We start from the raw sequence: 226225 nt of genomic DNA on the forward strand, positions 1-226225 counted from the left end.
TAGCTTCGGCAGTGTTTAGCTCAACGCTTATCGATATGGGCATTACCGCGCTGGCAGGTGCGGCAATGATCCATGCCGGGGCGACGGTGCTGGACCATATGCCTCACGGCAGTTTTTTCCACGCCACCGGGGGCAGCGTCAATATGCAGGTTCACGAACGCTTAAAGCTGCTTCCCTATGAAACGGCCGTCGGCCTGGCGATCGCTTTTGTGTCGACCCTGATGTTTGGCGTATTTAATTTAGCGGGTTAATGAGGTAGCCATGAAAATTGTTATTGCCCCTGATTCTTTTAAAGAAAGCCTGACCGCGATGCAGGTAGCCGAGGCTATTGAGCAAGGTTTTCGCCAGATCTATCCGCATGCTGACTATCTCAAACTGCCGATGGCCGACGGTGGAGAAGGCACCGTGGAGTCGATGGTGGCGGCCACAGAAGGGAAAATCATCCCGGTAACGGTCACCGGCCCGCTCGGGCTGCCTGTGGACGCTTTCTTCGGGCTGACGGGAGACGGTGATACCGCGATCATCGAGATGGCGGCCGCTTCAGGGTTGCATCTGGTTGTGCCGGAAAAGCGTAACCCGCTGCTGACCGGAACGTTTGGTACGGGTGAGCTTATCCTGGCGGCACTTGAGCACGGCGCACGTAAAATCATTATTGGCATCGGCGGCAGCGCGACAAACGATGGCGGGGCGGGAATGATGCAGGCGCTGGGGGCTAAACTCTGTGATGTGCAGGGCAATGAGATTGGCGCCGGCGGTGCGGCACTGGCTGAACTCTCAACTCTTGATCTTAGCCTGCTGGATGCTCGCCTTGCTGAGTGCGATATTCTTGTTGCCTGTGATGTCGATAATCCTTTGTGCGGCAAGTATGGTGCGTCGGCGGTCTTTGGCCCCCAAAAAGGTGCTACGTCAGAGCAGGTGCAGCAGCTTGATGCCGCTCTGATGCATTACGGCAACCTGATTGAGCGCGTCAGCGGTAAAGGCGTTATCAACGTTGCAGGTGCCGGTGCGGCGGGCGGAATGGGCGCTTCTTTGTCGGGCTTGCTTAATGCCCGCCTGCAGCCGGGCGTGGCGATTGTCACCGAAGCGTTGCGTCTTGCCGAGGCCGTTCAGGGCGCCGATCTGGTGATTACCGGGGAAGGGCGCATAGACAGCCAGACGATCCACGGGAAAACGCCGATAGGCGTGGCAAGAGTGGCTAAGCGTTTTAATGTGCCGGTTATCGCCCTGGCTGGGGGCATGACGGCAGATTACGGCGTGGTGCATCAGCACGGTCTCGATGCCGTTTTCTCGGTGCTTAATCGGGTTCAGACGCTGCCAGAGGCGATGGAGCAGGCGAGGGATAATATTTGCGTGACGGCGCGGAACGTTGCCGCAGTATGGAAATTAGCGCGCGGTTAATACCGCGCGCAAAGTCTTTAGTCTTCGTCAAACCCGGCGTTGAACAAAGCAATCACGGCAGCCAGGGCCTGTTCTTCTTCCGGGCCCGTTACTTCAATTTCGATATGGCCACCCTTGGCAGAGTCCAGCATCAGAAGCGCGATAACGCTGCTGGCTTCTGCTTCGGTGCCCGCTTCGTTTCTCAGCATGACTTCAGCGTCAAAACTTTGTACCAGCTCAAACAGTTTCATCGCCGGGCGAGCATGCATGCCCAGCTTGTTGGTTATTTCAACGGTTTGCTTTACGGTCATGTTTTACGTTTTTCCAGCGTGCGGTGACGGGACTGGACGTTCTTGCCGCGTGAGCGGAAGTAGTCGGCCAGCTGCTCAGCTATATAAACCGAACGGTGTTTACCGCCGGTACAGCCAATCGCCACGGTCAGGTAGCTACGGTTATTGGTTTCCAGCATCGGTAACCATAGCTCAAGATAGCTGCGGGTCTGATAGATAAAATTGTGTACTTCTGTGTGCCTGTCGAGGAACGCGGCAACCGGGCGATCCAGGCCGGTCATCGGGCGCAGCTTCGGGTCCCAGTGCGGGTTAGGAAGAAAGCGCACGTCAAACACATAATCGGCATCAATCGGTATACCGTGCTTGAAGCCGAAGGACTCAAATACCATCGTCAGTTCGCGTTCACGTTTGCCCAGCAGGCGAGTACGCAGCATTTCTGCCAGCTCATGCACCGACATTTCTGAAGTGTCGATAATCAGGTCGGCCCGCGATTTGAGCGGTTCCAGCAGATCGCTTTCTTCGTCAATGGCGCTTTCCAGAGAGAGATTTTTGCTGGAGAGCGGATGAAGACGGCGCGTATCGCTATAGCGACGGATCAGCGTATTACGATCGGCATCCAGGAACAGCAGCTGCGGGGAAAAAGCGTCCGGCAGGCTGTCCATTGCGTGCTCGAAGATTTCCGGCGACTCCGGCATGTTGCGCACGTCGATGCTGACCGCCGCGGAAATTTGCCGGTCGGCAAGCGTTTTCGCCAGCTCTGGTAGCAGAACGACCGGCAGGTTATCCACGCAGTAGAATCCCATATCTTCCAGTGCGCGCAAGGCTACAGACTTCCCTGAACCTGAGCGGCCGCTGACAATCATCAGCACCATGTAATCATTCCCCCGATTTATCTGTCTGAGACATTAAACGCGCTGATTATTCGTTTTCGCTGCCGTTATCGACTTCTGTTTCAGTAATTATCTGGTAAAGCTCTTCATCGCTGCTGGCCGAGCGCAGCCGACGACAAATGGTTTTATCCGCCAGACGCTTGGCCACAAGGGAAAGCGTGTGGAGGTGCGTTTTTGTCTGGTCTGCCGGTACCAGTAACGCAAACAGCAGATCGACCGGCTGGTTATCGATGGCGTCAAACGCGATAGGCGTTTCCAGTTGGATAAAGACGCCGACGGCCCGGAGCGTATCCTCCTCCAGCTTGCCGTGGGGAATGGCAATGCCGTTACCAATGCCGGTACTGCCCATACGTTCGCGGGTGAGTACGGCTTCGAACACCACCTGCGGCGGCAGGCCAAGCTGTTTTGCTGCCAGTTCGCTGATGATTTCCAGCGCACGTTTTTTACTCTGACAGTGGACGCCACTGCGAGTACATTCCTGGTTAAGGACATTGCTCAGTTGTAGAGCGGAATCGTTGTTCATCATAAGTTCACCTAAGCACTTTTTGTGCAAACGGCCCGCTACACGGGCAGCGGGCCGGCCATATGCACATTGGATGCCCGGATTATCAGTGTTGTTTTAGTTTATCTTTGTGTTTCGTTAACTGTCGGGCCAGTTTATCAATCAGACCGTCAATCGCGGCATACATGTCCTGGCCTTCGGCGCTGGCATGCAGTTCTCCACCATTCACATGCAGCGTAGCATCCGCTGTATGGGTGACTTTTTCCACCTTTAATACAATATAGACCTGGTTGATTCTGTCGAAGTACTGCTCCAGTTTGGCAAACTTCGTGTTCACAAATTCACGCAGTGCATCAGTGATCTCGACGTTTTGTCCCGTAATGTTGAGCTGCATAGTGTCTTCCTTATCGGTGAAGTCACACCAGCTGCTTGCGCTGGTTTGACGGTGGAATGGATAAAGACTCTCGGTACTTCGCAACTGTGCGGCGAGCAACCATAATACCTTGATCCGACAGCAGGGTGGTTAACTTGCTGTCGCTCAATGGTTTGGCTGGGTTTTCCGCAGCAATTAACTTCTTCACCAGCGCCCGAATTGCCGTGGAGGAGGCTTCGCCGCCGCCTTCGGTATTGACGTGGCTGGAGAAGAAATACTTCAATTCAAAGATGCCGCGCGGGCTATGCAAATACTTCTGGGTGGTCACCCTTGAGATAGTCGATTCGTGCATCTCGACCGCCTGAGCGATGTCGGCGAGCACCATCGGCTTCATGTGTTCTTCACCGTGTTCGAAGAACGCCTGCTGCTGCTCGACGATGCAACGGCTCACGCGCAATAACGTATCATTGCGGCTTTCCAGGCTTTTAATCAACCATTTCGCTTCCTGCAGATTGCTGCGAATAAACTGCGAGTCGCTGTCATTGCGCGTGTTGCCGCCCATGGCTGCATACTGCTGGTTGATTTTGAGGCGTGGAATGCTGTCTGCGTTAAGCTCAACGACCCAGCGTGCCAGGTGCTTACGGACCAGTACATCAGGGATAACGTACTCCGGTTCGCCGGTTTGAATCGACTGGCCAGGGCGAGGGTCGAGGGATTGGATCAGGCACATGGCCTCTTTCAGGGCGTCTTCTTTAATGCGCGTGACCCGCATTAAATTACGGAAATCGTGATTCGCCAGCAGATCTAAATGATCGCTTACGATTAACCTGGCCTCTGCCAGCCAGGGTGTGTCTTTGGCGTATTGAGAAAGTTGAATAAGCAGGCAATCGCGTAAGTCTCTTGCCGCAACGCCAACGGGATCAAAGCGTTGAATTCGCTTCAGCACGGCCTCAACTTCGTCCAGGCTCACATCGTCGTGGCCCAGACTTTCCAGAATGTCTTCCAGAGGAACGGTGAGATACCCGGTTTCATCGACAGCATCGACGATGGAGGTCGCGATCGCGGTATCCGTATCGGAAAACGGCGTCAGATCAACCTGCCACATCAGGTAATCCTGAAGTGACTGGGTGGTTTCACCCTGATAGACAGGAAGCTCGTCATCGAGATAGTCGGTACCTGTCCCTGAAGGCGTACCGGCGGTGTAGATTTCATCCCAGCTGGCATCCAGCGGCAGCTCATCGGGCATCTCTTTCTGCTCGAGGGCTTCACGGGTGTCCATTGCTTCGTTCTCAGGCATCTCCTGAGTCTCGATCTCATCATGCAGGTCGGTTTGCTCAAGCAATGGATTACTGTCCAGTGCCTGCTGGAGTTCTTGCTGAAGCTCTAACGTTGAAAGCTGCAACAGGCGGATGGCCTGCTGTAGCTGGGGCGTCATAGCAAGTTGTTGGCTAAGCCGTAATTGCAAACCTTGCTTCATGTTCAGAGCAAACGTCCTCAAATAAGTCGTGTAAGACTTCCCACCCTATCAGAGTCTGAACTCTTCGCCCAGATAGACTCGCTTAACTTGCTCGTCTTCAAGGATTTCTTCCGGCGTGCCGTGGGCAATCAGATGCCCCTGACTAACGATATAGGCGCGTTCGCAGACGGCCAGTGTTTCGCGCACGTTATGGTCAGTAATCAACACGCCGAGGCCGCTGTCACGCAGATGCTCGATGATGCGTTTGATATCGATAACGGAAATAGGGTCAACCCCGGCAAAGGGCTCATCCAGCAAAATGAATTTCGGGTTGGCCGCCAGCGCGCGGGCGATTTCAACGCGGCGGCGCTCACCGCCGGACAGCGATTGCCCAAGGTTGTTGCGCAGGTGCGAGATGTGGAACTCTTCCATCAGCTCGTTAGCGCGATCGTCACGCTGCTCTGACGTCAGGTCATCGCGAATCTGCAGCACCGCCATCAGGTTATCAAACACGCTCAGGCGGCGGAAAATGGACGCTTCCTGCGGCAGATAACCGATACCACGACGGGCACGGGCATGCAGTGGAAGCAGGCTGATATCGTCATCATCAATGATAATGTTTCCCGCATCACGAGGCACGATGCCAACGACCATGTAAAACGTCGTGGTTTTACCGGCGCCGTTTGGCCCAAGCAGCCCCACGATTTCACCCGAATTTACGGTCAGGCTGACGTCTTCGACAACGCGGCGGCCTTTGTAGGCCTTGGCGAGGTTTTTCGCAATTAAAGTTGCCATAACGAATCAGTTACTCTTTTTTTGTGCCGGCTGCTGGCCGTTTTTATTCTGCAGCTGAGACGGCACCAGCACGGTAGTAACGCGTTTGCCTTTCTCGCTAAACGCCTGCATTTTTTGATCCTTCACCAGATACGTAATCTTGTCGCCGGTGATGTTGCTGTCCAGTTGTTCAAGGTAAGCGTTACCGGTCAGCACCACGAAGTCGTTAGCCAGTTCATAGTGCATGGTGGAGGCGTGGCCTTTTACCGGCTTACCGCTGTCCTGCATTTGATAGAAGGTCGCAGGCTTGCCGTAGCCATCAATCACCTCTTTGCCCTGCTCGCCGCCAGGGCGGGTGACAACAACTTTATCGGCGTTGATTTTGATACTGCCCTGCGTCACAACGACATTACCGGTGAAGGTGACAACGTTGCCCTGCATATCGAGGGACTGTTGGTCAGATTCGATATGAATAGGCTGTTCGGTGTCGCCCGTCAGGGCCCAGGCTGACAAAGGTGCGGCAAAAAGCGAACCAAGCAGAACAAGTTTAAGGCTGAGTTTGTTTATTCTGGATTTCATAAGAGGTTTTAACCTTTTCAATCAGCTGTGCAGTTTGGCTGCGTAAGTTGCCACGCATTTTCAGGCCACTGGAGTTAAATGTGGTGCCGTACAGGGTAACAAGATCGTCAGAAGCGACATCCTGAGTAATTAAATTCACCTGCGCATTGTCCGTCGTAATTTTGCGTAACTGCGAGTCTGGCGTTAGCGCTGTGACGACGACGTTACCGTACAGATAGAGCATCTTGTCATTGGTAAGTTTGGCGCGATCTGCGTGAATTTCCCAGGTAGCAATTTTATTTTCATCGTACTGCGTCATTACCGGCCTGGTGAACCACGAAATACCGGTATCCGAGAAGTATTCAACGTGTTGAGCGATAAGCTTATAGTTCAGCGCGCCCTGCGGGTTATAGACAATCGTTGTGGATAATTCACTTTGATAAGTCGGGGTATCGTTGTTAACGGCTACGCCCGGCTCGTCTTTATCCGTCAAATTCAGGCCGATCAGCACTAATGCCGCAATGGCGAGCAGGAAAATAATCCAACGTCTGGTCTTGCTCATATGGATTGCCCTTTGGCCTCGTCAAGTTTACCCTGCGCCATCAACAGCAGATCGCAAATTTCCCGCACTGCACCTCGCCCACCGCTGATTCTGGTCACGTAATCCGCTTTTGGCGTCAATAATGGGTGCGCGTCGGCTACCGCAACGCTTAAACCCACCTGCTCCATAACCGGCCAGTCGATAAGATCGTCGCCAATGTAGGCAACTTGCTCCGGTAAAAGCGCGACTTTTGACAGCAGATCGCGAAACGCGACCAGTTTATCGGACTGCCCCTGATAAAGGTGGGTGATGCCCAATGTTGCGCAGCGATCTTCCAGCAGCTTTGCTTTCCTGCCAGTAATAATAGCGACTTCAATTCCGGAGGTCAGGGCGCAGCGAATACCATAGCCATCACGCACGTTGAAGGCTTTAAGCTCTTCGCCGCTGTTGCCCATGTAAATAAGGCCGTCGGACATTACGCCATCGACGTCCAGAATCAGCAGGCGAATCTCTTTCGCCCGCGCTATGACCTGCGCGCTTACCGGCCCGTAGCAGGTATCAAGCAGCGCATCACGGTTACTCATTAAGGCTAATCCTTTTTTAAACTACGCCTGCGCGCAGCATGTCATGCATATGTACCACACCCAGCAACTGGTCGCCATCCGCGACCATAACCGAGGTGATATGGCGGGACTGCATCAGGTTTAATGCATCTACCGCCAATGTGCCAGGGCGTACGCGAATGCCGCCGGTCGTCATGACATCAGCAATGCGTAAGGTATTTAAATCGGCTCCCATATCGAACACGCGACGTAAATCGCCGTCGGTAAAGATGCCTTCAATTTTCATCAGGTCATTGCAGATGACCGTCATCCCCATATTTTTACGGGTAATTTCCAACAGCGCATCGCGTAGCGACGCCTCTTTGCTCACGTGCGGGATATCATCGCCTGTGTGCATGATGTCGTTGACGCGTAAGAGCAGTTTGCGGCCCAGCGCGCCGCCAGGGTGAGACAGTGCGAAGTCTTCAGCGGTGAACCCACGGGCTTTCAGCAAGGCTACGGCCAGGGCGTCACCCATGACCAGCGTCGCTGTGGTGCTGGTGGTCGGCGCCAGGCCAAGCGGGCATGCTTCCTGAGGGACTTTAATGCACAGATGGATATCCGCCGCGCGGCCCATTGAGCTTTCCGGGCGTGCGGTCATGCAAATCAACGGCACCTGCAGGCGTTTTAATACCGGAATGAGCGCCAGAATTTCATTCGACTCGCCGGAGTTAGAAACCGCAATGACGATATCCTGCGCCGTGACCATACCCAGGTCGCCGTGGCTGGCTTCTCCCGGGTGCACAAAAAAGGCCGGGGTGCCTGTACTGGCAAAGGTTGCCGCCATTTTTTTACCGATATGGCCTGATTTCCCCATGCCCATGACGACAACTTTGCCCGGGCAGTAGAAAATCTTTTCGCAGGCCTGTGAAAAATCGTCGTTGATGTACTGGTCAAGCTGAGCCAGGCCTTCACGTTCAATATTGAGCACGTCTTTGCCCGCTTGTTGAAAGTCAAAACCCGGCGCTAAATCTATATGAGACATAATTCCTGTTTCCGTTTTATCCGACGACAGGTGGCGCAACAAACCACAGCACCACGATCCATATGATAAACCCACATGTTAACAGAGCGCCGGCGAGCTTGCCGATTTGGCGTGGTTTACGCCAGCACAGCACGGCAAAAACAGCACTTACCGCTAACATCAGCCAGTAATCCCGGGCGAAAGCCAGCGGATTCAGGCTGCCGGGCGCCACCAGTGCGGGGATCCCGAGAACAAAAACGACGTTAAAAATATTCGACCCGATAATATTACCGATCGCGATATCATCTTCACCTTTGCGTGCACCGGCGATAGCGGTTGCCAGTTCCGGCAGGCTGGTCCCCACGGCGATAATCGTCAAGCCAATCACCAGCTCGCTTACGCCGAAATAGTGGGCCAGCACTGAGGCATTATCGATAACCATCCGCGTCGCCATCGGCATGATAACTAACGCAACGCCCAGCCATAAAAACGCGACCGACAGGCTGCCTTCCTGAGGAAGCTCAGCGAGCTGTTCCCGCGTCAGGCTATCAACGCCCTGGCGCTCGGCAAGGCGGCCTATTCTAATGATAAACACCAGATATAACACTGCCATCGTCAGCAGCATGATACCTTCTGCCTGCGTCAGCTCACCGTCATATAAAAAAAGGCCTGCGGCGGCACTTACCGCCAACATTAGGGGCAATTCACGCCGTAGAATATCGGAATTAACGGTAAATGGGTGTAATAGCGCTGCGAGCCCCAAAATCAGCATTATATTGGTGATATTAGAGCCGATGGCCGTGCCGACGGCTAAATCCAGCTGGCCGTGCAGCGCGGAAGAGCTGGCGATGATAATTTCAGGAAGTGAAGTGCCGATGCTGACCACCGTCATGCCGATAATCAGCGGTGGGATCCCGATACTGCGACAAAGGATCGCTGCGGCGAAAACTAAACGGTCGGCGCCATAGACCACCAGAAGTAAACCAATAATTAATAGCGCCGTAGCTAACAGCATGAAAAATCCTTTCTTAGGGTATAATCGCCGATCCTGAGGGCCTGAAGGCTCGGGCAAAGCGAAGTGCTGCCTGAACCCGGCGATAAGTCTTAATTCTGACTTTATGCGGCGGAAAAGTAAAACAAATGCCAGCTTTCGCTAACCCGCACAGGTAATATTCTGTAAAAATGTTGGGTTTTAGCATCTCTTTAAGGCCATGCTTGCCGGCAAACACAAAAAAGGAAGGGCGATGAGTCAGACTGGAGCGAATCTGGTTGAGATCCGCGGGATGAGTTTTTCCCGTGGCGAACGCCAGATCTTCGAGAATATTTCGCTGACCGTACCTCGTGGCAAGGTGACGGCGATCATGGGGCCATCGGGGATCGGTAAGACTACGCTTTTAAAGCTTATTGGTGGGCAGATCCAGCCCGACAGCGGCGAGATCCTGTTTGACGGAGAAAACGTTCCGGCGATGTCACGTTCGCGGCTTTTCACCGTTCGCAAGCGTATGAGCATGCTGTTCCAGTCAGGTGCTTTATTTACCGATCTTAACGTGTTCGAAAATGTGGCTTACCCACTGCGTGAGCATCGCCAGTTACCGGAACCTTTGCTGCAAAGCACGGTGATGATGAAGCTGGAAGCGGTAGGGCTTCGTGGTGCCGCGAAACTTATGCCTTCTGAACTATCCGGCGGTATGGCTCGCCGCGCAGCTTTGGCCCGCGCGATTGCGCTTGAGCCAGACCTGATCATGTTTGACGAACCTTTTGTTGGTCAGGATCCGATAACCATGGGCGTTCTGGTTAAACTCATCTCTGAACTCAACAGTTCGCTCGGTGTCACCTGCATTGTGGTATCGCACGACGTTCCGGAAGTATTAAGCATCGCGGATTACGCTTATATTGCCGCCGACCAGCACATTGTTGCGCACGGTAGCCCGGCGGAACTTCGCGAAAATCATGATCCCCGTGTTCGACAATTCCTTGACGGGATCGCTGACGGTCCGGTGCCATTCCGCTATCCGGCCGGGGATTATCAACAAGATTTGTTATCTGGAACGAGGAGCTAAACTGCTCATGCTGCTAAATGCACTGGCCTCTTTCGGGCGACGTGGGATAAAAACCTGCGCCTCGTTCGGGCGTGCCGGACTGATGTTATTCAACGCGCTGGTCGGGAAACCTGAGTTTCGCAAACATGCGCCGTTGCTGGTGCGTCAGCTTTATAACGTCGGCGTATTGTCGATGCTGATCATCATGGTTTCCGGTCTGTTCATCGGGATGGTGCTTGGGCTTCAGGGCTACCTGGTTCTGACGACCTACAGCGCCGAGTCGAGTCTCGGCATGCTGGTGGCGCTCTCCTTGCTTCGTGAACTTGGCCCGGTCGTTGCCGCGCTGCTGTTTGCCGGGCGTGCGGGTTCTGCTTTAACCGCCGAAATTGGCCTGATGCGCGCTACCGAACAGCTTTCCAGCATGGAGATGATGGCGGTTGACCCGCTGCGCCGTGTTGTCTCGCCGCGCTTTTGGGCCGGGGTGATTTCACTGCCGCTGTTGACGCTTATTTTTGTCGCCGTAGGCGTTTGGGGCGGTGCTCTGGTGGGCGTTAACTGGAAAGGCATTGATGCCGGTTTCTTCTGGTCAGCAATGCAAAATGCGGTTTCCTGGCGGCTTGATTTGGTTAACTGCGTCATTAAAAGCGTGGTGTTCGCCATTACCGTAACGTGGATTGCGTTATTCAACGGGTACGATGCTATTCCGACCTCGGCGGGAATTAGCCGGGCAACCACACGCACCGTTGTGCACGCTTCTCTGGCCGTTCTGGGCCTCGATTTTGTGCTGACAGCACTGATGTTTGGGAATTGAGTTCATGCAAACAAAGAAATTTGAAGTTTGGGTTGGTGCTTTTCTGCTGGTAGCGCTGGTTGCCATTGTTTTTCTCTGCCTGAAGGTGGCTAACGTCACGTCTCTGCGCAGTGAGCCGACCTATCGGGTCTACGCCACATTCGACAACATTGGCGGCCTGAAAATGAGTTCGCCTGTTCGCCTTGGCGGCGTGGTGATTGGTCGTGTTGATGGCATCGCCCTCGATCCCAAAACGTACCTGCCTCGCGTAACGCTGGATATCGAACAGCGCTACAACCAGATCCCGGATACCAGCTCCCTGGCTATTCGTACTTCTGGCCTGCTGGGTGAGCAGTATATTGCCCTTAATCTCGGTTTTGATGACCCGGAACTCGGGTCATCTATGCTTAAAGACGGCAGTACCATCCAGGATACGAAGTCTGCGTTGGTACTTGAGGACCTGATTGGCCAGTTCCTCTATAAGAGCGGCAACGGCGACAACAAGAATTCTGGCGATGCCGAGGCGCATCCTGCGGGTCATACTGATACCGCGCCGCAGCCAGGGACCACGAATTAATTTAAGAGGAACGAACAATGTTTAAGCGTCTTATGATGGTTGCCATGCTGGTGATAGCCCCGTTTGCGATGGCGGCCGATCAAACCAACCCTTACAAGTTAATGAACGAGGCGGCGCAGAAGACCTTTGACCGCCTGAAGGCTGAGCAGCCTAAAATTCGGCAGAACCCGAATTATCTGCGCGATATCGTCGGCCAGGAGCTGTTGCCTTACGTGCAGATTAAATACGCTGGAGCATTGGTGCTGGGTCGTTACTATAAAGACGCCACGCCTGCGCAGCGCGACGCCTACTTTAAGGCTTTCGAAGAATACCTGAAGCAGGCATATGGTCAGGCGCTGGCGATGTATCACGGTCAGACTTACCAGATAGCCCCGGAGCAGCCGCTGGGCAACGCGGATATTATTGCGATCCGCGTGACGATTATCGATCCCAATGGCCGGCCGCCGGTGCGTCTTGACTTCCAGTGGCGTAAAAATAGCCAAACGGGCAACTGGCAGGCCTACGACATGATCGCCGAAGGGATCAGCATGATCACCACTAAACAGAACGAGTGGAGCGACCTGCTGCGTACCAAAGGGATTGATGGTTTGACCGCACAGCTGCAGTCCATTTCGAAGCAGCCGATTACTCTGGACAGTAAACAGTAATGGCGGAAGAACTGAGCTGGAAACAGGAAGGTGCCACGTTGCACTTTTTTGGCGAGCTGGATGGAGATACCGTTCAGCAGCTTTGGGCGCAGCGCGAGAAGACGGTCGCCGGAATTACCGTCTTTGAGCTTAGCGGCCTGACGCGTGTTGATACTGCAGGGCTGGCGTTGCTTATCCACCTGACAGCCATCGCCACCCGTCAGGGACGCGAGGTTGAGCTGCGGGGAGCCAGTGAGAATTTGCGCACGCTGGCTCAGCTCTACAATCTGCCAGAGACGCTGCTGCCGCATCTGGCAGGCTAATGATTTCAGCACGTTACTTTCAAAGCCCTCGAACTGTTAAGTTCCGGGGCTTTTTGCTTATTTAAGCGGACGCCACTTTCCTCTAAGATGTGTGGCTTATTTCATCATTTATTAATCGACGAATAGATACCCCATGGAAAATCATGAAATTCAGACAGTGCTGATGAACGCACTGCCCCTCCAGGAAGTCCACGTCTCGGGCGATGGCAGCCACTTTCAGGTGATAGCGGTGGGTGAGTTATTCGCCGAGTTAAGTCGCGTCAAGAAACAGCAAACGGTCTATGCTCCGCTGATGGAATTTATCGCGGATAATCGCATCCATGCCGTTTCCATCAAGACCTACACGCCGGAAGAGTGGGCGCGCGATCGCAAACTGAATGGTTTTTGAATCATCGGCTCCGGCTGATGATAACGTTTTGAATTTAAAAGAGAGCAGTTTCAATGGATAAATTTCGTGTGCAGGGGCCAACTCGCCTGAGTGGTGAAGTGACAATCTCAGGGGCTAAAAACGCCGCGCTGCCAATCCTCTTCGCAGCCCTTCTGGCGGAAGAGCCGGTAGAGATTCAGAACGTTCCAAAGCTGAAAGACATTGATACCACCATGAAGCTGCTGAGCCAGCTGGGTACCAAGGTTGAGCGCAATGGTTCCGTCTTCATTGATGCCAGCGGCGTGAATATCTTTTGTGCGCCATACGACCTGGTAAAAACCATGCGCGCGTCTATCTGGGCTCTGGGGCCACTGGTTGCGCGTTTTGGACAAGGGCAGGTTTCTCTGCCTGGCGGTTGTGCCATTGGTGCTCGTCCGGTTGACCTGCATATTACCGGTCTCGAGCAGCTGGGCGCAGAGATTAAGCTGGAAGAAGGCTACGTTAAGGCTTCGGTAAACGGCCGCCTTAAAGGGGCCCACATTGTGATGGATAAGGTGAGCGTGGGCGCTACCGTCACCATCATGAGTGCAGCCACGCTTGCTGAAGGCAAGACGGTGATTGAAAACGCCGCTCGTGAACCTGAAATCGTCGATACGGCGAACTTCCTCAACACTCTGGGCGCGAAGATCAGCGGTGCGGGCACAGATCGCATTACTATCGAAGGTGTTGCTCGTTTGGGCGGCGGCGTTTATCGCGTTCTACCTGACCGCATTGAAACCGGGACCTTCCTGGTGGCTGCAGCTATTTCAGGCGGTAAAATCCTCTGCCGTAACGCGCAGCCTGACACCCTAGATGCGGTTCTGGCTAAGCTGCGTGAAGCAGGTGCTGAGGTTGAAACCGGTGAAGACTGGATAAGCCTTGATATGCACGGCCAGCGTCCAAAAGGCGTGACGGTTCGTACGGCCCCACACCCTGGCTTCCCTACCGATATGCAGGCGCAATTCACCCTGCTGAACCTGGTGGCTGAAGGGACGGGCGTGATCACCGAAACTATCTTCGAAAACCGCTTTATGCATGTGCCTGAGTTAATTCGTATGGGCGCGCACGCGGAAATCGAAAGCAACACCGTTATCTGTCATGGCGTTGAGACACTTTCTGGTGCTCAGGTCATGGCGACAGATCTCCGCGCGTCAGCAAGCCTTGTTCTGGCTGGCTGTATTGCAGAGGGCACGACGGTGGTTGACCGTATTTACCACATCGACCGCGGCTATGAGCGCATTGAAGATAAGCTTCAGGCGCTGGGCGCGAAAATCGAACGCGTGAAGGGAAGCGAGTAAGCCTCCCTTAGCAAGAAAAAACCGGGGCATGCCCCGGTTTTTTTATAGCTGCCGAATCTTGCTGGATCTGTCGATAAACTCATGGGTTATAGGATCGTGATAGCGCGACGGCCAAATGACCTGAGGGGCTACGCCCAGAGCCTGAGCGATAATGAACTCCCCTTTAGGCCAGGGGCGGGATAACGCGTTGGCGAGCGTTGATGAGCTTAAACCTGACTGACGTGACAGGGCGGCAAGCGAGGTTCTCTTTTTTCGCAGGCCGGCAATGATGTCCGCCGGATGCCAATCCACATACTGATTTTCCATAATCTCTCCCTGTAATCTTACAAATCCTGCCCTGAACTGAGCATTAGTACAGGAAACTTATAGCATAAAAAGTTCCAAATGATTCCTGTAAGTGTAAGGAATAACGCATTCTGTGTTTTCATCCGCATATATGATGAAATCAAATGAAAATGGCAGGATTTAAGTGAAGGTATGGAGATGGGGTGAAGTTTTATTGGAAACTTAGCGCGCCAAATGACGCGCTAAAGTACTCGCTAACGATCGCGCTGTACGGACATGTGGGCTAAAGAGATAAGCGCTTCGCGATATGGGCTATCAGGCAGAACAGAAAGCGCGTCGATTGCTTTATCTGCCTCTTCCTCAGCACGCTGGCGGGTCCACTCCAGAGAACCGCAATCCGCCATAGCTTTCAGGACAGGATCCAGCAGATGGCGGCCATTTCCTTGTTCGATCGCTTCACGGATCATCTGTGTCTGTTCCGGTGAACCATTACGCATGGCGTGCAGCAGCGGCAGCGTAGGCTTACCTTCGTTAAGGTCATCACCGACGTTTTTACCCAGGGTCTGCCCGTCCGAGCTGTAATCCAGCAGATCGTCAATGAGCTGGAAAGCCGTGCCCAGGTAACGCCCATAATCCTGCAGCGCTTTTTCCTGAACGTCAGATGCACCAGCCAGGATCCCCGAACATTGCGCTGCGGCTTCAAACAGGCGAGCCGTTTTGCTGTAAATCACCCGCATGTAGCTTTCTTCGGTGATATCAGGGTCATTGCAGTTCATCAACTGCAGTACTTCGCCTTCAGCAATGACGTTAACAGCCTCAGACATGACTTCCAGCACTTTCAGCGAGCCCAGACTGGTCATCATCTGGAAGGAACGCGTATAGATAAAGTCGCCGACCAACACGCTTGCGGCATTGCCAAAAGCAGCGTTAGCCGTGGCTTTACCGCGACGCATATCTGATTCGTCCACGACGTCATCGTGGAGAAGGGTAGCGGTATGTATGAATTCGATTAGCGCCGCTATTCTGACATGCGCCTGCCCTTCATAAGCAAGTGCCCGTGCGGCAAGCACGGCAATCATAGGGCGGATACGTTTACCGCCGCCGCTGACGATGTAGTAGCCCAGCTGGTTGATCAGCTGGACATCAGAATTCAGTTGCTCAAGGATTGTCGCATTGACACCCGCCATATCTTGCGCGGTTAACTCATTAATTTTTTCTAAATTCATCGCAAAAGTCTGGCTTTCGTCCTGTTTATTCCATATCCGTATGGCATAACGAGAGGGTTGAGGTTCGATACTGTAGTACAGATTGTACTGAAAAAACGAGGCAGATAAACGGTGTGTGTGCTGTTGCGTTTTTTTTCTACGCTAATTGACGATCGGACTTGTCAAAGCATCACGATTTGCGTAATATTCGCGCCCTATTGTGAATATTTATAGCGCTACCTGAATCCAATGAAAGGCAAGCGCGGAAAGCGGAGTTTTATATGTACGCGGTTTTCCAAAGTGGTGGTAAACAACACCGAGTAAGCGAAGGTCAGACCGTTCGCCTGGAAAAGCTGGACATCGCAACTGGCGAAACTGTTGAGTTCGCTGAAGTTCTGATGATCGCAAACGGTGAAGAAGTCAAAATCGGCGTTCCTTTCGTCGATGGTGGCGTTATCAAAGCTGAAGTCGTTGCTCACGGTCGTGGCGAGAAAGTTAAAATCGTCAAGTTCCGTCGCCGTAAACACTATCGTAAGCAAGCGGGCCACCGTCAGTGGTTCACCGATGTGAAAATTACTGGCATCAGCGCCTAAGACCTGAGGAGTAGATTAAATGGCACATAAAAAGGCTGGCGGCTCAACTCGTAACGGTCGCGATTCAGAAGCAAAACGCCTCGGTGTAAAACGCTTTGGTGGCGAAACTGTACTGGCTGGTAGCATCATCGTTCGTCAACGTGGTACTAAATTCCACGCTGGCAACAATGTAGGTTGTGGTCGTGACCACACCCTGTTTGCTAAAGCAGACGGTAAAGTAAAATTCGAAGTTAAAGGCCCGAACAATCGTAAATACATCAGCATCGTTGCTGAGTAAGTTTTTCGGTCCGGTAACGGATGAAAGCCCCGCAACGTGTTGCGGGGCTTTTTACATTGTACGCCTGGTAAATATTGTACGCCTGGTAAATTAAAACAGGGAATGGGCATGGGGCAGCAGGCGGGGATCGGCATTCTTTTAGCGCTTACCACGGCGATGTGCTGGGGAGCGTTACCGATAGCGATGAAGCAGGTGCTTCCGGTGATGGCGCCGCCGACGGTGGTCTTTTATCGGTTCCTGATGGCCAGTATTGGCCTCGGCATTATTCTCGCGATTCGGGGTAAACTTCCGCCGCTCACCCTGTTCCGTAAGCCTCGGTGGCTGGCGCTGTTAGCGATTGCCACCGGTGGGCTATTTGGCAACTTTCTGCTCTTTAGCTCCTCCCTGCAGTATTTAAGTCCTACCGCGTCTCAGGTCATTGGTCAGCTCTCCCCCGTGGGGATGATGGTGGCGAGCGTGGTGGTGCTGAAAGAGAGAATGCGTGGCACACAGGTTATCGGTGCCATTATGCTCTTATGCGGGCTGGTGATGTTCTTCAACACCAGCCTGATAGAAATTTTTACCCGCCTGACGGATTACACGCTTGGAGTAATCTTTGGCGTGCTGGCGGCAACGGTTTGGGTCAGTTATGGTGTAGCGCAGAAGGTGTTATTACGTCGGCTGGCCTCGCAACAGATCCTCTTTTTGCTGTACACTTTATGTACTATTGCACTTTTGCCGCTGGCAAAGCCGGGCGTGATTTTCCAGCTCAGTAGCTGGCAACTGACGTGTCTGGTTTTTTGCGGTCTGAATACGTTGGTAGGATACGGCGCGCTCGCTGAGGCGATGGCGCGCTGGCAGGCCTCCCAGGTTAGCGCCATCATTACGCTAACGCCGCTGTTTACGCTGCTGTTCTCAGACCTGCTGTCTCAGGCCTGGCCCGAGTATTTCGCCATACCGATGCTTAACCTTGTGGGTTACATCGGTGCACTGGTGGTTGTGGCTGGTGCTATGTATTCTGCGATTGGCCACCGCCTTTGGGGGCGCTGGCATAAAACCGAAACGGCCACACCGGTGCAACGTTCGGGCGAATGATTTACGGAGAAGTAAGATGAAGTTTGTTGATGAAGCAACGATCCTGGTCGTGGCAGGGGATGGCGGTAACGGCTGCGTTAGCTTCCGTCGTGAAAAATATATCCCGAGAGGCGGCCCGGACGGCGGTGACGGCGGTGACGGCGGTGACGTATGGCTTGAAGCCGACGAGAACCTGAATACGCTCATCGATTATCGTTTTGAAAAGGCTTTCCGCGCTGAACGCGGTCAGAATGGCCAAAGCCGCGATTGTACCGGCAAACGTGGTCATGACGTGACTGTAAAGGTGCCGGTCGGGACCCGAGTTATCGATCAGGGCACCGGTGAAACCATGGGTGATATGACCCTGCACGGTCAAAAGCTGATGGTTGCTAAGGGCGGCTGGCACGGCCTGGGTAACACCCGTTTTAAATCCTCGGTCAACCGTACTCCTCGCCAGAAGACGATGGGGACTCCAGGTGAAAAACGTGACCTGCAGTTAGAGCTGATGCTGCTGGCCGATGTTGGCATGCTGGGCATGCCGAACGCAGGTAAATCAACCTTTATCCGCGCGGTATCTGCAGCGAAGCCAAAAGTTGCTGACTATCCATTTACCACGCTGGTGCCAAGCCTTGGCGTTGTCCGCATGGATAACGAGAAGAGCTTCGTTGTCGCGGATATCCCGGGGCTGATTGAGGGTGCCGCCGACGGTGCCGGTCTTGGTATTCGCTTCCTGAAGCACCTGGAACGTTGCCGTGTCCTGCTGCACCTCATCGATATTGAGCCTATCGATGGTTCAGATCCGGTTGAGAACGCCCGTATTATTGTTGGCGAGCTGGAAAAATACAGCGAAAGCCTGGCGTCTAAACCTCGCTGGCTGGTGTTTAACAAAATCGACCTGATGGACAAAGCGCAGGCTGAAGAGAAGGCGAAGGCGATTGCCGAAGCACTCGGCTGGGAAGATAAATTCTACCTTATCTCTGCGGCAAGCCAGATGGGCGTGAAGGATCTCTGCTGGGATGTGATGACCTTTATCATCGAAAACCCAATTACGGCGGCTGAAGTCGCTAAGCAGACAGAGAAAGTCGAGTTTATGTGGGATGACTACCATCGCCAGCAGCTCGATGAAATGGAAGCTGAAGCAGAAGAAGATTGGGATGACGACTGGGACGATGAAGACGACGAAGGCGTCGAAATTATCTACCAGAAGTAAGTCTCAAACGAAGAAGGCCGGTGCTCCCGGCCTTTTTTATTGAATGCTGCCGGGAAGCCAGCAGTCAGCCTGCAAGCCGCCTTCAGCGTGGTTATCCAGTTCAAGACTGCCATGATGGAGCTGCACAATACGTAGCACAATGTTCAGGCCCAGCCCGCTTCCACCGTAACGCTGGTCCATACGCCTGAAAGGTTCCGTTATCTGCTGAAGATACTCGGCTTTAATGCCCGGACCGCTGTCGACCACGCTCAACAGAGTTCCTCCCTCTTTCTCTGCCAGCATCACATGAATCACGCCTTTTTCTGGGCTATAGCGAGAGGCATTTTCCAGCAGGTTACGCAGCATCAAACGCAGCAGCACGGCATCGCCCTGAACGGTCAGAGAGGCGTCTGCGGGCCAGATGAGCTTTTGCCCGCGAGGCGCAGCCAATTCTTCCATTTCCATCTTCAGCGGCGCAACGATGTCGCTGCTCCAGGTCAGCGTATTGTAATGCCCGCTGGCCAGGGCTTGCCCGGCACGGGAGAGCATCAGTAGCTGCTCAATGGTGTGCATGAGCTGATCGATTCTGGTTAGCAGCATCGGGGCCTGCTCTACGCCATTTTTTGCCATCAGTTCGAGATGCAGCCTGAGGCCAGCCAGCGGCGTTCTCAGTTCGTGTGCGGCATCGGCAGTGAACAGACGTTCTTGCTGAATAGTATGATCCAGGCGGCCAAGCAGCTGGTTAAGGGAATTGGTCACCGCCACCATTTCGTCCATGTCGGAAAACATGGGCAGCGGCGTGAGATTGTCGGCGGAACGATTAGCAAGGCTGGAGCGCAGCTGATTCAGAGGACGGGTTATCCAGGTGATTGCCCAGAAGGAAAAGAAAAGTGTGAAGGCGACCATCACCAGAGAAGGCACCAGCAAAGAGGCAATCGCTTCGCGGATCTCCTTCTCCACCTGCTGGTTTCGGGCCTTGGCGGACAGCGTTTCACTCACCAGGAAGCCAATCTGCTCACGACTTTCATGCCAGAGCCAGACGACGCTTATCAGCTGGAAAAAAAGAAGAATAAGCGCCAGCAGGACCATCAGGCGCCGGCGCATGCTGCTCATGAACGGCTTTCCAGTCGGTAGCCAACGCCGCGCACGGTTTTGATTCTGTCCTTCCCTAATTTGCGGCGAAGATTATGGATATGCACTTCGAGGGTATTGGAGCCTGGGTCGTCTTGCCAGCTGTAAATATCCTGCTGCAGCGTTTCGCGGTGTACCGTCTGGCCAATGCGCATCATCAGGCGAGTGAGCAAGGCGAACTCTTTGGGCGTAATTTCTACGGCCTGATTAGCGAGTAAGACCTGCTGTGTTTGCAGATTAAGGGTTAAATCGTCTTCCTGCAGCAGATTGTCGCTGTGGCCCTGATAGCGGCGAATCAGCGCCCGGGCGCGTGCCTGTAGCTCAGCAAGGGCAAAAGGTTTAACCAAATAATCATCGGCGCCAGAGTCCAGGCCGTTTACGCGGTCTTCAAGCGCGTCGCGAGCCGTGAGGATCAGCACGGGGTTTTTTACCCCACGACGACGCCACTGGCTTAGCAGCGTGGCACCGTCCTTATCAGGCAGCCCCAGGTCGAGAATAATCAGGCTGTACTCGCCGCTTTGCAGCAGGGCGTCTGCCTGGGCCGCCGTGGTGGCGCAGTCTAAGGCATAGCCTTCCCCGCCTAATGCCAGCGCAAGACCTTCCTGGAGCAGTAAATCGTCTTCAACAATAAGCAGTTTCATGGCTAGTTATTTTGGTAAATATCCTTGTAAAGCCGGCTTTCAAAACGCACCAGCGGGATACGGCGGTTACGCTGGTCGGCCGGTTCAACGGCATAGCCGGAGAGATACTGCACGAAGGCCATGCGTTGGCCACTGGCCGTAGTAATGAAGCCTGCCAGATTATAAACCCCTTGCAGCGAGCCCGTTTTCGCCGATACTTTGCCGTCAACGCCAGCCTGATGCAGGCCAGCACGATACTGCAGGGAACCGTCGTAGCCCGCGAGCGGCAGCATGGAGATAAAGTTTAGCTGATTATCATTCTGAGCGATGTATTGCAGCACCTGCATCATCGTGGCTGGCGAAATCAGGTTGTGGCGTGAAAGGCCGGAGCCGTCGACGACGATGCTGTTCCCCAAATCTACGCCCGCTTTTTGACGCAAAATCTGACGAACGGAATCTGCCCCTGCGCGCCATGTGCCGGGGACGCCTAAACGATTATGTCCGATGGTTCTGAATACGGTATCGGCAATCATGTTATCGGATTTCTTCAGCATGATTTTAAGCAGGTCGTGCAGCGGTGCTGACTGCTTGCTGGCGAGTACTGTACCCGGTTCGTTGGGCTGAGTCTGGCGCAGCAGCGTTCCGCTATAGCTAATCCCCGCCTGCTTCAGTTCATCTTTGATAATGGCACCTGCATAGCTAGCACCGTCCTGAATGGCAAAGGCTAATGGCAGAGGGTCTGCGCGCTGTGTGAGGCAGCCTGTCAGCGTGTAACGATTCAAATCGCCCGGAACGACATCAAGTTCACAGTATTGGGCGTCAGGAGAGCCTTTGGCCAGGGTTCTGACCTGGCTAAACATCACTACCGGGTAATAAGACGCAATACGGATGTAGGCTAAATCGTCAGCCTTAGGGGCGCTATACAGGGAAATTGAGAAACAGTTCCGGTCCACGATTGCGGCGGCAGGGGGGGCGCTAAAACACTGCGTCATATCGTTCCAGGGCCAGCCTGGCGCTTTATCGTGGCTGGCAAAGATGGACGTATCGACCAGTACGTTCCCCTTAATCTGCTGGACGCCTGCTTTTTTTAATTCGGCGACCATATTGCGGATATCCTGACGTTTAAGCGTAGGATCGCCGCCAAATCGCGCGATAAGGTCGCCATTCAGTACGCCATTATCGACCTGCGCGCGGCTTTCCAGCGTCGTCGTAAAGCGAAAGTCCGGGCCTAACTGAAGCAGCGCAGCCAGCGCCGTAATGACTTTTTGAGTACTGGCAGGCAGTGCCATCTGCTGGCTGTGGTAATCAATGAATGGGCTTGTGGCACCGACTTTTTGCACCATCAGCGCCAGGTTCGCCCCATCAGGCAACTGGGAGGTGTACTCTTCAACGTTCGCAGCCTGAACATTGATGGCTACGGCAGCGGTCAACCCAATGACAAATCTAAAAAATCGCATAATCTCGCGGTAACGGCCTGGAAACGTGACCGCCATACTACGGTGCATTATGGTGCAAAGTAAACGATGACCCTTAGGGAACTCCAGGGTAAAATACCGGTCAATTTGAAAACTGTTACTGACCTGGAGTCATCACTCCGGGTTGGTTTTCTTTTATTTATTGCCGGAGATACTGCCCGTATCCCGGCCATGCTTTTAAGCCAGCAGGGTGTTTTGCCCTGCTGCAGAGGACTGATTTTAAGAGGTATAACAAATGCAACCTATTCCGATGACATTACGTGGCGCCGAACAATTACGCGAGGAACTGGATTTTCTGAAGTCCGTTCGTCGTCCGGAAATCATTGCTGCAATTGCAGAAGCTCGCGAGCATGGCGATCTTAAAGAAAACGCCGAATATCACGCCGCGCGTGAGCAGCAGGGCTTTTGTGAAGGCCGTATTCAGGATATCGAAGCGAAGCTGTCCAATGCTCAGGTGATCGATGTCACAAAAATGCCTAATAACGGCCGTGTGATTTTTGGCACCACCGTAACGGTATTGAACCTGGATAATGACGAAGAGCTTACTTATCGCATCGTTGGTGACGATGAGGCTGATTTTAAAAAGAATCTTATTTCTGTAAATTCGCCTATCGCTCGCGGCCTTGTGGGTAAAGAATGCGATGATGTTGTTGTGATTCGCACGCCGGGTGGCGATGTCGAATTCGAAATCCTGAAAGTAGAATATTTATAATTTTTACTACGCTGGCTAAAGGGTTGGCGTATTGTAAAGAAAAGAAAAAGGCCGCATAGCGGCCTTTTATCAACGAACATAGCGTGGCATTTTGCACACCTCTGCCTACTTCGGCAGAGAGATCTTCCGCTCTTTAGAAGGGCGATAGATCACCAGCGTTTTACCGATGACCTGTACGTTACAGGCGCCGGTTTCCCGCACGATGGCATCCACTATTAAGGTTTTCGTTTCGCGATCTTCCGTTGCGATCTTCACCTTGATTAACTCATGGTGCTCAAGCGCTTGTTCAATCTCGGCCAGTACCCCTTCGGTCAAACCATTATTGCCAAGCAGAACGACCGGCTTGAGCGGATGGGCCAGACCTTTCAGGTGCTGTTTTTGTTTAGTACTCAGATTCATCGTATTTTTTGCTTACGTTGGGATTGAAAACGGTTCATTCTACCGCCATCTCCAGTGTATCGCCAAATCGGCTGTGCTGATTGTTAGTTAGCCTGCTATTCACGATGAACAAAGTTGGATATTGAGATGACAGGTAAGAAGCGTTCTGCCAGCTCCAGTCGCTGGCTGCAGGAACACTTTAGCGATAAATATGTTCTACAGGCACAGAAAAAGGGGTTGCGGTCCCGTGCCTGGTTTAAACTTGATGAAATACAGCAAAGTGACAAACTTTTTAAGCCAGGAATGACTATTGTTGATCTTGGTGCTGCACCCGGCGGGTGGTCACAGTACGTCGTGACCCAAATCGGGAATCAGGGGAGAATCATCGCTTGCGATCTTTTACCAATGGATCCTATCGTTGGTGTGGACTTCCTTCAGGGCGATTTTCGTGATGAATTAGTCGTCAAAGCCCTGCTGGAACGTGTTGGTGACAGTAAAGTGCAGGTTGTCATGTCAGATATGGCGCCAAACATGAGCGGGACACCGGCAGTCGATATCCCGCGCGCTATGTACCTGGTTGAACTGGCGCTGGAAATGTGTCGGGACGTGCTGGCGCCGGGCGGTAGTTTTGTAGTGAAAGTGTTTCAGGGCGAAGGTTTCGATGAATACCTGCGAGAAATTCGCTCCCTGTTTACGACGGTTAAAGTTCGTAAGCCGGACTCTTCTCGTGCCCGCTCACGTGAAGTGTACATTGTAGCGACCGGGCGCAAACTATAGTACCCTGACGCTGTTTGTTAACACAGTTGTAATATGAGGTTAATCCCTTGAGTGACATGGCGAAAAACCTAATACTCTGGCTGGTCATTGCCGTTGTGCTAATGTCGGTATTCCAGAGCTTTGGGCCCAGCGAGTCAAATGGCCGTAGGGTGGACTACTCCACTTTCCTGTCCGAAGTTAATCAGGACCAGGTTCGCGAAGCGCGCATCAACGGACGTGAAATCAACGTTACCAAGAAAGATAGTAACCGATACACGACTTACATCCCCGTTAATGATCCCAAGCTGCTTGATAATCTGATTACCAAGAACGTGAAAGTTGTGGGCGAGCCGCCTGAAGAGCAGAGTCTGCTGGCAACTATCTTCATTTCCTGGTTCCCAATGCTGCTGCTGATTGGGGTCTGGATCTTCTTTATGCGCCAAATGCAGGGCGGCGGTGGCAAAGGTGCCATGTCGTTCGGTAAGAGCAAGGCGCGTATGCTAACGGAAGACCAAATCAAGACCACCTTTGCTGACGTTGCAGGCTGTGACGAGGCGAAAGAAGAGGTGGCTGAGCTGGTTGAATACCTGCGTGAGCCGAGCCGTTTCCAGAAGCTGGGCGGTAAAATCCCGAAAGGCGTCCTGATGGTCGGTCCTCCGGGTACGGGTAAAACGCTGCTGGCAAAAGCGATTGCTGGCGAAGCTAAAGTGCCGTTCTTCACGATTTCCGGCTCTGACTTTGTTGAAATGTTCGTCGGTGTGGGCGCATCCCGTGTCCGTGACATGTTCGAACAGGCCAAGAAAGCAGCACCTTGCATTATCTTTATCGATGAAATCGATGCCGTAGGTCGTCAGCGTGGCGCCGGTCTGGGTGGTGGTCACGATGAACGTGAGCAGACCCTGAACCAGATGCTGGTTGAGATGGATGGCTTCGAAGGTAACGAAGGTATCATCGTTATTGCGGCAACTAACCGTCCTGACGTACTTGACCCGGCGCTGCTGCGTCCAGGTCGTTTCGACCGCCAGGTTGTTGTCGGTCTGCCGGACGTTCGTGGCCGTGAGCAAATCCTGAAAGTGCATATGCGCCGCGTACCGCTTTCGCCGGATATTGATGCTGCAATTATCGCTCGTGGTACGCCTGGTTTCTCCGGTGCCGATCTGGCCAACCTGGTGAACGAAGCCGCGCTGTTTGCCGCTCGCGGTAACAAGCGTGTGGTATCGATGGTTGAGTTCGAGAAAGCGAAAGACAAAATCATGATGGGGGCAGAACGTCGCTCCATGGTGATGACGGAAGCGCAGAAAGAATCTACTGCCTATCACGAAGCTGGCCATGCGATTATCGGTCGCCTGGTACCGGAACACGATCCGGTGCACAAAGTGACGATTATTCCTCGTGGTCGTGCGTTGGGTGTGACCTTCTTCCTGCCTGAAGGCGATGCTATTAGCGCCAGCCGTCAGAAACTGGAAAGTCAGATCTCCACGCTGTACGGCGGCCGTCTGGCAGAAGAGATTATCTACGGACCGGAACATGTGTCTACCGGGGCGTCGAATGACATTAAAGTCGCGACCAACCTGGCACGTAACATGGTTACCCAGTGGGGCTTCTCCGACAAACTTGGTCCGCTGCTGTATGCGGAAGAAGAGGGCGAAGTATTCCTGGGCCGTTCAGTTGCGAAAGCTAAGCATATGTCTGATGAGACCGCGCGTATCATCGATCAGGAAGTGAAATCCCTGATTGAACGCAACTATGCTCGTGCTCGCCAGCTGCTGAATGAGAACATGGATATCCTGCATACCATGAAAGATGCGTTGATGAAGTATGAAACCATCGATGCACCGCAGATTGACGATCTGATGGCTCGCCGCGAAGTGCGTCCGCCAGCAGGTTGGGAAGATGCGAGCAAGAGCAGCAATAATTCTGATAACAACGGTACCCCAAATGCGCCACGCCCGGTTGATGAACCGCGCACGCCAAATCCGGGTAACACGATGTCAGAACAGCTGGGCGACAAATAAGACGCTCACGACAGATGTTTTTGCAGTAATCTATAAACCCCGGGCCTGTCCCGGGGTTTTTGTTTTTGTACCTCCTAAGACAAACGCATAGGAAGAAGAATGAAACTTACCGCGCAGGGCTCTACGCTGGATCTCTCCCATCCTCATGTCATGGGGATTTTAAACGTCACGCCGGATTCTTTTTCTGACGGTGGCCAGCACAACTCGCTGGTTGAAGCCCTGAAGCATGCAAACGCTATGATCAACGCCGGGGCGACAATCATTGATGTTGGCGGAGAATCTACGCGACCTGGTGCGGCCGAAGTAAGTACTGAAGAAGAGCTTGAGCGCGTTATCCCGGTGGTGGAGGCGATTGCTCAGCGTTTTGAAGTCTGGGTTTCTGTGGATACCTCAAAGGCTGAGGTTATCCGCGAGTCTGCCCGAGTGGGGGCGCATATTATCAACGATATTCGCTCGTTACAGGAGCCCGGGGCGCTGGCCGCCGCTGCGGAAACGGGGCTACCGGTTTGCCTGATGCATATGCAAGGTGAACCGAAAACGATGCAGCAGGCGCCGCACTATGATGACGTGTATGCCGACGTGAATCGCTTTTTTGTGCAGCATATTGCCCGCTGTGAGGCGGGAGGTATCTCAAAAGAGAAATTGTTGCTCGACCCAGGCTTTGGTTTCGGTAAGAATCTCACCCACAATTACCAGCTATTAGCCCGACTTTCGGAATTCCATCACTACGGCATGCCGCTCCTGGTGGGAATGTCCCGTAAATCCATGGTGGGGCAGTTGCTGAATGTTGGCCCCGACCAGCGTCTGAGCGGAAGTCTTGCCTGTGCGGTGATTGCTGCCATGCAGGGGGCACAAATTCTTCGCGTTCATGACGTGAAAGAGACAGTTGAAGCTATGCGCGTGGTTGAAGCTACGCTTTCAGTGAAGGAAAACAAATACTATGAGTAACCGTAAATATTTTGGCACCGATGGCATTCGTGGCCGCGTGGGCGATGCGCCTATTACTCCTGATTTCGTTCTGAAGCTGGGCTGGGCTGCGGGTAAAGTGCTTGCTCGTCATGGCTCCCGTAAAATCATCATCGGTAAAGATACGCGTATTTCCGGCTACATGCTGGAGTCTGCACTGGAAGCAGGTCTTGCCGCAGCCGGTCTGTCCGCTTCTTTTACCGGGCCAATGCCAACGCCTGCGGTTGCCTATTTGACGCGAACATTCCGCGCGGAAGCCGGCATTGTTATCTCTGCCTCTCATAATCCGTTCTATGACAACGGCATCAAATTCTTCTCTATCGACGGGACTAAGCTCCCGGATGAAGTCGAAGAAGCGATTGAAGCGGAGATGGAAAAAGAGATCACCTGCGTAGATTCGGCGGAGCTGGGTAAAGCCAGCCGTATTGTTGATGCCGCAGGGCGCTATATTGAATTCTGTAAGGGGACTTTCCCGAACGAACTGAGCCTGAATGGCCTCAAAATCGTCGTGGACTGCGCTAACGGAGCGACTTACCACATCGCACCCAATGTATTGCGTGAGCTGGGCGCAAAAGTCATTGCCATCGGCTGTGAGCCGGATGGGGTGAACATTAATGAAAAATGCGGTGCGACCGACGTTCGCATGCTGCAAGAACGCGTGTTGTTAGAAAAAGCCGATCTGGGTATAGCGTTTGACGGCGACGGCGACCGGGTGATCATGGTGGATAACCTGGGGCATAAAGTCGATGGCGATCAGATTCTCTATATCATCGCTCGCGAAGGATTGCGTCAGGGGCAGCTACGCGGCGGCGCCGTGGGGACGCTAATGAGCAATATGGGGCTGGAAGTCGCGCTTAAGCAGCTGGGTATTCCATTTGTCCGTGCCAAAGTTGGTGACCGCTATGTCCTGGAGAAACTGCAGGAGAAAGGCTGGCGTATAGGTGCGGAAAACTCCGGGCACGTTATCCTGCTGGACCAGACCACAACGGGCGACGGTATCATCGCTGGTTTGCAAGTACTCACAGCAATGGTTCGCAACCACATGAGCCTGCACGATCTTTGCAGCGGCATGAAATTATTCCCGCAGATTTTGGTTAACGTCCGCTTTACCGCTGGCAGCGGCGATCCGCTTGAAAACGAAGCGGTAAAACGCGCTACCGCTGAGGTGGAAGCCGCATTGGGCAACCGTGGCCGCGTATTGTTGCGTAAGTCAGGCACTGAACCGCTGATTCGAGTGATGGTTGAAGGTGAGGACGAAGCGCAGGTTACGGCCTTTGCCCACCAAATCGCAGATGCAGTGAAGGCAGTTTAATATTTTCTGCGCATCAAACTGATTGAAAAGGCGGCAGTTGCCGCCTGTTCTTCTACCGAATACTGATTGTTTGCTGTTTTTTTCCGCAGTCAGTGCATTGTTAATAAATTGCCCTTGCGCACCAGTCTGGCTTTGGTTAGTATTCTCACCCGCTTCAGTGGGTAATGACAAACGTATCCGCTTAACTGGTTTGAAGCAATTGGCGTGCGGTAACCCCGCAAGGAACAGGTTGATTATGTACGAAGCTCTTTTGGTTGTTTTCCTTATTGTAGCGTTAGGCCTTGTAGGTCTTATTATGCTGCAGCAAGGTAAAGGCGCTGATATGGGAGCCTCCTTCGGAGCAGGCGCTTCCGCTACGTTATTCGGTTCAAGTGGTTCTGGTAACTTCATGACCCGCATGACCGGTGTGCTCGCAACGTTGTTCTTTATTCTGAGCCTGGTTCTGGGTAATCTCAGCACCAACAAAACCAGTAAAGGAAGTGAGTGGGAGAATTTAAGTCAGCCAGCACAAACTGAGCAGACTGCGCCAGCGGCACCTACCAAGCCGAGCAGCGATATCCCGCAGTAAGTTTGTCAGCTTCAATGCGGTAATATGAAGGTTACCGTGTTCAAAGAGTGCCGAGGTGGTGGAATTGGTAGACACGCTACCTTGAGGTGGTAGTGCCCGATTGGGCTTACGGGTTCAAGTCCCGTCCTCGGTACCAAATCCTAGCAATTCTTGCATTTTATGCAATTCTGGCGTAGTATTTGCCACGTTTTCGGACGCGGGGTGGAGCAGCCTGGTAGCTCGTCGGGCTCATAACCCGAAGGTCGTCGGTTCAAATCCGGCCCCCGCAACCACTTTCCCTGAGAGTTCTTTTTCAAATATACTGTGAACACCAGTTTCGGTGCCTTCGCGAAGAATTTAGAAAAAAATTCTCCTGGACGGTGTCCGGGCCGCAGTTGCGGCATACAGGGTTCAGTTATATAAAGCCCCGATTTATCGGGGTTTTTTGTTATCTGACTTCAGAATAACTGGGCTATATGCCCTTTTTTTATGTCTTGGGGGTGGGCTTGTCCACATTAGAGCAAAAATTAACAGAGATGATTTCAGCACCGGTCGAAGCACTGGGCTACGAACTTGTAGGCATCGAATTCGTTCGCGGCCGCACGTCTACGCTGCGCATCTATATTGATAGTGAAGATGGCATCAATGTTGATGATTGTGCTGATGTCAGTCACCAGGTCAGTGCCGTACTGGATGTCGAAGATCCCATCACCGTGGCCTATCACCTGGAAGTGTCATCACCTGGCCTCGATCGCCCAATGTTCACCGCAGAACACTACGTTCGTTTTACCGGCGAAGAAGTGAGCATTGTATTGCGCATGGCTGTGCAAAACCGCCGCAAATGGCAGGGTATTATTAAAGCCGTAGACGGTGAGATGATCACGGTAACGGTCGAAGGAAAAGACGAAGTGTTCGCGCTGAGCAACATCCAGAAAGCGAACCTGGTACCCCACTTTTAATAGTTTGGATTGAGGTGAAAACCCAGGATGAACAAAGAAATTTTGGCTGTTGTTGAAGCAGTTTCCAACGAAAAATCGCTACCGCGTGAGAAAATTTTCGAAGCGCTGGAAAGTGCGCTGGCAACGGCGACCAAGAAAAAATACGAGCAAGAAATTGACGTGCGCGTTGAAATCGACCGCAAAAGCGGTGATTTCGATACCTTCCGCCGTTGGGTTATCGTTGAAGAGGTGACCCAACCGACGCGTGAAATCACCCTGGAAGCGGCTCAGTTCGAAGATCCGGCCTTCACGGTTGGTGAATACGTTGAAGATCAGATTGAATCCGTGACCTTTGACCGTATCACCACCCAAACCGCCAAGCAGGTTATCGTGCAGAAAGTTCGCGAAGCCGAGCGTGCGATGGTGGTCGATCAGTTCCGTGAGCACGAAGGTGAGATTATCACCGGCGTGGTGAAAAAAGTTAACCGTGACAACATCGCTCTGGATCTCGGCAGCAATGCTGAAGCCGTGATTCTGCGTGAAGATATGCTGCCGCGCGAAAACTTCCGTCCGGGCGACCGCATTCGCGGCGTGCTGTACGCAGTACGTCCTGAAGCTCGCGGTGCACAACTGTTCGTTAGCCGCTCCAAACCTGAAATGCTGATCGAACTGTTCCGCATTGAAGTGCCGGAAATCGGTGAAGAAGTTATCGAGATTAAAGCCGCTGCACGCGATCCTGGCTCTCGCGCCAAAATCGCTGTGAAAACTAACGACAAGCGTATCGACCCGGTCGGGGCATGCGTTGGTATGCGTGGTGCACGCGTTCAGGCGGTTTCTACAGAGTTAGGCGGTGAGCGTATTGATATCGTGCTGTGGGACGACAACCCGGCGCAGTTTGTTATCAACGCAATGGCACCGGCTGACGTAGCATCCATCGTTGTCGACGAAGACAAACATACGATGGATATCGCGGTAGAGGCAGGCAACCTGGCACAGGCCATCGGCCGTAACGGTCAGAACGTTCGCCTGGCATCACAGCTGAGCGGCTGGGAACTCAACGTCATGACCGTTGATGACCTGCAGGCTAAACATCAGGCTGAAGCGCATGCGGCTATTGATACCTTTACCAAATACCTCGACATTGACGAGGATTTCGCCACCGTGTTGGTCGAAGAAGGTTTCTCCACGCTTGAAGAGTTGGCCTATGTGCCAATGAAAGAGCTGCTGGAAATCGACGGCCTTGATGAAGACACCGTGGAAGCATTACGCGATCGCGCTAAAAACGCGCTCACCACACTGGCTCTGGCACAAGAAGAGAGCCTTGGCGATAAGAAACCAGCCGAGGATCTGCTGAACCTCGAAGGGATGGATCGCACGCTGGCCTTTAAACTGGCTGCTCGTGGTGTTAGCTCGCTGGAAGACCTTGCCGAGCAAGGTGTTGACGACCTGTCTGATATCGAAGGTTTAACGGATGAGAAAGCCGGTGAACTGATTATGGCAGCGCGTAACATTTGCTGGTTTGGCGGCGAAGCGTAATAAACTGTAGCAGGAAGGAACAGCATGACAGATGTAACCGTAAAAGCGCTGGCCGCAGAGATTCAGACCTCCGTGGACCGCCTGGTACAGCAATTTGCTGATGCAGGGATCCCGAAGTCTGCTGATGACTCCGTTTCGGCGCAAGAGAAGCAAACTCTGCTGGCTCACCTGAACCATGAACATGGCTCAGGCCCAGATAAGTTGACTTTACAGCGCAAAACGCGCAGTACTTTAAACATTCCAGGTACCGGTGGGAAAAGTAAATCGGTACAAATCGAAGTCCGCAAGAAGCGCACCTTTGTGAAACGTGATCCGCAAGAGGCTGAACGCCTTGCCGCGGAAGAACAGGCGCAGCGTGAAGCGGAAGAGCAAGCCCAGCGTGAGGCAGAGGAAACTGCCAAACGTGCGGCACAAGAAAAAGCTAAGCGTGATGCTGAAGAACAAGCTAAGCGCGAAGCCGCTGATAAAGCGAAACGTGAAGCTGCGGAAAAAGACAAAGTGAGCAATCAACAAACTGACGATATGACGAAAACTGCCCAGGCCGATAAAGCCCGCCGTGAAGCTGAAACTGCAGAGCTGAAGCGCAAAGCGGAAGAAGAAGCTCGTCGCAAACTCGAAGAAGAAGCACGTCGCGTAGCGGAAGAGGTCCGTAAATTGGCTGAAGCTAACGCAGGCGTGTGGGCCGAACAAGAGAAAGTGGAAGACGACAAGTCTGACTACCATGTCACCACTTCTCAGCATGCCCGCCAGGCTGAAGACGAAAACGACCGTGAAGTAGAAGGCGGGCGTGGTCGCGCTCGTACTACAACGGCTAAAGCTCCTCGCCAGAAAAAGGCAGGCGGCAAACACGGCGAATCTAAAGCTGACCGTGAAGAGGCTCGTGCAGCCGTTCGCGGTGGTAAAGGCAAGCGTAAGCCAAGCAGCCTGCAGCAGGGCTTCACCAAGCCTGCACAGGCGGTTAACCGTGATGTTGTGATCGGTGAAACCGTTACCGTTGCTGAACTGGCTAACAAAATGGCTGTTAAAGGCTCTCAGGTCATCAAAGCGATGATGAAGCTGGGCGCAATGGCAACCATTAACCAGGTCATCGATCAGGAAACCGCCCAGCTGGTTGCTGAGGAAATGGGCCACAAGGTTATCCTGCGTCGTGAAAACGAGCTGGAAGAGGCGGTAATGAGCGACCGTGATACCGGCGCTGCAACCGAAACTCGTGCTCCGGTTGTGACCATCATGGGCCACGTTGACCACGGTAAAACCTCCCTGCTGGACTACATTCGTTCTACTAAGGTTGCCTCCGGTGAAGCGGGTGGTATTACCCAGCACATCGGTGCTTACCACGTAGAAACTGACAACGGCATGGTGACCTTCCTGGATACCCCGGGTCACGCAGCGTTTACTTCCATGCGTGCTCGTGGTGCTCAGGCGACGGATATCGTTGTTCTGGTTGTTGCGGCTGACGATGGCGTGATGCCACAAACTATCGAAGCTATCCAGCACGCGAAAGCGGCGCAGGTACCGGTAGTCGTCGCAGTGAACAAAATCGATAAACCAGAAGCAGACCCGGATCGCGTTAAGCAGGAACTGTCCCAGTACGGCATCATGCCGGAAGAGTGGGGCGGCGAAAGCCAGTTCATCCACGTTTCTGCTAAAGCCGGTACCGGTATCGACGACCTGCTGGACGCTATCCTGCTGCAGGCTGAAGTTCTGGAACTGAAAGCCGTACGTAAAGGTATGGCAAGCGGCGTGGTAATCGAATCCTTCCTGGATAAAGGTCGTGGTCCGGTTGCAACCGTTCTGGTGCGTGAAGGTACCCTGAACAAGGGCGATATCGTACTGTGTGGCTTCGAGTATGGCCGCGTGCGTGCGATGCGTGACGAGATGGGCCGTGAAGTGACCGAAGCGGGTCCTTCTATCCCTGTTGAGATCCTTGGCCTGTCCGGCGTACCTGCCGCGGGTGACGAAGTGACCGTTGTTCGCGACGAGAAGAAAGCCCGTGAAGTTGCTCTGTATCGTCAGGGTAAATTCCGCGAAGTGAAACTGGCTCGTCAGCAGAAATCCAAACTGGAAAACATGTTCGCCAACATGACTGAAGGCGAAGTGTCCGAAGTGAACATCGTGCTGAAAGCCGACGTTCAGGGTTCTGTGGAAGCGATCAGCGACTCCCTGCTGAAACTGTCTACCGATGAAGTTAAAGTTAAAATCATCGGTTCCGGCGTGGGCGGGATCACCGAGACTGACGCTACGCTGGCAGCAGCATCCAACGCTATCCTGGTAGGCTTCAACGTCCGTGCCGACGCTTCTGCGCGCCGCGTGATTGAAGCGGAAAGCCTGGATCTGCGCTACTACTCCGTCATCTATCATCTGATTGATGAAGTAAAAGCGGCGATGAGCGGCATGCTGTCTCCGGAACTGAAACAGCAGATCCTCGGCCTGGCCGAAGTTCGCGATGTGTTTAAATCACCGAAGTTTGGTGCCATCGCAGGTTGTATGGTCACCGAGGGTGTGGTCAAACGTCATAACCCAATCCGCGTACTGCGCGACAACGTAGTTATCTATGAAGGCGAGCTGGAATCCCTGCGTCGCTTTAAAGATGATGCTAACGAAGTCCGTAACGGTATGGAATGTGGTATCGGCGTTAAGAACTACAACGACGTGCGCGTGGGCGATATGATCGAAGTCTTCGAAATTATCGAGATCAAGCGTACCATCTCCTGATAGCTATACCGCATCAACTATCTTAGGGGGGCCGTGTGCCCCCCGTTTTGTCTGGAGAAATTATTATGGCGAAAGAATTTGGTCGCTCGCAGCGCGTTTCTCAGGAATTGCAGAAAGAAATTGCCATTATCCTGCAGCGTGAAATTAAAGACCCGCGTCTGGGTATGATGACCACCGTCTCCGGTGTTGAAATCTCCCGTGACCTGGCCTATGCCAAAGTTTTCGTAACGTTCCTGAACGATAAAGACGAAGAAGCCATCAAAGAAGGCATCAAAGTTCTGCAGGACGCGTCTGGCTATATCCGCACTTTGGTTGGTAAGGCAATGCGTTTGCGCATCGTGCCGGAGCTGACCTTCTTCTACGATAACTCGCTGGTTGAAGGGATGCGCATGTCTAACCTGGTTTCCAATGTCATCCGTCATGATGACGAGCGTCGCGTGAATACGGACGACAGCAAGGAGGATTGATGAGTCGTCCTCGTCGTCGTGGTCGTGATATTCATGGTGTACTGTTGCTGGACAAGCCTCAGGGGCTCTCTTCCAACGATGCACTACAAAAAGTAAAGCGCCTTTATAACGCGAACCGCGCGGGCCATACCGGTGCGCTGGATCCGCTGGCGACCGGGATGTTGCCAATCTGCCTCGGTGAAGCAACGAAGTTCTCCCAATATCTGCTGGACTCCGACAAGCGTTATCGCGTGATTGCTAAACTTGGGCAGCGTACCGACACTTCTGATGCCGACGGCATTGTCGTTCAGGAACGCCCGGTTAACTTTAGCGCCGGGCAGCTTGCTGCCGCGCTGGAGACTTTCCGCGGGGACACCGAGCAGGTTCCATCGATGTATTCTGCGCTCAAGCATCAGGGCAAGCCACTGTACGAATATGCGCGCGCGGGTATTGAGGTTGAACGTGAAGCTCGCCCAATCACGGTGTATGAACTGCTGTTTATTCGCCATGAAGGGGATGAACTGGAGCTGGAGGTTCACTGTTCTAAGGGAACGTACATCCGTACGATCGTTGACGATCTCGGTGAAAAACTTGGCTGCGGTGCGCATGTTATTTTCCTGCGTCGCCTGGCGGTAAGTAAATATCCGATTGAGCGCATGGTCACTCTGGAACAGCTTAATGAGCTGGTCGAGCAGGCACACCGGCAGGAGGTCGAGCCTGCAGACCTGTTGGATCCGCTGCTGATGCCAATGGATAGCCCCGCCTCAGATTTCCCGCTGGTGAACTTGCTGCCAGAGGTTGCCGTTTATTTTAAAAATGGCAATCCGGTACGAGCTGCGGGTGTTCAGGCTGAAGGCCTGGTGCGCGTTACCGAAGGCGAAGAGAAGAAATTTATCGGTATGGGGATAATCGATGACGAGGGCCGGGTCGCTCCGCGCCGTCTGGTCGTTGAATATCCCGTCTGACTTTTGCCGCTATCTTGCGGTAAAAGAGCGCTACAGGTAAAATAGCGCGGCTTAACGACTGGCCGATTGTTTAACAACGGGTTCAGTCGTGCACTGGGGTTGCTGAATTAGAGATCGGCACCCTGTTTATTTATCTATAATGTTGGAGTTGAAAATGTCTCTAAGCGTTGAAGCTAAAGCTAAAATCGTTTCCGAGTTTGGTCGTGGTACTAACGACAGCGGTTCTACCGAAGTTCAGGTTGCACTGCTGACTGCACAGATTAACCACCTGCAGGGTCACTTTGCAGAGCACAAAAAAGATCACCACAGCCGTCGTGGTCTGCTGCGTATGGTTTCTCAGCGTCGTAAACTGCTCGACTACCTGAAGCGTAAAGATGTAGCACGTTACACCAGCCTGATCGAGCGTCTGGGTCTGCGTCGCTAGTTCTTGCGAGTTTCAGAAAAAGGGGCCTGTAAGGGCCCCTTTTTTCAACCAGGCGGCAGCAATTCTATGGAAACTAATGTATTGTTGCTGAGTGTGATCTTTATTGCAGAGGTTCGCGCGGCTAATGAGAGGCTTTACCCGTAAGAGCGGGTTAGGGTTGTCATTAGTCGCGAGGATGCGATGAAGGTCGGGTACCAACGGCGGCGCGTGAAGCCACGTGCTGCCCGTCATTTTAAAGGATCTTATTTTGCTGAATCCGATCGTTCGTAAATTCCAGTATGGCCAGCATACGGTCACGCTTGAAACCGGCATGATGGCTCGCCAGGCTACCGCTGCTGTAATGGTAAGCATGGATGACACCGCGGTATTCGTTACCGTTGTGGGCCAGAAAAAAGCCAAACCAGGCCAGGACTTCTTCCCGCTGACCGTTAACTACCAGGAGCGTACCTACGCTGCTGGCCGTATCCCAGGTAGCTTCTTCCGTCGTGAAGGCCGTCCAAGCGAAGGCGAAACTCTGATCGCGCGTCTGATTGACCGTCCGGTTCGTCCACTGTTCCCGGAAGGTTTCGTCAACGAAGTGCAGGTTATTGCTACCGTTGTTTCCGTAAACCCACAGGTACACCCTGATATCGTTGCCATGATTGGCGCATCTGCTGCGTTGAGCCTGTCCGGTATTCCGTTCAACGGCCCAATCGGTTCCGCTCGTGTTGGTTACATCAATGACCAGTATGTGCTGAACCCGACTGCTGAAGAGCTGAAAACCAGCAAGCTGGACCTGGTTGTTGCCGGTACCGAAAGCGCAGTACTGATGGTTGAATCCGAAGCTGAACTGCTGAGCGAAGACCAGATGCTGGGCGCCGTAGTCTTCGGTCACGATCAGCAGCAGATTGTTATCAAGGAAATCAACGCACTGGTTGCTGAAGCTGGCAAACCGCGCTGGGACTGGCAGCCAGAAGCAGTAAACGAAGCGCTGAATGCTCGCGTTGCTGCACTGGCAGAATCCCGCCTGAGCGATGCTTACCGCATCACTGAGAAACAACAACGTTATGCTCAGGTTGACGTCATCAAAGCGGACGTTATTGCAACCCTGACCGCAGAAGACGAATCTCTGGATGCTGGCGAACTGTCTGACATTCTGCACGCTATCGAGAAAAACGTTGTTCGTAGCCGTATTCTGGCCGGCGAACTGCGCATCGATGGCCGTGAAAAAGACATGATTCGTGGTCTGGACGTGCGTACTGGCGTTCTGCCGCGTACTCACGGTTCTGCGCTGTTCACCCGTGGCGAAACTCAGGCGCTGGTTACCGCGACTCTGGGTACCGCACGTGATGCGCAGAATCTGGATGAGCTGATGGGCGAGCGTACTGACAGCTTCCTGTTCCACTACAACTTCCCTCCGTACTCCGTGGGTGAGACCGGGATGGTGGGTTCGCCTAAGCGTCGTGAAATTGGTCACGGTCGTCTGGCGAAACGTGGTGTGCTGGCCGTTATGCCAGAAGCTGATAAATTCCCGTACACCGTTCGTGTGGTTTCTGAAATCACCGAATCTAACGGTTCTTCTTCCATGGCTTCCGTGTGTGGTGCTTCTCTGGCACTGATGGACGCTGGTGTGCCTATCAAAGCCGCCGTAGCGGGTATCGCGATGGGCCTGGTGAAAGAAGGCGACAACTTTGTTGTTCTGTCCGATATTCTGGGTGACGAAGATCACCTGGGCGATATGGACTTTAAAGTTGCCGGTAGCCGCGAAGGTATCTCTGCGCTGCAGATGGATATCAAAATCGAAGGCATCACCCGCGAAATCATGCAGGAGGCTCTGAACCAGGCTAAGGGTGCGCGTCTGCACATTCTGGGCGTGATGGAACAGGCTATTGATGCACCGCGTGGCGACATTTCTGAATTTGCTCCACGTATTCACACCATCAAAATCAACCCAGACAAGATCAAAGACGTGATCGGTAAGGGCGGGGCTGTGATTCGTGCGCTGACCGAAGAAACCGGCACCACAATCGAAATCGAAGATGACGGTACCGTGAAAATCGCAGCGACCGACGGTGATAAAGCGAAACACGCTATCCGCCGTATCGAAGAGATCACCGCTGAAATCGAAGTGGGCCGTATCTATAACGGTAAGGTCACTCGTATCGTTGATTTCGGTGCGTTTGTTGCTATCGGTGGCGGTAAAGAAGGTCTGGTTCACATCTCTCAAATCGCTGACAAGCGCGTAGAGAAAGTGACTGATTACCTGCAGATGGGTCAGGAAGTTCCGGTGAAAGTACTGGAAGTTGACCGTCAGGGCCGCGTCCGTTTAAGCATTAAAGAAGCAACCGAGCAGTCTCCAGCAGAAGATGCAGCACCGGCTGCGCCAGAAGCTGAGTAAGGTTTGCCAATTAAGCTCTCCATGGTGACATGGAGAGCTGTTTGTTACGGGACAGGAAGTCTCGTTTGCAGCCGGGGGACAGGACGTTCATCCATTTGTTGTCTTCGGGAGTAGGAAATGAAGCCTTTTTTGCGCTGGTGTTTCGTTGCGACAGCTATCACGCTGGCCGGATGCAGCAACTCTGCCTGGCGTAAGAACGAAGTATTAGCGGTGCCACTGCAGCCTACGCTACAGCAAGAAGTGATTCTGGCACGCATGGAACAAATACTTGCCAGTCGGGCTTTAACCGATGACGAACGCGCACAGCTTTTATATGAGCGCGGAGTGTTGTATGATAGTCTCGGTCTGAGGGCTCTGGCGCGTAATGATTTTTCACAAGCGCTGGCCATTCGACCCGATATGCCTGAAGTATTCAATTACTTAGGCATTTATTTAACGCAGGCAGGCAATTTTGATGCTGCCTATGAAGCGTTTGATTCTGTACTTGAGCTTGATCCAACTTACAACTACGCGCACTTAAATCGCGGTATCGCCCTCTATTACGGCGGTCGTTATCGTTTAGCGCAAGATGATCTGCTGGCGTTTTATCAAGACGATCCCAACGATCCTTTCCGTAGCCTGTGGCTCTATGTTGCTGAACGCAATATGGACGAAAAACAGGCCAAAGTGGCGCTACAACAGCGTCTCGAGAAATCGGATAAAGAACAATGGGGATGGAACATTGTCGAGTTCTACCTGGGCAACATTAGCGAAAAAGAGCTAATGGAACGCCTCAAGGCGGACGCAACGGATAACACCTCGCTCGCTGAGCATCTCAGTGAAACCAACTTCTATTTAGGTAAGTACTACCTAAGTCTGGGGGATAAGGACAGCGCCAAGGCACTGTTCAAGTTAGCGGTTGCTAACAACGTACACAACTACGTTGAGCATCGTTATGCATTGTTGGAATTAGCGCTCTTGGGCCAGGAGCATGACGACCTGGCAGAATCGGACCAGCAATAGCTGACGAACAACGATCGTCCCATACACTTTTTAACTAAAGTCATCACCTTCACGGGTGAGGGCGTTTTTGTTCGTTAATCAATCAAATTTGAGCCGGTTCACACTTTTCAATGAAAATTGCAGATCAATTTCACGATGAGTTACGTAGACTGGCCGCCATCAATGAGGCACATGTACTACATGACTGATATCATCGAAACCACTTTTTCTGATCTGGGGCTGCACGCCTCCATCATTCAGGCTCTTAACGACCTGGGCTACGAAAAGCCATCACCAATCCAGGCAGAGTGTATCCCACATCTGCTGAATGGCCGTGACGTTCTGGGTATGGCCCAGACCGGTAGCGGTAAAACTGCAGCGTTCTCCCTGCCGCTGCTGAACAACCTCGATCCTGAGCTGAAAGCACCACAAATCCTGGTGCTGGCCCCGACCCGCGAACTGGCGGTTCAGGTTGCTGAAGCCATGACGGATTTCTCTAAACATATGCACGGCGTGAACGTTGTTGCCCTTTACGGCGGCCAGCGTTATGACGTGCAGCTGCGCGCTCTGCGTCAGGGACCACAGATTGTTGTCGGTACCCCAGGGCGTCTGCTTGACCACCTGAAACGCGGCACGCTGAACCTGTCCGGCCTGAAAGGTCTGGTTCTGGACGAAGCTGATGAAATGCTGCGTATGGGCTTCATCGAAGACGTTGAAACCATCATGGCGCAGATCCCGGCTGAACATCAGACCGCGCTGTTCTCCGCTACCATGCCGGAAGCGATTCGTCGCATTACCCGTCGCTTCATGAAAGATCCTCAGGAAGTGCGCATTCAGTCCAGCGTAACCACTCGTCCTGACATCAGCCAGAGCTTCTGGTCTGTTTACGGCATGCGTAAAAACGAAGCGCTGGTTCGTTTCCTGGAAGCAGAAGACTTTGATGCAGCTATCATCTTCGTGCGTACCAAAAACGCGACCCTGGAAGTAGCTGAAGCGCTGGAGCGCAGCGGTTACAACAGCGCCGCGCTGAACGGTGACATGAACCAGGCGCTGCGTGAGCAGACCCTGGAGCGTCTGAAAGATGGTCGTCTGGACATCCTGATCGCGACCGACGTTGCGGCCCGTGGTCTGGACGTGGAGCGTATCAGCCTGGTTGTTAACTACGACATCCCGATGGACTCCGAGTCTTACGTTCACCGTATCGGTCGTACCGGCCGTGCTGGCCGTGCTGGCCGTGCGCTGCTGTTCGTTGAGAACCGTGAGCGCCGCCTGCTGCGCAACATCGAGCGCACCATGAAGCTGACTATCCCTGAAGTAGAGCTGCCAAACGTAGATCTGCTGGGCGAGCGTCGTCTGGCTAAATTCGCCGCTAAAGTTCAGCAGCAGCTGGAAAGCAGCGATCTGGATCAGTACCGTGCGCTGTTGGCAAAAATTCAGCCTTCCGCTGAAGAAGCGCTGGATATCGAAACGCTGGCTGCAGCCCTGCTGAAAATGGCTCAGGGTGAGCGTCCTCTGATTCTGCCACCAGATGCACCAATGCGTCCACGTCGTGAATTCAAAGAGCGTGACGATCGTTTCGAACGTCGCGGCGACCGTAATGACCGTGGCCCGCGTGGTGACCGTCCAGAGCGTGGTGGTGAAGATCGTCCACGTCGTGAGCGTCGCGAAGCTGGCGATATGGAACTGTATCGCATCGAAGTGGGCCGTGATGATGGTGTTGAAGTTCGTCATATCGTTGGCGCTATCGCTAACGAAGGCGACATCAGCAGCCGTTACATCGGTAACATCAAGCTGTTCGGGACCCACTCCACCATCGAGCTGCCGAAAGGCATGCCGGGTGAAGTTCTGCAGCACTTTACCCGTACTCGTATTCTGAACAAGCCGATGAATATGCAGCTGCTGGGTGATGCTCAGCCTCGTCCAGAGCGCAGCGGTGAACGCCGTGGCGGTCGCGACGGCGGCGGTCGTAGCTTCGGTGGCGAGCGTCGTGAAGGCGGTCGTGGTCCACGTCGCGAAGGCGCTGGTGCAGGAGCCGGTGCCGGGGCTGGTCGTAGCTTCAGCGGTGAACGCCGTGAAGGTGGCCGTGGCCCGCGTCGTGAAGACGGTGCCGCAACCGCACGTCGTCGCTTTGGTGATGCATAATTGACCTATAATCTGCCGTTTTATTTTTAAACGGCAGTCGGAAAAGCCCCGGTTATCGCAATCGGGGCTTTTTTTTATCCCTTTCGTACTCATGTACTGGTACAATGATTCGCATCAGACAATTTCGTCGCGTTATGCCTCTCTTCAGGGATTCGATATGACAACTTTAACCTCCCCCGGCACAAAGCCTTCGTTAATAGGCGGCGTAATGATTATCGGTGGGACGATCATTGGCGCAGGGATGTTTTCTTTACCCGTGGTGATGTCGGGTGCCTGGTTCTTCTGGTCACTGGCCGCGCTGGTGTTCACCTGGTTTTGTATGCTGCATTCCGGGTTAATGATCCTGGAGGCGAACCTTAACTACCGCATTGGCTCCAGCTTCGACACTATTACCAAAGACCTGCTGGGCAGAGGCTGGAACGCGATAAACGGCCTGTCGATTGCCTTTGTTCTTTATATCCTGACCTATGCCTACATCTCGGCCAGCGGCTCTATCCTGCATCATACATTTTCGGCGCTGTCGCTCGACGTGCCGGCTCGCCTGGCGGGGCTGGTCTTTGCGCTGGTCGTCGCGTTTATTGTCTGGCTGAGCACCAAAGCGGTGAGCCGTATGACGGCGATTGTCCTGGGCGCGAAGGTCATCACTTTCTTCCTGACCTTTGGCAGCTTGCTTGGGCACGTAACGCCGACAACGCTGTTTAACGTGGCGGAGAGCAATGCTTCCTATACGCCATATCTGCTGATGACGCTGCCGTTCTGCCTGGCCTCTTTTGGTTATCACGGCAACGTGCCGAGCCTGATGAAGTATTACGGCAAAGATCCACGCACCATCATTCGCTGCCTGGTGTACGGCACGCTGATGGCGCTGGTGCTGTACGCTATCTGGCTGCTGGGGACGATGGGGAATATTCCTCGTCCGGAGTTCGTCGGCATCGCGGAGAAAGGCGGTAATATTGACGTGCTGGTTCAGGCGCTGAGCGGCGTGCTCAACAGCCGGAGCCTCGACTTGCTGCTGGTGGTGTTCTCAAACTTTGCGGTAGCGAGCTCGTTCCTCGGCGTTACGCTGGGGCTGTTTGATTACCTGGCGGATCTGTTTGGTTTTGACGATTCCGCGTTCGGGCGTTTGAAAACGGCGCTGCTGACTTTTGTTCCGCCGATTGTCGGTGGCCTGCTGTGGCCGAACGGCTTCCTGTATGCCATTGGCTATGCGGGGCTGGCGGCGACTATTTGGGCTGCGATTGTCCCCGCGCTGCTCGCCAGGGCTTCCCGTAAGCGTTTTGGTAGCCCTAAATTCCGGGTATGGGGCGGTAAGCCGATGATTGCCCTGATTCTGGTCTTTGGCGTGGGCAACGCGCTGGTACACATCCTTTCTACCTTCGATGTGCTGCCGGTTTATAAGTAAAAATGAATGGGCCCTTTCAGACTGAAAGGGCCTGATACAACGCTAACCTAAAAGCTCTTCTTTAACCTGCATCGCCAAATCAAACGAATGCAAACGAGCCTGATGATCGAAAATCTGCCCGTTAACCATAATTTCATCCGCTTCGGTTTCACGCAGGATGGACTCAAGGCCGTGACGTACCTTCGCTTTATCCCCCACCAGAGACATGCTCAGCGCCTGCTGGACGCCGTATTGCTCAGAGGCAGACCAAAGCTGATGCATATTTTCCACCGGCGGCGGCAGCTGCCCGGTTTCGCCGCGACGCAGTCGAACAAACGCCTGCTGCATGGAAGTAAACAGAAACTCCGCGTCCCGGGTACTGTCTGCTGCCACGATATTGATGCACACCATCGCGTAAGGTTTTGCCAGCCGCCCGGACGGCTTGAAGTTCTCGCGGTACAGCTGCAGCGCGCGGAACAGCATGTCAGGCGCAAAGTGCGAGGCAAAGGCAAACGGCAAACCAAGCTGTGCCGCCAGCTGGGCGCTATACAGGCTGGAGCCTAGCAGCCAAACCGGAACCTTTTCCCCATAGCCAGGCACGGGGCGAACGTGTGGATTTGGGTCGCGGGCATCGAACCAGTCAACCAGCTCCGCGACATCCCGTGGGAAGTTATCAACGTCGCCGCTCATATGGCGTCGCAGCGCCCTCATGGTGGGCTGATCGCTGCCCGGCGCTCGTCCAAGGCCAAGGTCAATACGCCCCGGGTAGAGCGTATTCAGGGTGCCGAACTGCTCGGCAATGACCAGCGGTGAATGGTTAGGCAGCATCACGCCGCCGGAGCCTAAATGCAGCGTGGTGGTATTCGCGGCCAGGTAGCCAATCAGCACCGATGTTGCCGCGCTGGCAATGCCGACCATATTGTGGTGTTCTGCCAGCCAGTAACGGTGATAGCCGCGCTTTTCGGCCAGCCGGGCAAGATCCAGAGAGTGGGAAAAAGCCTCCTGCGCCGAGGAGCCTTGAGGGATCGGCGCCAGATCGAGCACCGAGAAAGCAATATTTTTGTCAGTCATAACCGCTCACTTTTGTTACAGCGTAGTCATCAGATTGAAGGTCTTCTTCCAGCCTGGCGCAGGAATACCGCGCCGGCCAGAAAAGCTGCACCTTTAATAGTGCATTAAACAATGACCAGACTTGTTAACAAAGTGAGCTATTATCAGGCCCGTAACTCCAGCCCTGCAACGCGCCGCCAGTAGCCATTACAGTCGCTGCGGTTAGCCAGCGGAAGCGGAGCACTGCCGTTTTCATTGGCGCGGAACGCGTTAAGAATATCCAGCGTCCCTAAGCCCATCGGCGACAGGCGAACGATATCCACCAGCCCTTTCATCGACGTCAGCTCATTGCCGAGGTTGTAAACATAGCCGCTCATGGTCTGAATGCCGTTCAGCACGAAGACCTGCTGCTGCTCCTGAGAACGCATATCCCGGCCGTTCGGGTACTTAATACAGCATGTTTCGCACTCATCCTTGGCGCGGTCTTCAGAGCGTGCGGTGAAGCAGCGAGCGGAATAAGCCAACGGCAGATGGCCATAGCTCAGCACTTCCACTTCGAATTTATCGCGGATACCGAGTTCATCGCACTGGTTAAGCATATTGGCGAGCCAGTCGCGGGAGAGTTCTACTGGCATGCACCAGCGCATCATGCCCTGCTTATGCAGCAGGCGTAGCGTAACGGCGTTATAGCAATTGAGGGCGTGTCCGGCGACGAACGGCAGCTTGCGTTCTGCGGCCATATTTACGCTGCCGATATCATTGGCCTCAATCAGAAAATCGCCGTTTTCTACGTAGCGCTTAAGTTCGCCCAATTCCGACGGAGCCTGCACCAGCGCCAGCGTGGAAAGCACTACCTGCTTGCCCTCGTTGGCGAGCATTTTAGCCATATCCAGCCAGTCGCCGACTTTGGTTGCCCGGCGCTTGCTGCATACCGCTTCGCCCAGATAAATAACGTCGGCACGGCTTTTGGCCGCCGCCTGATAAAACTTTTCCAGCGTCTCTTTTGGCCAATAGTAAAGCACCGGCCCTAATGAATATTTCATGCTTTTTCCTACTGCCATTTGCGGTGATAGGCACCGAGCGTCGTTTGGGTGCCTTCGGCCATCGATCCCAGCGTCTCCATCCAGGCGGGCTGTGCCTGGTAGTTTTTAGGATCCGCCATGCAGCGATCGATAGCCTGACGCCAGACCTTTGCCACCTGGGTAACGTAAGCCGGACTGCGCTGGCGGCCTTCGATTTTCACCGAGGCTATGTTCGCGGCCAGCAGTTCCGGGAGCAGCTCTAGCGTGTTAAGGCTGGTGGGTTCTTCCAGCGCATGGTAGGGGCGGTCGTCAACCAGGTAACGCCCTTTGCAGAGCGTTGGATACCCGGCATTTTCGCCGTCCTTATAGCGGTCGATCAGTACGTCGTTGAGGCGAGATTCCAGCCCCTGCGGCGTTTGTTGCCAGCGCACAAAGCGAGCAGGCGAACAGGCGCCCACGGTATTCGGCGACTCGCCGGTGAGGTAAGACGAAAGATAGCAACGGCCTTCGGCCATAATGCACAGGCTGCCGAAGGCAAATACTTCCAGCGGCACCGGCGTGACGCGAGCGAGCTGTTTAACCTGATGAATAGAAAGCACGCGCGGGAGTACCACGCGGGCAACGTCAAAATTGCGATGATAAAAACGGATCGCTTCTTCATTCGTGGCCGAAGCCTGGACCGACACGTGGCGCTCAATGTGTGGGTAGCGCTCAGCCGCATATTCCAGCATGGCTAAATCCGCCAGGATCAGCGCATCGGCCCCAAGCTGCGCGGCCATATCAACCGCTCGCTGCCAGCGTACATAACCGTCCGGATGAGCGAATGTATTGATGGCAATATGCAACTTACGGCGACGTTGATGCACGTAGCTGACGGCTTCCTGCAACCTTTTCTCGGTGAAGTTAAGGCCTGCAAAATGACGCGCGTTGGTATCATCTTTCAGGCCGATGTACACCGCATCTGCACCGTTATCGATGGCCGCTTTCAACGCCGGAAGGTTTCCGGCCGGGCAAAGCAACTCCATAATTTATCCTGAATCATAGGGGGCACGAATAAATGCCCGCGCTGCACAGGGACGGGCAGCAAATTGTTAACGAACCGGGATTTTAGTTAACCTGTCGGCGACAATTTTTGATTTGAGGCAGAGAAAGGCGTATTGCTTAGTGGGCCCGGCGCTAATTCGGCCCCGCAGCAACCTGCGGAATTGTTGATTTGGCGCGTCACCGGGAATTGTCGTTATGGCAAAATAACGGCAAATTTTTTAAAGGAGCTAAACCCGTGTTCGATAAACTGCGTTCTCGCCTGGTTCAGGCTGGTCCTTCTTTGCTGCGGGTTCCGGTCAGATTAACCCCTTTTGCCGTTAAGCGTCAGGTTCTGGAGCAGGTGCTTGGCTGGCAGTTCCGTCAGGCGCTGCAGGACGGAGAGCTGGACTTTCTGGCAGGCCGCTGGCTAAGTATTGAAGTCCGTGACCTTGGGCTGAAGTGGTTTACTTCCGTTGAGGACAATAAGCTGCTGGTGTGCGACGATGCGCCAGCAGACGTGAGCTTTAGCGCTGAGGCCAACGACCTGTTGCTGATAGCCGCTCGCAAGCAGGACCCGGATACCTTATTTTTCCAGCGTCGCCTGGTGATTGAAGGCGACACGGAACTCGGGTTATATGTGAAGAATCTAATGGATGCCATTGAGCTGGATGCGATGCCGAAACCGCTACGCATCCTGCTGTTACAGCTGGCTGATTTTGTTGAGGCAGGTTTGAGACATAACCCCGCCTCTGAAGGTAATTCGATAGGTGAGCCATGTTAATTCGTGTAGAGATCCCCATTGATGCCCCTGGCATCGACGCGCTGTTACGCCGTTCCTTTGAAGGCGAGGGCGAAGCTGAGCTGGTCAAGGCGCTGCGGGAAGATGGGTTGTTAACGCTGGGTCTCGTCGCAACCGATGATGAAGGGCAGGTGATTGGCTACGTCGCCTTCAGCCCGGTCGCCGTTGAGGGCGAAGAGCTGCAGTGGGTTGGGCTTGCTCCGCTGGCGGTAGACGAGTCCGTTCGCGGTCAGGGCATTGCCAAACAGCTGGTATATGAAGGGCTGGACTCCCTGAACGAGTTTGGCTACGCCGCGGTGGTCACGCTGGGTTCGCCGGAGATGTACGGTCATCTTGGCTTCCAGCCTGCGGCCCGTTACGACCTCCGTTGCAGCTGGCCGGGTACCGAAGCGGCATTCCAGGTACATCCTCTGGCTGATGATGCCTTAAACGGCGTTAGCGGTCTGGTCGAGTATTCGGACCACTTCAACAACGTTTAACGGGTTTTCCCTTGAAGGCTTGCGAGCAGGTCTTCAAGGGGCATCTTCCCTCCAACCAGCCGCTCTTTCTCGGCCTTGCTCAACTGCTTAATTCTGTACTCAGCTCGCAGCGCCAGCGAGCGGTCGCCCACAGCCTGACTGAATACCAACGCAAGCTCCCCTTTACCACGCAGTGCTTTCGCCCCTTTGCCAGCCTGATGCTGGGCAAAGCGACGCTCTACGTCGGTAGTAATGCCGGTATACAGGCGGTTATCGGTGCAGCGGATTAAATAGAGATACCAGGAAGTCATAGTGCGGGCGCATAATTAGCATTTGCCGCAGAGTATCACTGTTCAGGATGACGATGGAATCACTCAATGCCATCAGCCGCTGGCTGACAAAACAACATGTTCTGAGCTACTGCGTGGGCAGTGGGGAGTCGCTTTGGTGTGCGAATGCTTTTTATATCTTCGATGCGGAGCGGGTGGCGTTCTATTTGCTGAGCGAAACCACTTCACGCCACGGAGAGCTGATTGGAGAGCTGGCGCCGGTTGCCGGCACGATAAACGGCCAGCCTAAAACCGTGGCGCTGATCCGCGGCGTGCAGTTTCGAGGGGAAATCTGCCTGCTTGCGCCAGAAGAAGCGGCTGACTATCGTCGCCGCTACTTAAAGCGTTTTCCGATTGCGCGCGTGATGTCGGCTCCGATGTGGGAAATTCGGCTCGATGAGCTGAAAATGACCGACAACACGCTTGGTTTCGGGAAAAAGTTACACTGGTTGCGTGAGGACTAGCGGCCCAGCAGAATCAATGCTTCACGATTAAACGCCGGCAGATCCTCAGGCGTTCTACTGGTGACCAGCTGATGTCCATCAACGACGACTTCACGATCGTAAAAATCCGCACCGGCGTTTTTCACATCAACGACGATAGGTTTTACCGCAGTGAGCTTCCTGCCGCGTATCACGTCTGCGCTGATCAGCAGTTGTGGGCCATGACAAATGGCAAACACGGGTTTTCCGGTGTTAACAAAATCGCGGGTGAAGCTGACAAACCGATGGTCGCCGCGCAGGGCGTCAGGGGAATGGCCGCCAGGGAGCAACAGGGCATCAAAGTCGGCAGGGCGGACGTCGTCGATACCCTTGTCTATCTTCACTTTGGCTTCGCCTTGTTTGCCGGTAACCGTTTTTCCCGCCTGCTTCTCGATAGTGATTACCTGGTGTCCGGCCTGCCGAAACTCCTCAGCCGGTGAGGTGAATTCAGAGTCCTCAAACTCGTCGGTAATCAGAACTGCAATTTTCTTGCTCATCTTTCCTCCGTTATGTTTGTGGCACTATTAAGCCTGGACTACCATGCTGACATTGCAAGCGCTTAGCGAGAACAGGAGGCATTATGAGTCGAATCTTAATCACCGGAGCCACGGGGCTTGTCGGCGGCCATTTACTTCGTCTGCTTAACCAGGACTCCCGGATTAGCACTATTGCTGCACCCACTCGCCGCCCGCTGCAGGTGGCCCTGAACAAGGTGGTTAATCCCCACGATCCGCAGCTTTCCGATGCGCTCGCGCAGGTCACTGAGCCGGTCGATACCGTCTTTTGCTGCCTGGGAACGACGCTACGCGATGCGGGCAGCAAAGAAGCCTTTATCCTCGTCGACTATACGCTGGTGGTGGATACCGCACTTGCTGGCCTCCGGCTGGGTGCAACACATATGCTGGTGGTCAGCGCTCTGGGGGCGAACAGCCGCTCGCCGTTCTTCTACAACCGCGTTAAGGGCGAAATGGAAGACGCGCTGATAGCGCAGAACTGGCCGCGCTTGACCCTTGCCCGGCCTTCAATGTTGCTGGGGGAACGCCACGCCCGGAGGTTAAATGAAACGCTGATGGTGCCAATTTTCAAAATGCTGCCCGGCAAGCTAAAAGCTATTGAGTCAGTGGACGTGGCGAAAGCGATGCTTTCTGAAGCGTTCAATCCAGCACGGGAAGGCGTGACGATCCTCGACTCAGGTCACCTGCGTGAATTAGCCGCACACTCTTCTGGTGTTTAATCTTTCCCATTGAATCTGCCGCGCATAATATGGCGCGATAAATACTTCTCTCGCTAATCAATTTCAGGGGAACGACAATGTCTCTTTCTTCCGCCTCCGCCCAGGGAGTGCGTACATTTCCGTGGTGGAAGCCCGCGCTGTTTTTCCTGGTGGTGATAGCCGGGCTCTGGTACGTGAAGTGGCAGCCATACTACGGCAAAGCGTTTACCGCCGCGGAAACCCACAGTATTGGAAAATCTATCATCGCTCAGGCGGATGCAAACCCGCTCAAAGCTGCGCTGGATTATGCGATGGTCTATTTCCTGGCCGTCTGGAAAGCGGCGGCACTGGGCGTTATCCTGGGATCTCTGGTACAGGTGCTTATTCCCCGCGACTGGCTGCTGCGCACCCTGGGGCAGCAGCGTTTCAGAGGCACGCTCTTCGGCACGCTGTTTTCCCTCCCCGGCATGATGTGTACCTGCTGTGCGGCACCGGTGACGGCAGGCATGCGTCGCCAGTCTGTTTCTATGGGAGGAGCGTTGGCTTTCTGGATGGGAAATCCTCTGCTTAACCCCGCGACGCTGGTCTTTATGGGATTTGTTCTGGGCTGGCAGTTTGCTCTGGTGCGTTTAGTTGCGGGCCTGGCGACGGTACTTGGCGTTGCCTGGCTGGTGCAGCGCTGGGTCAAAGATAAACCGCAAAAGATTGAGCCTGTACCTGCCGCCAGCTACCCGGCAGACGCAGGCACTTTCCTGTCTCGCTGGGGAAAAGCGCTGTGGCAGCTATTCTGGAGCACGATCCCTGTCTATATTCTTGCCGTGCTGGTACTCGGCGCTGCGCGCGTCTGGCTGTTCCCGCACGCTGATGGGGGGGTAAGCGACACGCTGTTCTGGGTTATTGCCATGGCGATTGTTGGCTGCCTGTTCGTCATACCAACGGCGGCAGAAATTCCTGTCGTGCAAACCATGATGCTGGCGGGAATGGGCACGGCTCCGGCACTGGCGCTATTGATTACGCTCCCGGCGGTCAGCCTGCCGTCGCTGATTATGCTGCATAAAGCTTTCCCGGCTAAAGCCCTGTGGCTCACCGGCGGGCTGGTGGTGCTAAGCGGCGTGATTGTCGGTAGCCTGGCGCTTATTTAATATTATTTGCCAGCCCTCTGATTAATAAAAGCCACGCAATAGCGTGGCTTTTTAATGGCGAAGAAACTCTGTTCAATATTATTGAGGGAATCACTGCTTCGGAGGTGGATGCTAAATATTAAAAGGACTGCAGGTAATCAATATATCCTTTAGCGCTGTTTTCCAGCTGTTGGGCCGAGACTTCATATTCGGCACCGTAAAAAGCATAAAACGGCTGATAATCTGCTTCGACATATTTCGCCGTCATTTCAAAGGGCAGAAGTATTTCCTGAAGCGAATGGTGGTAACGCCCCTCGCGTGAGAAATCTTCTGCCTTAATCCCTGCGCTTACCGCCAGCGCAAACTTGCGGCCTCTGAGTTTATGCCCGCTGGTAGAGCCATATGCCCAGCCGTAGGTAAAGACTTCATCCAGCCACTGCTTCAATAAAGGCGGGCTATTAAACCAGTACAGTGGAAATTGCAGAATAATTTTATCGTGTTGCTCAATAAGTTTCTGTTCTCTTTCAACATCAATAGCGCCATCTTTATAAGTCTGATAAAGATTGTGCACGGTATATAACTCCGGGTATTTTTCTACTTCACTTACCCAATGCTTATTGATTTTTGACTCATCGATATTGGGGTGAATAACAACAATTAACGTTTTCATATCTAATTCCTTACGGAGTGGCTGATCGTCAGCGATTATTTTATGTTTTGCATCATAGGCAGCTTTAAATTAAAGTACAATACTGTCATTGTTGATATGTACTATACAAAAGGATAGTGTCATGAGCGAAGAGATCGCGCCGGATTCCTGCGCATTTATGGGCGATACGGGCTTTGCCTATACGCTGTCGCTGGTGAATGGGAAATATAAAATGATCATTCTTTATGCGCTGGCGGAGCATAAACCGGTGATCCGCTTTAACGAGCTTAAGCGCTGCATCGATACCATCTCATTCAGAACCCTGAGCCTGACGTTGAAAGAGCTGGAGAGCGACGGGCTGATTATCCGCAACGAATACCCGCAGATCCCGCCAAAGGTCGAGTACAGCCTTTCCGGGCGCGGTAAGTCGCTGATCCCGGTGCTGGATATGATGTGTGAATGGGGTAACGTGCATCGCCATGATGGGCTGAAGTGAAGCCTCCCGCTGGCCGTCGGGAAGCCGGTTTTAACGCAGGTGATGCACGACCTGGTTGCTGCTGCCGCGCCAGATAAGCGCCGGGTCTTTTAAATCCTGAACAAACTTGCCGTCTACCAGCACGTTAATCAACGCAACCACTTCTTGCTGGGCAGCGTCCAGCTCGTCAATCTTATACCCCGTCCAGATCCAGATATCCTTGCCGGGGCATTCGGCGCGCACGCGCTGCACCAGTTTAAGAATCTCCGGCACGTTTTGTGGGTGCAGCGGGTCACCGCCCGAAAGCGAAATTCCCTGGCGCTTAACGCGGGTATCGTTGAGGTCGGCAATAATGCGGTCGGCCATTTCTGGAGTGAACGGCATACCTGAATTCAAGCGCCAGGTGCTCTTGTTGTAGCAGCCGGGGCATTCATGCACGCAGCCTGAGACAAACAGCGTACAGCGAGTGCCGGGGCCGTTGACGATGTCGACGGGGTAGTATTGATGATAATTCATAGTATTGGCCTGATGCCCTCACCCCAGCCCTCTCCCACAGGAGAGGGAGAAAACCAGCGCAGGATGTAACAACATGCTCGACGGTTCCCTCTCCCCTATGGGGAGAGGGTTAGGGTGAGGGGAAATGGCTAAATGACTTAGCCGATCTGCCCGTTACCCAGGTGCTTAACGCGACGCTTAACTTCTTCCTGCTTGCCGGCGTTGAACGGACGAGCGTCCGGGCTGCCGAGGTAGCCACATACGCGACGGGTAACCGACACGCGCGCGGCGTCGTGATTGCCGCATTTCGGGCAGGTAAAGCCCTTGCTGGTACATTCGAACTCGCCGGTAAAACCACACTCATAGCATTCATCGATCGGCGTGTTGGTGCCGTAATACGGCACGTGCTTGTAGCTGTAATCCCACACGTCTTCGAGCGCCCGCAGGTTGTGCTGGATATTTGGATATTCGCCGTAGCAAATGAAGCCGCCGTTAGCCAGCGGTGGGTACGGTGCCTCAAAGTCGATTTTGTCGTAAGGATTAACCTTTTTCTCCACGTCGAGGTGGAAGCTGTTGGTGTAGTAGCCTTTGTCGGTCACGCCCGGTACGACGCCGAATTCTGCGGTATCAAGGCGGCAGAAGCGGTCACACAGGTTTTCGCTTGGGGTGCTGTAGAGGCTAAAGCCGTAGCCGGTTTCTTCTTTCCAGCTGTCGGTGGCTTCGCGCAGGCGAGCCACGATAGCAACGGCTTTCTCGCGCAGGGCTTCGCTGTCGTACACATGCTGATTACCGAACAGAGCGTTAACCGTTTCATGAATGCCGATATAGCCCAGCGAAATCGACGCGCGGCCGTTTTTAAAGATCTCAGACACGTCGTCGTCGGCCTTCAGGCGGACGCCGCAGGCGCCTTCCATATAGAGGATAGGGGCCACGCGAGCTTTGACGCCTTCCAGACGGGCAATGCGGGTCATCAGCGCTTTACGCGCCAGCTGTAAACGATCGTCCAGCAGTTTCCAGAAAGCAGCTTCATCCCCTTTGGCTTCCAGCGCAATGCGCGGCAGGTTCAGGCTTATTACGCCGAGGTTGTTACGCCCGTCGTGGATTTGCTCGCCGTTTTCTTCGTACACGCCCAGGAAGCTGCGACAGCCCATTGGGGTTTTAAACGAGCCGGTCACTTTCACGACCTGGTCGTAGTTAAGAATGTCCGGATACATGCGCTTAGACGCACATTCCAGCGCCAGCTGTTTGATGTCGTAGTTGGCATCACCAAACTTGTGGTTCAGGCCGTCACGGATTGCAAAGACCAGTTTTGGGAACACCGCAGTTTTGCGGTTTTTGCCCAGGCCAGCGATGCGGTTGCGCAGAATAGACTTCTGGATCAGGCGTGATTCCCAGCTGGTGCCGAGGCCAAAACCAAAGGTAACAAACGGCGTTTGCCCGTTGGCGGTATGCAGCGTATTCACTTCATATTCAAGGGACTGGAAAGCGTCGTAGCACTCTTTCTCGGTGCGGGAATGTGCATATTCCTCAGCATTCGGGATCTGCCACTCTTCGGCGATTTTACGGTGCTTGTTAAAGCTTTCGGTCACAAACGGCGCCAGCACTTCGTCGATGCGGTTGATGGTGGTGCCGCCGTAAATGTGGCTGGCAACCTGGGCAATTATCTGCGCCGTTACCGCCGTGGCCGTAGAGATAGACTTCGGTGGTTCAATCTCGGCGTTACCCATTTTGAAGCCGTGGGTCAGCATGCCTTTCAAATCGATAAGCATGCAGTTAAACATTGGGAAGAACGGAGAATAATCGAGATCGTGATAGTGGATATCACCGCGCTCGTGTGCCAGCACGACGTCACGCGGCAGCAGGTGCTGCTTGGCATAGTGCTTGGCGACGATCCCGGCCAGCAGATCTCGCTGGGTTGGGATCACCTTGCTGTCTTTGTTGGCGTTCTCGTTAAGCAGGGCGGAGTTAGTCTGCTCAACCAGGCCGCGAATTTCCTGGTTCAGACGACCACGCTTCTCGCGCTCAATATCGCGGTCATGGCGGTACTCAATGTAGGCGCGCGCCAGCTGCTTGTAGTTACCGGCCATGAGCTGGTTTTCCACGGCGATCTGGATCTCGCCAATGTCTACCTGGCTGCGGCCTGCCATCTGCTGGCTGACGCTCTCTGCGACGGTGGCGCAATAGTCCGCGTCATCGACTCCCGCTGCTTTAGCTGCACGCAGAATAGCTTCTCTGATGCGCTCTGAAGTGAAAGGTACCTTGCACCCGTCTCTTTTCATCACATGCGGTGTCATGATTTCTCCGTTTATTTTTAGGTTATCCACATAGGTAGGGGCGTATTCGGGAGCGCGTAGCCGTTTGTCCTGTCAAAACTTCCCGAAACTCGGCCCTTTTTATCCACAGATAATCCCCAAACTTATCCTGCGGACGTTGTTGTTATAATAGTCGATAGATACAACATGTAGGGCCGAGGTGCATTCTAAGGTCTATATATAGTGATTTGCATCAAACATGTTTGCGATTTTATTGATGCAGGACAAAGTAAATCGGGGGCGGCAGAGACGGTGGGCATCGATCAAAATGATGAGAATCATCTGATTAGTTTTTCGGAGAGATACTCGACAAAAACCCGGATTTTAGGCGGGACTTTTCCTCCGGCATATTTCACCCAGAGCTGCTGTGGTTCCGTGGTAACGTTCTGCAAAATCGGCAGCAGTTTTCCTTGCGCAATTGGCCCGGTGAGATACCAGTCGGCGAGATAAACGATCCCCATGCCGGACAGCGCCGCATCCACCAGCGAATCCGGTGAGGTAGTGATAAACCAGGCAGAGGGTTCGTCAAACAGCGCGCCGTTATCCATCCACTGCTGGAGGCGCCCGGTGCCGGAGTTGCGGTGCACGAGGCAGCGATGCTCCATGAGGTCTTCCAGCGTTTGCGGCGTGCCGAACTCGGCCAGGTAAGCCGGTGATGCCGCCATGATCATCTGTGACGTGTACAGCTCGCGGGCGACTACGCGGTTATCACGCACCGTGCGGTGGCCGATGGCCACGTCGATGCGTTCGCCAATCAAGTTCACGCTGCGGGCCTCCATCGACAGCTCAAAGCGAATCAGCGGGTAGCGCCGCTGAAACTCGGCAAGGATCGGCATCAGGCAGTGGCGGCCAAAGCCGGGGATCACGCTGACGCGCAGCAGCCCGGACGGTTCCGCGCCGGGGTTGACCAGCGCCTGGTTCAATGCGTGCCACAGCGGCGCAACCTGTTCACGCAGCGCTGTGCCTTCCTCGGTAAGCACCACGTAGTGCGTATTACGCACGAAAAGCACGATCCCGAGCCGCTGTTCAAGCTGGCGTATGCTCTTACTCACCGCCGCAGGCGTGATGCCCAGCTGGCGCGCAGCGGCGGAAAAGCTCTCGCAGTCTGCTGCCGCGAGAAAAGCCGGAATGAGCCGATGAACGTCTGCCGAAAGCATCATGCTTGTAACCTTTGGTTGAAACAGATGTGCCATGTTATGGACTACAGGTAAGGCCTGTCATCTGAAAAGATAGCCTCATCCCAAAAATGAGACCTGAAAGATGAAAAAAATATTAGTGCTGGCGGCGCATCGCACGCCTGATGAATCCCGTATTAGCCAGGCAGGTATTGCCGCCCTGAAAGGCATTGAAGGCGTCACCGTTCATGAGCTGAAACGTGAATACCCGGACCATCAGATTGACGTGGCGCGTGAGCAGGCTCTGCTGCTGGATCACGAGTCCATCGTGCTGATGTTCCCGTTCTGGTGGTACAGCTCTCCGGCGATCCTCAAGGACTGGCAGGATCTGGTGCTGACCTTCGGCTTTGCCTACGGCAGCAACGGCACCGCGCTGCACGGTAAAAAACTGATGGTGATGACCTCAACCGGCGGGGCGGCGGAAGCCTATCGTGCTGACGGCGCTAACCGTTATACGGTTGAAGAGCTGCTGCTGCCGTTCCATGCGATGGCGAATAAAACCGGCATGATCTGGCAGGCACCCGCGCTGATCCAGGGGGCAAATACGATTACGGAAGCGCTGATCGATGAGGGCGTAAACGGCTGGCTGAGCCGGATTCAGGCGCTGAAAGGGTAATTTCTCCCCTCACCCCGGCCCTCTCCCCAGAGGGGCGAGGGGGAAAACAAGCGACAGGAAACATTGTTTATCCCTTCTCCCTTTCAGGGAGGGGGACGTGGGAGGGGGAAACAAGCAACAGGAAACATTGTTTATCCCTTCTCCCTTTCAGGGAGGGGGACGTGGGAGGGGGAAAACAAGCAACAGGAAACATTGTTTATCCCTTCTCCCTTTCAGGGAGGGGGACGTGGGAGGGGGAAAACAAGCGACAGGAAACATTGTTTATCCCCTCTCCCTTACAGGGAGAGGGTCAGGGTGAGGGTAATCTTTTCAAACGTAGGCAATCAGGTTAACGCTTAACCCAGTACACCGCCTCAAATGGTCTCAGGCTCATCTCGCCCGGCTTAGCTGCGGCGTCAGAGTAGTTACTCATCAGCACTTCCCATTCACCGTCATGGCCTTCCAGCTGCAGCCACTGTGCTTCACCGCTGAGGTTAGCGGCAACCACCAGCGTTTGCCCTTGGTGTTGCCGGCTGTAGCTCCACACCAGCGGATGCTCCGGAAGCAGATCCTGATAGTCACCCCAGGTCAGCACCGGCTCTGCCTTACGCAGCTTGATCAGCCGCTGGTAGGTATAGAACACCGAGTCGCTGTCTTTCAGCGCCGTTTCGGCGTTGACCGTCTGGTAGTTATCGCACAGGCCAATCCACGGCGTGCCTTCGCTAAAGCCTGCATTGTTGCCCGCATCCCACTGCATCGGCGTGCGGCTGTTGTCGCGTGACTTGCTGGCGAGAATAGCCATCAGAGTGTCGCTGTCGCGCCCAAGCGTGCGCAGCTCGGCAAACATATTGAGGCTTTCCACATCGCGATACTGATCGATGCTAGAGAAATGCGGGTTGGTCATCCCAATCTCTTCGCCCTGGTAAATGTACGGCGTACCCTGCATGCCGTGCAGCACCATCGCCAGCATTTTCGCCGACGTTGTGCGCAGCTCGCCTTCGTGGCCAAAACGGGAAACAATGCGTGGCTGGTCGTGGTTACACCAGAACAGCGCGTTCCAGGCTACGTTGTGCATGCCCTGCTGCCAGTGGTTGAAAATGGACTTCAGCTCCACGTAATCTGGTTTTGCCAGCGTCCATTTCTCGCCGCCCGGATAGTCGACCTTCAGGTGGTGGAAGTTAAAGGTCATCGACAGCTCGCTGCCGTCGAGGGCGCCATATTTCTGGCAGTTATCCAGCGAGGTGGAGGACATCTCGCCGACGGTCATCAGGCCGAGCGGCTTAAAGGCATCGCGGCTGAATTCCTGCAGGTACTCATGAACGCGCGGTCCGTCGGTGTAAAAACGGCGGCCATCACCTCCGTCAACGTCGTTCGGGAACTGCTGATCTTTGGAGATCAGGTTAATCACGTCGAGACGCAGGCCGTCCACGCCGCGGTTGGCCCAGAACTCACAGACCTTTTTCAGTTCGGCGCGAACCTCCGGGTTCTCCCAGTTGAGATCGGCCTGCTCGGGGGCGAACAGGTGCAGGTAATACTGCCCGGTTTCCGCCTGCCACTGCCAGGCGTTGCCGCCAAACTTCGAGCGCCAGTTATTCGGCAGAACATCCGGCGTGCCGTCGCGCCAGATATAGAACTCGCGATACGGGCTGTGTTTATCCTGTGCCTGCTTAAACCAGTCGTGCTCGGTAGAGGTGTGGTTGAACACCATATCGAGCACCAGCCGAATGCCGCGCTGGTGGGCTTCAGCGACCAGTAAGTCGAAGTCTTCCAGCGTGCCGTAAGTTGGGTCGATGGCGCAGTAGTTGGCTACGTCGTAACCGTTATCTATCTGAGGTGAGACATAAAACGGCGTAATCCAGAGGGCGTCGACGCCCAGCGTCTTGAGGTAATCCAGACGCTTAATCACGCCTTTCAGATCGCCGGTACCGCTGCCGGTCGTGTCCTGGAAACTCTTCGGGTAAATCTGATAGATGACGCCGGTCTGCCACCAAGGAGGAGTGATATTCATAACGAATTCCTGCTAGCTGAAGGGGGGCATTGCTGCCCCCCGGTAAATCGAATTAAACCACCAACAATGTGCCCTGACGTAATTTGCGCTTATACACCACAGATGTCAGAACAATAGGTACGATGACTGCAATAACAATCGCAATAGCGTAGATGCCCCAGAACTTAGGCTGAATGGACAGAATGCCCGGCAGGCCACCAACGCCGATGCCGTTCGCCATGACCCCGTTCAGTCCGCACAGCAGGCCGGCCAGGCCGGAACCTACCATCGCGCACAGCATCGGGAAGTGATACTTCAGGTTGATACCGTACATCGCCGGCTCGGTGACGCCGAGGTAGGCAGAGATAGCCGCCGGGACGGAGATTTCACGCTCGTTTTGCTTGCGGCTGCAGATAATGATGCCGACAACCGCAGAAGCCTGCGCGATGTTAGACAGCGCAATCAGCGGCCAGACCGGCGTGCCGCCCATGCTCTGAATCATCTGCATGTCGATGGCAAGCGTGGTCTGGTGAACGCCGGTGATAACCAGCGGTGCATACAGGAAGCCAAACAGCGCGGCGCCAACAGGGGCGAAGCTGCCGGTCATCAGGTGACGAACCGCGAAGGCAACGCCGTCACCGATCATGCGGCCGAATGGCCCAATCACGGTGTGCGCCAGGAATACGGCGAGGATCAGCGAGCAGACAGGCACGATAACCAGGTAAAGGTAATCCGGCACGATGCGTTTCATGCGTGTTTCAATGAAGCCGAGCGCCAGGCCCGCCAGCAGCGCAGGAATAACCTGTGCCTGGTAGCCGACTTTCTCGATGGTGAACCAGCCGAAGTTCCACACTTCCGGGATCTTGCTGCCAAGCTCATAGGCGTTCATCAACTGAGGTGACACCAGCGTGACGCCCAGCACGATGCCGAGGATCGGCGTCCCGCCCATTTTCTTCACCGCAGACCAGCAGATACCCACCGGCAGATAGAAGAAGATAGCCTCGCCAATCAGCCACAGGAAGTCGTACACGGTTTTCAGCGCCGGATACATCTGGGCAAGGGTTTCCCCGTTGCTCATCGGCAGGTCGCCAATCACGTTACGGAAGCCGAGGATCAAACCCCCGCTTATCAGCGCTGGCAGCAGCGGGAAGAAGATCTCCGCGAAGTGCGAGATCAGCTGTTCGTGCCATTTCATGTTTTGGCGGGCCGCCGTTTTGGCCTGCTCTTTGTCGGCGGAGTCGAGCCCGGTAGTGGCAATCAACGCTTTGTAATAATCATCCACATCGGTACCGATAACCACCTGGAACTGGCCGGCGTTGGTAAAGCAGCCTTTCACCATTGGCAGGTTTTCGATCTCTTTAGGATGGGCATTTTCGGGATGGTTCAGTACAAAACGCAGTCGGGTAATACAGTGGCTGACGGTGGCGATATTCTCGCGTCCGCCAACCAGTTCGATCAGTTTATCGATGTCTTGTTGTTTTACTTTGCTCATAAGTAACACCCTGGGTAGGAGGTAATGACCTGTAGTAAGGGTAGCCGGGAATCTATTTTACGAAAATGGGAACGTTCCCGAAATCAAGCGAAGATCACAAAATCCCGCTTAGGGGAGGTTTTATTGCAGGTGGCTTGGGACGACGATTTGCCGCAGCTGTTGGCCCTGGGAGATCTGCCCGATCAGCTGTAAAGCCGCGGCGCGACCGGCTTCGGCATAGCCTGGGTCGACGGTAATAATTTCAGGATGCAGAAACTTCATCAGCGGCGTGTTGCCCACGCTCGCCAGCTTGATCTCGCTGAGGTTTTGCTGCTGGAGATACTTGCTCGCGCCCAGCGCCAGGGTGTCGGTGGCGCACAGCAGGGCGGTGGTTTTCGGGGTCAGCACTTCAACAACGTGGTCGTAACCCTGCTTCATGGCCAGGCCCGGCAGGGCGGCATTAGGGGCAATATCGTGGTCACGGCAAAAAGCGAGATAAGCCTGATGACGGCGGTAGCCGGTGGTTACGTCCCCGTGGGGCACGCCGAGGAAGCTGATGTCACGGTGGCCCTGCTGGTAAAGCGTCGACATCAGGATCTGAATGGCGCCTTCATCGTCATAACACACCGAGGCGAAGCCGCTGGCGTCTCGCGCCATCAGCACCAGCGTGGAGCGCCAGGGCTGCAGGATTTTCTCGTCGATGCCGGTGAAGCCAAACAGAATCACGCCGTCAATGTTGCGACGGCGCAGCATGCCGAGGTGTTCTTCAACCATGTCCGGCGAAAACTGGCTTTCCATCATGATGGGATCGTAACCCTGCTCGTAAAGAGACGGCAGCATGGTTTGCACCGCCAGGTTTTCCGACAGGGAATCCAGACGAGTGACAATAATGGCGACAACTTTATCGCTTTGCCCACGCATGGCGCGCGCCGAGCGGGAAGGGGAGAACTCGTGCTGCTGCATCACCGCTTCAACCCGTTCACGCGTGCGGGCGCTGACGCCGCTTTCATTGTTCAATACGCGAGAAACGGTAGATTTCCCAACGCCGCTTAGGCGGGCGATATCTTTAATGGTAAGGCGAGTTTGCATAGCAGTTCTTTTTCCTGGCGGTCACGGTGCAAAAAAGCTCGTTCTTCATCAGGCCTGGCGGCGAGTGCCGCTCCTTTAGGGTCACGAGCGCAGTGATTGTCACTCGTTTGCCACCAACCTGTAATCCTGATTATTTAGAATATACTTAGTAAGAGTAAAATTTTAACGCAGTATCCCGTTCCCACTATGGGCAAAATCTGGTTTACAAAAGGTTTAGTTTCACGGGCGTAGTATACCGGGCATTCTCATTATGCCAGAAGGCGTAATGCTATTTATCTTTCAACGCTACCGGAGATGACATGGAACCCGATCCCAGTCCTCACCCTGAAGTAACAGGAATTTTCCGGTAAACCACAGGTTAACGCCCGCTGCCTTACCGGTTTTGTAAGGCAGTGACGACCCCCTCTTTTACGTCCCTGCTTGTTGATGCTCTCCTGCCTGGTGCAGCTTTGTTACGCCTGCAGGAAACTTAGGTACCGCTCATGACGGTGCTAAGGACGTTTATGCAATTTAAAAACCTCACCCGTCAGCTGATGTCCCAGCTGAGCCGCCACCTGCCTCGCCGCCTGGTGCAGCGCGATCCTATGCCCGACGGTAACGTCGTGGCCAAAGCCGCAGACATTCCGGCGACGCTGACTCAGGCCTGCCTGAAATATGCCGCCGCCAGCGAAGAGCAGCTCTATATTGAGTTTGGCAGCCATCCGGAAGGGCTTAACGAGCGCGAAGTGGAAAAGGCGCGCGAAGCTCACGGTCTGAACCAGATCCCGGCGCAGAAACCTTCCCCGTGGTTTGTGCACCTTTGGGTTTGCTACCGCAACCCGTTCAACCTGCTGCTGACGGCGCTGGGGATTTTCTCCTACGCCACGGAAGACGACCTGTTTGGCGCAAGCGTTATCGCCCTGATGGTGGTGATTTCCACGCTGCTGAACTTCATTCAGGAAACCCGCTCCACCCGTGCGGCGGATGCGCTCAAGGCGATGGTCAGCAACACCGCCACCGTGCTGCGCGTTATCAACGAACAGGGGGAATATGCCTACGTAGAAGTCCCGCTGGACCAGCTGGTGCCGGGGGATATCGTCAAGCTTGCCGCAGGCGACATGATCCCAGCCGACCTGCGCGTTATGCAGGCGCGTGACCTGTTTGTGGCGCAGGCTTCGCTGACCGGGGAATCGCTGCCGGTCGAGAAAGTGGCCGTCAGCCGCCAGCACGATCAGCACAACCCGTTGGAGTGCGACAACCTCTGCTTTATGGGCACCAACGTCGTCAGCGGCACGGCGCTGGCCATGATTATCGCCACCGGCGGTAACACCTGGTTCGGGCAGTTGGCCGGGCGGGTCACCCAGCAGGAAAGCGAGCCTAACGCCTTCCAGCGTGGGATCAGTCGCGTTAGCTGGCTGCTGATCCGCTTTATGCTGGTGATGGTGCCGGTGGTACTGCTGATCAACGGCTTCACCAAAGGCGACTGGTGGGAAGCGGCGCTGTTCTCACTCTCCGTGGCCGTCGGCCTGACGCCGGAAATGCTGCCGATGATCGTCACCTCCACGCTGGCGCGCGGGGCGGTGAAGCTGTCGAAACAAAAAGTCATTGTGAAGCATCTCGACGCTATCCAGAACTTCGGCGCGATGGACATCCTGTGTACCGATAAAACCGGTACCCTGACCCAGGACCGCATCGTGCTGGAAACCCACACCGATATCTTCGGCGAGCAAAGCGATCGCGTGCTGCACACCGCCTGGCTGAACAGCCACTACCAAACCGGGCTCAAAAACCTGCTGGACGTGGCGGTACTTGAAGGCGTTGATGCCGACCACGCCCGCACGGCGGTTGCCCAGTGGCACAAAATAGACGAAATTCCCTTCGACTTTGACCGCCGCCGCATGTCGGTTGTGGTCTCCGAGCAGTCAGACGTGCATCAGCTTATCTGCAAAGGCGCGCTGCAGGAGATCCTCAACGTTTGTACTCACGTGCGCCACGGCGACGAGATTGTGCCGCTCAGCGAAGGGATGCTGAAACGCATTCGCAGCGTGACCGACTCGCTGAACAGCCAGGGCCTGCGCGTGGTTGCCGTCGCCACCAAATTCCTGCCTGCCCGCAGCGCAGACTACAGCCGCGTGGATGAGTCAGACCTGATCCTCGAAGGCTACATTGCCTTCCTCGATCCGCCGAAAGAAACCACCGCACCGGCGTTAAAAGCGCTGAAAGCCAGCGGCATTGCGGTAAAAATCCTGACCGGCGACAGCGAGCTGGTCGCGGCGAAAGTGTGCCGTGAAGTCGGGCTGGAAGTCGGCGACCTGATCGTCGGCAGCGATATCGAAGAGATGAGCGATGACGAGCTGGCGCGCGTTGCGCTGCAAACCACGCTGTTTGCCCGCCTGACGCCGATGCACAAAGAGCGCATCGTTCGCCTGCTGCGCGGTGAAGGCCACGTGGTGGGCTTTATGGGCGACGGCATTAACGATGCCCCGGCCCTGCGTGCGGCGGATATCGGTATTTCCGTAGACGGCGCGGTGGATATCGCCCGTGAAGCCGCCGACATTATTCTGCTGGAAAAAAGCCTGATGGTGCTGGAAGAGGGCGTTATCGAAGGCCGTCGTACCTTCGCCAACATGCTCAAATACATCAAAATGACCGCCAGCTCCAACTTCGGTAACGTCTTCAGCGTGCTGGTGGCCAGCGCTTTCCTGCCGTTCCTGCCGATGCTGCCGATTCACCTGCTGATCCAGAACCTGATGTACGATGTCTCTCAGGTGGCGATTCCGTTTGATAACGTCGACGATGAGCAAATCAAACAGCCGCAGCGCTGGAACCCGGCCGACCTGGGCCGCTTTATGGTGTTCTTCGGGCCGCTCAGCTCCATCTTCGACATCGTCACCTTCGGCGTGATGTGGTGGATTTTCAAAGCGAATACTCCGGAAGCGCAAACGCTGTTCCAGTCCGGCTGGTTCGTGGAAGGCCTGCTGTCGCAAACCCTGATTGTGCACATGATCCGTACCCGCCGTATTCCGTTCCTGCAAAGCCGCCCGGCGTGGCCGCTGATGATGATGACGCTGCTGGTGATGGCGCTGGGGATTGCGCTGCCGTTCTCACCGCTGGCTGAGTACCTGCACCTGCAGGCGCTGCCGCTGAGCTACTTCCCGCTGCTGGTGGTTATTCTGGCGGGCTACGTGATGCTGACCCAGGCCGTGAAAGGCTTCTACAGCCGCCGCTACGGCTGGCAGTAATCTCAAAAAATGGCGAGATGTGATCCACGTCTCGCCGCCGCCTTGCTGAAAAATCCTTCACGTGATAACAGATTGTTTTTGCTATTTTCTGGCCCGTCACGTGAAAGGATTACTCATGTTCAAATCGCTTCGTTTTAGCCTGCTGGCCGCAGGTATCGCCGTTGCCTGCCAGGCACACGCCACTCCGGCAGGGGACTTACCTCTCATGCCCTGGCCGCAGCAGGTCGAGCTTCCGGCAACGCAGGGCAGCCTGCCGCTGACTAACGCTGTTTCTATCGCCATTAGCGGCGACAAGCTGGACGGGGCCGTCGATCGCTGGCGCCAGCGCATTAGCCTGCAAACCGGCTGGCAGCTACAGCCTGCCGTCACGCAGCCTGCGAAACCCACGATTGCCATCCAAATCAAACAAGTAGTCGATCCGCTGCCTAAAGCCGACAGCGACGAAAGCTATGCGCTAAGCGTCACCGCAGAGGGAGTAAAGCTCACCGCGAACACGCGCTTTGGCGCGATGCGCGGCATGGAAACCGTGCTACAGCTGATTCAAAATGGCCCGCAGAATACGTCGATTCCTTATGTAGACATTAAAGATGTGCCGCGCTTCCCCTGGCGTGGGCTGTTGCTCGACTCGGCCCGCCACTTTATGCCGGTGAACGACATTCTGCGCCAGCTGGACGGCATGGCCGCCGCCAAGCTGAACGTTTTCCACTGGCACCTGACGGATGATCAGGGCTGGCGTTTCGCTTCCACTCATTATCCGAAGTTACAGCAGCTGGCGAGCGACGGGCAGTTCTACACTCAGGCGCAGATGAAGCAGGTTGTGCGCTATGCCACATCGCTGGGCATTCGCGTGGTGCCGGAAATTGACTTGCCTGGGCACGGCTCAGCGCTGGCGGTGGCTTATCCGGAGCTGATGAGCGCGCCGGGGCCTTACCAGATGGAGCGCAACTGGGGCGTTCTGAAACCGCTGCTGAACCCGGCTAACGAAGCCGCCTATAAGTTTGTGGATACGCTAATTGGCGAAGTTACCGCTATTTTCCCGGACAGTTATCTGCATATTGGCGGTGATGAGGTAGATGACAGCCAGTGGAAAGAAAACGCCGCCATCCAGCAGTTTATGAAGCAGCATAATCTGGCGGACTCCCACGCGCTGCAAACGTATTTCAACCAGCGGCTGGAGAAGATCCTCGAAAAACATAAGCGTCAGATGATGGGCTGGGACGAGATTTACCATCCCGATCTGCCGAAAAACATTTTGATCCAGTCCTGGCAGGGGCAGGACTCGCTGGGCGCGATCGCGGCTAACGGCTACAAAGGCATTTTGTCGACGGGCTTTTATCTCGACCAGCCTCAGTCCACCGCCTACCACTACCGCAATGAAGTGCTGCCGGTGGGGCTGAACGGCGTGGATCATATTAGCGAAGCCGACAGCGCGCAAAGCTGGTTCTTCAGCATGCCTCGCCTGAAAGGCAGCGCGGTGGAAGGCAGCTTCACGCTGGTGAAAAACGACGGCGGCTGGCGCGGGTTTATCGACTTCAAGGGCAAATCCCGCCGCGCGGTTCACGATGTGAAATGGCTGAGCCCAACCCAGGTGACCTTCACGGTGGATACCTGGATGGGGGAAACTCGCCCGGTTGTGACGGTGGAAAACGACAAGCTTAGCGGCTACTTCCTCGTGGGCAACGTGCGCTATCCGGCCACCGGGCAGAAGCTGGAAGGTGTTCCGGACGGCAAGCAACCTGTGGTGCCGACCGAAGCGCAGATGAGCAATATTCTCGGCGGCGAAGCGGCCCTGTGGGCGGAAAACATCATTTCTCCGCTGCTGGATATCAAGCTGTGGCCGCGTACCTTTGCGGTAGCCGAGCGCCTGTGGTCGGCGAAAGACGTAACCGACGTCGACAACATGTACCAGCGTATGCAGGCGATTGACGCCTGGTCGACGGTGTCCGTTGGCCTGCGTCAGCACACCGAATCCGTCACTCAGCTGACGCGCCTTGCCGGTACGCCGGAGATCATGCCGCTGCAGATCCTCGCTCAGGCGATTGAACCCGCGCAGTATTACACGCGTCAACACCTCAAGTTCCAGGCCGGAAACTACAATCACTTTGAGCCGCTGAACCGCTTTGCCGACGCGTTGGGGGCAGAAAGCGGCCAGGTGAGGGCAATTAATAGCTGGGTGGATAAACTGATTGCCGACCCGGAAGACAGCAACAGTGCGGAGGCGCTGCGCCATATCTTCTCTCGCTGGCAAAGCAATACCCCGGACGTACTGGCGCTGATCGACGGCAATTACGTGCTGAAGCCGCTCAAGCCGGTTGCCGAAGATGTGGATAAGCTTGCCGGGCTGGGCTTAAGGCTGACGGATCTGGTAGCGAAGCAAGGATCGCTCAACGATGACGAGCTTAAGGCCATTCAGGCTCAGCTGGATACTGCGGCGCAGGCTCGAGATGAAGTGGTGATTGCGGCGGTTTATCCGCTGGAAAAACTGCTGCGGGCCGTTGTGAAGTAAGGCAATAAAGTAGCCCCGCGAAAGCGGGGCCAGAAGCAAAAGCGCTGCGGCGAATTAGCGGCGAACGGCGATAGCTTCGATTTCGATTTTCACGTCTTTAGGCAGACGAGCCACTTCCACGCAGGAGCGAGCCGGGAAGGTCGCTTTATGCTCGTTGAAGAAGGCTTCGTAGGTAGCGTTCACGGTCGCGAAATCGTTCAGATCTTTAACGAACACGGTGGTTTTTACGATATCGCCCACTTTCAGACCCGCGGACTCAACGATAGCCTGCACGTTTTCGAGGGACTGACGAGCCTGAGCGGCTACGTCTTCCGGCACTTCGCCGGTTTTTGGATTAACCGGGATCTGCCCGGAGGTGATGATCATGCTGCCAAGATCTACGCCCTGAACATAAGGACCGATAGCGGCCGGTGCGTTTTCCGTGCTAAGCGTACGTGACATACTTTCTCCTTAGTATTGGATATAAACTCCCGCCCATTATAGGGATGGGAGCTTGCTTGTCATTAGTCGGTCGTTAATCTGCCAACACTACGTGACGGGCGAACTCTTTCTCGCAATATTTGCACTTTAGGCTGATATCGTCGGCGCGCTGCTTCACGGCGAACGAAGACGCTACCGGCTCGTTGTGGCTGATGCAGTTGGTGTTCGGGCAGTGCAGCACTTTCTCGATACGCTCCGGCAGGCTCGGGGTGCTTTTACCCACCACTTCGTATTCGTCGATGCGGTTTACCGTCGCGTTAGGGGCATACAGCGCCAGCTGGTTCACCTGCTCGTCGGTCAGGAAGGTATTCTCAATTTTAATCAGATCTTTGCGGCCCAGCTCGCGGGACGGCAGATTCAGGCCGATGGTGATGCGCTGGTCGGTTTTGGTCAGCTGGAACAGCGTCAGCAGCTTAAAGCCAACCTGAGCCGGAATATGGTCGATAACGGTGCCGCGCTTGATGGCTTCAACCTGCAATTTATTATCGTGCGTCATCTTATTGTCCTCTCACTTAAACCAGTTCGCGATTCAAAACCAGCGCCAGCAGCGCCTGGCGAGCAAAAATGCCGTTACCTGCCTGCTGGAAATACCAGGCGTGCGGCGTGCTGTCTACATCGGTGGTTATTTCATCCACGCGCGGCAGCGGGTGCAGCACCTTCATGTTGCTGCGTGCGCCGGTCAGGTCGGCGGCGCGCAGGATAAACTGCGCCTTAACGTTGGCGTACTCGGACGGGTCGAGGCGCTCTTTTTGCACGCGGGTCATGTACAGAATATCCAGCTCGCCTACCACGTCGTCGATGGACTCATGGCGGCTCCAGGCAATCCCTTTCTCATCCAGCATATCGAGAATGTACTGCGGCATTGCCAGCGCGGCCGGGGCGATAAAGTAGAAGCGGTTGCCGTTGAACTTCGCCAGCGCCTGGGCCAGAGAGTGCACGGTGCGGCCATATTTCAGGTCACCGACCATGGCGATATTCAGGTTTTCCAGGCGGCCCTGGGTCTCCTGAATGGTGAACAGGTCCAGCAGGGTTTGGGTTGGGTGCTGGTTGGCACCGTCGCCTGCGTTCAGAACCGGGATCTCGCCGGAAAACTCGGTGGCCAGGCGAGCCGCACCTTCCTGCGGGTGGCGCATCACGATGGCGTCAACGTAGGTACTGATGACGGAAATGGTATCCGCCAGCGTCTCGCCTTTCTTGCCCAGCGAAGTGTTGCTGCTGTCGGAGAAACCCACCACCGAAGCGCCCAGGCGGTGAATGGAGGTTTCAAAAGAGAGGCGGGTGCGGGTGGATGCTTCAAAGAAGCAGCTGGCGATAACCTTATGCTTCAGCAGCTCCGGCTGCGGGTTAGCCTTCAGCTTTGCCGCGGTTGCCAGCACCAGTTCAAGTTCTTCGCGACTGAGATCATTGATGGAAATGATGTGTTTTTTATAGAGCGGGTTAGTCATGTTTCTCTCCTGTTCTCGGTCCGACGGGCAAAAAAAAGGCCCCTCAACGAGGGGCCTTAGCAATTTGGGAATTTAGAAATTCGACGCTGCAACGGGAAGAAAAACGCCCTGCCGCGTCTGTTTTCAGACGGCGCGCTGCGGCATTTTTTTGAACACAGTGGACCATGCTTCCTCCCGGCAAATTGTGGCGCATTATACGCGCGTACGTGTTCTCTGCAAGCGCTAAAATCACACTTTTTAGGGGGGCGGCAATCGGTTGCGGCGAGCCTATGCTAAACCCAGCGTACGCATAATACGGTGATGCACCTGCGGCGTTTTGCGGATCTCACGGGGGGCAATCCACACGACGCTGCTGCCGGCGACCACGCCCAAAATCTCGGCGATGGCGTGGTGATCGAGTATTTTGGCTATCGCTCTGCCGTAGCCGGACACCGTATGAACCATCACAAACTCGCGGTTGTGCTCAACGCTGATAACCATTTCGGCCACCGAGCGCGCCGCATTCGGCTGCGGCAGGGTCATCGGGCTGAGGGCATAGATCTTTTGTCCTTTAGCGTTACGCATTTTGATGACGCCCAGCAGCTTGAGCAGGCGGGAGACGGTGGACTGGCTGATGGCTTCAAAGCCGTGCTGCTTCAGGTCATGACGTAGCTGCTCCTGGGAGTGATAGCTCTTATGGCTGATGAGCTGCTGGCATAGCTCAAGCTGGCGCTGCTCTTTCTCGGACGAGAGTCGGGAGATCCTCATGATATTCACCACTCCTTTGATTGCTGGCGCGTTACCAGACATGGTGGATGTCTGAAACCGTTTGATAGAAAAGCCTTTGCCGATTTTATCGTTTAAAAATATCGTCAATTTGTTGAATTAAAGAACTTAACGCCACTAATGTGGCGTTAATGTCGTCAGGATATCTGTAAATTTCCGCTTATCACCAGTTTTAATGTCCACGCGGCCAGCGCCAGGATGGCAATCGCTATGGCCAGCTCATAGCTTTTCAGCAGCGGTTGGCCCTGGGACTTTTTCTGCCACAGGAACACCAGAATCCCTGGCGTAAACAGCAGCGAGCTCAGCAGCATTGAGTCACCGGCGGCGTAACAGAGCCAGAAGCCGTAAACCGTCGCAATCAGGCCAAGCACAATGCCACCGGTGCGCGATTCGCCCTGTTTGTAGCGTTCTCCGGTCCAGGCCAGCTTTAACCCGTAGGCGGCGCTGAACAGGTAGGGCGGCAAAATGGCCGCGGTGGCGATGGAAAACAGCGCCTGATAGCCTGCGGCGTAGAACAGGGTCAGGATCAGGAAGATCTGAATTAAGCCATTGGTGATCCACAGCGAAAATGAGGGCGAGTGGCGGGCATTTTCTTTCGCAAAAACTTTGGGGAAAATGCCGTCAATAGCGGCGACACGCGGTAATTCTGCGGCGAACAGCGTCCAGGCCAGCAGCGCCCCGGCAACCGAAAGAATCACCCCGCCGGCAACGAACTTAGCGCCCCACGGCCCGACCACGCTTTCCAGCACGCCGGCCATTGACGGGTTTTTCAGCCCGGCCAGGCTCGCCTGATCGAGAATGCCCATCGACAGCACGCTAACCAGCACGTAAATCGCCAGCGCGCCCAGCAGCCCAATAACCGTGGCCTTACCAATATCCTCACGTTTTGCGGCACGTGCGGAAACGACGGTCGCCCCTTCAATACCGATGAACACCCAGGTGGTCACCAGCATGGTGTTTTTCACCTGATCGAAAATCTCCGGGCGTGACCCTTCGACCAGCATCATGCGGCCCCAGAAATCTGCCGTGAACACGCCAATCCGGAAGGCAATCAACACCGCGACGATAAACACCAGCAGAATAATGACCTTCACCACGGTAAGAATGGTGTTGATATAGGCGGCTTCACGCACTCCTCGAAGCACCAGGGCATGAACTAACCAAAGCACGATGGAGGCGCCGATAATCGACGGCAGGTTGTTTCCATCGCCAAAAACCGGGATGAAAAAGCTCATGGCGCTGAACAGCAGCACCGCATAAGAGACGTTGCCGAGCCAGGCGGAGAACCAGTAGCCCCAGGCGGACTGGAAGCCGATAAAGTCGCCAAACCCGGCGCGGGCATAGCTGTAAACGCCGCCGTCAAGATCGGGGCAACGGGCGCTGAGATTCTGATAAATAAACGCGAGGCAAAGCATGCCCACGCCGGTAATCACCCAGCCAATCAGCAGCGCGCCGGGTGAGGCTACTGAAGCAAAGTTTTGCGGCAGGCTAAACACGCCGCCGCCGATCATTGAGCCTATAACCAGCGCAACCAGCGCGCTGAGCCCGAGTTTTCTCTCACTGCTTGCGGAGGTGTCTGTGGCACCTTCATGGGTAACATCGGCCATTTCCTTTTCTCCCGCTGCGCCAGGCAGCATAAGGGCAAAACGGGCAGCGAGAGGTTCTCACTGCCCGACAGCGTTACGCGCCGAGCGTGGCAACCATCACGGCTTTGATGGTGTGCATACGGTTTTCGGCTTCGTCGAAGACGATGGAGTGTTTTGACTCAAAGACCTCTTCGGTCACTTCCAGCCCTTTCAGGCCGTAGGTTTCTTCGATCTCTTTGCCGACTTTGGTGTGTTCGTTGTGGAAGGCGGGCAGGCAGTGCATGAACTTGACGTTCGGGTTGCCGGTCGCGTTGAGGACGTTCTGGTTAATCTGGTACGGCGTCATGATGCTCACGCGTTCGGCCCAGGCTTCTTTAGGTTCACCCATCGAAACCCAAACGTCGGTGTAGAGGAAATCTACCCCCGCAACACCCTCCGCCACGCTGTCGGTCAGCATAATGCGCCCGCCGGTTTCTTTGGCGATGGCGCGGCATTGTTCGACCAGCGCCGCCTCAGGCCAGAAGGCTTTTGGCGCTACCAGGCGAATGTCCATGCCCATCTTGGCGGCACCCACCATCAGGGAATTGCCCATGTTGTTGCGGGCATCGCCGAGATAGGCGAAGGAGAGATCCTTCAGTTTTTTGCCCGGCGCATGCTCCAGCATGGTCATCAGGTCGGCGAGGATCTGGGTCGGGTGGAATTCATTGGTCAGCCCGTTCCACACCGGCACGCCCGCGAATTCTCCCAGCTCTTCGACGATGTCCTGGCCATAGCCGCGGTATTCAATCCCGTCGTACATGCGCCCCAGCACGCGAGCGGTGTCCTTCATCGACTCTTTATGGCCGATTTGCGATCCGCTTGGCCCGAGGTAGGTCACCAGCGCGCCCTGGTCAAACGCGCCGACCTCAAAGGCGCAGCGGGTACGGGTGGAGGTTTTTTCGAAGATCAGCGCGATGTTTTTACCGCATAGCGTTTTTTTCTCAGTACCGGCCTGTTTGGCGGCCTTCAGGTCACGAGCCAGGTCGATGAGGTACTGAATTTCTGCAGGTTTAAAGTCGAGGAGTTTCAGGAAATTACGGTTTTTTAAGTTGATAGTCATTTTCGTTATCCTTGAAGAGTAATAGTTTGCTGACCCTCACCCCGGCCCTCTCCCTAAAAGGGAGAGGGGGAAGCGCAGGCGACTCTGTTTTATCCCCTCTCCCCTCGGGGGAGAGGGTTAGGGTGAGGGGTTTTCACCGCTCCCGAATAAGCGTGCCTTTCTCACCGGCCAGAATCGCCGGGCCATCTTCCAGCGCGCCAATCCCGGCGATGCCGTTGCAGCTGGCGACAAAGCGGCTGCAGGCGGCCACTTTGGGGCCCATCGATCCGGCGTCAAAGCTCATCCCTTCCAGCTCAGTCGGTGTCACGCTGGTGAGCGGGCGCTGCGCCGGCGTGCCCCAGTTGAGGTAAACCGCGTCGGCGTCGGTCAGGATCAGCAGGGCGTCGGCCTCTATCTGGCGGGCCAGCAGCGCGGCGGAAAGGTCCTTATCAATGACCGCTTCAATCCCGTGGTAGCCGTCGGCTTTCTCCACCACCGGCACTCCGCCGCCGCCGTTGCAGATGACCAGATGGTCACGCTGAATAAGCGCCGTAATGGCATCGCTCTCGACGATGCGTTTGGGCTGTGGTGACGGCACCACGCGGCGGAAATACTGCCCGTCAGCTTTTACCGACCAGCCTTTGTCACGCACCAGCTCATCCGCCTGCTCTTTGCTGTACACCGGGCCGATATACTTGGTCGGATTGTTGAAGGCCGGATCCTGCGGATCCACTTCAACCTGCGTCAGCAGCACGCTGACTTCACGGTCAGGCAGATGATTTTTCAGCGCCTGCTGCAACATGTAGCCGATCATTCCCTGGCTCTCTGCGCCAAGAACGTCCAGCGGATAAGGGCTCACGTTTTGGTAGGCGCTGTTTTGCAGGGCAAGCAGGCCAACCTGCGGGCCATTGCCGTGCACCAGCACAACGCGCCAGTCGCTGGTGAGCCGGGCGATAGTTTTCGCCGCCAGCTCGATGTTTTTGCGCTGCAGGTCGGCTTCCAGCGGTTCTCCACGTTTCAGCAGAGCATTCCCGCCGAGCGCCACAACCAGCGTGGGTTTTAGTTCCATATGCTTTGCTCCCTTAAATTCCGTCGCGGTCCAGCGGGCAGCTCATGCAGCGTGCGCCGCCGCGCCCGCGCCCCAGTTCATCGCCAGGAATCGGCAGAACGGTGATCCCGGCTTTGTCGTATTTCTCGTTGGTCCAGATGTTGCGTTCGTAGCCGATAACGACGCCGGGGCGAACGGTCAGCACGTTGTTGGCGTCGTTCCACTGCTCACGTTCGGCTTCAAAGGCGTCGCCGCCGGTGGTGATGAGCTTGACCTGATCGATACCCAGCGCTTTTTCGATGGCGTTTACCAGGCTGGTTTCCTGGTGGCGTTTGATGCCGCCGTGGCCGTCAGGGGTTAAGGTCCAGCACTGCACGTCTTTGCGGACGACTTCCGGGTAAACGGAGAAGGTGTCGATATCGAGATGGGTCATGACGGTGTCGAGGTGCATGCAGGAGCGGTGTTTCGGCAGCTCGACGGCAATTACGCGGGTTGCCTGCTGGTGTTTGAATAATGATTCAGCGAGGAACTCTATGCCCTGAGGCGTGGTGCGTTCGGACATGCCAATTAATACCGCACCGCGGCCAATGACTAATACGTCTCCGCCTTCCAGCGTGGCATGGTCGTAATTAATATTTTCATCGCCGTAATATTTAATGAATTTTCCGTCGGTAAATGCCGGATGCCAGCGATAAATTGCTCTTAAATTATTGGTTTCACGTTGGCGAGCCGCTTTCGCCATTGGATTAATAGAGACGCCGTTATAAATCCAGCAGGATGTATCGCGGGTAAATAAATGATTTGGCAGTGGCTTCATAATAAAATCGGTCGCGGCGTGAGTATCCACCACCATATTTTTTATGTGTGTTGGGATTTCTCCATAGGTCAGCCCACCAGAAAGGCGGCGCGCCAGTTCACGATGTGGCATATCGGCCAGCCAGCCGCGCACATCGGAGGCGAAAGCCGGCCCCAGACGGTAGTCTGAAACCTGCGTGTTCAGCAGCCAGGCCTTGGCATCGCTGACGTCCAGCGTCTGCGTCAGCAGGTCGGTGAGCAGCAGAACCTCGACGCCTTCGCCGCGCAGGGTGTTGGCGAACACATCATGTTCTTCACCGGCACGTTCAACCGACAGCACGTCGTCAAATAATAATTCCTGACAGTTTGAAGGGGTAAGTCTTTTCAGGCTGAGGTTTGGGCGATGCAGCATCACGCTACGTAATTGACCTATTTCGGAACCGACATAATGTTTGTCCATGACTATTCCTTTGCATTAATCTGGAGATAAAAGTGCCTGTGGCGCAATGAATATTGCGTCGCGATTTTAATAACCCGTTAAGTTGTCTTCGTGGCGTATCTTAATTTCTTCACAACCATTTAATGTGAGGTTTATCACGTGTTCAAGGCTGTTTTTATTTGTCTTGTTATTAATTGATGGGTGTCAGGAAATAGCAATTATACGGGTGGTGACAAATGCATAATTACTCGCTGAAGGAGTTTTAATTATTTCTTGGTGTTAAAGGGTTGTGATTTTATGCGAAAACAGGAATTTCTTAATGCATTGATTATTAATGTTATTTATTCTCAGTTTGAATGGTTATTCATTGTGGATTTTGTTTAATGCCGTGCAGGGAAGAAAATAGAACAATAGTTATTTTCAATCTGACATGAATGCAGTGAATGGAAACTGTGAGCGGGAAGAGTTTTTTCTTATTACTTACAATAAAACAAGGTGTTGGCGGTGTGTTCAAACTGACGGTGTATGAGGTTATGCCTTTTTTGTGCATAAAAAACGCGGGTGATGCACCAGACACGCAACATCTTTAGTAATAAACATGCGGAGGAAAAGAAAACCCCTCGGACGGGAAAGCCGCCGAGGGGCCAGGATAAGCCCTGGGAGCGAAAAAACTATTTTGCCAGCGTGGCGACCATAACGGCCTTGATGGTGTGCATCCGATTTTCAGCCTGGTCGAATACGACGCTGTGGGAAGACTCAAAGACGTCGTCGGTAACCTCCATGCCGCCGTGCAGGTCGAACTCCAGCGCCATTTGCTTGCCCAGCGTGGTTTGATCATCGTGAAACGCCGGCAGACAGTGCATGAGTTTGACCTGCGGATTGCCGGTTAACGCCAGCATGGCGCTGTTAACCTGGTAAGGACGCAGCAGGGCGATACGCTCGGCCCACTTCTCTTTGGCTTCGCCCATCGAAACCCAAACGTCGGTATAGATGAAGTCCGCGCCCTTAACGCCCGCGGCAACGTCTTCGGTTAGAGTGATTTTCCCACCGGTTTTTTCGGCCATGGCCCGGCATTCGGCAACGAGTTTTTCGTCCGGCCAGCAGGCTTTCGGCGCCACAAGGCGCAGATCAAGTCCGGTCAGTGCGGCGGCCTCAAGCATGGAGTTACCCATGTTGTTGCGCGCGTCCCCGGCATACACCAGCGTCATCTCATTCAGGTTTTTGCCCGGCAACTGTTCCTGCATGGTGAGCAAATCTGCCAGCAGCTGCGTAGGGTGATACTCGTTGGTCAGCCCGTTCCACACCGGCACGCCCGCATAGCTGGCGAGGGTTTCGACGATATCCTGACCATAGCCGCGATACTGAATGCCGTCATAAATACGGCCCAGCACGCGTGCCGTATCCTTAATTGATTCTTTATGCCCAATCTGGCTGCCGCTTGGGCCGAGGTAAGTGACGCGCGCGCCCTGGTCGTAAGCGGCAACTTCGAAAGAGCAGCGAGTACGAGTCGAATCTTTTTCGAAGATGAGCGCAATATTCTTGCCAGTAAGCTGCTGAATCTCATTTCCTTTTTTCTTATCGCTTTTCAGCCTGGCGGAAAGGACCAGCAATTCGTTAAGTTGAGCAGGGGTAAAATCGAGCAGCTTAAGAAAATTTTTCTGATAGAAGTGACTCATTTTTTCCTCGCGTGGCACAAGCCTTTATTGAATTAAAATTCAATTTATATGTATGAATATTCAATTGCAACCCCGCGAGTTAAAACTTTGCCGTGAAAGGTGGAGGCAAACCCCGGCGTGTGTGAAAATGAGAGTATCTGCCTACACATTTGAGGAAAGGGCCATGGCAAATCCAGAACAGCTGGAAGAACAGCGCGAAGAAACACGTTTAATCATTGAGGAACTGCTGGACGACGGTAGCGATCCGGACGCGTTGTACACCATCGAACACCACCTTTCTGCGGATGATTTCGAAACGCTGGAGAAAGCCGCCGTTGAAGCTTTCAAGCTGGGTTATGAAGTCACCGACCCGGAAGAGCTGGAAGTTGAAGAAGGCGATACCGTCATCTGCTGCGACATTCTGAGCGAATGCGCGCTGAACGCTGAACTGATCGGTGCCCAGGTTGAACAGCTGCTGAATCTGGCAGAGAAATTCGGCGTGGAATACGACGGCTGGGGCACCTACTTCGAAGACCCGAACGGCGAAGAGGGTGAGGAAGGCGAAGAAGGCGACGAATATCAGGACGAAGACGACGACGGCGTGCGTCACTAAAAGTAAGCGGTGCAGCGGCGTTCGGCCGCTGCGCTTCAGGATACCTCATGGACTACCAGCAACTCCTCTCCCCGATAAACCAATTCCTGCTGTGCCCAACGCCCGAAGCGTGGATTCAAAAAGCCCGTCGCCCGGAAAATCTGCCCCTGCTGTTAACCGACCATATGATTTGCGAACTGAAAGCCGCGCAAACCGCGATGCTGTTCGTCCGTAAATACGTTGCCGATAAAGAAGGTTCGCAGGCGCTGCTGGCCTGGCTGCAGCCCTATGAGGCTTTTGCTTTTCGCGATGGTGAAGAGCCCGATTTTCTGGCGCTTCATAAAGGCCTGAACAAAAGCATCATGCCGAAAACGAAGCACGGCTGGGGGCAGCAGCTTATCGACAGCATGGTATTGCTGATCAAAGAAGAGCTGCACCATTTTTGGCAGGTGCGGGAAATCATGATTGCCCGTAACATCCCGTACGCCAAAATCACCGCCAGCCGCTACGCTAAAGGTTTACTGAGTGAAACCCGCACTCATGAACCGCTGATGTTGGTCGATAAGCTTATCTGCGGGGCTTACATTGAAGCGCGGTCTTGTGAACGATTTGCCGCGCTGGCGCCGCACCTGGACGATGAATTACAGCGTTTTTACCTGTCGCTGCTGCGTTCCGAAGCTCGGCATTATCAGGATTATTTAACGCTGGCAGAACAGATTGCCGGGGGCGATATCAGCGAACGCGTTCGCTTTTTTGGCCACGTCGAGGCTGAACTAATCCAAAGCCACGACGACGAGTTTCGTTTTCACAGCGGCGTGCCCGCAGACTAGAAGGATGAACCATGAACTGGACCCACGTCATTATTGCAGGCTATGTCGGCGCCGCGATCGCCGCAGTGGTGGCGATATTTCGAAAGAAGGGCTGGGTCGGCAAAGTGGGCGCGGTGGTCATTGCGCTGGTCGCCATCATGGCGTGGAACATCCTTGACGTAAAATATCTGATTCCACGCGACAGATCCGGGCAGGAACTGGCCGAACTTGACGATGCTATGGCCCGGATGCCGGTTTACCAGGTGCTGAAGGAACAGGAGCCCGCGCTGTGGATGTCTATTCGCCAGCAGGCGGTGGAGATGCACCGGCAGGGGAAAACCGAGCAGGAGGTTATCGACACCATCCAGCCGCAAATCCTCGCCGTGGAGATGAAGCGTCTGCAAAGCGCGACGGATGACAACGTGGTGGCGTTTATGCAGGTGAACATGCAGCAAACGGCGATGGTGCAGAAGTCCAGCGATGACGCCTGTTTCCGCTTCCTGTTCCCGGGCGTGAAGGGCGGGATCAACTCCCCGAAAATCTTGCCTCGCGACGTGACGATGCGCCGTATGCAGGTGGATGCGGCGATGATGCGCTCCGCCTACGGCCCGGACAAACACAGCGTCACCGACGCCGAACGCGAACAGGCACGGCAGGACATTCAGCCTATCGTCCGGCAATTGACGAAGCGCTACGGCAGCGATCTGCAGCTGATGTCCGAGCCGCACAAAGCGGTGGGCAAAGAGGGGCTGGTCTGTAATCAGGTGCAGGAACTGTGGCGCAACGTGCTGCAGCTTCCTCCGGCCCGTGCGGCCGGGATTATCCGCCTGTCGGTTGCGCTGGAGTAGCCCGCTGCGCAGCCTCAAAATCGCTTAAGACTTGAACAGTCACGCGCTTATCGCTAAGGTATGCGCGTTTTTTTACCTTCCTGGAAAGCATCATGACCGCCATTGCCCTTATCGACGACCACCTTATCGTCCGCTCCGGCTTTGCCCAACTTCTTGGGCTCGAGGCTGATTTTCATGTTGTGGCCGAGTTTGGTTCAGGGCGCGAGGCGCTGGCGGGATTGCCGGGGCACGGCGTGCAGGTTTGCATCTGCGATATCTCGATGCCGGATATTTCCGGGCTGGAGTTGCTTAGCCAACTGCCGAAAGGGATGGCGATCATCATGCTGTCGGTGCACGACAGCCCGGCGCTGGTGGAGCAGGCGCTGAACGCCGGGGCGCGCGGCTTTTTATCCAAACGCTGCAGCCCGGACGAACTGATTGCTGCCGTGCGCACCGTGGCGACGGGCGGCTGCTACCTGACGCCGGATATCGCCATGAAGCTGGCGGCCGGGCGGCAGGATCCGCTGACGAAGCGCGAGCGGCAGGTCGCGGAAAAGCTGGCGCAGGGCATGGCGGTTAAAGAGATTGCTACCGAGCTGGGGCTGTCGCCGAAGACCGTGCACGTGCACCGCGCCAACCTGATGGAAAAGCTCGACGTCAGCAACGATGTGGCGCTGGCGCGGCGTCTGTTTGACGGTTGGTAATGCGGACTTTCCTCTCCCGGCTGATCGCCGTTATCGCCAGTTTCTTTATCTTCTCAGCCGGCTGGTTTTGCCTGTGGAGCATTAGCCTGCATCTGGTGGAAAGGCCCGAGCTGGCGGTGCTGCTGTTTCCCTTTGGGCTGCGTTTAGGACTGATGCTGCAATGCCCGCGCGGCTACTGGCCGGTTCTGCTGGGTGCAGAATGGCTGATGCTGGCCTGGCTCGCGCAGGAAGTGGCCCTGGCCCATCTGCCGCTGTTGATGCTGGGCGGGGTGCTCACCGTCGTGCCGGTGGCGCTGATTTCCCGCTATCGCCATCAGCGTGACTGGCGCACCCTGCTGCGGCAAGGTGCGGCGCTTATCGCCGCCGCGCTGCTCCAGTCGCTACCGTGGCTGGGCCAGGGGCAAGAATCCCTCAATGCGCTATTGCTGACGCTGACCGGTGGCTTAACGCTGGCGCCGACCTGCCTGGTGCTCTGGCACTACCTGACCAGCACCGTCTGGCAGCCTCTCGGTCCGGCGCTGGTTTCCCAGCCGGTCAACTGGCGCGGGCGTCACCTGATTTGGTATTTGCTGCTGTTTGCCGTCAGCCTCTGGCTACAGCTGGGTTTGCCCGCCGAACTTTCCCGTTTTACGCCGTTCTGCCTCGCGCTACCGATTATCGCCCTGGCCTGGCACTACGGCTGGCAGGGGGCGCTGATTGCTACCCTGATGAACGCCATTGCGCTGATAGCCAGCCAGACCTGGCACGATCATCCGGTGGATCTGCTGCTGTCGCTGCTGGCACAAAGCCTGACCGGGCTGTTACTGGGGGCGGGGATCCAGCGTTTGCGCGAGCTTAACCAGTCGCTGCAAACGGAGCTGGCGCGGAATCGCCGCCTGGCCGAACGCCTGCTGGAAACCGAAGAGAGCGTACGGCGGGAAGTGGCGCGCGAGCTGCACGACGATATCGGGCAGACGATCACGGCGATCCGCACCCAGGCCGGTATCGTCCAGCGTCAGGCGCCGGAAAACGAAGGCGTGAAGCGCAGCGGGGCGCATATCGAACAGCTTTCGCTTGGCGTTTATGACTCGGTTCGTCGCCTGCTGGGGCGCTTGCGTCCGCGCCAGCTGGATGATTTGTCCCTTGAGCAGGCCGTACGCTCCCTGATGCGTGAAATGGAGCTCGAAAGCCGCGGCATCGTCGGCCATATCGACTGGCAAATCGATGAGCCCCTGCTTAGCGAAGGGCAGCGCGTGACGCTGTTCCGCGTGTGCCAGGAAGGGCTCAACAACATCGTGAAGCACGCCAGCGCCAGCGCGGTAACCCTGCAGGGCTGGCAGCAGGCAGAGCGGCTGATGCTGGTGATTGAAGATGACGGCAGCGGTTTGCCGCCGGGGTCCGGGCAGCAGGGCTTTGGGCTTACCGGGATGCGCGAACGCGTCACGGCGCTGGGCGGAACGTTCGCGATTTCCTGCACTCACGGCACGCGCGTCAGCGTTAGCCTGCCATTGCGCTATCTCTAAGGGGCAAGCATGTTCAGTTTTTTAAAAGTACCGCCCAGCGTCGCGCCGCTTAGCGACAAAAGTGAGATTGATGCCCGCTACCGCTACTGGCGCCGTCATATCCTGATAACTATCTGGCTAGGCTATGCGCTGTTTTACTTTACCCGCAAAAGCTTTAACGCCGCCGCGCCGGAAATCCTCGCCACCGGCGTGATGGAGCGCACCGATATCGGCCTGCTGGCGACGCTGTTTTACATCACCTACGGCCTGTCGAAGTTCTTCTCCGGGATCGTCAGCGACTTCTCCAATGCCCGTTACTTTATGGGCATCGGGCTGATAGCCACCGGCATCGTGAATATCCTGTTTGGCTTCTCGACCTCGCTTTGGGCGTTTGCGCTGCTGTGGGCGCTGAACGCCTTTTTCCAGGGCTGGGGATCGCCGGTCTGCGCCCGCCTGCTGACGGCGTGGTATTCCCGCAGCGAGCGCGGCGGCTGGTGGGCGGTATGGAACACGGCGCACAACGTGGGCGGGGCGTTAATCCCCATCATCATGGGCGCAGCGGCGTTACAGTACGGCTGGCGCGTCGGGATGATGATTGCAGGCGGGCTGGCGATTATCGCCGGGCTGTTTCTGTGCTGGCGGCTGCGCGACAGGCCGCAAACCGTGGGCTTACCGGCGGTCGGCGACTGGCAGCATGACGAGCTGGAAATCGCCCAGCAGCAGGAAGGTGCAGGGCTGACGCGCAAAGAAATCCTCTACAAGTACGTGTTGGTTAACCCTTATATCTGGCTGCTGTCCCTGTGTTACGTGCTGGTGTACGTGGTGAGGGCGGCTATCAACGACTGGGGCAATCTTTATATGTCGGAGACGCTCGGCGTCGGGCTGGTTACCGCCAACTCGGCGGTGACGATGTTTGAGCTGGGCGGATTTATCGGCGCGCTGGTGGCGGGCTGGGGTTCGGACAAACTGTTCAACGGCAATCGCGGGCCGATGAACCTGATCTTCGCCGCCGGGATTCTGCTTTCCGTTGGCTCGCTGTGGCTGATGCCTTTTGCCAGCTACGTGATGCAGGCGGCCTGCTTCTTTACCACCGGCTTCTTCGTCTTTGGCCCGCAGATGTTGATTGGCATGGCGGCGGCCGAGTGCTCGCACAAAGAGGCGGCGGGGGCGGCCACGGGGTTTGTCGGGCTGTTTGCCTACCTGGGGGCATCGCTTTCCGGCTGGCCGCTGGCGCGGGTGATCGATATCTGGCACTGGAACGGCTTCTTCGCGGTGATCGCGATAGCCGCCGGGATATCGGCTTTGCTGCTGCTGCCGTTTTTAAACGCCCAGGCGCCGCGCGCCGCCAGCGAAGCGTGATGCATCTCACCCTTTTGCCCCAAGAAGGGCAAAACTAAGAAATATTCCCGGTTCGGCCTGGATGCTGTCTCAGGCCAGTTTGCTCGCTGATTTTTACAATGCCTGCCATTAAGCAGGTATTCATATCAGGAGTCATCCATGCTGGCCTTTCTAAACCAGGTGCGCAAGCCCACCCTGGATCTGCCGCTCGAAGTGCGGCGCAAAATGTGGTTCAAACCGTTTATGCAGTCGTATCTGGTGGTGTTTATTGGCTACCTGACGATGTACCTGATCCGCAAAAACTTTAACATCGCCCAGAACGACATGATCTCCACCTACGGGCTGAGCATGACGCAGCTGGGGATGATCGGCCTTGGCTTCTCCATCACCTACGGCGTGGGCAAAACGCTGGTTTCGTATTACGCGGATGGGAAGAACACCAAGCAGTTCCTGCCGTTTATGCTGATCCTTTCCGCCATCTGCATGCTCGGCTTCAGCGCCAGCATGGGCGCGGGTTCGGTTAGCCTGTTCCTGATGATCGCCTTCTACGCGCTGAGCGGCTTCTTCCAGAGCACCGGCGGGTCGTGCAGCTATTCGACCATCACCAAATGGACGCCACGCCGCAAGCGCGGCAGCTACCTGGGTATGTGGAACATCTCCCACAACCTCGGCGGCGCAGGCGCGGCCGGTGTGGCCCTGTTTGGCGCGAACTACCTGTTTGACGGCCACGTCATCGGGATGTTTATCTTCCCGTCCATTATTGCGCTGATTGTTGGCTTTATTGCCCTGCGCTACGGCAGCGACTCCCCGGAGTCTTACGGTCTCGGCACCGCAGAAGAGCTGTTTGGCGAAGAGGTCAGCGAAGAAGATAAAGAAGCCGAAGATAACTCGATGACCAAATGGCAGATCTTTGTTGAATATGTGCTGAAAAACAAAGTGATCTGGCTGCTGTGCTTCTCCAACATCTTCCTGTACGTGGTGCGCATCGGCATCGACCAGTGGTCCACCGTGTACGCCTTCCAGGAGCTGAAGCTCTCCAAAGAAGTGGCGATTCAGGGCTTCACCCTGTTTGAAGTGGGCGCGCTGGTTGGCACCCTGCTGTGGGGCTGGTTGTCTGACCTCGCCAACGGCCGCCGTGCGCTGGTGGCCTGCGTTGCGCTGGCATTGATCATTGCTACGCTGGGCGTGTATCAGCATGCGAGCAACCAGTACGTTTACCTGGCGTCGCTGTTCGCGCTTGGTTTCCTGGTCTTCGGGCCGCAGCTGCTGATTGGCGTGGCCGCCGTGGGCTTCGTACCTAAGAAAGCCATCGGTGCAGCAGACGGCATCAAGGGCACCTTCGCTTACCTGATTGGCGACAGCTTTGCCAAGCTGGGCCTGGGGATGATTGCCGACGGCACGCCGATTTTCGGCCTGACCGGCTGGGCGGGCACCTTTGCCGCGCTCGATGCTGCCGCAATCGGCTGTATTGTGCTGATGGCCATCGTGGCGATATTTGAAGAGCGTAAAATTCGCCGTGAGAAAAAAATCCAGCAGCTGAAGATAGCCTAAGCGTCCTGGTGAACGCTTCCAGCCCGGCATAACGCCGGGCTTTTTTATGCCTGCGGTTAACCCCGGCGTGAGGCATTACGGAGAAAAGTGATTGCGCTATACTGCCCGGCATTCATTGCTAGCAAATTGTCGTCAAGCTGCCGGGTATCTAACTTTATGATTTGGATTATGTTGGCCACGCTATGTGTGGTGTTTGTTGTCGGCTTTCGGGTACTAACCTCTGACTCCCGACGGGCGATCCGCCGGCTGAGTGAGCGGCTGGGGATCGATGTGGTGCCGGTTGAGTCGATGATCGATCAGATGGGGAAAGCGCAGGGCGACGCGTTTTTGCAGTATCTACACCGCCCGGACGAGTCTCATCTGCAAAATGCCGCTCAGGTGCTGCTTGTCTGGCAGATGGTGATTGTGGACGGCAGCGATCAAAATCTCCAGCAGTGGTACCGGAGGCTGCAAAAGGCCCGGCTTGCCACGCCGATAACCGACGCTCAGGTTCGCCTGGCGCTGGGCTTTTTACGTGAAATGGAGCCGGATAAGTCAGATATTAGCGCCTTTCAGCTGCGCTATAACGGCTACTTCCAGCCTGAAGATGGCGTCCACTGGCTGCACTGAGACTCGTTTTTGCGCTGTGATCACAGCGCTTTGAGCATCGTGACTTCGCAATCCACGTGGCCGGTGCAGCCGAGCGGGGCAGGAATATGCTCGAAGCCAAGGTGTTCATATAAACCAACGGCCTCTTTCAGGAACGCCGTGGTTTCCAGATAACAGCGCTTAAAGCCCTGGGCACGGGCGTGATCCAGCGCCTGCAGCGCCAGCTTTTTCGCCAGGCCTTTGCCGCGAACCACCGGCAGGAAATACATCTTCTGCAGTTCACAAATGTCCGGCTCGCTACACGATAACGGCGCCACGCCGCCGCCGCCCACCACTTCGCCATTAATTTCCACCACCCAGTACGCATGGCCTGGCTGGCTGTAGAGCTGGTACAGCTCATCAAGGTTAGGGTCCGCGACGGTATAGCCTTTATCGGCGGTCAGGCCGTATTCGGCCGATACCTGTCGAATAACCCGGGCGATCGCCGAATTATCTTCGGCAGTAATCCGGCGCAGCTGGAGCTTCATATCAACCGGAGCAGTGGTGTTCATCATGCGACTCATAGGCTTAGGGAAGGATAAAAGGAGTTAATAGCACTTCATTACGGAGGGTGCAAGCTGGATAAAAAACGCCCCACACCGAAGTGCAGGGCGGATTATGCAGTGCGACTGATTACAGGGCGGCGATAACGGCCTGCTGTTCAATCAGCTTAGCTTTGGCGTCGGCAAAGCCTTCGAGACGCTCGCGCTCTTTGGCGACAACGTCAGCCGGGGCGCGGGCCACAAAGCCTTCGTTGGACAGCTTGCCTTCGATCTTGCCGATTTCGATTTCGATCTTCGCGACTTCTTTTGCCAGACGCTCGATCTCCGCGGCTTTATCAACCAGGCCGGCCATCGGGATCAGCAGCTCTGCGCCATCGATAATCTTGGTCACGGAAACCGGACCTTTGTCATCGACAGGCAGAATAGCGATGCTTTCCAGGCGAGCCAGGTTCTGCAGGAAGGTGCGGTTTTCGCTCACGCGACGAATCGCCTCTTCGCTACAGCCGCGCAGCAGCACGTCCAGACGTTTGCCTGGGGCAATGTTCATCTCGGCGCGAATGTTACGCACCGCGGTGATCACGTCCTTCAGCCACTCGGTGTCCGCGAACGCCGCTTCATCAACCTGAGACGCATCGTAGGCCGGGAATTCTTGCAGCATGATGGTGTCTGCGGTAATGCCTTTCAGCACTTTCACGCGCTGCCAGATGGTTTCGGTGATGAATGGAATGATCGGGTGCGCCAGGCGCAGCAGGCCTTCCAGCACGTTCACCAGCGTATTACGGGTGCCGCGCAGTTCCGCTTCAGTACCGCCGTTCATGACCGGCTTGGTCAGCTCCAGGTACCAGTCACAGAACTGGTTCCAGGTGAACTCGTACAGAATGTTGGCGGCGATGTCGAAGCGGTAGCTGTCCAGCGCTTCACGGTACGCTTTCACGGTACGGTTGAACTCGGCCAGAATCCAGCGATCGGCCAGAGACAGCACCATTTCACCGCCGTTGAAGCCGCAATCCTGCTCTTCGGTGTTCATCAGCACGAAGCGGCTGGCGTTCCAAAGTTTGTTACAGAAGTTACGGTAGCCTTCCAGGCGCTTCATGTCCCAGTTGATGTCGCGGCCGGTAGAGGCCAGCGCTGCCAGGGTGAAGCGCAGGGCGTCGGTACCGTGTGGCTCGATGCCGTTCGGGAACTGTTTCTCGGTGCGCTTGCGGATTTTCTCCGCGAGCTGAGGCTGCATCATGTTGCCGGTGCGTTTCTCGAGAAGATCTTCCAGAGAAATGCCGTCCACCATGTCCAGCGGGTCGATAACGTTGCCTTTGGATTTTGACATCTTCTGGCCTTCATCATCGCGAATAAGGCCGGTCATATAGACGGTCTTAAACGGCACCTGCGGCTTGCCGTCTTCATCTTTGATGAAGTGCATGGTCAGCATGATCATGCGGGCAATCCAGAAGAAGATGATGTCGAAGCCGCTGACCATGACGCTGGTCGGGTGGAAGGTGCGCAGCGCTTCGGTATTTTCCGGCCAGCCCAGGGTGGAGAAGGTCCACAGGCCTGAGGAGAACCAGGTGTCCAGCACGTCTTCGTCCTGGTGAAGCTCAACGTCGGCACCCAGGTTGTTCTCGGCGCGGACTTCCGCTTCGTTGCGGCCAACGAACACGTTGCCTTCTGCGTCGTACCAGGCCGGGATACGGTGACCCCACCACAGCTGACGGGAGATACACCAGTCCTGAATATCGCGCATCCAGGAGAAGTACATGTTTTCGTACTGCTTAGGCACGAACTGGATGTCGCCTTGCTCCACGGCTTCTACCGCCACTTTTGCCAGCGGCGCGGTACGCACGTACCACTGGTCGGTCAGCATTGGCTCGATAACTACGCCGCCACGGTCGCCGTAAGGGACGGTCAGGTCGTGCGGTTTGATTTCGTCAAGCAGGCCAAGTTCGTCGAACTTCGCGACCACGGCTTTACGCGCGGCAAAACGTTCCAGTTTCTGGAACTCTGCCGGGATGTCGGACGCATAAACGTCGGACTCTTCGCCGTTGGTATCGAAAACTTCTGCCGCTTCGCGGATATCGCCGTCGAAGGTCAGAACGTTGATCATTGGCAGCTGGTGGCGGCGGCCAACTTCGTAGTCGTTGAAGTCGTGCGCAGGCGTAATTTTCACGCAGCCGGTGCCTTTTTCCATATCGGCGTGTTCGTCGCCAACGACAGGAATGCGGCGGTTAACCAGCGGCAGAACGATGAATTTGCCAATCAGGTCTTTGTAGCGCGGATCTTCCGGGTTAACGGCTACGCCGGTGTCACCGAGTACGGTTTCCGGGCGAGTGGTGGCGACCACCAGGTAATCTTTACCGTCTGCGGTTTTCGCGCCATCGGCCAGCGGGTAACGCAGGTGCCACATGGAGCCTTTGGACTCGCGGTTCTCAACTTCGAGGTCGGAAATCGCGGTGCGCAGTTTCGGGTCCCAGTTTACCAGGCGTTTGCCACGGTAAATCAGGTCTTCTTTATACAGGCGGACGAACACTTCTTTCACCGCGTTGGACAGGCCTTCGTCCATGGTGAAGCGCTCGCGCTCCCAGTCTACGGAGTTACCGAGACGACGCATCTGACGGGTAATAGTGCCGCCGGACTCTGCCTTCCACTGCCAGATTTTATCAATGAACGCATCACGGCCGTAATCGTGGCGGGTTTTACCTTCTTCGGCGGCGATTTTGCGTTCTACAACCATCTGGGTCGCGATACCGGCGTGGTCGGTGCCCGCCTGCCACAGGGTGTTTTTGCCCTGCATGCGCTGGTAACGGATCATGGTGTCCATGATGGTTTGCTGGAAGGCGTGACCCATATGCAAACTGCCGGTGACGTTCGGCGGTGGGATCATGATGCAGAAGCTTTCCTGGCTGGTGTCGCCATTCGGTTTGAAGTAGCCCTGCTGTTCCCAGTGCTCGTAAAGCGGCTGTTCGATATCTTGCGGGTTATATGTCTTTTCCATTGTCTGCTATGTCGTTCCCGGCGGGGTATAGGTCGCCGTAGTCAAGTGGAAACCGGCAACGCGGTACGCTTTGTAGCGCTCGCGGGCCAGTTGTTTCTGGGATTCTTCGTAAGGTACGAAGTCTATCACTTCCAGGAAAGCGGTGGCAAAATCTGCGAACTGCGGCAACAGGCTAATCAGAAGATCTCGAGGGGCGCTGCCGCGGCGCTGAGGCCATGCCAGCTCAACCGGCGCGCCGTAGCGCGGGCCTTCACCTGCCAGATTGTGCGGGACGAATGCCTGGGCATCTCGCTGCCAGAGTGCTTCGTCGAGGCGAATCGCCTGCTGCTCGTTCTCACAGGCGACCAGCACCCGCTTACCTGCACGGAATCTATCCGCTGCCAGCTCGCACACCAGCTGTTCCACGGCACTGAGCCCATCGGCGTGAGTGTCGTTATCCAGCAGGTAAAACGTTGCGTTTTTCATGAGACCAGCTTGTTAAGTTGAATGTTGTTGCCCCTCACCCTAACCCTCTCCCCAAAGGGGCGAGGGAACCAAACGGAGTTTTTTACGCCCGTCCAGGGTGAGGGTCAGTTTTACAAATTACTCTTCACCGTTAAATCCGGAGCGGTTCAGCAGGAACTGAGACAGCAGGGCGACAGGACGACCGGTTGCACCTTTTGCCTTGCCGGAGCGCCATGCGGTGCCGGCGATGTCCAGGTGAGCCCAGTTGTACTTACGGGTAAAGCGAGACAGGAAGCATGCCGCGGTAATCGCCCCGCCAGGACGGCCGCCAATGTTTGCCATATCGGCAAAGTTGGACTCCAGCTGTTCCTGGTACTCGTCGCCAATTGGCAGACGCCATGCGCGGTCACCCGCCTGCTCAGACGCGCTAATCAGCTCGTGCGCCAGCGGATTGTGGTTCGACATCAGGCCGGTGATGTGATGGCCAAGGGCAATCACGCAGGCGCCGGTCAGGGTAGCGACGTCGATAACCACTTCCGGCTCGAAGCGCTCAACGTAGGTCAGCACGTCGCAAAGCACCAGGCGGCCTTCGGCGTCGGTGTTCAGCACTTCAACGGTCTGGCCGGACATGGTGGTCAGCACGTCACCCGGACGATAGGCGCGGCCGCCCGGCATGTTTTCACAGCCTGCAAGCACGCCAATCACGTTCACCGGCAGGTTCAGCTCGGCAACCATGCGCATCACGCCGTAAACGGAAGCGGCGCCGCACATGTCGTACTTCATCTCATCCATGCCTTCGGCAGGTTTGATGGAGATACCGCCGGAGTCGAAGGTTAAGCCTTTGCCGACCAGCACAATTGGGCGAGCATCCGGGGACGCATTACCTTTATATTCAATCACCGACATCAGTGATTCGTTCTGCGAGCCTTCACCTACCGCAAGGTAGGAGTGCATGCCCAGCTCTTTCATCTGCTGTTCGCCAATCACGCGGGTGACCACGTTTTTGCTGAACGAGTCCGCCAGCTGACGAGCCTGAGAGGCCAGGTAAGCGGCGTTACAGATATTTGGCGGCATGTTGCCAAGATCCTTCGCGGCTTTGATGCCGGAAGCGATGGCCAGGCCGTGCTGAATGGCGCGCTCACCGCTGGTCAACTCACGGCGCGTTGGCACGTTGAACACCATTTTACGCAGCGGGCGACGTGGTTCGGTTTTGTTGGTTTTCAGCTGATCGAAGCTGTACAGCGACTCTTTCGCCGTCTCAACCGCCTGGCGCACTTTCCAGTAGGTGTTGCGGCCTTTAACGTGCAGCTCGGTCAGGAAGCAGACGGCTTCCATTGAACCGGTGTCGTTAAGCGTATTGATTGTTTTCTGAATCACCTGCTTGTACTGGCGCTCATCGAGCTCGCGCTCTTTGCCGCAGCCAATCAGCAGAATGCGTTCAGACAGCACGTTTGGCACGTGATGAAGCAACAAGGTTTGCCCTGGTTTTCCTTCCAGCTCACCACGGCGCAGAAGCGCGCTGATGTAGCCATCGCTGATTTTATCGAGTTGTTCTGCGATCGGGGACAGGCGACGCGGTTCGAAGACTCCCACAACGATGCAGGCACTACGCTGTTTCTCGGGGCTACCGCTTTTTACACTGAACTCCATGCACTACGCTCCTGAATCTTAAAGACAACGGCGGGGGCTACAGGCTAGAATTGCAAGCTTTCGTAACTCATCTCCGCTGTTGCGATGACTTCGTGTTAATCTTAACGAATGGATCTACGTTTTCTATTATGTCTGAACATCGTCCCGTTATGCGAGTTCGCCGGGCTATCTAATCTTAGCGATGTTTTCGACGATTAAAGAGAATAAATGACGTATAAGCGATGAAACAAGCAATTTTCCTGCAAAAAGACTCGTTTTCACAGGCGTATTTAATGTGATTATCATAAGATATCTGGTTCGGGAGACGCTTAAGAGCCAGCTGGCGATCCTTTTTATCCTGCTGCTGATTTTCTTTGCTCAGAAGCTGGTAAGGATCCTGGGCGCTGCCGCCGATGGCGAAATCCCGACAAATCTGGTGCTTTCTCTGCTTGGATTAGGGGTGCCCGAAATGGCGCAGCTAATTCTCCCCTTGAGCCTTTTCCTCGGCTTGCTGATGACGCTTGGGCGTTTGTACACCGAGAGTGAAATCACGGTAATGCATGCCTGCGGTCTGAGTAAAGCGGTACTAGTAAAAGCTGCGATGGTACTTGCACTCTTCACCGGCATTGTGGCCACCGTGAACGTCATGTGGCTGAGCCCGTGGTCCGCTCGTCATCAGGACGAAGTGCTGGCTGAAGCCAGAGCCAACCCGGGCATGGCCGCGCTGGCGCAGGGGCAGTTCCAGGTCGCGACGGACGGTAACGCGGTGCTGTTCATCGAAAGCGCGAAGGGGAAAGAATTTAAAGATGTATTCCTTGCCCAGATGCGTCCTAAGGGCAACACGCGTCCCTCTGTCGTGGTTGCAGATTCAGGCCAAATCTTCCAGCGTCCGGACGGCACTCAGGTCGTTAAGTTAAATACCGGCACCCGCTTTGAAGGGACCTCTACCCTGCGCGACTTCCGCATTACTGATTTCAAAGATTACCAGGCCGTGATAGGCCATCAGGCGGTAATGCTGGACCCATCCGATACCAGCCAGATGAGCATGAGTGAGCTTTGGAACAGCCCTGATCCTTCCGCACGCGCCGAGCTGCACTGGCGGCTGACGCTTATCATGTCAGTGATTCTTATGGCCCTGATGGTTGTCCCACTGAGCGTGGTAAACCCGCGTCAGGGGCGTGTGTTATCTATGCTACCGGCCATGCTGTTGTATCTGGTCTTCTTCCTGCTGCAAAGCTCGCTACGCTCTAGTGGGGCAAAGGAGAAGCTGGATCCGATGATTTGGATGTGGGCAGTGAACCTGACGTATCTGGCGCTGGCTATCGTCCTGAACCTGTGGGATACGGTACCGATGCGCAAAGTGCGTGCCCGCTTTAGCTACAAAGGAGCGGCTTAAATGTTTGGTGTACTTGACCGTTACATCGGTAAAACCATCCTAAACACCATCATGATGACGCTGTTTATGCTGGTATCGCTGTCGGGGATCATTAAGTTCGTTGACCAGTTGAAGAAAACGGGGCAGGGCTCTTATTCTGCGGCGGGCGCAGGAATGTATACCCTGCTCAGCGTGCCGAAAGATATTCAGATTTTCTTCCCGATGGCCGCGCTATTAGGCGCGCTGCTGGGGCTGGGGATGCTGGCTCAGCGCAGCGAACTGGTGGTGATGCAGGCTTCTGGCTTTACCCGCATGCAGATCGCCTCCTCGGTGATGAAAACGGCGATCCCGCTGGTGCTGTTGACCATGGCAATCGGCGAGTGGGTAGCTCCGCAGGGGGAGCAGATGGCGCGTAACTATCGTGCCCAAATGCTGCTGGGTGGCTCTCTGCTTTCCACGACCAACGCTATTTGGGCGAAAGATGGCCACGACTTCGTTTATATCGATCATGTGAACAATGATTCTGAAATTGCCGGCATCATGATTTATCACTTCAACGGCGAGCGTCGCCTGCTTTCGGTACGTAATGCGGCGGCGGCAAAGTACGACGCTGAGCACAAAGTCTGGCGCCTGTCGCAGGTTGACGAGTCTAACCTCTCCGATCCAAAGCAGATCACCGGCTCACAAACCGTCAGCGGCGAGTGGAAAACTAACCTGACGCCGGACAAGCTTGGCGTTGTGGCGCTGGATCCGGATTCACTGTCAATCAGCGGCCTGTACGATTACACGAAGTACCTGAAAACCAGCGGCCAGGACTCCCGACGCTACCAACTGAATATGTGGAGCAAGATTTTCGCTCCGGTCTCGGTAGCGGTCATGATGCTGATGGCGCTGTCGTTTATCTTTGGCCCGCTGCGTAGCGTGCCGATGGGCGTGAGGGTGGTGACGGGGATAAGCTTCGGCTTTATCTTCTACGTGCTGGATCAGGTCTTCGGCCCGCTAACGCTGGTTTACAACATCCCACCGATTGTCGGCGCGCTGCTGCCTAGCGTGACCTTCCTGCTGATCAGCCTCTGGATGCTGACGAAAAGAGCGGGATAAGTTTTACCCTCACCTTTCTTTACCCCCCTCTCCCTTTTGGGGAGAGGCCCGGGGTGAGGGAAATCAGTGAATAAACATCACCGACACACACAAAATCCCGACAATCAGCGTCAGCAGATTCGCCAGCGAACGCCACGGCTTAAGCGCAGGCACCAGATAAGTCGACAGGGTTGGCATAATAAACAGAATCAGCGCGATGAGCGGCCCGCTGATGGCGTAAATCATCGCCAGCGCATTCGGGTTGATATAGCACACCACGAAGGTCAGCAGCGAAATCAGGGTAATAGAAAGCGCCCGGCAGAAAGCCCGGCTTCGGCTCATGCCCGCCGCGCCCAGCGTGGACTTAACAATCGCCGTCGCCCCTTCAATCACGCCAAAATAGGTGCCCAGGAACGACTTGGACATCGCTACTATCGCGACGATAAAGCCTGAAATGCCCAGCCATGCAGGCGTGCCCGGCACCATCGACAGGGCGGACAGAATAGTCAGGCCCTGCGCCTTCGCGGCGGTAATATCCTGAGCCGGAATCGACAGGAAGCAGCTAAAGACGAAGAACAGCACGCTGCAGCAAATCACAAAGTAGGCCACTCGCATGATTTTCTTGCTGTTATTCATCGCCCCTTCGCCATGGCTTTCGCGCTGGGCCACCGCAAAGGTAGAAATAATCGGCGTGTGGCTGAAGGCAAAGACCATCACCGGAATCGACATCCAGATCTCACCCAACGCGTGGCGGTCGAGCACCAGGCCTTCGGTCAACAACGAGGTCTGCCAGCTGCTGGTCAAATACAGCGATAAAAACAGGAAGTAAGCAATCAGCGGGAACACCAGGAACCCCATCACTTTGATGGTCACCTGCCGCCCCATCAGGAAGATCAGGTTCAGCGCCGCAACGACGCCGAGGCTCACCAGCACCCTGACCGTGGTCGTAATCGGCCCGTGTTTGGCCAGCTGCTCGATCAACGAGTTGGTAATGGCGACGGCATAAATCAGGATCACCACAAAAAACGCGACGAAGTAGAGCCCGGTTATCAGGTTGCCGATGGTTTTGCCGTAGTAGTGGGTCACGGCGCTGGTGATGCCGCCGCTGCCCGACGTTTTCGCCGACAGGATGAACTGGCAGAGCGCCCGGTGTGGCCAGTAGGTCAGCGGGTAGGCAATCAACGCCGTAAGGAGGAGAACGATAGCCCCGGCGGAGCCGAGCTGAATAGGGAGAAAAAGGGTTCCTGCGCCAACGGCAGTACCATATAAGGCGAAACTCCACAAAGTTTCTTCTTTTGTCCAGAATTTGCGCATTATTTAATCTTTTCTTCTGACTGATTTCTAAAAACCGGCGTAATCTAGCACAAAACTGACCTGGTGAGTCATGTGGCTGTTATTGCAGGTTTTATTACCAACTATCGGGGAAAGGGTTGAAAGGGAAAGTCCCCTCTCCCTGGAGGGAGAGGGTTAGGGTGAGGGGGGAATGACGGAAACTACCGCTTACGCCCTCCCATAATACTGCCCAGCACGCCGCGAATAATCTGGTTTGTGACCTGCCTCGCCGCGCTCTTCGCCATCGTTTGCACCACGCCGTCGCGCTTGCCGCCTCGCGGCCCGGTGCTGCCAAACAGAATATCTTTTAGCCCGCCGAGGATCCCGTCGTCCACCTCCACGCTCTGGCCTTTGGCCGGCGGCGCATCCTGCTTATCGCCCGCGGCCTGCACGCCTTTTTGCAGCATTTCGTAGGCCGATTCCCGGTCAATCACTTCGTCATATTTGCCGTACAGCGGGGAATGATTCAGCAGGCCGTTACGCTCGTCGTCCGTCACCGGCCCCATGCGCGAACAAGGGGCGATCACCATCGCGCGTTCGACCACCGTCGGGCTGCCTTTGGCGTCGAGGAAGGAAATCAGCGCCTCGCCGGTGCCCAGCTCCTGAATAGCCTTTTCGGTATCGAAAGCCGGATTCGCCCGCATGGTCTGTGCCGCCGCTTTCACCGCCTTCTGGTCTTTTGGCGTAAAGGCGCGCAGGGCATGCTGCACGCGGTTGCCGAGCTGGCCGAGGACCATGTCTGGAATATCCGCCGGGTTTTGCGTCACGAAGTACACGCCCACGCCTTTCGAGCGGATCAGGCGAATCACCTGCTCGATTTTATCCAGTAGAACCTGCGGGGCATCGCTAAACAGTAAATGCGCCTCGTCGAAGAAAAACACCAGCTTCGGCTTGTCGAGATCGCCCGCTTCCGGGAGCTGCTCGTAAAGCTCGGACAGCATCCACAGCAGGCTGGCGGCGTAAAGCTTCGGCATCTGGTAGAGCTTTTCCGCCGACAGAATATTGATGATCCCTTTGCCGTTTGAGTCGGTTCGCATCCAGTCTTTAATATCCAGCATTGGCTCGCCGAAGAAATACTCTGCACCCTCCTGCTCAAGGGAAAGCAGCCCGCGCTGGATAGCGCCCACGGAAGCGCTGCTGATATTGCCGTACTGCGTCTGGAAGGATTTGGCGTTGTCGCCGATGTACTGGGTTAAGGCGCGTAGATCTTTAAAGTCCAGCAGCAGCAGGCCCTGGTCGTCCGAGATGCGGAAGATGATTTGCAGCACGCCGCTTTGCACGTCGTTCAGGTTCAGCAGGCGAGCTAAAAGCAGAGGCCCGAGGTCAGACACGGTGGCGCGAACCGGGTGGCCTTTCTCGCCGAAGATGTCCCACAGCACCACCGGATTGCCGTGCGGCGACCAGTCCGTTACGCCGATATTGGCCAGCCTCGCGAGAAGCTTTTCAGACTCAGCGCCTTCTTCGGCGACGCCGGTTAAATCTCCCTTCACGTCGGCCATAAACACCGGCACGCCGATCTCCGAGAATGACTCAGCCAGCTTTTGCAGCGTCACGGTTTTGCCCGTCCCGGTCGCGCCGGTGATTAACCCGTGGCGGTTCGCCATGTTGGGCAGAATATGCAGTTCAGTCTCTTTAGTTCTGGCAATCAGCAGTGGTTCAGTCATCAGCGTTTCCCTGTGGCAACATTTGTCTAAAGCATAGCTTTCCGCACAAATTGAGCATCAGGATCTTCCCATGTTTACCTCGTCGACCCGCCAAAGGGCTATGCTTGGCAGACTTCACACAAAACCAGGGAAAGCTATGTCCAGATTCTTTTATAACGATCGTAAGCAACTGGTCAACGATGCCATCGAAGGCGTGATTGTCAGTTCCCGCTACCGCAACCTTGTGCGCCTGGATATAGATCCGGCGATTCGCGTGGTCGCTCGCAGCGACTGGGACAAAAGCAAAGTGGCGATTATCTCCGGCGGCGGCTCCGGCCACGAACCGGCGCACGTAGGCTTTGTTGGAAAAGGGATGCTGACCGCGGCGGTATGCGGCGACCTGTTTGCTTCGCCGAGCGTGGACGCGGTGCTGAACGCCATCGTGGGCGTCACCGGCGACCGTGGCTGCCTGCTGATCGTCAAAAACTACACCGGCGACAGGTTGAACTTTGGCCTTGCTGCCGAAAAAGCCAAAAAACACGGCCTGAAGGTCGAGATGGTGATCGTCGGCGACGACATCTCGCTGCCGGATAACAAACAGCCGCGCGGCATAGCCGGCACGGCATTAGTGCATAAAATTGCGGGCTTTGCCGCAGAGCAGGGCAAATCCCTCGGCGAAGTTCGGGACATCGCGCAAAAAGCCTGCGACAGCATTGCCAGCATGGGCGTGGCGATGCAAACCTGCAACCTGCCGGGCAGCGATGAGGCAGAAGGGCGCATTAAGGGCGGCCACGTCGAGCTTGGGCTGGGCATTCACGGCGAGCCGGGCGCCAGCACGGTGGATAGCCAAAACAGCAAAGAGGTGATTGCCACGTTGGCTAAGCATCTGCGTAAAGCCACCGGCAAGGAGAGCGACCTGGCGGTGCTGATCAACAACCTCGGCGGCGTCTCGTCGCTGGAGATGGCGCTGCTGACCAAAGAGTTGATGCACTCTGATCTTGGCTCACAGATCAAATACCTGATCGGCCCTGCACCGCTGGTGAGCGCCCTCGATATGAAAGGTTTTTCGCTCTCCACCATTAAGCTGACCCCGGACTTTATACAGGCGCTGGAGTCAGACGTGGAAACCGCAGGCTGGCAGCCGATGGTGAAGTACCACAAGATGCCGGAGCAGAAGCAGAGCGCTATCCGCGAAGATCGCGAAGTGAAGCCTTCCGCTAACGACGAAGTGAAAGCCCTGGTGGCGAGCGTGACCAAAACGCTTATCGGGCAGGAAAACCACCTCAACGCGCTGGACGCCAAAGTGGGCGATGGCGATACCGGCTCAACCTTTGCCGAAGGCGCGCGCGACATTGCGAACCTTAACGACAAAGGCAAGCTGCCGCTGAACGACGCCGCCGCGCTGCTGGGGCTGGTGGGCGAGCGGCTGGCAACGGTGATGGGCGGTTCCAGCGGGGTGCTGATGTCTATCTTCTTCACCGCCGCCGGGCAGAAAGTGGGCGAGAAGCAGCCGCTGGCCGAGTCCCTGCTGTTTGGCCTGGCGCAGATGAAGCGCTACGGCGGCGCGGACCTGGGCGACAGAACGCTGATCGACGCTCTGGAACCGGCGCTGGAGGCATTGAGAGATAAAGATCTGAAGGCCGCTTCAAAGGCAGCAGAGAAAGGCGCGGACGACACGGCGAAGATGCAAAAAGCCAACGCCGGGCGCTCGTCCTACGTGAACAGCGATAACCTGGATGGGGTGAAAGACCCCGGAGCCGTCGCCGTGGCGGCGGTATTTGCCGGGCTGGTGAAGTAACTAAAAAGGCTCCCGATTGGGAGCCTTTATCACATCAGAAGTCTGACTTCAGCACCACGCGGTAGCGGGCTTTGCCGTCGCGCACGTGCTGGATGGCCTCGTTGATTTTCGACATCGGGTACAGCTCGATTTGCGGCTGAACCTTTGCCCGGCCCGCAAGCTTCATCAGCGAACGCAGCTCGTGCGGGGAGCCGGTTGCCGACCCGGAGATGCTACGGTCCCCGGCAATCAGGGTGAAGGCCGGCACCTCGAACGGCTTCATCACCGCGCCAACCGTGTGGAAGTTGCCGCCCCAGGCCAGCGCCTTGAAGTACGGCATCCAGTCCAGATCGACATTGACGGTATTAATGATCAGATCGAATTGGCCCGCCAGCGCGGTTAACGCCTCCGGATCGCGGCTGTTCACCACTTTATCCGCGCCCATCGCCAGCACTTCTTCTTTTTTGGACGGGTTAGAGCTGAACGCCGTCACCTCGCAGCCCATGGCGTGCAGCAGCTTGATGGCGATATGCCCGAGGCCGCCGATGCCGATCACGCCCACGCGGCTGGTGGCGGTGATGTGGTGCATCAGCAGCGGTTTAAACACCGTGATGCCGCCGCACAGCAGCGGCCCGGCGGATTCAATATCAATCGACTCCGGCAGTGGGATCGCCCATTGCCAGTCCACGCGAATTTTATCGGCGAAGCCGCCGCGGTTCACGATGGTCGGCACGCTACCTTGCTGGCAGTTGATCTGGCTGCCGCTGATACAGGCGTCGCAGTGGCCGCAGCTTCTCGCCGTCCAGCCGATGCCCACGCGTTGCCCAACTTTCAGCCCTTTACTCTGTGCCGCCGAGCCCAGCGCATGCACGCGACCAATCACCTCATGTCCGGCGACCAGTGGATACTGCGAGAACCCCCATTCGTTGTCGATCATCGACAGATCTGAATGGCAGATACCGCAGTATTCGACCTTAACTTCGACATCTTCCGGCAGCAGATCGCCCGCGTCGAAATCCTGAAGCTCCAGCTCCGCACCGGCCTTTGGCGCGGCATAACTTTTGATGACAGACATTCGCTCTTCCTCTGTGTTGGCTCTGCAACCAGTTTAGAACATTGCGCGAGACTGGAACCTGGTGGAATGTGCCCTGATGCGCTAAAGCGTTACCCAGCCACCGCCCTGTTCAGCCGAAGCATAAAGCGCGGCGACGATCTGCTGCACCACATAACCCTGTTCGGCATCGGCCACCATGACCGGCTCACCCTGAACGCGGCGCACAAAGCTCTCCATGGCACGGAAATGGCGGCGATCGTCGGCGGCTTCGCGGCGCTGGAGCGTTTCCAGCTTGCCGTCGCGGTCGTGGTAAATATGCGCCGGGAACAGCCTGGCACCGGCGCGTTCGCCGCAAAACTCGACGTTCATCTGCGAGGTTTCTTCTACGTTGAGGATAAAAGAAGTATCCAGCCGCAGAATGCCGCCGCCCTCGAACTCGACCACGCCAAACAGCGCGTCTTCCACCGTATAAAGAGCCGGGTCCCACTCACCAAACTGGCCGCTGTTTTTACTGTTGCCCAGCCTGCGGAAGCTGTGGGCCATCACCCGATTCACCTTTGGGAAGCCGAGCACATAAAGCGCGGCGTCCAGCATATGGATGCCGAGATCGATCAGCGGGCCGCCGCCCTGTGAATCCTTGCTGATGAAATTCCCCCACGACGGTACGCCGCTGCGGCGCAGCGCTTTGGCCGTGGTGACATAGACATCGCCCAGCTCACCGGCCTGAACCTGTTCGCGCAGCAGGGCGCTGTCCAGCGCAAAGCGATGGTGGAAATTGTAGGCCAGCACCCGATTCGCCTTTTGCGCCGCCCGCCGCATCTCGTCGGCCTGGGCCACCGTCATCGCCGGAGGCTTCTCGCAAAGCACATGGCAACCGGCCTCCAGCGCCTGCATCACGTGTTCGTAGTGCAGAATATTGGGCGAGCAAACGCTGACGATCTCCGGCTTCGCTTCACGCAGCATCTGCCCGACATCGTCATACGCCGCCGGAATGCCGAGCTTATCCGCAAACGCCTGAGTACGCGCAAGGTCGCGCCCGCAGGCCGCCGCCAACGTCAGCGATGGATTGGTAGCGTAGTAAGCCGCGTGAACGTTCTCGGCGATCTGCCCCGGCCCGATGATGGCGACTCGCATGGAGGGTGTTGTGGTTGGGTTGGGCATGGGGGGCTCCGGTGGGTAGGTTAGCGACGAGTAAGTATCACGTTCAGCCATATCTCATCGCGATCGGGGCGAACATCGTGGGTGAGCCATTGCTCTGCTATCTCCAGATCGGGCAGATCCTTTAACAAGGTTGTTAGCCTTGCCTCGTTGATATCGGTAAAGCTGCGGCCATCCTTCTCGCGCTCGCTATCACCATATTTAAACGAGAAGTACCAGATGCCAGCGGGTTTTAAGGCCGCCGCCAGCTTCTGCATTACGCCGGGTAGCTCCGCAAAAGGCACATGTAGCAGTGAGGCGCAGCACCAGATACCGTCGTATTCTTCACCGGCCTCTACATCAGCAAAAGTCATTTTCTTCACCGGCAGGCCGCTATGCTCCCGTGCCAGTGCCACCAGTTCAGAAGACGCATCGAAGGCATCGACCTGGTAGCCCATCTGCGTGAAGGCCAGCGCGTCCCGCCCGGAGCCGCAACCTGCATCCAGGACTTTTGCGTGGGCAGGCAGGCGGCTGGTAAACGCTTCATACAGCGAGGACATATCCACGTTTACCGTGCCTTCGAAGAACGTTTGGGCGTGAATCTGGTAATAACTGGAGTTCATCAGAGAATCAGTTCCTTCTGCACAGGCGGTTGCCAGATTTGCAGGCGGCAGGCATGCGCCTCGTTCCACCTGTCGTTTAAAAATGCTCTGCGTTTCGCCTCATTATTGCCCGTCTGGTTGATGATTGCTTCATGCAGTGGCAGGCGGCTGTTAATGAAGTATTCATTGCGGGCGTGGAGCCGGTAAAGCATATCGATGTGTGGCACTCTGGCAAACTTGCCTTGTTCACCCCGGTTGCAGTTCTGGCAGGCAAGAACAAGGTTCCAGACGCCGTTGAGGTTAGTCCCCGGCATGCCATGTTGAGCAACCAGCGGCAGGAAGTGATCGACATCCGCCAGCTGCGGGTGGCCGGTTTCGAGGCTGACAGGGGCGTGGCAGTAGAAACAGTGGCCTTTCTGATAGCCGTTCAGGCTGTTACGGCAGCTGGTTAGCGTGATGCGGCTGTTGGCTAGCTGGGTAAATAGCGTTTCCTGCTGCGGATCGAAATGCACGTCCAGCAGTTGCGCAGGCAGGTTCATCTCCCAGGCTTTCTCGACCAGACACCAACGGGCATCGGTTTCATGAATCAGGCTGTGAAACTGCGATGTCTCCGTCAGCCGGTAAAAATCATCCGTCAGACGAATGCCCTGGCTGCTTCGTACCTCGTTGATAAAAAACTGCTTATCAATCTGCCCGCCGCTGACGTTATGGAAGGCGTCCAGCACCACCTTAAAGCCGTGTTTTACCGTCGCCTGAATCAGCTGGCTATGAGAAATTTCACCGTTGCTGTACTGCACGGCTGCGGTTAAAAATGGCCCCTGTTTGCTCATATTGAGCGTCTGTTTTGGCGCTAGCTTCAGATGCTCGCAGATATGTTTGCTGAACGGCACAGCTAAATCTTCCAGCATCACCAGCGTGTTATTGCGCTCGACATCGTACAGCGCATGGGCCAGCGCAAACTTGTAGGTAGCGAAGTTGTTTCCAAAAAGGATCACGCCCCGCCAGTAGTTTTCCAGCGCAGGATCGACCTGGTAAAAACGCATACGTTTTCCTGGTTACGGTTTGCTAGTACAAAGGGAGGTGGGTACGAGAACCCGTAACTGGATCACATAACAAATGAAAGATGATGTAAACCGTAGAGCGATAGATTTACTGAATATATGAAGTGAGGGAGGGCTTATCCGGCGGGCAGGGCAGAGCAAAGGGGAACGCTGAAAAATTCAGCACTTAACGAGACTTACGTGCAGCACTGCTTGCATGGCGGCCAGCGACAGGTATAATCCACAACGTTTCCGCATACCCCTTCAGTGCCGAAGTGGCGAAATCGGTAGACGCAGTTGATTCAAAATCAACCGTAGAGATACGTGCCGGTTCGAGTCCGGCCTTCGGCACCATCGATATGCAAATTGAAGCTACCTACGGGTGGCTTTTTTTATGTCCATAATCTTCCATTAATATCCATATTACATTGTTAAATAAGTGATTTTTACTTATCTACCCATTCTCTGATTTACCTGTTATATCCACATTGGTCTTTTTTCGTCCATTGACATCCGGATGATTTGGGGGTCAAGATGAGGGTCAGTTCACTTCGATTAAGAGTTGACCCCCAATTATGGCCCTGACAGACGTTGTAGCCCGAACCGCAAAGCCTCGCGAGAAAGCTTACAAACTCGCGGATGCGCATGGCCTGTACCTTTTAGTGAGTCCTAACGGCTCTAAGCGCTGGTATCTCAAGTACCGCTTTGCAGGTAAGGAGAGCCGGATTGCTTTCGGTGCCTATCCGCTGATCTCGCTGGCGAAGGCCAGAGAAAAGAGCGATGAGGTGCGGTTGCTGCTTGCCGATGGCATCAACCCGGCAGAAAAACGGGAAGGGGAAAAGGAAGAAGCGCAGGCCGCGCTGATTACCTTTGAGAAGGTCGCGAGAGACTGGCACCGAAACATCAGCCAAAACCGCTGGTCAGAAACCCATGCCGGACGGGTATGGCGCGATATGGAGCGCAATATCTTGCCAGCGATAGGGCATCGTCACATTGCGGATCTGAAAACCAAAGATTTACTGGAACCGCTGAAAGCCGTGGAGCAAAACGGCCATCTCGATTTAGCGTCACGATTACGCCAGCGGGTGACCGATATTATGCGCTATGCGGTGCAAAACGACCTGATAGAGCGCAATCCTGCTCAGGATCTCTCCGGGGCGATAGCGCCGCCGAAGGTAACCCATCGCCCGGCGTTGAAGCTGGATAAACTGCCTGATTTTCTGGCAAGGATTGAACACTATAAAGGGCGAGCGTTAACCACTCTGGCCCTGAAGTTTACGCTGTGCGTTTTTATCCGTTCCAGTGAGTTACGCTTTGCCCGCTGGACTGAAATCGATTTTAAACGCGCTATGTGGACCATACCCGCTGAACGCGAAGCGATCCCCGGCGTAAAACACTCTCAGCGTGGGGCAAAAATGCGCACTGAGCATTTAGTGCCGCTCTCCCGTCAGGGTTTGGCGCTGCTGAAAGAGATTAAGGCTATCAGCGGTGGTCATGAACTGATATTCCCCGGCGATCGTCGTCCGACTAAACCGATGAGTGAAAACACCGTCAATAATGCGCTGCGGGTTATGGGATATGACACCACTACCGAACTGTGCGGGCATGGTTTCCGCACGATGGCCTGTAGCGCCCTGGTTGAGTCCGGGCAGTGGTCGCGGGATGCGGTCGAGCGGCAAATGAGCCACCAGGAGCGCAATGGCGTGCGGGCGGCTTATATCCATAAAGCCGAACATATAGAAGAACGGCGGCTGATGCTGCAATGGTGGGCGGATTATCTGGATGCGAATCGGGAAGGGTATGTGGTGCCGTATGAGTTTATGAGGGGATGAGTTTTATGTGCTCATAATTTAACCTGCAATTATTTTATGGATAAAATGCTATGCTATTCGAAAAGATAAAAACGTATTTTCTTTATATAATTTTATCAGTGTTTTTAATTACTAATATTTTTCTTGTTAAGCACGAATTCATTTTTAAAAAAACATTTATTTTGTTGTTTCTTTTTTTGACGGTGGTTGTTTGTTTCTATAAAAAGGATGAATTTAGAAGAATAATATATTATTTTGTTTATTTTAATAATGACAAGCTTGTCAAGAAGATTTCAGGAGGGTTATCATTACTAGCCTGGTTGTTCTTTTTATCATCTTTTTTCTTACTAAACATTGATCTTGTATGGTTTGCGAGATGGTTTATTCTGGCATTTATTATATTTGTCGTTATTAGCGGTGTTTTTACCTTTTATGACCTTGAACGTGGAAATAGTGTTATTTTTAGTAAGCTGAAAATTGTGTTTGTCAGCGGTGTATCCTTATTGTATTTCATTACAAGTACATATGCGGCTAGCTATTTTATGCAAATGAGCAATATGGATATAAGTGATTCTCCGTTGCTTGAGTTTGGATGGAAGATTGCTTTTTTTGCTATTTATTTTTTCATGTTCTTACAACCAGTTTCATACGGTATTTTTCTGTTAGTATCAAATAAATTAAAAGGGCATCAGTTGATGACTATTTTTGGAGTCATCATGTTAACATCATTACTGTTGTTTTCTGTACCTCGCTGGGCTGAGAATTTTGTAGTAGTCGTGCTCGATTGGGCTACCAGTAGTGAATGGCATACTTCTATGACATGCGGTTCTCTGAATATTAGTGATCCCACAGAGCGTTATTTCGGATTTAATACAGACAAGTACACAGTATATTTCTCTAACCGTGATGGGAAGTGGGGGTTTGAAGAAATTAATTGTATTAAAGATGATAAAAACCAAGACGCATTAAAACGTGTTCTTGTAAGTCAATCAAAAATGCCTAAATGGTTTAAAGAATAAAGAATTTTACAGATACCATCCATCAATTACCTGTGCATCTACCTTTACACCGCTCCAGCCCCTTCTTGTGGGGGGCTGGAGCTAATACTTCTTATGTGACTAATTTTTCTTCTCCTTAGAATAATCAAGAATCAATTCCGCCAGATCGTCTTCCACCGCGTAAAAATAGCAGGCGGGAATATTCATAACCGATGCTAACCGACAGGCCAGCTCAAAGTCCGGCGTGTGTATACCACGCTCATATTGATTCATGCGGGCACTCGCTGTCGCTTCATCGACTCCTGCAAGAATCCCCAGTCGTTCCTGTGACAGGCCAGCCTTTAAACGTGCAGCTTTTAAGCGATGAGGTAACATGAGAATCCTGATTTTTTGCGTAACTTGCCGCGATTCTCATCTGTGTGTTTTGAAAATATACTAAGCAATACTTAGTATTTGGTGTGTGGTTACTTGAGATCTTAATGGAGAAAGGTATGACATCACATCATGACTGGCATCAGGCAGATATCATCGCCGCCTTACGTAAGAAAGGCACTACGTTGGCCGCGCTATCGCGCTCTGCGGGACTGAGTTCTTCAACACTCGCCAATGTGCTTTCTCGTCCGTGGCCGAAGGGGGAATGGCTTGTGGCAACGGCGCTGGACATGCATCCTGCGGAAATCTGGCCCAGCCGTTATTTTGATGATTCTGGTGTTCTACTGGACAGAAAAATACGCATAAGGAAAAAATTGAATGAAAAGGATGAGCAATCTATTGCTGGATAAATCTACAGTAACTGTTTATTTTTCAAGTGAATACCTGCATGTACAGGTTAAGGAAAAAGCACGGCTAAATATCCCACTCAAAAACTTCCCTCGCCTTGAACGCGCTACGGCAAAACAGAGAGATAATTTCACCCTTAGCTATGGCGGTGGTATACATTGGGAAGATATTGATGAGGATATCAATATTGAGGCGCTTTATGCGGGCGCTATCAGAGATATGACAAATCGGTAAATGACGATATGCGGTATGGGTTTATATATCGGTTAGATTCCGGACTGACGAGTATTCGCATATTCCAGTATTATTTCCGCCAGATCGTCCTCTATCGTATAAAAATAGCAGGCGGGAATATTCATAACCGATGCTAACCGGCAGGCCAGTTCAAAGTCCGGCGTGTGTATACCGCGCTCATATTGATTCATACGAGCACTGGCCGTCGCTTCATCTATCCCGGCAAGAATCCCCAACCGTTCTTGTGACAGGCCAGCTTTCAAACGGGCGGCTTTTAAGCGATGAGGTAGCATAAGAATCCTGATTTCTAACGTATCCTGTCACGATTCTCATCTGCGCTTGTTAAAAATATACTAAGTAATACTTAGTTGTTGATGTGTATGTTTACTTGTTTCTTAATGGGGAGAAAGTTAGAAAATAATCCCCCCACATTCCCCCCATTTGGGGATGGATCATGCTTTCCCCCATGTAATTTTTATAGTTATGCAAAAAATGATTGTTTATGAGTAGGTTAAATCATTCCCCCACTTTGCTTGTATAGATAGACGGGAAGTGGGGGAAAATACCGGACAGGATGACCAGATATCCGTTCGCCCCCACTTTCCCCCGCTTAATCCCCCATTTTGTGGCGATGCGGCAATGGCGTAATGTGCTCGCCATCCAATGCGATCAGACCATCCTTTTCCAGTTTATCCAGCCAGCGGGTAAACTTTTTGGATACATCAAATCCCATCGCTTTCATATCGTCTCTGACTAATGCGCGGGTGCAGCTATCGCCGCTGGCTGTGCGTGAACGAATGGCCTGCCATAGGGCAAAATGATTTTCCGTCAGCCGCGAAATACCGATCAAATCAGGATCACTGGTAACATCATTTTCCCTGGCTTCACGGCCTTCATCGTTCAGCACCAGCGAGGTGATCCGATCGCCATCATCATCCACGTATAAATCGACGGAATGCAGGTCATAGGCGCGACGTGGCGGCTCTTCGGCATCTTTCATCTTGGTGCAACTGAGAATCAACGCTCCACCGTCACCTTCACGGCGCACGTTAAACTCCACGTCCAGTGCGGCCCGAAATGTGCTGGAGCCACGCGCGCCTTTATCCTGATCTTTGCCGGAATGGTGAATGATCAGCACCGTAGCCTGTGTGGCTGCTTTGATATAGTCGCATCCCTGAATAAATGCACCCATGTCTTTAGCGGCGTTCTCATCTGAACCGCCGAAGCAGCGGGCGAGGGTATCCAGAATGATCAGGCGGATCGGCATACCGGTTGCGGCCTTAACATCTTTGGCGGCCTGTATCACCTGTAGTACGCTCTCCGGGCTGGCAGGAAAGACCGGGCAATCGATGCGATAAAGCGCATCAATCGGGCTGCCGCCGTTAAGTGTCTGTTCCCATGCCCGGATACGGCGGGGGACGCCGATCCCACCTTCACCAACAACATAAATAACGGCTCCCTGCGTGACCGGTTTACCTGCCCACGGCTTGCCAGTGGCGATATGACATCCCCATGATACCGCCAGGAAGGATTTGTAAGAGCCGCTGGCACCATAAGCGCTGGCAACGGACGAGGCTGGCAAATATCCCTTAATCAGATAGTCCTGTTGGGTGTCAAAGCCGTCAGAACCTTTGCGCAGAGGAAGCGAGGTTTTAAATTCTGCTTCGGTATCGGTTACGGATTTACTCATCGTTTCGCTTCCCCGCTTGCTGTATTCCCTCGCGTTTGCTGATACGTTCAGCAATCCAGTCATTCACTTCGCTTTCCAGCCATGCCACGGAGCGGGAACCAATTTTGACTGCTGGAGGAAAATTGCCCTGGCTAATCAGAAGATAAATCCATGATTTCCTGAAGCCGGTTCTTTCTATTACTTCTGATAAGCGCAACAGCTTGAAATTTGTCATCGTCAGTCCTCCTTCCTGGTATAAACGCGCTCAACGTAACGGCCCCGACCATCACCGTGACCGAGATCCATTGACGTCAGCGCCCTGGCTTCATTGCGGGAAAATCCTTGTGACAGGTAATAACGAATAGCATCCTGCGCCCATGCGTAGCGCAGGCTGTGCGGGGAATAATGGCCGGTTAGCCCTAACCGTGTGGTATGAGAACGCCAGAAGTTCATGGCAGTTTTTAAATCGGGCTTGTCGATTAGTTTGCCATTACGTGTTTTAGCAACCAGCAGAGCCTCTTTTACCGCCTGCTGAACAGCATGACGGTCGATGATCCGCGTTTCACGCGGTCTGCCGCCTTTCGTGCCAAAAACAATGGTGAGCGTTGATTGATTGCGTTCAAGCTGTTTTTCCCATGTTTTTAGCGAACTGGCACATTGCACGGCTTCCTGTGAACGTAGTCCCAGCAACCGGGAAAGTTGAAGGGCGCAGGTAAGTCCCTGGTCATGCCGCTGTGCGCTGCACAATACGGCCTGAAATCGCTCATCCGGGATGGCAAATTTCGTCCCTGCACGACTTGCCCCGCTTAATCCCAATGCTTTATTTGTTAACCGTGTTGATGTAACGAGTTTTTCCCTGCCGGCCAGACGAAACACCGTGCGCAACGCCGACATGTCGTTATGCAGAGTACGAACAGCGATACCTGTTGCCTGGCGATCGGCAATATAGCTTTCGATATATTTAGTTTTCAGATGCTGAACATCCCGAACCTGGATATTGAGTGCGATCAGGTGCCGACAAAATCGGTCAATAATACAGGTACGATCATGAACGGTTTTAAAGCTGCCGCCGACCTGTTTCGCCAGCATCTTCATTTCACGGCTTAATTTACTCATAGCGAACTTCTCTCAATTTCAACGAGCTGCATTTCTCTGGCGCATGGGCTAAATGGCAGAAACAATCGATATTGACCTACCCTGAACGATACCTGTGCGCCAGAGTGGGCAGCAGTTGAGGTATTGTGGGGTGTCGGTAATGCACTCTGTGCAGCCTCCTGCGATGCAGGTATCCCCTCAGGCCGTTGGCCTGCCTCGGTATCGGTTCAAATCTCCTGTAAAAAATGGTCAGTTCGGCTCCCGAACTTGTGTGTCAGATTCATGGCTCGTTGAGTGAAGTTGCCTGCCTCAAAGGCTGAGGTTGGTTCGTGCTGTGGCGTCACTTTCATGCGTTAACACGCAAAAAGTGACGCCACGTATTAGCGCGCAGCAGGGCAGGCGCATGCAGATGCCTGACGGCATAGCAAGGCGCAGCCAGCAGCGTTTAATACGTGCCAGAAAAGAGGTACAGAAAACCCGTCAGTACGGGATGTACCTGTCGTTAAGCGGGTGATGATACTGCTGTCATCGCAGGCAAAAGCTGTAGCCTTGCTTGCAGCAACTCATTCACTGAGGAGAAGACCGAACACAGCATTCTTTACAAATAATGCCGATCGGCGAGGAAACGCTCGTTATTAGCCGTCTCTTAAGTTTAAGGAACCTTTATCGTCACGTCATAGGCGCGTTTTTGTCGACGATACCTGCTTTCAAAGGTGGGCAGGTTTACCGCGTCCAGCGTTGTCTTTCAGGTTACGACAACTTTCTTTGTGGTCGCCCGAAAGCGTCAGTCTCAGACCACACTCCATTCCATATGACTTTGGCTCGTGACCACCCGAAGGCGTTTCTCACAGGTCACTCGTATCATCCTGATACTGGAAACATTGGCTGGCTGTCGTTGACAGCGGGTATGCGTGGTTAAAAATACGGCAAAATCATGTTGGCTTCAAGTGCTTTGCATCAGTGAAAAAAGGGAGTAACCTAGCACCAGGTGCTATAGTTAAGGTTACAGGATGTCAGCCTGATGCGTGTATTCAAAACAAAATGGTTCAGCAAGGCGGCTAAATCTCACGCCATCAAAGATAGTGAATTATGCCAGGCTATTGAGGCGGCGATGCAAGGTAAGGCTGACGACCTCGGCGGGGGAGTTTACAAGAAGCGGCTGAACCAGAATCGCGATCGCGCCATTATCCTGGCGAAAGGTGGAGAGCACTGGTTTTACACGTTCCTTTATGCCAAGCAGGATATGGCAAACATTGATAATCGCGAACTGGCCGGATTCCGCGAGTTAGCAAAGCACTACGCTGCCCTTGCTGATGAAAAGATTACGGCACTGATTAAGAGTAAAGAACTGGTGGAGATTTGCCATGACTGCAAAAAGTAAATTCAAGAGTCCTGCATTTGAGGCCATCCACAGCGCGGCTTCTGGTTTATTCAGCGTCGATGCTATCCCACAGGAAACGATGCGCAACTTTGATAAAGAGTGCCTTAATAACGTGGACGATCTGCAACCTGTTGAGATTAAGGCATTGCGCGAGAAGCTGAACGTCAGCCAACCGGTTTTTGCCAGTTATCTGAATACCAGTGTGTCAACGGTGCAGAAATGGGAAAGTGGTGTAAAGCGCCCCAGTGGGTTATCGCTGAAACTGCTTACCGTGGTGCAGAAGCATGGGTTGAAGGTGTTGGTTTGATTATGTCTGGCAGACTTAGAAACCATCTCAATTGCCATTTCGAACTTGCATTGTGTTCAAAATCCTTATGTATTTTGTTCCAGATTTTGCACGCTGTTCGTGACAAACTGGCTGCACCAATAATACCTACTGGGAGAGGTTCTATGTTGTATGGATTGACGATAAGGCAGGTATTTCTTGATTGATATAATAAGGGTCTGGCTGATTTCTCAATCATGGTTTTGGCGATTCAGGGCTAGAATTGCAAAAATTAGTTTTCTCTTTGAGAACAGTACGTACAAACGCCGCACATATGTTTCTAAGGCGAAGGCTAACGTTCGAATTCTTGGGTCTTTCACGTGGATTGGCTTAAATAGTCTATTTTGGGTTGTATTGACGCTATATATTCTAGGTTTCGTTGAGGATTATCTTCGTAGTAAAACTGTTTTACTCAAGCCGCTTAGTGCAGACGACAAAAAATTTTATATTGATCAACTAAGATTATATGCACAACTGCTTACTGCGATATTTTCAATATATTTCGCGACTATTGGCATCATATTGAGTACTGGCTATACTAGGCTCAGACGGGATATAATACAATTACTCACTACCGAGCAGGTTGGTAGTATTTATTCGCGGGTTTTGGTGCTCTCAGCTGTTTTTTGTCTTGGTGCAACTACTCTCCAGTTGGTTGGATTTGAACCCGGTCTCTTCATTACTGCGATAGGGACATTCTTAACGCTTATAAGCTCTCTGGCCTTGTTTCCATTAGGTCAAAGGTTATTCAATTTTTTTAACCTTAACCAGTTGGCGCGTAGCGAAATACTCCCAAGGATTGCGCACCATATTGAAGGTGCAGCTAATCCCAATAATTCAATATCTCTGGCCAACCATCATTCAAAAGTCGCACGCTCAGCTTTTGAGCAGCTCTGCTATATTGATGACCGTATGAAAGGTGAAAAAGTAGGGCTTGGCGATAATTTACCTGCATTGAGTGATGATTATATGGTGTTGCTTCTACACTACATTCATCAAAAACACAGAATCGACCATCAGAGCTACTGGTTTCCTAGGCGACAAAAGCACAACCAATGGTTCTTGGCAGGGGATATAGCGACTACAACTGCTCTGCAAACAAATAGCCAATTATCTATCGAAGAAGAAGCAAACCATCAATGGCTAGAAAATGTAATTATTGAAAGGTTGGCTGGTCACATTGAGCTTGCGTTTGAGATGGGTGATTTCAAACTAGGATTGAAACTTATTAGCCGATTCTCATCGCGAATATCAACTTATGCTGAGCAGTTCCAGTTCGACATTGGGATGCGAGAGCTTCAGCGTATGAAGGAACTCATTGAAGAAGCCTTTGTTTCGTCAGATATCATTCCAGGGAATGAGGAAGTCACTCTGCGGATAGGAATTGCAGATTCGTGGGCCGCATTAGGTAGCAATCTTTGCCTTGAAACGTTGCGGCGTATGATAACGTTTGAGAAGGAACTGAGACAATTCTTTAATAACGACATTTGGACGGAAAAATCCCTGCAGACGTTACCTCCTTTCTTGCAGGTTGAATTAGCTTTTATTATTGAGCGCATTAACTTTGAACAGGAGATTGAGGGACAGAGATTATCTAAACCAAAATATGTTCAACAATTAGCCGTTCAAAAGTTGTTGCAGCAATATGCAAAGATCTTGCCAATCATATCTGATTTTTACGGAGATATGGTGCCGGGTTTTATTAGCTCATTGACAAAAATGAATATGTCAGAAGCTGCAACTCAAGTGATTCTCGCAAATTTGCATAACTATTGGAAGTTGCCTAACTGGTTTGATGAAATTGCTCAACTCTTAGAAAGATGTGGGGAGTATAATCACTACCCCGAAAAGCACTACGAGTTACCGAATATCAATATAGCCGATATGATCGCTCGTCTTACATATGGGCGAGATGAAGCTATCGCGATGCTTGGTAGAGCAGACATTGTTGGGCATATTTTTGAGGGCGAACATAACGATGAATTGCCGGACCATTTTGGACAGATATACTTCGAACTGGCTGAGGCCTGTATTCAATACCTTGAACAGAATGATGAAAAAAAATTCAGTAAAGTTTTCCCAATGTTTATGTCTTTGGCATTGCTGGCGATAGACTCCAAATTTGTTGATCCAGCACTCAATGTGAATGACGAGTTTCGCCTACATCTCATTTCATCGGTGATCAACGACTTGGCGTCAGTCCTCGGCTTCGCTATCCTTTACAGTAATTATTTTGACAATATGAAATTGTCTGAAGCCGCACTTGATAAATTTAAACTACTTATTGATAAAACGGCAAACAAACAACAGTACCTGACGAGAATGGTACGCCTGTCAAACTCATATAGTTTCAGTTTGAGTGTTTCGCCCAGAAATATGATTAGGTTAAAGTGGAAAATGGCATTTGAGCATCGAGCAAGACACGACGGATTCAGTGATCAAATGGGGATGAGTGGAGGAAAATCTCATAAGAACAAAATTGTTAGAGCGTTTCTTTATTCCGATTCAGATGCGTCTCACCTGTTCTTCGCCATTGAGGCTCTTCCCCAACTTTTTTCTCCAACTGACTTTGAGATTGATTATCATATCATTTCTCTCGCCAGGTTTTTAGATGAGGAATGTGACGAGGGTTCAGAATGAAAATTGTCAAGACTCTCCCATTTGATCGCTATTACTTTGCTGATGTTAATCTCAGTTTCATTGATAGGCTTTTTATCAAACTCAAGAGTGAGCGGCCTACGTTTAACCGAAGCATGTTTGATCAGGATTTTGCGAGAATTTTTTGTTCTAGCTCCAGACAAAGTGGCAATCTTTTTAGTATCGAGTCTAATGATGATGAGCTTACAAAAAAATTATTTAGGTATATTAAGACAAGACATAGATCTCACAACATTGATAAAAAAATGCGTGAGTTAGTTGAGGAAATAGCTCGGTCATTGGTTTCGTTCGGTACGGCATACTACTTTCTTCATGATTTTCCTGAAGAGGAAAATATCTGCATCGCGTCTTTCAGTGGAATCGGCGTTTTCAGTTTTTTAAATATATATTTTCAGTTAGTGCCACAAAGATGTGAAAAGAACTGGAATAGTGAGGACAGGGAATATCCCAGAGAATTACGTATCTTGGATAGAACTAAATTGATGCACTTTAGTATGCCAAGATCAATTAAACGGATGCTGTCTGAACAGAATCGGACTTTAGCGGTCTTGGATGGACACCAATATGACGGCACTGGATTCTTTCCTAAGGCGACACATGAAAATCCAAACCCAAAGAACGACTTTGATTTTTGTGTTTGGAGGGATACGCAAGAGCGAGCATTGTACCGTGCTACCCGTGAAACTGGTTGGAATGGTAGAAAGTATGATTCGTCAAAACGTTCAGACTTTTTCGTTTGTCATCGTCTGATTCGGTTTCGGAGAAACCAGCTGATTTTGCGCGATTATATACTAGAGTTGCTGGGTAACGAGTTTACGAGAATAGGTCGTCAGTACAATGCGGAGTTTCACGTCGCGATTTCACCTACAAATGCTCTGCCTAAAGTTGATAAACTTGACGATCTAGAAGCACGATTACTGAAGGAGGAAGCCAGTTTTAGCGAGGTGTTCGATTTCTGCTATGAACGATAAATGGATTCAGTATGAATTATAACAATCTTGTTATGATTAAGAGATTATCAGTTTTGTGTATGTGGTAAAATCTTAGCGAGAGCAGATTGACCTCACGTCTGCAATAAATGTCCAATTACAAATTTTGTCAATGTTCGTTCATCGTTATTAATGGCTGTCAGATTTATTAATCTCATTTGATTAAAGGGGGGGATATTCCCCCTCATATCTGCCGTAAAGATAGCCCAAAATAGCGTTGTATAAAAAATCTAGGGGGTCAAAATGGTGGTCAATACAATATTTAATTTATGAAATGCATTAAAAATCAATAAATTATATTTTTTAGCGAGTCCGGCCTTCGCACTCTACCAAAAAGAACAAGCGAACATAAGCGGCCTGCTCCAATGTAATTTGACCTGCTCCCCATTCTCCCCAACATATCGCTCAGGCCATATCCCAAAGGGATATACCTCAGGCTCTCCATGCACTCAATCTTTCACCGCCATGCCATAGAGTTCCTCTGCCCAAAGACGAAAGGGGCGCTAAGCCCCTTTGGTGAACGCAAACATCAGAAAAAAATCACTGCTCCAGCAATTTCAAACGCATAACCAAAGGCAAATGATCGCTTACCGCAGGCCAGTTGATGCCTTTTAATTGCTGCTGCTTGCCTGTAGGCAGAAGGATCTCGGTAGTTTCCCAGCGTTGGCCCTTAAATGTCAGGATGTGGTCGATGGCTGCGGCCGGGTTTATGGCAGGCCAGGTCCTGGCATCAAACTCAGACGGCATCTGGCTTTGCCAGTAGCGCTGGAACCCCTGCATTACCGGGCTGCCGGAAACGTCGTTGAAATCGCCTGCCAGTATTTTTATGGACGTTTCAATGTTGGGGAAGCTGGAAGTGATATTCCCGGCTGCAAAGTCGTTGATAGCGTACATCTGCTGCATGCGTATGGCCGGGTCTTCCTGCCAGTCGAGGTGGCTGGCGATGAATACTATCGGGCTGCTGAAACCGGGTTTTTGAACTTCGGTCGCCAGCATTATGCGCTGTTCTACTTTTGGTGATGGTAGCGGGAACGCTTCGTGGCGGGTGATTGGGTAACGTGAAAGCACGGCTATGCCATATTCCCCACCTTCAAAATCAATTGTTTTGCCAAATACGCCGTACATGCCTGTCAGCTTTTTTAACTGTTCAAGCTGGTTAACGCCGCCGCTGCGTCGAGTGTTTTTATCCACTTCGCTCAGGGCGATGATGTCGGCATTTAAAGCTTTAATCGCCCTGGCTACGGCGTCGATTGCGCCAACTCGTACCGCCGCTATGTTGTAGGTGGCAACGGTAAGTTCAGGTGCCTTTGCGGATGGGTAGATTTTATTTGGGGTTCCGACTTTTCCGGGGGTGAGCACCACCAATTCACTTTCTTTGGCCGCAGTTTGTTCAGCGGCGTAGCTGGCCGGAATAGAGCTGATGATTACCAGGCTGAGGATAATTTTCCCGGCAGCTCGTAAATGGCGGCTGGCGCTTTTGGGGTTTGGTGTTTTTGTTATTCCTGATGTAGCGATTGTTCGTAGTAATGTAGATTTCATAAACGGCATTCCTTCGCGATCTTATAAACGATGAATGGATATGGCTGATCAAGGTAAACCAGCCGTAAAGGGTGAATCTTTAATGACTTTCTGTCGCCCCATCTTTAACGCCGGGGCCGCATGTTTGTGCCAAAGCTTCTCGTGGCTGGCGGCTATCGCCCTGGGTGGCGAATCTTTCCGGCCAGATTTCACGCGGATGCACACCAGGCGCACCGGCAATTAAAAACTCGCCTTTAGGCCAGGGGCGTGTAAGCGCGTTCGCTAATGTTGAAGAAGCCAGCCCGGCTGCTCGCGAAACGGCTGCCGGTGACGTTCCTTTTTTACGTAAACCCGCAATAATATCTGCTGAATGCCAATTCTCATTCATAACTCCCTCCACTTATTTATCTAACGGTTATTTCTTAGTGCGTGATCTAACTTAAAATAAATAAAATTAGCTGGATACTACGAAGAACGTAGCTTTATAGTTATGAGAGTCAAATCGGCAAGAAAGTCTTGGGTTCTTAAATTATCGTTTCTTTTTACATGGCTAACTAATTGATGCTAAATGATTAATGTTTTTATGTTATCTGGTTTTTTATGTCTTAGAATGTTTTTCGGTCACAAAATTTAAATCTATTTAAATGTCGTGTGGATGATTTTATTTATTATTGGGTGTTTAAGTAAGAGGGTTAATTTATGGAGTTGAATAACTAAGAAGACATTATCTCTGATGATATAAGCGTGCCGGAACATCGCAACCGTAATGGGGAGCATGGTATGGTCCATTCCCGTATGGAGACGACCCACACGACCAGTTCTGGATTAAACAGGGAATAGATTATGCAAAAAATACGGCTATTAAGCGGCTCCACTACACCTTAACCGGCGTGCTGCTGTTGCTTGTCGCAATTATGCCGGTTATCGGCTTCACGGCTAACGGAGTGCGTTAGCCACCTGATGCAAGGCTGCCAGTCTAAAATATTATCCTCTGATAATCCGCGCCGCCTGGTGGGATAGTCCATTGAAAATAGCATCGCTGATTTGTTGGGGAAAGTCGGCTGGCAGTTCTGCTGTAACTGTGGCGATAACTTCCTCTGTACGAGCGGCCATTTCCTGCATAAGGTCGAACGCCGTTTTCGGAGAAAATCCGACATGATCGGCAGTGCTGATGAAATGCCGGGGTTGGATCATCGAGAAATGGTACTGCCGATTCTTCCCTTGTAATGCCATTGCCATCTTCGCTTTTTGGAGAGGGATCCCGCCCGTTTCAAAGATCGGGAAGGCAGACATAACATCGTACAAGGGGGTCATACGAAATGATGACTCTGGCTCGATGAACAAGCTAAAATTCTTCCCGTGACCGTCGATAGCGGCCAGCATCCAGAAGAGGATCTGTGTTTTAAAGAATATTTCACGATCCTGCATTGCAACACGAGAGCCTAACAATAATTTCATTGCATCCGCGATGCCCGGTCCGCCGTGTGACTCATATTTCAGGGCCGGGGCAACGCCCAATGCCTGGCAAAAGTCCTCCTGGGGCAGCCGCAGCAGCCAACCATCGCGAGACCATCTTCGGTCAAAACGTTCGACTACCAGCACTTTCTTTTGACCAAATACGGCAAGTTCTGCATTTGCAACCGGGAATCCAAACGCTCTGGCAATACGCAAACACAGCCACTCGTTTTCGCAGCTTTCACTCAGGTCAATGTTGTTCTGCTCTATTCTGCCAATCGGGAGTTTGAAAATGTGGCTGGTCGGGGTGCTACCCTGCGGCCTTTGCCAGCGTGCCTGGTACCAGAGTAGGGCTGTTTTTTCCTGGGCTCCGGCTAATGAAATACGAAAATCAGCGCCTTCTTCCATTCCCAACGGAGCCATCTGGTAACTATCCAGTAGGGTTTCTATCTGAGAGTCATCCAACGGCTCTGCCAGCGTTTCCATTACGGAGGGGATGTCACTTCCAGAAGGGTAAAGCTGTATGGCACCCACGCAGTCACGCCCGACACTTGCTAACAGATCGAAAGGGTGTGCTGTTTCTACATGGAAGCGGGCCTGCATCCGGGCAATAATCGCCTCGGAGTCGGGTAAAAGGTTGCTGAAGAAATTGAAAACTTCTTTTCCTCTTATGCGGCTCTGCTGGAGGGGTAGTGACAACGAGATGGCGCGTGCACCGGGTTCAGACAGCCACTCGGGTACGTACTGAAATGACATCGCGCCGCTGCCGTCCCGGTACAATGTGCCCACCACATCGCCGTTCATGGCAACGGTCAGAGTTTGTGTTCTCATCTCTTACCACTCCTTTTTCCAGTACCCGGCTGCTCTCTCATCCATGTTTGTGTCTTTTTTCACCACATGCAGTTCAAGATCCAGTGCTGAGAGGATTTTAAATAATGTCTCCAGCTTGGTGGACTCTGGTCTGTTCTCGAAATCAGAGACAGTTGTTTGCTTGATTCCAATCATCTCCGCGGTTTTGGTTTGAGTCAGTTTATTGATTTTTCGTTGGTCTTTGACTGCGTAAGCCAGTGAGGTCGGTGACGTTACTTTCATCATTATCCCCTTTAGCGGATATTTTAATAAAATCCCCTGTAGGGGTTAAAATAAGATTATCCTCTGTGGGGGTTAAATGCAATTTATCCTTTATAGAGGATAAGGTTTTTTGATGGGCTGGCAGAGATGGGTTCTGGTGTGACTCATAAAGTCACGTCCATTAAACAGAAGCCCCGGCCTCCCGGGCAGGACTTTGCAAGCTACTACTTCGTATAAAACCGATAGGTCGCCGTATAAGGCACTTTCAGCGTGGCGCCAAACGTCGCCGGGTCGCAGTTTGTCGGGCCGGTTACGCCGCCGCGAGTGTCTACGCGCTGGATGCTGCTCACGTTGGCGAACAGGCCTGGCTGGGCCTCTGAGGTGCCGGTCAGCAGCAGCCACGGAATAGAGCCTTTATCTTTCGCCGGGCGAGTGGCGCTCAGCGCTCCGGCGACCACGCTGCCGTCCGTGGCCTGCCAGTGCGGGCCGTCGAAGTGTTTGCCGACGAGGTGCTTCAGGCCTTTGTCGCTGAACAGGTCCGCTTCCGGGGACTGGAATACCCAGCTCCCGGTTTTGGCCCCGGCGTCTGTCGCCGCGCAGCGATAGATCTGCACGCCGCGGGCATAAAGTTCGGTTTGCAGATGCTCGCCTTTTGGCGCATCGATAGAAGTCTCTGCGGCGTTCGCCAGGGCCGGAAGCCCGCCTGTCATCAGCGTGAAACACACGGCCGTTAAGACGCGCTTGCTCATGACGTCACTCCGCACACCATACGCGCTCCGCCGCCGCCGAGCATTGCCGGGTGGTCAGAGTGGTTATCGCCGCCGGCGTGGATCATCAGCGAGTGGCCTTTGAGGTCAGACATTCGCAGGCGAGGAGCCAGCACCGGGTAGGTTGCGGTGCCGTCGCTGTCTACATACAGCGCAGGCAGGTCGCCGAGGTGGCCGTTGCCCCACGGGCCTTCGTGTTTGCCGGTGTGGGCCGGATCTAAGTGGCCGCCCGCCGCCAGGCCTGCCACCATTTTGCCGTCCTGCATGCCGGGGCCGCAGTTCGGATTAGTGTGCACGTGGAAGCCGTGAATCCCCGGTGGCAGGCCTTTCAGGTTTGGCGTAAAGACCACGCCATATTGGGTGGCGTGATATTCAATTGTGCCCGCTGGCGTTGAGGTGCCGTTGGCGTCCACGGTGTTCATGGTCACGGTGGCGGCCTGCGCCAGCCCGGTACAGGCGAGGGCGGTAATACACAGCGTCAGTTTTAGCGTTTTTAACGTGTTCATCGTTTAACCCTGTATTTTTATCGGATGATGCAAAGAGACAGATGTCGCAAAATTTTGTGCTGCGGGCTTATGCGCGGCAGCAAGCTGGTTATAACAAACCGATTTGCGGCGTGTTTGATTGCTCTGATAGGTAAAATTGTGGGTTGAAATTCAGCGTGAAGATTTTTAAAAACAATATTTTCATGAGCTTATCCTGTGGTCGGGAACGATTAAAGGGAGAGGCCTGAATGAAAAATAAAGCGTATTTAGCGGTGATAAGCGAGAGTGCAAACGACCGGCTAACGATCGTTAAAAATTATTTGGCTGCTATGCCTTAACTAAAGCATAGATGATTGCGCTGAGCGGGTTGAATACGGTCGCTGAAAATTTCGAGATTTTTAAAAAGCCTTTAATTTTCATCCGGCTTGATAAATAAGATATATCCGAATAAAAAAAGGGCCGTTAAACGGCCCTTGAAGTGAATAAAAATATTTAAGCCAGCGGCCGCGAGCCAATCATTCGGGCGCTCTTAATCCACGCCATAGAACCCATCACCGCAATCGCCGTCAGCAGGATGTACTCCAGCGACATGGCATACACGCCCTGAATGGCGTAAATCACCACGCTAATCACGTCGATAACCACCCACAGCAGCCAGTTCTCAACGTATTTACGGGTCATCAGCACCATCGCGGCGATCGACAGGATCAGCATCGCGGAATCCCACAGCGGGAAGGCATCCGGCTGGAGCTGCGGCATCTCAACCGCCACGCCGAGGCTTTGCATAATGCCCACCGCAATGCGGGTCAGCACGGCGAAGACCGGGTCGATAAAGAAGGTCATCAGCGCGATGGCGACCAGGCACACCGCCACCAGCGTGAATGCTTTGCTGCGCGGCAGCCAGCGAATCTTCAGGGCGGCCTCGTTGGCTTCGTTCTGGCGGCTCCACGCATACCAGCCGTAAAGGTTGGCGGCGAAGAAGAACACCTGCAGCAGCAGGCTGGCGTAAAGCTGGATCTGGAAGAAAATCGCCGCAAACAGCGTGACGTTAATCAGGCCGAACAGGTAGTTGATGATTTTCTCTTTGCTGGCGAACCAGATGCAGAGCAGGCCGAAAACGGTGCCGATGGCCTCGATCCACGAGAGCGCGTAGCCGCCTTCGCCAAGCGGAATGGTGACCATCACATTCTTAATGCTGAAGAAATCCATGATTACTGCTCCTGGCTGTCAAGGTAGAGCGCTTCGAGGGCGAGTAAGATCTCGCGGGATTCACCCTGCAGGCAGGACTGTTCCTGCTGCTGGTAGTTGTTAATGCCTTCTTCAAGATTGCCGCTGTGCTCCACGACCACGTTGAGCACGGAGGCGATGCGTAAGCCGCGCAGCGCGCCGACCACCATTAGCGGCGCCGTTTCCATATCCGCGGCGAGGATGCCCTTGCCGGACCAGAACTGGTTAATCTCGTCTTCGCGTTCGGTGTAGAAGCTGTCGTGGCTGCGCACGTAGCCGCAGTGGCTGGCGTAGCCCAGGCGTTTGGCCTGTTGAGCAAGATGGTGCACCAGGCCGATGTCCGCGCAGGCCGGGTAGCCTTTGTCGATGTACATATTGCTGGTGCCGTCGTCCCGCACGGCGGCGGTGGCGATCACCAGGTCGCCGAGGCGGATGTGGTTTTGCATCGCCCCACAGCTGCCGATGCGGATCAGGTTGGTGACGCCAATCTGGCGCAGCTCTTCCACGGCGATGGCGGTAGAGGGCCCGCCCATGCCGGTGGACATCACCAGCACTTCCACCCCACGGAACCAGCCGCGCAGGGCACGATATTCCCGGTTGCTGCCGAAGTCTTCTACGTTTTCCAGAAACTGAGCGACGTGTTCCACGCGTTTAGGATCGCCCGGCAGGAGCGCATAACGGGCGTGCGTCATCTCCCGGCTGAGCCGGATATGGGGCTGGAGTTGGGTCATGATGTTTTACCTGGCGTTAAACGAGCCCTGTAAACGGGCTCAGGATTTACTGCTGTTTTTAATGTTCGGCGTGCTGGCGCAGGCGTTGAGGATCGATAACCTGAATATGCTCGCCGTGAATCACAATAATATTTTCTTCCCGCAGCTCGGATAAAATCCGGTTGATACTGCGCGGCGCCACCGCAAACTGCTCGCTTAATTGCTGCTTATTAAGCAGGATGTCGCCCTGGATCTGCTGGTGTTTTTGCCATAACGCCAGGCAAATACGCTGATGTAACGAATAAAGAATGTCTTCTCCGGCCTTTTTGGAGAGCTGATAATATTGATCGCTGACGGCCTGTAATATTTTTTGATTAAAGTAATTGTCTAACGCCAGCCAGCGAATAAAATCTTCCCGCGTCAGCACTAATAGCGCCGCGTCGCTAACCGCTTCTACCGAGCAGATGTATTGCCGCCGCTCGAAGATTTCCAGCTCGCCCAGCATGTCGCCCTTTTTATAGCGCGCCTGGGAATATTTTCGCCCGTCGTCGGCGGTGGTGAAAACGTCAATTTCCCCTTTAACGATCAGGTGGAACTCATCGCAGGTTTCACCCTGGCGGAAGATCAGCGAGCCACGAGGGTAATGTTTTAGCTGCCACCTGCGCAGAATATCCAGCGGGCAATACTTCAGCAGCTCATACAGCGTCGGGTCGCCGGTCACTCTTTCAATGACGCTGAGCCAGTCGCTTTGTCTGCTCTCGTTTTTCATGGTGTTCACTATAAAATTTCCCGTCAAATAAGGACAGGACGCCCGTCCCGCGCAGCCCACAGATTAGCGCGAAAACTGCCAGCGGGATCTGAAATCCGCATCGTGGCCGGGACATTTGTCCCGCCGGTTCGCTGGGGGAGTGGGCGATTTGCTCTTTTTTCGTACATACTGTTTTTGAAGTTCACCCAATCTATTAACTGTTTATGATTTTAATCAAGGAGTTAACATGTCTGGTTGGTTCGAATTAAGCAAAAGCAGCGACGGGCAGTTCAAGTTTGTGCTCAAGGCCGGTAACGGGGAAGTGGTCCTCACCAGCGAGCTGTATAAAACCCGCGCCTCGGCGGACAACGGCATCGCCTCGGTGCGCACCAACAGCCCGCTGGACGAGCGCTACGACAAGAAGGTCGCCAGCAACGGGAAGTTCTACTTTAACCTCAAGGCCGGGAATCATCAGGTGATTGGCACCAGCCAGATGTACGCCACGGAGCAATCCCGCGACAAAGGCGTTGCCTCGGTGAAAAATAACGGTGGAACCGAAACGGTGAAAGATAAGACTTAACCAAAACCTGGGGCGGCGGGGCAATCCGCGAGCATTCACCTGGGTGATGTTTCGCGTGATGCTGCCCCGGCCGCCTTTTCCCGGCCGCAGCCTCAATGGCTTGTTGTTTATCGCCGGGAGCCTGGCCGTAAAAATGAAAGTGGAATCTACCCCCGTGGCGTATCGCCATGCCGGGCTTCATCTGCCCGCAGAGAATAAAATCCCCGGCACGAGTCTCCAGCAGCTTGTTTCTCAGGTCAAAGACAAAACAGGCATCGTGCCTGCACACCTTATCTCGCTCCAGCGCGTGGCCTCGGAGCACAACTGCATTATCGGCATTCGCCCGGTGGACAAGCTGTCGACGGCGCTGATCGAGGCCGGGCATCCAACCAAAGGTTTTCACATCAAGGGGAAAAGCGCCTCGTGGGGGCCGCAGGCAGGGTTTATCTGCGTGGAGCAGAGTTTTAGCAAGCTGGAGAACGCCTCGCCCGAGCGAATCGCAAAATTCAACTTGCAGACGCAGGCCTGTATCGCCGAAGGGCATGCCGTAGCCGTGCCGCTGGAGGTTTCCCAAAGCCGTCTGCATAACCTGTTTGAGCAGGGGCTTATCGATAAGCTTTCCCCGGAGAATACCCGCGGCGTGAGCCATCTCAGGGCCAGCGGGCCGGGCGGCGAGCGCTATGCGTTTGAGGCCCAACGGCTGCCGGGGAACGGAGAGGCGCGATATCGAATTTCCCATCATGGTACGCCGCTGGAGGTGCTTGCTCCGCATGCCGAAGCCAGGCCCTTCACAGCAGATTATGATTTGCTGGTCATCGCCCCGCACGTTAGCGAGCTAGGGCCGGAAGACAATTTGCAGGTGCCGGACGTGTCGCATCAGGTTTTTCGCCAGCGGCTGGAAAATTACCGCACGCTTCCCGAGCACGCGGCGTTGCGGCAGGACTATGACGACCCGGCGAGCTTCTACCGCAAGAGCGACGGTGAGATAGGCAATGCCAGCGAACGCGCTCGCCGGATGATCGGCGTGCTTAACCAGGCGCTGGCAGGAGAGGGCGAAAAAGTCGTGCATCACGCAACCGACAACGCCAACCCGGTGACCGACCCGGAGAGCAACTATCCGGCCACGTTTGCGCTGCCGTGCAAAATCGGACGCTTCGAGCCTTTGTGCATCATTGAGAATAAAGACGATTTGGCCGAGCTGGTGATGCAGGCGAAGAACGCGGGCTACCACGTGCCGCTGAATCCGCTGTGGGAAAAAGAGGTGCTTGGCGTGCGAAGCGACAGGTTTACCGCCGCGAAGCTGACGCTGGAGGCGGCGCAGTTAGCAAGGCCGGTTCGGCAGCGTTGAGATGTGTTTTGCGAGGCGTGCCGATATATCGAACGAAAAAAGCTCAAAAGCGCACCCATTGTTCAAAAAATGATCGCGGACGGGTCGATACTGAAAACAGAAGCATATGACTTACCCAAAAGTTAACTCACAAAGGGATATGCTGATGAAAAGAGATCTACAGGCAGTAAAGAATTTTGATTTTCTGGCGCGCAGCTTCGCGCATATGCAGGCTTCGGGGCAGCAGGTGAATCTCCAGGCCGTGACCGGCAACATGAGCCACGAGCAAAAAATGTGGTTCTGCGAACGCTTCAACCATTATTGCATCGAAGAATCCCGAGCCGCCGCGCTCGAACACTGAAACAACGGGCCAGTAGGCCCGTTGTTTGTTTTAGCCCTTCAAAGCGTTTACTCATCCAGGCTCATCGCTAATTATCGGTTATCCAACTGGGCACGCACATTGTTCAGGCCGGTCGTATTGATCCGGTACGGCTGCCCGTGGCTGGATTTAATCAGCTTCTTGGTTTTGAGTTTTTTGAACACGGCCAGCGTGCAGTCGCTAAGCAGCAAGCCTTCACGGGTATAACATTCAACGGCGGTGACGCGGCCAGAGCTGTCGCGGGTGTGAACGATGCGTCCCCCTTTCGCTAAAACGTGAAGGGTACGTTGTTCCTGACGGGATAAATTCATACTGGAAAAGCCTTTTCATCATCATGTGCAAAACGTGCCAACACAACGCGTGTGTTCGCATACGGATTAAGCGCAGTGATAATCAGTCCGTCCCGTGGTGGGCGGGGAGCTGATTATCTGATGATTACATTCTCCAGCATCAGGCCTCTGAGTGACTTCGGTTGAGGAAACGGGCGGATAATAACACATAAAAACTAGAGGGGAATAGTCAAGGGATCCAGCTGTCCCACGCGGGCTGCGGCGCAAGTTGCTCTACCAGGAAATCAATAAACGACCGGACCTTCGGGTTGCTGTATTTGCTCGGGAAATAGAGGGCGTACAGCGCATGGGTTTCGTAGGTGATGATACCGTCCAGCAGCAGCGGGGTTAGCTCGTCCTTTTGAATATGGTCGCCAATCAGGTAGGTGGGCAGGTAGGCGACGCCCTGGTTTTCCAGTACGGATTTAAGCAGCACCAGGCTGCTGTTAGCCTGGATTGGGGTGCGCATTTTTAGCAGGTGCTGCCGCTCGTGCTCGTCGGTAGTTTTAATCAGCGGCGTTAACCCAGGGTAAACCAGGCAGTCGTGCGTCACCAGGTCCGTGCGTTTGCCCGGCATCCCTTTCTTGCTGAGATAGTCAGCGGTAGCGCAGTAGGCCCAGCGTACCGGCGCCAGTTTGCGCATGGCGTAATTTTGCGGCGGAGAGGTGGATATTCTCAGGGCGATATCAAAGTCGGATTCATTAAGATTAATAAAGTTATCGTTAAGGTCGATATAAAGATTCACGTCGGGGAAGTTCGCCCGGTATTTATCAACCAGGTTGACCAGCCTGGCGTAGCCGAACGCAATCGAGCAGGTGATGCGTAATTCCCCCTGCGGATTATTGTAATAGCTGGATGTGGTATTTAGCGTATCGTCGAACTCTTTAATTAACTTATTAGCGCGGTTAAACAAATATTGCCCCGCATCGGTCAGCGTAATGCTGCGGGTCGTTCTTTTGATAAGCGTTGTTCCCAGCAAATCCTCCAGCGCCGCCAGGCTCTTGCTCACCGCCGAAGGCGACACGCTGAGCTGCGCCGCAGCTTCAGACAGCCCGCCGCAATCGATAATTTTGACGAATACCTCGAGATGCTTGAGTGAAATTGGCGCGCTCATTCTTTCCTTTTATTCACAAGTGATTTGCGGAAACGGTATTAATTCCCCATACCAATCCAATTTCAAAAGTGTAACTATTGCGCTGTAGTAAATAAAGAAGTTAGAAAATGAATTTTATACATCATTAGTGATTTGCATCACAAAAGCCCGGGGATTTAATTGCAGCAGTTGGTAATTGTGATTTTCGTCCCAGTTATTATTACTTTTATTGAGAAGGTATCCTTTATGTGGACACGCCTCGAACCCTACAAATCATCATTTGTTCTTTTATTTGCCCTTATTGTCGGTGGCCTGCTGGGTATTTATGCCCCGACTTACGCCATTAAATTACAGCCCGTCGGGCAAATATTCCTCAACCTGTTGTTTATGATTATTGTGCCGCTGGTTGGCGTCAGCGTGATGTCTTCTATTGCCGGCATGACCGATCTTAAAAGGCTGGGCCGCATCATGGTGGTTATTTTTATTGTCTCCATCGCCATGGCGCTTATTCCTGCCGCAGGCATTGTGCTGCTGGCACTTTGGTACAACCCGGCTCAGGGCGTGACCATCGATCTTTCTCACTCGGTGAAAGGCGGCTCGGGGGAGATGGATTTTGTCAGCATGGTGACCACCAGCGACTTCGTTGGCCTGTTTTCCAAGTCGAACATTCTGGCGCTGATCGTCATCGCGATTATTGCCGGGGTGGCGATTGGCCAGTCGGCGGACGCGGGCAGGCGCATCGCCGCTCTGCTGCAGGATGCCAACACCGTTATCATGAAAATTGTCTCGATTATCATGCAGGTGGCACCGATCGGGCTGGGCTGCTACTTCGCGGCCACCATGGCAAGTCAGGATGCCGCGCTGCTGATGACCTTTGCCCGCGCCATCGGGCTGTTTATGGCCGCAACGCTTATCTATTACGTGCTTGGCTCCATTTTCTACTCGTGGATTGGCGGCGGGATCCCGGCGGTGAAAGCGTTCTGGCGGCACGCCATTGAACCTTCAGCCACCGCGCTGGGCACCTGTTCTTCGCTCGGGACGCTGCCGGTTACGCTGCGCGCGGGCAAGGCGATGGGTATCAATCCTGAAATCGTCGATGTCTCGATTCCGCTGCTGGTTAACCTCAATAAAGGCGGTGTGGCGATGATTGCCGCGCTGAAAATCGTCTTTATCTATTCGGTTCTCGGCCTGCCGTTTACCAGCGAAACCTTCTTCCTCGCGATGCTGATTGCCGTGCTGTCGGCCATTATCGTTGGCGGCGTGCCGGGCGGCGCGTTCCTCGGGGAAATCTTTATTGTGACCACGCTGGGTCTGCCGATGGAGGCCATCCCGCTGCTGGTGGTGCTTGGCACCATTACCGACGCCCCGGCCACGCTCATCAACGTTATTCACGATCTTAATGCGGCACAAATCGTTGAGCGGTTTGCCGGAAAGAAGCGCACTGAACCTCAGGCAAGCGCCCCGCTGGCGGCGGACGGTATTGCGGGCTAAGCCCTCTGAATGGAATGAATCAGGAAATAACGGGAGATTTTTATGAAACAGAAAATGCATCTTGAAACCCAACTGGTCACCGCCGGACGGGAGAAACGCTACACCCAGGGCGCGGTAAATGCGGTGATTCAGCGCGCTTCCTCGCTGGTTTTTGACAGCGTAAAAGACAAAAAATTTGCCACTGCCAACCGGGCAAACGGCGAGCTGTTCTATGGTCGCAGAGGCACGCTGACGCATTTCTCCTTCCAGAAGGCGATGACCGACCTGGAGGGCGGCGCCGGGTGCTCGCTTTATCCGTGCGGTGCGGCGGCGGTCACCAACGCGATTCTGGCCTTCGTCAGCGGCGGAGACCATATCCTGATGACCGGCGCGGCCTATGAGCCAACACAGGACTTCTGCAATAAGATCCTGAGCAAATTTAACGTCTCAACGACGTACTACGATCCGATGATTGGGGCCGGGATAGCCGAACTTATCCAGCCCAATACCCGCGTCGTTTTCCTTGAGTCTCCGAGTTCAATTACCATGGAAGTTCAGGACGTTCCCGGCATGATTAAGGCCATTCGTGCCGTTAATCCGGATATTGTCATCATGCTGGACAACACCTGGGCCGCCGGAGTGCTGTTCCGCGCGCTGGATTATGGCGTAGATATCTCGATTCAGGCCGGGACCAAATACACCATTGGCCATTCGGACGGCATGCTGGGGACGGCCGTGGCCAACGAGCGTTGTTGGGATCGCCTGCGTGAAAATTCCTACCTGATGGGCCAGACGCTGGATGCCGATACGGCGTATATGGCCGCCCGCGGCCTGCGCACGCTGGGGGTGAGGCTGAAGCAGCATGAAGAAAGCAGCCTCGCGATTGCCCGCTGGCTGTCAGAGCATCCACAGGTGGAGCGGGTTAACCATCCCGCGCTGGCAGAATGCCCTGGGCATGCGTTCTTCGACCGTGACTTTTCCGGCAGCTCCGGCCTGTTCTCCTTTGTGCTGAAACAGCGCCTGACGGACGAACAGCTTGCTGGCTATCTCGACAACTTCGCGCTGTTCCATATGGCGTATTCCTGGGGCGGGTTTGAGTCACTTATCCTGGCCAACCAGCCGGAAGAGCTGAATGAAATCCGCCCGGCCGGAAAGGTAGACTTCAGCGGCACGCTGGTGCGCGTGCATATCGGTCTGGAAAACGTTGAAGAACTGATTGCCGACCTCGAAGCCGGTTTCGCCCGCCTCGTCTGATTCCCTCCTTTGCCGCTCGTAAGGGCGGCCTTTTCGCCTGAGTTATTCCGCTATTCTCCCTTCATTGGAATAAAATATTCGTGATAATGCGCACGCACATGGAATAAAATATTCCATACTATGCACTGCAGAACACACTAATGGATGTCCCGATGAAGATTAATTTAACCAAACTGGTCACCGAGAGCCGCAATACGGCGAGCGCGGAAATCGATACGCTGCCCACTTTAGACATGCTCAAAGTTATCAATAATGAAGACAAGCAGGTGCCGCTGGCGGTTGAGGCAACGCTGCCGCAGGTGGCTCAGGTCGTCGATAAAGTCGTGGCCGCATTCGCCCGGGGCGGCAGGCTGATTTACAGCGGTGCAGGGACATCAGGCCGGCTGGGTATTCTGGATGCAAGTGAGTGCCCGCCAACTTTCGGCACCCCTCGCGAGCAGGTGGTCGGCCTGATTGCCGGCGGGCATCCGGCCATTTTGCAGGCGGTGGAGAACGCCGAAGACAGCCGTGAAATGGGCGAGCAGGATCTGCGGAACCTGAACTTTAGCGCGCGAGACGTGCTGGTGGGTATTGCCGCCAGCGGCCGCACGCCGTACGTGCTCGGCGCCATGGCCTATGCAAAAAGCGTGGGCGCCACCGTCGCGGCAATCTCCTGTAATCCCGGCAGCGAAATGAGCCTGGCGGCTGATATCGCCATCGAACCCGTGGTCGGCCCCGAAGTCGTCACCGGCTCTTCACGCATGAAGGCGGGCACGGCGCAAAAGCTGATCCTGAATATGATCACCACCGGGTCGATGATCCGCAGCGGCAAAGTCTATGGCAACCTGATGGTTGACGTGGAAGCCACCAACGCCAAGCTGATTCAGCGCCAGATTAATATCGTGGTTGAGGCTACCGATTCCAGCCCTGCGCAGGCAGAAGAGGCGCTCAATGCCTGCCACCGTCACTGTAAAACGGCGATCTTCATGCTGCTGAGCGGCCTGTCTGCCGCAGAGGCCAGCGAGGTGCTGGCGAAAAATCAGGGCTTTATACGTAAAGCATTGCAGGGGTTAAACGGATAGCTATGGCGAAAATCACCGGCTCGATGATGGAACAAGTCCTGCGCCTGACGGGCGGCAGCGGCAATATCCTTGTCTGCGGCAACTGCATGACGCGCCTCAGGCTGACGCTCAAAGACAGAGATCTCGTTCAACACGACGAACTGAAAAAAATTCCCGGCGTGATGGGCGTGGTCAACGGCGACGATCAGCTGCAAATCATTCTCGGCCCTGGCAAAGCGCAAACCGCCAGCGAGCTGATGAATTCGATGCTGAAGCAGGGCGGCCAAAGCGAGCCGGAGAACGGCGAAAGTGCGGATCTGGCCGCGCTCGCCAGCCAGAACAAAAAGCAGATGAAGGCGAAGCAGAACAGCGCGGTGCATAACTTCCTCACCAAGTTTGCCACCATTTTCACGCCGCTGATCCCGGGCTTTATTGCCGCCGGGCTGCTGCTGGGGATTGCCACGCTGCTGCAGCAAACGCTGGTGGTGGAAGGTACAACCCCTGCGGCGTGGCTGACCCAGCTTATTGCCTATATGAAGGTGTTCAGCATCGGGCTGTTTACCTTCCTGAGCATTCTTATCGGCTTCAATACCCAGAAGGCCTTCGGCGGCACCGGCGTGAACGGGGCCATCATCGCCTCGCTGTTTATTCTGCGCTACGTGCCGGAAGGCAAAGTGGGCTATTACGCCGGGATGGATACCTTCTTTGGGCTGACAATCGACCCGCGCGGCAACATCATTGGCGTACTGCTGGCATGTATTCTGGGGGCGTGGATCGAACGCCAGGTGCGGCGGATGATCCCGGATAACCTGGACATGATCCTTACCTCGACGATCACCTTGCTGATCACCGGGGCTATCACTTTTGTGGCGATCATGCCCATCGGCGGCGAGCTGTTCAAAGGCATGTCGTGGCTGTTTATGCACCTGAACGGCAACCCATTCGGGACGGCGATTCTGGCCGGGCTGTTCCTGATTGCCGTGGTATTTGGTATTCACCAGGGCTTTGTCCCGGTGTACTTCGCACTGATGGATGCCCAGGGTTTCAACTCGCTGTTCCCTATTCTGGCGATGGCCGGTGCGGGGCAGGTAGGCGCGGCGCTGGCCCTGTTTGCCCGCTCTCCAAAAGGCTCGATGCTGCGCACGCAAATCAAAGGGGCCATTATTCCCGGCCTGCTGGGCATTGGTGAGCCGTTGATTTACGGCGTGACGCTGCCGCGCCTTAAGCCGTTTATCACCGCCTGTATCGGCGGCGGGATTGGTGGGTTCTTCATCGGGCTGGTGGCCTGGCTCGGGCTGCCCGTCGGGCTGAATACCGTCTTTGGCCCGTCCGGATTAGTGTCGATTCCGCTGATGACCTCAAGTCAGGGGATCTTCGCCGGGATGGCGGTTTACGTCGCCGGGATTGTTATCGCCTATGCCGCCGGTTTTATCATGACCTGGTTCTTCGGCAGCAAGAACGTTGATTTGACTTAAGTTAATATAACTCTGCCCGCCCGCGCTCTGCGGGCGGCATTATTCCCACTTCACATCTATCGTTACCCACTTTTTTTCTAAGGACAGAAAAGCATTAGCGATAATTTTTTATTCTTTTATGGAATCGTTGCCGTTGGAAATACTGCTTTCTCCCCCGAGACAGGAGCAGAATCATGGCAGCAAAACGACACTCACTCTGGCTGGTTGCACTGGCCTTAATCGCAGCTCAGGCCCACGCGGTGGACGTCACCGTGGCGTACCAGACTTCCGCCGAACCCGCCAAAGTTGCGCAAGCCGATGATGCTTTTGCCAAAGACAGCGGGGCAAAAGCGGAATGGCGCAAATTCGACAGCGGCGCGAGCGTGGTTCGCGCGCTGGCCTCTGGCGACGTTCAAATCGGCAATATCGGCTCCAGCCCGCTAGCCGTGGCGGCCAGCCAGAACGTGCCGATTGAGGTCTTCCTGCTGGCCTCCCAGCTCGGTAATTCTGAAGCGCTGGTGGTCAAAAAAAGCATCAAATCTCCGCAGGATCTCATCGGTAAACGTATCGCGGTGCCGTTTATTTCCACCACCCATTACAGCCTGCTGGCTTCCCTCAAGCATTGGGGTATTAAGCCGGATCAGGTTCAAATTCTTAACCTACAGCCTCCGGCAATTATTGCCGCCTGGCAGCGCGGCGACATCGACGCCGCCTATGTCTGGGCGCCCGCGGTGAACGAACTGGAAAAAGACGGCAACGTGCTGACAGACTCTGCGCAGGTGGGCAAATGGGGTTCCCCAACGCTCGACGTGTGGGTGGTGCGTAAAGACTTCGCCGAAAAACACCCTGATGTCGTCACCGCCTTTGCCCGCAGCGCCATTGCGGCCCAAAAAGGCTATATCGACAACCCGGAGCAGTGGCTCAAGCAGCCGGACAACCTGAGCAAGCTCTCGCGCCTGAGCGGCGTGCCGGAAACCGACGTCCCTGGGCTGGTGAAGGGCAATACCTACCTGACGGCGAAACAGCAGGTCGAGCAGCTTAGCGGCCCGGTGAATAAAGCTATCGTCGATACCGCGAAGTTCCTGAAAGAGCAGGGCAAAGTACCTGCGGTGGCAACCGACTATAGCCAGTTTGTGACCGACCGCTTCGTGAAGCCGCTGGCGCAGTAACCGTTAACAGGAGGCACGGCGATGCTACAGGTTTCGCATCTTAGCGCGGAGTACGGCGGTAAAGCGGTACTCGACGACATTAATCTGACGGTGGACGAGGGCGAACTGCTGGTGGTGCTCGGCCCTTCCGGCTGCGGTAAGACCACGCTGCTTAACCTGATCGCCGGTTTCGTCCCCTATCACTCCGGCAGTATTACGCTGCAGGGCAAAACGGTTGAGGGCCCTGGCGCCGAGCGCGGGGTTGTTTTCCAGAACGAGGGGCTGCTGCCCTGGCGCTCGGTGCTGCATAACGTGGCTTTCGGGCTGCAGCTTGCCGGGCAGCCTAAGCCGCAGCGTGAAGAGCTTGCGCTCGACATGCTGCGCAAGGTTGGCCTGGAAGATAAAGCCAAACGCGCCATCTGGCAGCTTTCCGGCGGGCAGCGGCAGCGGGTGGGCATTGCCCGCGCGCTGGCAACAAAGCCTCAGCTTTTACTGCTGGATGAACCCTTCGGCGCGCTGGATGCCTTTACCCGCGAGCAGATGCAAACCCTGCTGCTAAAGCTGTGGCATGAGAGCCGCCGCCAGGTGCTGCTGATTACTCATGATATTGAGGAAGCGGTATTTCTGGCGACAGAGTTAGTGTTGCTGTCACCGGGCCCTGGCCGCGTGCTGGAGCGGCTACAGCTTGATTTCGGTCGTCGTTTTGCCGCCGGAGAGCCGTGCCGCAGCATCAAATCTGACCCTGAATTTATCGCGAAGCGCGAATACGTGCTGAGCCGCGTGTTTGAACAGCGGGAGGGCTTCTTATGAGCGTAGTCATTCAGGACAAGCCGGTGCGCCGCCGCCTTACGCTGCGCTGGCCGTTTTCGCGGCAGCTGACGCTAAGCGCGGCAACGCTGGTTACGCTGGTGCTGCTGTGGTGGTGGGTTGCCTCTCAGCACTGGGTCAGCCCGCTGTTTCTTCCGCCGCCGGGGCAGGTGCTCTCGAAGCTGATTACTATAGCCGGGCCGCAGGGCTTTATGGACGCCACGCTGTGGCAGCACCTGGCCGCCAGCCTGGGGCGCATTCTTACCGCGCTTGCCGCTGCGGTGCTGATAGGCATCCCGGTGGGCATTGCGATGGGGCTGAGCTCCACCGTGCGCGGCATCCTTGATCCGCTGATCGAGCTTTACCGCCCGGTGCCGCCGCTGGCCTATTTGCCGCTGATGGTGATTTGGTTTGGCATCGGCGAGACCTCCAAAATCCTGCTGATTTACCTCGCGATTTTTGCGCCGGTAGCCATGTCCACCATGGCGGGCGTGCGCAGCGCGAAGCAGGTCCGTATTCGTGCCGCCCAGGCGCTGGGCGCGTCCCGTTTGCAGGTCATCTGGCATGTGATTTTGCCGGGAGCGCTGCCTGAAATTCTGACCGGCTTCCGCATCGGGCTGGGCGTGGGCTGGTCCACGCTGGTGGCCGCAGAGCTTATTGCCGCGACGCGCGGGCTGGGCTTTATGGTGCAGTCGGCCGGTGAGTTTCTGGCAACAGATGTGGTACTGGCCGGGATCGGCGTAATAGCCGTCATCGCATTTTGTTTAGAACTGGGGCTGCGGGCGCTACAGCGCCGCCTGACCCCGTGGCATGGAGAAGGGCAATGAGTGAAAAAGTGAACGTTAAGCCATTGGGGCCGTACATCGGGGCGCAGGTCAGCGGCGTGGATCTGACGCGTGGCCTGAGCGATAACCAGTTCGAGCAGATTTACCACGCGCTGATCCGCCATCAGGTGCTGTTCTTCCGCGAACAGGAGATAACGCCTTCTCAGCAGCGCGCGCTGGCTCTGCGCTTCGGCGACCTGCATATCCATCCGGTTTACCCGCATGCGGAAGGTGTGGAAGAAATTATCGTGCTGGATACCCACAACGATAATCCGCCGGATAACGACAACTGGCACACCGACGTGACCTTTATTGAAACGCCGCCTGCCGGGGCGATTCTGGCCGCGAAGCAGCTGCCGGAAACCGGTGGGGATACGCTGTGGACCAGCGGGATTGCTGCCTTTGAGGCGCTGTCGGAGCCGTTTAAAAAGCTGCTGTCCGGGCTGGAGGCAGAACATGACTTCCGCAAATCGTTCCAGGAGTACAAGTACTCCCATAACGAGGTCGAGCACCAGCGCTGGCGCGAAGCCGTGGCGAAGAACCCGCCGCTGCGCCATCCGGTGATTCGTACTCATCCGGTCAGCGGCAAGCAGGCGCTTTTCGTCAACGAAGGCTTTACCACCCGCATCGTCAACCTGACGGAAAAAGAGAGCGAGGCGCTGCTGGGCTTCCTGTTTGCCCACATCACCAAACCGGAGTTTCAGGTGCGCTGGCGCTGGCAGCAAAACGATATTGCCATTTGGGATAACCGCGTCACCCAGCATTATGCCAACGCTGATTATCTCCCGGCTCGCCGCATCATGCACCGCGCGACTATTCTGGGCGATAAGCCTTTCTGGCGCGGTTGATAAAAAAATAGCGCCTGATATCAGGCGCTATTTTTAGATTTTTTTAAGCCCGAACCTTCACCGCAACCAGCAGGGCCGTCAGCAGCATCAGGCTGCCGGATAGCATCAGCGGAGCCAGCAGGCCGAGGTTATCCAGCGCCAGGCCGCCCACCGCCGCGCCGCAGGTGTTGGCCAGCTGAATAACGGCCACCTGAATCGACCCGGCTTTTTCCGCCTGGTCCGCCAGCGAACGGGTGATCCACGTTGACCAGCCTACCGGCACCAGGGCAAAGGCCAGGCCCCAGACAACCGCAATCACCGAAGCCACCGTTTTATTCGTTCCCCACAGCACCAGCACCGCCGCGCTAACGGCGAGTATCAGCGGCGCGCAGGCCAGCGCCAGCTTTAACGAGCGTTTCAGAATAGGCGCGGAAAGCGAGGTGCCGACGAAACTTGCGATACCAAAGCTCAGCAGCACCAGCGTCAGGCCGTCAACGTCGAAGCCCGACATCGTCATGTAAACCGGGCGGATATAGGTAAAGAACGAGAACTGACCCGCAAACGCCATGAAGATGGCGAGCATGCCCGCCAGCACGCCCGGCCGCTTTAACAGGCCAAACATGTTTTGCTTCTGGTGCGCCGGTTCACCCGGCAGCGAAGGCAGCGCCTTCCAGACCCAAATAATACAGGCTACGCCCATCAGCGCCGCGGCGTTAAAGACGTTGCGCCAGCCTATTATTCCGCCGAGAAAGCTGCCCAGCGGGGCGGCAATCACTAACGCAATCGACACCGCGCCGAAGATAACCGACAGCGCCTTTGGCACCGTGCGGGCAGGAACGAGGCGCATGGTCAACGAAGCCGACATGGCCCAGAAGCCGCCAAGCGCCAGCCCGAGGCAGGCGCGGCCCAAAAGCAGCAGGGAGAAATTACCGGCAAATGAAACCAGCAGGCAGGAGGCGGTGAGCAGGACGGCAAAAAGCAGCACCACGCGGCGGCGATCGGTGGAGCCAATGAGGTTGGTGATAAACAGGCTGGCGAACATGGCCACAAACGCGGTGACGGTGACTGACTGCCCGGCAACGCCCTCGGAGATATTCAGTTCCTGTGCCATAGGGGTCAACAGGCTAACCGGCAAAAACTCAACGGTAATCAGGCAGGCGACGCAAAAAGCGATAGCAAATACTGCTGACCAATTGGGGCGGGTTATCGAGGTCGCCGGAATGGCGTGGGGAGCGGTCTCATTCATCCTGAAGTCCTGGGTAAGTTTTCGATGGCAAGCCCTCCAGTGTATCACCGCTTGCGCAACGACTTTAACGTTTTGGCAACTTTGCACGGTATTGCGCATTTGGCGTTCAAGATTCCCTTTCCTGTGTTAAACAAAAAATAAACAAATTTAACAATAAATATACAATATTCTCATGCCTGGAGGGACGCATAACCCCCTAAATAAACGAGGTTTTTGCTGCTTTATCCCCGTATTCCCGAAAGGTTGTCCTGGTGATTTCTTAGGCGTTATTAAGACCGGACTTACCTAACATAAAGAATTGGCATCTATTACTTAATTCAAATTTGGCTTAATTTAGCCCCACTTCGTCACCTGGTGCGAATATATATAAATTTTATTTTTGATTATTAAGGATGATTTCTTTACGGCCATGAAATAACGGGCCGGGGAATCGTTTGTCTTTAATTCTCATGAAAATACTGAGCATTCTAAGGAATTCCCACAGGATGTGGGAAATGCGTTATGCGGTCATTTAAGACCGATGATGATTCAAACGGCGTAATGAAGGATGCATTGCTCCGATGTGCGTTTTATATATGAAGGAATACCCATGAAATTAAGCAAAATCGCCTCTTCACTGATCGCCACCGTTGCTCTGGTAAGCGGCGCCGCTAACGCAGCAGATCCAGTTACCGTTAATGGCGGTACCGTGCATTTCCAGGGCGAGCTGGTTAACGCCGCTTGCGCAGTAAGCACTCAGTCCGACGGCCAGATCGTTAAGCTGGGCCAGTACCGTACCGCCGCTTTCACCAAAGTGGGCGATACCTCTTCCCAGATCCCATTCAACATCGTGCTGACCGATTGCGATAGCACCGTTGCGGCTACCGCTTCTGTGGCATTCACCGGCCAGACTGATGCAACCGATCCAACCCTGCTGGCGGTGAACTCAGGCGGTAACGCCACCACCGCGAAAGGCGTAGGTATCGAGATCCTGGATCGTGGTTCTAAGACGCTGTCTCCAAACGGGACCGTGTTCTCTACCGCTCAGACTCTGAACGACGGTGAGAACACCATTCCGTTCACCGCTCGCTATAAAGCTACTGCTGCTACCGCCACTGCCGGTGCTGCAAACGCGGACGCTACCTTCGTAATGAAATACGAATAATCAGCGACAGCTGATAGCACAAGGATGATTCAGCCTCAGGGACGAGGCTTGTCCGACGTGAGTCCAGAGAGGACGATGATGACAAGGAAAATCCTGCTCCTGGCTATTCTGGCAGCGGTGAATCCCGTTCAGGCAAAGCGCATTGTGGTTTTCCACGGCGGTGAAGTGCACATGCAGGGCGAGTTGGTCAACGGCGCCTGCGCCGTCGCGCCTGAAAGTCAGGAAATGACCGTGCAAATGGGTCAGTACCCAAGCAACGTTTTTAAAGATGTTGGCAGCTACGCGCCGCCCAGCATCCCTTTTACCCTTCGGCTGACGGACTGCCGCCCGGAGGTTTATGACCATGTTGGTATCGCGTTCCAGGGCTCAACCCCGGCGGAAGATCCTCAGGTATTTCTGGCTACATCCAGCGTAAGCGGCAATGACGCCAGCAGCGGGATTGGCCTGGCGTTATTTGACCAACAGCAGCAGTTGATTATTCCAAATAGCGAACCGGCTTCATATTCGCCAATAACCACGCAGGAAATGAGCTTTCATTTTACTGCGCGTTATCGTTCGGTCTCTAAGCACATGTCGCCCGGAAATATTCGCTCCGACGTCTGGTTCACGCTGGTTTATCCCTGAACCTCTGCTTCTCCATTCTGGCTATTTTGATGGTACCTGTCGTGATGAACAAATTATATAAAGCCGCTTCGGCGCTGATGCTCTCTTTAATGATTACCTCTCTTAATGCGCAGGCTGCGGGCGGTATTGCCCTGGGCGCCACGCGCGTTATTTACCCGGCCGATGCGAAACAAACGTCGCTGGCCATCACCAATAGCGATCCTAAAGAACGCTTTCTGGTGAACTCCTGGATTGAAAACGATCTGGGGCAGAAAGAGAAAAGCTTCGTGGTCACGCCGCCGCTGTTTGTCAGCGAGCCAAAAAGCGAGAACACGCTGCGTATTATCTATGCCGGACCGCAGCTGCCGAGCGACCGTGAGTCCATCTTCTGGATGAACGTTAAGGCGATTCCTTCGGTGGATAAAAACAGCGTTGAGGGCAAGAACGTCCTCCAACTGGCGGTTCTCTCCCGCATTAAGCTGTTTGTGCGTCCTAAAAACCTGCAGATGCAGCCCGAAGACGCCCTCAAGCAGATTCGTTTCGCCCGCAGCGGCCAGTACCTGAAAATCAGCAACCCTTCTCCTTACTATGTGTCGCTGGTCAACCTGAAGATGGGCAACGAGAAGCTGCCTAACACCATGGTGGCACCAAAAAATAGCGTGCAGGTTGCCGTGCCGTCTGGCGCTCAGGGCGCCGTGAGCTTCCAGAGCGTGAACGATTACGGCGCGGTGACGAAAGCACAAGCGGGTGTCATGCAGTAAAGCCGGGCTGGCAAAGGGAAGCAGGTAAATCATGAAGACATCAGTCTCGCGTAAGGTTTTTACGCTAGCGCCGCTGACGGCGACCATCCTGGCATCACTCTGGCCTGGACTCGCCGTCGCCGAGAGCTATTTCAACCCGGCATTCTTGTCGGACGATACCGCGGCTGTGGCGGATCTGTCTCGTTTCGAAAAAGGCAGCAGCCAGCCGCCGGGCGTCTACCGCGTGGACATCTGGCGTAACGATGAGTTTGTTGCCACCGAAGACGTGAACTTTGCTGCGGCGGATAAGAAACTGTCTGCTTCTGAAGCCGTGAAATCCGGCGGACTAACGCCTTGCCTGGACACCGAATGGCTCAAGCGCCTTGGGCTGAATATGCTCGCCTATCCCGAGCTGGCAAAATTTAAGCCCGGGGAGTGCGTGCCGGTGACGACGGCGGTGCCGGGAGCCGAGATTAGCTACGACTTTTCTCGCCTGCGCCTTGATATTAGCCTGCCTCAGGCTTCGCTTATCAACAGCGCCCGTGGTTACATTCCGCCGGATCAGTGGGATGAAGGGATCCCTGCCGCGCTGCTGAACTACACCTTTACCGGCAACCGTGGGACTTACAACGACAGCTATTATCTGAACCTGCAAAGCGGCCTGAATCTCGGCCCGTGGCGCCTGCGTAATAACGGGGCCTGGAACTACAGCAGCGGCGATGGCCGCCGTCAGAATCAGTGGCAGAACATCAGCACCACGCTGCAGCGCACGATTATTCCGCTGAAGGGTGAGCTGGTCATGGGCGACAGCAACACCGGCAGTGACGTGTTCGACAGCCTCGGATTCCGCGGCGCGCGCCTTTATTCTTCAGACAGCATGTACCCGGACAGCCTGCAGGGCTACGCGCCGACCGTGCGTGGGATTGCTCGCACCAACGCCAAGATCGTCATTCGTCAAAACAGCTATGTGATTTATCAGAGCTATGTCTCTCCGGGCGCGTTTGCCATTAGCGACCTTAACCCGACCTCTTCAAGCGGTGACCTTGAGGTGACGGTTGAGGAGAAAGACGGCACCCAGCAGAAATATACCGTGCCTTATTCCACCGTTCCGCTGCTGCAGCGTGAAGGGCGTTTTAAGTATGACGTGGTGATGGGCGACTTCCGCAGCGGGAATAACCAGCAGGATAAACCGTTCTTTACCCAGGGGACGCTGGTTGCCGGTCTGCCGAACGGCTATACCGCCTACGGCGGGACGCAGCTGGCTGAACGCTATACCGCAGTTGCGTTAGGTGCCGGTAAAAACCTTGGCGACTGGGGGGCTATCTCCCTTGATTTGACCCACGCACGCAGCAAGCTGGCGGATGACAGTGAGCATCAGGGGCAGTCCTTGCGCTTCCTGTATGCAAAATCCTTGAGCGACTATGGCACCAACTTCCAGCTGCTCGGCTACCGCTACTCCACGCGTGGTTTTTACACGCTGGATGACGTGGCCTACCGCAACATGGAAGGCTACCAGTATGAGTGGCAAAACAACGACAGCAATCGCCAGGAGCTGGTGGCGACCAGCTATCACAACCTGCGCTACAACAAAAAGGGCCGGTTTCAGGTCAACATTTCTCAGTCTCTGGGAGATTACGGCTCGGTCTATGTTTCCGGCAGCCAGCAAACCTACTGGGGAACCGATCAGGACAACACCTGGTATCAGCTGGGTTATTCCAGCGGCTGGCGCGGCATCAGCTATTCGCTTTCCTTGTCCTGGAGTAAATCCCTCGGTCTTTCGGACACCAACCGCATCATCGCGTTTAACCTTTCGGTTCCGTTTAGCACGCTGCTTGGCCACGGCTATTCGCGCGATACGGCGCTGGATCGTGCCTATGCCACGATGGCCACAAGCCGCAGCTCTGACGGCAAAAACAGCTGGCAAAGCGGGGTTGGCGGGACGCTGCTGGAAGGCCGTAACCTGAACTACAGCGTTACCCAGGGCCATACCAGCACTAACGGCTATTCCGGCAGCGCCACCGCCAACTGGCAGGCGACTTACGGCACGCTTGGCCTGGGCTACAACTATGACCGCAGCCAGCATGACTTCAACTGGCAGGCTTCCGGCGGCGTAGTGGGGCATGCGGACGGGGTGACCTTCAGCCAGCCGTTGGGCGACACCAACGTGCTGATCAAAGCGCCCGGTGCTTCCGGCGTCAGCATTGAAAACCAGACCGGCGTGAAAACGGACTGGCGCGGCTATGCCGTGATGCCGTATGCCACGGTTTACCGCTACAACCGCGTGGCGCTGGATACCAACACAATGGACAACCACACCGACATTGAAAATAACGTCAGCAGCGTGGTGCCGACCGAAGGCGCGCTGGTGCGAGCCGCTTTCGATGCCCGTATTGGCGTGCGCGCCATCATTACCGTTAAGCGCGGTGACCGCCCGGTGCCGTTCGGCTCAGTGGTGCGGGAGGTGCAAAGCGGCGTGACCAGCATGGCCGGCGACGACGGGCAAATCTACCTCAGCGGCCTGCCGTTGAAAGGTAACTTGTTGATCCAATGGGGCGACGGGAAGGGTTCCCAGTGTCGCGCCAACTACTCCCTGCCGGAGGAGAGCCTGAAGCAGGCTGTCGTCATGGCGACCGCCACCTGCTCATAGCGTGCGGAGAGATTCAGGAAGATGAAGATGAAACTGAACACTTTGATTACCGGCGGGCTGCTGCTGGCCTGCGCGGGGCCCGCTGCGGCGACGGTTTGCTCAAACGAGAAAGGCATTCCGACCGATATTGCTTATGATTTGTCTGACAAATTTAATAGTAGCAATAACAACGTCGGGCAGATTGTGACCCTGTCTGAAAAATCAGGTCTGATTGGCGTGAATGCGGTTTGCCCTAAGGGAACATCGGGGAATACCACCAAGCGTAGCTACGTGACAGATTTACCTATCCAGGAAGTAGTGGGTAGTTATAAGTATCTAAAAATAAATGATTATCTTAACGGCGCAATGAAAATCAACGACAGCTATGCCGGTGATTTTTATCCTCCGGTGAACTACATGCAGATGGGCTCTCACCCTAACGTGTCGAAGAATAAGCCTTTTGGGGTCACAGATTCGAAACTGGTATTTCGTCTTAAAGTTACCCGCCGTTTTATCAATATGGTGCCGATCCCACGCCAGACGATGTTCCGTGTCTACGTCACGACCACTACCGGCGATCCGTTAAGTACGGTGGTTTACACCATCAGCTATAGCGGCAAGGTTGAAGTGCCGCAGACCTGTGAAATCAACGCCGGCCAGGTGGTCGAGTTCGACTTTGGCAGCATTGGCGCATCGCTGTTCAGCCAGGCCGGGGCCGGTAATCGCCCGCAAAGCGTGACGCCGCAGAGCAAAACCGTCGGCATCAAATGCACCAATATTGACGCTCAGGCTTACCTTACGCTGCGTCTTGAAGCCGAAAAGGCCAGCGGCAATATGATGGTGTCCGATAACAGCGATCTCGGTTTTATCGTGGCCAACTCCAGCGGCACGCCGCTGACGCCAAACAACCTGGGCAGCAAGATTAATTTCCAGCTTGATGATACGGCGGCGGCAAGGGTGGGGATTCGCGCCTGGCCGGTGAGCGTCACGGGCGTTAAGCCGAAAGAAGGGCCATTCACCGCCCGCGGCTATCTGCGTGTTGATTTTGATTAAGGGGAAAAGGATGAAAAAATTATCCCTGGCCGCGCTGACTTTGTTTTCAGTGTTGTTGAATCCCATGGCCAAAGCGGCCTCTCCGCTGGGGGAGATCAACGTTGAGCTGCGTGGCAATATTGTGGATTACACCTGTGTCATTGAGACGGCGAGCGACAACAAGACCGTGAAACTGGGATCGTGGCCGACCAAACAGCTGCGCACCGCAGGCAGCACGACACAGGCCATGCCGTTCAACCTGAAGCTAACCGGCTGCCCGCCAGGCGGCGCTGCGTCGATAACCTTTACCGGAAAGGATACCGGCAGCGGGCTGCTGGCGCTGAACGCGGCCAGCACGGCGAAGAACGTGGCGATTGAACTTCTCAATGAGGATAAGACCCGGCTGTTGCTGAATAACGCCAGTAAAACGATGCAGGTGGATGCTAACGGTGACGTAACGATGAAGTTTTGGGCCAACTATATAGCGACGGCTGACAACGCAGATGCCGGGCTGGCCAATGCCGATGCGACGTTTCTGATTAACTACAACTAAAAGAATCCAGATGGTTCCAGAAAATAACCGGGAGGAGCGTTCCCGGTATTTCCGCTTCCAGCGCTCGATTGTCCCTTATAGCAGCTCGTGCACCTTGGCATAGTCAATCAGCTCGACAATTGAAGTGAGTCCAAGTTTAGAGAATATATTCGCTTTATGTGCGCTAATGGTTTTATTGCTAAGCAGGAGTTGCTCGGCAATCTCTTTATTTGATAGCCCATTTGCCAAATAGCGCAGCACGGTTACCTCACGGTTGGATAATGGCATGTCGTCCATCGTTCCCCGGCGAGATTTATGGCTGCTGATAAAATGCAGCGTCTCCGAAGGGAAAAAGGAGTAGCCCGACAGCAGCATTTCCACCGCGTTAAATATATCTTCCTGCTCCTTACGTTTGCTAACAAATCCGTTGGCACCCGCCTGAATCGCGCGCCCGGCGTAAAAAGACTCTGATTTTGATGACAGGAAAAGGATCTTGGTTTTTTCCTGTATTCCTTTGATTCTCTTGAGTAATGTGAAGCCGTCGGTGTTTGGGAGTTCAATATCAAGAATCACCAGGTCGACGGGATTCGCTCGCATATAGTCGATAACTTCCCGACCATCATCTGTTTTTAAAACAACATTAATATCTTTATTCTTCTGGAGCAGCACTTCTATCGACATTCTGACAATAGGGTGTTCGTCCATAATGATTACGGATGCCGGTTTCATTTTTTTTGCCTCGAGTGTTTGATAAAAACATCGCTTTGACACAGCGTCAATGGCAGCGAAAGTGATAAACAGTGAGTTGGCGGTTGCCGGTCTTTATGCGGGAACCTCCTTGTTTATATTAATACTTATCCCTTTTTAAATTCGTTATTCATGGCTGGAGAACGACTGCCTAAATAACTTCACATTTAAACGTTATAAATGCCCTGGCAAATATAAATATGTGATGAGGTGATTATACAGCGCAGTTCTTGTGGGAAAAGTCTGATGTTCCTGGGGTTAATCAGAGTCAATACGAAATGCTGCGTAATTGATCGTCATTTTTATAAATTGAATTAAGAAACCTTAATTTTGAGTTATGGTGGTTGAAAAGACTTTTTATTCTAGAAAAAATGACATTTAGTTCTGATTGTTGTTGATTTGTTTTGGATCAAAAAGTGCTGATTGGCGGCAGAGCGGAAAAATTGCTTCCAGGAATAGTTATAATTGTTATTGTTTTGTTTATTTTTAACCCACATCAAACATAAAAATTAAGTAAATTCCTAAAATATCTTACCGCTCAGTAGGTTAGTTCGAACGGCAATGCACACTACCTGCAACAGAAATTTCATTAAGCAGGTGCAGCAATTTACTGCGATTTTCAAGCGCCAGCCTGGCCAACAAAACGTTGAAGCGGTAAACGACGTGATGATAGGGTCTCTCCAGAAAAAGAGCGATAGATTTCAATGACTCCCCGCGGCTCAGCGCCAGCAAAATCATCCATTCTCTAATGGAAAAACGAGGCGTGCTGTAAAGCGCGACTAAATCGGGCGGGCTGTTGCTTAACGCCTGTTTCAGCCCCTCGGGGGATAGACGGCGTTCGACTATCTGGCAGTCGACGGCATAGCGAATAAATCGTGTAATCTCAGGCTTGCGCTGGGCGCTAAGCAGGGTTATCTGGTGCTGTGGCGTGGTGATAATTTGTTGGCGAATAGCTTTCAGGACTTCAAGCGTAGGTGTCTCCAGGCTGTCGAGGTCAATAATCAGACGTGGTACAGAAGAAAGGGTTTGGTGCGCGACGACGTCATCCAGTGAAGGGTAAACCGGAATGTTAAGGTGATGAAAAAGGCTGCCGGTGATTGCGCTACTGAGAAAGCCGTCGGCAGATACCAGGATGGCGTCGGGCTTCTTTGGTTTTTGTCCTCCGATTAATTGCTGCTGAAGATATTCAAGTCGATCGAAAAAAAGCGGCGCGGTGTAGTTGGCGGGGTTTAGAAAATAATCTGTCCGACTACGGCGGTGTTTATTTCGCCTGATAGCAGCGCACATAAGCCCCCTCACAACGGCAATGAATCGGTGAGTGACCAGCGTTTATGCGGCCATAAATAGCCTTGCCCGAGGTTGGCGCCGGATTGCCGGGCCAGCTCAAGATGAAGCGAGTCTTCGATACCTTCGATAACAATTTGAGGCGAAATATCCGCGCATTGTGCAACCAATTGCCGAAGCGCCCGGCGGTTATTGCAGAGGGCCCAGAATGCGTACTTGTCAATTTTTACTCCGCCGACATCAAAGGCGTAGCGATGGAAGCTTTCCATACAGCGGTCGGTAAGGTCATCAAGCCATACCGATATCCTTTCTTGCTGTAGTAGCTTAATTCGCTCACACAGGCAGCGCTGATGCTGCCGGGCGAGCGTGCCAAAAAGTGGGGCATCCTGTATCTCAATTGTTATCCACGATTCACAAACATCAAGCAGCCGCGCGAACAACCGATCGTCAATCAGCGCCTTAAGGGGAAGGTTAAGAAAGTATCTGCCAGATTTTTGCAGAGACTTTAGCAGGTCAACCTGATGGCAAAAGAGCGCCACGCTATCGGTAACCGGTAGTTTTGCAAAAAAAGCTTCAGGATCGCGCGACGGCGGTAACTGGCTGAGGACTTCGTGGCTAATCACCTGCCCGCTAAATAAATTAACAATCGGCTCCAGGCGGAGTCCGGATATATGTTGGTTAACAGATAATAAAATGTTATCGGCAGAAATATTTATCATTATTTTGTCGCTAATTGTGACAACTAGAACTGAATTGCTGAACGATCAGGGACCTGAGAGGAAGAGGCGGTGTGCATCCAGCTAATTTGGAGATTATTCTGAAGGTATTCTCTCAGTGCCTTGACGGGGTGAATACCGGGGATGACTTATTCCAGGTTGCGAAAATTCGCAACCCTGATATGTGAAGGGGTGATTTTTTTAATAATTAAGATTAATTCCCTGACGTAATAAGAAAAGACTTAATTAAATACTTCAGTCCAGCAGGAAAGGTAAATTGAGCTTGATATAATTCATGAGTTTATATTGGTTCTTGATATTAAGTTTTTTCATAATCGACAGTCGTTTATCCCGAGCGACATTTTCATCAATATGCATAATAAAGGCCGCATCGACCAGCGAGTAGCCACAGGCCATAAGCTTGAGCAATTCGCGTTCCTGCAGGTTGAAATGCCGGGTTGTGCAGTAGTGGCAAATAGACGTTGGGACCGGCAGGGTATTTTTTCTACGCCGCTCGGGATCAACCCAGGGCGCCAGTTTGAGCCTGACATCCTCGACCTCATCCTCCCGATAAATTGACGGCAGCATATACAGGCAAGGACGGAACATCAGGTTTTCCTGATCCTGCTTACGGCAGATGAGGATCACCCGCTGGTGGCGCGTCGTTTGCGGGATTTTGTAGCAGTTGGCGGTGGACCAGTTGTCATCGAGCGCGAAAAATACCAGGTCGGCGACGTCCTGGTGCGCCAACGGTAAGAAATGATAAGTCTCGCTAAACTGACGACAGAGCTGCTGGATAATAATTTTAATGCCATTTGCAAAATGGCTATTTCTTTCACAGATAGCAACGGTAAGCATGCCTTCCTCCGGGCTGGTTGACTATTAAAAAAATGATAGTGAAAAAAACTCGGATTATGAATGTGTTACGACTTAACCCCGCGGTAGTGGAGGATGAATTATTGCCAGGCCATTTCCTGGGAGTAGCAGAAAAAGCGGCAAAAAAACGCTTTGGGTAAAGTTTTCTGCTGTTACGCCGATGATTAAGACTTGTCTTACAGGGAATGAGAAGCAATGTTAAACCGTATCAAAATCGTTACAAGCTTACTGGTCGTCCTGGGGCTGTTTGGCATTTTGCAGATAGCTTCCGGCGGATTGTTCTTTAACGCGCTGAAGCAGGACAAAGAAAATTTCACCGTTTTACAAACTATTCGTCAGCAGCAGTCAACGCTAAACGGCAGCTGGGTTGCGCTGCTGCAGACCCGTAATACCCTGAATCGCGCGGGCATCCGCTATATGATGGATGCCAATAAAATTGGCAGCGGTTCGACCGTTGAAGAGCTGATGGCGATTGCCAGCACCTCGCTGAAACAGGCCGAGGTCGAGTGGGCGGCTTATGAAGCCCTGCCGCGTGACCCGCGCCAGAGCGATGCCGCCGCGCAGGAAATTAAGCGCAACTACGACATCTATCACGGCGCGCTGGCGGAGCTGATTCAGCTGCTTGGCGCGGGCAAAATTAATGAATTCTTCGATCAGCCGACTCAGGGGTATCAGGACGGTTTTGAGAAGCAATACGTTAACTACCTGCAGCAAAACGACCATCTGTATCAGGAAGCCGTAGACAGCAGCAACAGCTCTTACAGCATGGCTATCTGGATCCTGATTGGCGTGCTGATTGTCGTCCTGGTGGTGATTCTTGTGGTCTGGCAAGGGATCCGCACGACGCTTATTTCTCCGCTTAACCGCCTGATTGAAAGCATCCGCCATATTGCTGGCGGTGACCTGGTGCGCAAAATCGACGTTGAAGGCACCAACGAGATGGGGCAGTTGGCTGAGAATCTGCGCCATATGCAAAACGAGCTGGTTATCACCGTGGGCGAAGTGCGTAACGGCGCGAACGCGATTTATAGCGGCGCCAGCGAGATTTCTATCGGTAACAACGATCTCTCTTCTCGTACCGAGCAGCAGGCAGCTTCGCTTGAGGAAACTGCCGCGAGCATGGAACAGCTGACCGCCACGGTTAAGCAGAATGCTGAAAACGCTCGTCAGGCCAGCCAACTGGCGCTGAGCGCCTCTGAAACCGCCCAGCGTGGCGGAAAAGTCGTGGATAACGTGGTGCATACCATGAGCGAAATTGCCGGCAGCTCGCAGAAAATTGCCGACATTATTAGCGTGATTGACGGTATCGCCTTCCAGACCAATATTCTGGCGCTGAACGCCGCCGTTGAAGCCGCTCGTGCGGGTGAGCAGGGGCGTGGTTTTGCGGTTGTAGCCGGTGAGGTTCGCAACCTGGCGCAGCGCAGCGCCCAGGCCGCAAAAGAGATTAAAACCCTGATTGAAGACTCGGTCAGCAAAGTGGATACCGGCTCGACGCTGGTTGAAAGTGCCGGGGAAACAATGGGTGAGATCGTCAATGCGGTAACCCGCGTGACCGATATTATGGGGGAAATCGCTTCCGCGTCCGACGAGCAAAGCCGTGGTATCGATCAGGTTGGCTTAGCCGTTGCAGAAATGGATCGCGTGACTCAGCAAAACGCCGCGTTGGTGGAGGAGTCCGCAGCCGCAGCCGCAGCGCTGGAAGAGCAGGCCAGTCGCCTCACTCAATCCGTGTCCGTGTTCCGTATCGCTCAGGAGCGCCAGGCAAAAGCACAGTCCGCTGCGCCTAAGTCCGTCGCGACAACGCCTGCCCCGCGCAAAGCCGTTGCCGCCGCGTCTGACGATAACTGGGAAACCTTCTGATTTAATGACGTTAAGTAAACTACGGCGGCCTGTGCTGCCGTGGTTATTTATAAGCAAACTCGTAGTTCACAATGTAAGAGCCCAGTTTGTTCACCCTCGCCGTGACCCACACGGCATCCATGCCTTGTCTTCGTTCCACAAGTAATGCTGCTTTGCTGGTGCACAGTTCTTTCCATCTGTCCGTATGGGGATCTTTAATCCACAGTCCAGCCTCGCAGTGGCCGCTTTTGCCTCTGGCCGGGCCTGGAAACTCGACGTCATATTCGGAAAGGTAGCCGATGGTTTTGTCGGGGAAGAGATAAACATAAACATCCGCGCTGTTTAATACCAGGACGGTGAATACCGTAGAGTAGCCGAAAAACTTTTCACCTAAATATTTGAGCTTTTTTGTTGCGGGCAGGTGGCGCAGGGAGCCAAGCGTCAATATCAGGCCTATAGAGAACCCAAAGCCAAGGTAAATTCGGAGCTCAGGAAAGTCTTTTACCAAAACGGTGTAGTGCGAGATAGACATGGCCCAGAGCATGTACCACATTATTGCGGCAAAAAAAGACATGAAGACGGCTGTCACCATGAATTGTTTAGAAAAAATATAGCTAAGCAGCTTATTTATTTTGCTTTTGACGTCCATGTTCAGCGAGAACCCAATTTGTTGAGTTTAATGAGACGTTATTATTATCGGCCGTTTTGGTAGGTATTTGAATAGGCGATGTACCCCTCGCCAGGCAGGCGAGGGGCCGGGGTATTACTCTGCGTCTTTCGGGGCTTCGCGGTTTTCCAGCTCGGTCAGGCGTTGCTCCAGCAGAGCCAGCTTCTCGCGGGTGCGCAGCAGTACCTGAGTCTGGACGTCAAACTCTTCGCGGCTCACCAGGTCGAGGCGGGTTAGCTGAGACTGCAGCACCTGGCGTACTTTCTTCTCCACATCATCCCCGAACTCACGAATCCCTTTCGGCATTGACTCATGGACCTGACGGGCGATTTGTTCAATTTTTTTCGGGTCAATCATAGCGGCTTCCATTATCTGGCGGGTGATTGGGCTAATTGTAATGCCTGATTGCCAGGGGATAAACTGGAAATGTTGCCTGCGTAATCGTTGCCCACAAAAATGATTAGCGCTATAGTGAACCTGCTTATTCTCAGGGCGGGGCGAAACTCCCCACCGGCGGTAAATCAGCTTACGCTGAAAGCCCGCGAGCGCTTCAGGCTTGGCCTGAAGGTCAGCAGATCCGGTGTAATTCCGGGGCCGACGGTTAAAGTCCGGATGGGAGAGAGTAACGATCACGTCAGGCCTCGGCCTGCCCGCGTTATTTTTTTAGCTCCTAAGACTGCCCTGATTCTGGTAACCATAATTTTAATGAGGTTTTTTTACCATGAATCAGACGCTACTTTCTGCATTTGGCACCCCGACTGAGCGCGTTGAGCGTGCTCTTGATGCGCTTCGCGAAGGCCGTGGCGCCATGGTTCTCGACGACGAAAATCGTGAGAATGAAGGCGATATGATCTTCCCGGCTGAAACCATGACCGTTGAGCAAATGGCGCTGACCATTCGCCACGGCAGCGGTATTGTCTGCCTGTGCCTGACCGACGAACGCCGTAAACAGCTCGATCTGCCAATGATGGTCGAAAACAACACCAGCGCTTTTGGCACAGGCTTTACCGTGACCATTGAAGCCGCTCACGGTGTCACGACCGGCGTTTCTGCTGCTGACCGCCTGACCACCGTACGCGCGGCGATTGCCGACGGCGCGAAACCGAGCGATCTGCATCGCCCTGGTCACGTATTCCCGCTGCGCGCGCAGCCGGGCGGCGTGTTAACCCGCGGCGGCCACACCGAAGCGACTATCGACCTGGTTTCTCTGGCCGGTTTCAAACCTGCTGGCGTCCTGTGTGAGCTGACCAACGACGACGGCACCATGGCGCGTGCGCCGGAGTGCATGGAGTTCGCCCGCAAACACAATATGGCCGTTGTGACCATTGAAGATCTGGTGGAATACCGCCAGGCGCAAGCGCGCAAAGCCAGCTAAAAAATAAAGCCCGGTCAGCGCGATCGGGCTTTACTTCTCACCTCCGCCTCACCGTTTTCCGCTCGTTCAGACCTGTTCAAAATTTCTGATGATCATCATCATGCTTATCTGAGTTCTTCCCCCAAAAATTGGGCGTAATCTGTGTGCATTAAAGCTTAGCCATTTAAGGACACCCTCATGACAACCCAACGTATGCCCGCGCTGTTCCTTGGTCACGGTAGCCCGATGAACGTGCTGGAAGATAACCGCTATACCCGCGCCTGGGCGCAGCTTGGTGAAACGCTGCCGCGGCCAAAAGCGATTGTGGTGGTGTCGGCCCACTGGTTCACCCGGGGGACGGGCGTGACGGCGATGGAAGCTCCGAAAACGATTCACGACTTTGGCGGTTTTCCGCAGGCGCTGTATGACACGCATTACCCGGCCCCCGGCTCGCCTGAACTGGCGCAGCAGCTGGTCGAGTTACTAGCTCCGGTTCCGGTCGCGCTGGATAAAGAAGCCTGGGGCTTTGACCACGGTTCGTGGGGCGTGCTTATTAAAATGTACCCGAATGCGGATATCCCGATGGTGCAGTTGAGCATCGACAGCACCAAGCCTGCAGCCTGGCATCTGGAGATGGGCCGCAAACTGGCCACGCTGCGGGACCAGGGCATTATGCTGGTGGCGAGCGGTAACGTTGTGCACAACCTGCGCACAGCGCGCTGGCACGGTGAAAATACGCCATACCCGTGGGCCGAGTCGTTTAACGATTACGTGAAAACGAACCTGACATGGCAGGGGCCTGCCGGGCAGCATCCGCTGGTGAACTATCTCGACCACGAAGGTGGCTCACTGTCGAACCCGACGGCGGATCACTTCCTGCCGCTGCTTTATATTTTAGGCGCGTGGGACGGTAAAGAGCCGGTGACGATTCCGGTAGACGGAATAGAGATGGGATCGCTGAGCATGCTGTCGGTTGTTATTGGATAAACGAAAAAGCGCCCAATGGGCGCTTTTTTACTGCTTTACTCAACAAAAATATGCGGGTAGAAGCGTGAAAGATCCTGTGTGATAAGCTCGCGATCTTCGCGAATGCCGATCCCGGCTGGCCGATCGTTGATGAGCCAGCTGCCAATCAGCGTATAGCTGTCGCCGAATTTAGGCAGTTGATAGAACTGCTGAACTATCATGCCTTCTTCGCCGTACGGCCCGTCAACGCGCGCGATCTCCTGACCATTTTCGATGATCTTCACGTTGGCACCTTCGCGGGAGAAGATGGGCTTCACGACGTATTTTTCCATCGGCGGGAAGGTATCTTCGGCGAAGTAAGCCGGCAGCAGGTTAGGGTGATCCGGGAACATTTCCCACAGCATCGGCAGCAGGGCCTTGTTGGAGATAATGCTTTTCCACGCTGGCTCCAGCCAGCGTACGCCCGCATCTTCCAGCTTGGTGGAGAACATCTCGCGCAGCATGTGCTCCCATGGGTAGAGCTTGAACAGGTTGCTGATAACCTGATCCTGCAGATCGGTAAACTGCCCTTTCTCTCCAAGACCAATTTCCTCAATAAAGAGGAATTCGCTGGCGACGTCTGATTCAGTGGCGCAGTCCTGCAGATATTGCACCGTCCCGCGATCTTCTACCGTGTCCTGGCAGCAGGCGAAATGCAGCAGGTTAAAGCCGTGCTGCTGTTTTAGCTCTGCGAAGCGTTCAATCAGTTTTTCCTGCAGGCTGTTGAACTGGTCTGCGCCTTCGGGCAGGTTGCCCGCCGCGACCTGATCTTCAAGCCAAATCCACTGGAAGAACGCCGCTTCGTACAGTGACGTTGGCGTATCGGCGTTGTTTTCAAGCAGCTTGGGTTCACCCACGCCGTCCCACGCCAGGTCCAGGCGTGAATAAAGGGACGGCTGCTGGCTGCGCCATGACTGACGCACGAACTCCCAGGTGTGTTTCGGAATGCGGAAGCGGGCCATCAGCTCGTCGCTGGCAACCACCTTTTCCACGACCTGAAGGCACATCTGATGCAGCTCGGCGGTAACGTCTTCCAGGCGTTCAACCTGCGCCAGCGTCAGCTTGTAATAGGCATCTTCACACCAGTACGGCTCGCCGTACATGGTGTGGAAGTTAAAGCCGTATTCCGTGGCCTTTTCGCGCCAGTCAGGGCGCTCGACAATAGAAACTCTTTCCATGATTTATCAGCCGCCCATCGAACGGCTGGTGCCGGAGGCGCTGCTGCGCTGCATGGTGGACTGTTTGGCTACTGATTCGCCAAAGCCGCCGCGAGTGACCGTAGAGGTTGTGGCTGGTTTTGGTGCCATAGCGGTTTTTGGTACGGTGGTGGTGCGGCCTGGCGTGGCTGCGCCGTAGCTCTTGCCGCTGGCATCGGCGTATTTACCGTAAGCCGGGCTGGCCGGATTTTTCGAGCTGAACAGCGGCTGTTGAGCAAAGCCCGCGCCGCCGCCCATCAGGCGACCCATCATGTAGCCCGCCATCAGCGGCATCCAGAAGCTGCCGCTTTGCTGCGGTTGAGCCTGAGCCTGGCTTTCGCCGGCAAGGCTTGCCTGAGCTGGCGCCTGCTGGCACTGACCTTCGCCAAACTCGGCGACACAGGCTTCACGTGAGGCGTACTTCGGCGCGGTGCGCTCGGCTTCTTTCAGCGCATTGTTATAGGCGGTGGTACATTCCGCGCTTTTGCTCGGGTTTGCCTGCGAGCAGTCATCCGCGTTTTGATACATGGAGACGGTTTCGTCGCTTTGTTCACAGCCAGCCAGCATAAAGACGGCGGTGACGGCCAACGCCACCGGCGTTAAATGGCGAGCGTTCCAGCTTTTGCGGAACGATGAATGATTTATATTTTTTGTCCGTTTCATTTAATCAGTCCTGAGCCCAGTAGGTTTGGTGCTAAGGATAGGGGATGAGCGGTTGAAATTGAAGCGATGTCGGCCTGTTGGCAGGGGATCTTTACGTTGCCTTACGTTTAAACGTGAGGCGAAAAAAAAGGGGCGTGTTTTCACGCCCCTGATAATGATGTTTTCGCGATTAATTGCCGAATGGGTTGGCTTTTTTACCGCTGGTGGCCGCTGCCGGAGTGGCATGAGCCGGTTTAGTCGATGCGGAGGCGGCGGTTGTGTTGTAGCCGTCGGCCCGGGCATCCTGATCTGGCGTTTCTGGCGCCACGCTGTCAGCCGCCGTAGAAACCGGCTTGCCGAGGGCGCTGTTCAGAACCTGCAGATCCTGCTCGTTCAACGTACCCAGCGCTGACTTTATATTCAGCTGGTTAATCAGATAGTTATAACGTGCGCTGGAAAGCTGTTGCTTCGCGTTGTACAGCGTGGTGGTAGCATCCAGGACGTCAACGATGGTACGAGTCCCGACGGAGTAACCGGCTTCCATGGCATCCAATGAGCTTTGCGCAGACACAACGGCCTGTTTGTAGGCGTTGATGGTGCTGATGGAGGCATTCACGTTGTTAAAGGAAGAACGTACGGTCTGGACTACGCTGCGGTGCGCGCTTTCCAACTGCTCGCTGGCACCCACGAAGTTGTACTGAGCCTGTTTAACCTGAGAGTTAACCTGGCCACCCTGATAAAGCGGCAGGGAGAAGCTCAGGCCCACTTTGTTTTGGCCATCGTAGCTATTGCCGTAACGAGTTTGATCGCTGGTTTTAGAGCCGTTATAGCTGGTGTTAGATACACCGGTGGAGGCAGTCAGGCTCAGCGTTGGCAGGTGGCCATCTTCTGCCAGACGAATCTGCTCGCGAGCCAGGTCCTGGCTCAGGCGAGCCTGCAGCAGGCTGAGGTTGCGCTTTTCGGCTTCTTTCAGCAGGCTGTTTACCGCATCTGGCTTGGTGGTTTTGAAACCATCAACGTTCAGAGACGCGAGGTTCAGATAGTCGTTACCGGTGACCTGACGCAGAGACTCCACCGCATTATCCAGGTTATTACGGGCGGTGACTTCATTCGCCAGCACGGTGTCGTACTGCGCACGGGCGTTCTGCACGTCGGTAATAGCAACCAGGCCTACGTTAAAGCGCTGAGTGGTTTGATCCAACTGGCGATAAATAGCCTGTTTCTGCGCTTCGGTGTAGGAGAGTGCATCAATCGCGCTCAGCACGTTAAAATAGGCCGTCGCGGTATTCAGGATCAGCGCCTGCTGGTCTGTCTGGAAGCTGACGTCCTGAATGCCTGCGGTTTTTTCCTGCAGGCTCAGTGCACGCCATTTTGACATATCAAAAATGGTTTGCGTCAGCTGTAACGTTGCGCTGGTCGCGTTGGAGTTAACGCCGTTAGAGTCGCGGTAGCCGCTGCCGTAGCCATAATCTGCACCCAGACCCAGCTGTGGCAGTAATGGGCTGCGTGTTTCATTAATTTTTTCGAATGCGGCGTCACGGTCAGCAGCGGATTTACGCAGATCCGGGTTGCTGGTGCGGGCCTGTTGGTAAACCTGCAGCAGATTCTCTGCCTGGCTCATAGCGCTGAAACCTGCCAGGCTCAGACCGATAAGAATGGGGAGCAATTTCTTCATTTGCATTCCTTGTTGTGAAGCAGAATTATTTTGTTTAACGCCGACAGGAGTCAAATATGATCGCCAATTCTACAGATTCCGTCAGCCGGGCAGGTTGGCGTAAAGTGCCATCTACCTTAATTTTCACCAATCTACCACATCAAAATTGAAAGGGCAGTTGTGCGGGGTTGAAATCGCCCGGCCAGCGCCCATTTGCCATCAGGACATCATCTATGAACAAGTCAGTAAAGCAAGTGGCTACTTTCGCCAAAAAGGATGTAGAAATTATTGCACGTGAAACGCTTTATCGTGGCTTTTTTTCACTCGATCTTTATCGCTTTCGCCATCGCTTGTTTAACGGCGAAATGAGCGGTGAAGTGAGGCGTGAAATTTTTGAGCGCGGTCACGCTGCGGTGCTGCTACCCTATGACCCTGTGCGTGATGAAGTCGTGCTGGTAGAGCAGATTCGTATCGCCGCCTGGGACTCCAGCGAAACGCCGTGGCTGCTGGAAATGGTCGCCGGCATGATTGAAGAGGGCGAGAGCGTAGAAGATGTTGCGCGCCGTGAAGCAGTAGAAGAAGCAGGCCTGGTCGTTGGCCGCACCAAACCGGTACTGAGCTATTTGGCCAGCCCCGGCGGCACCAGCGAAAGGCTGTCTATCTTAGTAGGCGAAGTGGACGCCACTAAGGCCAAAGGTATTCATGGCCTGGTGGAAGAAAACGAAGATATTCGTGTTCATGTGGTCAGCCGGGAGCAGGCTTACCAGTGTGTTGAAGAGGGGAGCATCGACAACGCGGCGTCGGTCATCGCTTTGCAATGGCTGCAGCTGCATTATGAGCAACTAAGAAAAGAGTGGAATCACTGATTATGAAGCGCTATACCCCTGACTTCCCTGAAATGATGCGTTTGTGCGAAACCAACTTCGCGCAGCTGCGCCGCCTGCTGCCGCAAAATGATGCGCCAGGCGAAACGGTAACATATCAGGTTAATAGCGCCAGATATCGATTAACTATTTCAGAATCAACGCGTTATACAACCCTTGTGGAAATAGAACAAACGCTGCCCGCCGTGAGTTACTGGAGCCTGCCGTCGATGTCGGTCAGGCTGTATCACGATGCGATGGTCGCGGAAGTGTGTTCAAGCCAGCAGATCTTTCGCTTCAAAGCACGTTATGATTATCCGAATAAAAAGTTGCATCAACGCGACGAAAAGCATCAAATTAACCAGTTTCTTGCCGATTGGCTGCGCTACTGTTTAGCGCATGGAGCAATGGCGGTTCCGGTTTATACCTAGTTTTTTAGGGACGAGGACGGCTAACGGCACTACGCCCTGAATAATGGATGGTATTAATACCCTGAATGAACCGAGCTGCGGCCTGGATATCAGCAGCTTAAGTGCGGTGGGTAGTAAGTATGGTGGGGAGTAAGTGTGCGTGAAACCTAAGGACACCATTTGGAAAGCCTGTTAACCCTTCCTGTGGCCGATGGGGGCCGAATCAGGATATTGCAAATAACCGATACCCATCTGTTCGCTGGGAAGAACGAAACGCTGCTCGGTATTAATACCTGGAAGAGCTATCAGGCAGTGCTGGCCGCTATCCACGCCGAACAGCGTACCTGTGACTTGCTGGTGGCAACCGGCGATTTGGCTCAGGATCACAGCGTGGAGGCTTATCAGCATTTTGCTGAAGGGATCTCCAGTATTGCTGCGCCCTGCGTTTGGCTCCCGGGCAATCATGATTTCCAGCCGGCGATGTTTGGCGCCCTGCAGGAAGCCGGCATTTCACCGGCAAAGCGGGTCTATATCGGCGACCACTGGCAAATTTTGCTGCTGGACAGTCAGGTCTTCGGCGTTCCTCACGGTGAACTAAGCGACTATCAGCTGGAATGGCTGGAGCGACAGCTGGCCGCTGCGCCGGAACGCCACACGTTACTTCTGCTGCACCATCATCCTCTGCCTGCTGGTTGTAGCTGGCTGGATCAGCATAGCCTGCGTAACGCTGCGGCATTGGATGCGGTACTCAGGCCCTGGCCGCAGGTGAAAACCCTGCTCTGCGGGCATATTCATCAGGAACTGGATCTCGACTGGAACGGCCGCAGAATGCTGGCGACGCCTTCGACATGCGTCCAGTTCAAACCGCACTGCGCTAACTTTACGCTCGATACCATTGAACCCGGCTGGCGCTGGCTCGATCTGTATCCTGATGGCAGCCTGACTACCGAAGTTTGTCGACTGCAAACCGGTAAATTCAGCCCTGACACGGCTTCTGAGGGTTATTAATGCCGGCGTTACTTTATCTGCACGGGTTTAATAGCTCGCCTGCTTCCGCGAAGGCTACCCACTTTAAGGCGTGGCTGACGCAGCATCATCCCGAAATAGAAATGATTGTGCCACAGCTGCCACCGTACCCGGCGGATGCCTCCGAGCTGCTGGAGTCGCTGGTGCTTGAACGCGGCGGTGAGCCGCTGGGCATCGTTGGTTCCTCGTTGGGCGGCTATTACGCAACCTGGCTTTCGCAGTGCTTCACGCTGCCTGCGGTGGTGGTCAACCCGGCCGTCCGCCCCTTTGAGCTGTTGGTGGATTATCTCGGCAAGAACGAGAACCCCTACACCGGGCAGCAATATGTGCTAGAGTCACGCCATATTTACGATCTGAAAGTCATGCAGATTGACCCGTTGGAAGCGCCAGATTTGATTTGGCTGCTGCAACAAACGGGCGATGAGGTGCTTGATTACCGCCAGGCCGTTGCGTACTACGCGCTTTGCCGCCAGACGGTGAAACCCGGAGGCAATCACGCTTTTACGGGCTTCGAAGATTATTTCACACAGATTGTCGACTTCCTCGGCTTACGCTGAGGCCAGACGGCCGATTTCCTGTTTCGCTATCTGAATGAATAAACCATGACGCAATCCTATAATGCCGATGATATAGAGGTGCTCACCGGGCTTGAGCCAGTTCGCCGCCGCCCGGGGATGTACACCGACACCACTCGTCCTAACCATTTAGGGCAGGAAGTCATTGATAACAGCGTGGATGAAGCGCTGGCGGGTCACGCCAAACGCGTGGACGTCATCCTGCATGCCGATCAGTCTCTGGAAGTCATTGACGACGGGCGAGGGATGCCTGTTGATATCCATTCTGAAGAGAAGGTTCCGGCCATTGAGCTGATCCTTTGTCGCCTGCACGCAGGCGGTAAATTCTCCAATAAAAACTACCAGTTTTCCGGCGGCCTTCACGGCGTAGGGATTTCCGTGGTTAACGCCCTTTCCAAACGCGTTGAAGTGACCGTCCGCCGTGACGCTCAGGTATACAGCATCGCTTTTGAAAACGGCGATAAAGTGCAGGATCTGGAAGTGATTGGCACCTGCGGTAAGCGTAATACCGGCACCAGCGTTCACTTCTGGCCGGATGAAAGCTTCTTCGATAGCCCGCGTTTTTCCGTTTCACGCCTCAGCCACCTGCTGAAAGCGAAGGCCGTGCTGTGCCCTGGGGTAGAAATTACCTTTACCGATAAAGTGAATAACACCGAGCAGCGCTGGTGCTATCTGGATGGCCTGAACGATTACCTGTGCGAAGCGGTGAATGGCCTGATAACGCTGCCGGAAGCGCCATTTATCGGCAATTTCTCTGGCGATACCGAAGCGGTTGACTGGGCGCTGCTCTGGCTGCCGGAAGGCGGCGAGCTGCTGACGGAAAGCTACGTCAACCTGATCCCAACCATGCAGGGCGGGACGCATGTCAATGGCCTGCGTCAGGGCCTGCTCGACGCGATGCGGGAGTTCTGCGAATACCGCAATATTCTGCCGCGTGGCGTGAAGCTTTCTGCGGAAGATATCTGGGAGCGCTGCGCCTACGTGCTGTCGGTCAAAATGCAGGATCCTCAGTTTGCCGGTCAGACCAAAGAACGTCTGTCTTCGCGCCAGTGTGCGGCTTTTGTCTCTGGCGTAGTGAAAGATGCCTTCAGCCTGTGGCTGAACCAGAACGTGCAAGCGGCGGAACAGCTGGCCGAGCTGGCTATTTCCAGCGCCCAGAGGCGTATGCGCGCGGCGAAAAAAGTTGTGCGTAAGAAGCTGACCAGCGGCCCGGCGTTACCTGGCAAGCTGGCGGACTGTAGCGCGCAGGATTTAACCCGCACCGAACTTTTCCTGGTGGAAGGGGACTCGGCGGGAGGCTCTGCGAAGCAGGCTCGCGACCGTGAGTATCAGGCGATCATGCCGCTGAAAGGTAAGATCCTGAACACATGGGAAGTTTCCTCTGACGAAGTGCTGGCCTCGCAGGAAGTTCACGACATCTCCGTGGCGATCGGTATCGATCCTGACAGCGAAGATCTGAGCCAGCTGCGCTACGGCAAAGTTTGTATTCTTGCGGATGCGGACTCCGACGGTCTGCACATTGCCACGCTGCTGTGCGCGCTCTTTGTACGCCACTTCCGGTCGTTAGTGAAAGGCGGTCACGTTTATGTGGCAATGCCGCCGCTCTACCGCATCGATTTGGGTAAAGAGGTTTATTACGCGCTGGACGAAGAAGAAAAAGCGGGCGTGCTGGAACAGCTTAAGCGTAAGAAAGGGAAGCCAAACGTGCAGCGCTTTAAAGGCCTGGGCGAGATGAACCCGCTTCAGCTGCGCGAAACCACGCTTGATCCTAATACCCGCCGTCTTGTTCAACTGACCATCAGCGATGAAGACGATCAGCGCACCCTGGCGACTATGGATATGCTGCTTGCCAAGAAACGTTCAGAAGACCGTCGTAACTGGCTGCAAGAAAAAGGCGACATGGCCGATATCGAGGGTTAAAAACCTTTATCCAAAACGTAAAAGGGATGGCCATAGCCATCCCTTTTTGCATTCCAGCCAGCCGGTTATTTCACGGCTTCTTCGAGAATGCGGATATGTACTTCCAGCACGTCTTCTTTCACGCGAGCGCTATGCTCTTTCATGTGCGTAGTCTGAAGATGGGCTTCCAGATGAGCAACGCTTTCCCATTTTTCCAGCATGAAGATGGAATCCGGGGCGGTGGTCTGGAATGCGACCTGGGCGTTGTGATCGACCAGCGGCGCGTAGCCGTGGCAGCCGTCTTCTTGCAGTACGGTTGGAATAATCTTCTCAAATGCCGCAATCACAGCCTGGCGGTGGTGTGAACCGGGACGTGTGCGAATTTCTGCAATCACTGTCAGCATGACTAACTCCTTATGTTGTCCGGCAAACAGTTAAGCAAAAATACCAGCCAGATGCTTGCGATATTCTGCTACATAATGTGGCACGTCCGGAGATTTGATGACGTCATTAGCGATAAAGGTAGGTAACCCTTCCATGCCCAGGAACTGGTTAGCCTTGTGGAACGGAAGATACACGCCGTCTACGCCAACGCCATGGAAGAACTGATCTTTTTCGGTGAAAGCTTCTAAAGGCGCGTTCCACGTCAGGGAGATCATGTAGGTTTTACCCTGAATCAAGCCGCCGGAGCCATATTTTTTAGACGCATCTGAACGGGTACGGCCGTCGCTTGCGTACAGGGAGCCGTGGCCTTCGGTGAACACATCGTCGATGTATTTTTTGACCGTCCACGGGGCACCCATCCACCAGCCCGGCATCTGCCAGATGATGCTGTCAGCCCAGAGGAACTTCTCAACTTCCGCTTTGACGTCGTATTCGCTGTCCGCGCGGGTCACCTGAACATCATGCCCGAGGTCGCGCAAATAGCTTTCCGCGACTTCAGTCAGGGTGTCATTAAGCTGGCCGTTGGAGTGACCGAATTTTTTACCGCCGTTGATAATCAGGATATTGCTCATCGTTAGCCCTTAAATAATTACGTTTGACAACCATTGTAATGAGATCGTCATCACGAAAAAATGGCTAAAATGTGCAAAGACTTTTGCTGTACAAGCAATAATCAGCTGTGAGTAGGTTAGCGCCAGCTGATGCAAACCCGGAAACCGCCGTTCTCCGCGTTACCGAAAGCGGTCTGCATATCGTGCAAAGCGGCAATTCTACTCACAATGGATAATCCCAGTCCGCTGCCGGTTTTAAGCTGGCCCGGAGGTCGGAAGAAGCGTTCGCCCAGCGAGGTCAGGTGCTCAGGACTTACGCCAGGCCCATTGTCGATGATCTCCAGCGCATGTTCGCGTAAAACGACGTGCACAATGCTGCCAGGCGGGCTGTAGCGTACGGCGTTATCGAGAATGTTACGCAGCATTAGCCCGAGAAGAAGTGGCTGACCACGGCGAATGACCGGTTGCTCCTGCATTTGCAGGCGAATATCGACTTGCTCGCGTTGAGCGCCGTGCCAGGCTTCCATCACGCTTTCCTGAAGCAGCTTCTGCAGCGAGACTTCCTGCACATCATTGAGCCCGGCCAGGGAATCTAACCGCGACAGCGTCAGCAATTGCTCAACAAGGCGTGACGCACGGTCAATGCCCTGGTGGAGGTGATTAAGCGCTTGTTCCCTGACCTGAGCGTCATTTTCTGCCAGTTGGGCCACCTCAGCCTGTACTTTCAGGGCAGCCAGCGGGCTGCGGAGTTCGTGGGCGGCATCGGACGTAAAGCGTCGTTCGCGCTGCATGAACGCCTCTGTGCGATCAAATAGCTGGTTTAGTGCTTCAACAAGCGGTCTGACTTCAAGCGGGAGCGGCCGTGTTTCCAGCCGGCTGTTGTCGCCCGGCGGGCGGTGCTGTAGCTTCTGCGCCAGTTTACGCAGCGGGGCCAGTTCGGCAGTGACTAGCCAAATCAGCAATACCAGCATCAGCGGCAGCGCGATTAGCCAGGGCGTTAACTGAGCAGAAACAATATCCAGGGCCATATCGTTCCTGTAGTCCCACTCCTGACCGACCACTATGCGATAACGCCCATCCGGCGTTGTCAGCCATACCAGCCGCCACAGATCGTCATCGTGCTCAAGTTGCCCATCAACAAATCCGTCTCTATGCCAGGAGTAAGTCAGCCCCTTACCGCTATCACCATCATTGAGTACAAGCCTGCCGTCTGCGGTAAAAATGGCAAAAGCGAGCGTGTCATCATCAAGCTTACCGCGGTGTTTTTTTAGCATGTTTTTACTGCGGGGAAGCTGTGATTCAGCGTTTGTCGCGACGTCAAAATCCAGCACGCTTAACCGCTTGGCAAACAGCAGTTGCTGCGTATCGAAAAGCTTGTTTAGTGATTTACGGGCTTCGTACCACGCGGCGGTGCTGGCAAAGGCCGCTGCTGCAAGGGTAAGCACGATAAAACCTACTGTCAGGCGGGTGCGCAGGCTTTTGGTCAACGTCCTCAGCATGTATCACCCAGCGTATAGCCAATACCATGCACGGTGCGAATAAAGCCGCTACCCAGCTTTTTGCGTAGATGGTGGATGTGGACTTCAAGGGCATTGCGTGACACTTCGTCGTCCCAGTTATAGATTTTTTCCTCGATTAACGTGCGTGGCAGAACGCGTCCGGCGTTTCGCATCAGCAGTTCCAGCAGGGCAAATTCCTTAGGCTTTAGCTGTAAGGGGTCACCATTGAGCGAGGCGGTGAGGTTTGTCGGGGAAAGCACGACGTTGCCGTAGGTCAGTTCAGGCTGTGCGTGGCCGTGCGCACGGCGAATGAGTACCTGCAGCCGGACAGCCACTTCGGTAAGCGCAAAAGGTTTACAAAGGTAGTCATCCGCACCCAGTTGGAGACCTTCAATGCGCTCGTCCAGAGAATCTCTGGCCGTTAAAATCAGCACCGGTTCGTTGTGCCCTTCTTTACGCCAGGTTCGTAGAATGTCCAGACCATCCATGCCCGGCAGGCTTAGGTCCAGTACGACGGCGTCGTAAGGTGCCTGGCCGAGCGCGGCACGCCCTTGTGCTCCATCGCTAAACCAGTCGACCGCAAACCCCATTTTGATCAACCCGGCTTTGATGCCGTCGCCAATCAGCGGATCGTCCTCAATTAATAGTAGGCGCATGGTGCACTCCTTGTTGCTGCCGTTGAGAGGTGAAGTAAATACCCGAAGCGCTTGTGTGTACAGAAGAAAAGCCCGGGCCTTCGGCAATAATCGCAAATGCATAAAAAAAACAGTTTATGCCGCAAGGATTAAGATCCCGCTAAGATTTGGGCGCTTTAATAGGGGCTAAGAAACGAAAGGAGAATAACATTATGAAAAAGACTGCAGCTTTGTTCGCCATTATTGCTTTAACTTCCGCCCCTCTTTTTGCCGCGCAAACGGGCGGTTTTGTTGACCCGAATGCGGCTGTGCAAACTCAGCCGGTACAGCAGGGCGGCTTCGTTGGCCCAACGGGCAGTAAAACCACGGTGAAGCAGGCAAAAACATTCTCTGATGACACCTGGGTAACGCTGACCGGTAAAGTCGAACAGCGCATTGGTGGTGATGACTACATCTTCCGTGACGCGACCGACAGCATCAACGTGGACATCGACCATAAGCGCTGGAACGGCCAGACTGTTACCCCGCAGGATACCGTCGAAATTCAGGGTAAGGTCGATAAAGACTGGAACTCGATTGAAATCGACGTAAAGCAAATTAACAAACTGAAGTAACGTCAAAAAAGCGGTAAGCCTTCTCGGGCTACCGCTTCGTTTAAAGCTATTCATCGCTATGACTCGACAGGCCAGATAAGGTACTATCGGCGGCAATTACGTCGATTGTGGCCACAATCGGCTCGTCAGTTTGAGGATGAATGAGCAATGAGTGATTTGACTCATGATGGTGCTGAGCGTCTTGCGCTGCACGAATTCACGGAAAATGCGTATCTCAACTATTCCATGTACGTCATCATGGACCGCGCCCTGCCGTTTATCGGTGACGGGCTTAAGCCGGTTCAGCGTCGAATCGTATATGCGATGTCAGAGCTGGGGCTAAACGCCAGCGCGAAATTCAAAAAATCTGCACGTACCGTGGGTGATGTGCTGGGTAAATACCATCCGCATGGCGACAGCGCCTGTTATGAAGCGATGGTCCTGATGGCGCAGCCATTCTCATACCGCTATCCGTTGGTAGACGGGCAGGGGAACTGGGGGGCACCGGATGATCCTAAGTCCTTTGCCGCGATGCGTTATACCGAATCTCGCCTGTCGAAATACGCGGAGCTGCTGCTCGGGGAACTCGGTCAGGGAACGGTAGATTACGTCCCGAACTTTGACGGTACGCTGCAGGAACCGAAAATGCTGCCTGCGCGTTTACCGAACATCCTGCTTAACGGGACAACCGGGATCGCCGTGGGTATGGCAACCGACATTCCTCCGCACAACCTGCGTGAGGTTGCTCAGGCCGCCATTACGCTCATTGATCAGCCTAAAACTACGCTCGACGACCTGCTGGACATCGTTCACGGTCCTGACTATCCGACCGAGGCTGAGATCATTACGCCGCGTGAAGATATCCGCAAAATTTACCAGAACGGGCGCGGTTCAGTCCGCATGCGTGCGGTATGGCGTAAAGAAGACGGTGATGTGGTGATTACCGCCTTGCCTCACCAGGTGTCCGGTGCTCGCGTGTTGGAGCAGATTGCCAGCCAGATGCGCGCTAAAAAGCTGCCGATGGTGGAAGACCTGCGGGATGAATCGAACCATGAAAACCCGACGCGCCTGGTGATTGTGCCTCGTTCTAATCGCGTGGACGTCGAACAGGTGATGAACCATCTCTTCGCAACCACCGATCTGGAAAAAAGCTATCGCATTAACCTGAACATGATCGGTCTGGACGGTCGTCCGGCGGTGAAAAACCTGCTGGAGATCCTCAGCGAATGGCTGGTTTACCGCCGCGATACGGTGCGCCGTCGCCTGAACTATCGTCTGGAAAAAGTCCTCAAGCGCCTGCATATCCTCGAAGGTTTGCTGGTGGCGTTCCTCAATATCGACGAAGTGATCCACATCATTCGTAGCGAGGATGAGCCCAAGCCGGCGCTGATGTCCCGTTTTGGTATCAGCGAAACTCAGGCCGAAGCCATCCTTGAGCTGAAACTTCGCCACCTCGCCAGGCTCGAAGAAGTGAAGATCCGCGGTGAGCAGGACGAGCTGGAAAAAGAACGCGATCAGCTGCAGGGCATTCTCGCTTCCGAGCGTAAAATGAACACCCTGCTGAAAAAAGAACTGCAATCAGACGCCGATACCTACGGCGACGCTCGTCGTTCTCCACTGCATGAGCGCGGCGAAGCGAAAGCGATGAGCGAGCACGACATGGTGCCGTCTGAACCGGTCACCATCGTGCTGTCGCAGATGGGCTGGGTGCGTAGCGCCAAAGGCCACGATATTGATGCACCGGGCCTGAGCTACAAAGCCGGTGACAGCTATCTGGGCTCAGCCAAAGGCAAAAGCAACCAGCCTGTGGCGTTCATCGACTCCACGGGAAGAAGCTATGCGCTGGACCCAATCACTTTACCGTCAGCGCGCGGTCAGGGTGAGCCTTTAACGGGTAAACTTACGCCGCCGCCGGGCGCGACCGTGGACTATGTTCTGATGGCTGCAGACGATCAGAAACTGCTGATGGCTTCGGATGCAGGCTATGGTTTTGTCTGTACCTTTAACGACGTCGTGTCGCGTAATCGCGCAGGTAAAGCGCTGATTTCCCTGCCTGATAATGCACGCATCCTCCCACCGCTGGAAATTCATAGCGCAGAGGACATGCTGCTGGCTATCACTGCCGCCGGGCGTATGCTGATGTTCCCGGTGAGTGATTTGCCGGAACTGTCTAAAGGTAAGGGCAATAAGATTATCTCTATTCCGGCGGCAGAAGCGGCCAAAGGTGAAGATAAGCTGGCGCACCTGTTTATCCTGCCGCCGCAGAGCACCCTGACCCTGCACGTTGGCAAGCGCAAAATTAAGCTGCGCCCTGAAGAACTGCAGAAAATCACCGGTGAGCGAGGTCGTCGCGGGACGTTAATGCGCGGCCTGCAGCGCATAGATCGGGTAGATGTCGACTCCCCAATGCGGGCAGGGGCTGGAGACAGCGAAGAATAATCCGGGGTACGGCGGCGAGGTTGCCGCCGTCCGGTGTGTTTTACGCTAAAGCCGATATACTTATCAACGGCTTCGGCTCATGAGGTAGTTATGCTAGCGATTGTACGTTTTATTATTGTCGTTATTTACTGCATCCTGGTATGCATCTTAGGTTCAATTTATTGTCTGTTTAGCCCACGTAATCCGCGCCATGTGGCAACCTTTGGGCACCTTTTCGGGCGTCTTGCGCCGGTATTTGGTCTTAAGGTAGAAACCCGCTTACCTGCCGGGGCTGAAAATCACCCTACTGCGATATACATCGGGAACCATCAGAACAACTACGATATGGTCACCGCCGCTAATATCGTCCAGCCGCCAACGGTTACGGTCGGGAAAAAAAGCCTGATGTGGATCCCGTTCTTTGGCCAGCTTTACTGGCTGACGGGCAACCTGCTGATTGACCGCGATAACCGGGCAAAAGCCCACAGCACCATTTCTCAGGTTGTTGACCAGATTCGCAAGCGCAACGTGTCTATCTGGATGTTCCCAGAGGGCACCCGTAGCCGCGGGCGTGGCCTGCTGCCGTTTAAAACCGGTGCGTTTCATGCGGCCATTGCGGCGGGTGTCCCGATTATTCCGGTGTGTGTTTCCAATACCAGTAATAAAATTAAGCTAAACCGTTGGAACAACGGCTTAGTCATTGTCGAAATGCTGCCGCCTGTTGATATCAGCGCTTATGGTAAAGATCAGGTACGTAAGCTGGCCACCGACTGTCGTGAACTGATGATGGCCAAAATCGACGAACTAAATCAGGAAGTCGCCGCGCGTGAAGCCGCCGGCAAAGTTGAAAAGAATCAGGCGCATTAATCGCCGACTTTGGCGGTACGGTTTGTATCGCCCCTCGTTATTCAGTTTTACATGGAGCAATTATGTCACTCAGTCGGCGTCAGTTTATTCAGGCATCCGGAGTTGCGCTTTGTGCCAGCTCGGTGCCGCTGAGGGCAAACGCGGCAGGGCAGCAGCAACCTTTACCGGTTCCCCCCCTGCTTGAATCTCGCCGTGGCCAGCCGTTATTCCTGACGTTGCAGCGTGCCCACTGGTCATTTACCGGTGGCGCAAAAGCCCCCGTTTGGGGCTTAAACGGGCGCTATATGGGGCCAACGATTCGCGTCTGGAGCGGTGACGACGTGAAGATGATTTACAGCAACCGCCTGCAAGAAAACGTTGCGATGACCATTGCTGGCCTGCAGGTGCCGGGCCCGCTGATTGGCGGTGCTGCACGTATGATGTCGCCTAACGTGGACTGGGCACCCGTGCTGCCCATTCGCCAACGAGCCGCAACGCTTTGGTATCACGCCAATACGCCAAATCGTACCGCAAGGCAGGTTTACAACGGCCTGGCGGGGATGTGGTTGATTGAGGACGAGGTCAGCAAGTCCCTGCCCATTCCTAACCACTACGGCGTCGACGACTTCCCGATCATCATCCAGGACAAACGTCTCGATAATTTCGGTGCGCCAGAATACCAGGAGCCGGGCAGCGGAGGTTTTGTTGGCGATACGCTGTTGGTTAACGGGGTGCAAAGTCCATACGTTGAAGTGTCCCGCGGCTGGGTGCGGCTGCGCTTGTTGAATGCATCCAACTCTCGCCGCTATCAGCTGCAAATGAGCGACGGCCGTTCGATAGCGGTGATTTCTAGCGATCAGGGCTTCCTGCCTGCGCCGGTTTCGGTCAAGCAGCTGTCGCTGGCGCCGGGAGAGCGTCGGGAAATTCTTATCGACATGACCGAAGGGAAAGAAGTGTCGATCACCGCCGGTGAAGCTGCCGGCATTATGGACCGCATTCGCGGCTTCTTTGAGCCGTCGAGCATTTTGATTTCCACGCTGGTGTTAACGCTGCGTCCGACAGGGCTGCTGCCGCTGGTCACCGACACGCTGCCAATGCGCCTGCTGCCGGAAGAGATCATGGGCGGTAACCCGACGCGCAGCCGTGAAATCACCCTCGGTGACGATCCCGGTATTAACGGCCAGCTGTGGGATATGAAGCGTATTGATATTCAGACCCAGCAGGGAACCTGGGAGCGCTGGACGGTGCGCGCAGACACGCCGCAGTCTTTCCACATTGAAGGCGTCAGTTTCCTGGTTCGTAACGTCAACGGGGCTTCGCCATTTGGGGAAGATCGCGGGTGGAAGGATACCGTGTGGGTAGACGGGCAGGTCGAGCTTCTGGTCTATTTTGGCCAGCCGTCCTGGGAGCATTTCCCGTTCCTTTATTCCAGCCAGACGCTGGAGCTTGCCGACCGCGGTTCTATTGGTCAACTGCTGGTTCAGCCCGCGCCGTAGTTTTTACCCTCACCCTAACCCTCTCCCTAAAAGGGAGAGGGGACAGCATGGCACTCTACACCGAGTCTTTTCCCCCTCGCCCCTTTGGGGAGAGGGTTGGGGTGAGGGGGCATAAAACCCAGAATAACCCTTCAAAAACTACTGCCAATCGGCGTATAATCGCCGCCCTTTTGTTCATTTCTACATCATCTTTTCGGACATCCTATGAGCGTCAAAAGCCTGATCCAGCCGGATCGCGAACTCTTTTCATGGCCACAATACTGGGCCGCCTGTTTTGGACCGGCACCGTTTTTACCCATGTCCCGTGAGGAGATGGATGAACTCGGCTGGGACAGCTGCGACATCATTCTGGTTACCGGTGATGCCTATGTTGACCACCCAAGCTTCGGGATGGCGATCTGCGGCCGTATGCTGGAGGCGCAGGGCTTCCGCGTTGGTATTATTTCCCAGCCGGACTGGTCCACGAAGCAGGACTTTATGCGCCTCGGCAAGCCAAACCTGTTCTTTGGCGTCACCGCAGGGAACATGGACTCGATGATTAACCGCTACACGGCAGACCGTAAGCTGCGCCATGACGATGCCTACACGCCGGATAACGTAGCAGGCAAGCGTCCCGATCGTGCTTCTCTGGTCTATACCCAGCGCTGCAAAGAGGCGTGGCGCGATGTGCCGGTGATCCTTGGTGGCATAGAGGCCAGCCTGCGCCGCACCGCGCATTATGACTACTGGTCCGATACCGTGCGCCGTTCGATTCTGGTGGATGCCAAAGCGGATATGCTGATTTTCGGCAATGGCGAACGTCCGCTGGTGGAAGTGGCGCATCGTCTGGCGAACGGAGAAGGGATCGCTGAAATTTGTGATGTGCGCAATACCGCCATCATGCGCAAAGAGGCGATGCCCGGCTGGGCAGGTGTAGATTCCACCCGTCTTGATACGCCAGGAAAAATCGATCCGATCCCACATCCTTACGGCGACGATCTCCCCTGTGCCGACGGCAATAAACCAAAAGACCAAAAGGCGGATGAAGCCAAAGCCGTTACCGTGCAGCCACCGCGGCCAAAACCGTGGGAGAAGACCTATGTCCTGCTGCCGTCCTTTGAAAAGGTGAAGGCGGATAAGGTGATGTACGCTCACGCTTCGCGGATCCTGCATCATGAAACCAATCCCGGCTGTGCCAGAGCGCTGATGCAGAAGCACGGCGATCGCTATATCTGGATCAACCCTCCGGCGATCCCGCTTTCAACCGAGGAAATGGACAGCGTGTTTGCGCTGCCTTACCAGCGCATCCCTCACCCTTCCTATGGCAAGGCGCGTATTCCGGCCTATGAGATGATCCGCTTCTCGGTAAACATTATGCGTGGCTGCTTCGGCGGCTGCTCTTTCTGCTCCATCACAGAGCACGAAGGCCGCATTATTCAAAGCCGATCCGAAGATTCCATCATCAGCGAAATCGAAGCTATGCGCGACAGCGTACCGGGCTTTACCGGCGTGGTTTCAGACCTGGGCGGCCCAACGGCCAACATGTATATGCTGCGCTGTAAGTCGCCGCGCGCCGAGCAAACCTGCCGCCGCCTGTCGTGCGTTTACCCGGAAATTTGCCAGCATATGGACACCAACCATCAGCCGACTATCGATCTCTATCGTCGTGCACGCGACCTTAAGGGTGTTAAAAAGATCTTAATCGCCTCCGGCGTGCGGTACGATCTGGCGGTAGCCGATCCGCGTTACATCAAGGAGTTGGCAACTCATCACGTTGGTGGCTATCTGAAAATTGCCCCTGAACACACCGAAGAAGGGCCGCTGTCGAAAATGATGAAGCCGGGGATGGGGAGCTATCACCGCTTTAAAGAGCTGTTTGATACCTATTCGAAGCAGGCTGGCAAAGAACAGTATCTGATCCCATACTTTATCTCCGCTCACCCTGGAACGCGTGATGAGGATATGGTGAATCTGGCGCTGTGGCTTAAGCAGCATCGTTTCCGCCTCGATCAGGTACAAAACTTCTATCCGTCGCCGTTGGCTAACTCCACCACCATGTATTACACCGGCAAAAATCCGCTGAGTAAGGTGGGCTATAAAAGCGAGGATATCGTGGTGCCGCGCGGCGATCGTCAGCGCCGTCTCCACAAGGCACTGCTGCGCTATCACGATCCGGCGAACTGGCCGTTGATTCGCGAGGCGCTGGAGGCTATGGGCAAAAAGCACCTGATCGGCGGCAGACGCGAATGCCTGGTGCCTTCTCCGACGCTCGAGGAGATGCGTGAGGCCCGTCGAAACACCCGTCACGCCCGCCCGGCGCTCACGAAGCATACCCCGCTTGCGCATCAGCGCCGCACGGCAGCAGCAGGAAAGAGGAAGCCGCTCGGGAAGTAACGGCGTGCTTTCATGCCGCTGTCATTTTTTTCTGCGACAAAGAGGGTAGGGAACCCCTGATCGCCGGGCCTGGCGCTAAGCTGCCCGGCGGCCTCTTTGCTGAAATGAGAAATGAACATGTCTAACCTGCTTTACGTTTTTGACCTCGATCACACCCTGATAGACGCCGACTGCAGCACCCTCTGGAGCCGCTTCCTTTCCCGCGAAGGGCTGATTAAAGACCCCGATTATCTGGCTAAAGAACACAAGCTGATGCTCGACTATCAGCGCGGCGAAATGAATATCCACGAATACGTTGGCGTGACGCTGGCTCCGCTGGCGGGTATGACGATTGCCGATGTGGACACCCTCGTTGCCCGCTGCGTAGAAACCGACGTTCTGCCGCTGGTTTACCCGCAGGCGAAGCGCCTGATTGAGCAATTGCACGCCCAGGGCCAGCAGATGATGATTATCTCTGCGTCCGTCAGCCTGCTGGTGAAAGCCATTGCACCACGGCTTGGCATTAAACATGCGATAGGTATCGACCTGGTGACCGGCAATAACGCTTACACCAGCGTGATAAGCGGCGTGCCGAGCTACCAGACAGGGAAAATTACCCGCCTGAAGGAGTGGCTGCAGGTGAATCCGGAATACAGCGGGGAACTGACGTTTTATACCGATTCCATTAACGATCTGCCGTTGTGTCTGGAGGCCGATCGGGTATTGATGGTCAATCCTTGTCAGAAGCTTGCGGCGCAGGGCGCACGCTACGGTTGGCAAACGCTGAACTGGTCTTTGTAGCATGAGCGGGGCACGGCGAAGACCGCGCCCCGTTTTAGACGTTATTGCGGAGAATAGAGCGGCACCGGCTTCCCGGTGATATAGCGGCGGCGCAGCCAGGCAGAAATAGCGTCCATCGCCATCACCACGCAGACCAGAATCAGGGTGATAAACATCACCACGTCCCAGTTCCACAGCCGCATGTTCTCGGCGTACACCAGGCCTACGCCGCCCGCCCCAACAAAGCCCAGCACTGCCGCCGAGCGGGTGTTGGACTCAATCTGATACAGGCTGAGAGAGAGAAACGCCGGGAACGACTGGGTGAAAATCCCGAAGCGGTGTTTCTGAATGCCCGCCGCGCCCACGGCGGTTAATCCCCGACTCGGAGAGCGCTCTACCGCTTCGTGCCCCTCGGCATACAGCCTGCCCAGCAGCCCGGTATCCTGCATGATAATTGCCAGCACGCCTGCCAGCGGGCCAAGCCCAACCGCACGTACGAAAATCAGCCCCCAAATGGCCATGTCGACGCCGCGCAGCAGGTCAAACAGGCGGCGCACCAGCAGCGCGACGATGCGTGCTACCGGGCCCTGCATGATATTGCGGGCGGCAAAAAACGACAGCAGCAGCGCCAGCACCGTGGCGGTTAACGTCCCGGCGAAAACGATGGCGAGCGTAATGGCGATTTGCGAGAAGTAATAGGCGAACGGCCAGTTTATAAAATCATGCCAGACAAACATACGCAGGAAGTAGCGCCCCAGCTGAACCATGCCGCTGAGAATTTGCCCGGAGTCGATGCCGAAGGTGAAAAAGAACCAGATGTAGTAGCCGAGGATGGCGGCGGCCAGCAGGCCGATGTGGCGCAGATAACGCCCCTGCATACGGTAAAGTTCGCGGTGCTGCTCGCGGCTTTGGGCGATATCCGGCGTTGCCTGAAAAGTACTCATTTTTTCCCCTCCAGAACCCAGCGGCGCAGCCTGCCGGACAGGACATCGAGGACCGAAACCACCACGATAATCAGCAGCAGCGTGATGCTGACCTGGTCGTAGCGGTCGAGTTTAATGTTGGTCATCAGCTCCTGCCCAATCCCGCCCGCGCCCACGAGGCCGAGGATGGTGGAGGAACGGAAGTTAATCTCAAAACGCATGAAGCTGTAGGACAGAAAAATAGGTTTTACCTGAGGCCACAGGGCGAAGCGTACGCGCTGGAGTGGCGTAGCGCCGCAGGCCATGAGCCCGCGTACCGGTTTGTCAGATGCACTTTCGATGGCTTCGTAAAACAGCTTGGTCAGGCTGCCAACGGTGTGCAGCGCCAGCGCCAGAAATCCCGGAATGGCGCCGATACCAAAGGCCATCACGAACATCACCGCCCACGCCAGCTCCGGCATGGTTCTCAGAAACGCAACCGACGCGCGAACGCCGAAGCGTACGGCGGGCGGCGTCCAGGTATTACCGGCGGCAAGAAATGCCAGCACGGCGGCAATACAGGTCGAAATCAGCGTCGAAGCCAGCGCCAGCTGCAGGGTTTCCCAAATCAGCGGGAGCTGAATGGGGAGACGGTAGCCCCAATAGGCCAGTGAGCCTTTGGTGTGGACGTCGGCCAGCAGAACCGACAGGTGCAGCGTCGGCAGGGTTTCGAACATGTAGTCGAAGAAGTTTGGTAGTGATTGCCAGATGGTAGTCAGGCTGAACTCAGCGATGTGACCGGCGGTAAGATACAGGCCTACCAGCAGCAGAGACCAAATCAGGGTGTCGCGCTTCTGGCGCATTCTGATCTGGTGATAGTAACGTTCAAATTCCGTATTCAACATCATCACTTATTATCCGGTTTGTTTCCGGTGACGGGTCGCCCCGTCCTGATAAAAAAGCACCCTGGCAGGTCGCCGGGGTGCGATTTTTATGCGGCGTTCGCAATTAGCGGGCGCTAACCAGCTCACGCTTCATGTCGATGATCTGCTGGAAGTCAGCCACAGATGCCGGGCCGATGTGCTGGGTGCCGCCCATCGCCTTCACGAAGCAACCGTGATCTTCTTTATCCAGTTTCTTCACCGCATCCACGACTTTTGCCTTGAAGTCAGCCGGCAGCTTGTTGCTGACCAGGATCGGGCCGTTCGGGATCAGTGGGGAAGTCCAGATGATGCGGATCTGCTTCATCAGGTCAGGGTGATCCATACGGATCAGGCGGTTAAACGCCCCGGCGCTGTAGCCGTCGTTATAGTCGCCGACCATTGAAGCCCAGGTCACCGCGCCGGCAAACTGGCCGTTCAGCACGCCCAGAATGTCCTGCTCGTGGCCGCCGGAGAAGGTCACGCTGGAGAAGAAGTTGTTGTATTTGTTGTCCGGAGTGCCGCCGAGCTTCTGTTTGAACTCGTGGTTAGGGATCAGATAGCCAGAAGTGGAGTCAGGATCGGCGAAGCCGAAGGATTTCCCTTTCAGATCTTCGATGGTTTTGTACGGGCTGTCGGCCTTAACGATAACCACAGAGTGGTAGCCGCGGGACTGATCTTTATCGTCAACCGCGATGCCAACGATATCCACCGCTTTCGGATCGTTCATGTACACCGAAGCGTAGGAAGAAGGGGACATGCTCAGCACCAGGTCGACTTTACCGCCGATCAGGCCCTGAATAACGCCAGAGTAGTCAGAAGAGTTACGCAGTTTAGTGTCGACATTCAGTTCTTTATCCATGAACTGCTTCACACACTGGTTATCACCAATTTGCTGGGTCGCATTCTGCCCGCCGAGGATCCCGAGGTTCAGTTCGCGCGGCTGGTCAGCAGCCATTGCGTGGCCTGCAATCACAAGGCCAGTAATCACTGCAGATAAACGTAATGCGCCAGTCAGTTGCTTTTTCATTATCATTGCCTGTGTTGTATCAATTGGAGAGAGAATTAATGCACTTGATTGATTTCATCGCCGTACAAGAGATGCAGCACGTCCTCCGTTAACATCGCCGGATGACCGTCAAACACGATATTTCCTTTTGCAACCCCGATAACGCGGGTGCAGTACTCCTTCACCAGCTCGATGGAATGCAGGTTCACCATCACGCTGATGCCTTGCTCACACACTTCACGCAGCACTTTCATGATGCGTTGGGTATTTTTCGGGTCGAGGGAAGCCACCGGCTCATCGGCCAGCAGGATGCCTGGGTTTTGCATCAGCGCCCGGCAAATGGCTACGCGCTGCATCTGGCCGCCGGAAAGGTTCTCGGCGCGCTGCAGGGCGTGAGGCAGCATGTTCATCCACTCCAGCAGGGAAATGGCGCGGGCGCGGTCTGCCTCAGGGAAAACTTTAAACAGGGATTTCAGCGTGGAGGTCTGGCTCAGGCGGCCCAGCAGCACGTTAGTCAGCACGTCCAGTCTCGGCACAAGGCAGAAATCCTGGAAAATCATGCCGCATTCGGTGCGCCACTGGTTCAGAGCGCGACCGCTGAGTTTAGACACATCGTGCGGCATCCCGACTTCTGGAAAGCTGAGGATCTCGCCCGACGTGGCAGTATGCGTACCGTTGAGAATATGCAGCAGCGTGGATTTGCCCGCGCCTGAGCGGCCAATCACGCCAACCAGCTCACCGGCATGCAGGTCGAAGTTAATGTCGTGCAGCACGGTCTGATGGGAGTTATAGGCCTTACTCAGGCTCTTAACGCTCAGTACTTTACGGCCCGGAGCGGGTGCAAACTGCGGCAGAGACTCCAGGTCAGAGTTGGTAACAACGGCAAGGGATCTGTTCATAACCATTCCAAATGAGTTAGCGAAGCTGGCCCTATTTATCGTGGTGTTGTGTGACTTTTTGATTACGGCTAAAAGAACAAATAATGAACGCCGTGAAAATTCAGTCACCGTCAGAACGGATGTGTTGCGCGTAGAAACCGCTTGGGCAGGGGGTGTACAGGAAATAAAAAACCACCCGGCCCGTTAAGGCGAAGGTGGTTTGGGAAAGAAAATCTGGACTTAGCCGACAAACACATCCGGGTCTGGCCCAAGACGTTTGCCGCAGTCGAGCTTCGCAATTTCAGCCAGCTCGTCTTTGTCCAGCCGGAAGTCGAACACCTCAAAGTTTTCGGCAATACGAGCAGGCGTGACCGATTTAGGGATAACCACCAGTCCGCTATCCAGGTGCCAGCGAATCACAACCTGCGCCGGCGTTTTGCCGTATTTTTCCGCTAAATCACGAATGATTTTCTGATCAAACACGCCTTCGCCGCCCTGAGCCAGCGGGCTCCATGACTCGGTCTGAATCTTATGGGTAGCGTTCCACGCATGAATCTGGCGCTGCTGCAGCAGTGGGTGCAGCTCAATCTGGTTAATAACCGGGCTAACGCCGGTTTCGTCGATCAGCCGCTGGAGATGATTAATATTGAAGTTACACACCCCGATACTCTTCACCAGGCCCTCTTTTTGCAGCTCAATCAGCCCTTTCCAGGCTTCGAGGTAGCGATCCTTACTCGGCACCGGCCAGTGCAGCAGGTAGAGATCGACGTAGTCGAGCTGCAGCTTTTCAAGGCTGTCTTCCAGCGCCTGGCGAGGCCGCTGCTGGTCGCTGTTCCATAGCTTTGTAGTAATGAACAGGTCGTCACGCGCAACGCCTGCGCTCTTCAGCGCGGCGCCTACGCCGTCCTCATTTTTGTAGGCGGCGGCGGTATCAATGGAGCGGTACCCCACCTCCAGCGCTTTCTCAATGGCTGTCCTGACCTGGTCGTTGCTTGCCTGCCAGACACCGAGCCCAAGCTGCGGCATCACGTTGCCATCCTGGAGCTTGATTAAGGTTGGATGAGTCATACGTACCTCCTTAATAGTGCGAAAAACACCGGGCAAGCCCGGTGTAAGTTTTTTATTAAGTCTAGTCGAAACTCAGGCAATGAAAGCCATCACCAGGATTCTCTTAGCGAGCGGCTTCGTAAATGCGGCGGCTAACGTCCAGCGTGATGTCCTGATGTTCACCCAGCTTAGTCATGCCTTTTTCTTCCAGTTTCACCAGCAGAGCAGGGATGGAACTGCCGTCCAGGCCGTAGGCGGACAGGCGAGTCGCGGTGCCCATTTTCTCGAAGAAATTGCGCGTAGCTTCGATAGCAGCATCAATACGTTCGTCTTCGCTGCCGGAAGTGATGTTCCAGACGCGCTCTGCATATTGCAGCAGTTTGGCACGCTTCTCGTTACGTTTTTCATTCATCAGAGAAGGCAGAACCACCGCCAGGGTCTGAGCGTGATCCAGGCCGTGCATTGCGGTCAGTTCGTGGCCCAGCATATGGGTTGCCCAGTCCTGCGGCACGCCGGCCCCGATCAGGCCGTTCAGCGCCATCGTCGCGGCCCACATCACGTTCGCACGAACGTCATAGTTTTCCGGATCTTTCAGCGCTTTCGGGCCGTCTTCAATCAGCGTCAGCAGAATGCCTTCGGCAAAACGATCCTGAACTTTGGCGTTAACCGGGTAGGTCAGGTACTGCTCGATGGTGTGAACAAAGGCATCCACCACGCCGTTAGCAACCTGTTTAGGCGGCAGGGTGTAGGTGTAAACCGGATCCAGAACCGCAAAGACAGGCTGTACGAAGTCAGACATAAACGCCTGTTTGTCGCCGGTAGAACGGCGGGAAACCACTGCGCCTTTGTTGGACTCGGAGCCGGTGGCCGGCAGCGTCAGTACGGAGCCCATTGGGATCGCGCTTTTCACGTCGTTACCGCGGGTCAGCAGAATGTTCCACGGATCGATATCCTGCGGATAGTGAGCCGCAGCCGCGATGAATTTAGTGCCGTCGAGCACGGAGCCGCCGCCGACTGCCAGCAGGAAAGTCACGTTTTCTTTACGCGCGATTTCCACGGCTTTCATCAGCGTTTCGTAAGACGGGTTAGGTTCGATGCCGCCAAACTCCAGCACGTCGAGGCCTTTCAGCGCGTCTTTAACCTGGCCCAGTACGCCAGTTTTAATCACGCTGCCGCCGCCGTAGGTCACCAGGACGCGAGCGTCCGCTGGGATCTGGTCACGCAGTTCTGCCAGGGAGCCTTTACCAAACAGGATGCGGGTTGGGGTATGAAGATTGAAGTTATTCATGATGGGTTTCCCGTTCGTTAGATGAGTTACATTGCTAAATCTGATGGCGCTTATTGTGGTCCGCCACCCTGTCTCTCTCAATGCATATTCCTGCCTTTATCTTGCCTGTTTCTCCAAACGGCTGGAGAAACCGTAGGATTCATCGCACACTGTAAGCCGGATAAAAGTGCCGTGGAGACGTAAACATGAACCGCCAGGCTATCTGCCAGCAGCTGACGGATAAAATCAATCAGCTGATTTTAAAAGAAAAAAGTGATGTATTTTTTGATGGCGTAAGGCTGATGTACGGCACCAAACCGATGGTACGTACCCCGGTAATGTACGATCCGGGCATTGTTTTTCTCTTTTCAGGCCATAAAACGGGTTATCTCAACGACCGCGTATTCCGCTATGACGCCAACGAATACCTGCTCCTGACGGTGCCTTTGCCCTTTGAGTGCGAAACCTTTGCGACAGCCGACGTGCCGCTCGCGGGGATGCGCGTGAAGGTGGATATTCAGCAGCTGCAGGATTTGCTGATGGATATCGGCGAGGACGACCTTTTCCGGCCTCAGTCCTGCACCGATGGAATCAATTCAGCCGAACTGTCGGAAGAAATTCTTTGCGCCACCGAGCGGCTGTTGGACGTCTTAGAAAGGCCTCTTGATGCCCGGGTGCTGGGCAAACAAATTATCCGCGAGATCCTCTATCACGTGCTGACGGGGCCAAGCGGCGGGGCGCTGTTGGCGCTGGTTAGTCGCCAGACTCATTTTAGTCTCATCAGCCGGGTGCTGCGTCGGATTGAAAACCAGTACACCGAAAACCTGTCGGTAGACCAGCTGGCGGCCGAGGCTAACATGAGCGTGTCGGCGTTCCATCATAACTTTAAGTCGGTGACCAGCACCTCGCCGCTGCAATACCTGAAAAGCTATCGCCTGCATAAGGCAAGAATGTTAATGCTGCATGACGGTATGAAGGCAAGCGCGGCGGCTATTCGCGTCGGCTATGAAAGCGCTTCGCAGTTTAGCCGGGAGTTTAAGCGCTATTTTGGCGTGACGCCGGGGGAAGACATGGCGCGGATGCGGGTGATTTAAGGCGGTGATTGCAAAGAGCGAATAAGCCATTCTTATCCGCTCTGGCTGAATCAAGGACGATTACGCGGCGCTAACTTTTTTTTTCAACACCACAAACAGCGTGCCGACAAGGCCAAAAATCAGCAGGGCAACGGGCAGGATCATCAGGAAGGTCATGACCTGATCTTCATGACGCTTAACAAAGGGGATCATGCTGAGCGCATAGCCCAGGCTGGTAACAACGCCCACCCACAGCAGCCCGCTCAGCCAGTTAAATAACTGAAAACGACGGTTGCTGAGGCCCGAAATGCCCGCCATGGTTGGCAGCAGCGTACGAACAAAGGCCAGGAAGCGGCCAGCGAGCAGCGCCAGCAGGCCGTGGCGGTCAAACATCTGCGTGGCGCGCTGGTGGTACTGGGTTGGCAGTTGTGCAAGCCAGCCTTTCACGGTACGGGTATTGCCGAGCCAGCGGCCTTGTAAATAGCTCAGCCAGCAGCCGAGGCTTGCGGCAACGGTAAGAATAACCAACGTTGGAACAAATCCCATTACCCCTTTCGCTATTAGCGCGCCCGCGAGCAGCAGCAGGCTATCTCCCGGCAAAAACGAAGCGGGAAGCAGCCCATTTTCCAGAAAAAGCGTTGCGAACATAACGCAATAAACAACACCAATAACGTGGGGGTCGGCCAGCGCGGCAAAATCGTGATGCCAGAGCGCCTCGACAATATTTTTTATAACAGCCATGGGTATTCCTGTGGAACCGCTTATTGAGCTTGCCTGAGTATTGCTCCCGCAACTTAGGCTCACCTTAATTTCTACACATTGTACCGCTAAAATGCCGGCGACACCTTGATCCCAGGCTCAACAAAACGCCGATGATGGCAAAAAAACGCTCCACGGTTACCGCTAAACGGAAATTTTAGGCAATGCGCTGGAAACCTACTTCCAGATCGGCAATCAGATCGTCCACGTTTTCCAGGCCAATATGCAGGCGAACCAGGGTACCGCTGAAGTCGACGCCGCCTGCGGGGCGGATCTCAGCCAGTTCATCAGGCTGATTAGCGAGAATAAGCGATTCATAACCGCCCCAGGAATAGGCCATGCTGAAATACTCGAAATGATTGAGGTACCGTGCATACTCTTCATCGCTGAGCCGTTTTTTCAACACAAACGAGAACAGCCCGCTGCTGCCTGTAAAGTCACGTTTCCAGTATTCATGCCCTTTACTTCCGGGAAGTGCCGGATGATTCACTCTTTCTACCTGAGGATGCCCGGCCAGCCATTCGGCCACTTGTAGGCTGCTTTCATGGTGCTGACGCAGACGAACGCCCAGCGTGCGAATACCTCGGCTTGTCATATAAGCGGTATCCGCATCCAGCATTTGCCCCATCAGGTAGGCATTCTCGCGCAGCCGATCCCAACATCGGGCATTGGATACCGCGGTGCCGACCATCGCATCCGAATGGCCAATCAGGTATTTGGTGCCCGCCTGAATAGAAATATCGATACCGAACTCCAGCGCCTTAAACAGCACGCCAGCCGCCCAGGTATTGTCGATCATGATGATAGCGTCAGGGGCAACGCGCCTGACCGCCGCGACGATCGCCGGAATATCGTGGACTTCCATGGTAATAGAGCCGGGGGACTCGAGGAAAACGACTTTGGTGTTCGGCTGAATCAGGTCGGCTATCCCGGCCCCGATATCCGGCGCGAACCAACTGGTGCTGACCCCGAGCTTCGAGAGAATTTTGGTGCAGAAGTCCTGGGTGGGTTCGTAGGCGGTTTCGGTGACCAGAACATGATCGCCCTGCTCGACAAAGGCCAGAATAGTATTGGCAACGGCAGCGGCGCCGCAGGGGAAGAGGGCGCAGCCGGCGCCGCCTTCAAGTTCGCACATCGCTTCCTGTAAAGAGAAATGGGTTAGCGTGCCGCGGCGGCCGTAGAACAGTTCTCCTTTTGCGCGATTGGCGGTGGCCTGTTTTTTGGCCTCGACGCTTTCAAACACCAAAGAGGAGGCGCGCTGAATGACGCTGTTAACCGAACCCTGAGTAAACCTCTTGCTGCGCCCGGCGTTGACCAGCGTCGTTTCGATGTGTTTTTCCGCCATTGTCGTTTCCCCGTTTAACCATCTGGATGTCTGGACGTAAATTAACACAAAATGCGCAAAGGGCATCATGGCGTTTTTTCAGGTTGGTCAAAAAAGTCATCATTTCGCCGGGGCAGATCTTTTCCTGCGTAAGCGCAAGGAATGCCTCAACAATTTCTGGCAGTCTGCAAATACTAATGAGAACGACTATCAATTCGATAGTTTTTTGATATATTAGTCTCAGTTTTGACATTTATTTCTCGCTGGAGCGTAAGACGTGACGAGTAATTTGATGCAGACGGATCTGTCCGTTTGGGGCATGTATCAACATGCTGACATCGTAGTGAAGATCGTGATGATTGGCCTGATTATGGCCTCTGTAGTCACCTGGGCCATCTTTTTCAGTAAGAGCGTGGAGCTGATTACCCAGAAACGTCGCCTCAAGCGCGAACAGCAGCAGCTGGCTAACGTCCGCTCCCTGAATGAAGCGAGCAGCGCGGCCGAAGCGTTTGACAGCAAAAGCCTCAGCACGCTGTTGATCAACGAAGCCCAAAACGAGCTGGAACTTTCCGCCGGCGTTGAAGATAACGAAGGCATCAAAGATCGTACCGGCTTCCGCCTTGAGCGCCGCGTGGCCGCCGTTGGGCGTCACATGGGGCGTGGCAACGGCTTCCTGGCCACTATCGGCGCTATTTCGCCGTTTGTCGGCCTGTTCGGCACCGTTTGGGGCATCATGAACAGCTTCATCGGTATCGCCCAGTCCCAGACCACTAACCTGGCGGTTGTTGCGCCGGGTATCGCAGAAGCACTGCTGGCAACGGCCATTGGCCTGGTCGCCGCAATCCCTGCGGTGGTTATCTATAACATCTTCGCGCGTATGATTGGCAGCTACAAAGCAAGCCTTAGCGACGTGGCGGCTCAGGTACTGTTGCTGCAAAGCCGTGACCTTGACCTGGAGGGCACAGCCCAGCCGCGCCCGGTACGCAATACTCAGCAACTGCGTGTAGGTTAATGCCCCATGGCAATGCGTCTGAACGAAAACCTCGATGACAATGGTGAAATGCACGAAATCAACGTTACGCCGTTTATCGACGTGATGTTGGTGCTGCTGATCATCTTCATGGTGGCCGCGCCGCTGGCCACGGTGGACGTGAAGGTTAACCTTCCGGCCTCCAGCAGCGAACCGCAGCCACGCCCGGAAAAGCCGGTTTACCTGTCGGTAAAAGCAGACCATTCGATGTTTATCGGCAACGATCCGGTAAGCAAAGAGTCGATGGTTAGCTCATTGATTGCCGCGACCGAAGGGAAAAAGGACACCACCATTTTCTTCCGCGCGGACAAAACGGTGGACTACGAAACGCTGATGGACGTGATGGATACGCTGCACCAGGCAGGGTACCTGAAGATTGGCCTGGTCGGCCAGGAAGTCACTAAAGCGAAGTAAGAGGGGGGGCCTCATCACGGCCCTTTTCCTCTTGGGAGAGGGTGAAAACAACTCAAGTTTATTCTCTCCGTAGTTGTTACGTTCACCCGTAAATCTGTTTCCCCTGCACTTTCAGAGCACGGTGAACGTGTCCGGGGGATAACGCCATCCCCCGAACAGCCCCGGCGCCCGGCAAGCTCATCGCCGCTAAAGCGGTAAACCCACCGTTCATCACCCAAACATTCGGGGTCGTTCGCGATTCGTTCCCGACGATCGCTCTCTTTCGCTGCTCCCGGCAGCTCAACCCCGCCTGAGTTGGGTCATAACCGGGGGCGATGAGAGCCGGGGACAAATCTTCCCCTCACCCCGACCCTCTCCCAGAGGGAGAGGGGGAAAACAGCCAACGTGGAACATTGTTTATTCCCTCTCCCTTCCAGGGAGAGGGTTAGGGTGAGGGTAAAAATAAGAAGCAAGGCTCGGTTCCGGCTTAAATCGCCTCGGTTTTCTCTCCGACTGGCCAGGGTCCGGGCGTCGGGAACGGCCGGAGGCTGAGAGCGTCGGGAACGCATCTCAGCCGACCCAGGACTGGGAGATAAAACGGAGGTCTGCCGCTTTAGCGGTCGATTTATTTGGCCGGGAGTCCGGGGTCTCGGGGGAGTGACGGTGACTCCACCGAGTCGTTCACAAGTTTGGGGGCTGCATATAAAGCTGTGCTTGAGGTGAACGGAACCTTAGCTGAACCTTCATAGAGATTATTTGTGACTAACAGACAGCCAAAGAGAGCAACCGTTAAATTTTATTACTCTTTAAATTCCCTTGCCCCACTGGGGAGAGGGCCAGGGGAAGAGGCAAACCCCACTCACAGAGTGGAACTCTTCCATGTCTTCTCCGCCAGGCCACGGGTTATCGACAGCGTCTGGGCTTCTTGCTCCTTCAGGCGCTGATAATGTCCTTCCAGTCGCTTGAGGATTTGCTCTTTAAGCTTCGGATGGTGGCTGAGGATCTCTTCCAGCACCGCGCCGTACACTTCCTCCTTCGCTCGCCATGGGTAAATCTCACGGCGGTTCATCCATTTCAGGTCGACCAGTGCCGAAGTAATATCCGTCACTTCCTGTGTATTGCGGGTAATATTTTCATTTTTAAGCCGAACAAGAATAGCTATGTTTTTACTTAACGTAAATTCATGGTCTTTATTTTCGTCGGCGTTGATTAACGCAGATTGTTTTTTTATAGGTTCTGCCACGGCACTACTCCTCAATCGAATAGCATAATGGCCAGGGTTTTTCTTGAGTCATTTGATTAACCCAAATTTCCTGTTCTTTGCTACTCACCCAGGCGGTTTTATCTTCGATAAGCATTTGTAAGTCGGCGGCGCTAATAAGTTCTTTTTCAACCAGTTCGCCCATCAGGGCATGTAGAGCTTCTATCCTGACCGCGCACAGCAGACGTTCTTTAATATGACGATCGGTTTCTTCAAGCAGGCGGTTTTTGGCCTGGCCTGCGTAATGACTGCCGCTCAGGATGTTTTTTTCCAGCGTTAAAATCTTATCCTGAACGACTTCCGGCGTGGTACTATTTTCAGCTTCTGCAGGGAGCGTTGAGGGTGCAACAACAGGATAGCGCCGTGGTAAGAAGTGTTCAGGCAGCATCGAATGTGATCCTTTGATATCGGTTCAATATTCAGGTTCAGAGATTCGCGATATGATGCCTCAATTCAAAAATAAAAAAAACAGGAGTTTCTTATGCACAGCATATTTTATTCTATTGTCACAATTTTGATTTTGTTATGCGCCGTGTTGGTTATGCGCAAGGAATTTGGTGCGTCAAATAATAAGTCTGATGAAATAAAACCGCTGACCACCAGCGAAGAGCGGGAAGATTACTTTGGCATGTTGATGTCAAAAATCACGCCCAGCTATTATTGGCGTATCAACAGTGAGTATATTGATTTCACCCATGCCACAATTAAAAAAATGCGTATTGATGAGTTGACCTCGCAGCCGGTTTTATTTAGCGCCCAGCGCCGCTGCAGCGACTTAAATTCGGCGGTATATAAATATTACGACAATATTAAAAAACGCTGCGCCGAAGGTGAACAGGTTCCGTTGTCGGATATTGAAGTGCTCAACCTGCGTCAGTGTTTTAACGAGTTTAGCCGGGAAGCCTACCCGGAGCTGGTGGCGCTGGTTTGGCCGCAGTACCAGCGCCCTGAGATAGACCTGAACAGCGTGTGAGACGTTAAACGCATTTCCAGACAGGATAGGAACGTATTATTGAGAATGTGATGCGGACCTCGCACTGGCTTCTTGCCCCTGTTAAACAGGGGCTTTTGCTTTTATTTATCCGACGATGCCTGCCACAAATTCAGTTCGCCATCGGTAACGTGGCGGTCAATTCTCTCCAGCTCTTCTGCCGTAAAGCTGAGATTATCCAGCGCTTTCATGTTTTCTTTTAGCCGCTCTGGCCGCAGGAGCGATACTGCATGGATTGATAACGTGCCGGGCTGGCCTCGTACGGCATAGTGTCTCCTTAGGGTAAGAGTTATTTTTTGAAACGCTGTTTTCATCTTAACCCTGCGGAGACATTCGGCAATCCGAAAATCAGGCCTCCGGCGAAAGCGCGCTGTGGGGCGTGCCCTGGTAATACGCGAGCGCCACCATCAGCGACTGCACCAGGCAAAGCGTGGCCGACTGCGAGCGGAAAGCGTCGACCTGCGCCTCTTTCACCACAAAACAGAGATCGCTGAATGTTGCGAACGGGCTGATCTGGCTGTCGGTAATCACAATCTGGCGGGCACCGGCCTGCGCGGCGATTTCACTCACCATCAGCGTTTCCTCGGCATAAGGCGAGAAGCTTATCGACACCACGATATCTTTCGCTTTAACGCGGTTGACTTGCTCGCGCAGCATGCCGCCAAGCCCGTCCAGCAGCACTGCGCGGCAATCAAGGTGGCTCAGGGCATAGGTCAGGTAGGCCGCCACGCTAAAAGAACGGCGCAGGCCGACAACATAGATAGTGTCCGCTTCGGCGAGCAGCTCAACCGCATGTTGTAGCTGCTCTGGATCGGTACGTGCGGCCAGCTGCTGCAGCGCCTGAGCGTTCGAACGAGCGAACTCTTGCAGAATATCCAGCGGCGTTTCCGGGACGGCTTCGCTGCCAAGCTCGCGGAACAGCCTCGCCCGGTCAGTGTAGCTGGCCGTCTCTTCCACCAGGTTCATACGGAACAGCTGTTTCATCTCGTTGAAGCCGCTGAAATCAAAGGCATTGGCAAAGCGAATCAGCGTCGAGGGCGGCACTTCGGCCCGCTCGGCAATAGCGGCCACGGTATCAAATGCCACGCTGTTGGTGTTATCCAGCACGTAGCGGGAAACCTGCTGCAGCCTCTTACTCAGGCCGTCGTAGCGGTCGCGGATCTGCTGTTGGAGTTCGCTTAGGGTCGTCGCCGTGGTCAATTTGCCATCCTCAAAAGTATTCACTGAAACGTATTTAAGCGCAGTACCGCGAAAAATGAAACAGATGCACCAAAAGCCGGTGGGGCTGAAATGTCTCTTGCCTCTCAGTCTTTGCACATCTTTCCCCGCGTTAACATAAAAACGGAGTGTTGATCACAATAATCAACATTTATTTTATTTCAACTTAAAATGGAATGTTTGTTTCATATACAGTGTTCGGGAGACAACCCTAACAGCGAGAGGCCAGAGATGGAGACGGTAGCTAATTTTATTCACGGTGAATGCGTCGCGGGCGAAGGTCAGCGCGTGCAGGCGATCTTCAACCCGGCAACCGGCGAGCAGATTCGCCAGGTCGGCATGAGCACGGCCAGACAGACCGAGCAGGCCATCGCCGCCGCTCAGCAGGCGTTTCCGGGCTGGGCTCGCCAGTCTCCCCTCAAGCGCGCTCGCGTGATGTTCCGCTTTAAAAGCCTGCTTGAAGAACATATGGACGGCCTGGCGAGGCTCATCAGCGAAGAGCACGGCAAAGTGTATTCTGATGCCGTGGGCGAACTGACCCGCGGCCTCGAAGTGGTGGAGTTTGCCTGTGGCATACCGCATCTGCAAAAGGGCGAGCATTCGGCCAACGTGGGTACGGGCGTAGATAGCCACTCGCTGATGCAGCCGCTTGGCGTTTGTGCGGGGATCACGCCGTTTAACTTCCCGGCCATGGTGCCGATGTGGATGTTCCCCATTGCGCTGGTGACCGGCAATACCTTCGTCCTCAAGCCGTCGGAAAAAGATCCGTCGTTGTCGCTGCGGCTAGCTCAACTGTTGCAAGAGGCCGGGCTGCCGGACGGAGTATTTAACGTAGTTCAGGGCGATAAAGAAGCCGTAGACGTTCTGCTGACTGACCCAAGAGTTCAGGCCGTCAGCTTTGTCGGCTCGACGCCGATTGCCGAGTACATCTACCAGACTGCTTCCGCCCACGGCAAGCGTTGCCAGGCGCTGGGCGGGGCGAAAAACCACTGTATCTTAATGCCGGATGCTGACCTGGAAATGGCAACCAACGCCATCATGGGAGCCGCTTTTGGTGCCGCCGGTGAGCGCTGCATGGCGCTGTCGGTTGTGGTTGCCGTGGGCGATGAAACCGCCGATGCGCTTTGTGCGGGACTGGAAAAACAGCTCGACACGCTGCGAGTTGGGCCTGGGCTGGGGCATGAGCCAGAAAATGACATGGGGCCGCTGATTTCCGCCCCGCACCGGGCAAAAGTGCTGGGCTATATTGATAGCGGCGAGCAACAGGGCGCGACGCTGCGCGTTGATGGCCGTGGTCTCAGGCTGGCGGGCAATGAAGGCGGTTATTTTGTTGGCCCAACGCTGTTTGACCGCGTCACGCCTGAAATGACCATCTATAAAGAAGAAATATTCGGCCCGGTGCTGTGCGTGGTGCGCATACCGGATTACGCCAGCGCTCTGGAGCTGATTAACAAACATGAATACGGCAACGGCACGGCGATTTTTACCCGTGATGGCGGCACCGCAAGGCGTTTTACCGAGGAAGTCCAGACGGGCATGGTCGGCGTGAACGTCCCCATCCCGGTGCCAATGGCGTTTCACAGCTTCGGCGGCTGGAAGCGTTCCATCTTTGGGCCACTTAACGTCCACGGCAGCGACGGCGTACGTTTCTATACGCGCATGAAAACCGTCACCGCCCGCTGGCCGGACACCAGCCATCAGCAAGGCTCTGCGTTCTCGATGCCAACGCTGGGCTAAGGGGAGGAAAGATGACGACACAACGCATGACCATGGCGCAGGCGCTGGTCAGGTTTTTAAACCAGCAGTACGTTGAAATCGACGGGCGCGAGCAGCCGTTTGTTGAGGGCGTAATGACCATTTTCGGGCACGGCAACGTGCTCGGCCTTGGGCAGGCGCTGGAGGAGGAACCCGGCCACCTGAAGGTACATCAGGGCTGCAACGAGCAGGGCATGGCGCATATCGCCACTGGCTTCGCCAAACAGCACCGTCGGCAGCGCATTTATGCCGTGAGCTCATCGGTGGGGCCAGGGGCGGCAAATATGGTGACCGCCGCCGCAACGGCCACCGCCAACCGCATTCCTTTGTTGTTGCTGCCCGGCGACATCTATGCCAGCCGGCAGCCGGACCCGGTGCTCCAGCAAATCGAGCAGTATCACGATCTCAGCATCAGCACCAACGACTGCTTCCGGCCTGTGTCCCGCTACTGGGACAGGATTAACCGCCCGGAGCAGCTGATGAGCGCCATGATTAGTGCCATGCGAGTACTTACTAACCCCGCGGAAACGGGAGCGGTAACGATTTGCCTGCCGCAGGACGTGCAGGGGGAAGCCTGGGATTATCCGCAAAGCTTCTTCGAGAAGCGAGTACATCATATTGAACGGCGCCCGCCGGATGAAAGCCGCCTGCAGGCTGCGTTGAAGCTGATTGCCGGCAAGCGTCGCCCGCTGGTTATCTGCGGCGGAGGGGTTCGCTATTCAGGCGCGCATCAGGCATTTCAGCATTTTGTGGAGGGCTTCGGGCTGCCGTTTGCCGAAACGCAGGCCGGGAAAGGTGCAATTGTAAGCGAGCACTCACTTAATCTCGGCGGCCTCGGCGTGACGGGCGGCCTGGCGGCTAATCGGCTTGCGCCGCAGGCCGATCTGATTATTGGCGTGGGTACCCGCTTGACCGACTTCACCACCGGTTCTAAATCACTATTTTCACCTGAGGCCGACTTCCTGCTGCTTAACGTGGCCGAGTTCGACGCCCTCAAGCTGGACGCCACGCCGCTGGTAGCCGATGCAAAGATTGGGCTTGAACGGCTGACTGCCGGTCTGCATCAGGCAGGCTACCACGCTGCCTGGCAGGACGAAGCAGCTCTGGCTCAAGCGGCCTGGCGCGACGAGTGCCAACGATTGTGGAGGCGGAACTGGCAACCAGGAGAACCTCCAGAAGTGGCGGGCCACCTGGATGAAACGTTGCAGGAATACAGCCGCGAGCTAGGCACCTCATTAACGCAAACCCGCGTGCTGGGCCTGGTGAATCAGCATATAGAAGAGGACGCCATCGTGGTGGGCGCGGCCGGGTCGTTGCCGGGAGATTTACAGCGCCTGTGGCAGGTAAAAACGCCGGACAGCTATCACCTCGAATACGGCTATTCGTGCATGGGCTATGAGATAGCCGCCGCGGTAGGGGCTAAGCTCGCGAAGCCGCAGCAGCCGGTGTATGCGATGGTCGGGGACGGATCTTACCTGATGCTGCATTCTGAGCTGCAAACCGCCGTCCAGGAAGGAATAAAAATCACCATTTTGCTGTTTGATAACGCCGGTTTCGGCTGCATCAATAACCTGCAAATGGGCCACGGAATGGGCAGTTTTGGCACCGAAAATCGTTCCCGTAACCCGCAAAGCGGCAGGCTTGATGGCCCGCTGGTGAAGGTGGACTTTGCCCAAAATGCCGAAAGCTATGGCTGCAAAGCCTGGCGGGTCAACGGCGAGTCTGAGCTGCTTGCTGCCCTGGAAGCCTCCCGCCGGGAGCCGGGACCGACGCTGCTGGATATCAAAGTGCTGCCTAAAACCATGACGCACGATTACGAAGCCTGGTGGCGTACCGGAGATGCCCAGGTTTCGCGCTCGAGCGCCGTGACCGATGCCGCGGAACAAACCGCTGGTAAGCTCAAAAAAGCCCGTCAGTACTAGTCCTTTAGCATTCCGCCAGACCATTTGGCGGAATGTTCATTTCATTTTCACTTCATCTGTGCTCTTTGTCGATCTATGAACGCGCTCCCTCTCTCAAATCCCTTCTCTGTGCAGGCGTTAATTCACCCGTTGTTGTGATTTTGCTAGCAAAATGAAGTCGATAAATCATCAAAATGTTAACCTCTGCGCAAAAATGAAACTTTCACTCTGCATTAAAATGAAATAAATGTTTTATTTAAGGCGTCGTTATTCAGCTGCACGTGAAGGCCGGCCTGCCCGGCTCATGACCCTACTGCAACACCACTTTCGGGAGCCGCCATGTTTAACATTGCTTTACTAGGAGCAGGCCGTATCGGCCAGATCCACGCCGCCAATATTGCTGCCCATCCGCATTCCACCCTCTGGTCCGTTGTCGACCCTAATGCAGAAAACGCCGCGCGCATTGCCGAAAAATACCAGGCTCGCCAGCAAAGCGTTGAACAGGCTATGAGTGACCCGGAGGTGCATGCCGTGCTGATCGCCTCGGCGACCGATACCCATGCGGACCTGATTGAGCTTGCCGCCAAACACGGCAAGGCTATTTTCTGCGAAAAGCCGGTACACCTGGATCTGGCTCGCGTGCGTGACTGCCTGAAAGTCGTTAAAGAGCGTGATGTTCCGCTGTTCATTGGCTTTAACCGCCGCTTCGATCCGCAGTTCCGTAAAGTGAAAAACGAAGTGCTGCAGGGGCGCATCGGGACGCCGGAATCGCTGGTGATTATCTCTCGCGACCCGTCGCCACCGCCTGCAGAATATGTGCGTGTCTCCGGCGGGATGTTCCGCGACATGACCATTCATGACTTTGATATGGCTCGCTTCATCATGGGTGAAGAGCCCGTTTCGGTGTACGCCCAGGGCAGCAACCTGGTTGACCCGGCGATTGGCGCGGCGGGAGACATCGATACCGCGTTTATCGTCCTGAAATACGCTTCTGGCGCGCTGGCCACCATCGTTAACAGCCGTCGTTCGGCCTACGGATACGACCAGCGCCTCGAGCTACACGGTTCTAAGGGCCTGCTGACCGCCGGCAATATTCTGGAAAATCAGGTCCAGTTCTTCGGCGACGGCGGTCACAACAGCGCGTTGCCAGAACACTTCTTCCTCCAGCGCTACAAAGATGCCTACGCCGCCGAATGGCAGCACTTTGTTGCCGTCCTGCGCGGTGAGGCCAAACCCGAGTGCAGCGGCGATGACGGTGAACGCGCCCTGTACCTGGCCGACAAGGCGCTGGAGTCACTGCGTAGCCAGCGCGAAGTTGCTTTGTAACCTCCGAAGACCCTACACATAGAAGAGAGATAACAATGAAAAAGCTGATCCTCGCCGCCCTCATCGCCCTGACCACGGCTCCGGCGCTGGCCGAAAACGAACAGATTGTTTTTAGCACCCCAAACCTCGCTATGCCGTTTGAAGTGCATATGCAGCGCACCGCCGTGCAGGCCGCCAAAGAGATGGGCGTTAAGCTGCAGGTGCTCGACAGCCAGGGCAGCTCTCCTAAGCAGGCTGCCGACCTGGAAAACGCCATTACCCGTGGCGCGCAGGGATTTATCGTTTCGCCGAATGACGTTAACGCCGTGTCGAGCGCGGTAGGAGAAATTCAGGACGCTAATCTGCCGGTGGTCACGCTCGACCGCTCGGTAGCCAGCGAAAAGCCGGTGCTGCATTTCGGCGCCAACAACTACAAAGGCGGCCAGGCGGTGGCTGACTTTGTGAAAGCCAAATTCCCTGACGGCGCGGACATCGTGCTGCTGACCGGCCAGCCGGGTTCTTCCTCCAACATAGAGCGCACTAAAGGGATCCGTGATGGCCTGAAAGCCGGAGGCGATAAATACAAGATCGTCGCCGATCAGACCGGAAACTGGATGCGTTCTGAAGGTATGCGCATCGTTGAAAGCGTGCTGCCGTCGCTGCCGAAAAAACCTCAGGTCATTCTTTCTGCCAACGACGATATGGCGCTGGGAGCCATTGAAGCGCTGCAGGGGCAGGGCATGAAGCCGGGTGAAGTGCTGGTGACAGGCTTTGACGCCGTGCCGGAAGCGCTGGCCCGCGTGCGCGATGGCTGGCTGGCGGCAACCGCCGATCAACGTCCAGGTTTTGCGGTGAAGACGGCGATGAGCCAACTGGTGGCCAATATCCGTGAGAAGAAGGCGATCACCGGAGCAGATTACGCGCCAACGATGATAACCAAAGAAAACCTGGATCAAGCAGAGCGTATCGGCGAAGCCGGCAAGTAGATCTGACAGTGCCCGTCCCGATGCGGACGGGCGCAACAGAGGAGCAGTCTGATGTCGCAACCTTTACTGAAAGTGACCGACCTGGCGAAAAGTTTCTCCGGCGTGTGGGCGCTGAGCAGCGCTCAGCTCAGCGTCGGGCAGGGGGAAATTCACGCCCTGCTGGGGGAGAACGGCGCGGGAAAATCCACGCTGCTAAAGGCGCTGGCCGGAGCACAGCCGCAAACGCGCGGCGAGATCTGGTTTAACGGTGAAACGCTGCCCGTTGATGACTCGCCGGTGGAGCGCCAGAACAAAGGCATTATTACCATTTATCAAGAGTTTAACCTGCTGCCTAATATGACGGTGGCGGAAAACATGTTTCTTGGCCGTGAGCCGCGCCGCCGGAATCTTATCGTCGACAGCAAAGCGGTGAACCAGGAAGCGCAGGTCATTCTGGACTATTTACAGCTCAACGTAGCGCCGACGACCGCCGTTGCCCGCCTGAGCGTTGCCCAGCAGCAAATGGTGGAGATTGCCAGAGCGCTGACGCTGAATGCCCGATTGATCATTATGGATGAGCCTTCTGCCGCGTTGAGCGACAGCGAAGTCGAAAGCCTGCACCGCGTGGTGCGGGAGCTTAAAGGTCGCGGCGTTAGCATTATTTATGTCACCCATCGCCTGCACGAAGTCTTCCAGCTTTGCGACCGTTTCACCGTGTTCCAGGATGGCCGCTATACCGGTTCCGGCGACGTGGCGGGCACCAACGTGGAGCAAATTATTCGCCTGATGGTCGGTCGCGACGTGGTGTTTAACCGCCGCGATGCCAGCCTCACGCACCATGAAGACAAGCCCATTCGCCTGGCGGTGAAGGGGCTCAGGCGTGAAAAACCGCCGCTCGATCCTCACGGTATCGCATTAAAAGATATAAGTTTCCACGTGCACGCCGGTGAAGTGCTGGGCATCGCCGGGCTGGTAGGCGCCGGGCGCACCGAAGTCGCCCGCTGCCTGTTTGGCGCCGACAAATTCACCACCGGCATCTTCGAGCTGGACGGTAAACCCTATCAGCCGCAAAACCCGATGCACGCTCTGGAGCAGGGGATCGCGCTGGTGCCGGAGGATCGTAAAAAAGAGGGCGCGGTTCTTGGCCTGTCGATCCGCGACAACCTGTCTTTGTCCAGCCTCTCGTCGCTGCTGACCTGGCGCTATTTCGTTAGCCCACGTAAAGAGGACGCGCTGATCGAGTCCTATCGGCAGGCGCTGCAAATCAAAATGGTTAACGCCGAGCAGGAGGTGCGCAAGCTCTCGGGCGGTAATCAGCAAAAAGTGATCCTTGCGCGCTGTATGGCGCTTAATCCACGGGTGCTGATCGTTGATGAGCCGACCCGCGGCATTGATGTTGGCACCAAGTCTGAAGTGCACCAGGTACTGTTCGAGATGGCAAAGCGGGGCGTGGCGGTGATCGTTATCTCTTCCGATCTGCCGGAAATCCTCGCGGTGTCTGACCGGATAATCACCCTCAGCGAAGGGCGGGTGACCGGCGAACTGCACGGCGATGAAGCCAACGAAGAGCGGCTGATGACCCTGATGGCCATCAACCATAGCGCCTTAAGCGCCGCATAACGGGGGAGCCCATGACGCAGATGATTACCAAAAACCAGACGCCGGCAAAAAGCGCTTCGCGCTTCGATCCGATCGCTTTCTTTGAGCGCTTCGGGGTGCTGATCTTCATGTTCCTGCTGCTGATTTTCTTCCAGTCGCAGAACAGTAACTTCCTGTCCGAACGTAATATTTTCAACATCCTGACCGAGGTTTCCATTTACGGGATCATTGCGGTGGGTATGACCTTTGTCATTCTTACGGCGGGTATCGATCTCTCGGTTGGTTCGATCCTTGCGGTTTGCGCAATGACCGCGGCTTATGTGATCAAGGGTGACAACTTCACTACCGTCGATCCCAACGCCTGGGGCGGTTTTAGCTGGCTGTTGGGGCTTGGGATCTGCCTGGCTATTGGCACGCTAATAGGCTTCCTGCACGGGCTGGGCGTCACTCGCCTGCGCCTGCCGCCGTTCATCGTCACGCTGGGCGGGATGACTATCTGGCGCGGCCTGACGCTGGTGATTAACGATGGTGCGCCTATTGCCGGTTTCGATGCGGGCTACCGCTGGTGGGGACGCGGCGAAATGCTCGGCATCTCCATTCCTATCTGGATCTTCGCCATTGTCTCGATTCTGGGCTATCTGGCGCTGCATAAAACCCGCTGGGGACGCTTCGTCTATGCCATCGGCGGCAACCCCGAAGCGGCTCGCCTCGCCGGGGTCGACGTTAAGCGCGTGCTGGTCAGCGTGTATGTCGTTATCGGCTGCCTCGCAGGGCTGGCGGGCTTTGTGCTCAGCGCCCGCCTCGGCAGCGCCGAAGCGGTGGCGGGGATCTCCTTTGAGCTGCGGGTGATCGCCTCGGTGGTGATCGGCGGCACGTCCCTGATGGGCGGCTACGGGCGGATCAGCGGCACGATCATCGGCGCCATCATCATGGGGATCCTGATTAACGGCCTGGTGTTGATGAACGTCTCGGCCTATTACCAGCAGATCATTACCGGGCTGATTATCGTGCTGGCGGTGGCGTTTGATACCTACGCCAAGAACCGCCGTGGCGCGCTGTAAGGATTGCCCCTCACCCTAACCCTCTCCCCAGAGGGGAGAGGGGAAAAAAGAGGGGACACCATTACAGCTGCCTCTGTTTTCCTCTTCTCTTTCAGGGAGAGGGGATAAGCGCGGGGATATTTTCAACGCTGCCTCTGTTTTCCCCTCTCCCTTTCAGGGAGAGGGCCGGGGTGAGGGTAAAGGACAGGTAACGACTTCAGGAACAACACATGAAAAAGGTCAGAATTGGTTTAATCGGCACCGGCTACATCGGCAAAGCGCACGCAATAGCCTACGCGCAGGCGCCGACGGTTTTTGATCTGCAGGGCGAACTGGTCCGTGAAATGGTGGCGGAAGTCACGCCTGAGCTGGCGGCCAAACGCGCTACGGCGTTTGGCTTTAATCGCTCCACCGGCGACTGGCGCGAGCTGGTAGCAGATCCAAACATCGATGTGGTGGACATCTGCTCCCCAAATCATCTGCATAAAGAGATGGCGCTGGAGGCGATTCGCCACGGCAAGCACGTCTATTCGGAGAAGCCGCTGGCGCTCAACGCCCGCGATGCCCGGCTGATGGTGGATGCCGCCGATCTGGCTGGCGTGAAGACATTGGTCGGCTTCAACTACATGAAGAACCCGACCGCGCAGCTGGCAAAGCAGATTATCGAACGCGGAGAGATTGGCGAAGTGATCCACTTCTACGGCACCCATAACGAAGACTATATGGCCGATCCGCTTTCGCCGATCCACTGGCACTGCTTCAAAGAAACCGCAGGGCTTGGCGCGCTGGGGGATCTGGCGGCGCACATCGTCAATATGGCGCAGTACCTGGTGGGCGACATTCGCGAAGTCTGCGGCGATTTGAAAATAGTGGTTCCGCAGCGCCCGGCTTCGGCGGGCAGTAGTGAAATGGTTACCGTGGAAAACGAAGATCAGGCGCACGCGATGGTGCGTTTTGAAGGCGGTGCTCAGGGGGTGATCGAAACGTCACGCGTTGCCAGCGGCAGAAAAATGGGGCTGACCTGGACTATCACCGGCACGAAAGGCGCACTGAGCTTTACCCAGGAGCGAATGGCGGAGCTGAAGCTTTATCTGCAAAGCGATCCGGAAGGCCGCCAGGGGTTCCGTACGCTGCTGGTTGGCCCGGCCCATCCGGACTACGGCTCGTTCTGCATGGGGGCGGGACACGGCATCGGTTTTAACGATCAAAAAACGGTAGAGGTGCGCGATCTGATCGACGGCATTGCCGCTGATAAGCCGATGTGGCCGGATTTTGAAGAGGGCTGGAAGGTATCGCGCATTCTCGATGCTATCGCCCTGTCTCACCAGCAGGGGCGCTGGGTCAACGTATCTGACATTGTCTGAGGACGAAGCATGAAAGAAAAGCAGTTGGATCTGATTTGCATGGGGCGGGTCGCGGTAGATCTCTACAGCCAACAGATTGGCGCGCGGCTGGAAGATGCCAGCAGCTTCGCCCGCTATCTTGGCGGTTCGTCCGGCAATGTGGCCTACGGCACCGCACGCCAGGGGCTGAAATCTTCCATGCTGGCGCGCGTTGGCGACGAGCACATGGGGCGCTTTTTGCGTGAAGAGCTTAGCCAGGTCGGCTGTGATACCAGCCATTTAATCACCGATAAAGATCGGCTGACGGCGCTGGTGCTGCTGGGCATCAAAGATCGCGACACTTTTCCGCTGATTTTTTACCGCGACAACTGTGCCGATATGGCAATTACGGCGGATGATTTCAGCGAAGAGTACATTGCCTCCGCCCGCTGCCTGGCGATCACCGGCACACATCTTTCTAATCCGCGTACCCGTGAGGCGGTGCTGACCGCGCTGAACTATGCCCGCCGGAACGATGTGCGCACCGTGCTGGATATCGATTACCGCCCGGTGTTGTGGGGGCTGGCCTCTCTTGGCGACGGCGAGACGCGCTTTGTTGAAGCTGAGCAGGTGACAAAACAGCTGCAATCCGTTCTGCATCTTTTTGACGTCATCGTCGGCACCGAAGAGGAGTTTCATATTGCCGGGGGCTCAACCGACACGCTGGCGGCGTTGAAAAAAGTACGTCAGACGACGGATGCAGCGATGGTCTGTAAGCGCGGGGCGCAGGGCTGCTCGGTATTCCTCGGGCTGATTCCTGATTCGCTGGACGGCGGGATCAACGTCAGCGGCGTGCGTGTGGAAGTTCTCAACGTGCTGGGCGCAGGGGACGCGTTTATGTCCGGGCTGCTGCGCGGCTACCTTAATGATGAAGGCTGGGAGCAGGCCTGCCGCTATGCCAATGCCTGCGGCGCGCTGGTAGTTTCACGCCACGGCTGCGCTCCGGCGATGCCGAGCAAAATCGAACTGGATGACTATCTTTCGCGCGAGCACCTGGTGCCTCGCCCGGATCTCGACGCTCGTCTGAACCACCTGCACCGCGTCACCACTCGCCGCCGCCAGTGGCCGGAACTCTGCGTGATGGCTTTCGACCATCGTAGCCAACTGGAAGAGATGGCGCTCAAAAGCGGGGCGGATTTACGTCGTATTCCGGTTTTGAAACAGCTGATTTTGCAGGCCAGCCGTGATGCCGCTCAGCGTGCCGAACTGGAGGGCAAGGCCGGTCTGCTGTGCGACGGCACCTTCGGGCAAGACGCGCTGAATTCGATCACCGGTGAAGGCTGGTGGATTGGCCGTCCGATTGAACTGCCGGGCTCGCGTCCGCTGGAAATGGAGCACGGCAACATAGGCTCGCAGCTGATTAGCTGGCCGCAGGAACACATCGTTAAATGCCTGGTCTTTTTCCACCCGGAAGACGCCCATGCCCTGCGCCTCGAGCAGGAGCAGAAGATTGCGGAAGTATACCGCGCCTGCTGCCAGTCGGGTCACGAGCTGCTGCTGGAAGTTATCCTGCCGGCGAATATGCCGCGCAGCGACGAGCTTTATCTCAGAGCCGTTTCCCGCTTCTACAACCTTGGTATTTACCCTGACTGGTGGAAGCTTCCGCCGCTGACCAGCGCTGGCTGGGCCGCACTGAGCGAGCTGGTTGAGAAGCGCGATCCCCACTGCCGCGGCGTGGTGATCCTCGGGCTGGATGCCCCGGTCGACGTGCTGCGCGACGGTTTCAACGCGGCAGCCAATTACCCGATTGTGAAAGGCTTTGCGGTAGGGCGCACGCTGTTTGGCGAAGCCTCGCAGGCCTGGCTAAAACGCGATATCGACGATGCGCAGCTGGTGGCACGCATCCGTGACAATTACCTGCGGCTGATCGCCCTGTGGCGCGAGCGCGGCTAGCATAAACACTAAGGAGAGCATTATGACCGTGCATTTAGGCATTAACCCCCTGACCTGGACCAATGACGATCTGCCTTCTTTGGGCGCAGACACGCCGCTGGATACCTGCCTGAGCGAGGGCAAAGAGGCCGGGTTTGAAGGTTTTGAGCTGGGGAATAAATTCCCGCGAGAGGCCGGCGTGCTGGGGCCGATTCTCGACAAGCATGCGTTAAAGCTGGTTTCCGGCTGGTATTCCGGGCGGCTACTGGAACGTTCCGTGGAGGAGGAAATTGAAGCCGTGCAGCCGCATCTGACGTTGCTCCGCGAGCTGGGTGCGAAGGTGCTGGTCTTTGCCGAGGTAACTCATTGTATTCACGGTGAACAGCAAACCCCGGTGCATTTACGTCCTCGTTTCCCGGCAGAACGCTGGCAAGAATACGGCGAGAAGCTCACCGCGTTTGCCCGGTATACGCAGCAGCAAGGCGTGCAAATTGCCTATCATCACCATATGGGCACGGTTATCGAGAGCGCAGACGACGTTAATAATTTGATGCTTCACACCGGGCCGGAAGTTGGGCTGTTGCTGGACACCGGGCACTTGACCTTTGCGGGAGCCGATCCTCTGGCCGTGGCCGAGCGCTGGATTTCACGCATTAATCATGTGCACTGCAAAGACGTGCGCGCTGGCGTGCTGGCTGACGTGAAAAACCGTAAAACCAGCTTCCTGGATGCGGTGCTGAGCGGCGTGTTTACCGTACCGGGCGACGGCTGTGTGAACTATCCGCCGATCATGGCACTGCTGAAAAAGCAGGGCTATCAGGGCTGGCTGGTTGTTGAAGCTGAGCAGGATCCTGCTGTGGCGCACCCGATGACCTACGCGCGGCTGGGCTACGCTAACCTGAGCCGCTTCGCTCGTGAAGCTGGGTTGATTTAAGGAGGGTAAATGGCTGAATTACTTTCCCGCTGGCAGCAGCCAGATGCGCAGGGGCAGACGCAGGACGTCACGCCGGAAAACGCGGGCTGGGACTACGTGGGATTTGCTGCTTACCAGCTTCAGGAAGGGCAGATTCTGGAGCTGCCTGCCGTGGAAGATGAGCGTTGCCTGGTGCTGGTCGCGGGGCGAGCTACGGTAGATACGCCGCTTGCCCGCTTCCCTGAAATCGGCGACCGCATGAGCCCGTTTGAACGCCGTAAACCCTGGGCCGTGTACGTGACTTCCGGCGAGCCGGTTAAGGTTCAGGCGCTTACCGCGCTCGAGCTGGCCGTTTGCTCCGCGCCTGGAAAAGGGACTTATGCCACTCGCCTTATCGCCCCGCAGGATATTGATGCCGAAGCGCGTGGCAAAGGCCACAACCAGCGCTATGTCCACAATATTCTGCCCGAGGATAAGCCCGCCGACAGCCTGCTGGTGGTGGAGGTATATACCAATGAGGGCTGCACCAGCTCGTACCCAAGCCACAAGCACGACGTCGATAATCCGCCTCACGAGACCTATCTCGAAGAGACCTATTATCACCGGCTCAACCCGCCGCAGGGCTTCTGCATGCAGCGCGTTTACACCGACGATCGCGCTCTGGATGAGTGTATGGCGGTGTACGACAAAGACGTGGTGAAAGTGCCGAAAGGCTACCACCCGGTGGCGACGATGGCCGGGTACGACAGCTACTACCTGAACGTAATGGCGGGGCCGGTACGAAAGTGGATGTTTACCTGGGAGAAAGATCACGCCTGGATCAACAGCAACGAGTACGGCGCTCAGCAGGAGTAGCTGACAATAGGCTAATCAAGGCTGCCCGATGAGGCGGCCTTTTCTTTGGGTAAAACCTTACCGAAATAGGTTTTTTTTAAACGAAGCGCGACTGCACAAAACCGTGGGCAGAGGTGTATGATGACGCCTTCTCTGTCAGGTTAATTTTAACGTGCAGACGACAATCAGCGTGACCTTTGCCGCCTGCCTGATTTAGGTTGGAAACATGCATACAGGAACACCAGACCACGATTCGCCCTTCGGTACACTTCTGGGCTATGCGCCGGGTGGCGTAGCGATTTACTCTTCTAATTACGGCAGCCTCGACCCAAAAAATTACCCCGAAGAAGCCGAGTTTCGAAGCTACATCGGCAACGAATACATGGGCCACAAATGGCAGTGCGTTGAATTTGCTCGCCGTTTCCTCTTCCTCAATTACGGCTTTGTGTTCACCGATGTCCATATGGCGTGGGAAATATTTTCTCTGCGCTTTTTACGTCAGGTGGTGAACGACAATATTCTGCCGCTGCAGGCCTTTGCTAATGGCTCAAAACGGGCGCCTGAAGCGGGTGCGCTGCTTATCTGGCAGAAGGGCGGTGAGTTTCATGAAACAGGCCATGTCGCGGTGATCACTCAGCTTATCGGCACTAAAGTGCGCATCGCCGAGCAGAACGTGATTCATGCGCCGTTACCCGCCGGGCAACAATGGACGCGTGAGTTAACCCTGGTTGAGCATGATGGGAGCTACACGCTGCAGGATACCTTTACCGACACCTCAATCCTCGGCTGGATGATCCAGACTGAGGATACGGCCCACAGTGAGCCACAGCCAGAAATCGGCGGTGAAGCGTTAAAAATTGGCGGGGCTCGCCTGGCCAACAAGCGCCAGTTCGACGGCAAATGGCTGAATGAAAAAGATGAACTCCAGCGGGCCTATATACAGGCCAATGGCCACATTATTAATAAAGATCCCTGTCAGTATTTCACCATTACCGAAAGCGCCGAGCAGGAGCTGATTAAGGCCACCAACGAGCTGCATCTGATGTACCTGCATGCTACGGATAAAGTGCTGAAAGACGACAATTTGCTGGCACTTTTTGATATCCCCAAAATTCTCTGGCCTCGCCTGCGGCTTTCCTGGCAGTGGCGTCGCCACCAGATGGTCAGCGGCCGCATGGATTTTTGTATGGATGAACGCGGGCTGAAAGTGTACGAATACAACGCCGATTCTGCCTCCTGCCACACTGAGAGTGGGCTGATTCTTGAAGAGTGGGTTAAGACAGGTTACCGGGGCACCGGGCATAATCCGGCCGAAGGTCTGCTCGAGGAACTTACCGGCGCGTGGAAGCACAGCAGCGCCCGGCCGTTTGTCCACATCATGCAGGACAACGACTTGGAAGAGGATTATCACGCCTTATTCATGCAGCGGTCGCTGATGCAGGCCGGGTTCGACACCAAAATATTGCACGGCCTGGGCGAGCTAAGCTGGGACAGCGCCGGGCAGCTTATTGATAGCGATGGCAGGGCGGTGAACTGCGTCTGGAAGACCTGGGCGTGGGAAACGGCGATTGAGCAAATTCGCGAGGTCAGCGAAACCGAATATGCCGCCGTACCTATCCGTACCGGTCACCCTCAAAACGAGATCAGGCTGATCGACGTCTTGCTTCGCCCTGAAGTGCTGGTGTTTGAGCCGCTATGGACGGTGATTCCCGGTAACAAAGCCATTCTGCCGGTGCTCTGGCAGCTATTCCCGAATCACCGTTACCTGCTGGATACGGATTTTGAGGTGAACGAGCTGCTGGCAAAAACAGGTTATGCGGTGAAACCTATCGCAGGCCGGTGCGGCAGTAACATCGACTTGATAAGCCACCACGATGAGCTGCTGGATAAAACCAGCGGCAAGTTTGTTGCCCGCAAGAATATCTATCAGCAGCTGTGGTGTCTGCCGAAAGTGGACGGCAAATACATCCAGGTTTGTACCTTTACGGTTGGCGGCAGCTACGGTGGCACCTGCCTGCGGGGGGATGATTCGCTGGTGATTAAAAAAGAGAGCGATATCGAACCGCTGATTGTGGTCAAAGACAAATAGATTATTTAAATGAACAATAGAGTCCCCTGTTATTGATGGGGGGCTCTTTATCTTTTTGATGTGTTTGTTATTTACTCTGGTGTGATGTGGTTTTTCGATGAAAAAAATACTGTCTGTTTTTATAGGATTTATTATCTCTGGTGCAGCATTGGCCGATCAATGTACTGGTGTTCTGATTCGGGACACACAGATTAGCACTGGGGAAGTCGTAGCGGGTGGTGTATCCAGATACCCACTTAACTATGCTGAAAGAGGCAATTTATTATCTGTCAGCATTAATGGCACTGATTTAAATTTTCAAACCACGCCTGTTTACAACGATAAGTGGAAGAAAAATGCCAAAATGCAGATGCGCACTGGATTAATTGATACCGGAGAGTTTGGTGCTGAGATAATAACGATCAAGGAAAGTAACAAGATGTCGGCTATTCAGCTGACGATAAAAAACGGTGATAAAGAACGAATAATTAGTGGTTCAAGATGCGGTGAAGACTAAAACGTCGGGAACGTTTTGAACAGCGCTTGCGCTGGCCCCAAAGGGGTGAGCCTCATGGATGAGGCGAATACTAAAACGTCGGGAACGTTTTGAACAGCGCTTGCGCTGGCCCCGAAGGGGTGGGTATCAGGATGAGGCGAATACTAAAACGTCGGGAACGTTTTTGAACAGCGCTTGCGCTGGCCCGTAGGGCGAGTATCAGGATGATACGAGTAATCGAACTTGTTCGATGAAGAGTCCAGACGCCAGAAAGCAAAAAACCAGCCCGTAGGCTGGTTTCTTTGAATAGTGGTGCCCGGACTCGGAATCGAACCAAGGACACGGGGATTTTCAATCCCCTGCTCTACCGACTGAGCTATCCGGGCAACGGGGCGCATTAAACCGTAAACCCCGTTCCGCGTCAATGGCTTTGTTGTACAGCGCGGTGCGTTTGCATGATTTATGTGCGGGCTGTTACAGACTTCATATTGAACCCCCTGGCAGAAGGTGCCATGATTGCGCCAATTTTGTTATTCACTACGGGGCGCCTTGATGTTCACTCTCAATTCCCATGCATCTTTCGGGATGGCGCTCGTCCGTGCTGCTATTACCTTCCGAAGTCCCTTGCTCACCATGCGGTGAGGGCAATGTGTGCTCGCTGCAGGACATCAGTAAAATCAGACTCCGTCTGGTTTTACTGATGTCTGGCGGTCGAAGTGGATTCACACCTAAGACCCTCAGAACGCCTTCACCGGGGAATTTTCCCTTTGCCGTGCCGGTTGGCACTCACTCATCCTTGCAGACGGGGATTTGTGCTTATGAAATCATTGAAAATTGCCGCCAGCCACGATGTGGCTGCATTACTCTCAACGCATCGCGAAGTGGTTACGCTTGACGATACCGACTTCACCGATGTGGCGGCAGTTGTCATTTCCGTTGCGGATAGCCGCAGCGGTATTCTGGCCTTGCTCAAGCGCACGGGTTTTAATTTACCGGTATTCATTTTCAGCGAGGCCGCCGTTGATGGCTTGCCTGCGGTAACCGGCGTGATAACCGGGAAAGCGCAGGATTATCTGGAGCTGGAAACCGCGGCCAGTGATTACGAGGAAGACCTGCTGCCGCCGTTCTTCAACACGCTGACTAAGTACGTGGCGATGGACAACAGCACTTTTGCCTGCCCAGGCCACCAGCACGGCGAGTTCTTCAAAAAGCATCCTGCAGGCCGCCAGTTTTATGATTTCTTCGGTGAGAACGTGTTTCGGGCCGATATGTGCAACGCAGACGTCAAGCTTGGGGATTTGCTGATCCACGAAGGCTCCGCCAAGCACGCGCAGAAGTTTGCCGCGAAAGTTTTCCATGCTGACAAAACCTATTTCGTGCTTAACGGCACCTCCGCCGCTAACAAAGTGGTGACCAACGCGCTGCTGACGCGCGGTGACCTGGTCCTGTTTGACCGTAACAACCACAAATCTAACCATCACGGCGCACTCATCCAGGCCGGGGCGACGCCGGTTTATCTTGAGGCTTCCCGCAACCCATTCGGTTTTATCGGCGGCATTGACGCGCACTGTTTTGATGAGAAATACCTGCGGGAGCTGATTGCGGAAGTGGCACCTGAGCGAGCTCAGGAAGCAAGGCCGTTCCGCCTGGCGGTTATACAACTGGGCACCTATGACGGTACGATTTATAACGCCCGGCAGGTGGTGGATAACATCGGCCATCTGTGCGATTACATCCTCTTCGACTCGGCATGGGTCGGCTACGAGCAGTTTATTCCGATGATGGCGGACTGTTCGCCGCTGCTGCTGGATCTGAACGAAAACGATCCTGGGATCTTTGTTACCCAGTCGGTTCACAAGCAGCAGGCCGGTTTCTCCCAGACCTCGCAGATCCATAAGAAAGACAACCATCTTCGGGGCCAGGCACGCTTCTGCCCGCACAAGCGGCTGAACAATGCTTTCATGCTCCATGCCTCAACCAGCCCGTTCTATCCGCTGTTTGCCGCGCTGGACATAAACGCCAAGATTCATGAGGGTGAAAGCGGTCGTCGCCTGTGGGCGGAATGCGTGGCAATGGGCATTGAGGCCCGCAAGGCGATTATCGCCAACTGTAAGATGATCAAACCGTTCATTCCGCCGGAGGTCGCAGGGCGCCCGTGGCAGGATCATCCCACGGAGAAGATCGCGCAGGAACGCCGCTTCTTCAGCTTTGAGCCGGGTGAAAGCTGGCACGGCTTTGAAGGCTATGCGAAGGACGAATATTTTGTCGATCCCTGCAAGCTGCTGTTAACCACGCCGGGTATTGATCCGCAAACCGGCAGCTATACCGGGTTCGGCGTGCCTGCGGCGATCCTCGCTAACTATCTTCGCGAAAACGGCATTGTGCCGGAGAAGTCGGATCTTAACTCGATCCTGTTCCTGCTTACCCCTGCGGAAAGCCACGATAAGCTGGCTCAGCTGGTGGCGATGCTGGCGCAGTTTGAACAGCACATCGAGGACGACACGCCGCTGGCGGACGTGCTGCCAACGATTTATCAGAAATACCCGGTGCGTTACAAAGGCTACACGCTGCGTCAGCTTTGCCAGGAGATGCACGACCTGTACGTGAGCTTTGAAGTTAAAGAGCTACAGAAGGAGATGTTCCGCAAGCAAAGCCTGCCCGCCGTGGCGGTGAACCCGCAGGACGCCAACATCGAGTTTATTCGTGGCAACGTGGAGCTGGTGCGTCTGAGTGAAGCCGAAGGGCGTATCGCGGCGGAAGGCGCGTTGCCTTACCCGCCTGGCGTGCTATGCGTGGTACCGGGTGAAGTTTGGGGCGGGGCGGCGCTGCGCTATTTCCTGGCGCTGGAAGAGGGCGTGAACATGCTGCCGGGCTTCTCGCCTGAGCTTCAGGGCGTGTATAGCGAGACGGATGCGGACGGTATTAAGCGGTTGTACGGTTATATGTTGAAGTAAGAGGGAATGGCCCCTCACCCCGGCCCTCTCCCCAGGGGGGCGAGGGAGCAAACAAGGGTGAGGGTATCCGTCTAAACTACCGCCGGCGGTAACTCTTCTGCGCGGTGTTCACCTTATACAGATAGTGACGAGACTCAGCGGAAGGGTGGCGCGTTGTCAGCGTCTGGTAGACGTCGCCCGGCCCCATGCTGTTAATCAGGCTGAATGCCTGAGTTTTGTCGTTGGAGAACACTCTCAGCACGCTGCCCGCGCCGCCGTTATAAGCGGTGATAACCGCATAGCGACGTGACGTTGGGTTATCAATCTGCCCCAGATAGCTGTTTTGCAGAATCGCCAGATAAGCCGTGCCGGTATCGATATTGCTTTCCGGATCGAACAGGAAGCTGCGGCTTGGTTTACCCCATTTCCCCTGAGCCTTGAACACGTCAACTCCGGCGCTGTGCTGCACAACCTGCATCAGGCCCAGCGCATCCGCGTGGCTTACCGCATACGGGTTAAAGCTCGATTCCGTCTGCATGATAGCCAGGATCAGTGACTCTTCTACGCCGTATTTCTTCGAGGCTTTACGCACCATGCCAAGGTACTTATGGGCACGCTTGTCGAGGTGGTTAGGCACAAGGTTGATGGTCACGCTATAGACTATTTTCAGCCCGGTACTGCGCTTTTGCAGGCGCGTTTGCAGCAGATAGTCAGCAAACTTCGTGGCGCGCCCTTCCCAGCGGATCGGCTGGCCGGTGTTATCCACCACCTGTCCGTAAAGGAACGGTTCTTTGGAAATCTGGACGTCGTTGGCGTCAGAATAAAGATCGATCGAACCCGGATCGTCGCCCATCAGCAGGGTGGTAACGATCGCCTGGCGCAGGTGCGCGGCAGGATCGGTTCCCGCGATGGTCTCAACGGTGATGGTACCTTCGTCGAAGTTAATGTGGCTACGCGTCAGATATTGGTCGGTGTATTTGACGTAATCTTTCGGGCCTGCAATCAGTACCTCTTTCATCCCCCAGATATTTTCAATGTTGTTGGCAAATTGCCCCATTAAAATATCGAACCCGTTGGTGTCCTTGATAAACGCGTCGTTGTAGGCGTCGTCGTTTTTTTTGCTCGAACAGGAGATCAGCAACGGGGCCACAAGAGCCAGCGCGAGAAGTTTTTTCATCATTCCGTGTATGCGTGTTGTGTTTGCAAAAAGGTGCCGACGATTACTGTTTTTCTGGCGGGGTGAAGCCTTCGATATGGACTTCTTTCCCTTCAAACAGGAAATTGACCATCTCGTTTTCCAGCTCTTTTCGGTGCTCCGGGTTCATCATGCTCATCTTTCTTTCATTGATAAGCATGGTTTGCTTGGACTGCCACTGCGCCCATGCTTCTTTGGAGATTTCGTTGTAGATTCGCTTGCCCAGCTCGCCCGGGTACAGCTGGAAATCCTGGCCTTCAGCGTCGCGCTGCAGGTAAGTACAAAAAATCGTTCTGCTCATGATTATTCCTCTTCTTCGGCGCGAACGGGCGCTAAGGCAACCGGTTCGGCACGCAATTGTTGTAGCAGGCGCTCTACTGGAGCCGCCAGCCCGACGGATTGTGGCTGGCCTAAGTTATACCAGAGAGCGGGGCCTTCATCCATGCAGCCGCCCGTAGACGACACCGGAAGCCACATTGGCACAATATCCAAATGGAAATGGCTAAAGGTATGGCGGAAAGCCGTTAACTGCGTGAGATTATCGGCCGGAATTCCGCGCTGTTCCAGCCAGTTATGCAGTTCCTGTTCGTCAGAAAACTGTGGGAAGCAGAATAATCCGCCCCATAGTCCAACGGCCGGGCGCTGTGCCAGAAATACTTCATCGCCATGCTGCATCATCAGCATATAGCCGGTGCGTTCCGGTAGCGTCACTTTAGGCTTCTTGCCGGGATAATTAGCCCAGCTGTGATTAGCATAAGACACGCAGCCGTTGCTCAGCGGGCAAAGTTCGCACTTGGGTTTTGAGCGCGTGCAGACCATCGCGCCCAGATCCATCATCGCCTGATTAAACTGGCTTACACCTTGCGCCGGAGTGACTCGTTCGCTTATTTCCCAGAGGCGGTTTTCGACCTCTTTTTTACCCGGCCAGCCGGAAACGGCATAGCAACGCGCGAGCACGCGCTTAACGTTGCCGTCGAGAATAGGGAAGTGTTTGCCCAACGAAAGAGACAGAATCGCGCCTGCGGTTGAGCGTCCAACACCCGGCAAATCCGCGACTTCTTCATACGTTTGTGGGAAAACGCCACCGTGTTTATCGGCAACCTGTTGCGCGGCTTTATGCAGATTACGGGCGCGGGCGTAGTAGCCCAGGCCGGTCCACAGATGCAGCACTTCATCCAGCGGCGCTTTTGCCAGATCGGTCACGGTGGGGAAGCGCGCCATAAAGCGCTCAAAATAAGGGATAACCGTCGCGACCTGGGTTTGTTGCAACATCACCTCAGAGAGCCATACTTTATAAGGCGTTTTCTCCTGCTGCCACGGCAGGGTTTTGCGCCCATACTTGTGGTACCAGTCGAGGACTTGTTGGGAGAATTGAGGAGCTTGCATCGTCAACGCGGGATATCCGGCAAAGGTGTAATAAAGGTGCCGATTCCAGCACAGAGGCGTAAAGCTGTAAACCGGAACTTTCTGCCACTTGCTTCTCATCCTTAACTTTGGATAATGCCCGTTTCCCGAACACTAAGCGAAGCGTTAAGAAAACCATGAAGAATGACGTCATTTCACCGGAATTTAATGAAGAAGGCCGTGTACTGCGCCGCATCCGCAGCTTTGTCCGTCGCCAGGGGCGTCTGACAAAAGGCCAGCAGCACGCGCTGGATAACTACTGGCCGGTGATGGGCGTTGAGTTCCAGGCCGAGCCTGCCGACTTTAGCGAGATTTTTGGCCGCGAAGCGCCGGTCACGCTGGAAATCGGTTTTGGTATGGGCACTTCGCTGGTGGCCATGGCGCAAACCAATCCGCAGCACAACTACCTCGGTATTGAAGTGCATTCACCGGGCGTGGGCGCCTGCCTGAGCACCGCGCATGAAGCCGGCGTGGAGAACCTCCGCGTGATGTGCCACGACGCGGTGGAAGTGTTGGAAAACATGATTCCTGACAATTCTTTGAACATGGTTCAGCTGTTTTTCCCTGATCCATGGCATAAAGCGCGTCATAATAAACGCCGTATCGTTCAGGTACCGTTTGCTGACCTTGTGAAGCGTAAGCTGAAGCTGGGCGGCGTGTTCCATATGGCAACCGACTGGGAACCTTATGCTGAACATATGCTCGAAGTGATGTCCTCTATCGAAGGGTATAAAAACCAGTCGGAGAGTCACGACTACGTACCGCGTCCGGACTCACGTCCAGTGACCAAATTTGAACAACGTGGCCATCGTCTTGGCCACGGCGTATGGGACTTAATGTTCGAGAGGGTGAAATAATGGCAAAGAATCGTAGCCGTCGTCTGCGTAAGAAAATGCACATCGAAGAGTTCCAGGAACTGGGGTTCTCGATTGCCTGGCGCTTCCCGGAGGGCACTTCCGAAGAGCAAATCGATAAAACCGTGGACGAGCTGATCGCTGAAGTGATTGCGCCGAACAAGCTGGCGTTTGACGGCAGTGGTTACCTGGTCTGGGAAGGTCTGGTGTGCATGGAAGAGATTGGCAAATGCACCGAAGAGCATCAGGCGCTGGTGCGTAAATGGTTAGAAGACCGCAAGCTCGAAGATGTTCGCATTAGCGATCTGTTCGACGTCTGGTGGGACTAAGCGTTAGCAAAAAACAGGCTGGTTAATTAACCAGCCTTTTTTTCAGGAGCTGATTTTTCAGGAGAGAATATGATCCGTAAGGTTCTTTTAGGCGCACTGCTGGTCACCGCCGCTTCGGCGCACGCTGACTATCAGTGCAGCGTAAATCCACGCGATGACGTGGTCATTAGCCCGCAGTCCGTTCAGGTCGTGGGTGAGAACGGCAACCTGGTGATTGCGCCTGACGGCAGCGTCAAATACAACGGCGTTCAGAAGACGCTGAGCGCGGCACAGCGCCAGCAGGCGTTGAACTACCAAAAAGCTCTGCGCACGGATTTACCGTGGATTGATAACGGTGCCCGTTCTCGCGTAGAGAAAAGCCGCATAGCGCTGGACGGCATTATTGCGAAGCAGGTCGGAGAGAGCAGCAGCATGCGCAGCCGCCTGACCAAGCTGGATGCCCAGCTAAAAGAGCAGATGAACCGTATTATCGAGCGCCGCCAGGACGGGCTGACGTTCCACTATAAAGCCGTCGATCAGGTGAGGGCCGATGGCCAGCAGTTGGTGAACCAGGCGATGGGCGGCATTCTGCAGGACAGCATTAATGAAATGGGCGCGCAGGCGGTGCTGAAAGGCGGCGGCAACCCGCTGCAGAATGTGCTGGGTAACCTCGGCGGCCTGCAAACGGCGGTTCAGAACGAGTGGAATAATCAGGAAGCGGATTTTCAGAAGTTCGGTAAAGATGTGTGTGACCGCGTGATCACCCTTGAGCAGAGCCGCAAGGCGCTGGTGAGCGGGCTTAAGTAATCCAGAGGCCGGCTCTCTCCCGGCCGCTTCCTGCGGTTTATTAGTATTTTCTGTTCATTGGTTTCTATATCTAATAATCGTGATTATTAGAGAGCGTTTATCTGGTTAATGGGCTGTAGTCACATTATTCATCTTTGATGCTGGGATAATGCGGCAAATTCACATAACTGGAGAAATAAAATGAAGTTTTTTGGAAAAATGGCGCTTCTCACAGTAGTTATGGGGTTCAGCAGTGCGGCCCTTGCTTTGCCTCATGTCACTATTTTGGCAACCGGCGGCACTATTGCCGGAGGCGGTGATTCGGCAACGAAATCTAATTACACCGCCGGTAAAGTCGGCGTAGAGAATTTGGTTAACGCGGTACCGCAGCTAAAAGATCTGGCGGTGGTGAAGGGCGAGCAGGTCGTTAATATCGGTTCGCAGGATATGAACGATCGGGTCTGGCTGACGCTGGCGAAGAAAATTAACGCCGACTGCGATAAAACCGATGGGTTTGTTATTACCCACGGCACGGACACGATGGAGGAAACCGCCTATTTCCTCGATCTCACGGTGAAATGTAATAAGCCGGTGGTTCTGGTAGGCGCGATGCGTCCTTCGACCTCGATGAGCGCCGATGGCCCATTTAACCTCTATAACGCGGTGGTCGCGGCCGTTGACCCGCAGTCTGCCAACCGTGGGGTGATGGTGGTAATGAATGATACCGTGCTGGATGGGCGTGACGTCACCAAAACCAGTACTACGGATGTTGCGACGTTCAAGTCCGTCAACTTTGGCCCGCTGGGCTATATCCATAATGGCAAAATTGACTATCAACGCACCCCGGCGCGTAAGCACACAACGTCCACGCCGTTTGACGTATCGACGCTGAGCGAGCTGCCGAAGGTGGGTATTATCTATAACTATGCTAATGCCTCTGACCTGCCGGTGAAAGCGCTGGTGGACGCTGGCTATGAAGGGATCGTTAGCGCCGGTGTGGGCAACGGTAACCTGTATAAGACCGTGTTCGATACTCTTGCGACCGCCGCGCACGAGGGGACCGTTGTGGTTCGCTCATCGCGAGTGCCGACAGGTTACACCACCCGTGATGCGGAAGTGGATGATGGGAAGTATGGTTTTGTCGCCTCTGGTTCGCTGAACCCGCAAAAAGCCCGCGTGCTGTTGCAGCTGGCGCTGACTAAAACCAACGATCCGAAGCAAATTCAGGAAATGTTTAATCAGTACTGATCCGTACGCCCGCCCTGGCCGTCCGGCCAGGGCATCACAGGAAGAGGTTACTCGGCAAGGAACAGTTCAAGCAGGGAGTTTAAAAACAGCTTCCCGTGCTCGGTTATCTGCCAGTACTCATCCGTTTCAGTCATATAGTTTTTCGCCATCGCCTCATCCAGCTGCGGGCGAATCGTTGCTTCATCTAAACCGGTATAGAGCTTGAACTCGCTGCGTGGCGCGGCTTCCAGCAGGCGGAAGCGGTTCATAAAGAACTCGAACGGCTTATCAGCCTGTTCCACGTCATGCTGGCGGTCGAGATATTTTCCTTCCATATAGCCGCGCGGGTGACGCGTTTTCGCCGTGCGAGTAATACGCCCATCCGGGAAGGTGACTTTACCGTGCGCGCCGCAGCCAATGCCAAGATAGTCGCCAAAGCGCCAGTAGTTCAGGTTGTGCTGACACTGGTAGCCCGGCTTCGCATAGGCGGAAGTTTCATACTGCTGATACCCTGCGGCGGTGAGCAGCTTGTCGCCCTGCTCGAAGATATCCCACAGCGCGTCGTCATCCGGCAGCTTCGGCGGGCGTGAAGCAAATAGCGTATTTGGCTCGATGGTCAGCTGATACCAGGAAAGATGCGGTGGGTTCAGTTCAATGGCCTGGCGCAGGTCGTCCAGCGCCTCTTCAATCGACTGGTCTGGCAGGCCGTGCATCAGGTCAAGGTTAAAGCTGCGCAGGCCCAGGCCGCTTGCCAGATTAGCCGCACGTTTGGCCTCGCCCGCATCATGAATACGGCCCAGGCGTTTTAGCTTAGGTTCGCTAAAGCTCTGCACGCCGATAGAAATGCGGTTCACGCCCGCTTTTTGGTAGCCAACAAAGCGGTCGGCTTCAACCGTACCGGGGTTGGCTTCCATAGTGATTTCTGCGTCATCTGCCAGCTTTATGCGCGAGCGCACGCCGTCCAGCAGCGTTTGCATGGCTTCGCTGGACAGCAGGCTTGGGGTGCCGCCCCCGATGAAAATAGTCTTTACCTCACGCCCTTGAGCCAACGGCACGTCGCGGTCGAGATCGCGCAGTAAATGGCTCACGTATTCGTCGTGCGGCACGTCGCCTTTAAGCGCGTGGGAGTTGAAGTCACAGTATGGGCACTTCTGTACGCACCAGGGGATGTGAATGTAGAGACTCAGAGGTGGCAAATTAGCCATTACGCATTGCTTCCAGTAACAGTTTCAGCGCTTGCCCACGATGGGAAATGGCGCTCTTTTCATCGCGGGTCAGCTCGGCCGCGGTTTTCCCCTCGGACGGAACATAGAAAATAGGATCGTAGCCAAAGCCACCTTGCCCGGCAGGTGCGTGGGTAATCACTCCCGGCCAGCTGCCGTGGAACACCAGCGGCGTTGGGTCTTCCGCGTGACGCATATAGACCAGCACGCAGTGGAACTGAGCCTGGCGTTTATCGTCCGGCACATCTTTCAGCGCTTCCAGAAGTTTTTCGAGATTCTGCTGGTCGCTGGCATCTTCGCCCGCATAGCGCGCGGAATAGATACCCGGAGCACCGCCCAGAGCATCCACGGCCAGGCCAGAGTCGTCGGCCAGCGCCGGAAGCCCGGTTACTTTAGCCGCATGGCGGGCCTTGAGAATGGCGTTCTCTATAAAGGTCAGGCCGGTCTCTTCTACCGACTCCACGTTCAGTTCAGTTTGCGCGACCACATCGAGGCCGAAATCCGCCAGCAAATCGGCGAGTTCACGCACTTTACCGGCGTTACCGGTAGCTAATACGACTTTTTGCATAGCCAGTCCTGTCGTTATTCGAGGGTTTCAATCAATGCCGCGACTTCCGTCGGGATTTGCTGTGGGCCGATAATTTTAACTTGTTTATGGCGGCCAAGGTCGCCTTTCTCAATCACCACCTGGCTTTTCGCGACCCGGAACTGTTTGGCCAGGTATTTTACCAGGTGAGCGTTGGCCTGCCCGTCGACCGGCGGCGCGGTGATGGCGACTTTTAGCTCGTCGCCATGCACACCGACCAGGCTGTCGCGGCTGGCTTTGGGCTGAATATACAGCCGCAAAACCAGCCCGTCAGGCAGTTGAGTGACAGCACTCAAATGGCGTACCAGAGGCCAGGGAACAGATCCATACCGAGATAGTTCAGCGCATAAAGGATCAGAATCACCACCATAGCGGAGAAATCAAGCCCGCCCATGGCCGGTAAAATGCGGCGAATCGGCGCCATCATTGGCTCGGTCATTTGCATCAGTACGTATTCAATCGGGCTACGGCCCTGGCTTATCCAGCTCATCAGCGAGCGGATAATGATCACCCAGAACACCATCGTACCGGCTGATTTCAATAGCGACAGGACGCCAATGACTAAATTGAACGGATCGAGCGACAGTCCGCCGGACTGAATCAACAGCAAAATAGGGAACTTCAGCGTGGTGAGGATAAATGCCACCAGCAGGGATGAAGTATCAATCGGACCAATGGACGGGAGCACGCGGCGAAGCGGCCCGACGACAGGCTGGGTGACCTTGACAATGAACTGGGCAAAAGGGTTATAGAAATCACAGCGTGCCCACTGCATCCAGATACGGATAAGCAGCACCATTACGTACAGCTCAATCAGGGTTTTGACCAGGAAAGTCAACGTTAGCATGGTTTTCCTCAAAAATGATGGTGATTAACGAGCGGAATAATCCCGCGCGCCGAAAATAGCGGTTCCAATGCGCACCATGGTGCTGCCTGCGGCAATCGCGGCTTCCATGTCATCGGTCATGCCCAAAGATAACGTATCGACCGTTGCATAACGGTCTTTGAGTGCATGGCAGGCTTCTGCCATTTTGCGGCAAACGGCAAGCTGGCGCTCGTAGTCCGGTTCCGGCGCAGGAATGGCCATTAATCCCCGCAGCGTCAATCCCGGTAAGGCCACCACTTCCGCAGCCAACTGCTCCAGCTCGGTTAACGCGATGCCGGATTTACTGTTTTCGTCGCTGATATTAATTTGAATCAGCACGTTCAGCGGCGGCAGCGTTGACGGGCGCTGCTCGCTTAATCGGCTGGCAATACGTAGTCTGTCGACGGTATGGCACCAGTCAAAATTCTCCGCCACCAGGCGACTTTTGTTCGACTGCAGCGGCCCGATAAAGTGCCATTCCAACCCTTCAACGCCCTGTTCAGCGAAGTGGTGAATCTTATCCACGCCTTCCTGCACATAGTTTTCGCCAAAGGCACGTTGCCCCGCGGCGACCGCTTCTGCGATGGCACTCGCAGGTTTAGTTTTGCTGACTGCAAGCAGTGTAACTTCTTCAGGGCTTCTGCCGCAGCGTGCAGCGGCGGCTGATATTTTCCCGTGAACCTGTGCCAGATTGTGCGCTATCTCATTCATGATCGTTGGAAGTGATATGGATATCGAAGAAATTGTGGCCCTTAGTGTAAAGCATAATGTCTCCGATCTACACCTGTGCGCACGTCAACCGGCGCGTTGGCGAAAGCGCGGCAGGCTGGAGCTGTGCCCGGAGGCCGCACCGGAGGTTGAAGAGGTTTTGGGTGCCTGGCTTAATGAAGAGCAGACGTCACAGCTCAAACGTGCCGGGCAGCTGGATTTTTCTCTCACGCTTGAGAGCGGCGTCAGGCTAAGGGGAAATGCTTTTTTACACCAGGAAGGGCACTCGTTGGCGCTGAGATTGCTGGCATCATCCTGCCCGACGCTGGAGGCATTGAAAACGCCGGCTCACATTAACGAACTTTTGCGTGAAAGCGAGGGGTTGATACTGGTTACCGGGGCCACCGGTAGCGGGAAATCTACAACGCTTGCAGCGATGATCCAGCATCTCAACCAGCATCTTGATGGCCACGTGCTGACGCTGGAAGACCCCATTGAATTTATTCATTCCTCCGGCCGCTGCCTGATTCAGCAGCGTGAGCCAGGTCGGCATTGTGAAAGCTATGCCTCGGCTTTAAAAGCCGCTCTGAGGGAGGACCCCGATGTCATTCTGCTGGGGGAGCTGCGTGATAGCGAAACGATAGGCCTCGCGCTGACCGCCGCAGAGACCGGGCATTTAGTGCTGGCGACGTTGCATACGCGTGGCGCTGCACAGGCCGTAGAGCGGCTGGTGGATGTATTCCCCGCCCAGGAGAAAAACCTGATTCGCACCCAGCTTGCAGGGAGCCTTAAAGCGGTGCTGGCGCAGAAGCTGGTACCGTCGCGTGACGGTGGTCGGGTGGCGCTTTACGAACTGCTGGTTAACACCTCAGCGGTGGCAAACCTGATTCGTGAAGGGAAAACGCATCAACTGCCTGGTGTGTTACAAACCGGTCAGCAGCAAGGTATGCAAAGTTTTGCTCAAAGCGAGGCACAGCGGCTGCGTGAGGGCAGCATTGGCGAGGGCGACCTGGCAGTCAGTAAGCCATGGGAGGTGCCGCTTTGAACGCTTTTGTTGCTTCTGTGTGTATTGGTGTGTATATTCCTTGTCAGCCAGGGAGATCATGATGACCTCAGCCGAGCTAATTAAGGAATTGAGGGCTGCAGGGTGTGAATCCGTCAGACGTTCCGGGGGGAGTCACTGGATCTGGTGGTCGCCTGAAACCGGAAAAACTTTCCCCATTCCGCATCCCAAAAAGGATTTGCCCATCGGTACCGTCAAATCCATACGCAAAATGGCAGGGATTTAGCCTGCACAGCCGGAGGTTAAAGATGTTTTTTTCTGTTGGTGTAGAGTTACCGGCAACTGAAAACGAAGCGTTTGGCCTGGTCGTCCCCGCGCTATGCAACGATGACTTTGGCTGCGTATCCGCGGCGGATAGCCAGGCCGATATCGCACCGATGGTGCAGGACGCGGTGCTGTCGATTGTCGATTTAATGGTAGAAAGCGGAAAAGATATTACGCAGCTTCGTGATGCAGGGCCTTTTGCTTATGCCGCCGACCCGGAGTACGCCTACTGTCAGCAATGGCTGCTGGTTGATGTAGATTTATCAGCGCTGGAAGGAAAACAGCAGCGGTTAAATATCACGCTGCCGGACGCGCTGCTGCGCCGTATTGATTCCCGTGTAAAGCAGCCTTCATCAGGCTACCGGGACCGCAGCCATTTTCTGGCGATTGCCGCGAGGCATGAGCTGCTGAGCGCAGGAAGTGAAGCACACAACAGCTAATCCCTTCACGGGTGATATTCGAACCAGCTCTCGAGGATGATAACGGCCGAAGCGGAGTCAATGCTGCCTTTGTTCAGGGCGCGGAAGCCACCGTGTTCGAACAGCCCTGCGCGGGCTTCGACGGTGCTCAGGCGCTCGTCCTGCAGAGAGACCTTCACCCCAAAGCGGCCATGCAGGCGGTTGGCGAACTTGCGGGCGCGTGCCGTCAGAGGTTGCTCGGTGCCGTCCATATTCAGCGGTAAACCAACCACCACTTCTTCCGGCTGCCACTCTTTCAGGATTTTTTCTACCGCGTTCCAGTCCGGGGTACCGTCCTGCGCTTTAAGCGCGGTTAAAGGCCGGGCTGTGCCGGTAATTCGCTGGCCGATAGCGACACCGATGCTTTTGGTCCCGAAGTCAAAGGCCATTAAGGTTCCGCTGCTCATCAGGCGTGCCCCGCTTCGCTTGGCATAGTGTGGATGTCGATGCCTATCAGGCGGGCGGCTTCGCGCCAGCGGTCTGCAATCGGCGTATGGAACAGGATCTCAGGAGAGGCAGGCGCCGTCAGCCATGAGTTTTCCATGATTTCTTGCTCAAGCTGGCCCTTTTCCCAGGAGGAGTAACCGAGGGCAACAATCACCTCTTTCGGCTGCTTTTCGGTGCCTAAAGTTTCCAGCACGTCCCGCGAGGTGGTGATCACCGTGTCGTCGGAAATGCGGATGCTCGAACCGAAGTTGCCCGGCGGAGAGTGCAGGATGAAGCCGCGGTCTTCCGCCAGAGGGCCGCCGATGAAAACGGGCTTATCCAGGCGAATCGCGGTATCACGCGGTTCTGGTTCAATTTTTAGCTTTTCGAGAACGCCATCAACCTGCAGATTTTCCAGCGGTTTATTGATGATAATCCCCATGGCGCCTTCATCGTTGTATTCGCAAATATAGACTACAGAGCGCTTAAATAAGGGGTCCTGAAGAGCCGGCATGGCAATAAGAAAGTGATGCTGTAAATTCATTGTCAGAGGTTCTGATCCCGGTTGATAAAAGCGGCAGTGGCTGCGCGAAGAGTGGCCAGCTTACCACTAATGAAGGAAGAGCGGCTACCCGGCCTGTATCGCGCCTTTGAAGGAAAGGGCGGGTAACCGTTACCCGCCCGGATGCGCTTAGTGTGCGAGGCGTTTTTCGATGGCATCGAACAGCATGCCGGTAATCGACACAGGGAATTCGGCTTCGATTTCACGGATGCAGGTTGGGCTGGTGACGTTAATCTCAGTCAGGCGATCGCCGATGATATCCAGGCCAACAAAAATCAGGCCTTTAGCCTTAAGCGTTGGCCCAACGCGGCGGGCAATTTCCCAGTCGCTTTCGGTCAGTGGACGAGGTTCACCACGGCCACCGGCCGCCAGGTTGCCGCGAGTCTCGCCGCCCTGCGGAATACGTGCCAGGCAGTAAGGCACCGGCTCACCATCTACCACCAGCACGCGCTTGTCGCCGTCTTTAATGGCCGGCAGGTAGTTCTGCGCCATGCAGTAGCGGGTGCCCAGTTCGGTAAGGGTTTCTGCGATAACGCCGATGTTTGGGTCATCCTGCTTCACGCGGAAGATAGACGCGCCGCCCATGCCGTCCAGCGGTTTCATAATGATATCGCCGTGCTGCTGCCAGAAGGCTTTCAACTGCGCTTTGTTGCGGGTCACCAGCGTTTCCGGCGTCAGGTCGGCAAACCATGCGGTGAACAGCTTTTCGTTACAGTCGCGCAGGCTTTGCGGCTTGTTAACGATCAGCGTGCCTTTCTCTTCTGCGCGCTCAAGAATGTAGGTCGCGTAGATAAATTCGGTGTCGAACGGCGGGTCTTTTCGCATCAGTACGACGTTCAGGTCTGCCAGGGCGATATCCTGCTCGGAGCCAAACTCATACCACTTATCGTAATTCTGCTCGACGCTGAGCAGGCGAGTGCGTGCGCGTGCCTCGCCGTTGTTCAGATACAAATCGGCCATTTCCATGTAGTGCAGTTCGTAACCACGACGCTGCGCTTCCAGCAACATGGCAAAGCTGGAGTCTTTTTTGATGTTGATGTGTGCGATGGGGTCCATCACGATGCCGAGCTTGATCATTGTTGTTCTCCTTTAGCCCAGATCGCCAAAGCGCACCTGCAGTGCGGTAATGGCGGTGAGCGCGGTGGTCTCAGTACGCAGAACGCGCGGTCCCAACAGAATATCAGTAAATTGGTGTTCAGCGGTCATGGCGATCTCATCCGCCGTCAGGCCCCCTTCCGGGCCAATCAGCAGGCGCACGCGCTCGACCGGCTGCGGTAAGGTGTTGATGCTGGCGCTGGCGCGAGGGTGTAGATTAAGTTTTAGAGCTGCATCCTGCTCGGCGCACCAGGCTTCCAGCTCCATCGCCGGGCGAACTTCTGGCACCCGGTTACGGCCGCATTGTTCGCAGGCGGCGACGGCAATCTTCTGCCACTGCTGGAGCTTTTTGCTCAGCCTTTCAGCGTCCAGTTTTACCCCGCAGCGTTCGGAAAACAATGGGGTAATAACGTTCACGCCCAGCTCCACGGCCTTTTGAATGGTAAATTCCATTTTTTCGCCGCGTGACATGACCTGGCCGAGATGCAGCCAGAGAGGTGATTCACGATCGTCCTGGCTGGCTGCCAGCACTTTTACGCGCACGCTTTTTTTATCCGCCTGCACAATTTCCGCGTCGAACACCTGATTGCTGCCGTCGAACAGCTGAATGGCCTGGCCTGCGCCCATACGCAGCACCCGTCCTACGTGGTTTGCCGCATCTTCGCTCAGAAGTACGTCCTGGCCAACGGAGAGATTTTCAGGGTGGTGAATGCGGGGTATACGCATGAAATAGTTTCCGATTAGTTGCGCTGCAGGACTTGACCCTCATCCTGACCTTCTCCCAAAAGGGAGAAGGGATTTTTCAGCCCCGGCCTTTGTTGGCGAAAGGGCGATGTTTCGTCACAGCAAATAAAGAATTGCCGCTAGTGTAGGTTAGCTGTTTCGCGCCTTGCAAGCCCGTAGCACATATGGGTTATGGTTGCCCTGGACTCTCGCAATACGTTCATCCCGCTCGCACTCCCAGTCGTTGACCGGATAGCGCTTGTCCCAGACCTGGAAAAGCTGGGTTTGCTGGCGTGAAAGCGAAAGCTGGTACTGGTCGCGCATGTAGAAATAGGTACGGGCAATTGCGCCTCGCGCACGCTCCGGCGGTTCGGCCACTTTATCTTTGAAATCAACCTTCATTGCGCACTGGCCATATTGCCCTTCACCGCCGTTCCACTGGCTGTACATGAAGTTATTTCTGTCGGCGTTAACCTCGCCGACGGCAGGCTGCAGGTTATGCATATCGCTTTCGATTTTGCGGTAAACGGGGTCTTTGGCGCAGTTTTTACGCCCGCCGTCCTGCCAGCATTGCAGCAGGTGGCCGAACTGCCAGGCTGGCATGACGTGTTCCCACTCAATGCGGGTAGCCCGGTTCTCGTTTTTCCGCACTTTATAGCCACAGGACTCAAGGTCCGGGATGCCCTTTTTGCCCTGCCAGCTGATCTTGCAGCCGCAGTAGAAGTCGCCCGGGACATCGGCATTGATTTTTACGCCTGCGGTTTTGGCCTGGGCGAAGCTGTTGATGCCGGAGCTAAATGCGGGAAGCGAGCTGAGAGCTGCAACGAATGCAACAGCCCAAGAAATTTTGCGAGACATTTCTAGAATCCTTACTAAAACGTGCCCGCACCCTAACTGATCGGATATCCAGTTTCAATCGGCGATGGTGTAAAAATTCCAGAAATAAATGATTAATTACATGGGGTTGTAACGTCGGGTTTTAATAGCTGCCCGCAATGAGTGCAGCGGTATTCTGCTTCACCGCGCAGAACCCGATTGTGGCGGCGCACGGTGAGCTGATGCTGCTGGCAGGGGCAGCGGTAGGGGAAGGTATTTTTGCGTACCGAATCTACTTCAAACCGATGGGTGCGGCGAGCAGGCACGCCAAGCACGGTTTCCATCATCCATTTCCACTCTCTGCCGTGAGGAGCTACGCGGCCAAAATGCTTCCAGACCAGCAGGTGAGCCAGCTCATGGGGAACGACTTCGTCCACAAAAGCCTGCTGATTTTCCATCAGTAGCACCGGATTGAGGCGAATTTCGTAGCTTTCCAGCCAGGCGGTTCCGGCAGCGGTGCCGCGCTGCTGATAGACCATTTTGGGCTCAGGATAATGCGTGCCTAAATGCGAGTTGGCCTGCTGAAGCTTTTCACGCAGGCAGCGCATCACGGCTTGCTGGATGGCGATAGGGAGTCGGGGGGCTTTCATAACGGCAGAGAATAATGGGGCAGGAAGCGCGGTGCAAGCCCCTCCCGTCACCGGGAGGGACCGTTAAAGCTTAGTTGTGCGCGCCGATTTCGCGTAATTTACGGCCTTTCATCAGGTTACGTTCGATGTGTTCCAGCGAGACGTGTTTTGTCTCAGGAATAAGCCACAGCGTCAGGACGATGAAGAACAGGTTCAGCGCCGCATAAACCCAGAAGGTGTTGGCGTTGCCCAGCGTGTTCAGCATGGTCAGGAAGGTTGCGCCAACGATCATATTGGCAATCCAGTTGGTGGCGGTGGAGCAGGTGATACCGAAATCACGCCCTTTGAGCGGCTGGATTTCAGAACACAGCACCCAAATCAGCGGGCCCGCGCTCATGGCGAAGCCAACGATGAACATCAGCAGCATGGCAATCGCGAAGTACTGCGCGCCCTGAGAGTGGATACCGATGTGCAGCATGGTGCCCAGCACGCCCATCCCAACGGCCATGACCATGAAGCCAAGCACCAGCGTAGGCTTACGTCCCCAGCGATCCACCAGGCCGATGGCGATGAAGGTCGCCAGTACGTTAATCAGGCCGACGATCACGGTGCCCCACATTTGCTGCGTGGTGTTGGCAAACCCGGCAATTTCGAAGATTTTCGGTGCGTAGTACATGATGACGTTCATGCCGGTGAACTGCTGCATAACCTGTAGCAGCACGCCCAGAAAGACCGCGCGACGGAAGTTAGAGTTGTCCTTAAACAGCGACCAGCCGCTCTGTTTTACCTTCAGGCTTTCGCGGATCTCTTCCAGCTCACGTTTCGCTTCTGCGCTGGTATCACGCAGGCGCAGCAGAACGCGCTCAGCATCGTGGAAACGGCGCTTGGCGGCAAACCAACGCGGGCTGTCCGGCAGGAAAAATACGCCAACCAGCAGCAGCAGGGCAGGCAGGGTAATAACCCCAAGCATCCAGCGCCAGGATTCGGTGTAGCTGAAGGCGGTATCAGAGAGATAAGCGCCCAGAATACCGATGGTTATCATGAGCTGGTACATGGAGATCATGCTGCCGCGAATCTTCTCCGGCGCAATCTCTGACAGGTACAGCGGCGCGGTGTAGGAAGCTACGCCGACGGCAAGGCCCAGCAGGACGCGGGAAACAATCAACACTTCAACGTTAGGCGCAAAGGCCGAGCAAAGGGAGCCGAGCACAAACAGCACGGCGCCGATCATCAGGCTGTATTTTCGGCCCAGCTTGAAGGAGAGCCAGCCGCTGCCGATGGCCCCGACGGCGGCACCGAACATCATTGAGCTCACCACCCATTCCTGGGTGTGGGAAGTGATGGCGAAGTCTTTAGCGATAAAAGGCAGCGCACCGGCAATTACGCCGATATCCAGGCCAAACAGCAGGCCGGCGAGTGCGGCGAGGAAGCAGACGAAAAAGGTCATGCTTTTGTTTGAACGCCCGGATTTTTTATTGTCAGGCATAACGCCCTCCACGTGGGTTTTTCGGATTTGACGGCATTAAGGGTAGGTCAGCGAAGGGCAAAAGTGTGTGATGATAATCACAGCTATGTAATCGGTTACACTAACGGTGCAGATTAAAAAGAGGCTTCATTATGATAAAACATGAGATTAATAGTGACTAAAGTCCACGCTGCGGGAAAAAATCAGCTTAGTCTGAAGCGTTATGTAACAAATGATGTGTTTTAACTGAGGGATGATAAAAAGCGATAACAGAAGTCTTTATTTACGGATGTAATCGGTTTCACGATGACGGCGAACGGCTCGGGGAATAGGAAAAAAGAGGCGTGCTGGCGCAGCGGCAGAAAGCAAAAGGCCAGCATAAGCTGGCCTTTAAAGACGGAAGGCTGGAGAGTTATTTCAGGCCAGCAGCTTCGCGCAGCAGTGCTGCTTTGTCGGTTTTTTCCCAAGGGAAATGTTCGCGACCAAAGTGACCGTAAGCGGCGGTCTCTTTGTAAATCGGGTGCAGCAGATCCAGCATCTGGATCAGGCCGTATGGACGCAGGTCGAAGAACTCACGCACCAGCAGGGTCAGCTGCTCGGTAGAGATTTTCTCGGTACCGAAGGTTTCCACCATGATGGAAGTAGGTTCTGCCACGCCGATAGCGTAAGAAACCTGAATTTCACAGCGGTCGGCCAGGCCTGCAGCCACGATGTTTTTCGCAACATAACGCGCAGCGTAGGCGGCAGAACGGTCAACTTTAGACGGATCTTTACCGGAGAATGCGCCGCCACCGTGACGAGCCATACCGCCGTAGGTATCAACGATGATTTTACGACCGGTCAGACCGCAGTCACCCATCGGGCCACCGATGACGAAACGGCCGGTTGGGTTGATGTGGTATTTGGTCGACGCGTTCAGCCACTCGCCCGGCAGAACAGGTTTGATGATCTCTTCCATCACCGCTTCCTGCAGGACTTTCAGCTCGACGTCTTCGGAATGCTGAGTAGACAGCACCACCGCATCGATACCGACGATCTTGCCGTCGTCATACTGGAAGGTGATCTGGCTTTTCGCATCCGGACGCAGCCAAGGCAGGGAGCCGTTTTTACGCACTTCAGCCTGACGCTGCACCAGACGGTGGGCGTAGGTGATTGGCGCTGGCATCAGCACGTCGGTTTCGTTAGTCGCGTAGCCAAACATCAGGCCCTGGTCGCCCGCGCCCTGCTCCAGCGGATCGGTACGGTCAACGCCCTGGTTGATGTCCGGGGATTGCTTACCAATCGCGCTCAGAACGGCACAGGAGTTGGCATCAAAGCCCATATCTGAATGCACATAGCCGATTTCACGCACGGTGTTGCGGGTGATTTCTTCGATATCAACCCACGCGCTGGTGGTGATTTCGCCGCCAACCAGAACCATGCCGGTTTTAACGTAGGTCTCACAGGCTACGCGTGCTTTCGGATCCTGCTCGAGGATAGCATCAAGGACGGCGTCGGAGATTTGGTCAGCGATTTTATCAGGATGCCCTTCAGATACAGACTCGGACGTAAAAAGGTGTTTAGCCATATTTTCTTCACCCTAAAAGGATTTGTTTAGTTCAGGCTGCTGCTCTACGCCGCAGGTGCGGTGAGATAGACCAACCTGGGAACTTATTGCCACAGATTGAAAAACAGGCAGTCTAACAGTTAATCAGTATAGATGGATTAACATCTGGACGGCTATTTTAGATTACACAATCGGCAGATAGCCAGAATTTTTTAGGGTAACGGCAATATGTGAGAAATCTTTAGTGGAAAGCATGGCTGACACTGCTGGCAATTTACGCATTTTTGTTTTGCTTTTTACCCCTGATATGGGTATAAAGCGGCGCGCGCGGCTTAATCAAAAGCACACAGTTTGTGTTGCCCACTTCCAGCCGGGTTGAGCAATTATTTAGAGCCTGTCAGCTACAGTGCTCGCAGCTTTGGCTTGTCGCATACATAGTCAACGTATGCGTGGAGGTGATACGAGTAATGAACCGCCGTCATTCAATTAATCTGGCACGCCGTCCTGGCGCGCATATGCTCCTCGCAGCCTGCATCTCATGTTTTCAAACTTGCCGATGTTTTACCCATCTCGGCGCTTCTCAGGATCCCCGGGCCGGTCTGTAATCCGCCGTGGTCACTGAACAAGGGCGCTCTTGTAATACAAGAGTTTTCTCGTGGTTTCGCCGTCCTGTCATACAGGGTTCGGATACGTGTTTTACAATGATATGAAAATGAAACCGGTCGCACAGCCTGGCTGTCAGCGTCTTGTGCTGTCAATACGCGCTGTTAATGGGTTGTTATTGCAGGATACCCCTGCGATAGTAGTCAACTGTTTTGCACAATCGACAAAATTTGAGGTTCGCCATGACTGACAAAATTACTTCTGTTTCGGGTTCGTCAGTGGGCGGGCAGGATGTACATCGTTCCATTCAGGAGGTTGCCATGAGCTCCGAGGAAGCCAGCAAGATGCTGCGTACATACAATATTGCCTGGTGGGGCAATAACTATTACGACGTCAACGAACTGGGCCACATCAGCGTTTGCCCGGATCCGGACGTTCCGGAGGCTCGGGTCGATCTCGCCGAGCTGGTTAAAGCTCGCGAAGCCCAGGGCCAACGCCTGCCTGCGCTGTTCTGCTTCCCGCAGATCCTGCAACACCGCCTGCGTTCAATTAACGCCGCCTTTAAGCGCGCCCGTGAATCTTACGGCTATAAAGGCGACTACTTCCTGGTTTATCCGATCAAAGTAAACCAGCATCGTCGCGTGATTGAGTCGCTGATCCATTCCGGCGAGCCGCTGGGTCTGGAAGCTGGCTCTAAAGCCGAACTGATGGCCGTGCTGGCGCACGCTGGCATGACCCGTTCTGTTATCGTTTGTAACGGCTATAAAGACCGCGAATACATCCGCCTGGCGCTGATCGGCGAGAAGATGGGCCACAAGGTCTATCTGGTTATCGAGAAGATGTCCGAGATTAGCATCGTGCTGGAAGAAGCCGAGCGCCTGAACGTGATTCCTCGCCTGGGCGTTCGCGCCCGTCTGGCTTCCCAGGGCTCCGGTAAGTGGCAGTCCTCCGGTGGTGAAAAATCCAAATTCGGCCTGGCGGCAAACCAGGTTCTGCAGCTGGTGGAAATCCTGCGTGAACGCGGTCGCCTGGACAGCATTCAGCTTCTGCACTTCCATCTTGGCTCGCAGATGGCAAACATTCGCGACATCGCGACCGGCGTGCGTGAATCCGCCCGCTTCTACGTTGAGCTGCACAAGCTAGGCGTGAATATCCAATGCTTCGACGTTGGCGGTGGCCTGGGCGTGGACTACGAAGGGACGCGTTCCCAGTCCGACTGTTCGGTTAACTACGGCCTGAATGAGTACGCGAACAACATCATCTGGGCAATCGGCGATGCCTGTGAAGAAAACGGCCTGCCGCACCCGACGGTGATTACCGAGTCTGGCCGCGCCGTAACCGCGCACCACACCGTGCTGGTTTCCAACATCATTGGCGTTGAGCGTAACGAATACACCGCGGCGACCCCACCGGCCGATGACGCACCGCGCGCGCTGCAAAGCATGTGGGAAACCTGGCTTGAAATGCACCAGCCGGGCACGCGCCGTTCGCTGCGTGAATGGCTGCACGATAGCCAGATGGACCTGCACGATATCCACGTCGGCTACTCCTCCGGCGCCTACAGCCTGCAGGAACGTGCCTGGGCCGAACAGCTCTACCTGAACATGTGCCACGACGTGCAGAAACAGCTCGATCCGAGCAACCGCGCGCACCGTCCAATCATCGACGAGCTGCAGGAGCGCATGGCGGACAAAATGTACGTCAACTTCTCGCTGTTCCAGTCGATGCCGGATGCGTGGGGTATCGACCAGCTGTTCCCGGTGATGCCGCTGGAAGGGCTGAACCACGCGCCTGAGCGCCGTGCCGTACTGCTGGATATCACCTGTGACTCCGATGGCGCAATCGACCACTACGTGGACGGCGACGGTATCGCAACGACCATGCCAATGCCGGAATACGACCCGGAGAACCCGCCGATGCTGGGCTTCTTTATGGTTGGCGCGTATCAGGAAATCCTCGGCAACATGCACAACCTGTTCGGTGACACCGAAGCGGTAGACGTCTTCGTCTTCCCTGACGGCTCCGTGGAAGTTGAGCTGTCTGATGAAGGCGACACCGTGGCGGATATGCTGCAGTACGTGCAGCTCGACCCGAACAAGCTGCTGACCCAGTTCCGCGACCAGGTGAAGAACACCGGCCTTGACGAGGCGCTGCAACAGCAGTTCCTCGAAGAGTTTGAAGCCGGTCTTTACGGTTACACGTATCTGGAAGACGAGTAATTCAATCGCCCTCTTTCTGTGCGAGAGGGCAGGGTCAGGGGCAAAGGCAGCATCATCGCCTATACTCTCTTGAACCCGTATGAATTAGCGGCGATAATCCGCTCAATAAAAGGCAGTACCCCAATCCAATCCCTTCCTCGTCGGGTTTAACGACGCGGAGGGGATTTTTTTTAGGCTTTTTTTAACCCCAACCGAGAGGTCAGACAATGAGCACCTTAGGCCACAAATACGATAACTCCCTGGTATCTAATGCCTTTGGTTTTTTGCGTTTCCCGCTGAATTTCCAGCCGTACGATAGCGATGCGGACTGGGTTATCACCGGCGTTCCGTTTGATGCGGCAACTTCCGGTCGTGCGGGCGGCCGCCACGGCCCGGCAGCGATCCGTCAGGTGTCCACCAACCTGGCATGGGAAGGAAACCGCTTCCCGTGGAACTTCGACATGCGCGAGCGTCTGAACGTTGTGGACTGCGGCGACCTGGTATACGCCTTCGGTGATGCCCGCGAAATGAGCGAGAATCTTCAGGCTCACGCCGAGCGTCTGCTGGCTGCCGGCAAGCGTATGCTCTCCTTCGGCGGTGACCACTTTGTGACTTTGCCGCTGCTGCGCGCCCACGCTAAGCACTTCGGTAAAATGGCGCTGGTTCACTTCGATGCCCACACCGATACCTACGCGAACGGCTGCGAGTTCGACCACGGCACCATGTTCTACACCGCGCCAAACGAAGGCCTGATCGATCCGAACCACTCAGTGCAGATCGGTATCCGTACCGAGTTCGACAAAGACAACGGCTTCACCGTGCTGGATGCCTGCCAGGTGAATGACCGCGGCGTGGACGACATCATCGCTCAGGTTAAGCAGATCGTCGGTGATATGCCGGTGTACCTGACCTTTGACATCGACTGCCTGGATCCAGCGTTCGCGCCGGGTACCGGTACGCCGGTGATTGGCGGCCTGACGTCTGACCGCGCTATCAAGCTGGTACGTGGCCTGAAAGATCTGAATATCGTGGGGATGGACGTGGTGGAAGTGGCTCCGGCCTACGACCAGTCAGAAATCACCGCGCTGGCCGCGGCGACCCTGGCGCTGGAAATGCTCTACATCCAGGCAGCGAAAAAGGCGAATAAGTCTTAGGCGCTGATTGCTGCTGCGCGGCGCATGCGCAGCAGCAACATTCCTCCCGCCAGCAGGGTAATAACCTGCGACACAACCAGCACCGAAAAGCCTGAACTGACCGATCCCTCCGATTTCATCACCATTCCCATCAGCAGCGGAATAAAGGCCGCGCAGATATTGCCGATGCCGTTGATTATCCCATACGCGCTGCCAACAGCTTCCCGCGCGGCATGATGCTGAACGACCGCAGGAATGGCCGCCCCCTGCAGTCCCCAGAAGATATTGGCCGAGAGCATAAACAGCGCAAGCCATGCTGGCTGGTGGCTCAGCATCAGTGCGACAACGGACATCGCCGTCAGCAAACCGCCCACCACAAATAGCACCGGCGCCTGTTCCGGGCGCATCCTGTCGAGTAGTACCCCGCCAAGAAATTTAGATCCCAGGCTTAGCAGGAAGGGAATAGCCGCTAACATGCCCGTCGCGTGCAGCGAGAAGTGATGCTCATCACGAAGCCATGCGGGCAGCCATGCGCTGCTGCCCCAGAGATAGCTAAGCGTGGCGACTTCCACCAGAAGGATCCAGCCCAGCAGCGGCGTTTGCCAGGCAAGCGTAAAGGTCTGCACAAATCCCGATTTTTTTATCTTTGCCGTGCGGGGCGGTGCAGGCAGGAAGCGCCAGATTAACCCTCCACCCAGCACCAGATTCATGACCGCCAGTGCGTAAAAAGAACCGGCCCATCCCAGATGGGCCATCAACCATGTCACCAGCGGAAAGCCGACGGCCAGCCCGAGAGAGACGCCCAGCGCGGTAACGGCATTGGGCTTTCCGATCTCTTCGGCCCGGAAGCTATCGCTAATAAAGCGCGTTTTGAGCGAAAACAGCGGCCCTTCGGCAACGCCCAGAATCACGCGGGCAATGAGCATGCCCATTAGCGATCCCAGAAGTGGAGAAATAGCGCAAACCGCAGCCCAAATCGCAATACTGCTTAATAATCCCTGTCGATAATTTAATTTGCTTTCTATAACCGGCGTTAATAATAAAGCCGAAAAACCATAACCCAGGAGAAAGCAGGTCATCAGCATTCCCTGTAACATTCTGTTTTCATTTAGCTGAAAGTGTTCGGCAAATTCCGGATTTAAAATCATTACTGAGATATTCACCCGGTCGATGTAGGAAATAATAATAAGCAACAAAAGTGCTATTGTGCCTTGCCATCTTGCCGTCATTACGCCCGCCTTATATTTTAATTTATTAATATTTTTATCAGTGTGATTGTCACGGGGCTAAAATGATTCATCTGTGAAACTCATTGTTTATAAAGATAAATATTTAAATGTGTTTCACGGGTGAAACAACGTCCCAGCCACATTTATTTATTTTTATGAGTGGGCGAGAAGAAAAGTCAATACCTTTTATTCAGATTTAAGAGAATCAATAAAGCCTATTTATTCACACCTGAAGAATGAATGTTTCATATCTCTGCATTTTTTCGTGATCGCTTGCACAGATAGATAATTAAAACCCTTTCCATTAACAAATACGTCACAAACAGGCTTGACGAAAACGTCCCCGCTTTTATATTGACCGTATTAAATAAGAAACAAAGTTTCATATATGAGACGAAAGCCTGGAGGATCGTGATGAGCTGGATAGGCGTATGTGACGCAGAACAAGTACAGGAAGATTTCCCTTTTAGCGGCAACGTCGAAGGTAAAGAGATAGGCATTTATTTGATTGACGGTGAATATTACGCGCTGGAAGACGTATGCCCGCATGCCTATGCGCTGCTGAGCCAGGGCTTCGTCGAAGACGGTAAGGTGGAATGCCCGCTGCATGAGGCTATTTTCGACGTCAAAACCGGCCAGTGCCTGCACGGCCCCGGTGGGCGCAACCTCAACAGCTACCCGGTTCGGGTCATTGAAAACCAGATCCAGATTACCTTCATCGAGGAGACCGTGGCATGAGTGATTCCCTGAACTTCAACCCGGCGCTGCCGGAAAGTCGTCAGTTTACCCCTCCCGCAGAGGGCGGGAACGGCGCCATCCATAAGCCGGGTGATTACCAGAACTTGATCTGGCAGACCCGCAGCCGCGTACCGGAAAACTGGGAAGTGAGCCTTATCGCTACGC

General features: G+C 54.6%; 226 protein-coding genes, 4 tRNA genes, 1 pseudogene and 1 riboswitch (2 of these 232 only partly in view). Of the genes and pseudogenes, 123 read left to right on the top strand and 108 right to left on the bottom strand.

Annotation, left to right across the window (positions count from 1 at the left end; genetic code table 11):
* Positions 1–251, top strand: the end of a protein-coding gene (locus tag ACE38U_RS09885) for a GntP family permease (RefSeq protein ID WP_038478416.1). Its footprint begins 1018 nt before the window's first position; 251 of the gene's 1269 nt are visible here — the last part of the coding sequence; the start codon falls outside the window, past its left edge; it ends in the stop codon at positions 249–251.
* Between the two features lie 10 nt (positions 252–261).
* The gene (locus ACE38U_RS09890) at positions 262–1398 is read left to right on the top strand and encodes a glycerate kinase (RefSeq protein WP_375529663.1); all 1137 of its coding nucleotides are present in this window, start codon (positions 262–264) and stop codon (positions 1396–1398) included.
* Between the two features lie 17 nt (positions 1399–1415).
* On the opposite strand, the gene npr is transcribed toward ACE38U_RS09890, so the two are convergent.
* The 11 genes from npr to ACE38U_RS09945 form a co-directional block, all read right to left on the bottom strand.
* Positions 1416–1688: a PTS phosphocarrier protein NPr gene (gene npr / locus ACE38U_RS09895; RefSeq protein ID WP_038478422.1), complete on the bottom strand. Its 273-nt coding sequence runs from the start codon at positions 1686–1688 to the stop codon at positions 1416–1418.
* Positions 1685–2539 (bottom strand): RNase adapter RapZ, encoded by an 855-nt coding sequence (rapZ, locus tag ACE38U_RS09900; protein WP_008454836.1) that lies wholly within the window; start codon positions 2537–2539, stop codon positions 1685–1687. The genes npr and rapZ overlap by 4 nt, the downstream gene beginning before the upstream one ends.
* A gap of 46 nt (positions 2540–2585) precedes the next feature.
* Complete coding sequence (ptsN, locus tag ACE38U_RS09905; protein WP_038478425.1) at positions 2586–3083, bottom strand: PTS IIA-like nitrogen regulatory protein PtsN; 498 nt, start codon at positions 3081–3083, stop codon at positions 2586–2588.
* An 82-nt stretch (positions 3084–3165) separates the two neighbouring features.
* Entirely contained in the window at positions 3166–3453 is a 288-nt protein-coding gene (hpf, locus tag ACE38U_RS09910; RefSeq protein WP_038478427.1) for a ribosome hibernation promoting factor, read from the bottom strand.
* 22 nt (positions 3454–3475) lie between these two features.
* Positions 3476–4909: an RNA polymerase factor sigma-54 gene (gene rpoN, locus ACE38U_RS09915; RefSeq protein ID WP_375529664.1), complete on the bottom strand. Its 1434-nt coding sequence runs from the start codon at positions 4907–4909 to the stop codon at positions 3476–3478.
* 48 nt (positions 4910–4957) lie between these two features.
* Complete coding sequence (gene lptB / locus ACE38U_RS09920) at positions 4958–5683, bottom strand: LPS export ABC transporter ATP-binding protein (protein ID WP_038478433.1); 726 nt, start codon at positions 5681–5683, stop codon at positions 4958–4960.
* Between the two features lie 6 nt (positions 5684–5689).
* Positions 5690–6241, bottom strand: coding sequence for a lipopolysaccharide ABC transporter substrate-binding protein LptA (gene lptA, locus ACE38U_RS09925; RefSeq protein WP_038478436.1), 552 nt, complete (start codon positions 6239–6241; stop codon positions 5690–5692).
* A complete protein-coding gene (gene lptC, locus ACE38U_RS09930; RefSeq protein WP_375529665.1) occupies positions 6210–6782 on the bottom strand; it encodes an LPS export ABC transporter periplasmic protein LptC in 573 nt (190 codons plus the stop codon). The genes lptA and lptC overlap by 32 nt, the downstream gene beginning before the upstream one ends.
* A complete protein-coding gene (gene kdsC / locus ACE38U_RS09935; protein ID WP_038478442.1) occupies positions 6779–7345 on the bottom strand; it encodes a 3-deoxy-manno-octulosonate-8-phosphatase KdsC in 567 nt (188 codons plus the stop codon). Before kdsC ends, lptC begins: the two co-directional genes overlap by 4 nt.
* Positions 7346–7361: 16 nt before the next feature.
* Complete coding sequence (kdsD, locus tag ACE38U_RS09940) at positions 7362–8348, bottom strand: arabinose-5-phosphate isomerase KdsD (RefSeq protein ID WP_038478445.1); 987 nt, start codon at positions 8346–8348, stop codon at positions 7362–7364.
* 16 nt (positions 8349–8364) lie between these two features.
* Positions 8365–9342: a calcium/sodium antiporter gene (locus tag ACE38U_RS09945; protein WP_038478448.1), complete on the bottom strand. Its 978-nt coding sequence runs from the start codon at positions 9340–9342 to the stop codon at positions 8365–8367.
* A 229-nt stretch (positions 9343–9571) separates the two neighbouring features.
* Between ACE38U_RS09945 and mlaF the strand changes: the two genes are divergently transcribed.
* The 7 genes from mlaF (at position 9572) to murA (ending at position 14386) form a co-directional block, all read left to right on the top strand.
* A complete protein-coding gene (gene mlaF / locus ACE38U_RS09950) occupies positions 9572–10387 on the top strand; it encodes a phospholipid ABC transporter ATP-binding protein MlaF (RefSeq protein WP_038478450.1) in 816 nt (271 codons plus the stop codon).
* Positions 10388–10394: 7 nt separating this feature from the next.
* The gene (gene mlaE / locus ACE38U_RS09955) at positions 10395–11177 is read left to right on the top strand and encodes a lipid asymmetry maintenance ABC transporter permease subunit MlaE (protein WP_038478453.1); all 783 of its coding nucleotides are present in this window, start codon (positions 10395–10397) and stop codon (positions 11175–11177) included.
* 4 nt (positions 11178–11181) lie between these two features.
* Entirely contained in the window at positions 11182–11733 is a 552-nt protein-coding gene (gene mlaD / locus ACE38U_RS09960; protein ID WP_375529666.1) for an outer membrane lipid asymmetry maintenance protein MlaD, read from the top strand.
* 17 nt (positions 11734–11750) lie between these two features.
* The gene (gene mlaC / locus ACE38U_RS09965; RefSeq protein ID WP_038478459.1) at positions 11751–12380 is read left to right on the top strand and encodes a phospholipid-binding protein MlaC; all 630 of its coding nucleotides are present in this window, start codon (positions 11751–11753) and stop codon (positions 12378–12380) included.
* A complete protein-coding gene (gene mlaB, locus ACE38U_RS09970) occupies positions 12380–12682 on the top strand; it encodes a lipid asymmetry maintenance protein MlaB (protein WP_038478462.1) in 303 nt (100 codons plus the stop codon). The genes mlaC and mlaB overlap by 1 nt, the downstream gene beginning before the upstream one ends.
* A gap of 133 nt (positions 12683–12815) precedes the next feature.
* Positions 12816–13070, top strand: coding sequence for a BolA family iron metabolism protein IbaG (gene ibaG / locus ACE38U_RS09975; RefSeq protein ID WP_038478465.1), 255 nt, complete (start codon positions 12816–12818; stop codon positions 13068–13070).
* Positions 13071–13123: 53 nt separating this feature from the next.
* Positions 13124–14386 carry a UDP-N-acetylglucosamine 1-carboxyvinyltransferase gene (gene murA, locus ACE38U_RS09980; protein ID WP_038478468.1) on the top strand — a complete coding sequence of 421 codons (1263 nt, stop codon included), beginning with the start codon at positions 13124–13126 and terminating at the stop codon, positions 14384–14386.
* A 42-nt stretch (positions 14387–14428) separates the two neighbouring features.
* On the opposite strand, the gene sfsB is transcribed toward murA, so the two are convergent.
* Together sfsB and ispB are read right to left on the bottom strand one after the other, a co-directional pair.
* Positions 14429–14692: a DNA-binding transcriptional regulator SfsB gene (gene sfsB, locus ACE38U_RS09985; protein WP_038478471.1), complete on the bottom strand. Its 264-nt coding sequence runs from the start codon at positions 14690–14692 to the stop codon at positions 14429–14431.
* Positions 14693–14925: 233 nt separating this feature from the next.
* A complete protein-coding gene (gene ispB / locus ACE38U_RS09990) occupies positions 14926–15897 on the bottom strand; it encodes an octaprenyl diphosphate synthase (protein ID WP_038478473.1) in 972 nt (323 codons plus the stop codon).
* Positions 15898–16157: 260 nt separating this feature from the next.
* Here ispB and rplU point away from each other — a divergent pair, with 260 nt between their 5' ends.
* The 4 genes from rplU to cgtA all read left to right on the top strand — a co-directional run bounded on the left by rplU (position 16158) and on the right by cgtA (position 19009).
* Positions 16158–16469 carry a 50S ribosomal protein L21 gene (gene rplU, locus ACE38U_RS09995; protein WP_008454812.1) on the top strand — a complete coding sequence of 104 codons (312 nt, stop codon included), beginning with the start codon at positions 16158–16160 and terminating at the stop codon, positions 16467–16469.
* A gap of 19 nt (positions 16470–16488) precedes the next feature.
* Positions 16489–16746: a 50S ribosomal protein L27 gene (gene rpmA, locus ACE38U_RS10000; protein WP_007673187.1), complete on the top strand. Its 258-nt coding sequence runs from the start codon at positions 16489–16491 to the stop codon at positions 16744–16746.
* A gap of 108 nt (positions 16747–16854) precedes the next feature.
* Complete coding sequence (locus tag ACE38U_RS10005; protein WP_038478480.1) at positions 16855–17820, top strand: DMT family transporter; 966 nt, start codon at positions 16855–16857, stop codon at positions 17818–17820.
* A gap of 16 nt (positions 17821–17836) precedes the next feature.
* Positions 17837–19009 (top strand): Obg family GTPase CgtA, encoded by a 1173-nt coding sequence (gene cgtA / locus ACE38U_RS10010; protein WP_375529667.1) that lies wholly within the window; start codon positions 17837–17839, stop codon positions 19007–19009.
* Between the two features lie 36 nt (positions 19010–19045).
* Here cgtA and pmrB read toward each other — a convergent pair whose 3' ends face one another.
* Genes pmrB through dacB form a run of 3 tightly spaced genes read right to left on the bottom strand, consistent with a single transcriptional unit; the run spans position 19046 to position 22196 of the window.
* Positions 19046–20101, bottom strand: coding sequence for a two-component system sensor histidine kinase PmrB (gene pmrB / locus ACE38U_RS10015; RefSeq protein WP_375529668.1), 1056 nt, complete (start codon positions 20099–20101; stop codon positions 19046–19048).
* Positions 20098–20760: a two-component system response regulator PmrA gene (gene pmrA, locus ACE38U_RS10020; RefSeq protein ID WP_038478489.1), complete on the bottom strand. Its 663-nt coding sequence runs from the start codon at positions 20758–20760 to the stop codon at positions 20098–20100. Before pmrA ends, pmrB begins: the two co-directional genes overlap by 4 nt.
* Positions 20761–20762: 2 nt before the next feature.
* On the bottom strand, positions 20763–22196 hold the full coding sequence (gene dacB, locus ACE38U_RS10025) for a serine-type D-Ala-D-Ala carboxypeptidase (protein ID WP_038483140.1): 1434 nt from the start codon (positions 22194–22196) through the stop codon (positions 20763–20765).
* Positions 22197–22449: 253 nt separating this feature from the next.
* Between dacB and greA the strand changes: the two genes are divergently transcribed.
* On the top strand, positions 22450–22926 hold the full coding sequence (gene greA, locus ACE38U_RS10030; RefSeq protein ID WP_038478492.1) for a transcription elongation factor GreA: 477 nt from the start codon (positions 22450–22452) through the stop codon (positions 22924–22926).
* 105 nt (positions 22927–23031) lie between these two features.
* On the opposite strand, the gene yhbY is transcribed toward greA, so the two are convergent.
* Positions 23032–23325 carry a ribosome assembly RNA-binding protein YhbY gene (yhbY, locus tag ACE38U_RS10035; protein WP_038478495.1) on the bottom strand — a complete coding sequence of 98 codons (294 nt, stop codon included), beginning with the start codon at positions 23323–23325 and terminating at the stop codon, positions 23032–23034.
* A 126-nt stretch (positions 23326–23451) separates the two neighbouring features.
* On the opposite strand from yhbY, the gene rlmE reads away from it, so the two are divergent.
* The 18 genes from rlmE to mtr all read left to right on the top strand — a co-directional run bounded on the left by rlmE (position 23452) and on the right by mtr (position 42826).
* A complete protein-coding gene (gene rlmE, locus ACE38U_RS10040) occupies positions 23452–24081 on the top strand; it encodes a 23S rRNA (uridine(2552)-2'-O)-methyltransferase RlmE (protein ID WP_016538370.1) in 630 nt (209 codons plus the stop codon).
* Between the two features lie 56 nt (positions 24082–24137).
* On the top strand, positions 24138–26075 hold the full coding sequence (ftsH, locus tag ACE38U_RS10045) for an ATP-dependent zinc metalloprotease FtsH (protein WP_038478498.1): 1938 nt from the start codon (positions 24138–24140) through the stop codon (positions 26073–26075).
* A gap of 99 nt (positions 26076–26174) precedes the next feature.
* On the top strand, positions 26175–27023 hold the full coding sequence (gene folP / locus ACE38U_RS10050; protein ID WP_038478502.1) for a dihydropteroate synthase: 849 nt from the start codon (positions 26175–26177) through the stop codon (positions 27021–27023).
* Positions 27016–28353 carry a phosphoglucosamine mutase gene (glmM, locus tag ACE38U_RS10055; RefSeq protein WP_038478505.1) on the top strand — a complete coding sequence of 446 codons (1338 nt, stop codon included), beginning with the start codon at positions 27016–27018 and terminating at the stop codon, positions 28351–28353. The genes folP and glmM overlap by 8 nt, the downstream gene beginning before the upstream one ends.
* 235 nt (positions 28354–28588) lie before the next feature.
* Entirely contained in the window at positions 28589–28921 is a 333-nt protein-coding gene (gene secG, locus ACE38U_RS10060) for a preprotein translocase subunit SecG (RefSeq protein ID WP_038478508.1), read from the top strand.
* A 49-nt stretch (positions 28922–28970) separates the two neighbouring features.
* Positions 28971–29057: transfer RNA gene (locus tag ACE38U_RS10065), tRNA-Leu, on the top strand.
* 59 nt (positions 29058–29116) lie between these two features.
* Positions 29117–29193, top strand: a tRNA-Met gene (locus tag ACE38U_RS10070).
* 213 nt (positions 29194–29406) lie between these two features.
* Complete coding sequence (gene rimP / locus ACE38U_RS10075) at positions 29407–29859, top strand: ribosome maturation factor RimP (RefSeq protein WP_071843016.1); 453 nt, start codon at positions 29407–29409, stop codon at positions 29857–29859.
* A 27-nt stretch (positions 29860–29886) separates the two neighbouring features.
* On the top strand, positions 29887–31374 hold the full coding sequence (gene nusA / locus ACE38U_RS10080) for a transcription termination factor NusA (protein WP_038478514.1): 1488 nt from the start codon (positions 29887–29889) through the stop codon (positions 31372–31374).
* Between the two features lie 24 nt (positions 31375–31398).
* Positions 31399–34089: a translation initiation factor IF-2 gene (gene infB, locus ACE38U_RS10085; protein ID WP_038478517.1), complete on the top strand. Its 2691-nt coding sequence runs from the start codon at positions 31399–31401 to the stop codon at positions 34087–34089.
* A 65-nt stretch (positions 34090–34154) separates the two neighbouring features.
* Entirely contained in the window at positions 34155–34556 is a 402-nt protein-coding gene (gene rbfA, locus ACE38U_RS10090) for a 30S ribosome-binding factor RbfA (RefSeq protein WP_038478520.1), read from the top strand.
* Entirely contained in the window at positions 34556–35500 is a 945-nt protein-coding gene (gene truB / locus ACE38U_RS10095) for a tRNA pseudouridine(55) synthase TruB (protein ID WP_375529669.1), read from the top strand. The genes rbfA and truB overlap by 1 nt, the downstream gene beginning before the upstream one ends.
* A 154-nt stretch (positions 35501–35654) precedes the next feature.
* Complete coding sequence (rpsO, locus tag ACE38U_RS10100) at positions 35655–35924, top strand: 30S ribosomal protein S15 (RefSeq protein WP_002434239.1); 270 nt, start codon at positions 35655–35657, stop codon at positions 35922–35924.
* A gap of 247 nt (positions 35925–36171) precedes the next feature.
* On the top strand, positions 36172–38301 hold the full coding sequence (pnp, locus tag ACE38U_RS10105) for a polyribonucleotide nucleotidyltransferase (protein WP_154188397.1): 2130 nt from the start codon (positions 36172–36174) through the stop codon (positions 38299–38301).
* Positions 38302–38418: 117 nt separating this feature from the next.
* Positions 38419–39303, top strand: coding sequence for a lipoprotein NlpI (gene nlpI / locus ACE38U_RS10110; protein WP_038478532.1), 885 nt, complete (start codon positions 38419–38421; stop codon positions 39301–39303).
* Positions 39304–39413: 110 nt separating this feature from the next.
* Complete coding sequence (gene yrbN / locus ACE38U_RS10115) at positions 39414–39491, top strand: protein YrbN (RefSeq protein ID WP_099458804.1); 78 nt, start codon at positions 39414–39416, stop codon at positions 39489–39491.
* Positions 39484–41424, top strand: a complete 1941-nt coding sequence (locus tag ACE38U_RS10120) for a DEAD/DEAH family ATP-dependent RNA helicase (protein WP_375529769.1) — start codon at positions 39484–39486, stop codon at positions 41422–41424. Before yrbN ends, ACE38U_RS10120 begins: the two co-directional genes overlap by 8 nt.
* Positions 41425–41581: 157 nt before the next feature.
* Positions 41582–42826, top strand: coding sequence for a tryptophan permease (gene mtr, locus ACE38U_RS10125; RefSeq protein ID WP_375529670.1), 1245 nt, complete (start codon positions 41582–41584; stop codon positions 42824–42826).
* A 42-nt stretch (positions 42827–42868) separates the two neighbouring features.
* On the opposite strand, the gene ACE38U_RS10130 is transcribed toward mtr, so the two are convergent.
* The 3 genes from ACE38U_RS10130 to ubiU form a co-directional block, all read right to left on the bottom strand.
* Positions 42869–43876, bottom strand: coding sequence for a luciferase-like monooxygenase (locus ACE38U_RS10130; RefSeq protein ID WP_038478538.1), 1008 nt, complete (start codon positions 43874–43876; stop codon positions 42869–42871).
* Positions 43877–44019: 143 nt separating this feature from the next.
* Positions 44020–44898: a U32 family peptidase gene (locus ACE38U_RS10135; RefSeq protein ID WP_419177760.1), complete on the bottom strand. Its 879-nt coding sequence runs from the start codon at positions 44896–44898 to the stop codon at positions 44020–44022.
* 8 nt (positions 44899–44906) lie between these two features.
* On the bottom strand, positions 44907–45902 hold the full coding sequence (gene ubiU / locus ACE38U_RS10140; protein WP_176981512.1) for a ubiquinone anaerobic biosynthesis protein UbiU: 996 nt from the start codon (positions 45900–45902) through the stop codon (positions 44907–44909).
* Positions 45903–46156: 254 nt separating this feature from the next.
* Here ubiU and ubiT point away from each other — a divergent pair, with 254 nt between their 5' ends.
* A complete protein-coding gene (ubiT, locus tag ACE38U_RS10145) occupies positions 46157–46681 on the top strand; it encodes a ubiquinone anaerobic biosynthesis accessory factor UbiT (protein ID WP_038478547.1) in 525 nt (174 codons plus the stop codon).
* Positions 46675–47178, top strand: coding sequence for a GNAT family N-acetyltransferase (locus ACE38U_RS10150; RefSeq protein ID WP_038478550.1), 504 nt, complete (start codon positions 46675–46677; stop codon positions 47176–47178). The genes ubiT and ACE38U_RS10150 overlap by 7 nt, the downstream gene beginning before the upstream one ends.
* Here ACE38U_RS10150 and ACE38U_RS10155 read toward each other — a convergent pair.
* Positions 47175–47468 (bottom strand): GIY-YIG nuclease family protein, encoded by a 294-nt coding sequence (locus ACE38U_RS10155; RefSeq protein WP_038478553.1) that lies wholly within the window; start codon positions 47466–47468, stop codon positions 47175–47177. The genes ACE38U_RS10150 and ACE38U_RS10155 overlap by 4 nt on opposite strands.
* Before the next feature lie 53 nt (positions 47469–47521).
* Here ACE38U_RS10155 and ACE38U_RS10160 point away from each other — a divergent pair, with 53 nt between their 5' ends.
* Complete coding sequence (locus ACE38U_RS10160) at positions 47522–47950, top strand: YhbP family protein (RefSeq protein ID WP_375529671.1); 429 nt, start codon at positions 47522–47524, stop codon at positions 47948–47950.
* Here ACE38U_RS10160 and ACE38U_RS10165 read toward each other — a convergent pair.
* Positions 47947–48465 carry a type 1 glutamine amidotransferase domain-containing protein gene (locus ACE38U_RS10165; protein ID WP_375529672.1) on the bottom strand — a complete coding sequence of 173 codons (519 nt, stop codon included), beginning with the start codon at positions 48463–48465 and terminating at the stop codon, positions 47947–47949. The genes ACE38U_RS10160 and ACE38U_RS10165 overlap by 4 nt on opposite strands.
* An 83-nt stretch (positions 48466–48548) precedes the next feature.
* Here ACE38U_RS10165 and ACE38U_RS10170 point away from each other — a divergent pair, with 83 nt between their 5' ends.
* Entirely contained in the window at positions 48549–49202 is a 654-nt protein-coding gene (locus ACE38U_RS10170; RefSeq protein ID WP_375529673.1) for an NAD(P)H-binding protein, read from the top strand.
* Between the two features lie 77 nt (positions 49203–49279).
* Complete coding sequence (locus tag ACE38U_RS10175) at positions 49280–50323, top strand: permease (protein ID WP_375529674.1); 1044 nt, start codon at positions 49280–49282, stop codon at positions 50321–50323.
* A 118-nt stretch (positions 50324–50441) separates the two neighbouring features.
* Here the strand turns inward: ACE38U_RS10175 and ACE38U_RS10180 are convergent, their stop codons facing one another.
* A complete protein-coding gene (locus ACE38U_RS10180) occupies positions 50442–50972 on the bottom strand; it encodes an NAD(P)H-dependent oxidoreductase (RefSeq protein ID WP_375529675.1) in 531 nt (176 codons plus the stop codon).
* A gap of 121 nt (positions 50973–51093) precedes the next feature.
* Between ACE38U_RS10180 and ACE38U_RS10185 the strand changes: the two genes are divergently transcribed.
* Complete coding sequence (locus ACE38U_RS10185) at positions 51094–51447, top strand: winged helix-turn-helix transcriptional regulator (protein WP_052049003.1); 354 nt, start codon at positions 51094–51096, stop codon at positions 51445–51447.
* 30 nt (positions 51448–51477) lie between these two features.
* Here the strand turns inward: ACE38U_RS10185 and nrdG are convergent, their stop codons facing one another.
* From nrdG to ACE38U_RS10200, 3 genes are all read right to left on the bottom strand, one after another.
* Entirely contained in the window at positions 51478–51942 is a 465-nt protein-coding gene (gene nrdG, locus ACE38U_RS10190) for an anaerobic ribonucleoside-triphosphate reductase-activating protein (protein ID WP_176981514.1), read from the bottom strand.
* A gap of 137 nt (positions 51943–52079) precedes the next feature.
* A complete protein-coding gene (nrdD, locus tag ACE38U_RS10195; protein WP_038478571.1) occupies positions 52080–54215 on the bottom strand; it encodes an anaerobic ribonucleoside-triphosphate reductase in 2136 nt (711 codons plus the stop codon).
* 296 nt (positions 54216–54511) lie between these two features.
* Positions 54512–55393 (bottom strand): LysR family transcriptional regulator, encoded by an 882-nt coding sequence (locus ACE38U_RS10200; protein WP_375529676.1) that lies wholly within the window; start codon positions 55391–55393, stop codon positions 54512–54514.
* A 100-nt stretch (positions 55394–55493) separates the two neighbouring features.
* Between ACE38U_RS10200 and ACE38U_RS10205 the strand changes: the two genes are divergently transcribed.
* Positions 55494–56024, top strand: a complete 531-nt coding sequence (locus ACE38U_RS10205) for an NAD(P)H-dependent oxidoreductase (RefSeq protein ID WP_375529677.1) — start codon at positions 55494–55496, stop codon at positions 56022–56024.
* A 328-nt stretch (positions 56025–56352) separates the two neighbouring features.
* Here the strand turns inward: ACE38U_RS10205 and treC are convergent, their stop codons facing one another.
* From treC to treR, 3 genes are all read right to left on the bottom strand, one after another.
* Positions 56353–58011, bottom strand: coding sequence for an alpha,alpha-phosphotrehalase (gene treC / locus ACE38U_RS10210; protein ID WP_375529678.1), 1659 nt, complete (start codon positions 58009–58011; stop codon positions 56353–56355).
* 52 nt (positions 58012–58063) lie between these two features.
* A complete protein-coding gene (gene treB / locus ACE38U_RS10215; protein ID WP_038478582.1) occupies positions 58064–59482 on the bottom strand; it encodes a PTS trehalose transporter subunit IIBC in 1419 nt (472 codons plus the stop codon).
* A gap of 120 nt (positions 59483–59602) precedes the next feature.
* A complete protein-coding gene (treR, locus tag ACE38U_RS10220; RefSeq protein WP_176981518.1) occupies positions 59603–60550 on the bottom strand; it encodes a trehalose operon repressor TreR in 948 nt (315 codons plus the stop codon).
* 503 nt (positions 60551–61053) lie between these two features.
* Here treR and mgtA point away from each other — a divergent pair.
* Together mgtA and ACE38U_RS10230 are read left to right on the top strand one after the other, a co-directional pair.
* The gene (mgtA, locus tag ACE38U_RS10225) at positions 61054–63771 is read left to right on the top strand and encodes a magnesium-translocating P-type ATPase (protein WP_375529679.1); all 2718 of its coding nucleotides are present in this window, start codon (positions 61054–61056) and stop codon (positions 63769–63771) included.
* 115 nt (positions 63772–63886) lie between these two features.
* Positions 63887–66277, top strand: a complete 2391-nt coding sequence (locus ACE38U_RS10230) for a beta-N-acetylhexosaminidase (protein WP_375529680.1) — start codon at positions 63887–63889, stop codon at positions 66275–66277.
* Positions 66278–66331: 54 nt separating this feature from the next.
* Here the strand turns inward: ACE38U_RS10230 and ridA are convergent, their stop codons facing one another.
* The 9 genes from ridA to argF (ACE38U_RS10275) form a co-directional block, all read right to left on the bottom strand.
* A complete protein-coding gene (gene ridA, locus ACE38U_RS10235; RefSeq protein WP_038478595.1) occupies positions 66332–66718 on the bottom strand; it encodes a 2-iminobutanoate/2-iminopropanoate deaminase in 387 nt (128 codons plus the stop codon).
* A gap of 73 nt (positions 66719–66791) precedes the next feature.
* A complete protein-coding gene (gene pyrI / locus ACE38U_RS10240; protein ID WP_176981521.1) occupies positions 66792–67253 on the bottom strand; it encodes an aspartate carbamoyltransferase regulatory subunit in 462 nt (153 codons plus the stop codon).
* A 16-nt stretch (positions 67254–67269) separates the two neighbouring features.
* On the bottom strand, positions 67270–68202 hold the full coding sequence (gene pyrB, locus ACE38U_RS10245) for an aspartate carbamoyltransferase (RefSeq protein ID WP_038478601.1): 933 nt from the start codon (positions 68200–68202) through the stop codon (positions 67270–67272).
* Positions 68203–68469: 267 nt separating this feature from the next.
* Entirely contained in the window at positions 68470–68949 is a 480-nt protein-coding gene (locus tag ACE38U_RS10250) for an arginine repressor (protein WP_038483150.1), read from the bottom strand.
* A 155-nt stretch (positions 68950–69104) separates the two neighbouring features.
* Positions 69105–70574 carry an arginine-ornithine antiporter gene (gene arcD / locus ACE38U_RS10255; protein ID WP_176981522.1) on the bottom strand — a complete coding sequence of 490 codons (1470 nt, stop codon included), beginning with the start codon at positions 70572–70574 and terminating at the stop codon, positions 69105–69107.
* Positions 70575–70647: 73 nt separating this feature from the next.
* Positions 70648–71652, bottom strand: coding sequence for an ornithine carbamoyltransferase (gene argF / locus ACE38U_RS10260; RefSeq protein ID WP_038478609.1), 1005 nt, complete (start codon positions 71650–71652; stop codon positions 70648–70650).
* Between the two features lie 133 nt (positions 71653–71785).
* Positions 71786–72700 (bottom strand): carbamate kinase, encoded by a 915-nt coding sequence (locus tag ACE38U_RS10265; RefSeq protein ID WP_375529681.1) that lies wholly within the window; start codon positions 72698–72700, stop codon positions 71786–71788.
* 13 nt (positions 72701–72713) lie between these two features.
* On the bottom strand, positions 72714–73934 hold the full coding sequence (gene arcA, locus ACE38U_RS10270) for an arginine deiminase (RefSeq protein ID WP_038478617.1): 1221 nt from the start codon (positions 73932–73934) through the stop codon (positions 72714–72716).
* Positions 73935–74584: 650 nt separating this feature from the next.
* Positions 74585–75589 (bottom strand): ornithine carbamoyltransferase, encoded by a 1005-nt coding sequence (gene argF / locus ACE38U_RS10275; protein WP_375529682.1) that lies wholly within the window; start codon positions 75587–75589, stop codon positions 74585–74587.
* 163 nt (positions 75590–75752) lie between these two features.
* Here argF (ACE38U_RS10275) and rraB point away from each other — a divergent pair, with 163 nt between their 5' ends.
* The 8 genes from rraB to ACE38U_RS10315 all read left to right on the top strand — a co-directional run bounded on the left by rraB (position 75753) and on the right by ACE38U_RS10315 (position 83479).
* The gene (rraB, locus tag ACE38U_RS10280; RefSeq protein ID WP_038478623.1) at positions 75753–76181 is read left to right on the top strand and encodes a ribonuclease E inhibitor RraB; all 429 of its coding nucleotides are present in this window, start codon (positions 75753–75755) and stop codon (positions 76179–76181) included.
* 47 nt (positions 76182–76228) lie between these two features.
* Entirely contained in the window at positions 76229–76990 is a 762-nt protein-coding gene (gene miaE / locus ACE38U_RS10285; protein WP_375529683.1) for a tRNA isopentenyl-2-thiomethyl-A-37 hydroxylase MiaE, read from the top strand.
* Between the two features lie 11 nt (positions 76991–77001).
* Positions 77002–77817 (top strand): topoisomerase II, encoded by an 816-nt coding sequence (locus ACE38U_RS10290; RefSeq protein ID WP_375529684.1) that lies wholly within the window; start codon positions 77002–77004, stop codon positions 77815–77817.
* Between the two features lie 92 nt (positions 77818–77909).
* Entirely contained in the window at positions 77910–78500 is a 591-nt protein-coding gene (uhpA, locus tag ACE38U_RS10295; protein ID WP_375529685.1) for a response regulator transcription factor UhpA, read from the top strand.
* Positions 78500–80002 carry a signal transduction histidine-protein kinase/phosphatase UhpB gene (uhpB, locus tag ACE38U_RS10300; RefSeq protein WP_176981526.1) on the top strand — a complete coding sequence of 501 codons (1503 nt, stop codon included), beginning with the start codon at positions 78500–78502 and terminating at the stop codon, positions 80000–80002. The genes uhpA and uhpB overlap by 1 nt, the downstream gene beginning before the upstream one ends.
* Before the next feature lie 9 nt (positions 80003–80011).
* Positions 80012–81340 (top strand): MFS transporter, encoded by a 1329-nt coding sequence (locus ACE38U_RS10305; protein ID WP_038478635.1) that lies wholly within the window; start codon positions 80012–80014, stop codon positions 81338–81340.
* A gap of 138 nt (positions 81341–81478) precedes the next feature.
* A complete protein-coding gene (uhpT, locus tag ACE38U_RS10310; RefSeq protein WP_375529686.1) occupies positions 81479–82870 on the top strand; it encodes a hexose-6-phosphate:phosphate antiporter UhpT in 1392 nt (463 codons plus the stop codon).
* Between the two features lie 156 nt (positions 82871–83026).
* A complete protein-coding gene (locus ACE38U_RS10315) occupies positions 83027–83479 on the top strand; it encodes a DUF1198 domain-containing protein (RefSeq protein WP_375529687.1) in 453 nt (150 codons plus the stop codon).
* 20 nt (positions 83480–83499) lie between these two features.
* Here the strand turns inward: ACE38U_RS10315 and ACE38U_RS10320 are convergent, their stop codons facing one another.
* The 4 genes from ACE38U_RS10320 to pepA form a co-directional block, all read right to left on the bottom strand.
* Positions 83500–84009 (bottom strand): GNAT family N-acetyltransferase, encoded by a 510-nt coding sequence (locus tag ACE38U_RS10320; protein ID WP_038483156.1) that lies wholly within the window; start codon positions 84007–84009, stop codon positions 83500–83502.
* Positions 84010–84130: 121 nt separating this feature from the next.
* Positions 84131–86986 (bottom strand): valine--tRNA ligase, encoded by a 2856-nt coding sequence (locus tag ACE38U_RS10325; RefSeq protein ID WP_375529688.1) that lies wholly within the window; start codon positions 86984–86986, stop codon positions 84131–84133.
* 6 nt (positions 86987–86992) lie between these two features.
* Entirely contained in the window at positions 86993–87451 is a 459-nt protein-coding gene (locus tag ACE38U_RS10330; protein ID WP_038478649.1) for a DNA polymerase III subunit chi, read from the bottom strand.
* Between the two features lie 117 nt (positions 87452–87568).
* Positions 87569–89080, bottom strand: a complete 1512-nt coding sequence (pepA, locus tag ACE38U_RS10335; protein WP_038478652.1) for a leucyl aminopeptidase — start codon at positions 89078–89080, stop codon at positions 87569–87571.
* Positions 89081–89354: 274 nt separating this feature from the next.
* Here pepA and lptF point away from each other — a divergent pair, with 274 nt between their 5' ends.
* Together lptF and lptG are read left to right on the top strand one after the other, a co-directional pair.
* On the top strand, positions 89355–90455 hold the full coding sequence (gene lptF / locus ACE38U_RS10340; RefSeq protein ID WP_038478655.1) for an LPS export ABC transporter permease LptF: 1101 nt from the start codon (positions 89355–89357) through the stop codon (positions 90453–90455).
* Entirely contained in the window at positions 90456–91535 is a 1080-nt protein-coding gene (lptG, locus tag ACE38U_RS10345) for an LPS export ABC transporter permease LptG (protein WP_038478658.1), read from the top strand.
* Positions 91536–91598: 63 nt separating this feature from the next.
* Here the strand turns inward: lptG and ACE38U_RS10350 are convergent, their stop codons facing one another.
* Entirely contained in the window at positions 91599–92828 is a 1230-nt protein-coding gene (locus tag ACE38U_RS10350; protein ID WP_038478661.1) for an amino acid permease, read from the bottom strand.
* 179 nt (positions 92829–93007) lie between these two features.
* Positions 93008–94510, bottom strand: coding sequence for a helicase HerA-like C-terminal domain-containing protein (locus ACE38U_RS10355; RefSeq protein WP_176981528.1), 1503 nt, complete (start codon positions 94508–94510; stop codon positions 93008–93010).
* A gap of 136 nt (positions 94511–94646) precedes the next feature.
* On the opposite strand from ACE38U_RS10355, the gene ACE38U_RS10360 reads away from it, so the two are divergent.
* Positions 94647–96287 carry a dihydroxyacetone kinase subunit DhaK gene (locus ACE38U_RS10360; RefSeq protein WP_176981529.1) on the top strand — a complete coding sequence of 547 codons (1641 nt, stop codon included), beginning with the start codon at positions 94647–94649 and terminating at the stop codon, positions 96285–96287.
* A gap of 34 nt (positions 96288–96321) precedes the next feature.
* Here ACE38U_RS10360 and ahr read toward each other — a convergent pair whose 3' ends face one another.
* The 4 genes from ahr to ACE38U_RS10380 form a co-directional block, all read right to left on the bottom strand.
* Complete coding sequence (ahr, locus tag ACE38U_RS10365; RefSeq protein ID WP_154188442.1) at positions 96322–97341, bottom strand: NADPH-dependent aldehyde reductase Ahr; 1020 nt, start codon at positions 97339–97341, stop codon at positions 96322–96324.
* 81 nt (positions 97342–97422) lie between these two features.
* Positions 97423–98481 carry a Gfo/Idh/MocA family protein gene (locus tag ACE38U_RS10370; protein WP_375529689.1) on the bottom strand — a complete coding sequence of 353 codons (1059 nt, stop codon included), beginning with the start codon at positions 98479–98481 and terminating at the stop codon, positions 97423–97425.
* 20 nt (positions 98482–98501) lie between these two features.
* Positions 98502–99080, bottom strand: a complete 579-nt coding sequence (locus ACE38U_RS10375; protein ID WP_375529690.1) for a class I SAM-dependent methyltransferase — start codon at positions 99078–99080, stop codon at positions 98502–98504.
* On the bottom strand, positions 99080–100102 hold the full coding sequence (locus ACE38U_RS10380; protein WP_375529691.1) for an HNH endonuclease: 1023 nt from the start codon (positions 100100–100102) through the stop codon (positions 99080–99082). The genes ACE38U_RS10375 and ACE38U_RS10380 overlap by 1 nt, the downstream gene beginning before the upstream one ends.
* Positions 100103–100368: 266 nt before the next feature.
* On the opposite strand from ACE38U_RS10380, the gene ACE38U_RS10385 reads away from it, so the two are divergent.
* The 3 genes from ACE38U_RS10385 (at position 100369) to ACE38U_RS10395 (ending at position 102929) form a co-directional block, all read left to right on the top strand.
* Positions 100369–100453: transfer RNA gene (locus ACE38U_RS10385), tRNA-Leu, on the top strand.
* A 221-nt stretch (positions 100454–100674) separates the two neighbouring features.
* A complete protein-coding gene (locus tag ACE38U_RS10390; protein ID WP_375529692.1) occupies positions 100675–101931 on the top strand; it encodes a tyrosine-type recombinase/integrase in 1257 nt (418 codons plus the stop codon).
* 50 nt (positions 101932–101981) lie between these two features.
* Positions 101982–102929, top strand: a complete 948-nt coding sequence (locus ACE38U_RS10395) for a hypothetical protein (protein ID WP_375529693.1) — start codon at positions 101982–101984, stop codon at positions 102927–102929.
* 99 nt (positions 102930–103028) lie between these two features.
* Here the strand turns inward: ACE38U_RS10395 and ACE38U_RS10400 are convergent, their stop codons facing one another.
* Complete coding sequence (locus ACE38U_RS10400; RefSeq protein ID WP_375529694.1) at positions 103029–103283, bottom strand: helix-turn-helix transcriptional regulator; 255 nt, start codon at positions 103281–103283, stop codon at positions 103029–103031.
* 116 nt (positions 103284–103399) lie between these two features.
* Between ACE38U_RS10400 and ACE38U_RS10405 the strand changes: the two genes are divergently transcribed.
* Positions 103400–103690, top strand: a complete 291-nt coding sequence (locus tag ACE38U_RS10405; RefSeq protein WP_375529695.1) for a helix-turn-helix domain-containing protein — start codon at positions 103400–103402, stop codon at positions 103688–103690.
* Positions 103668–103922 (top strand): DUF2442 domain-containing protein, encoded by a 255-nt coding sequence (locus ACE38U_RS10410; RefSeq protein WP_375529696.1) that lies wholly within the window; start codon positions 103668–103670, stop codon positions 103920–103922. Before ACE38U_RS10405 ends, ACE38U_RS10410 begins: the two co-directional genes overlap by 23 nt.
* A 32-nt stretch (positions 103923–103954) precedes the next feature.
* On the opposite strand, the gene ACE38U_RS10415 is transcribed toward ACE38U_RS10410, so the two are convergent.
* The 4 genes from ACE38U_RS10415 to ACE38U_RS10430 form a co-directional block, all read right to left on the bottom strand.
* A complete protein-coding gene (locus tag ACE38U_RS10415) occupies positions 103955–104215 on the bottom strand; it encodes a helix-turn-helix transcriptional regulator (protein WP_375529697.1) in 261 nt (86 codons plus the stop codon).
* A 317-nt stretch (positions 104216–104532) separates the two neighbouring features.
* Positions 104533–105612, bottom strand: a complete 1080-nt coding sequence (locus ACE38U_RS10420; RefSeq protein ID WP_375529698.1) for a helicase RepA family protein — start codon at positions 105610–105612, stop codon at positions 104533–104535.
* Positions 105605–105826, bottom strand: coding sequence for a helix-turn-helix transcriptional regulator (locus tag ACE38U_RS10425; RefSeq protein WP_375529699.1), 222 nt, complete (start codon positions 105824–105826; stop codon positions 105605–105607). The genes ACE38U_RS10420 and ACE38U_RS10425 overlap by 8 nt, the downstream gene beginning before the upstream one ends.
* Before the next feature lie 2 nt (positions 105827–105828).
* The gene (locus ACE38U_RS10430) at positions 105829–106707 is read right to left on the bottom strand and encodes an integrase domain-containing protein (protein WP_375529700.1); all 879 of its coding nucleotides are present in this window, start codon (positions 106705–106707) and stop codon (positions 105829–105831) included.
* A 313-nt stretch (positions 106708–107020) separates the two neighbouring features.
* On the opposite strand from ACE38U_RS10430, the gene ACE38U_RS10435 reads away from it, so the two are divergent.
* The 5 genes from ACE38U_RS10435 to ACE38U_RS10455 all read left to right on the top strand — a co-directional run bounded on the left by ACE38U_RS10435 (position 107021) and on the right by ACE38U_RS10455 (position 112021).
* Entirely contained in the window at positions 107021–107200 is a 180-nt protein-coding gene (locus ACE38U_RS10435; RefSeq protein WP_375529701.1) for a hypothetical protein, read from the top strand.
* A 507-nt stretch (positions 107201–107707) separates the two neighbouring features.
* Positions 107708–108067, top strand: coding sequence for a type II toxin-antitoxin system RelE/ParE family toxin (locus ACE38U_RS10440; RefSeq protein WP_095104212.1), 360 nt, complete (start codon positions 107708–107710; stop codon positions 108065–108067).
* Entirely contained in the window at positions 108051–108374 is a 324-nt protein-coding gene (locus ACE38U_RS10445; RefSeq protein ID WP_375529702.1) for a helix-turn-helix domain-containing protein, read from the top strand. The genes ACE38U_RS10440 and ACE38U_RS10445 overlap by 17 nt, the downstream gene beginning before the upstream one ends.
* 177 nt (positions 108375–108551) lie before the next feature.
* Positions 108552–111032: a hypothetical protein gene (locus ACE38U_RS10450; protein ID WP_375529703.1), complete on the top strand. Its 2481-nt coding sequence runs from the start codon at positions 108552–108554 to the stop codon at positions 111030–111032.
* On the top strand, positions 111029–112021 hold the full coding sequence (locus tag ACE38U_RS10455; protein WP_375529704.1) for a hypothetical protein: 993 nt from the start codon (positions 111029–111031) through the stop codon (positions 112019–112021). The genes ACE38U_RS10450 and ACE38U_RS10455 overlap by 4 nt, the downstream gene beginning before the upstream one ends.
* A gap of 558 nt (positions 112022–112579) precedes the next feature.
* Here ACE38U_RS10455 and ACE38U_RS10460 read toward each other — a convergent pair.
* From ACE38U_RS10460 to ACE38U_RS10500, 9 genes are all read right to left on the bottom strand, one after another.
* On the bottom strand, positions 112580–113578 hold the full coding sequence (locus ACE38U_RS10460; RefSeq protein WP_375529705.1) for an endonuclease/exonuclease/phosphatase family protein: 999 nt from the start codon (positions 113576–113578) through the stop codon (positions 112580–112582).
* A gap of 79 nt (positions 113579–113657) precedes the next feature.
* Positions 113658–113945, bottom strand: coding sequence for a helix-turn-helix domain-containing protein (locus tag ACE38U_RS10465; protein WP_375529706.1), 288 nt, complete (start codon positions 113943–113945; stop codon positions 113658–113660).
* Positions 113946–114541: 596 nt separating this feature from the next.
* A complete protein-coding gene (locus ACE38U_RS10470; protein ID WP_375529707.1) occupies positions 114542–115843 on the bottom strand; it encodes a type II toxin-antitoxin system HipA family toxin in 1302 nt (433 codons plus the stop codon).
* Between the two features lie 3 nt (positions 115844–115846).
* Positions 115847–116107 carry a helix-turn-helix domain-containing protein gene (locus tag ACE38U_RS10475; RefSeq protein WP_370527350.1) on the bottom strand — a complete coding sequence of 87 codons (261 nt, stop codon included), beginning with the start codon at positions 116105–116107 and terminating at the stop codon, positions 115847–115849.
* A gap of 200 nt (positions 116108–116307) precedes the next feature.
* Positions 116308–116832 (bottom strand): DUF3455 domain-containing protein, encoded by a 525-nt coding sequence (locus tag ACE38U_RS10480; protein ID WP_375529708.1) that lies wholly within the window; start codon positions 116830–116832, stop codon positions 116308–116310.
* A complete protein-coding gene (gene sodC, locus ACE38U_RS10485; RefSeq protein WP_218167033.1) occupies positions 116829–117356 on the bottom strand; it encodes a superoxide dismutase family protein in 528 nt (175 codons plus the stop codon). The genes ACE38U_RS10480 and sodC overlap by 4 nt, the downstream gene beginning before the upstream one ends.
* Positions 117357–117827: 471 nt before the next feature.
* Positions 117828–118544: a nicotinamide riboside transporter PnuC gene (gene pnuC / locus ACE38U_RS10490; protein WP_375529709.1), complete on the bottom strand. Its 717-nt coding sequence runs from the start codon at positions 118542–118544 to the stop codon at positions 117828–117830.
* A gap of 2 nt (positions 118545–118546) precedes the next feature.
* The gene (locus ACE38U_RS10495) at positions 118547–119293 is read right to left on the bottom strand and encodes a nucleoside phosphorylase (protein WP_375529710.1); all 747 of its coding nucleotides are present in this window, start codon (positions 119291–119293) and stop codon (positions 118547–118549) included.
* Positions 119294–119351: 58 nt separating this feature from the next.
* Positions 119352–120050 (bottom strand): Crp/Fnr family transcriptional regulator, encoded by a 699-nt coding sequence (locus ACE38U_RS10500; protein WP_370527351.1) that lies wholly within the window; start codon positions 120048–120050, stop codon positions 119352–119354.
* A 217-nt stretch (positions 120051–120267) separates the two neighbouring features.
* Between ACE38U_RS10500 and ACE38U_RS10505 the strand changes: the two genes are divergently transcribed.
* From ACE38U_RS10505 to ACE38U_RS10515, 3 genes are all read left to right on the top strand, one after another.
* On the top strand, positions 120268–120600 hold the full coding sequence (locus ACE38U_RS10505; protein ID WP_176981543.1) for a YegP family protein: 333 nt from the start codon (positions 120268–120270) through the stop codon (positions 120598–120600).
* A 46-nt stretch (positions 120601–120646) separates the two neighbouring features.
* Positions 120647–121927, top strand: coding sequence for an anthrax toxin-like adenylyl cyclase domain-containing protein (locus ACE38U_RS10510; protein ID WP_375529770.1), 1281 nt, complete (start codon positions 120647–120649; stop codon positions 121925–121927).
* 139 nt (positions 121928–122066) lie between these two features.
* Positions 122067–122267 (top strand): glycogen synthase, encoded by a 201-nt coding sequence (locus ACE38U_RS10515; protein WP_038478739.1) that lies wholly within the window; start codon positions 122067–122069, stop codon positions 122265–122267.
* 71 nt (positions 122268–122338) lie between these two features.
* Here the strand turns inward: ACE38U_RS10515 and ACE38U_RS10520 are convergent, their stop codons facing one another.
* Both ACE38U_RS10520 and ACE38U_RS10525 read right to left on the bottom strand, forming a co-directional pair.
* A complete protein-coding gene (locus tag ACE38U_RS10520; RefSeq protein ID WP_375529711.1) occupies positions 122339–122596 on the bottom strand; it encodes a YjhX family toxin in 258 nt (85 codons plus the stop codon).
* Between the two features lie 208 nt (positions 122597–122804).
* Positions 122805–123728 (bottom strand): LysR family transcriptional regulator, encoded by a 924-nt coding sequence (locus ACE38U_RS10525; protein ID WP_039287902.1) that lies wholly within the window; start codon positions 123726–123728, stop codon positions 122805–122807.
* 225 nt (positions 123729–123953) lie between these two features.
* On the opposite strand from ACE38U_RS10525, the gene ACE38U_RS10530 reads away from it, so the two are divergent.
* The 8 genes from ACE38U_RS10530 to tauD all read left to right on the top strand — a co-directional run bounded on the left by ACE38U_RS10530 (position 123954) and on the right by tauD (position 132552).
* A complete protein-coding gene (locus ACE38U_RS10530) occupies positions 123954–125198 on the top strand; it encodes a dicarboxylate/amino acid:cation symporter (RefSeq protein WP_375529712.1) in 1245 nt (414 codons plus the stop codon).
* A 42-nt stretch (positions 125199–125240) separates the two neighbouring features.
* A complete protein-coding gene (metC, locus tag ACE38U_RS10535; RefSeq protein ID WP_375529713.1) occupies positions 125241–126431 on the top strand; it encodes a cystathionine beta-lyase in 1191 nt (396 codons plus the stop codon).
* Positions 126432–126583: 152 nt separating this feature from the next.
* Entirely contained in the window at positions 126584–127492 is a 909-nt protein-coding gene (gene murQ, locus ACE38U_RS10540) for an N-acetylmuramic acid 6-phosphate etherase (protein ID WP_375529714.1), read from the top strand.
* Between the two features lie 2 nt (positions 127493–127494).
* A complete protein-coding gene (gene murP, locus ACE38U_RS10545; RefSeq protein WP_375529715.1) occupies positions 127495–128946 on the top strand; it encodes a PTS N-acetylmuramic acid transporter subunit IIBC in 1452 nt (483 codons plus the stop codon).
* 173 nt (positions 128947–129119) lie between these two features.
* Positions 129120–130094, top strand: coding sequence for a taurine ABC transporter substrate-binding protein (tauA, locus tag ACE38U_RS10550; protein WP_375529716.1), 975 nt, complete (start codon positions 129120–129122; stop codon positions 130092–130094).
* Positions 130095–130115: 21 nt separating this feature from the next.
* Positions 130116–130883: a taurine ABC transporter ATP-binding subunit gene (gene tauB / locus ACE38U_RS10555; RefSeq protein WP_176981549.1), complete on the top strand. Its 768-nt coding sequence runs from the start codon at positions 130116–130118 to the stop codon at positions 130881–130883.
* Positions 130880–131707 carry a taurine ABC transporter permease TauC gene (gene tauC / locus ACE38U_RS10560; RefSeq protein WP_038478764.1) on the top strand — a complete coding sequence of 276 codons (828 nt, stop codon included), beginning with the start codon at positions 130880–130882 and terminating at the stop codon, positions 131705–131707. Before tauB ends, tauC begins: the two co-directional genes overlap by 4 nt.
* Entirely contained in the window at positions 131704–132552 is an 849-nt protein-coding gene (tauD, locus tag ACE38U_RS10565; protein ID WP_038478767.1) for a taurine dioxygenase, read from the top strand. Before tauC ends, tauD begins: the two co-directional genes overlap by 4 nt.
* A 43-nt stretch (positions 132553–132595) precedes the next feature.
* Here tauD and nepI read toward each other — a convergent pair whose 3' ends face one another.
* Positions 132596–133777, bottom strand: coding sequence for a purine ribonucleoside efflux pump NepI (gene nepI / locus ACE38U_RS10570; protein WP_038478770.1), 1182 nt, complete (start codon positions 133775–133777; stop codon positions 132596–132598).
* 589 nt (positions 133778–134366) lie between these two features.
* Here nepI and fimA point away from each other — a divergent pair.
* The 6 genes from fimA (at position 134367) to sfmF (ending at position 140475) form a co-directional block, all read left to right on the top strand.
* Positions 134367–134921: a type 1 fimbrial major subunit FimA gene (gene fimA / locus ACE38U_RS10575; protein ID WP_038478773.1), complete on the top strand. Its 555-nt coding sequence runs from the start codon at positions 134367–134369 to the stop codon at positions 134919–134921.
* Positions 134922–134999: 78 nt separating this feature from the next.
* Positions 135000–135545: a type 1 fimbrial protein subunit FimI gene (gene fimI, locus ACE38U_RS10580; RefSeq protein WP_375529771.1), complete on the top strand. Its 546-nt coding sequence runs from the start codon at positions 135000–135002 to the stop codon at positions 135543–135545.
* A 44-nt stretch (positions 135546–135589) separates the two neighbouring features.
* Positions 135590–136285 carry a type 1 fimbria chaperone FimC gene (gene fimC / locus ACE38U_RS10585; RefSeq protein WP_375529772.1) on the top strand — a complete coding sequence of 232 codons (696 nt, stop codon included), beginning with the start codon at positions 135590–135592 and terminating at the stop codon, positions 136283–136285.
* 31 nt (positions 136286–136316) lie between these two features.
* Entirely contained in the window at positions 136317–138911 is a 2595-nt protein-coding gene (locus ACE38U_RS10590; RefSeq protein ID WP_375529717.1) for a fimbrial biogenesis usher protein, read from the top strand.
* A gap of 27 nt (positions 138912–138938) precedes the next feature.
* Complete coding sequence (gene fimH / locus ACE38U_RS10595) at positions 138939–139943, top strand: type 1 fimbria D-mannose specific adhesin FimH (RefSeq protein ID WP_038478779.1); 1005 nt, start codon at positions 138939–138941, stop codon at positions 139941–139943.
* A 10-nt stretch (positions 139944–139953) separates the two neighbouring features.
* Positions 139954–140475 carry a fimbria assembly protein gene (gene sfmF, locus ACE38U_RS10600; RefSeq protein ID WP_375529718.1) on the top strand — a complete coding sequence of 174 codons (522 nt, stop codon included), beginning with the start codon at positions 139954–139956 and terminating at the stop codon, positions 140473–140475.
* A 75-nt stretch (positions 140476–140550) separates the two neighbouring features.
* On the opposite strand, the gene fimZ is transcribed toward sfmF, so the two are convergent.
* The 4 genes from fimZ to fimW all read right to left on the bottom strand — a co-directional run bounded on the left by fimZ (position 140551) and on the right by fimW (position 144059).
* Positions 140551–141183: a fimbria biosynthesis transcriptional regulator FimZ gene (gene fimZ / locus ACE38U_RS10605; RefSeq protein ID WP_038478785.1), complete on the bottom strand. Its 633-nt coding sequence runs from the start codon at positions 141181–141183 to the stop codon at positions 140551–140553.
* Positions 141184–141747: 564 nt separating this feature from the next.
* Positions 141748–142488 carry a hypothetical protein gene (locus tag ACE38U_RS10610; RefSeq protein WP_038478788.1) on the bottom strand — a complete coding sequence of 247 codons (741 nt, stop codon included), beginning with the start codon at positions 142486–142488 and terminating at the stop codon, positions 141748–141750.
* 8 nt (positions 142489–142496) lie between these two features.
* Positions 142497–143204 carry an EAL domain-containing protein gene (locus tag ACE38U_RS10615; protein ID WP_038478791.1) on the bottom strand — a complete coding sequence of 236 codons (708 nt, stop codon included), beginning with the start codon at positions 143202–143204 and terminating at the stop codon, positions 142497–142499.
* A gap of 252 nt (positions 143205–143456) precedes the next feature.
* Entirely contained in the window at positions 143457–144059 is a 603-nt protein-coding gene (fimW, locus tag ACE38U_RS10620) for a fimbria biosynthesis transcriptional regulator FimW (protein ID WP_038478794.1), read from the bottom strand.
* 213 nt (positions 144060–144272) lie between these two features.
* Here fimW and tsr point away from each other — a divergent pair, with 213 nt between their 5' ends.
* Entirely contained in the window at positions 144273–145937 is a 1665-nt protein-coding gene (gene tsr / locus ACE38U_RS10625; protein WP_375529719.1) for a methyl-accepting chemotaxis protein, read from the top strand.
* A 43-nt stretch (positions 145938–145980) separates the two neighbouring features.
* Here tsr and ACE38U_RS10630 read toward each other — a convergent pair whose 3' ends face one another.
* Together ACE38U_RS10630 and ubiK are read right to left on the bottom strand one after the other, a co-directional pair.
* Positions 145981–146565: a hypothetical protein gene (locus ACE38U_RS10630; protein ID WP_038478800.1), complete on the bottom strand. Its 585-nt coding sequence runs from the start codon at positions 146563–146565 to the stop codon at positions 145981–145983.
* Positions 146566–146679: 114 nt separating this feature from the next.
* A complete protein-coding gene (gene ubiK / locus ACE38U_RS10635) occupies positions 146680–146940 on the bottom strand; it encodes a ubiquinone biosynthesis accessory factor UbiK (protein ID WP_045783999.1) in 261 nt (86 codons plus the stop codon).
* A 122-nt stretch (positions 146941–147062) separates the two neighbouring features.
* Positions 147063–147211, top strand: a riboswitch (FMN riboswitch).
* A gap of 93 nt (positions 147212–147304) precedes the next feature.
* On the opposite strand from ubiK, the gene ribB reads away from it, so the two are divergent.
* Both ribB and ygiD read left to right on the top strand, forming a co-directional pair.
* The gene (ribB, locus tag ACE38U_RS10640) at positions 147305–147958 is read left to right on the top strand and encodes a 3,4-dihydroxy-2-butanone-4-phosphate synthase (protein ID WP_038478806.1); all 654 of its coding nucleotides are present in this window, start codon (positions 147305–147307) and stop codon (positions 147956–147958) included.
* A gap of 177 nt (positions 147959–148135) precedes the next feature.
* Positions 148136–148924 carry a 4,5-DOPA-extradiol-dioxygenase gene (gene ygiD / locus ACE38U_RS10645; RefSeq protein WP_176981554.1) on the top strand — a complete coding sequence of 263 codons (789 nt, stop codon included), beginning with the start codon at positions 148136–148138 and terminating at the stop codon, positions 148922–148924.
* A gap of 35 nt (positions 148925–148959) precedes the next feature.
* Here the strand turns inward: ygiD and ACE38U_RS10650 are convergent, their stop codons facing one another.
* From ACE38U_RS10650 to tolC, 3 genes are all read right to left on the bottom strand, one after another.
* Positions 148960–150120 (bottom strand): glutathionylspermidine synthase family protein, encoded by a 1161-nt coding sequence (locus tag ACE38U_RS10650; RefSeq protein ID WP_038478812.1) that lies wholly within the window; start codon positions 150118–150120, stop codon positions 148960–148962.
* A 6-nt stretch (positions 150121–150126) separates the two neighbouring features.
* A complete protein-coding gene (locus tag ACE38U_RS10655; RefSeq protein WP_038478815.1) occupies positions 150127–150801 on the bottom strand; it encodes a DUF1190 family protein in 675 nt (224 codons plus the stop codon).
* Between the two features lie 169 nt (positions 150802–150970).
* Positions 150971–152455 (bottom strand): outer membrane channel protein TolC, encoded by a 1485-nt coding sequence (gene tolC, locus ACE38U_RS10660; protein ID WP_038478818.1) that lies wholly within the window; start codon positions 152453–152455, stop codon positions 150971–150973.
* A 212-nt stretch (positions 152456–152667) separates the two neighbouring features.
* Here tolC and nudF point away from each other — a divergent pair, with 212 nt between their 5' ends.
* The 5 genes from nudF to parE all read left to right on the top strand — a co-directional run bounded on the left by nudF (position 152668) and on the right by parE (position 157228).
* Positions 152668–153300 carry an ADP-ribose diphosphatase gene (gene nudF / locus ACE38U_RS10665; RefSeq protein ID WP_375529720.1) on the top strand — a complete coding sequence of 211 codons (633 nt, stop codon included), beginning with the start codon at positions 152668–152670 and terminating at the stop codon, positions 153298–153300.
* 2 nt (positions 153301–153302) lie between these two features.
* Positions 153303–153728, top strand: coding sequence for a DUF1249 family protein (locus tag ACE38U_RS10670; RefSeq protein ID WP_038478824.1), 426 nt, complete (start codon positions 153303–153305; stop codon positions 153726–153728).
* 159 nt (positions 153729–153887) lie between these two features.
* A complete protein-coding gene (gene cpdA / locus ACE38U_RS10675; RefSeq protein ID WP_176981555.1) occupies positions 153888–154715 on the top strand; it encodes a 3',5'-cyclic-AMP phosphodiesterase in 828 nt (275 codons plus the stop codon).
* On the top strand, positions 154715–155290 hold the full coding sequence (gene yqiA / locus ACE38U_RS10680; RefSeq protein WP_375529721.1) for an esterase YqiA: 576 nt from the start codon (positions 154715–154717) through the stop codon (positions 155288–155290). Before cpdA ends, yqiA begins: the two co-directional genes overlap by 1 nt.
* Positions 155291–155335: 45 nt before the next feature.
* Positions 155336–157228, top strand: coding sequence for a DNA topoisomerase IV subunit B (parE, locus tag ACE38U_RS10685; protein WP_038478833.1), 1893 nt, complete (start codon positions 155336–155338; stop codon positions 157226–157228).
* Positions 157229–157293: 65 nt separating this feature from the next.
* Here the strand turns inward: parE and ACE38U_RS10690 are convergent, their stop codons facing one another.
* The 4 genes from ACE38U_RS10690 to qseB form a co-directional block, all read right to left on the bottom strand.
* Complete coding sequence (locus tag ACE38U_RS10690) at positions 157294–157611, bottom strand: putative quinol monooxygenase (protein WP_038478836.1); 318 nt, start codon at positions 157609–157611, stop codon at positions 157294–157296.
* Positions 157612–157641: 30 nt separating this feature from the next.
* On the bottom strand, positions 157642–158223 hold the full coding sequence (locus ACE38U_RS10695) for an NAD(P)H-dependent oxidoreductase (protein ID WP_038478839.1): 582 nt from the start codon (positions 158221–158223) through the stop codon (positions 157642–157644).
* A 116-nt stretch (positions 158224–158339) separates the two neighbouring features.
* The gene (gene qseC / locus ACE38U_RS10700) at positions 158340–159701 is read right to left on the bottom strand and encodes a quorum sensing histidine kinase QseC (protein ID WP_176981557.1); all 1362 of its coding nucleotides are present in this window, start codon (positions 159699–159701) and stop codon (positions 158340–158342) included.
* Positions 159695–160357 carry a quorum sensing response regulator transcription factor QseB gene (gene qseB / locus ACE38U_RS10705; RefSeq protein WP_176981558.1) on the bottom strand — a complete coding sequence of 221 codons (663 nt, stop codon included), beginning with the start codon at positions 160355–160357 and terminating at the stop codon, positions 159695–159697. Before qseB ends, qseC begins: the two co-directional genes overlap by 7 nt.
* A 191-nt stretch (positions 160358–160548) precedes the next feature.
* Between qseB and ACE38U_RS10710 the strand changes: the two genes are divergently transcribed.
* From ACE38U_RS10710 to ACE38U_RS10735, 6 genes are all read left to right on the top strand, one after another.
* On the top strand, positions 160549–160950 hold the full coding sequence (locus ACE38U_RS10710) for a YgiW/YdeI family stress tolerance OB fold protein (protein ID WP_176981559.1): 402 nt from the start codon (positions 160549–160551) through the stop codon (positions 160948–160950).
* A gap of 147 nt (positions 160951–161097) precedes the next feature.
* The gene (gene parC, locus ACE38U_RS10715) at positions 161098–163368 is read left to right on the top strand and encodes a DNA topoisomerase IV subunit A (protein ID WP_375529722.1); all 2271 of its coding nucleotides are present in this window, start codon (positions 161098–161100) and stop codon (positions 163366–163368) included.
* A gap of 90 nt (positions 163369–163458) precedes the next feature.
* Positions 163459–164214, top strand: coding sequence for a 1-acylglycerol-3-phosphate O-acyltransferase (locus tag ACE38U_RS10720; protein WP_038478850.1), 756 nt, complete (start codon positions 163459–163461; stop codon positions 164212–164214).
* A 62-nt stretch (positions 164215–164276) separates the two neighbouring features.
* Positions 164277–165689: a cell division protein FtsP gene (gene ftsP, locus ACE38U_RS10725; protein WP_038478853.1), complete on the top strand. Its 1413-nt coding sequence runs from the start codon at positions 164277–164279 to the stop codon at positions 165687–165689.
* Between the two features lie 204 nt (positions 165690–165893).
* On the top strand, positions 165894–168062 hold the full coding sequence (locus ACE38U_RS10730) for a YgiQ family radical SAM protein (protein WP_511161095.1): 2169 nt from the start codon (positions 165894–165896) through the stop codon (positions 168060–168062).
* A 117-nt stretch (positions 168063–168179) separates the two neighbouring features.
* A complete protein-coding gene (locus ACE38U_RS10735; RefSeq protein WP_375529723.1) occupies positions 168180–168842 on the top strand; it encodes an HAD family hydrolase in 663 nt (220 codons plus the stop codon).
* 41 nt (positions 168843–168883) lie between these two features.
* Here the strand turns inward: ACE38U_RS10735 and phnE (ACE38U_RS10740) are convergent, their stop codons facing one another.
* From phnE (ACE38U_RS10740) to yqhD, 6 genes are all read right to left on the bottom strand, one after another.
* Positions 168884–169765 carry a phosphonate ABC transporter, permease protein PhnE gene (gene phnE, locus ACE38U_RS10740; protein WP_375529724.1) on the bottom strand — a complete coding sequence of 294 codons (882 nt, stop codon included), beginning with the start codon at positions 169763–169765 and terminating at the stop codon, positions 168884–168886.
* Positions 169762–170631 carry a phosphonate ABC transporter, permease protein PhnE gene (phnE, locus tag ACE38U_RS10745; RefSeq protein WP_038478862.1) on the bottom strand — a complete coding sequence of 290 codons (870 nt, stop codon included), beginning with the start codon at positions 170629–170631 and terminating at the stop codon, positions 169762–169764. Before phnE (ACE38U_RS10745) ends, phnE (ACE38U_RS10740) begins: the two co-directional genes overlap by 4 nt.
* Before the next feature lie 100 nt (positions 170632–170731).
* Positions 170732–171673 carry a phosphonate ABC transporter substrate-binding protein gene (gene phnD / locus ACE38U_RS10750; protein ID WP_038478866.1) on the bottom strand — a complete coding sequence of 314 codons (942 nt, stop codon included), beginning with the start codon at positions 171671–171673 and terminating at the stop codon, positions 170732–170734.
* A 35-nt stretch (positions 171674–171708) separates the two neighbouring features.
* A complete protein-coding gene (phnC, locus tag ACE38U_RS10755) occupies positions 171709–172551 on the bottom strand; it encodes a phosphonate ABC transporter ATP-binding protein (RefSeq protein WP_176981563.1) in 843 nt (280 codons plus the stop codon).
* A gap of 219 nt (positions 172552–172770) precedes the next feature.
* Positions 172771–173598, bottom strand: coding sequence for a 2,5-didehydrogluconate reductase DkgA (gene dkgA / locus ACE38U_RS10760; RefSeq protein ID WP_375529725.1), 828 nt, complete (start codon positions 173596–173598; stop codon positions 172771–172773).
* A 103-nt stretch (positions 173599–173701) separates the two neighbouring features.
* A complete protein-coding gene (gene yqhD / locus ACE38U_RS10765; RefSeq protein WP_375529726.1) occupies positions 173702–174865 on the bottom strand; it encodes an alcohol dehydrogenase in 1164 nt (387 codons plus the stop codon).
* 185 nt (positions 174866–175050) lie between these two features.
* Between yqhD and ACE38U_RS10770 the strand changes: the two genes are divergently transcribed.
* A complete protein-coding gene (locus ACE38U_RS10770) occupies positions 175051–175938 on the top strand; it encodes an AraC family transcriptional regulator (RefSeq protein ID WP_038478878.1) in 888 nt (295 codons plus the stop codon).
* 60 nt (positions 175939–175998) lie between these two features.
* Here ACE38U_RS10770 and yghB read toward each other — a convergent pair whose 3' ends face one another.
* Both yghB and metC (ACE38U_RS10780) read right to left on the bottom strand, forming a co-directional pair.
* Positions 175999–176658, bottom strand: coding sequence for a DedA family general envelope maintenance protein YghB (gene yghB / locus ACE38U_RS10775; RefSeq protein WP_038478881.1), 660 nt, complete (start codon positions 176656–176658; stop codon positions 175999–176001).
* A 175-nt stretch (positions 176659–176833) separates the two neighbouring features.
* Complete coding sequence (gene metC / locus ACE38U_RS10780; RefSeq protein WP_375529727.1) at positions 176834–178021, bottom strand: cystathionine beta-lyase; 1188 nt, start codon at positions 178019–178021, stop codon at positions 176834–176836.
* A gap of 256 nt (positions 178022–178277) precedes the next feature.
* On the opposite strand from metC (ACE38U_RS10780), the gene exbB reads away from it, so the two are divergent.
* Positions 178278–179012 (top strand): tol-pal system-associated acyl-CoA thioesterase, encoded by a 735-nt coding sequence (exbB, locus tag ACE38U_RS10785; protein ID WP_071842970.1) that lies wholly within the window; start codon positions 178278–178280, stop codon positions 179010–179012.
* Positions 179013–179018: 6 nt separating this feature from the next.
* Entirely contained in the window at positions 179019–179444 is a 426-nt protein-coding gene (exbD, locus tag ACE38U_RS10790) for a TonB system transport protein ExbD (protein ID WP_038478889.1), read from the top strand.
* Between the two features lie 838 nt (positions 179445–180282).
* On the opposite strand, the gene ACE38U_RS10795 is transcribed toward exbD, so the two are convergent.
* Complete coding sequence (locus ACE38U_RS10795; RefSeq protein WP_052049006.1) at positions 180283–180666, bottom strand: hypothetical protein; 384 nt, start codon at positions 180664–180666, stop codon at positions 180283–180285.
* A gap of 4 nt (positions 180667–180670) precedes the next feature.
* Positions 180671–181072, bottom strand: a complete 402-nt coding sequence (locus ACE38U_RS10800; RefSeq protein ID WP_038478892.1) for a hypothetical protein — start codon at positions 181070–181072, stop codon at positions 180671–180673.
* 93 nt (positions 181073–181165) lie between these two features.
* Between ACE38U_RS10800 and ACE38U_RS10805 the strand changes: the two genes are divergently transcribed.
* Positions 181166–181657: an ESA_00282 family adhesion-associated protein gene (locus ACE38U_RS10805; RefSeq protein ID WP_038478895.1), complete on the top strand. Its 492-nt coding sequence runs from the start codon at positions 181166–181168 to the stop codon at positions 181655–181657.
* A gap of 101 nt (positions 181658–181758) precedes the next feature.
* On the opposite strand, the pseudogene ACE38U_RS10810 reads toward ACE38U_RS10805, so the two are convergent.
* A pseudogene (locus tag ACE38U_RS10810) lies at positions 181759–181890 on the bottom strand (L-glyceraldehyde 3-phosphate reductase); the annotation flags it as partial.
* 133 nt (positions 181891–182023) lie between these two features.
* A complete protein-coding gene (locus ACE38U_RS10815) occupies positions 182024–182875 on the bottom strand; it encodes a MurR/RpiR family transcriptional regulator (protein WP_375529728.1) in 852 nt (283 codons plus the stop codon).
* 249 nt (positions 182876–183124) lie between these two features.
* On the opposite strand from ACE38U_RS10815, the gene ACE38U_RS10820 reads away from it, so the two are divergent.
* The 12 genes from ACE38U_RS10820 (at position 183125) to ACE38U_RS10875 (ending at position 199044) form a co-directional block, all read left to right on the top strand.
* Positions 183125–184630 carry a CoA-acylating methylmalonate-semialdehyde dehydrogenase gene (locus tag ACE38U_RS10820; RefSeq protein WP_375529729.1) on the top strand — a complete coding sequence of 502 codons (1506 nt, stop codon included), beginning with the start codon at positions 183125–183127 and terminating at the stop codon, positions 184628–184630.
* Positions 184631–184641: 11 nt separating this feature from the next.
* Entirely contained in the window at positions 184642–186570 is a 1929-nt protein-coding gene (gene iolD, locus ACE38U_RS10825; RefSeq protein WP_176981568.1) for a 3D-(3,5/4)-trihydroxycyclohexane-1,2-dione acylhydrolase (decyclizing), read from the top strand.
* Positions 186571–186888: 318 nt separating this feature from the next.
* The gene (iolG, locus tag ACE38U_RS10830; protein WP_038478910.1) at positions 186889–187875 is read left to right on the top strand and encodes an inositol 2-dehydrogenase; all 987 of its coding nucleotides are present in this window, start codon (positions 186889–186891) and stop codon (positions 187873–187875) included.
* A gap of 35 nt (positions 187876–187910) precedes the next feature.
* The gene (locus ACE38U_RS10835) at positions 187911–188840 is read left to right on the top strand and encodes a sugar ABC transporter substrate-binding protein (RefSeq protein WP_038478913.1); all 930 of its coding nucleotides are present in this window, start codon (positions 187911–187913) and stop codon (positions 188838–188840) included.
* A gap of 51 nt (positions 188841–188891) precedes the next feature.
* Positions 188892–190439, top strand: coding sequence for a sugar ABC transporter ATP-binding protein (locus tag ACE38U_RS10840; RefSeq protein ID WP_375529730.1), 1548 nt, complete (start codon positions 188892–188894; stop codon positions 190437–190439).
* 11 nt (positions 190440–190450) lie between these two features.
* Entirely contained in the window at positions 190451–191479 is a 1029-nt protein-coding gene (locus ACE38U_RS10845) for an ABC transporter permease (RefSeq protein WP_375529731.1), read from the top strand.
* Positions 191480–191688: 209 nt separating this feature from the next.
* Positions 191689–192822 (top strand): Gfo/Idh/MocA family protein, encoded by a 1134-nt coding sequence (locus ACE38U_RS10850; RefSeq protein ID WP_375529732.1) that lies wholly within the window; start codon positions 191689–191691, stop codon positions 192820–192822.
* Positions 192823–192831: 9 nt separating this feature from the next.
* Complete coding sequence (locus tag ACE38U_RS10855) at positions 192832–194733, top strand: bifunctional 5-dehydro-2-deoxygluconokinase/5-dehydro-2-deoxyphosphogluconate aldolase (RefSeq protein WP_375529733.1); 1902 nt, start codon at positions 192832–192834, stop codon at positions 194731–194733.
* A gap of 22 nt (positions 194734–194755) precedes the next feature.
* Positions 194756–195646, top strand: a complete 891-nt coding sequence (gene iolE / locus ACE38U_RS10860) for a myo-inosose-2 dehydratase (RefSeq protein ID WP_375529734.1) — start codon at positions 194756–194758, stop codon at positions 195644–195646.
* 9 nt (positions 195647–195655) lie between these two features.
* Entirely contained in the window at positions 195656–196480 is an 825-nt protein-coding gene (iolB, locus tag ACE38U_RS10865; RefSeq protein WP_038478931.1) for a 5-deoxy-glucuronate isomerase, read from the top strand.
* 205 nt (positions 196481–196685) lie between these two features.
* Positions 196686–198548 carry a bifunctional glutathionylspermidine amidase/synthase gene (gene gss / locus ACE38U_RS10870; protein WP_375529735.1) on the top strand — a complete coding sequence of 621 codons (1863 nt, stop codon included), beginning with the start codon at positions 196686–196688 and terminating at the stop codon, positions 198546–198548.
* Between the two features lie 97 nt (positions 198549–198645).
* On the top strand, positions 198646–199044 hold the full coding sequence (locus ACE38U_RS10875; protein WP_038478937.1) for a hypothetical protein: 399 nt from the start codon (positions 198646–198648) through the stop codon (positions 199042–199044).
* Between the two features lie 289 nt (positions 199045–199333).
* Here the strand turns inward: ACE38U_RS10875 and ACE38U_RS10880 are convergent.
* Positions 199334–199409: transfer RNA gene (locus ACE38U_RS10880), tRNA-Phe, on the bottom strand.
* 432 nt (positions 199410–199841) lie between these two features.
* Here ACE38U_RS10880 and ACE38U_RS10885 point away from each other — a divergent pair.
* Positions 199842–201977 carry an ornithine decarboxylase gene (locus ACE38U_RS10885; RefSeq protein ID WP_375529736.1) on the top strand — a complete coding sequence of 712 codons (2136 nt, stop codon included), beginning with the start codon at positions 199842–199844 and terminating at the stop codon, positions 201975–201977.
* A gap of 76 nt (positions 201978–202053) precedes the next feature.
* On the opposite strand, the gene mltC is transcribed toward ACE38U_RS10885, so the two are convergent.
* The 3 genes from mltC to mutY are packed head-to-tail and all read right to left on the bottom strand — an operon-like array spanning position 202054 to position 204537.
* Positions 202054–203133, bottom strand: a complete 1080-nt coding sequence (gene mltC / locus ACE38U_RS10890) for a membrane-bound lytic murein transglycosylase MltC (RefSeq protein WP_176981622.1) — start codon at positions 203131–203133, stop codon at positions 202054–202056.
* A gap of 43 nt (positions 203134–203176) precedes the next feature.
* Complete coding sequence (locus ACE38U_RS10895; protein WP_008461529.1) at positions 203177–203452, bottom strand: oxidative damage protection protein; 276 nt, start codon at positions 203450–203452, stop codon at positions 203177–203179.
* 2 nt (positions 203453–203454) lie between these two features.
* On the bottom strand, positions 203455–204537 hold the full coding sequence (mutY, locus tag ACE38U_RS10900) for an A/G-specific adenine glycosylase (RefSeq protein WP_176981623.1): 1083 nt from the start codon (positions 204535–204537) through the stop codon (positions 203455–203457).
* A gap of 155 nt (positions 204538–204692) precedes the next feature.
* On the opposite strand from mutY, the gene trmB reads away from it, so the two are divergent.
* The 4 genes from trmB (at position 204693) to ansB (ending at position 207751) form a co-directional block, all read left to right on the top strand.
* Positions 204693–205412: a tRNA (guanosine(46)-N7)-methyltransferase TrmB gene (gene trmB, locus ACE38U_RS10905; protein WP_038478947.1), complete on the top strand. Its 720-nt coding sequence runs from the start codon at positions 204693–204695 to the stop codon at positions 205410–205412.
* Entirely contained in the window at positions 205412–205738 is a 327-nt protein-coding gene (locus ACE38U_RS10910; protein WP_008461534.1) for a YggL family protein, read from the top strand. Before trmB ends, ACE38U_RS10910 begins: the two co-directional genes overlap by 1 nt.
* A gap of 69 nt (positions 205739–205807) precedes the next feature.
* Complete coding sequence (locus ACE38U_RS10915) at positions 205808–206524, top strand: YggN family protein (protein ID WP_038478950.1); 717 nt, start codon at positions 205808–205810, stop codon at positions 206522–206524.
* A gap of 180 nt (positions 206525–206704) precedes the next feature.
* The gene (gene ansB / locus ACE38U_RS10920; RefSeq protein ID WP_375529737.1) at positions 206705–207751 is read left to right on the top strand and encodes an L-asparaginase 2; all 1047 of its coding nucleotides are present in this window, start codon (positions 206705–206707) and stop codon (positions 207749–207751) included.
* A gap of 47 nt (positions 207752–207798) precedes the next feature.
* Here ansB and hemW read toward each other — a convergent pair whose 3' ends face one another.
* Genes hemW through ACE38U_RS10945 form a run of 5 tightly spaced genes read right to left on the bottom strand, consistent with a single transcriptional unit; the run spans position 207799 to position 211115 of the window.
* The gene (hemW, locus tag ACE38U_RS10925; protein ID WP_038478957.1) at positions 207799–208935 is read right to left on the bottom strand and encodes a radical SAM family heme chaperone HemW; all 1137 of its coding nucleotides are present in this window, start codon (positions 208933–208935) and stop codon (positions 207799–207801) included.
* Positions 208928–209521 (bottom strand): XTP/dITP diphosphatase, encoded by a 594-nt coding sequence (locus tag ACE38U_RS10930; RefSeq protein WP_038478959.1) that lies wholly within the window; start codon positions 209519–209521, stop codon positions 208928–208930. Before ACE38U_RS10930 ends, hemW begins: the two co-directional genes overlap by 8 nt.
* Positions 209522–209535: 14 nt before the next feature.
* Positions 209536–209835, bottom strand: coding sequence for a DUF167 family protein YggU (yggU, locus tag ACE38U_RS10935; protein WP_038478961.1), 300 nt, complete (start codon positions 209833–209835; stop codon positions 209536–209538).
* Complete coding sequence (locus ACE38U_RS10940) at positions 209832–210386, bottom strand: YggT family protein (protein WP_038478964.1); 555 nt, start codon at positions 210384–210386, stop codon at positions 209832–209834. The genes yggU and ACE38U_RS10940 overlap by 4 nt, the downstream gene beginning before the upstream one ends.
* Positions 210387–210410: 24 nt before the next feature.
* Positions 210411–211115 (bottom strand): YggS family pyridoxal phosphate-dependent enzyme, encoded by a 705-nt coding sequence (locus tag ACE38U_RS10945; protein ID WP_038478969.1) that lies wholly within the window; start codon positions 211113–211115, stop codon positions 210411–210413.
* A 16-nt stretch (positions 211116–211131) separates the two neighbouring features.
* On the opposite strand from ACE38U_RS10945, the gene ACE38U_RS10950 reads away from it, so the two are divergent.
* The 3 genes from ACE38U_RS10950 (at position 211132) to ACE38U_RS10960 (ending at position 212879) form a co-directional block, all read left to right on the top strand.
* Positions 211132–212157 carry a type IV pilus twitching motility protein PilT gene (locus tag ACE38U_RS10950; protein ID WP_375529738.1) on the top strand — a complete coding sequence of 342 codons (1026 nt, stop codon included), beginning with the start codon at positions 211132–211134 and terminating at the stop codon, positions 212155–212157.
* A 61-nt stretch (positions 212158–212218) separates the two neighbouring features.
* On the top strand, positions 212219–212401 hold the full coding sequence (locus ACE38U_RS10955) for a type II toxin-antitoxin system HicA family toxin (RefSeq protein WP_071843019.1): 183 nt from the start codon (positions 212219–212221) through the stop codon (positions 212399–212401).
* Between the two features lie 22 nt (positions 212402–212423).
* Positions 212424–212879, top strand: coding sequence for a type II toxin-antitoxin system HicB family antitoxin (locus tag ACE38U_RS10960; protein ID WP_375529739.1), 456 nt, complete (start codon positions 212424–212426; stop codon positions 212877–212879).
* A 5-nt stretch (positions 212880–212884) separates the two neighbouring features.
* Here ACE38U_RS10960 and ruvX read toward each other — a convergent pair whose 3' ends face one another.
* The 8 genes from ruvX to metK form a co-directional block, all read right to left on the bottom strand.
* Positions 212885–213304: a Holliday junction resolvase RuvX gene (ruvX, locus tag ACE38U_RS10965; RefSeq protein ID WP_008461550.1), complete on the bottom strand. Its 420-nt coding sequence runs from the start codon at positions 213302–213304 to the stop codon at positions 212885–212887.
* Entirely contained in the window at positions 213304–213867 is a 564-nt protein-coding gene (locus ACE38U_RS10970) for a YqgE/AlgH family protein (protein ID WP_038478977.1), read from the bottom strand. The genes ruvX and ACE38U_RS10970 overlap by 1 nt, the downstream gene beginning before the upstream one ends.
* 147 nt (positions 213868–214014) lie before the next feature.
* A complete protein-coding gene (gene gshB / locus ACE38U_RS10975; RefSeq protein ID WP_045783932.1) occupies positions 214015–214962 on the bottom strand; it encodes a glutathione synthase in 948 nt (315 codons plus the stop codon).
* Between the two features lie 12 nt (positions 214963–214974).
* Complete coding sequence (rsmE, locus tag ACE38U_RS10980) at positions 214975–215706, bottom strand: 16S rRNA (uracil(1498)-N(3))-methyltransferase (protein WP_038478983.1); 732 nt, start codon at positions 215704–215706, stop codon at positions 214975–214977.
* Positions 215707–215853: 147 nt separating this feature from the next.
* Positions 215854–216561 (bottom strand): deoxyribonuclease I, encoded by a 708-nt coding sequence (endA, locus tag ACE38U_RS10985; protein WP_176981578.1) that lies wholly within the window; start codon positions 216559–216561, stop codon positions 215854–215856.
* A gap of 92 nt (positions 216562–216653) precedes the next feature.
* A complete protein-coding gene (locus ACE38U_RS10990) occupies positions 216654–217169 on the bottom strand; it encodes a SprT family zinc-dependent metalloprotease (protein WP_061275600.1) in 516 nt (171 codons plus the stop codon).
* A gap of 70 nt (positions 217170–217239) precedes the next feature.
* Complete coding sequence (locus ACE38U_RS10995) at positions 217240–218634, bottom strand: sugar porter family MFS transporter (protein ID WP_375529740.1); 1395 nt, start codon at positions 218632–218634, stop codon at positions 217240–217242.
* A 391-nt stretch (positions 218635–219025) separates the two neighbouring features.
* Positions 219026–220180 carry a methionine adenosyltransferase gene (metK, locus tag ACE38U_RS11000; protein WP_038478995.1) on the bottom strand — a complete coding sequence of 385 codons (1155 nt, stop codon included), beginning with the start codon at positions 220178–220180 and terminating at the stop codon, positions 219026–219028.
* A 434-nt stretch (positions 220181–220614) separates the two neighbouring features.
* Between metK and yqgG the strand changes: the two genes are divergently transcribed.
* From yqgG to speB, 4 genes are all read left to right on the top strand, one after another.
* Complete coding sequence (gene yqgG / locus ACE38U_RS22420) at positions 220615–220764, top strand: small protein YqgG (RefSeq protein WP_511161096.1); 150 nt, start codon at positions 220615–220617, stop codon at positions 220762–220764.
* A 107-nt stretch (positions 220765–220871) separates the two neighbouring features.
* A complete protein-coding gene (yqgB, locus tag ACE38U_RS11005; protein WP_370527354.1) occupies positions 220872–221012 on the top strand; it encodes an acid stress response protein YqgB in 141 nt (46 codons plus the stop codon).
* A complete protein-coding gene (gene speA, locus ACE38U_RS11010) occupies positions 221005–222981 on the top strand; it encodes a biosynthetic arginine decarboxylase (RefSeq protein ID WP_176981579.1) in 1977 nt (658 codons plus the stop codon). The genes yqgB and speA overlap by 8 nt, the downstream gene beginning before the upstream one ends.
* A gap of 206 nt (positions 222982–223187) precedes the next feature.
* Positions 223188–224114: an agmatinase gene (gene speB, locus ACE38U_RS11015; RefSeq protein WP_375529741.1), complete on the top strand. Its 927-nt coding sequence runs from the start codon at positions 223188–223190 to the stop codon at positions 224112–224114.
* Here the strand turns inward: speB and ACE38U_RS11020 are convergent.
* On the bottom strand, positions 224111–225322 hold the full coding sequence (locus tag ACE38U_RS11020; RefSeq protein WP_038479005.1) for an MFS transporter: 1212 nt from the start codon (positions 225320–225322) through the stop codon (positions 224111–224113). The genes speB and ACE38U_RS11020 overlap by 4 nt on opposite strands.
* A 414-nt stretch (positions 225323–225736) precedes the next feature.
* Between ACE38U_RS11020 and ACE38U_RS11025 the strand changes: the two genes are divergently transcribed.
* Positions 225737–226060: a non-heme iron oxygenase ferredoxin subunit gene (locus ACE38U_RS11025; RefSeq protein ID WP_038479008.1), complete on the top strand. Its 324-nt coding sequence runs from the start codon at positions 225737–225739 to the stop codon at positions 226058–226060.
* A protein-coding gene (locus ACE38U_RS11030) for a recombinase-like helix-turn-helix domain-containing protein (protein WP_176981580.1) crosses the window boundary here: on the top strand, positions 226057–226225 show its 5' portion. The gene runs 140 nt beyond the window's last position; 169 of the gene's 309 nt are visible here — the first part of the coding sequence; the start codon lies at positions 226057–226059; the stop codon falls past the right edge of the window. The genes ACE38U_RS11025 and ACE38U_RS11030 overlap by 4 nt, the downstream gene beginning before the upstream one ends.

This window comes from Cedecea selenatireducens, assembly GCF_042138895.1.
Taxonomy (GTDB): Bacteria; Pseudomonadota; Gammaproteobacteria; order Enterobacterales; family Enterobacteriaceae; genus Cedecea; species Cedecea selenatireducens.

Coding starts and splice junctions, on each gene's coding strand:
- ACE38U_RS09890 (WP_375529663.1), top strand. CDS start 262: ATGAAAATTGTTATTGCCCCTGATTCTTTTAAAGAAAGCCTGACCGCG.
- npr (WP_038478422.1), bottom strand. CDS start 1,688: ATGACCGTAAAGCAAACCGTTGAAATAACCAACAAGCTGGGCATGCAT.
- rapZ (WP_008454836.1), bottom strand. CDS start 2,539: ATGGTGCTGATGATTGTCAGCGGCCGCTCAGGTTCAGGGAAGTCTGTA.
- ptsN (WP_038478425.1), bottom strand. CDS start 3,083: ATGATGAACAACGATTCCGCTCTACAACTGAGCAATGTCCTTAACCAG.
- hpf (WP_038478427.1), bottom strand. CDS start 3,453: ATGCAGCTCAACATTACGGGACAAAACGTCGAGATCACTGATGCACTG.
- rpoN (WP_375529664.1), bottom strand. CDS start 4,909: ATGAAGCAAGGTTTGCAATTACGGCTTAGCCAACAACTTGCTATGACG.
- lptB (WP_038478433.1), bottom strand. CDS start 5,683: ATGGCAACTTTAATTGCGAAAAACCTCGCCAAGGCCTACAAAGGCCGC.
- lptA (WP_038478436.1), bottom strand. CDS start 6,241: ATGAAATCCAGAATAAACAAACTCAGCCTTAAACTTGTTCTGCTTGGT.
- lptC (WP_375529665.1), bottom strand. CDS start 6,782: ATGAGCAAGACCAGACGTTGGATTATTTTCCTGCTCGCCATTGCGGCA.
- kdsC (WP_038478442.1), bottom strand. CDS start 7,345: ATGAGTAACCGTGATGCGCTGCTTGATACCTGCTACGGGCCGGTAAGC.
- kdsD (WP_038478445.1), bottom strand. CDS start 8,348: ATGTCTCATATAGATTTAGCGCCGGGTTTTGACTTTCAACAAGCGGGC.
- ACE38U_RS09945 (WP_038478448.1), bottom strand. CDS start 9,342: ATGCTGTTAGCTACGGCGCTATTAATTATTGGTTTACTTCTGGTGGTC.
- mlaF (WP_038478450.1), top strand. CDS start 9,572: ATGAGTCAGACTGGAGCGAATCTGGTTGAGATCCGCGGGATGAGTTTT.
- mlaE (WP_038478453.1), top strand. CDS start 10,395: ATGCTGCTAAATGCACTGGCCTCTTTCGGGCGACGTGGGATAAAAACC.
- mlaD (WP_375529666.1), top strand. CDS start 11,182: ATGCAAACAAAGAAATTTGAAGTTTGGGTTGGTGCTTTTCTGCTGGTA.
- mlaC (WP_038478459.1), top strand. CDS start 11,751: ATGTTTAAGCGTCTTATGATGGTTGCCATGCTGGTGATAGCCCCGTTT.
- mlaB (WP_038478462.1), top strand. CDS start 12,380: ATGGCGGAAGAACTGAGCTGGAAACAGGAAGGTGCCACGTTGCACTTT.
- ibaG (WP_038478465.1), top strand. CDS start 12,816: ATGGAAAATCATGAAATTCAGACAGTGCTGATGAACGCACTGCCCCTC.
- murA (WP_038478468.1), top strand. CDS start 13,124: ATGGATAAATTTCGTGTGCAGGGGCCAACTCGCCTGAGTGGTGAAGTG.
- sfsB (WP_038478471.1), bottom strand. CDS start 14,692: ATGGAAAATCAGTATGTGGATTGGCATCCGGCGGACATCATTGCCGGC.
- ispB (WP_038478473.1), bottom strand. CDS start 15,897: ATGAATTTAGAAAAAATTAATGAGTTAACCGCGCAAGATATGGCGGGT.
- rplU (WP_008454812.1), top strand. CDS start 16,158: ATGTACGCGGTTTTCCAAAGTGGTGGTAAACAACACCGAGTAAGCGAA.
- rpmA (WP_007673187.1), top strand. CDS start 16,489: ATGGCACATAAAAAGGCTGGCGGCTCAACTCGTAACGGTCGCGATTCA.
- ACE38U_RS10005 (WP_038478480.1), top strand. CDS start 16,855: ATGGGGCAGCAGGCGGGGATCGGCATTCTTTTAGCGCTTACCACGGCG.
- cgtA (WP_375529667.1), top strand. CDS start 17,837: ATGAAGTTTGTTGATGAAGCAACGATCCTGGTCGTGGCAGGGGATGGC.
- pmrB (WP_375529668.1), bottom strand. CDS start 20,101: ATGAGCAGCATGCGCCGGCGCCTGATGGTCCTGCTGGCGCTTATTCTT.
- pmrA (WP_038478489.1), bottom strand. CDS start 20,760: ATGAAACTGCTTATTGTTGAAGACGATTTACTGCTCCAGGAAGGTCTT.
- dacB (WP_038483140.1), bottom strand. CDS start 22,196: ATGCGATTTTTTAGATTTGTCATTGGGTTGACCGCTGCCGTAGCCATC.
- greA (WP_038478492.1), top strand. CDS start 22,450: ATGCAACCTATTCCGATGACATTACGTGGCGCCGAACAATTACGCGAG.
- yhbY (WP_038478495.1), bottom strand. CDS start 23,325: ATGAATCTGAGTACTAAACAAAAACAGCACCTGAAAGGTCTGGCCCAT.
- rlmE (WP_016538370.1), top strand. CDS start 23,452: ATGACAGGTAAGAAGCGTTCTGCCAGCTCCAGTCGCTGGCTGCAGGAA.
- ftsH (WP_038478498.1), top strand. CDS start 24,138: ATGGCGAAAAACCTAATACTCTGGCTGGTCATTGCCGTTGTGCTAATG.
- folP (WP_038478502.1), top strand. CDS start 26,175: ATGAAACTTACCGCGCAGGGCTCTACGCTGGATCTCTCCCATCCTCAT.
- glmM (WP_038478505.1), top strand. CDS start 27,016: ATGAGTAACCGTAAATATTTTGGCACCGATGGCATTCGTGGCCGCGTG.
- secG (WP_038478508.1), top strand. CDS start 28,589: ATGTACGAAGCTCTTTTGGTTGTTTTCCTTATTGTAGCGTTAGGCCTT.
- nusA (WP_038478514.1), top strand. CDS start 29,887: ATGAACAAAGAAATTTTGGCTGTTGTTGAAGCAGTTTCCAACGAAAAA.
- infB (WP_038478517.1), top strand. CDS start 31,399: ATGACAGATGTAACCGTAAAAGCGCTGGCCGCAGAGATTCAGACCTCC.
- rbfA (WP_038478520.1), top strand. CDS start 34,155: ATGGCGAAAGAATTTGGTCGCTCGCAGCGCGTTTCTCAGGAATTGCAG.
- truB (WP_375529669.1), top strand. CDS start 34,556: ATGAGTCGTCCTCGTCGTCGTGGTCGTGATATTCATGGTGTACTGTTG.
- rpsO (WP_002434239.1), top strand. CDS start 35,655: ATGTCTCTAAGCGTTGAAGCTAAAGCTAAAATCGTTTCCGAGTTTGGT.
- nlpI (WP_038478532.1), top strand. CDS start 38,419: ATGAAGCCTTTTTTGCGCTGGTGTTTCGTTGCGACAGCTATCACGCTG.
- yrbN (WP_099458804.1), top strand. CDS start 39,414: ATGAAAATTGCAGATCAATTTCACGATGAGTTACGTAGACTGGCCGCC.
- ACE38U_RS10120 (WP_375529769.1), top strand. CDS start 39,484: ATGACTGATATCATCGAAACCACTTTTTCTGATCTGGGGCTGCACGCC.
- mtr (WP_375529670.1), top strand. CDS start 41,582: ATGACAACTTTAACCTCCCCCGGCACAAAGCCTTCGTTAATAGGCGGC.
- ACE38U_RS10130 (WP_038478538.1), bottom strand. CDS start 43,876: ATGACTGACAAAAATATTGCTTTCTCGGTGCTCGATCTGGCGCCGATC.
- ACE38U_RS10135 (WP_419177760.1), bottom strand. CDS start 44,898: ATGAAATATTCATTAGGGCCGGTGCTTTACTATTGGCCAAAAGAGACG.
- ubiU (WP_176981512.1), bottom strand. CDS start 45,902: ATGGAGTTGCTTTGCCCGGCCGGAAACCTTCCGGCGTTGAAAGCGGCC.
- ACE38U_RS10150 (WP_038478550.1), top strand. CDS start 46,675: ATGTTAATTCGTGTAGAGATCCCCATTGATGCCCCTGGCATCGACGCG.
- ACE38U_RS10155 (WP_038478553.1), bottom strand. CDS start 47,468: ATGACTTCCTGGTATCTCTATTTAATCCGCTGCACCGATAACCGCCTG.
- ACE38U_RS10160 (WP_375529671.1), top strand. CDS start 47,522: ATGGAATCACTCAATGCCATCAGCCGCTGGCTGACAAAACAACATGTT.
- ACE38U_RS10165 (WP_375529672.1), bottom strand. CDS start 48,465: ATGAGCAAGAAAATTGCAGTTCTGATTACCGACGAGTTTGAGGACTCT.
- ACE38U_RS10170 (WP_375529673.1), top strand. CDS start 48,549: ATGAGTCGAATCTTAATCACCGGAGCCACGGGGCTTGTCGGCGGCCAT.
- ACE38U_RS10175 (WP_375529674.1), top strand. CDS start 49,280: ATGTCTCTTTCTTCCGCCTCCGCCCAGGGAGTGCGTACATTTCCGTGG.
- ACE38U_RS10180 (WP_375529675.1), bottom strand. CDS start 50,972: ATGAAAACGTTAATTGTTGTTATTCACCCCAATATCGATGAGTCAAAA.
- ACE38U_RS10185 (WP_052049003.1), top strand. CDS start 51,094: ATGAGCGAAGAGATCGCGCCGGATTCCTGCGCATTTATGGGCGATACG.
- nrdG (WP_176981514.1), bottom strand. CDS start 51,942: ATGAATTATCATCAATACTACCCCGTCGACATCGTCAACGGCCCCGGC.
- nrdD (WP_038478571.1), bottom strand. CDS start 54,215: ATGACACCGCATGTGATGAAAAGAGACGGGTGCAAGGTACCTTTCACT.
- ACE38U_RS10200 (WP_375529676.1), bottom strand. CDS start 55,393: ATGATGCTTTCGGCAGACGTTCATCGGCTCATTCCGGCTTTTCTCGCG.
- ACE38U_RS10205 (WP_375529677.1), top strand. CDS start 55,494: ATGAAAAAAATATTAGTGCTGGCGGCGCATCGCACGCCTGATGAATCC.
- treC (WP_375529678.1), bottom strand. CDS start 58,011: ATGAATATCACTCCTCCTTGGTGGCAGACCGGCGTCATCTATCAGATT.
- treB (WP_038478582.1), bottom strand. CDS start 59,482: ATGAGCAAAGTAAAACAACAAGACATCGATAAACTGATCGAACTGGTT.
- treR (WP_176981518.1), bottom strand. CDS start 60,550: ATGCAAACTCGCCTTACCATTAAAGATATCGCCCGCCTAAGCGGCGTT.
- mgtA (WP_375529679.1), top strand. CDS start 61,054: ATGCAATTTAAAAACCTCACCCGTCAGCTGATGTCCCAGCTGAGCCGC.
- ACE38U_RS10230 (WP_375529680.1), top strand. CDS start 63,887: ATGTTCAAATCGCTTCGTTTTAGCCTGCTGGCCGCAGGTATCGCCGTT.
- ridA (WP_038478595.1), bottom strand. CDS start 66,718: ATGTCACGTACGCTTAGCACGGAAAACGCACCGGCCGCTATCGGTCCT.
- pyrI (WP_176981521.1), bottom strand. CDS start 67,253: ATGACGCACGATAATAAATTGCAGGTTGAAGCCATCAAGCGCGGCACC.
- pyrB (WP_038478601.1), bottom strand. CDS start 68,202: ATGACTAACCCGCTCTATAAAAAACACATCATTTCCATCAATGATCTC.
- ACE38U_RS10250 (WP_038483150.1), bottom strand. CDS start 68,949: ATGAGGATCTCCCGACTCTCGTCCGAGAAAGAGCAGCGCCAGCTTGAG.
- arcD (WP_176981522.1), bottom strand. CDS start 70,574: ATGGCCGATGTTACCCATGAAGGTGCCACAGACACCTCCGCAAGCAGT.
- argF (WP_038478609.1), bottom strand. CDS start 71,652: ATGACTATCAACTTAAAAAACCGTAATTTCCTGAAACTCCTCGACTTT.
- ACE38U_RS10265 (WP_375529681.1), bottom strand. CDS start 72,700: ATGGAACTAAAACCCACGCTGGTTGTGGCGCTCGGCGGGAATGCTCTG.
- arcA (WP_038478617.1), bottom strand. CDS start 73,934: ATGGACAAACATTATGTCGGTTCCGAAATAGGTCAATTACGTAGCGTG.
- argF (WP_375529682.1), bottom strand. CDS start 75,589: ATGAGTCACTTCTATCAGAAAAATTTTCTTAAGCTGCTCGATTTTACC.
- rraB (WP_038478623.1), top strand. CDS start 75,753: ATGGCAAATCCAGAACAGCTGGAAGAACAGCGCGAAGAAACACGTTTA.
- miaE (WP_375529683.1), top strand. CDS start 76,229: ATGGACTACCAGCAACTCCTCTCCCCGATAAACCAATTCCTGCTGTGC.
- ACE38U_RS10290 (WP_375529684.1), top strand. CDS start 77,002: ATGAACTGGACCCACGTCATTATTGCAGGCTATGTCGGCGCCGCGATC.
- uhpA (WP_375529685.1), top strand. CDS start 77,910: ATGACCGCCATTGCCCTTATCGACGACCACCTTATCGTCCGCTCCGGC.
- uhpB (WP_176981526.1), top strand. CDS start 78,500: ATGCGGACTTTCCTCTCCCGGCTGATCGCCGTTATCGCCAGTTTCTTT.
- ACE38U_RS10305 (WP_038478635.1), top strand. CDS start 80,012: ATGTTCAGTTTTTTAAAAGTACCGCCCAGCGTCGCGCCGCTTAGCGAC.
- uhpT (WP_375529686.1), top strand. CDS start 81,479: ATGCTGGCCTTTCTAAACCAGGTGCGCAAGCCCACCCTGGATCTGCCG.
- ACE38U_RS10315 (WP_375529687.1), top strand. CDS start 83,027: ATGATTTGGATTATGTTGGCCACGCTATGTGTGGTGTTTGTTGTCGGC.
- ACE38U_RS10320 (WP_038483156.1), bottom strand. CDS start 84,009: ATGAACACCACTGCTCCGGTTGATATGAAGCTCCAGCTGCGCCGGATT.
- ACE38U_RS10325 (WP_375529688.1), bottom strand. CDS start 86,986: ATGGAAAAGACATATAACCCGCAAGATATCGAACAGCCGCTTTACGAG.
- ACE38U_RS10330 (WP_038478649.1), bottom strand. CDS start 87,451: ATGAAAAACGCAACGTTTTACCTGCTGGATAACGACACTCACGCCGAT.
- pepA (WP_038478652.1), bottom strand. CDS start 89,080: ATGGAGTTCAGTGTAAAAAGCGGTAGCCCCGAGAAACAGCGTAGTGCC.
- lptG (WP_038478658.1), top strand. CDS start 90,456: ATGTTTGGTGTACTTGACCGTTACATCGGTAAAACCATCCTAAACACC.
- ACE38U_RS10350 (WP_038478661.1), bottom strand. CDS start 92,828: ATGCGCAAATTCTGGACAAAAGAAGAAACTTTGTGGAGTTTCGCCTTA.
- ACE38U_RS10355 (WP_176981528.1), bottom strand. CDS start 94,510: ATGACTGAACCACTGCTGATTGCCAGAACTAAAGAGACTGAACTGCAT.
- ACE38U_RS10360 (WP_176981529.1), top strand. CDS start 94,647: ATGTCCAGATTCTTTTATAACGATCGTAAGCAACTGGTCAACGATGCC.
- ahr (WP_154188442.1), bottom strand. CDS start 97,341: ATGTCTGTCATCAAAAGTTATGCCGCGCCAAAGGCCGGTGCGGAGCTG.
- ACE38U_RS10370 (WP_375529689.1), bottom strand. CDS start 98,481: ATGCCCAACCCAACCACAACACCCTCCATGCGAGTCGCCATCATCGGG.
- ACE38U_RS10375 (WP_375529690.1), bottom strand. CDS start 99,080: ATGAACTCCAGTTATTACCAGATTCACGCCCAAACGTTCTTCGAAGGC.
- ACE38U_RS10380 (WP_375529691.1), bottom strand. CDS start 100,102: ATGCGTTTTTACCAGGTCGATCCTGCGCTGGAAAACTACTGGCGGGGC.
- ACE38U_RS10390 (WP_375529692.1), top strand. CDS start 100,675: ATGGCCCTGACAGACGTTGTAGCCCGAACCGCAAAGCCTCGCGAGAAA.
- ACE38U_RS10395 (WP_375529693.1), top strand. CDS start 101,982: ATGCTATTCGAAAAGATAAAAACGTATTTTCTTTATATAATTTTATCA.
- ACE38U_RS10400 (WP_375529694.1), bottom strand. CDS start 103,283: ATGTTACCTCATCGCTTAAAAGCTGCACGTTTAAAGGCTGGCCTGTCA.
- ACE38U_RS10405 (WP_375529695.1), top strand. CDS start 103,400: ATGACATCACATCATGACTGGCATCAGGCAGATATCATCGCCGCCTTA.
- ACE38U_RS10410 (WP_375529696.1), top strand. CDS start 103,668: ATGAGCAATCTATTGCTGGATAAATCTACAGTAACTGTTTATTTTTCA.
- ACE38U_RS10415 (WP_375529697.1), bottom strand. CDS start 104,215: ATGCTACCTCATCGCTTAAAAGCCGCCCGTTTGAAAGCTGGCCTGTCA.
- ACE38U_RS10420 (WP_375529698.1), bottom strand. CDS start 105,612: ATGAGTAAATCCGTAACCGATACCGAAGCAGAATTTAAAACCTCGCTT.
- ACE38U_RS10425 (WP_375529699.1), bottom strand. CDS start 105,826: ATGACAAATTTCAAGCTGTTGCGCTTATCAGAAGTAATAGAAAGAACC.
- ACE38U_RS10430 (WP_375529700.1), bottom strand. CDS start 106,707: ATGAGTAAATTAAGCCGTGAAATGAAGATGCTGGCGAAACAGGTCGGC.
- ACE38U_RS10440 (WP_095104212.1), top strand. CDS start 107,708: ATGCGTGTATTCAAAACAAAATGGTTCAGCAAGGCGGCTAAATCTCAC.
- ACE38U_RS10445 (WP_375529702.1), top strand. CDS start 108,051: ATGACTGCAAAAAGTAAATTCAAGAGTCCTGCATTTGAGGCCATCCAC.
- ACE38U_RS10455 (WP_375529704.1), top strand. CDS start 111,029: ATGAAAATTGTCAAGACTCTCCCATTTGATCGCTATTACTTTGCTGAT.
- ACE38U_RS10460 (WP_375529705.1), bottom strand. CDS start 113,578: ATGAAATCTACATTACTACGAACAATCGCTACATCAGGAATAACAAAA.
- ACE38U_RS10465 (WP_375529706.1), bottom strand. CDS start 113,945: ATGAATGAGAATTGGCATTCAGCAGATATTATTGCGGGTTTACGTAAA.
- ACE38U_RS10470 (WP_375529707.1), bottom strand. CDS start 115,843: ATGAGAACACAAACTCTGACCGTTGCCATGAACGGCGATGTGGTGGGC.
- ACE38U_RS10475 (WP_370527350.1), bottom strand. CDS start 116,107: ATGATGAAAGTAACGTCACCGACCTCACTGGCTTACGCAGTCAAAGAC.
- ACE38U_RS10480 (WP_375529708.1), bottom strand. CDS start 116,832: ATGAGCAAGCGCGTCTTAACGGCCGTGTGTTTCACGCTGATGACAGGC.
- sodC (WP_218167033.1), bottom strand. CDS start 117,356: ATGAACACGTTAAAAACGCTAAAACTGACGCTGTGTATTACCGCCCTC.
- pnuC (WP_375529709.1), bottom strand. CDS start 118,544: ATGGATTTCTTCAGCATTAAGAATGTGATGGTCACCATTCCGCTTGGC.
- ACE38U_RS10495 (WP_375529710.1), bottom strand. CDS start 119,293: ATGACCCAACTCCAGCCCCATATCCGGCTCAGCCGGGAGATGACGCAC.
- ACE38U_RS10505 (WP_176981543.1), top strand. CDS start 120,268: ATGTCTGGTTGGTTCGAATTAAGCAAAAGCAGCGACGGGCAGTTCAAG.
- ACE38U_RS10510 (WP_375529770.1), top strand. CDS start 120,647: ATGTTTCGCGTGATGCTGCCCCGGCCGCCTTTTCCCGGCCGCAGCCTC.
- ACE38U_RS10515 (WP_038478739.1), top strand. CDS start 122,067: ATGCTGATGAAAAGAGATCTACAGGCAGTAAAGAATTTTGATTTTCTG.
- ACE38U_RS10520 (WP_375529711.1), bottom strand. CDS start 122,596: ATGAATTTATCCCGTCAGGAACAACGTACCCTTCACGTTTTAGCGAAA.
- ACE38U_RS10525 (WP_039287902.1), bottom strand. CDS start 123,728: ATGAGCGCGCCAATTTCACTCAAGCATCTCGAGGTATTCGTCAAAATT.
- ACE38U_RS10530 (WP_375529712.1), top strand. CDS start 123,954: ATGTGGACACGCCTCGAACCCTACAAATCATCATTTGTTCTTTTATTT.
- metC (WP_375529713.1), top strand. CDS start 125,241: ATGAAACAGAAAATGCATCTTGAAACCCAACTGGTCACCGCCGGACGG.
- murQ (WP_375529714.1), top strand. CDS start 126,584: ATGAAGATTAATTTAACCAAACTGGTCACCGAGAGCCGCAATACGGCG.
- murP (WP_375529715.1), top strand. CDS start 127,495: ATGGCGAAAATCACCGGCTCGATGATGGAACAAGTCCTGCGCCTGACG.
- tauA (WP_375529716.1), top strand. CDS start 129,120: ATGGCAGCAAAACGACACTCACTCTGGCTGGTTGCACTGGCCTTAATC.
- tauB (WP_176981549.1), top strand. CDS start 130,116: ATGCTACAGGTTTCGCATCTTAGCGCGGAGTACGGCGGTAAAGCGGTA.
- tauC (WP_038478764.1), top strand. CDS start 130,880: ATGAGCGTAGTCATTCAGGACAAGCCGGTGCGCCGCCGCCTTACGCTG.
- tauD (WP_038478767.1), top strand. CDS start 131,704: ATGAGTGAAAAAGTGAACGTTAAGCCATTGGGGCCGTACATCGGGGCG.
- nepI (WP_038478770.1), bottom strand. CDS start 133,777: ATGAATGAGACCGCTCCCCACGCCATTCCGGCGACCTCGATAACCCGC.
- fimA (WP_038478773.1), top strand. CDS start 134,367: ATGAAATTAAGCAAAATCGCCTCTTCACTGATCGCCACCGTTGCTCTG.
- fimI (WP_375529771.1), top strand. CDS start 135,000: ATGACAAGGAAAATCCTGCTCCTGGCTATTCTGGCAGCGGTGAATCCC.
- fimC (WP_375529772.1), top strand. CDS start 135,590: ATGAACAAATTATATAAAGCCGCTTCGGCGCTGATGCTCTCTTTAATG.
- ACE38U_RS10590 (WP_375529717.1), top strand. CDS start 136,317: ATGAAGACATCAGTCTCGCGTAAGGTTTTTACGCTAGCGCCGCTGACG.
- fimH (WP_038478779.1), top strand. CDS start 138,939: ATGAAACTGAACACTTTGATTACCGGCGGGCTGCTGCTGGCCTGCGCG.
- sfmF (WP_375529718.1), top strand. CDS start 139,954: ATGAAAAAATTATCCCTGGCCGCGCTGACTTTGTTTTCAGTGTTGTTG.
- fimZ (WP_038478785.1), bottom strand. CDS start 141,183: ATGAAACCGGCATCCGTAATCATTATGGACGAACACCCTATTGTCAGA.
- ACE38U_RS10610 (WP_038478788.1), bottom strand. CDS start 142,488: ATGTGCGCTGCTATCAGGCGAAATAAACACCGCCGTAGTCGGACAGAT.
- ACE38U_RS10615 (WP_038478791.1), bottom strand. CDS start 143,204: ATGATAAATATTTCTGCCGATAACATTTTATTATCTGTTAACCAACAT.
- fimW (WP_038478794.1), bottom strand. CDS start 144,059: ATGCTTACCGTTGCTATCTGTGAAAGAAATAGCCATTTTGCAAATGGC.
- tsr (WP_375529719.1), top strand. CDS start 144,273: ATGTTAAACCGTATCAAAATCGTTACAAGCTTACTGGTCGTCCTGGGG.
- ACE38U_RS10630 (WP_038478800.1), bottom strand. CDS start 146,565: ATGGACGTCAAAAGCAAAATAAATAAGCTGCTTAGCTATATTTTTTCT.
- ubiK (WP_045783999.1), bottom strand. CDS start 146,940: ATGATTGACCCGAAAAAAATTGAACAAATCGCCCGTCAGGTCCATGAG.
- ribB (WP_038478806.1), top strand. CDS start 147,305: ATGAATCAGACGCTACTTTCTGCATTTGGCACCCCGACTGAGCGCGTT.
- ygiD (WP_176981554.1), top strand. CDS start 148,136: ATGACAACCCAACGTATGCCCGCGCTGTTCCTTGGTCACGGTAGCCCG.
- ACE38U_RS10650 (WP_038478812.1), bottom strand. CDS start 150,120: ATGGAAAGAGTTTCTATTGTCGAGCGCCCTGACTGGCGCGAAAAGGCC.
- ACE38U_RS10655 (WP_038478815.1), bottom strand. CDS start 150,801: ATGAAACGGACAAAAAATATAAATCATTCATCGTTCCGCAAAAGCTGG.
- tolC (WP_038478818.1), bottom strand. CDS start 152,455: ATGAAGAAATTGCTCCCCATTCTTATCGGTCTGAGCCTGGCAGGTTTC.
- nudF (WP_375529720.1), top strand. CDS start 152,668: ATGAACAAGTCAGTAAAGCAAGTGGCTACTTTCGCCAAAAAGGATGTA.
- ACE38U_RS10670 (WP_038478824.1), top strand. CDS start 153,303: ATGAAGCGCTATACCCCTGACTTCCCTGAAATGATGCGTTTGTGCGAA.
- yqiA (WP_375529721.1), top strand. CDS start 154,715: ATGCCGGCGTTACTTTATCTGCACGGGTTTAATAGCTCGCCTGCTTCC.
- parE (WP_038478833.1), top strand. CDS start 155,336: ATGACGCAATCCTATAATGCCGATGATATAGAGGTGCTCACCGGGCTT.
- ACE38U_RS10690 (WP_038478836.1), bottom strand. CDS start 157,611: ATGCTGACAGTGATTGCAGAAATTCGCACACGTCCCGGTTCACACCAC.
- ACE38U_RS10695 (WP_038478839.1), bottom strand. CDS start 158,223: ATGAGCAATATCCTGATTATCAACGGCGGTAAAAAATTCGGTCACTCC.
- qseC (WP_176981557.1), bottom strand. CDS start 159,701: ATGCTGAGGACGTTGACCAAAAGCCTGCGCACCCGCCTGACAGTAGGT.
- qseB (WP_176981558.1), bottom strand. CDS start 160,357: ATGCGCCTACTATTAATTGAGGACGATCCGCTGATTGGCGACGGCATC.
- ACE38U_RS10710 (WP_176981559.1), top strand. CDS start 160,549: ATGAAAAAGACTGCAGCTTTGTTCGCCATTATTGCTTTAACTTCCGCC.
- parC (WP_375529722.1), top strand. CDS start 161,098: ATGAGTGATTTGACTCATGATGGTGCTGAGCGTCTTGCGCTGCACGAA.
- ACE38U_RS10720 (WP_038478850.1), top strand. CDS start 163,459: ATGCTAGCGATTGTACGTTTTATTATTGTCGTTATTTACTGCATCCTG.
- ftsP (WP_038478853.1), top strand. CDS start 164,277: ATGTCACTCAGTCGGCGTCAGTTTATTCAGGCATCCGGAGTTGCGCTT.
- ACE38U_RS10730 (WP_511161095.1), top strand. CDS start 165,894: ATGAGCGTCAAAAGCCTGATCCAGCCGGATCGCGAACTCTTTTCATGG.
- ACE38U_RS10735 (WP_375529723.1), top strand. CDS start 168,180: ATGTCTAACCTGCTTTACGTTTTTGACCTCGATCACACCCTGATAGAC.
- phnE (WP_375529724.1), bottom strand. CDS start 169,765: ATGAGTACTTTTCAGGCAACGCCGGATATCGCCCAAAGCCGCGAGCAG.
- phnE (WP_038478862.1), bottom strand. CDS start 170,631: ATGATGTTGAATACGGAATTTGAACGTTACTATCACCAGATCAGAATG.
- phnD (WP_038478866.1), bottom strand. CDS start 171,673: ATGAAAAAGCAACTGACTGGCGCATTACGTTTATCTGCAGTGATTACT.
- phnC (WP_176981563.1), bottom strand. CDS start 172,551: ATGAACAGATCCCTTGCCGTTGTTACCAACTCTGACCTGGAGTCTCTG.
- dkgA (WP_375529725.1), bottom strand. CDS start 173,598: ATGACTCATCCAACCTTAATCAAGCTCCAGGATGGCAACGTGATGCCG.
- yqhD (WP_375529726.1), bottom strand. CDS start 174,865: ATGAATAACTTCAATCTTCATACCCCAACCCGCATCCTGTTTGGTAAA.
- ACE38U_RS10770 (WP_038478878.1), top strand. CDS start 175,051: ATGAACCGCCAGGCTATCTGCCAGCAGCTGACGGATAAAATCAATCAG.
- yghB (WP_038478881.1), bottom strand. CDS start 176,658: ATGGCTGTTATAAAAAATATTGTCGAGGCGCTCTGGCATCACGATTTT.
- metC (WP_375529727.1), bottom strand. CDS start 178,021: ATGGCGGAAAAACACATCGAAACGACGCTGGTCAACGCCGGGCGCAGC.
- exbD (WP_038478889.1), top strand. CDS start 179,019: ATGGCAATGCGTCTGAACGAAAACCTCGATGACAATGGTGAAATGCAC.
- ACE38U_RS10800 (WP_038478892.1), bottom strand. CDS start 181,072: ATGCTGCCTGAACACTTCTTACCACGGCGCTATCCTGTTGTTGCACCC.
- ACE38U_RS10805 (WP_038478895.1), top strand. CDS start 181,166: ATGCACAGCATATTTTATTCTATTGTCACAATTTTGATTTTGTTATGC.
- ACE38U_RS10820 (WP_375529729.1), top strand. CDS start 183,125: ATGGAGACGGTAGCTAATTTTATTCACGGTGAATGCGTCGCGGGCGAA.
- iolD (WP_176981568.1), top strand. CDS start 184,642: ATGACGACACAACGCATGACCATGGCGCAGGCGCTGGTCAGGTTTTTA.
- iolG (WP_038478910.1), top strand. CDS start 186,889: ATGTTTAACATTGCTTTACTAGGAGCAGGCCGTATCGGCCAGATCCAC.
- ACE38U_RS10835 (WP_038478913.1), top strand. CDS start 187,911: ATGAAAAAGCTGATCCTCGCCGCCCTCATCGCCCTGACCACGGCTCCG.
- ACE38U_RS10840 (WP_375529730.1), top strand. CDS start 188,892: ATGTCGCAACCTTTACTGAAAGTGACCGACCTGGCGAAAAGTTTCTCC.
- ACE38U_RS10845 (WP_375529731.1), top strand. CDS start 190,451: ATGACGCAGATGATTACCAAAAACCAGACGCCGGCAAAAAGCGCTTCG.
- ACE38U_RS10850 (WP_375529732.1), top strand. CDS start 191,689: ATGAAAAAGGTCAGAATTGGTTTAATCGGCACCGGCTACATCGGCAAA.
- ACE38U_RS10855 (WP_375529733.1), top strand. CDS start 192,832: ATGAAAGAAAAGCAGTTGGATCTGATTTGCATGGGGCGGGTCGCGGTA.
- iolE (WP_375529734.1), top strand. CDS start 194,756: ATGACCGTGCATTTAGGCATTAACCCCCTGACCTGGACCAATGACGAT.
- iolB (WP_038478931.1), top strand. CDS start 195,656: ATGGCTGAATTACTTTCCCGCTGGCAGCAGCCAGATGCGCAGGGGCAG.
- gss (WP_375529735.1), top strand. CDS start 196,686: ATGCATACAGGAACACCAGACCACGATTCGCCCTTCGGTACACTTCTG.
- ACE38U_RS10875 (WP_038478937.1), top strand. CDS start 198,646: ATGAAAAAAATACTGTCTGTTTTTATAGGATTTATTATCTCTGGTGCA.
- ACE38U_RS10885 (WP_375529736.1), top strand. CDS start 199,842: ATGAAATCATTGAAAATTGCCGCCAGCCACGATGTGGCTGCATTACTC.
- mltC (WP_176981622.1), bottom strand. CDS start 203,133: ATGAAAAAACTTCTCGCGCTGGCTCTTGTGGCCCCGTTGCTGATCTCC.
- ACE38U_RS10895 (WP_008461529.1), bottom strand. CDS start 203,452: ATGAGCAGAACGATTTTTTGTACTTACCTGCAGCGCGACGCTGAAGGC.
- mutY (WP_176981623.1), bottom strand. CDS start 204,537: ATGCAAGCTCCTCAATTCTCCCAACAAGTCCTCGACTGGTACCACAAG.
- trmB (WP_038478947.1), top strand. CDS start 204,693: ATGAAGAATGACGTCATTTCACCGGAATTTAATGAAGAAGGCCGTGTA.
- ACE38U_RS10910 (WP_008461534.1), top strand. CDS start 205,412: ATGGCAAAGAATCGTAGCCGTCGTCTGCGTAAGAAAATGCACATCGAA.
- ACE38U_RS10915 (WP_038478950.1), top strand. CDS start 205,808: ATGATCCGTAAGGTTCTTTTAGGCGCACTGCTGGTCACCGCCGCTTCG.
- ansB (WP_375529737.1), top strand. CDS start 206,705: ATGAAGTTTTTTGGAAAAATGGCGCTTCTCACAGTAGTTATGGGGTTC.
- hemW (WP_038478957.1), bottom strand. CDS start 208,935: ATGGCTAATTTGCCACCTCTGAGTCTCTACATTCACATCCCCTGGTGC.
- ACE38U_RS10930 (WP_038478959.1), bottom strand. CDS start 209,521: ATGCAAAAAGTCGTATTAGCTACCGGTAACGCCGGTAAAGTGCGTGAA.
- ACE38U_RS10940 (WP_038478964.1), bottom strand. CDS start 210,386: ATGCTAACGTTGACTTTCCTGGTCAAAACCCTGATTGAGCTGTACGTA.
- ACE38U_RS10945 (WP_038478969.1), bottom strand. CDS start 211,115: ATGAATGAGATAGCGCACAATCTGGCACAGGTTCACGGGAAAATATCA.
- ACE38U_RS10950 (WP_375529738.1), top strand. CDS start 211,132: ATGGATATCGAAGAAATTGTGGCCCTTAGTGTAAAGCATAATGTCTCC.
- ACE38U_RS10955 (WP_071843019.1), top strand. CDS start 212,219: ATGACCTCAGCCGAGCTAATTAAGGAATTGAGGGCTGCAGGGTGTGAA.
- ACE38U_RS10960 (WP_375529739.1), top strand. CDS start 212,424: ATGTTTTTTTCTGTTGGTGTAGAGTTACCGGCAACTGAAAACGAAGCG.
- ruvX (WP_008461550.1), bottom strand. CDS start 213,304: ATGAGCAGCGGAACCTTAATGGCCTTTGACTTCGGGACCAAAAGCATC.
- ACE38U_RS10970 (WP_038478977.1), bottom strand. CDS start 213,867: ATGAATTTACAGCATCACTTTCTTATTGCCATGCCGGCTCTTCAGGAC.
- gshB (WP_045783932.1), bottom strand. CDS start 214,962: ATGATCAAGCTCGGCATCGTGATGGACCCCATCGCACACATCAACATC.
- rsmE (WP_038478983.1), bottom strand. CDS start 215,706: ATGCGTATACCCCGCATTCACCACCCTGAAAATCTCTCCGTTGGCCAG.
- endA (WP_176981578.1), bottom strand. CDS start 216,561: ATGTCTCGCAAAATTTCTTGGGCTGTTGCATTCGTTGCAGCTCTCAGC.
- ACE38U_RS10990 (WP_061275600.1), bottom strand. CDS start 217,169: ATGAAAGCCCCCCGACTCCCTATCGCCATCCAGCAAGCCGTGATGCGC.
- ACE38U_RS10995 (WP_375529740.1), bottom strand. CDS start 218,634: ATGCCTGACAATAAAAAATCCGGGCGTTCAAACAAAAGCATGACCTTT.
- metK (WP_038478995.1), bottom strand. CDS start 220,180: ATGGCTAAACACCTTTTTACGTCCGAGTCTGTATCTGAAGGGCATCCT.
- yqgB (WP_370527354.1), top strand. CDS start 220,872: ATGAAACCGGTCGCACAGCCTGGCTGTCAGCGTCTTGTGCTGTCAATA.
- speA (WP_176981579.1), top strand. CDS start 221,005: ATGACTGACAAAATTACTTCTGTTTCGGGTTCGTCAGTGGGCGGGCAG.
- speB (WP_375529741.1), top strand. CDS start 223,188: ATGAGCACCTTAGGCCACAAATACGATAACTCCCTGGTATCTAATGCC.
- ACE38U_RS11020 (WP_038479005.1), bottom strand. CDS start 225,322: ATGACGGCAAGATGGCAAGGCACAATAGCACTTTTGTTGCTTATTATT.
- ACE38U_RS11025 (WP_038479008.1), top strand. CDS start 225,737: ATGAGCTGGATAGGCGTATGTGACGCAGAACAAGTACAGGAAGATTTC.